The organism is Mycolicibacterium parafortuitum (assembly GCF_010725485.1).
In the GTDB taxonomy this organism is placed as follows: Bacteria; Actinomycetota; Actinomycetes; order Mycobacteriales; family Mycobacteriaceae; genus Mycobacterium.
Genome location: NZ_AP022598.1, coordinates 1 through 230,686 on the forward strand (window position 1 = coordinate 1; position 230,686 = coordinate 230,686).

Annotated in this window: 207 protein-coding genes, 4 pseudogenes and 1 riboswitch (1 of these 212 cut by a window edge); of the genes and pseudogenes, 86 read left to right on the forward strand and 125 right to left on the reverse strand. The window is 67.1% G+C overall.

Going from position 1 to position 230,686, the window contains the following annotated elements; genetic code table 11:
- Nucleotides 1-31 precede the first annotated feature (31 nt).
- Nucleotides 32-1,096 carry an AI-2E family transporter gene (locus tag NTM_RS00005; RefSeq protein WP_232079875.1) on the reverse strand — a complete coding sequence of 355 codons (1,065 nt, stop codon included), beginning with the start codon at nucleotides 1,094-1,096 and terminating at the stop codon, nucleotides 32-34.
- Nucleotides 1,097-1,227: 131 nt separating this feature from the next.
- Between NTM_RS00005 and NTM_RS00010 the strand changes: the two genes are divergently transcribed.
- Nucleotides 1,228-1,803, forward strand: a complete 576-nt coding sequence (locus NTM_RS00010; RefSeq protein WP_104863049.1) for a carboxymuconolactone decarboxylase family protein — start codon at nucleotides 1,228-1,230, stop codon at nucleotides 1,801-1,803.
- A gap of 81 nt (nucleotides 1,804-1,884) precedes the next feature.
- On the opposite strand, the gene NTM_RS00015 is transcribed toward NTM_RS00010, so the two are convergent.
- On the reverse strand, nucleotides 1,885-2,784 hold the full coding sequence (locus NTM_RS00015) for a sigma-70 family RNA polymerase sigma factor (RefSeq protein WP_163764969.1): 900 nt from the start codon (nucleotides 2,782-2,784) through the stop codon (nucleotides 1,885-1,887).
- A 54-nt stretch (nucleotides 2,785-2,838) separates the two neighbouring features.
- Here NTM_RS00015 and NTM_RS00020 point away from each other — a divergent pair, with 54 nt between their 5' ends.
- The 3 genes from NTM_RS00020 to NTM_RS00030 all read left to right on the forward strand — a co-directional run bounded on the left by NTM_RS00020 (nucleotide 2,839) and on the right by NTM_RS00030 (nucleotide 14,197).
- Entirely contained in the window at nucleotides 2,839-4,350 is a 1,512-nt protein-coding gene (locus NTM_RS00020; RefSeq protein WP_104863047.1) for an APC family permease, read from the forward strand.
- 15 nt (nucleotides 4,351-4,365) lie between these two features.
- Entirely contained in the window at nucleotides 4,366-5,226 is an 861-nt protein-coding gene (locus NTM_RS00025; protein ID WP_163764971.1) for a universal stress protein, read from the forward strand.
- Between the two features lie 448 nt (nucleotides 5,227-5,674).
- Nucleotides 5,675-14,197, forward strand: a complete 8,523-nt coding sequence (locus NTM_RS00030) for a cadherin-like domain-containing protein (protein WP_163764974.1) — start codon at nucleotides 5,675-5,677, stop codon at nucleotides 14,195-14,197.
- A gap of 114 nt (nucleotides 14,198-14,311) precedes the next feature.
- On the opposite strand, the gene NTM_RS00035 is transcribed toward NTM_RS00030, so the two are convergent.
- Nucleotides 14,312-15,787: a gamma-aminobutyraldehyde dehydrogenase gene (locus tag NTM_RS00035; protein ID WP_163764975.1), complete on the reverse strand. Its 1,476-nt coding sequence runs from the start codon at nucleotides 15,785-15,787 to the stop codon at nucleotides 14,312-14,314.
- A gap of 122 nt (nucleotides 15,788-15,909) precedes the next feature.
- On the opposite strand from NTM_RS00035, the gene NTM_RS00040 reads away from it, so the two are divergent.
- The 4 genes from NTM_RS00040 (at nucleotide 15,910) to NTM_RS00055 (ending at nucleotide 19,408) form a co-directional block, all read left to right on the forward strand.
- The gene (locus NTM_RS00040; protein WP_083145843.1) at nucleotides 15,910-16,431 is read left to right on the forward strand and encodes an Lrp/AsnC family transcriptional regulator; all 522 of its coding nucleotides are present in this window, start codon (nucleotides 15,910-15,912) and stop codon (nucleotides 16,429-16,431) included.
- Nucleotides 16,428-17,816 (forward strand): aspartate aminotransferase family protein, encoded by a 1,389-nt coding sequence (locus NTM_RS00045; RefSeq protein WP_163764977.1) that lies wholly within the window; start codon nucleotides 16,428-16,430, stop codon nucleotides 17,814-17,816. The genes NTM_RS00040 and NTM_RS00045 overlap by 4 nt, the downstream gene beginning before the upstream one ends.
- A gap of 96 nt (nucleotides 17,817-17,912) precedes the next feature.
- On the forward strand, nucleotides 17,913-18,920 hold the full coding sequence (locus NTM_RS00050; RefSeq protein ID WP_163764978.1) for an SMP-30/gluconolactonase/LRE family protein: 1,008 nt from the start codon (nucleotides 17,913-17,915) through the stop codon (nucleotides 18,918-18,920).
- 188 nt (nucleotides 18,921-19,108) lie between these two features.
- On the forward strand, nucleotides 19,109-19,408 hold the full coding sequence (locus NTM_RS00055) for a hypothetical protein (RefSeq protein ID WP_083145789.1): 300 nt from the start codon (nucleotides 19,109-19,111) through the stop codon (nucleotides 19,406-19,408).
- 151 nt (nucleotides 19,409-19,559) lie between these two features.
- On the opposite strand, the gene NTM_RS00060 is transcribed toward NTM_RS00055, so the two are convergent.
- Nucleotides 19,560-20,396: a LuxR C-terminal-related transcriptional regulator gene (locus NTM_RS00060; protein WP_163764981.1), complete on the reverse strand. Its 837-nt coding sequence runs from the start codon at nucleotides 20,394-20,396 to the stop codon at nucleotides 19,560-19,562.
- 60 nt (nucleotides 20,397-20,456) lie between these two features.
- Between NTM_RS00060 and NTM_RS00065 the strand changes: the two genes are divergently transcribed.
- Together NTM_RS00065 and NTM_RS00070 are read left to right on the forward strand one after the other, a co-directional pair.
- The gene (locus NTM_RS00065; protein WP_163764982.1) at nucleotides 20,457-22,151 is read left to right on the forward strand and encodes an AMP-binding protein; all 1,695 of its coding nucleotides are present in this window, start codon (nucleotides 20,457-20,459) and stop codon (nucleotides 22,149-22,151) included.
- 13 nt (nucleotides 22,152-22,164) lie between these two features.
- The gene (locus tag NTM_RS00070) at nucleotides 22,165-23,778 is read left to right on the forward strand and encodes an AMP-binding protein (RefSeq protein WP_163764984.1); all 1,614 of its coding nucleotides are present in this window, start codon (nucleotides 22,165-22,167) and stop codon (nucleotides 23,776-23,778) included.
- Between the two features lie 61 nt (nucleotides 23,779-23,839).
- On the opposite strand, the gene NTM_RS00075 is transcribed toward NTM_RS00070, so the two are convergent.
- Together NTM_RS00075 and NTM_RS00080 are read right to left on the reverse strand one after the other, a co-directional pair.
- Nucleotides 23,840-24,010: a hypothetical protein gene (locus NTM_RS00075; RefSeq protein ID WP_163764986.1), complete on the reverse strand. Its 171-nt coding sequence runs from the start codon at nucleotides 24,008-24,010 to the stop codon at nucleotides 23,840-23,842.
- Nucleotides 24,011-24,107: 97 nt separating this feature from the next.
- Entirely contained in the window at nucleotides 24,108-25,283 is a 1,176-nt protein-coding gene (locus NTM_RS00080; RefSeq protein WP_163764988.1) for a metallophosphoesterase, read from the reverse strand.
- A 126-nt stretch (nucleotides 25,284-25,409) separates the two neighbouring features.
- Here NTM_RS00080 and NTM_RS00085 point away from each other — a divergent pair, with 126 nt between their 5' ends.
- A complete protein-coding gene (locus NTM_RS00085) occupies nucleotides 25,410-26,627 on the forward strand; it encodes a D-alanyl-D-alanine carboxypeptidase family protein (RefSeq protein ID WP_163764991.1) in 1,218 nt (405 codons plus the stop codon).
- On the opposite strand, the gene yhjD is transcribed toward NTM_RS00085, so the two are convergent.
- Both yhjD and trpS read right to left on the reverse strand, forming a co-directional pair.
- On the reverse strand, nucleotides 26,624-27,679 hold the full coding sequence (gene yhjD / locus NTM_RS00090; protein WP_163764993.1) for an inner membrane protein YhjD: 1,056 nt from the start codon (nucleotides 27,677-27,679) through the stop codon (nucleotides 26,624-26,626). The genes NTM_RS00085 and yhjD overlap by 4 nt on opposite strands.
- Nucleotides 27,680-27,724: 45 nt before the next feature.
- On the reverse strand, nucleotides 27,725-28,738 hold the full coding sequence (gene trpS, locus NTM_RS00095; protein ID WP_163764995.1) for a tryptophan--tRNA ligase: 1,014 nt from the start codon (nucleotides 28,736-28,738) through the stop codon (nucleotides 27,725-27,727).
- Nucleotides 28,739-28,875: 137 nt separating this feature from the next.
- Here trpS and NTM_RS00100 point away from each other — a divergent pair, with 137 nt between their 5' ends.
- Nucleotides 28,876-29,874, forward strand: coding sequence for a lipase family alpha/beta hydrolase (locus tag NTM_RS00100; RefSeq protein WP_163769317.1), 999 nt, complete (start codon nucleotides 28,876-28,878; stop codon nucleotides 29,872-29,874).
- On the opposite strand, the gene NTM_RS00105 is transcribed toward NTM_RS00100, so the two are convergent.
- Nucleotides 29,871-30,695 carry an exodeoxyribonuclease III gene (locus NTM_RS00105; RefSeq protein ID WP_163764998.1) on the reverse strand — a complete coding sequence of 275 codons (825 nt, stop codon included), beginning with the start codon at nucleotides 30,693-30,695 and terminating at the stop codon, nucleotides 29,871-29,873. The genes NTM_RS00100 and NTM_RS00105 overlap by 4 nt on opposite strands.
- A 72-nt stretch (nucleotides 30,696-30,767) precedes the next feature.
- On the opposite strand from NTM_RS00105, the gene NTM_RS00110 reads away from it, so the two are divergent.
- The 4 genes from NTM_RS00110 to NTM_RS00125 all read left to right on the forward strand — a co-directional run bounded on the left by NTM_RS00110 (nucleotide 30,768) and on the right by NTM_RS00125 (nucleotide 35,002).
- Entirely contained in the window at nucleotides 30,768-31,607 is an 840-nt protein-coding gene (locus NTM_RS00110) for an epoxide hydrolase EphH (RefSeq protein ID WP_163765000.1), read from the forward strand.
- Nucleotides 31,608-31,622: 15 nt separating this feature from the next.
- Nucleotides 31,623-31,742: riboswitch (SAM riboswitch) on the forward strand.
- Nucleotides 31,743-31,782: 40 nt separating this feature from the next.
- Nucleotides 31,783-33,120, forward strand: a complete 1,338-nt coding sequence (locus NTM_RS00115; RefSeq protein ID WP_163765002.1) for a bifunctional o-acetylhomoserine/o-acetylserine sulfhydrylase — start codon at nucleotides 31,783-31,785, stop codon at nucleotides 33,118-33,120.
- 11 nt (nucleotides 33,121-33,131) lie between these two features.
- A complete protein-coding gene (gene metX, locus NTM_RS00120) occupies nucleotides 33,132-34,262 on the forward strand; it encodes a homoserine O-acetyltransferase MetX (protein WP_163765005.1) in 1,131 nt (376 codons plus the stop codon).
- 8 nt (nucleotides 34,263-34,270) lie between these two features.
- Complete coding sequence (locus NTM_RS00125; RefSeq protein ID WP_163765007.1) at nucleotides 34,271-35,002, forward strand: class I SAM-dependent methyltransferase; 732 nt, start codon at nucleotides 34,271-34,273, stop codon at nucleotides 35,000-35,002.
- 15 nt (nucleotides 35,003-35,017) lie between these two features.
- Here NTM_RS00125 and NTM_RS00130 read toward each other — a convergent pair whose 3' ends face one another.
- Both NTM_RS00130 and NTM_RS00135 read right to left on the reverse strand, forming a co-directional pair.
- Nucleotides 35,018-35,305, reverse strand: a complete 288-nt coding sequence (locus NTM_RS00130) for a DUF3017 domain-containing protein (RefSeq protein ID WP_083145800.1) — start codon at nucleotides 35,303-35,305, stop codon at nucleotides 35,018-35,020.
- On the reverse strand, nucleotides 35,302-36,153 hold the full coding sequence (locus NTM_RS00135) for a bifunctional methylenetetrahydrofolate dehydrogenase/methenyltetrahydrofolate cyclohydrolase (RefSeq protein ID WP_179963859.1): 852 nt from the start codon (nucleotides 36,151-36,153) through the stop codon (nucleotides 35,302-35,304). Before NTM_RS00135 ends, NTM_RS00130 begins: the two co-directional genes overlap by 4 nt.
- Nucleotides 36,154-36,192: 39 nt before the next feature.
- Here NTM_RS00135 and NTM_RS00140 point away from each other — a divergent pair, with 39 nt between their 5' ends.
- Nucleotides 36,193-37,398 (forward strand): NADH:flavin oxidoreductase, encoded by a 1,206-nt coding sequence (locus NTM_RS00140; RefSeq protein ID WP_163765009.1) that lies wholly within the window; start codon nucleotides 36,193-36,195, stop codon nucleotides 37,396-37,398.
- Here the strand turns inward: NTM_RS00140 and NTM_RS00145 are convergent.
- Nucleotides 37,382-37,945, reverse strand: coding sequence for a TetR/AcrR family transcriptional regulator (locus NTM_RS00145; RefSeq protein WP_163765011.1), 564 nt, complete (start codon nucleotides 37,943-37,945; stop codon nucleotides 37,382-37,384). The genes NTM_RS00140 and NTM_RS00145 overlap by 17 nt on opposite strands.
- Nucleotides 37,946-38,254: 309 nt before the next feature.
- Between NTM_RS00145 and NTM_RS00150 the strand changes: the two genes are divergently transcribed.
- Nucleotides 38,255-40,846 (forward strand): FHA domain-containing protein, encoded by a 2,592-nt coding sequence (locus tag NTM_RS00150; protein WP_163765013.1) that lies wholly within the window; start codon nucleotides 38,255-38,257, stop codon nucleotides 40,844-40,846.
- A 73-nt stretch (nucleotides 40,847-40,919) separates the two neighbouring features.
- On the forward strand, nucleotides 40,920-41,489 hold the full coding sequence (locus NTM_RS00155; protein ID WP_163765015.1) for a TetR-like C-terminal domain-containing protein: 570 nt from the start codon (nucleotides 40,920-40,922) through the stop codon (nucleotides 41,487-41,489).
- Between the two features lie 7 nt (nucleotides 41,490-41,496).
- Here NTM_RS00155 and NTM_RS00160 read toward each other — a convergent pair whose 3' ends face one another.
- The 6 genes from NTM_RS00160 to NTM_RS00185 form a co-directional block, all read right to left on the reverse strand.
- Nucleotides 41,497-42,726: a globin domain-containing protein gene (locus NTM_RS00160; protein ID WP_163765017.1), complete on the reverse strand. Its 1,230-nt coding sequence runs from the start codon at nucleotides 42,724-42,726 to the stop codon at nucleotides 41,497-41,499.
- Nucleotides 42,727-42,850: 124 nt separating this feature from the next.
- The gene (locus NTM_RS00165; protein WP_104863026.1) at nucleotides 42,851-43,411 is read right to left on the reverse strand and encodes a pentapeptide repeat-containing protein; all 561 of its coding nucleotides are present in this window, start codon (nucleotides 43,409-43,411) and stop codon (nucleotides 42,851-42,853) included.
- A 2-nt stretch (nucleotides 43,412-43,413) separates the two neighbouring features.
- On the reverse strand, nucleotides 43,414-43,986 hold the full coding sequence (locus tag NTM_RS00170) for a GTP-binding protein (RefSeq protein ID WP_163765019.1): 573 nt from the start codon (nucleotides 43,984-43,986) through the stop codon (nucleotides 43,414-43,416).
- Nucleotides 43,967-44,311, reverse strand: coding sequence for a DUF742 domain-containing protein (locus tag NTM_RS00175; protein ID WP_104863024.1), 345 nt, complete (start codon nucleotides 44,309-44,311; stop codon nucleotides 43,967-43,969). The genes NTM_RS00170 and NTM_RS00175 overlap by 20 nt, the downstream gene beginning before the upstream one ends.
- On the reverse strand, nucleotides 44,308-44,715 hold the full coding sequence (locus tag NTM_RS00180) for a roadblock/LC7 domain-containing protein (RefSeq protein ID WP_104863023.1): 408 nt from the start codon (nucleotides 44,713-44,715) through the stop codon (nucleotides 44,308-44,310). The genes NTM_RS00175 and NTM_RS00180 overlap by 4 nt, the downstream gene beginning before the upstream one ends.
- Nucleotides 44,712-47,087, reverse strand: coding sequence for a sensor histidine kinase (locus NTM_RS00185; protein ID WP_232079574.1), 2,376 nt, complete (start codon nucleotides 47,085-47,087; stop codon nucleotides 44,712-44,714). The genes NTM_RS00180 and NTM_RS00185 overlap by 4 nt, the downstream gene beginning before the upstream one ends.
- Before the next feature lie 227 nt (nucleotides 47,088-47,314).
- Between NTM_RS00185 and NTM_RS28485 the strand changes: the two genes are divergently transcribed.
- Both NTM_RS28485 and NTM_RS00190 read left to right on the forward strand, forming a co-directional pair.
- Entirely contained in the window at nucleotides 47,315-47,467 is a 153-nt protein-coding gene (locus NTM_RS28485; protein WP_170311961.1) for a hypothetical protein, read from the forward strand.
- Nucleotides 47,468-47,501: 34 nt separating this feature from the next.
- The gene (locus tag NTM_RS00190; protein ID WP_163765023.1) at nucleotides 47,502-47,966 is read left to right on the forward strand and encodes a tRNA (cytidine(34)-2'-O)-methyltransferase; all 465 of its coding nucleotides are present in this window, start codon (nucleotides 47,502-47,504) and stop codon (nucleotides 47,964-47,966) included.
- A 3-nt stretch (nucleotides 47,967-47,969) separates the two neighbouring features.
- Here NTM_RS00190 and NTM_RS00195 read toward each other — a convergent pair whose 3' ends face one another.
- From NTM_RS00195 to NTM_RS00225, 7 genes are all read right to left on the reverse strand, one after another.
- A complete protein-coding gene (locus NTM_RS00195) occupies nucleotides 47,970-48,611 on the reverse strand; it encodes a nitroreductase family protein (RefSeq protein WP_163765025.1) in 642 nt (213 codons plus the stop codon).
- Between the two features lie 14 nt (nucleotides 48,612-48,625).
- A complete protein-coding gene (locus NTM_RS00200) occupies nucleotides 48,626-51,919 on the reverse strand; it encodes an error-prone DNA polymerase (RefSeq protein WP_163765027.1) in 3,294 nt (1,097 codons plus the stop codon).
- A 31-nt stretch (nucleotides 51,920-51,950) separates the two neighbouring features.
- On the reverse strand, nucleotides 51,951-53,090 hold the full coding sequence (locus NTM_RS00205) for a GGDEF domain-containing protein (protein WP_163765029.1): 1,140 nt from the start codon (nucleotides 53,088-53,090) through the stop codon (nucleotides 51,951-51,953).
- 122 nt (nucleotides 53,091-53,212) lie between these two features.
- Nucleotides 53,213-54,079, reverse strand: coding sequence for a MaoC/PaaZ C-terminal domain-containing protein (locus tag NTM_RS00210; RefSeq protein ID WP_163765032.1), 867 nt, complete (start codon nucleotides 54,077-54,079; stop codon nucleotides 53,213-53,215).
- 742 nt (nucleotides 54,080-54,821) lie between these two features.
- The gene (locus NTM_RS00215; RefSeq protein ID WP_163765034.1) at nucleotides 54,822-55,763 is read right to left on the reverse strand and encodes a restriction endonuclease; all 942 of its coding nucleotides are present in this window, start codon (nucleotides 55,761-55,763) and stop codon (nucleotides 54,822-54,824) included.
- 425 nt (nucleotides 55,764-56,188) lie between these two features.
- A complete protein-coding gene (locus NTM_RS00220) occupies nucleotides 56,189-56,758 on the reverse strand; it encodes an ImmA/IrrE family metallo-endopeptidase (protein ID WP_163765036.1) in 570 nt (189 codons plus the stop codon).
- Between the two features lie 3 nt (nucleotides 56,759-56,761).
- The gene (locus NTM_RS00225; RefSeq protein WP_163765038.1) at nucleotides 56,762-57,133 is read right to left on the reverse strand and encodes a helix-turn-helix domain-containing protein; all 372 of its coding nucleotides are present in this window, start codon (nucleotides 57,131-57,133) and stop codon (nucleotides 56,762-56,764) included.
- A 482-nt stretch (nucleotides 57,134-57,615) separates the two neighbouring features.
- On the opposite strand from NTM_RS00225, the gene NTM_RS00230 reads away from it, so the two are divergent.
- The 4 genes from NTM_RS00230 to NTM_RS00245 all read left to right on the forward strand — a co-directional run bounded on the left by NTM_RS00230 (nucleotide 57,616) and on the right by NTM_RS00245 (nucleotide 60,969).
- Nucleotides 57,616-58,617 (forward strand): CBASS oligonucleotide cyclase, encoded by a 1,002-nt coding sequence (locus NTM_RS00230; protein WP_163765040.1) that lies wholly within the window; start codon nucleotides 57,616-57,618, stop codon nucleotides 58,615-58,617.
- A 1-nt stretch (nucleotide 58,618) separates the two neighbouring features.
- On the forward strand, nucleotides 58,619-59,122 hold the full coding sequence (locus NTM_RS00235; protein WP_163765042.1) for an HORMA-1 domain-containing protein: 504 nt from the start codon (nucleotides 58,619-58,621) through the stop codon (nucleotides 59,120-59,122).
- 64 nt (nucleotides 59,123-59,186) lie between these two features.
- Nucleotides 59,187-60,131, forward strand: coding sequence for an AAA family ATPase (locus tag NTM_RS00240; protein WP_163765044.1), 945 nt, complete (start codon nucleotides 59,187-59,189; stop codon nucleotides 60,129-60,131).
- Between the two features lie 46 nt (nucleotides 60,132-60,177).
- Complete coding sequence (locus tag NTM_RS00245; RefSeq protein WP_163765046.1) at nucleotides 60,178-60,969, forward strand: DUF6602 domain-containing protein; 792 nt, start codon at nucleotides 60,178-60,180, stop codon at nucleotides 60,967-60,969.
- A gap of 277 nt (nucleotides 60,970-61,246) precedes the next feature.
- On the opposite strand, the gene NTM_RS00250 is transcribed toward NTM_RS00245, so the two are convergent.
- Nucleotides 61,247-61,507, reverse strand: coding sequence for a hypothetical protein (locus NTM_RS00250; RefSeq protein ID WP_163765048.1), 261 nt, complete (start codon nucleotides 61,505-61,507; stop codon nucleotides 61,247-61,249).
- Nucleotides 61,508-61,794: 287 nt separating this feature from the next.
- Between NTM_RS00250 and NTM_RS00255 the strand changes: the two genes are divergently transcribed.
- Together NTM_RS00255 and istB are read left to right on the forward strand one after the other, a co-directional pair.
- The gene (locus tag NTM_RS00255) at nucleotides 61,795-63,156 is read left to right on the forward strand and encodes a Mu transposase domain-containing protein (protein WP_163765050.1); all 1,362 of its coding nucleotides are present in this window, start codon (nucleotides 61,795-61,797) and stop codon (nucleotides 63,154-63,156) included.
- A pseudogene (gene istB / locus NTM_RS00260) lies at nucleotides 63,153-64,009 on the forward strand (IS21-like element helper ATPase IstB). The gene NTM_RS00255 and the pseudogene istB overlap by 4 nt, the downstream one beginning before the upstream one ends.
- Before the next feature lie 113 nt (nucleotides 64,010-64,122).
- Here istB and NTM_RS00265 read toward each other — a convergent pair.
- Complete coding sequence (locus NTM_RS00265) at nucleotides 64,123-65,763, reverse strand: exonuclease domain-containing protein (RefSeq protein ID WP_163769318.1); 1,641 nt, start codon at nucleotides 65,761-65,763, stop codon at nucleotides 64,123-64,125.
- 236 nt (nucleotides 65,764-65,999) lie between these two features.
- On the opposite strand from NTM_RS00265, the gene NTM_RS00270 reads away from it, so the two are divergent.
- Nucleotides 66,000-66,323: a hypothetical protein gene (locus NTM_RS00270; RefSeq protein WP_163765051.1), complete on the forward strand. Its 324-nt coding sequence runs from the start codon at nucleotides 66,000-66,002 to the stop codon at nucleotides 66,321-66,323.
- 869 nt (nucleotides 66,324-67,192) lie between these two features.
- Here NTM_RS00270 and NTM_RS28690 read toward each other — a convergent pair.
- The gene (locus tag NTM_RS28690) at nucleotides 67,193-67,825 is read right to left on the reverse strand and encodes a hypothetical protein (protein WP_197746356.1); all 633 of its coding nucleotides are present in this window, start codon (nucleotides 67,823-67,825) and stop codon (nucleotides 67,193-67,195) included.
- Nucleotides 67,826-68,452: 627 nt separating this feature from the next.
- On the opposite strand from NTM_RS28690, the gene NTM_RS00280 reads away from it, so the two are divergent.
- Nucleotides 68,453-69,046, forward strand: a complete 594-nt coding sequence (locus NTM_RS00280; RefSeq protein WP_163765053.1) for a hypothetical protein — start codon at nucleotides 68,453-68,455, stop codon at nucleotides 69,044-69,046.
- Nucleotides 69,047-69,412: 366 nt separating this feature from the next.
- The gene (locus NTM_RS00285) at nucleotides 69,413-69,679 is read left to right on the forward strand and encodes a hypothetical protein (protein ID WP_163765056.1); all 267 of its coding nucleotides are present in this window, start codon (nucleotides 69,413-69,415) and stop codon (nucleotides 69,677-69,679) included.
- A 42-nt stretch (nucleotides 69,680-69,721) separates the two neighbouring features.
- On the opposite strand, the gene NTM_RS00290 is transcribed toward NTM_RS00285, so the two are convergent.
- The gene (locus NTM_RS00290; protein WP_163769320.1) at nucleotides 69,722-71,368 is read right to left on the reverse strand and encodes a TniQ family protein; all 1,647 of its coding nucleotides are present in this window, start codon (nucleotides 71,366-71,368) and stop codon (nucleotides 69,722-69,724) included.
- On the reverse strand, nucleotides 71,365-71,697 hold the full coding sequence (locus tag NTM_RS00295) for a hypothetical protein (RefSeq protein WP_163765058.1): 333 nt from the start codon (nucleotides 71,695-71,697) through the stop codon (nucleotides 71,365-71,367). The genes NTM_RS00290 and NTM_RS00295 overlap by 4 nt, the downstream gene beginning before the upstream one ends.
- Before the next feature lie 11 nt (nucleotides 71,698-71,708).
- Between NTM_RS00295 and NTM_RS00300 the strand changes: the two genes are divergently transcribed.
- On the forward strand, nucleotides 71,709-72,407 hold the full coding sequence (locus NTM_RS00300) for a tannase/feruloyl esterase family alpha/beta hydrolase (RefSeq protein ID WP_163765060.1): 699 nt from the start codon (nucleotides 71,709-71,711) through the stop codon (nucleotides 72,405-72,407).
- A gap of 77 nt (nucleotides 72,408-72,484) precedes the next feature.
- On the opposite strand, the gene NTM_RS00305 is transcribed toward NTM_RS00300, so the two are convergent.
- The 6 genes from NTM_RS00305 to NTM_RS00330 form a co-directional block, all read right to left on the reverse strand.
- On the reverse strand, nucleotides 72,485-73,453 hold the full coding sequence (locus NTM_RS00305; protein WP_163765062.1) for a sugar phosphate isomerase/epimerase family protein: 969 nt from the start codon (nucleotides 73,451-73,453) through the stop codon (nucleotides 72,485-72,487).
- Nucleotides 73,454-73,590: 137 nt separating this feature from the next.
- Entirely contained in the window at nucleotides 73,591-74,346 is a 756-nt protein-coding gene (locus NTM_RS00310; RefSeq protein ID WP_163765071.1) for a 3-hydroxyacyl-CoA dehydrogenase, read from the reverse strand.
- Nucleotides 74,347-74,695: 349 nt separating this feature from the next.
- The gene (locus NTM_RS00315) at nucleotides 74,696-75,067 is read right to left on the reverse strand and encodes a hypothetical protein (RefSeq protein ID WP_163765073.1); all 372 of its coding nucleotides are present in this window, start codon (nucleotides 75,065-75,067) and stop codon (nucleotides 74,696-74,698) included.
- Nucleotides 75,067-76,149, reverse strand: a complete 1,083-nt coding sequence (locus tag NTM_RS00320; protein ID WP_163765076.1) for an ABC transporter ATP-binding protein — start codon at nucleotides 76,147-76,149, stop codon at nucleotides 75,067-75,069. Before NTM_RS00320 ends, NTM_RS00315 begins: the two co-directional genes overlap by 1 nt.
- A gap of 193 nt (nucleotides 76,150-76,342) precedes the next feature.
- The gene (locus NTM_RS00325) at nucleotides 76,343-78,172 is read right to left on the reverse strand and encodes an AMP-dependent synthetase/ligase (protein WP_232079576.1); all 1,830 of its coding nucleotides are present in this window, start codon (nucleotides 78,170-78,172) and stop codon (nucleotides 76,343-76,345) included.
- A gap of 95 nt (nucleotides 78,173-78,267) precedes the next feature.
- Nucleotides 78,268-79,431: a CaiB/BaiF CoA transferase family protein gene (locus NTM_RS00330; RefSeq protein ID WP_435405115.1), complete on the reverse strand. Its 1,164-nt coding sequence runs from the start codon at nucleotides 79,429-79,431 to the stop codon at nucleotides 78,268-78,270.
- Between the two features lie 124 nt (nucleotides 79,432-79,555).
- Here NTM_RS00330 and NTM_RS00335 point away from each other — a divergent pair, with 124 nt between their 5' ends.
- A complete protein-coding gene (locus NTM_RS00335) occupies nucleotides 79,556-80,410 on the forward strand; it encodes an SDR family NAD(P)-dependent oxidoreductase (RefSeq protein ID WP_232079577.1) in 855 nt (284 codons plus the stop codon).
- A gap of 50 nt (nucleotides 80,411-80,460) precedes the next feature.
- Nucleotides 80,461-81,816: a hypothetical protein gene (locus NTM_RS00340; RefSeq protein WP_163765081.1), complete on the forward strand. Its 1,356-nt coding sequence runs from the start codon at nucleotides 80,461-80,463 to the stop codon at nucleotides 81,814-81,816.
- A 105-nt stretch (nucleotides 81,817-81,921) separates the two neighbouring features.
- Here NTM_RS00340 and NTM_RS00345 read toward each other — a convergent pair whose 3' ends face one another.
- The gene (locus NTM_RS00345) at nucleotides 81,922-82,149 is read right to left on the reverse strand and encodes a hypothetical protein (protein WP_163765082.1); all 228 of its coding nucleotides are present in this window, start codon (nucleotides 82,147-82,149) and stop codon (nucleotides 81,922-81,924) included.
- A gap of 294 nt (nucleotides 82,150-82,443) precedes the next feature.
- Nucleotides 82,444-83,763 carry an oxygenase MpaB family protein gene (locus NTM_RS00350; protein ID WP_232079578.1) on the reverse strand — a complete coding sequence of 440 codons (1,320 nt, stop codon included), beginning with the start codon at nucleotides 83,761-83,763 and terminating at the stop codon, nucleotides 82,444-82,446.
- A gap of 144 nt (nucleotides 83,764-83,907) precedes the next feature.
- On the opposite strand from NTM_RS00350, the gene NTM_RS00355 reads away from it, so the two are divergent.
- Genes NTM_RS00355 through NTM_RS00365 form a run of 3 tightly spaced genes read left to right on the forward strand, consistent with a single transcriptional unit; the run spans nucleotide 83,908 to nucleotide 85,929 of the window.
- Complete coding sequence (locus NTM_RS00355; RefSeq protein ID WP_272955220.1) at nucleotides 83,908-84,786, forward strand: SDR family oxidoreductase; 879 nt, start codon at nucleotides 83,908-83,910, stop codon at nucleotides 84,784-84,786.
- Between the two features lie 7 nt (nucleotides 84,787-84,793).
- Nucleotides 84,794-84,979 carry a ferredoxin gene (locus NTM_RS00360; RefSeq protein WP_163765086.1) on the forward strand — a complete coding sequence of 62 codons (186 nt, stop codon included), beginning with the start codon at nucleotides 84,794-84,796 and terminating at the stop codon, nucleotides 84,977-84,979.
- The gene (locus NTM_RS00365) at nucleotides 84,976-85,929 is read left to right on the forward strand and encodes an NADP-dependent oxidoreductase (protein ID WP_163765088.1); all 954 of its coding nucleotides are present in this window, start codon (nucleotides 84,976-84,978) and stop codon (nucleotides 85,927-85,929) included. The genes NTM_RS00360 and NTM_RS00365 overlap by 4 nt, the downstream gene beginning before the upstream one ends.
- A 29-nt stretch (nucleotides 85,930-85,958) precedes the next feature.
- On the opposite strand, the gene NTM_RS00370 is transcribed toward NTM_RS00365, so the two are convergent.
- From NTM_RS00370 to NTM_RS00460, 19 genes are all read right to left on the reverse strand, one after another.
- Nucleotides 85,959-86,369 carry a hypothetical protein gene (locus NTM_RS00370; protein WP_232079579.1) on the reverse strand — a complete coding sequence of 137 codons (411 nt, stop codon included), beginning with the start codon at nucleotides 86,367-86,369 and terminating at the stop codon, nucleotides 85,959-85,961.
- Between the two features lie 16 nt (nucleotides 86,370-86,385).
- A complete protein-coding gene (locus NTM_RS00375; RefSeq protein WP_232079580.1) occupies nucleotides 86,386-86,913 on the reverse strand; it encodes a spore germination YkwD domain-containing protein in 528 nt (175 codons plus the stop codon).
- Nucleotides 86,906-87,448 (reverse strand): hypothetical protein, encoded by a 543-nt coding sequence (locus NTM_RS00380; protein WP_232079876.1) that lies wholly within the window; start codon nucleotides 87,446-87,448, stop codon nucleotides 86,906-86,908. The genes NTM_RS00375 and NTM_RS00380 overlap by 8 nt, the downstream gene beginning before the upstream one ends.
- Before the next feature lie 56 nt (nucleotides 87,449-87,504).
- Complete coding sequence (locus tag NTM_RS00385; RefSeq protein WP_163765092.1) at nucleotides 87,505-88,143, reverse strand: hypothetical protein; 639 nt, start codon at nucleotides 88,141-88,143, stop codon at nucleotides 87,505-87,507.
- Nucleotides 88,144-88,161: 18 nt separating this feature from the next.
- Nucleotides 88,162-89,127, reverse strand: a complete 966-nt coding sequence (locus NTM_RS00390; protein ID WP_163765093.1) for an MlaD family protein — start codon at nucleotides 89,125-89,127, stop codon at nucleotides 88,162-88,164.
- Nucleotides 89,124-90,128: an MlaD family protein gene (locus NTM_RS00395; protein WP_179963860.1), complete on the reverse strand. Its 1,005-nt coding sequence runs from the start codon at nucleotides 90,126-90,128 to the stop codon at nucleotides 89,124-89,126. The genes NTM_RS00390 and NTM_RS00395 overlap by 4 nt, the downstream gene beginning before the upstream one ends.
- Entirely contained in the window at nucleotides 90,125-91,243 is a 1,119-nt protein-coding gene (locus NTM_RS00400) for an MlaD family protein (RefSeq protein ID WP_163765094.1), read from the reverse strand. The genes NTM_RS00395 and NTM_RS00400 overlap by 4 nt, the downstream gene beginning before the upstream one ends.
- The gene (locus NTM_RS00405) at nucleotides 91,243-92,217 is read right to left on the reverse strand and encodes an MlaD family protein (protein WP_163765095.1); all 975 of its coding nucleotides are present in this window, start codon (nucleotides 92,215-92,217) and stop codon (nucleotides 91,243-91,245) included. The genes NTM_RS00400 and NTM_RS00405 overlap by 1 nt, the downstream gene beginning before the upstream one ends.
- Entirely contained in the window at nucleotides 92,205-93,209 is a 1,005-nt protein-coding gene (locus tag NTM_RS00410; protein ID WP_163765096.1) for an MlaD family protein, read from the reverse strand. The genes NTM_RS00405 and NTM_RS00410 overlap by 13 nt, the downstream gene beginning before the upstream one ends.
- A complete protein-coding gene (locus NTM_RS00415; RefSeq protein WP_163769327.1) occupies nucleotides 93,206-94,285 on the reverse strand; it encodes an MlaD family protein in 1,080 nt (359 codons plus the stop codon). Before NTM_RS00415 ends, NTM_RS00410 begins: the two co-directional genes overlap by 4 nt.
- Before the next feature lie 21 nt (nucleotides 94,286-94,306).
- A complete protein-coding gene (locus tag NTM_RS00420) occupies nucleotides 94,307-95,125 on the reverse strand; it encodes an MlaE family ABC transporter permease (protein ID WP_232079878.1) in 819 nt (272 codons plus the stop codon).
- Nucleotides 95,126-95,175: 50 nt separating this feature from the next.
- Nucleotides 95,176-96,114: an MlaE family ABC transporter permease gene (locus tag NTM_RS00425; protein WP_435405019.1), complete on the reverse strand. Its 939-nt coding sequence runs from the start codon at nucleotides 96,112-96,114 to the stop codon at nucleotides 95,176-95,178.
- A gap of 172 nt (nucleotides 96,115-96,286) precedes the next feature.
- Complete coding sequence (locus NTM_RS00430; RefSeq protein WP_163769328.1) at nucleotides 96,287-96,823, reverse strand: hypothetical protein; 537 nt, start codon at nucleotides 96,821-96,823, stop codon at nucleotides 96,287-96,289.
- A 190-nt stretch (nucleotides 96,824-97,013) separates the two neighbouring features.
- Nucleotides 97,014-98,282 carry a TetR/AcrR family transcriptional regulator gene (locus NTM_RS00435; protein WP_232079582.1) on the reverse strand — a complete coding sequence of 423 codons (1,269 nt, stop codon included), beginning with the start codon at nucleotides 98,280-98,282 and terminating at the stop codon, nucleotides 97,014-97,016.
- Between the two features lie 174 nt (nucleotides 98,283-98,456).
- Nucleotides 98,457-100,415 carry a flavin-containing monooxygenase gene (locus tag NTM_RS00440; RefSeq protein WP_232079583.1) on the reverse strand — a complete coding sequence of 653 codons (1,959 nt, stop codon included), beginning with the start codon at nucleotides 100,413-100,415 and terminating at the stop codon, nucleotides 98,457-98,459.
- A 101-nt stretch (nucleotides 100,416-100,516) separates the two neighbouring features.
- Nucleotides 100,517-101,296 carry an alpha/beta fold hydrolase gene (locus NTM_RS00445; protein ID WP_232079584.1) on the reverse strand — a complete coding sequence of 260 codons (780 nt, stop codon included), beginning with the start codon at nucleotides 101,294-101,296 and terminating at the stop codon, nucleotides 100,517-100,519.
- Between the two features lie 14 nt (nucleotides 101,297-101,310).
- On the reverse strand, nucleotides 101,311-102,003 hold the full coding sequence (locus NTM_RS00450; RefSeq protein ID WP_163765101.1) for a nitroreductase: 693 nt from the start codon (nucleotides 102,001-102,003) through the stop codon (nucleotides 101,311-101,313).
- A 92-nt stretch (nucleotides 102,004-102,095) separates the two neighbouring features.
- Nucleotides 102,096-103,235, reverse strand: coding sequence for an acyl-CoA dehydrogenase family protein (locus NTM_RS00455; protein WP_163765102.1), 1,140 nt, complete (start codon nucleotides 103,233-103,235; stop codon nucleotides 102,096-102,098).
- 2 nt (nucleotides 103,236-103,237) lie between these two features.
- The gene (locus NTM_RS00460) at nucleotides 103,238-104,407 is read right to left on the reverse strand and encodes an acyl-CoA dehydrogenase family protein (protein ID WP_163765103.1); all 1,170 of its coding nucleotides are present in this window, start codon (nucleotides 104,405-104,407) and stop codon (nucleotides 103,238-103,240) included.
- Between the two features lie 203 nt (nucleotides 104,408-104,610).
- Here NTM_RS00460 and NTM_RS00465 point away from each other — a divergent pair, with 203 nt between their 5' ends.
- From NTM_RS00465 to NTM_RS00475, 3 genes are all read left to right on the forward strand, one after another.
- Complete coding sequence (locus tag NTM_RS00465; protein WP_163765104.1) at nucleotides 104,611-106,005, forward strand: aldehyde dehydrogenase family protein; 1,395 nt, start codon at nucleotides 104,611-104,613, stop codon at nucleotides 106,003-106,005.
- 121 nt (nucleotides 106,006-106,126) lie between these two features.
- A complete protein-coding gene (locus NTM_RS00470; RefSeq protein WP_163765105.1) occupies nucleotides 106,127-107,335 on the forward strand; it encodes an acetyl-CoA C-acetyltransferase in 1,209 nt (402 codons plus the stop codon).
- 15 nt (nucleotides 107,336-107,350) lie between these two features.
- Nucleotides 107,351-109,504, forward strand: a complete 2,154-nt coding sequence (locus tag NTM_RS00475; protein WP_163765106.1) for a 3-hydroxyacyl-CoA dehydrogenase NAD-binding domain-containing protein — start codon at nucleotides 107,351-107,353, stop codon at nucleotides 109,502-109,504.
- A 122-nt stretch (nucleotides 109,505-109,626) separates the two neighbouring features.
- On the opposite strand, the gene NTM_RS00480 is transcribed toward NTM_RS00475, so the two are convergent.
- Nucleotides 109,627-110,907 (reverse strand): TetR/AcrR family transcriptional regulator, encoded by a 1,281-nt coding sequence (locus NTM_RS00480; RefSeq protein ID WP_163765107.1) that lies wholly within the window; start codon nucleotides 110,905-110,907, stop codon nucleotides 109,627-109,629.
- A 257-nt stretch (nucleotides 110,908-111,164) separates the two neighbouring features.
- Here NTM_RS00480 and NTM_RS00485 point away from each other — a divergent pair, with 257 nt between their 5' ends.
- The 3 genes from NTM_RS00485 to NTM_RS00495 are packed head-to-tail and all read left to right on the forward strand — an operon-like array spanning nucleotide 111,165 to nucleotide 114,336.
- Nucleotides 111,165-112,184 (forward strand): NADP-dependent oxidoreductase, encoded by a 1,020-nt coding sequence (locus NTM_RS00485; RefSeq protein WP_163765108.1) that lies wholly within the window; start codon nucleotides 111,165-111,167, stop codon nucleotides 112,182-112,184.
- Complete coding sequence (locus NTM_RS00490) at nucleotides 112,181-113,227, forward strand: DUF7064 domain-containing protein (protein ID WP_163765109.1); 1,047 nt, start codon at nucleotides 112,181-112,183, stop codon at nucleotides 113,225-113,227. The genes NTM_RS00485 and NTM_RS00490 overlap by 4 nt, the downstream gene beginning before the upstream one ends.
- Nucleotides 113,228-113,235: 8 nt before the next feature.
- Nucleotides 113,236-114,336: a phosphotransferase family protein gene (locus tag NTM_RS00495; protein WP_163765110.1), complete on the forward strand. Its 1,101-nt coding sequence runs from the start codon at nucleotides 113,236-113,238 to the stop codon at nucleotides 114,334-114,336.
- Between the two features lie 208 nt (nucleotides 114,337-114,544).
- Here the strand turns inward: NTM_RS00495 and NTM_RS00500 are convergent, their stop codons facing one another.
- Together NTM_RS00500 and NTM_RS00505 are read right to left on the reverse strand one after the other, a co-directional pair.
- A complete protein-coding gene (locus NTM_RS00500) occupies nucleotides 114,545-115,612 on the reverse strand; it encodes a phosphotransferase (protein WP_163765111.1) in 1,068 nt (355 codons plus the stop codon).
- Nucleotides 115,613-115,665: 53 nt separating this feature from the next.
- The gene (locus tag NTM_RS00505) at nucleotides 115,666-116,151 is read right to left on the reverse strand and encodes a putative quinol monooxygenase (RefSeq protein ID WP_163765112.1); all 486 of its coding nucleotides are present in this window, start codon (nucleotides 116,149-116,151) and stop codon (nucleotides 115,666-115,668) included.
- 66 nt (nucleotides 116,152-116,217) lie between these two features.
- On the opposite strand from NTM_RS00505, the gene NTM_RS00510 reads away from it, so the two are divergent.
- On the forward strand, nucleotides 116,218-116,985 hold the full coding sequence (locus NTM_RS00510; RefSeq protein WP_163765113.1) for a tyrosine-protein phosphatase: 768 nt from the start codon (nucleotides 116,218-116,220) through the stop codon (nucleotides 116,983-116,985).
- 10 nt (nucleotides 116,986-116,995) lie between these two features.
- Here NTM_RS00510 and NTM_RS00515 read toward each other — a convergent pair.
- The 3 genes and pseudogenes from NTM_RS00515 to NTM_RS00525 all read right to left on the reverse strand — a co-directional run.
- A pseudogene (locus tag NTM_RS00515) lies at nucleotides 116,996-117,688 on the reverse strand (cytochrome P450); the annotation flags it as partial.
- 17 nt (nucleotides 117,689-117,705) lie between these two features.
- Entirely contained in the window at nucleotides 117,706-117,966 is a 261-nt protein-coding gene (locus NTM_RS00520) for a helix-turn-helix domain-containing protein (RefSeq protein ID WP_163765114.1), read from the reverse strand.
- A gap of 56 nt (nucleotides 117,967-118,022) precedes the next feature.
- The gene (locus NTM_RS00525; RefSeq protein ID WP_163765115.1) at nucleotides 118,023-118,298 is read right to left on the reverse strand and encodes a helix-turn-helix domain-containing protein; all 276 of its coding nucleotides are present in this window, start codon (nucleotides 118,296-118,298) and stop codon (nucleotides 118,023-118,025) included.
- Between the two features lie 192 nt (nucleotides 118,299-118,490).
- On the opposite strand from NTM_RS00525, the gene NTM_RS00530 reads away from it, so the two are divergent.
- Nucleotides 118,491-120,506 carry an SDR family oxidoreductase gene (locus tag NTM_RS00530; protein WP_163765116.1) on the forward strand — a complete coding sequence of 672 codons (2,016 nt, stop codon included), beginning with the start codon at nucleotides 118,491-118,493 and terminating at the stop codon, nucleotides 120,504-120,506.
- Nucleotides 120,503-121,543, forward strand: a complete 1,041-nt coding sequence (locus NTM_RS00535; RefSeq protein ID WP_163765117.1) for a nucleoside hydrolase — start codon at nucleotides 120,503-120,505, stop codon at nucleotides 121,541-121,543. The genes NTM_RS00530 and NTM_RS00535 overlap by 4 nt, the downstream gene beginning before the upstream one ends.
- Here the strand turns inward: NTM_RS00535 and NTM_RS00540 are convergent.
- Together NTM_RS00540 and imuA' are read right to left on the reverse strand one after the other, a co-directional pair.
- Entirely contained in the window at nucleotides 121,534-123,093 is a 1,560-nt protein-coding gene (locus tag NTM_RS00540) for a DNA polymerase Y family protein (RefSeq protein WP_163765118.1), read from the reverse strand. The two genes, NTM_RS00535 and NTM_RS00540, sit on opposite strands and share 10 nt — an antisense overlap.
- Nucleotide 123,094: 1 nt before the next feature.
- Complete coding sequence (gene imuA', locus NTM_RS00545; protein ID WP_163765119.1) at nucleotides 123,095-123,802, reverse strand: DnaE2-dependent mutagenesis accessory factor ImuA'; 708 nt, start codon at nucleotides 123,800-123,802, stop codon at nucleotides 123,095-123,097.
- Between the two features lie 168 nt (nucleotides 123,803-123,970).
- On the opposite strand from imuA', the gene NTM_RS00550 reads away from it, so the two are divergent.
- The 3 genes and pseudogenes from NTM_RS00550 (at nucleotide 123,971) to NTM_RS00560 (ending at nucleotide 126,291) form a co-directional block, all read left to right on the forward strand.
- Complete coding sequence (locus NTM_RS00550; RefSeq protein ID WP_163765120.1) at nucleotides 123,971-124,900, forward strand: ferritin-like domain-containing protein; 930 nt, start codon at nucleotides 123,971-123,973, stop codon at nucleotides 124,898-124,900.
- Nucleotides 124,899-125,387 (forward strand): annotated as a pseudogene (locus NTM_RS00555) (NAD(P)/FAD-dependent oxidoreductase); the annotation flags it as partial. The gene NTM_RS00550 and the pseudogene NTM_RS00555, both read left to right, overlap by 2 nt.
- Nucleotides 125,388-125,427: 40 nt before the next feature.
- Complete coding sequence (locus tag NTM_RS00560; protein ID WP_163765122.1) at nucleotides 125,428-126,291, forward strand: MerR family transcriptional regulator; 864 nt, start codon at nucleotides 125,428-125,430, stop codon at nucleotides 126,289-126,291.
- Here NTM_RS00560 and guaA read toward each other — a convergent pair whose 3' ends face one another.
- Both guaA and NTM_RS00570 read right to left on the reverse strand, forming a co-directional pair.
- Nucleotides 126,292-127,851 carry a glutamine-hydrolyzing GMP synthase gene (gene guaA / locus NTM_RS00565; RefSeq protein WP_163765123.1) on the reverse strand — a complete coding sequence of 520 codons (1,560 nt, stop codon included), beginning with the start codon at nucleotides 127,849-127,851 and terminating at the stop codon, nucleotides 126,292-126,294.
- Between the two features lie 196 nt (nucleotides 127,852-128,047).
- Nucleotides 128,048-128,728 (reverse strand): response regulator, encoded by a 681-nt coding sequence (locus NTM_RS00570; protein ID WP_163765124.1) that lies wholly within the window; start codon nucleotides 128,726-128,728, stop codon nucleotides 128,048-128,050.
- 235 nt (nucleotides 128,729-128,963) lie between these two features.
- Between NTM_RS00570 and NTM_RS00575 the strand changes: the two genes are divergently transcribed.
- Complete coding sequence (locus tag NTM_RS00575) at nucleotides 128,964-131,147, forward strand: sensor histidine kinase (RefSeq protein WP_163765125.1); 2,184 nt, start codon at nucleotides 128,964-128,966, stop codon at nucleotides 131,145-131,147.
- Here NTM_RS00575 and NTM_RS00580 read toward each other — a convergent pair.
- Complete coding sequence (locus tag NTM_RS00580) at nucleotides 131,131-131,814, reverse strand: hypothetical protein (protein WP_104862992.1); 684 nt, start codon at nucleotides 131,812-131,814, stop codon at nucleotides 131,131-131,133. The genes NTM_RS00575 and NTM_RS00580 overlap by 17 nt on opposite strands.
- 50 nt (nucleotides 131,815-131,864) lie before the next feature.
- Nucleotides 131,865-133,601, reverse strand: a complete 1,737-nt coding sequence (locus NTM_RS00585; RefSeq protein WP_163765126.1) for a GMC family oxidoreductase — start codon at nucleotides 133,599-133,601, stop codon at nucleotides 131,865-131,867.
- Nucleotides 133,602-133,686: 85 nt separating this feature from the next.
- Between NTM_RS00585 and NTM_RS00590 the strand changes: the two genes are divergently transcribed.
- A complete protein-coding gene (locus NTM_RS00590) occupies nucleotides 133,687-134,277 on the forward strand; it encodes a TetR family transcriptional regulator (RefSeq protein WP_163765127.1) in 591 nt (196 codons plus the stop codon).
- 3 nt (nucleotides 134,278-134,280) lie between these two features.
- On the opposite strand, the gene NTM_RS00595 is transcribed toward NTM_RS00590, so the two are convergent.
- Nucleotides 134,281-135,429, reverse strand: coding sequence for a GuaB3 family IMP dehydrogenase-related protein (locus NTM_RS00595; protein WP_104862989.1), 1,149 nt, complete (start codon nucleotides 135,427-135,429; stop codon nucleotides 134,281-134,283).
- Nucleotides 135,430-135,458: 29 nt separating this feature from the next.
- Nucleotides 135,459-137,012 (reverse strand): IMP dehydrogenase, encoded by a 1,554-nt coding sequence (guaB, locus tag NTM_RS00600; RefSeq protein ID WP_104862988.1) that lies wholly within the window; start codon nucleotides 137,010-137,012, stop codon nucleotides 135,459-135,461.
- A gap of 103 nt (nucleotides 137,013-137,115) precedes the next feature.
- On the opposite strand from guaB, the gene NTM_RS00605 reads away from it, so the two are divergent.
- Nucleotides 137,116-137,520, forward strand: a complete 405-nt coding sequence (locus NTM_RS00605; protein WP_083145830.1) for a DUF5319 domain-containing protein — start codon at nucleotides 137,116-137,118, stop codon at nucleotides 137,518-137,520.
- Nucleotides 137,521-137,539: 19 nt separating this feature from the next.
- On the opposite strand, the gene NTM_RS00610 is transcribed toward NTM_RS00605, so the two are convergent.
- The 3 genes from NTM_RS00610 to NTM_RS00620 all read right to left on the reverse strand — a co-directional run bounded on the left by NTM_RS00610 (nucleotide 137,540) and on the right by NTM_RS00620 (nucleotide 140,248).
- Nucleotides 137,540-138,748: an anti-sigma-D factor RsdA gene (locus tag NTM_RS00610; RefSeq protein WP_163765128.1), complete on the reverse strand. Its 1,209-nt coding sequence runs from the start codon at nucleotides 138,746-138,748 to the stop codon at nucleotides 137,540-137,542.
- Complete coding sequence (locus NTM_RS00615) at nucleotides 138,741-139,325, reverse strand: sigma-70 family RNA polymerase sigma factor (protein ID WP_163765129.1); 585 nt, start codon at nucleotides 139,323-139,325, stop codon at nucleotides 138,741-138,743. The genes NTM_RS00610 and NTM_RS00615 overlap by 8 nt, the downstream gene beginning before the upstream one ends.
- A gap of 122 nt (nucleotides 139,326-139,447) precedes the next feature.
- Nucleotides 139,448-140,248, reverse strand: coding sequence for a hypothetical protein (locus tag NTM_RS00620; protein ID WP_163765130.1), 801 nt, complete (start codon nucleotides 140,246-140,248; stop codon nucleotides 139,448-139,450).
- Nucleotides 140,249-140,640: 392 nt separating this feature from the next.
- Between NTM_RS00620 and NTM_RS00625 the strand changes: the two genes are divergently transcribed.
- The 4 genes from NTM_RS00625 (at nucleotide 140,641) to NTM_RS00640 (ending at nucleotide 143,272) form a co-directional block, all read left to right on the forward strand.
- A complete protein-coding gene (locus NTM_RS00625) occupies nucleotides 140,641-140,931 on the forward strand; it encodes a WhiB family transcriptional regulator (RefSeq protein ID WP_083145833.1) in 291 nt (96 codons plus the stop codon).
- A 388-nt stretch (nucleotides 140,932-141,319) separates the two neighbouring features.
- The gene (locus NTM_RS00630; RefSeq protein WP_104862985.1) at nucleotides 141,320-142,156 is read left to right on the forward strand and encodes an SH3-like domain-containing protein; all 837 of its coding nucleotides are present in this window, start codon (nucleotides 141,320-141,322) and stop codon (nucleotides 142,154-142,156) included.
- Between the two features lie 33 nt (nucleotides 142,157-142,189).
- Entirely contained in the window at nucleotides 142,190-142,891 is a 702-nt protein-coding gene (gene scnC / locus NTM_RS00635; protein WP_104862984.1) for a thiocyanate hydrolase subunit gamma, read from the forward strand.
- Nucleotides 142,892-142,900: 9 nt separating this feature from the next.
- A complete protein-coding gene (locus NTM_RS00640) occupies nucleotides 142,901-143,272 on the forward strand; it encodes a thiocyanate hydrolase (protein ID WP_163765131.1) in 372 nt (123 codons plus the stop codon).
- A 10-nt stretch (nucleotides 143,273-143,282) separates the two neighbouring features.
- Here NTM_RS00640 and NTM_RS00645 read toward each other — a convergent pair whose 3' ends face one another.
- From NTM_RS00645 to NTM_RS00660, 4 genes are all read right to left on the reverse strand, one after another.
- Complete coding sequence (locus NTM_RS00645) at nucleotides 143,283-144,362, reverse strand: 3-deoxy-7-phosphoheptulonate synthase (protein ID WP_163765132.1); 1,080 nt, start codon at nucleotides 144,360-144,362, stop codon at nucleotides 143,283-143,285.
- A gap of 245 nt (nucleotides 144,363-144,607) precedes the next feature.
- Entirely contained in the window at nucleotides 144,608-144,976 is a 369-nt protein-coding gene (locus tag NTM_RS00650) for an Rv1352/Rv1906c domain-containing protein (RefSeq protein WP_163765133.1), read from the reverse strand.
- A gap of 51 nt (nucleotides 144,977-145,027) precedes the next feature.
- Nucleotides 145,028-145,228, reverse strand: a complete 201-nt coding sequence (locus NTM_RS00655; protein ID WP_163765134.1) for a hypothetical protein — start codon at nucleotides 145,226-145,228, stop codon at nucleotides 145,028-145,030.
- Between the two features lie 424 nt (nucleotides 145,229-145,652).
- Nucleotides 145,653-148,391: a helix-turn-helix transcriptional regulator gene (locus NTM_RS00660; RefSeq protein WP_163765135.1), complete on the reverse strand. Its 2,739-nt coding sequence runs from the start codon at nucleotides 148,389-148,391 to the stop codon at nucleotides 145,653-145,655.
- Between the two features lie 173 nt (nucleotides 148,392-148,564).
- Between NTM_RS00660 and mdlC the strand changes: the two genes are divergently transcribed.
- The 3 genes from mdlC to NTM_RS00675 are packed head-to-tail and all read left to right on the forward strand — an operon-like array spanning nucleotide 148,565 to nucleotide 152,435.
- A complete protein-coding gene (gene mdlC / locus NTM_RS00665; protein WP_163765136.1) occupies nucleotides 148,565-150,181 on the forward strand; it encodes a benzoylformate decarboxylase in 1,617 nt (538 codons plus the stop codon).
- Between the two features lie 3 nt (nucleotides 150,182-150,184).
- A complete protein-coding gene (locus tag NTM_RS00670) occupies nucleotides 150,185-150,589 on the forward strand; it encodes a tautomerase family protein (RefSeq protein WP_163765137.1) in 405 nt (134 codons plus the stop codon).
- Complete coding sequence (locus tag NTM_RS00675; protein ID WP_163765138.1) at nucleotides 150,582-152,435, forward strand: FAD-linked oxidase C-terminal domain-containing protein; 1,854 nt, start codon at nucleotides 150,582-150,584, stop codon at nucleotides 152,433-152,435. The genes NTM_RS00670 and NTM_RS00675 overlap by 8 nt, the downstream gene beginning before the upstream one ends.
- A 118-nt stretch (nucleotides 152,436-152,553) precedes the next feature.
- On the opposite strand, the gene groL is transcribed toward NTM_RS00675, so the two are convergent.
- Both groL and groES read right to left on the reverse strand, forming a co-directional pair.
- Complete coding sequence (gene groL / locus NTM_RS00680) at nucleotides 152,554-154,179, reverse strand: chaperonin GroEL (RefSeq protein ID WP_163765139.1); 1,626 nt, start codon at nucleotides 154,177-154,179, stop codon at nucleotides 152,554-152,556.
- A gap of 94 nt (nucleotides 154,180-154,273) precedes the next feature.
- The gene (gene groES, locus NTM_RS00685; RefSeq protein ID WP_003929249.1) at nucleotides 154,274-154,576 is read right to left on the reverse strand and encodes a co-chaperone GroES; all 303 of its coding nucleotides are present in this window, start codon (nucleotides 154,574-154,576) and stop codon (nucleotides 154,274-154,276) included.
- A 357-nt stretch (nucleotides 154,577-154,933) separates the two neighbouring features.
- Here groES and NTM_RS00690 point away from each other — a divergent pair, with 357 nt between their 5' ends.
- The gene (locus NTM_RS00690; RefSeq protein WP_163765140.1) at nucleotides 154,934-156,712 is read left to right on the forward strand and encodes an HNH endonuclease signature motif containing protein; all 1,779 of its coding nucleotides are present in this window, start codon (nucleotides 154,934-154,936) and stop codon (nucleotides 156,710-156,712) included.
- 7 nt (nucleotides 156,713-156,719) lie between these two features.
- Here the strand turns inward: NTM_RS00690 and tsaD are convergent, their stop codons facing one another.
- The 8 genes from tsaD to NTM_RS00730 are packed head-to-tail and all read right to left on the reverse strand — an operon-like array spanning nucleotide 156,720 to nucleotide 164,356.
- Complete coding sequence (gene tsaD / locus NTM_RS00695) at nucleotides 156,720-157,742, reverse strand: tRNA (adenosine(37)-N6)-threonylcarbamoyltransferase complex transferase subunit TsaD (protein WP_104862979.1); 1,023 nt, start codon at nucleotides 157,740-157,742, stop codon at nucleotides 156,720-156,722.
- Nucleotides 157,739-158,191 (reverse strand): ribosomal protein S18-alanine N-acetyltransferase, encoded by a 453-nt coding sequence (gene rimI, locus NTM_RS00700; protein WP_104862978.1) that lies wholly within the window; start codon nucleotides 158,189-158,191, stop codon nucleotides 157,739-157,741. Before rimI ends, tsaD begins: the two co-directional genes overlap by 4 nt.
- Nucleotides 158,188-158,820: a tRNA (adenosine(37)-N6)-threonylcarbamoyltransferase complex dimerization subunit type 1 TsaB gene (tsaB, locus tag NTM_RS00705; protein ID WP_083146889.1), complete on the reverse strand. Its 633-nt coding sequence runs from the start codon at nucleotides 158,818-158,820 to the stop codon at nucleotides 158,188-158,190. The genes rimI and tsaB overlap by 4 nt, the downstream gene beginning before the upstream one ends.
- Complete coding sequence (gene tsaE, locus NTM_RS00710) at nucleotides 158,817-159,281, reverse strand: tRNA (adenosine(37)-N6)-threonylcarbamoyltransferase complex ATPase subunit type 1 TsaE (RefSeq protein WP_083146876.1); 465 nt, start codon at nucleotides 159,279-159,281, stop codon at nucleotides 158,817-158,819. Before tsaE ends, tsaB begins: the two co-directional genes overlap by 4 nt.
- Entirely contained in the window at nucleotides 159,274-160,362 is a 1,089-nt protein-coding gene (locus tag NTM_RS00715) for an alpha/beta fold hydrolase (protein ID WP_083146877.1), read from the reverse strand. Before NTM_RS00715 ends, tsaE begins: the two co-directional genes overlap by 8 nt.
- The gene (gene alr / locus NTM_RS00720) at nucleotides 160,359-161,489 is read right to left on the reverse strand and encodes an alanine racemase (protein WP_232079585.1); all 1,131 of its coding nucleotides are present in this window, start codon (nucleotides 161,487-161,489) and stop codon (nucleotides 160,359-160,361) included. The genes NTM_RS00715 and alr overlap by 4 nt, the downstream gene beginning before the upstream one ends.
- Nucleotides 161,490-161,539: 50 nt before the next feature.
- On the reverse strand, nucleotides 161,540-162,934 hold the full coding sequence (gene gad / locus NTM_RS00725) for a glutamate decarboxylase (protein ID WP_104862974.1): 1,395 nt from the start codon (nucleotides 162,932-162,934) through the stop codon (nucleotides 161,540-161,542).
- 9 nt (nucleotides 162,935-162,943) lie between these two features.
- Complete coding sequence (locus tag NTM_RS00730) at nucleotides 162,944-164,356, reverse strand: NAD(P)H-hydrate dehydratase (RefSeq protein WP_163765141.1); 1,413 nt, start codon at nucleotides 164,354-164,356, stop codon at nucleotides 162,944-162,946.
- Nucleotides 164,357-164,387: 31 nt separating this feature from the next.
- On the opposite strand from NTM_RS00730, the gene NTM_RS00735 reads away from it, so the two are divergent.
- Complete coding sequence (locus tag NTM_RS00735) at nucleotides 164,388-164,780, forward strand: nuclear transport factor 2 family protein (RefSeq protein ID WP_163765142.1); 393 nt, start codon at nucleotides 164,388-164,390, stop codon at nucleotides 164,778-164,780.
- Here the strand turns inward: NTM_RS00735 and NTM_RS00740 are convergent.
- Nucleotides 164,744-165,100, reverse strand: coding sequence for an STAS domain-containing protein (locus NTM_RS00740; RefSeq protein ID WP_435405020.1), 357 nt, complete (start codon nucleotides 165,098-165,100; stop codon nucleotides 164,744-164,746). The genes NTM_RS00735 and NTM_RS00740 overlap by 37 nt on opposite strands.
- Nucleotides 165,101-165,318: 218 nt before the next feature.
- Nucleotides 165,319-167,187 carry a glutamine--fructose-6-phosphate transaminase (isomerizing) gene (gene glmS, locus NTM_RS00745; protein ID WP_104862970.1) on the reverse strand — a complete coding sequence of 623 codons (1,869 nt, stop codon included), beginning with the start codon at nucleotides 167,185-167,187 and terminating at the stop codon, nucleotides 165,319-165,321.
- 56 nt (nucleotides 167,188-167,243) lie between these two features.
- On the opposite strand from glmS, the gene NTM_RS00750 reads away from it, so the two are divergent.
- The gene (locus NTM_RS00750) at nucleotides 167,244-168,089 is read left to right on the forward strand and encodes a dienelactone hydrolase family protein (protein WP_163765143.1); all 846 of its coding nucleotides are present in this window, start codon (nucleotides 167,244-167,246) and stop codon (nucleotides 168,087-168,089) included.
- 69 nt (nucleotides 168,090-168,158) lie between these two features.
- Nucleotides 168,159-169,196 carry an LLM class F420-dependent oxidoreductase gene (locus tag NTM_RS00755; RefSeq protein WP_163769330.1) on the forward strand — a complete coding sequence of 346 codons (1,038 nt, stop codon included), beginning with the start codon at nucleotides 168,159-168,161 and terminating at the stop codon, nucleotides 169,194-169,196.
- A gap of 6 nt (nucleotides 169,197-169,202) precedes the next feature.
- Here NTM_RS00755 and NTM_RS00760 read toward each other — a convergent pair whose 3' ends face one another.
- The gene (locus NTM_RS00760; RefSeq protein ID WP_163765144.1) at nucleotides 169,203-169,778 is read right to left on the reverse strand and encodes a TetR/AcrR family transcriptional regulator; all 576 of its coding nucleotides are present in this window, start codon (nucleotides 169,776-169,778) and stop codon (nucleotides 169,203-169,205) included.
- 43 nt (nucleotides 169,779-169,821) lie between these two features.
- Here NTM_RS00760 and NTM_RS00765 point away from each other — a divergent pair, with 43 nt between their 5' ends.
- Complete coding sequence (locus NTM_RS00765; protein ID WP_163765145.1) at nucleotides 169,822-170,964, forward strand: acyl-CoA dehydrogenase family protein; 1,143 nt, start codon at nucleotides 169,822-169,824, stop codon at nucleotides 170,962-170,964.
- Here NTM_RS00765 and NTM_RS00770 read toward each other — a convergent pair.
- The 15 genes from NTM_RS00770 to eccCa form a co-directional block, all read right to left on the reverse strand.
- Nucleotides 170,939-171,553, reverse strand: coding sequence for a diacylglycerol-binding protein (locus NTM_RS00770; protein WP_163765146.1), 615 nt, complete (start codon nucleotides 171,551-171,553; stop codon nucleotides 170,939-170,941). The two genes, NTM_RS00765 and NTM_RS00770, sit on opposite strands and share 26 nt — an antisense overlap.
- Before the next feature lie 11 nt (nucleotides 171,554-171,564).
- The gene (locus NTM_RS00775; RefSeq protein WP_163765147.1) at nucleotides 171,565-172,860 is read right to left on the reverse strand and encodes a hypothetical protein; all 1,296 of its coding nucleotides are present in this window, start codon (nucleotides 172,858-172,860) and stop codon (nucleotides 171,565-171,567) included.
- Between the two features lie 4 nt (nucleotides 172,861-172,864).
- Nucleotides 172,865-173,170: a type VII secretion target gene (locus NTM_RS00780; RefSeq protein ID WP_104862964.1), complete on the reverse strand. Its 306-nt coding sequence runs from the start codon at nucleotides 173,168-173,170 to the stop codon at nucleotides 172,865-172,867.
- Between the two features lie 36 nt (nucleotides 173,171-173,206).
- Nucleotides 173,207-174,544, reverse strand: coding sequence for a phosphoglucosamine mutase (glmM, locus tag NTM_RS00785; protein WP_163765148.1), 1,338 nt, complete (start codon nucleotides 174,542-174,544; stop codon nucleotides 173,207-173,209).
- A gap of 142 nt (nucleotides 174,545-174,686) precedes the next feature.
- Complete coding sequence (locus tag NTM_RS00790; protein ID WP_163765149.1) at nucleotides 174,687-175,112, reverse strand: hypothetical protein; 426 nt, start codon at nucleotides 175,110-175,112, stop codon at nucleotides 174,687-174,689.
- A gap of 302 nt (nucleotides 175,113-175,414) precedes the next feature.
- Entirely contained in the window at nucleotides 175,415-175,873 is a 459-nt protein-coding gene (rpsI, locus tag NTM_RS00795; RefSeq protein ID WP_104863222.1) for a 30S ribosomal protein S9, read from the reverse strand.
- A 47-nt stretch (nucleotides 175,874-175,920) separates the two neighbouring features.
- The gene (gene rplM, locus NTM_RS00800) at nucleotides 175,921-176,364 is read right to left on the reverse strand and encodes a 50S ribosomal protein L13 (RefSeq protein ID WP_104862962.1); all 444 of its coding nucleotides are present in this window, start codon (nucleotides 176,362-176,364) and stop codon (nucleotides 175,921-175,923) included.
- Nucleotides 176,365-176,552: 188 nt separating this feature from the next.
- Nucleotides 176,553-178,082 carry a PGRS repeat-containing protein gene (locus NTM_RS28965; RefSeq protein ID WP_163765150.1) on the reverse strand — a complete coding sequence of 510 codons (1,530 nt, stop codon included), beginning with the start codon at nucleotides 178,080-178,082 and terminating at the stop codon, nucleotides 176,553-176,555.
- Nucleotides 178,083-178,452: 370 nt separating this feature from the next.
- A complete protein-coding gene (gene adhP, locus NTM_RS00810) occupies nucleotides 178,453-179,481 on the reverse strand; it encodes an alcohol dehydrogenase AdhP (protein ID WP_179963862.1) in 1,029 nt (342 codons plus the stop codon).
- A gap of 4 nt (nucleotides 179,482-179,485) precedes the next feature.
- The gene (adh, locus tag NTM_RS00815) at nucleotides 179,486-181,009 is read right to left on the reverse strand and encodes an aldehyde dehydrogenase (RefSeq protein WP_104862961.1); all 1,524 of its coding nucleotides are present in this window, start codon (nucleotides 181,007-181,009) and stop codon (nucleotides 179,486-179,488) included.
- 127 nt (nucleotides 181,010-181,136) lie between these two features.
- Entirely contained in the window at nucleotides 181,137-182,444 is a 1,308-nt protein-coding gene (locus NTM_RS00820; protein ID WP_163765151.1) for a helix-turn-helix domain-containing protein, read from the reverse strand.
- A gap of 105 nt (nucleotides 182,445-182,549) precedes the next feature.
- Nucleotides 182,550-182,846 (reverse strand): WXG100 family type VII secretion target, encoded by a 297-nt coding sequence (locus NTM_RS00825; RefSeq protein ID WP_083144996.1) that lies wholly within the window; start codon nucleotides 182,844-182,846, stop codon nucleotides 182,550-182,552.
- A gap of 7 nt (nucleotides 182,847-182,853) precedes the next feature.
- Nucleotides 182,854-183,183: a WXG100 family type VII secretion target gene (locus NTM_RS00830; protein WP_163765152.1), complete on the reverse strand. Its 330-nt coding sequence runs from the start codon at nucleotides 183,181-183,183 to the stop codon at nucleotides 182,854-182,856.
- A 76-nt stretch (nucleotides 183,184-183,259) separates the two neighbouring features.
- Nucleotides 183,260-184,381, reverse strand: coding sequence for a type VII secretion-associated protein (locus tag NTM_RS00835; RefSeq protein WP_232079586.1), 1,122 nt, complete (start codon nucleotides 184,379-184,381; stop codon nucleotides 183,260-183,262).
- A complete protein-coding gene (gene eccCa, locus NTM_RS00840; protein WP_163765153.1) occupies nucleotides 184,378-187,851 on the reverse strand; it encodes a type VII secretion protein EccCa in 3,474 nt (1,157 codons plus the stop codon). The genes NTM_RS00835 and eccCa overlap by 4 nt, the downstream gene beginning before the upstream one ends.
- Nucleotides 187,852-187,953: 102 nt before the next feature.
- Here eccCa and eccD point away from each other — a divergent pair, with 102 nt between their 5' ends.
- A complete protein-coding gene (gene eccD, locus NTM_RS00845) occupies nucleotides 187,954-189,267 on the forward strand; it encodes a type VII secretion integral membrane protein EccD (protein ID WP_163765154.1) in 1,314 nt (437 codons plus the stop codon).
- Nucleotides 189,264-190,574 (forward strand): type VII secretion-associated serine protease mycosin, encoded by a 1,311-nt coding sequence (gene mycP, locus NTM_RS00850; RefSeq protein ID WP_163765155.1) that lies wholly within the window; start codon nucleotides 189,264-189,266, stop codon nucleotides 190,572-190,574. The genes eccD and mycP overlap by 4 nt, the downstream gene beginning before the upstream one ends.
- On the opposite strand, the gene eccB is transcribed toward mycP, so the two are convergent.
- Both eccB and NTM_RS00860 read right to left on the reverse strand, forming a co-directional pair.
- Nucleotides 190,516-191,856, reverse strand: a complete 1,341-nt coding sequence (gene eccB, locus NTM_RS00855) for a type VII secretion protein EccB (RefSeq protein WP_163765156.1) — start codon at nucleotides 191,854-191,856, stop codon at nucleotides 190,516-190,518. The two genes, mycP and eccB, sit on opposite strands and share 59 nt — an antisense overlap.
- 44 nt (nucleotides 191,857-191,900) lie before the next feature.
- Entirely contained in the window at nucleotides 191,901-192,452 is a 552-nt protein-coding gene (locus tag NTM_RS00860) for a CGNR zinc finger domain-containing protein (RefSeq protein ID WP_104862954.1), read from the reverse strand.
- An 87-nt stretch (nucleotides 192,453-192,539) separates the two neighbouring features.
- On the opposite strand from NTM_RS00860, the gene NTM_RS00865 reads away from it, so the two are divergent.
- The 4 genes from NTM_RS00865 (at nucleotide 192,540) to NTM_RS00880 (ending at nucleotide 195,619) form a co-directional block, all read left to right on the forward strand.
- A complete protein-coding gene (locus NTM_RS00865) occupies nucleotides 192,540-193,574 on the forward strand; it encodes an EamA family transporter (protein ID WP_163765157.1) in 1,035 nt (344 codons plus the stop codon).
- On the forward strand, nucleotides 193,558-194,235 hold the full coding sequence (locus NTM_RS00870; protein ID WP_163765158.1) for a cutinase family protein: 678 nt from the start codon (nucleotides 193,558-193,560) through the stop codon (nucleotides 194,233-194,235). Before NTM_RS00865 ends, NTM_RS00870 begins: the two co-directional genes overlap by 17 nt.
- Nucleotides 194,236-194,319: 84 nt before the next feature.
- Nucleotides 194,320-194,928, forward strand: a complete 609-nt coding sequence (locus NTM_RS00875; RefSeq protein WP_163769333.1) for a cutinase family protein — start codon at nucleotides 194,320-194,322, stop codon at nucleotides 194,926-194,928.
- 28 nt (nucleotides 194,929-194,956) lie between these two features.
- Complete coding sequence (locus NTM_RS00880) at nucleotides 194,957-195,619, forward strand: cutinase family protein (RefSeq protein ID WP_163765159.1); 663 nt, start codon at nucleotides 194,957-194,959, stop codon at nucleotides 195,617-195,619.
- Here NTM_RS00880 and truA read toward each other — a convergent pair.
- From truA to infA, 8 genes are all read right to left on the reverse strand, one after another.
- On the reverse strand, nucleotides 195,616-196,491 hold the full coding sequence (gene truA / locus NTM_RS00885; protein ID WP_163765160.1) for a tRNA pseudouridine(38-40) synthase TruA: 876 nt from the start codon (nucleotides 196,489-196,491) through the stop codon (nucleotides 195,616-195,618). The genes NTM_RS00880 and truA overlap by 4 nt on opposite strands.
- A gap of 7 nt (nucleotides 196,492-196,498) precedes the next feature.
- Entirely contained in the window at nucleotides 196,499-197,038 is a 540-nt protein-coding gene (gene rplQ, locus NTM_RS00890; RefSeq protein ID WP_163765161.1) for a 50S ribosomal protein L17, read from the reverse strand.
- A 59-nt stretch (nucleotides 197,039-197,097) separates the two neighbouring features.
- Complete coding sequence (locus NTM_RS00895; RefSeq protein ID WP_104862948.1) at nucleotides 197,098-198,150, reverse strand: DNA-directed RNA polymerase subunit alpha; 1,053 nt, start codon at nucleotides 198,148-198,150, stop codon at nucleotides 197,098-197,100.
- A gap of 83 nt (nucleotides 198,151-198,233) precedes the next feature.
- Entirely contained in the window at nucleotides 198,234-198,839 is a 606-nt protein-coding gene (gene rpsD, locus NTM_RS00900; RefSeq protein WP_083144984.1) for a 30S ribosomal protein S4, read from the reverse strand.
- A gap of 20 nt (nucleotides 198,840-198,859) precedes the next feature.
- Nucleotides 198,860-199,270, reverse strand: a complete 411-nt coding sequence (gene rpsK / locus NTM_RS00905) for a 30S ribosomal protein S11 (protein ID WP_083144983.1) — start codon at nucleotides 199,268-199,270, stop codon at nucleotides 198,860-198,862.
- Nucleotides 199,271-199,276: 6 nt separating this feature from the next.
- Nucleotides 199,277-199,651 carry a 30S ribosomal protein S13 gene (gene rpsM / locus NTM_RS00910; RefSeq protein ID WP_083144982.1) on the reverse strand — a complete coding sequence of 125 codons (375 nt, stop codon included), beginning with the start codon at nucleotides 199,649-199,651 and terminating at the stop codon, nucleotides 199,277-199,279.
- A 173-nt stretch (nucleotides 199,652-199,824) separates the two neighbouring features.
- Nucleotides 199,825-199,938 (reverse strand): 50S ribosomal protein L36, encoded by a 114-nt coding sequence (gene rpmJ, locus NTM_RS00915; protein WP_003879483.1) that lies wholly within the window; start codon nucleotides 199,936-199,938, stop codon nucleotides 199,825-199,827.
- Nucleotides 199,939-199,977: 39 nt separating this feature from the next.
- On the reverse strand, nucleotides 199,978-200,199 hold the full coding sequence (gene infA / locus NTM_RS00920; protein WP_003418601.1) for a translation initiation factor IF-1: 222 nt from the start codon (nucleotides 200,197-200,199) through the stop codon (nucleotides 199,978-199,980).
- Nucleotides 200,200-200,496: 297 nt separating this feature from the next.
- Between infA and NTM_RS00925 the strand changes: the two genes are divergently transcribed.
- Nucleotides 200,497-201,393: a universal stress protein gene (locus NTM_RS00925; RefSeq protein ID WP_163765162.1), complete on the forward strand. Its 897-nt coding sequence runs from the start codon at nucleotides 200,497-200,499 to the stop codon at nucleotides 201,391-201,393.
- Nucleotides 201,394-201,682: 289 nt separating this feature from the next.
- Here the strand turns inward: NTM_RS00925 and NTM_RS28725 are convergent.
- Nucleotides 201,683-201,876, reverse strand: a pseudogene (locus tag NTM_RS28725) (DUF1918 domain-containing protein); the annotation flags it as partial.
- A 79-nt stretch (nucleotides 201,877-201,955) separates the two neighbouring features.
- Here NTM_RS28725 and ppsA point away from each other — a divergent pair.
- From ppsA to NTM_RS00955, 5 genes are read left to right on the forward strand one after another with little or no spacing between them, the layout of a single operon-like run.
- Entirely contained in the window at nucleotides 201,956-204,235 is a 2,280-nt protein-coding gene (gene ppsA, locus NTM_RS00935; RefSeq protein ID WP_104862946.1) for a phosphoenolpyruvate synthase, read from the forward strand.
- Nucleotides 204,232-206,862, forward strand: a complete 2,631-nt coding sequence (mgtA, locus tag NTM_RS00940) for a magnesium-translocating P-type ATPase (protein ID WP_163765163.1) — start codon at nucleotides 204,232-204,234, stop codon at nucleotides 206,860-206,862. Before ppsA ends, mgtA begins: the two co-directional genes overlap by 4 nt.
- Nucleotides 206,863-206,919: 57 nt before the next feature.
- The gene (locus NTM_RS00945; protein ID WP_163765164.1) at nucleotides 206,920-207,711 is read left to right on the forward strand and encodes a universal stress protein; all 792 of its coding nucleotides are present in this window, start codon (nucleotides 206,920-206,922) and stop codon (nucleotides 207,709-207,711) included.
- Between the two features lie 27 nt (nucleotides 207,712-207,738).
- Nucleotides 207,739-208,635 (forward strand): universal stress protein, encoded by an 897-nt coding sequence (locus NTM_RS00950; RefSeq protein ID WP_163765165.1) that lies wholly within the window; start codon nucleotides 207,739-207,741, stop codon nucleotides 208,633-208,635.
- Entirely contained in the window at nucleotides 208,628-210,946 is a 2,319-nt protein-coding gene (locus NTM_RS00955) for a heavy metal translocating P-type ATPase (RefSeq protein ID WP_163765166.1), read from the forward strand. The genes NTM_RS00950 and NTM_RS00955 overlap by 8 nt, the downstream gene beginning before the upstream one ends.
- Before the next feature lie 5 nt (nucleotides 210,947-210,951).
- Here NTM_RS00955 and NTM_RS00960 read toward each other — a convergent pair whose 3' ends face one another.
- The 4 genes from NTM_RS00960 to NTM_RS00975 form a co-directional block, all read right to left on the reverse strand.
- Complete coding sequence (locus NTM_RS00960; RefSeq protein WP_163765167.1) at nucleotides 210,952-212,412, reverse strand: bifunctional aminoglycoside phosphotransferase/ATP-binding protein; 1,461 nt, start codon at nucleotides 212,410-212,412, stop codon at nucleotides 210,952-210,954.
- A complete protein-coding gene (locus NTM_RS00965; RefSeq protein WP_163765168.1) occupies nucleotides 212,409-213,467 on the reverse strand; it encodes an alcohol dehydrogenase catalytic domain-containing protein in 1,059 nt (352 codons plus the stop codon). The genes NTM_RS00960 and NTM_RS00965 overlap by 4 nt, the downstream gene beginning before the upstream one ends.
- A gap of 12 nt (nucleotides 213,468-213,479) precedes the next feature.
- Nucleotides 213,480-214,277 (reverse strand): ribosome hibernation promotion factor, encoded by a 798-nt coding sequence (locus tag NTM_RS00970; RefSeq protein ID WP_163765169.1) that lies wholly within the window; start codon nucleotides 214,275-214,277, stop codon nucleotides 213,480-213,482.
- Between the two features lie 63 nt (nucleotides 214,278-214,340).
- Nucleotides 214,341-215,192 carry a universal stress protein gene (locus NTM_RS00975; RefSeq protein ID WP_163765170.1) on the reverse strand — a complete coding sequence of 284 codons (852 nt, stop codon included), beginning with the start codon at nucleotides 215,190-215,192 and terminating at the stop codon, nucleotides 214,341-214,343.
- Nucleotides 215,193-215,337: 145 nt separating this feature from the next.
- Here NTM_RS00975 and NTM_RS00980 point away from each other — a divergent pair, with 145 nt between their 5' ends.
- Genes NTM_RS00980 through NTM_RS01000 form a run of 5 tightly spaced genes read left to right on the forward strand, consistent with a single transcriptional unit; the run spans nucleotide 215,338 to nucleotide 221,792 of the window.
- On the forward strand, nucleotides 215,338-217,002 hold the full coding sequence (locus tag NTM_RS00980) for an NAD(P)/FAD-dependent oxidoreductase (RefSeq protein WP_104862938.1): 1,665 nt from the start codon (nucleotides 215,338-215,340) through the stop codon (nucleotides 217,000-217,002).
- Nucleotides 217,003-217,008: 6 nt separating this feature from the next.
- Nucleotides 217,009-218,472 carry an ATP-binding protein gene (locus tag NTM_RS28970; protein ID WP_104862937.1) on the forward strand — a complete coding sequence of 488 codons (1,464 nt, stop codon included), beginning with the start codon at nucleotides 217,009-217,011 and terminating at the stop codon, nucleotides 218,470-218,472.
- A complete protein-coding gene (locus NTM_RS00990; protein WP_104862936.1) occupies nucleotides 218,465-219,925 on the forward strand; it encodes an ATP-binding protein in 1,461 nt (486 codons plus the stop codon). Before NTM_RS28970 ends, NTM_RS00990 begins: the two co-directional genes overlap by 8 nt.
- A complete protein-coding gene (locus tag NTM_RS00995) occupies nucleotides 219,918-220,892 on the forward strand; it encodes an LLM class F420-dependent oxidoreductase (RefSeq protein ID WP_197746357.1) in 975 nt (324 codons plus the stop codon). Before NTM_RS00990 ends, NTM_RS00995 begins: the two co-directional genes overlap by 8 nt.
- A 9-nt stretch (nucleotides 220,893-220,901) precedes the next feature.
- Nucleotides 220,902-221,792: an LLM class F420-dependent oxidoreductase gene (locus NTM_RS01000; RefSeq protein ID WP_163765171.1), complete on the forward strand. Its 891-nt coding sequence runs from the start codon at nucleotides 220,902-220,904 to the stop codon at nucleotides 221,790-221,792.
- Here the strand turns inward: NTM_RS01000 and NTM_RS01005 are convergent.
- Nucleotides 221,776-222,486, reverse strand: coding sequence for an LpqN/LpqT family lipoprotein (locus NTM_RS01005; protein WP_163765172.1), 711 nt, complete (start codon nucleotides 222,484-222,486; stop codon nucleotides 221,776-221,778). The genes NTM_RS01000 and NTM_RS01005 overlap by 17 nt on opposite strands.
- 87 nt (nucleotides 222,487-222,573) lie before the next feature.
- Here NTM_RS01005 and rfbB point away from each other — a divergent pair, with 87 nt between their 5' ends.
- The 4 genes from rfbB (at nucleotide 222,574) to mmsB (ending at nucleotide 227,247) form a co-directional block, all read left to right on the forward strand.
- Nucleotides 222,574-223,581 (forward strand): dTDP-glucose 4,6-dehydratase, encoded by a 1,008-nt coding sequence (gene rfbB / locus NTM_RS01010; protein ID WP_163765173.1) that lies wholly within the window; start codon nucleotides 222,574-222,576, stop codon nucleotides 223,579-223,581.
- A 79-nt stretch (nucleotides 223,582-223,660) separates the two neighbouring features.
- The gene (locus NTM_RS01015) at nucleotides 223,661-225,181 is read left to right on the forward strand and encodes a CoA-acylating methylmalonate-semialdehyde dehydrogenase (protein WP_163765174.1); all 1,521 of its coding nucleotides are present in this window, start codon (nucleotides 223,661-223,663) and stop codon (nucleotides 225,179-225,181) included.
- Between the two features lie 9 nt (nucleotides 225,182-225,190).
- A complete protein-coding gene (locus NTM_RS01020) occupies nucleotides 225,191-226,351 on the forward strand; it encodes an acyl-CoA dehydrogenase family protein (protein ID WP_163765175.1) in 1,161 nt (386 codons plus the stop codon).
- Nucleotides 226,352-226,365: 14 nt separating this feature from the next.
- Entirely contained in the window at nucleotides 226,366-227,247 is an 882-nt protein-coding gene (gene mmsB, locus NTM_RS01025) for a 3-hydroxyisobutyrate dehydrogenase (protein WP_163765176.1), read from the forward strand.
- 125 nt (nucleotides 227,248-227,372) lie between these two features.
- On the opposite strand, the gene NTM_RS01030 is transcribed toward mmsB, so the two are convergent.
- Nucleotides 227,373-228,155, reverse strand: a complete 783-nt coding sequence (locus NTM_RS01030) for an HAD family hydrolase (protein ID WP_163769335.1) — start codon at nucleotides 228,153-228,155, stop codon at nucleotides 227,373-227,375.
- Nucleotides 228,156-228,214: 59 nt separating this feature from the next.
- Here NTM_RS01030 and NTM_RS01035 point away from each other — a divergent pair, with 59 nt between their 5' ends.
- Both NTM_RS01035 and NTM_RS01040 read left to right on the forward strand, forming a co-directional pair.
- Nucleotides 228,215-228,844, forward strand: coding sequence for a response regulator (locus NTM_RS01035; protein ID WP_163765177.1), 630 nt, complete (start codon nucleotides 228,215-228,217; stop codon nucleotides 228,842-228,844).
- On the forward strand, nucleotides 228,841-230,070 hold the full coding sequence (locus NTM_RS01040) for a GAF domain-containing sensor histidine kinase (RefSeq protein ID WP_163765178.1): 1,230 nt from the start codon (nucleotides 228,841-228,843) through the stop codon (nucleotides 230,068-230,070). Before NTM_RS01035 ends, NTM_RS01040 begins: the two co-directional genes overlap by 4 nt.
- Here NTM_RS01040 and NTM_RS01045 read toward each other — a convergent pair.
- A complete protein-coding gene (locus tag NTM_RS01045; protein WP_104862925.1) occupies nucleotides 230,067-230,564 on the reverse strand; it encodes a MarR family transcriptional regulator in 498 nt (165 codons plus the stop codon). The two genes, NTM_RS01040 and NTM_RS01045, sit on opposite strands and share 4 nt — an antisense overlap.
- A 17-nt stretch (nucleotides 230,565-230,581) precedes the next feature.
- Nucleotides 230,582-230,686: the 3' end of an anti-sigma factor family protein gene (locus tag NTM_RS01050; protein ID WP_163765179.1), read on the reverse strand. Its footprint extends 606 nt past the window's final position; 105 of the gene's 711 nt are visible here — the last part of the coding sequence; its start codon lies off the right edge, out of view; its stop codon occupies nucleotides 230,582-230,584.

The following is a 230,686-nucleotide window of genomic DNA, read 5'->3' on the forward strand; positions in this document are numbered from 1 at the left end:
TTACCGGCGCAGTCGCGGCTGAGGCCCGGGGTCAGGGCGCGGCGGCGTTCTCCCCGGCCTGTTCGGCGACCTGCTCGCCGTAGTAGCGCAGCACCACCGCGACTGTCGCGGCGACCGGAACCGCCAGGAACGCGCCGATCACCCCGAACAACGACGCCCCCAGCATGACCGCCAGCAGCACGATCACCGCGTGCAGCTTCATCGACTTCGACTGCAGCCACGGCTGCAACACGTTGCCCTCGAGCTGCTGCACGGCGAGGATGATGGCCAGCACGATCAGCGCGTTGACCGGCCCGTTCGACACCAGGGCGATCAGCACGGCGAGACCGCCGGCGACGAACGCGCCGACGATCGGGATGAACCCGCCGATGAACGTGATGATGGCCAACGCGTACGCCAACGGCACTCCGAGGATCACCAGCCCGATGCCGATCAGCACCGCGTCGACCAGGCTGACCAGCGCCTGGGTCCGAATGAATCCGCCCAGCGTGGACCAGATCCGGCCGAGGACTGAGCTCAGGTGCGGACCCGAGGGCTCTCCGACGGTGCGCCGCAGCCACGGCAGGAACCCCGGGCCGTCCTTGAGGAAGAAGAAGACCACGACGATCGTCGTGAACAACGTGACCAGCGCCGACGTCGCGGCGCTCACACCGGTGAACACCCCGGCCGCGATCTGCGCGCTGCTGGAGCTGAGCCGGTCGTTGATCGCCGCGACCGCCGAATTGAGTTGTTCCTCACCGATGTTCAGCGGCGGCCCGCCGAGCCAGTCCCGCACCTGCACCACGCCGGCGGATGCCTGCTGGGCGAGTTCACCGGACTGCCCGATGATCGCGGGCGCGACAGCGGCGACCGCGCCGGCCACCACCCCGACGGCGACCAGCAGCACCAGCAGCGTCGCCGCGGCGGGCGGCACGCCTTTGTCGCGCAGCCAGCGCACCGGTGGCCACAGCACCGTACACACGACCAGACCGAGCACCAGCGGAAGAACGACCACCCACGTCTTGCCGACCACCCAGGCGAGGATCCACAGGGCCGCGGCTACCGCGACGAACTGCACCGCCACCACCGCAGACGAGCGCAGGTGGGCGGCGAAGATCGTTCCGCGGCGGGGTTTCGACTCGGGATTCGACTCGGGAGTTGACCTGGTCTGGGCGTCCACTCCCCCTTGATACCCGTCGCCGACGGATTCCACTGTCACGTTTCGTCGGCGCGTCTCGTCTTGATGACATGACGTCGACAACACGCATCGAGCCCGTATCCCCACAGCGCGCCTCATTGCTGACCCGGTTGATGTGGCGCTACGCCAAGCGCCGCTTCGGCGAGGTGCCCGAGCCGTTCGCGATCTACGCCCATCATCCGGGCGTGATGCTCGCCGGCGCGATGCACGAAAGTGTGCTGGAGAAGGCCTCCACCACGCTGCCGGCGAGCGTCCGCGAGCTCGCGGTGTACTGGACCGCCCGCCAGATCGGCTGCTCGTGGTGTGTCGACTTCGGCGCCATGCTGATGCGGCTGGAGGGTCTGGACATGGCACGGCTCAAGGACATTGACGACTACGCGTCATCGCCGAGGTTCTCCGGCGACGAGCGCGCCGCGATCGCCTACGCCGCGGCGATGACCACCGACCCGCACACCGTCACCGACGACCAGGTCGCCGATCTGCGCCGGCGCTTCGGCGACAAGGGTGTCATCGAGTTGACCTATCAGATCGGTGTGGAGAACATGCGGGCCCGCGTGAACGCCGCGCTGGGGATCACCGAGCAGGGGTTCAGCTCCGGCGACGCGTGCCGGGTGCCCTGGGCATGACTTTGACCGCGCGAGAGTGCGCAAAGTCCGGCGTCGGCGCGGCGTGTTGCCCGCCGACACGCACGCTCGCGGACAAGGGGGTCAAGGGGCCAGCGGCGACGCGGTGAACTTTTCCGGGTTGGCGATGTCGTAGATCGCGACCACCTTCCCGTCCCGCACGCTCAACGCCTGGATGCGGGGCATGATCGGGGGCTCGCCGTCGGTCGCCTCCGCACCCGGCGAGTACACCCCGAGTTCGCCGTTGACCAGACCGAGCGTGCCGCTGGCGAGCAGCCGTTGCGCGCCGTACTTGGCGGCGAGGCCGAGCAGGAAGCGCGCGACCTTGTCGGCGCCGTGGATGACCCGTGCCGCCGTCGGGGCCCGGCGATTCGAGTCGCCGGTGAAGGTGACCTCGGGGTGCAGCAGGGCCACCACCGCCGACAGGTCACCGGAAGCCATGGCGGCCAACAGCTTTCCGACGACCTCGGCGTGATCCTCGGCCGGTGGCGGCGCGTCCGACACCGCGCGGCGGGCCCGGGAGGCCAGTTGCCGCGCCGACTGCGACGTCGCCCCGAGGACGCCGGCGATCTCGGAGAACGGCACCCCGAAACCGTCGTGCAGTACGAACGCGACCCGCTGATCCGGCGTCAGGTTCTCCAGCACCACCATCGCGGCGAACCGGGCGTCCTCGTCGGCGACCAACGCTGCCAACGGGTCGGAGCCGTCGAGGCCGGTCACCACCGGTTCGGGCAGCCACTCCCCGACGTAGGTCTCGCGCCGATGCGCCGCCGACCGCAGCCTGTCCAGCGCCAGTCGGCTCACCACCGTCGTCAGCCATGCCTTGAGATCACGGACCCCGGTCGCGCGGTTGGTCTCCCACCGCAGCCACGCGTCCTGGACGATGTCCTCGGCGTCGGTGACGGTGCCGGTGAGACGGTAGGCAACCGACAGCAGATACGGACGCATCTGCTCGAACTCCTCGACACGCGTGCTCGCGGTCATGGGTCGAGTGTAGATTCCGCCGTGCCGCGCCGGACGGAACCGTATATTGCGCAGATGGCGATCGAGGAGGACCCACCGGCGCCCGCCGTTGGCGGAAAAGGCCTGCAGGCAGGCGCGCTGGGCCTGGTCGGCAACGTGGTCATCGGCCTCGGCGCGGTGGCGCCGGCGTACAGCCTGGCCGCAACCCTCGGCTACGTCGTCCTCGCCGTCGGGGAGAAGGCGCCGTCGATGTTCGTGCTGGCGTTCATCCCGATGCTGCTGGTGGCGTTCGCGTACAAGGAACTGTCGCAGGACACCCCCGACTGTGGCACCACCTTCACGTGGGGAACCAAGGCGTTCGGCCCGTGGATCGGCTGGATCGGCGGGTGGGGGCTGGCGGTGTCGGCGATCATCGTGCTGGCCAACGTCTCTGAGATCGCCGCGATCTATCTGTACAACTTTTTCGGGTTGCACGACCTCGCCGAGAGCGTGCCCGCCACGGTGGCGCTGGGATGCTTCTTCATCGTGGCGATGACGCTGGTGTCCGCGCGCGGGATCGTGGTCAGCGAGCGGGTGCAGAACGTGTTGATCGCCATCCAGTTCGGCGTGCTGATCACCGTCAGCGTGATCGCGCTGATCCGGGTGTTCACCGGCACCGCCGGCGCGCAGGCCGTCACCCCGCAGTGGTCGTGGCTGTGGCCCAGCGGGCTGGACGTGTCGTCGATCGCCGCGGCGGTGATCCTGTGCATCTTCATCTACTGGGGCTGGGACGCCTGCCTGGCGGTCGGTGAGGAGACCAAGGATCCGGGCAAGACGCCCGGTATCGCCGCGCTGGTCACCACCGTCATCCTGGTGTGCACGTATGTGCTGGTCGCCTACGCGTTGCAGTCCTTCGCGGGATTCGGTTACGTGGGGATCGGGTTGAACAACCCGAACAACACCGACGACGTCCTGACGGTGCTCGGAGAGCCGGTGGCCGGGGCGATCGCGGCGTCGGCGCTGCTGTTGACGGTGTCGGTGTCGGCGCTGTCGTCGACGCAGACCACGATCCTGCCGACCGCGCGCGGCACGCTGTCGATGGCGGTGTACGAGGCGATTCCGAAGCGGTTCGCCAGCGTGCATCCCCGGTACATGACGCCGGCGTTCGGCACGATCGTGATGGGGCTGTCGGCGCTGTTCTTCTATCTGGTGCTGAAGATGTTGTCGGAGAATGCGTTGCTCGACTCGGTGGCCTCGCTCGGGTTGGCGGTGGCGTTCTACTACGGCATCACCGCGTTCGCGTGTGTGTGGTACTTCCGCAGGACGCTGTTCAGCTCGGCGCGCAACCTGTTCTTCCGCGGGATCTTCCCGCTGCTGGGTGGCCTGTCCATGGTCGCCGCGTTCGGGATCAGCGCCAAGGACATGCTCCAGCCCGACTACGGGTACACCGCCTTCGGGCCGATCGGCGGAGTGTTCGTCCTCGGCGTGGGGATGCTGGTCCTGGGTATCCCGTTGATGCTGGCGTGCTTCGCGTTCGGCACCAAGCGGTTCTTCCGCGGTGAGACGTTGAACGCCGAAACCGAAGTCAAGGTGCCCGATACGTTCTAAAGGGAGAGTGCGGCAATGCATTTCACAGTCGGCTACCTCGCCACCCCGACCGGCGACGACGGGATCGCGCTGGCCAGCGCACTGGCGAAGACCTTCGGAGCCAGCGTGGACGTCGTGCTCGTCGTGCGGGAGGAGTTGCCCGACGGGCATCCCGGCCACTCGCAGTACCAGCAGATGCTGGTGCGCCGCGGCGAGGACTGGGTCGCCAAGGCGGTGGAGACGCTGGCTGTCGACGGGGTCAGCGCCGGGTCGGCGGTGATCGTCGGAGAATCGTTCGCGCAGACTCTGGTCGAGTTCGCCGAGGCCAAGTCGTCGGATCTGATCGTGGTCGGCGGTGCCCGCGACGGGTTCTTCGGCCGGCACACCATCGGACCGGTAACCGGTGCGCTGCTGCATATCTCGCCGATCCCGGTGGCGCTGGCGCCGCGCGGATACGCCGAGGATCCCGACGAGAAGATCGAGGCACTGACCGCGGCCATCCCGACGCGGCCCGGCGACGACAACCCGCTGCCGTTCACGATCCGATTGGCGGCGCTGGCGGCGCTGCGGGTGCGGATGCTGTCACTGGTGTCGGCGGAGAACCTGGCCGAGGCGAGCAGTGCGCGTGAAGTGCGGGCGCTGCAGCGTGCGGCCGCCGAGGAGAACCTGGCGGTGGCGGCGCGGGCGCTGCCGGACGCGCCCGAGATCGAGTCGTTGGTGGCCGACGGGATGACGCTGGAGTCGGCGTTGAAGAAGCTGAAGTGGGACGACGGGGACCTACTGGTGGTCGGTTCGTCGCGGTTCGCCGCGCCGAAGCGGATCTTCCTTGGATCGACCGCGTCACGGATCCTCGCGGGGGTCGATGTGCCGGTGATTGTGGTGCCGCGGGAGGCCTAGATAAATTTGCTACAGCAAGTAGATTTCTCCGCTCCGGCGTCATCCGTTCATACGAACTTCGTTCACTACTCCGTCAAATGCCCAGTTCGATGGGTCATTAGTATTTACGCACAGGTAACATACTGAGCGAATCGAGCCCCCGAATGCCGTTGCCAGATGTTACTGTCTGCGCTCAGTTGACCGAAGTGGGTCACTTCGCCGGGGGTGGGCAATGGGCTATTCAAAGTACATCGGTCGCGTCGGAGCACTGGCGCTCGCGCTGGGCATCGGGACGGCTGTAGCGACTCCATCCTGGGCAGAGTCGCCGGGTTCAGATGCCGAATCGGCGTCGGCAGATGGCACCTCCCCGGGGAAGCCCGCTAGGGCGTACCCCGGTCCCGCAAACACCACATCGTCATCCTCGGCGGCAGAAGCAGAGAATGCTACCGAGACCACCGACACGGAGGTGATGGAAGAGGACCCCGAAGTCAACGACGATTCCGCCGCGGCCGCTGAGGACGATGCTGAAGCAGCCGCCGAGGACGAGGGAGAAATTGTCGATGAGGTCGTCCTCGAGATCAACGACGAGCCGAACCAACTCCCAGCCGAGGAAGGCATCGATTCCCCTTCGGCACCAAACGAGGATGCTTACAGTCCCACTTTCGGGGACTCGACGCGCACAGTGGTGCGCCAGTCCCCCACGAAACCCTCCAAGCCGCAAATCGACCCTGAACTCGAGGCGCCCGCAGAGACCGGCGCTCCTGATCCCGAACCCACAACCGCACAGTCGGTTTCGCGGTCGGTAACATCCACCGCGCGGCACGCCACGTCCGCCACGCCGGCCGAAGCACCTTCAGGGACGCCCGCACCCGCACCACTGGTGCAGCAACCCCAGACACCGGTCGGCCTCATCCTCGGAGGCCCGGCGGCATTCCTGGATATTGCGGCAAAAGCACTGGACATGCTGTTCAATCCGTCTCCGTCGGTCCCGGGTGATCCGCCGCTGCTGCTGGGCGTGCTGGCGTTCGTTCGCCGCGAGATCCAGCGGACGTTCTTCAATACCTCGCCGGAGGCGATTGCCGATGTCGCGACGACATATGAAGGTGTGCCTGCCCGAATCACGGTGCTCGGCAACGACGTCGACCCCAATATCGGTGACGTCCTGACGATTACAGACTACACCCAGGCGGTGAATGGTGTCGTCTCCCTGAACGCCGACGGCAGCTTCGCTTACACCCCGAAGGCCGGGTTCAGCGGCACCGACATGTTCACCTACACCGTCTCCGATGAAGCCAGTGCGTGGCACAGCCATGGGTTGGTCAGCGCACTGCGCGGCCATACGTCGACAACCACCGTATCCGTGACGGTCGTGGCCGCGCCTGCTAACGAATCACCCTCAGCAACTGATGATTCCACGACTACGACCGAAGACACCTCAGTCGTGATCGACGTCAAAGCGAACGACACGGACCCCGACGAAGACACCCTCGTTCTCACGGCCACGACGGCACCGCAGCATGGCACCGTAGCCGTCCTCGACGGAAAGGTCACCTACACCCCGACGGCCAACTATCACGGCACTGACACGTTCACTTACACGGTGTCTGACGGCGAAGCCGCCGATACTGCGACGGTCACCGTAACCATTACGCCGGTCAACGATGCTCCAGTGGCGGTGAATGACTCCGTAATTGTGCCAGGGAACTCCGGCGCCACGGCGATCAACGTCTTAGGCAACGACACCGACGTCGACACCGCCGACTCGCTGACGGTCACGGTGCTGAGCATCCCCACCAAGGGTGGGACGGCCACTATCAACGCGGACAAGACAATCGCCTACACGCCTGCCACGGGGTTCTCGGGAACCGAAACATTCACGTACACCGTCTCGGACGGCACGGCGACCGCCGTGGGGACCGTCAGTGTGATCGTCACTCCGGTCATTCCGGTCAACATCCCACCGGTGGCGGTCAACGACAGCTACACCATGCCCACCGGCGCCACCTCCGCCACCGTCAACGTCGTATCCAACGACACCGACCCCGACGGCGACACCCTCACCGTCAGCGACGTCACCGGCGCCACCCACGGCACCACCACCTTCACCGGCGGAACCATCACCTACACCCCCACCCCCGGATACGCCGGCACCGAAACCCTGACCTACACCATCACCGACGGAAAAGCCACCGACACCGCCACACTGACCATCACGGTACCTGCGGTGTCGCCTGTGAACCAGGCACCTGTGGTCGGCCAGCCCGCCTACGAGTACACGACTCACGCCGGCAGCGGCATCATCTCAGGTACCGTCGACGTGACGGATGAGGATGGCGACCCGCTGGCTTACACCGTCTCCGGATTGCCTGATGCTGAAATCGGGGCGCTGGCAATTGATCCGGCCACCGGGGTCTGGCAGTTCAAGCCTACCAATCAGGCGCGCTTCGATGCCTGGCGCAACCCGGGTGAGGTTATCGCCTCGTTCTCACTTACGGTGTCGGATGGGCTGGCGAGCGTCACCGTCAACATCGAAGCCAGCATTGCTCCCGCATTCGATTTCGACTATGACCGGCCGGGCACCGATGTCGACGATGCGAAGTCTGTGGTCGTTCTCGGCTCAGACGGCAGCCTTTACCTGGATAATGCTGACGGCCTGACCGTGGTCAATCCTGACGGGTCCCCGGGCGCGTCGATCCTTTTGGGCTTCCGCCCCACCGACGCCGCCCTCGGAAAGGACGGGCGGCTCTATCTGACAGATCCGCTGACCGACTCGATTGCCGTCCTCAACCCGGAAACCGGCACGGTTTCACCATTTGCGTCCAGCCCGAGCGCGTCGGGTCTCGCCTTCGACAGTGATGGGCGACTCTTCGTCACCAGCCTCGAAGACCGCACCATCACCATCATCGACCTCGACGGCAGTGCCGCCGACGTCATCCAACTGGACGCCATCCCCACCGATGTGGCCGTCGGCGCCGACGGAACGATTTACGTGGCTGAGATCGCCGACGACCGCAACAGCGTGCGGCTGACGATCCGCAATGCGGACGGTTCGGTCGCCGCCGTCCTCTACGACGAGATCTCCGCTCCGCTCGGCAGTTACGCAGGCCGCCTTGGTCTGGCGATCGGGCCCAACGGAGGGATCTATCTCGCCGACAGCAACCAGGGCACACTCACCGCATTCACCCCTGATGGGCAGTGGGTCAGCGACGCGTGGAATGAGCACCTCACTCGCGCGTTCGCGGTACATCCGGACGGGCGGATCACCGTACTCAGCAGCACTCCGAGCACGCTGATCGTTTTGACGCCGTACGCGTCCCAGTTCGACTGGAATTACGACTACACCGTCGACCAAGAGACAGGGGCCGTCAGCGGCGAGGTCTACGTTCTGAATCCGGGCGGACACTTGACCTTCGAGTTGACCTCACCGCCATCGTCGGCGCTCGGCACGTTAACACTCGATCCGGCAACGGGATCGTGGGTGTTTGTCCCCACCGCTGAAGCCGTCGCCGCGGCGACCTACGGCACGTACGACCCATCCTTCGAATTCGAGAGCTTCGTCGACTTCGTCATCACCGCCTCTGACGGCACTCAGATCGAGGCCAGTGCACCGATCGTCGCGGCCGACGGCTACACCGTCGATGTCATCGAGGAAGTGGGCGGCGCGCCTACCGCCCTGGCAGTAGGGTCTGACGGGCGGATCTACGTGGTTAACCATGGCAGCAATTCGATCACCGTCGTCAGCGCCGGCGGACAGATAGTCGACTCAATCGAGCTTAATTTCAGGCCCGTCGGTATCGCGAGTTCACCCTTTGGGTTCCTCGTCGTGACCAACGGAGTCGACAACACGCTCACTTTGATCAACCATGCCTACGGCAATGCGATTTCCAGCCTTCCGTTGGCTGCCGTCACTGGCGGGTTGGGCGCTGTAGCGACTGGCTATGCGGGGATCGTCGTGGTCGCCAGCGAAGAGACGGATACCGTAGCGGTCCTAAGCTCATTCACCAACCCAGTGCTGAGTATTGACGTGCCGAACCCGACAGGTGTCGCTGTGGGTGCGGACGATGAAATTTACATCGTCGGAACTGACGACGAGGGCGCGGGATATCTCCGGGTGTACGACGTCGACGGTAACCTGGTGACTTTCACGCTGCTCGGCGGCGCTCCTTCTGGTATCGCGTTTGGTCCCAACGGCAAACTGTATGTCAGCGACCAAAGCGGCGTCCCCCGCGATGTGGCCATCGTGTTTCCCGACGGCTGGGTCGACCACACGCTCGAACTCGGTGTTCACGGCTCGGGCATTACCGTGGCCCCGGATGGACGGGTCTACATCGCCGACACCGAGACCGGTACCCTGACGGTGCTGACCCCACCTGACGCTCCTCCGGTGACGACGCCTGTGGGGGCCGTCTCTACGTTCGACGCCAAAGAGGTGACCAACCTTTACGGCATCGCTGTGACACCGGATGGGCGCATCATGGTCACAGGCTTCGACGCCGAGCTCAAGCCCATCCTGGGTGCACTTGAGGCCAATGGCACGGTCACGAAACTCTCTGACGTATCGGGTATGCCAGTCGGCATCGAGGTGGGTCCCGACGGTCGTATCCACGTCACCGACTTCCAGACGGGGACGGTGACGGCCTACGATCCGGCAGCCGGCTACGCGGCCGAAATTGTCGCCACGATTCCCGGCGCTACGGGGCTGGCGTTTGACGACGCCGGCAACCTGTACGTCACCGGTAACGACGTCACCACCAGCGGGACACCCTCTGCAGGCTTGCTACACATCATCAGCCCCGATGGAAGCACTGAAACCGTTGCGCTGCCCGGCTTATCGTACGACGTACAGGTAGCCCCAGACGGCCGCGTGTTCGTTACCTACCTCTTGCTGCCAACAGGTGCGACCGCCCAAGGGGGTGGTGGCGTCCTGGTTCTCAATTCCGACGGCACCATCACTGACCTCGAATTGCCGCCGGGCACCACCCCCGCCGGCGTCGCCATCGGTCCCGACGGCACGCTGTTCATCACCAGCCCGCCCCTGAGTCCCGGGTCCGGAGGAGGGACACTTGTCGTCCGCTACCCCAATGGGATCACGCGCGCAGTCGAATTGGGCCGCCAACCATTCGGGCTGGACTTCGACAACGAGGGCCGACTCCTCATCACCGATTTGCTGTCCCACACCATCACGGTGCTCAATCCCATCTACGACCCAGTCAACGAGCACGCACCCGCGGTGTCAGACGATCCCGACTCCCACTCCACCAGCAGCAGCGGAGTCGTCAGCGGTGCAGTGATCGGCGCAGACGCTGATGGCGACCTTCTCACCTATTCCGTGTTCTCGGATGCGGATCCGACCGTTGGTGCCGTTGTCGTAAATCCCCTCACTGGCGGATGGCAATTCACCCCCACGGCGCAGGCTCAGCTCGACGCATGGGAGATGCGAAACAACGACCCGAATGGCGATCAACTGTCAGTGACGTTCTCCATCGGAGTAACTGACGGTCAGTTGAGTGACGCCGTCGCCATCACTGTGAACATCCTTCCGGGAACGCAACCAGCGGCTCAAGATCCCGCGTTCACCATCATAGAAACCAATCCCCGCTCGGGATTCGTCACAGGGCGCATCAACGTCGTCGATGCGGATGGCGACATTCTCACCTATCAGTTGGAAAACGGCAGTGACAGTCTCTACGTCTACCTGCGGTATGACACAGGCGAATGGCAGTTCTGGCCCTCGGCGGAACTGCGCAACGCCGCGTCAGGCACCCCCGGAGACGACGAATACGCGTTTGTCGTCAATGTCACCGACGGCGCGACCACGGTACCCGTCACCGTCACGGTCCCGGTATTCGCGAATTCCGCGCCCATAGCTGCTGATCCCGCCTTCACAATCACGTCAACGACGGATTCGACGGGCCGTGTCGAGGGATTGCTGAATGTCACCGATGATGACGGTGATCCACTGACCTATTCAATCGGTTGGCTCGACAGCTCGATCGGCACCATCGAGGTCGACTACCACAGCGGCGCTTGGGTATTCACACCGACGGCGCAGGCACGCTACAACGCGTGGGCAGATGCTGCCGCCGCGACCGCCTCATTCAGCATTCGGGCGACTGACAGCTGGGCGAGTACCGACGTCACCGTCGTGGTCGACATCGTGCCCGGACTGGAACCGTCTGTGCTGCAACAACTCGCCGCCAACGGTGACGTGCTTGTCAGCGAAAACGAGGATGGAACTGTTCGAGCTATCCACGGCCCGTTCGTGCCGAAGACGGTTTCGAACGCTGCGGATGCAGCTGAGGTATTCAAATATGTCGCGACCCTCTTGGGGTCGTACGCTGACTTCGCGATTGCAGACGCCATTTCCACGCAACAGGTTATTGGCGCCGACGACCTGACGACGGAGCACTTCTATCGGCTTCGGCCGAAGGTCGACGGTATCACCGCTCTGAGTAGTTCGGTCACGCTCGTTGTCCGCGGAGACGGCATTGTCACCGGACTCTTCAGTAGTTATGCCGCGGGGCTCAACGACATTGATTCGACGCCTTCGGCCGATCTTGCCACCCCCGAATCTGCCGTCGCGGTGGCAAAAGAGCACCTTCGGAGCCAGATCTCGTCCTCTGCAGAAGAAGAGGTCATCGAGGCATTTCTCAACTCGGTGAGCTTCGAGGCGATACTCGCCGTCTACGACCTCGAACCCCAGTCTTCCCCTCGCCTGGTTTGGAAGGTGACCGCCACAAGCCAACTGACTGCCGTCGATGCAGACACCGAGTACATTCCGGCAGATGGCGAAGAGATAATTGTCATTCCCTCCGTCAACACGACCTATTTTGTCAATGCCAATGGCGCGGATGTGGGCGTAATTCTTGACGAATTCTCCTCTGTCGGAAGCGCGACTGTCACCACCGAGACCGCCAAAGATCTATTCGGCATAGTGCGAACATTCAATGCGAGCCAATCCGGATCAACGCTTTCGCTGGTTGACGCGTCAAAGAACCTGACGATCTATATACTCACCTATCGACAGGAGACCCTACCGGGTGGCGCGAAGGTGCTTTACCAATCATATAAGCTTGCATCGCGCGAGAATGGATCATGGAATCCGGAGGCCGTTTCCGCGCATTACAGTCTGACGCAGGTATACAACTTTTACCGCGATAAAGTCCAGCACAAGGGAATCGACGGCGCTGGCACTGTCGAGATCCCGGTATACGTCAATGGCAAGGACGACAGCAGCTACTGGAACGGCAGTTGGTTCGAATTTTCGGGAAAGATGCTCACAGCGCGTGCCGTTGATGTTGTCGCCCACGAATACACGCACGCGGTAATCCAATACATCATTCTTGATAAAGATTCGCAGGGCGTCGGGCTGGGCTACCAAGGCGAAAGTGGGGCGTTGAATGAAGCTTACAGCGATATTCTCGGTAGCTTGATCGAAGGAAAATCCAGGACAGACCCCGGTCGTTGGCTGATCAGGGAGGACTCGCGAAAGACAATTCGCGACTTGAGCGACCCGTCGAGACCTGAATACGCGGTTCCTGGTCTAGGAAATCCTCGTCACGATTACAGCGATCGTTATCTTCTCGGGCCGGGCGAAAAGTACTCAGAGGGAAATGACTGGGGCGGCGTCCACGTCAACAGCACAATCATGGGTCATGCCTTCTACCGGATGATCATGGATCCTTCGGAGGGCTCGTGGCGTGGTTCGGGCCGCACCACCAACGTCACAGACAAGGAGTGGGCGCAGGTCTTCTACAACTCTCTCTACCGGCTGCCGAGTTCGGCAACTTTCGTGGATGCGCGTTCCGCCATTATCAGTTCGGCCAAGGTGAAAGGCTTCACCGAACGAGAGATCCAAGCAATTCAAGATGCCTTCGACCACGTCGGTGTGTACGCCACAAGTTATAAGTACGGCTCCTACGAGTCGATCGACCTGGGGTCAGCTCCATACGATCTCGCATTCGGCGCCGAAAACGGCCGCGCATACGTGGCCATGGGAGACGGAACCCTGAAGATAGTGGATACGGCAGAGCTCAGCGCTTCCGGCCATGCTGGCTATACGCCAATCTCGATCAATCTCGGTGGCACGCCAGGTGGCATTGCAGTGGCTTCCGACGGCTGGCTCGCACTTGTGACGAATCCGTCGAAAAACGAAGTGGCGGTTGTCGACACCAAGGTAATCGAGACTATTCCAGTGGACAGTCCCGGGACGATCGCAGTCAGCAGCAACGGTTTGATCGCCTTCGTCACCAACACGCAACGCGATGTGATGACGGTTGTCGACCTAACGACGGGCATCAACCCAGCAACCGTCGAGATTCCGCTGTGCGCCGGATGCAATTACCAGGGCGATGTTGCGCTCAACGCTGACGGAACTCTCGGCTTCATTACTCACCCGAGCTCCAACACGGTGTCCGTCATCCGATACAACGGAATCAACCATCTCCCAGAAGTCAGGACTGTGGCGATCGCAAGCCCGTATTCCATTGCGTCTAGTGCCGACGGCTCTGTTGCCGTCGTGTACAGCTCTACAGGACGGGTTTCAGTGATCGACGCTTCTGGCCCCGAGCCGACGGTGACCGTGGTACCGGAATATTTCAGCTCCTACACCAGCACGGGGTTCATCGCTCTGAGCGCCGACGGCAAGCGGGCATTCGTCACCAATCACAGCGGGTCCAATTCGGTAGTCGCGATCGATACTTCAGATCCGGTGAACCCCCGGGTGCTCTGGCGAAACAGCCTGAACGACCTGCCGCATTCAGTTGCGACTACGTCCGCCGGCACCCGCGCATATGTGGTGGCGCACGATCATTTCTGGGTCCTCGATACCAGGTCCGGAAGAGTAAAAGCGATTGCGGCGAACATGCCGTCGGAAATCACTTACAACAGTGCGAGTGACTATCAGCAGGTGGCTGTAAGGGGCAACGGCAACGTGGTCATCGCGACCTCAGTCAACGGTGACTTCGTGGTATTGAACGGCTCCGCGTTCTGACCTACTACGCGAGAGTGCACTCACGGTAGCCGAAGCCGCTCAGCAGCTACCGGGAGTGCACTCTCGCGAGACCCCGACGTGTCGCTGTGCAAACACGCGCGCCCCCGACGCCCCCTAGCGCTTGGTGAAAATCGTCCTGTGCCAATCCTTGTCGACCACGCCGGTGATGTCGCTCATCACATGCTTGATCGACAGGTACTCCTCCAACGAGTACTGGCTCATGTCCTTGCCGAAGCCAGAGGCGCCGAAACCGCCGTGCGGCATCTCCGAGATGATCGGGATGTGGTCGTTGATCCACACACAGCCGGCGTGGATCTCGCGTGAAGCCCGTTGCGCGCGATACACATCCCGTGTCCACGCCGACGCCGCCAACCCATACGCCGTATCGTTCGCCTGCCGCAAAGCATCGTCGTCGTCGGTGAACGACCGCACCGTCAGTACCGGACCGAAGATCTCGTCGCGCCAAACCTCCGACGTCTCAGCCACATCCGCGATCAGCGTCGGCCGGTAGAACGACCCCGGCCCGTCCGGCGCAACACCGCCGGTCACCACACGCCCGCCCTCCCCCGGCGCGCGCTCCACCATCCCGGCCACCTTCGCCCGGTGCGCCTGCGAGATCAGCGGACCGAGATCGGTGTCCGGATCGGCAGGGTCGCCGATCACCACCTTTAACATCACCTCGGCCACCCCGGCCACGAAGTCGTCGTACAACGACTCCGCGACGATCGCACGGGTCGCCGCCGTGCAGTCCTGACCCGTGTTGATCAACGCCCCGGCCACCGCGCCCTGGATCGCCGCGTCCAGGTCCGCGTCGTCGAACACCACGAACGGCGCCTTACCACCGAGCTCCAACTGCGTGCGGTGCCCGTGCGCAGCCGCGGCCAGCATCACCCGCCGCCCCACCGGCGTCGACCCGGTGAACGTCACCATGTCGACGTCGGCATGCCCGGCCAGCGCGGCACCGACGTCGGCACCCGAGCCGGTCACCACGTTCAGCACCCCGTCGGGCAGACCGGCCTCCGACGCCAGCCGCGCCAGCGTCAACGTCGTCAGCGGCGTGATCTCGGCTGGCTTGATCACCACCGAACACCCCGCCGCCAACGCCGGGATCACCTTCCACACCGCCATCTGCAGCGGGTAGTTCCACGGCGTGATCGTCGCAACCACCCCAACGGCCTCGCGCCGGATCGACGACGTGTGATCGGCCGAGTACTCCGCGCTCGCCTTGCCCTCCAGGTGCCGGGCCGCGCCGGCGAAGAAGTCGATGTTGTCCACGCTGCCGGGTACGTCGAACTCGGTCGCCAGCCGCACCGGCTTGCCGGTCTGGCTGACCTCCTCGGCCACCAGCTCCGAGGTCGCGTCGTCGGCGAGTTTCGCCAGTTTGGCCAGCACCGCCGAGCGCTCCGCCGGGGTCGCCCGCTTCCACCCGGGCAGGGCCGCGCGCGCTGACGCGACGGCCCGGTCCACGTCACCCGGCTGTGCCAGCGCGAACTCGGCGACGGCTTCGCCGGTCGCGGGGTTGATCACGGTGTGCTGGGCGCCGCCGGTCTTCACCAGGGCGCCGTCGATCCAGCTGCTTGCGACAGTCATGCGCCAAACCTATCGCGCCTCGCCGCCGGAGGCTACGCATTACGTCAGCGTCAACCGCCTCGAACAAGTGATTTCGGCGTGATGGTTGCCTGCCACGACGGATTCCGTGCACAATCTCTGGCATGGCCAACCCCGGGTTACCGCATGCCGTCGGACCCGTCTCCTTCCGTGTCAACGAGTCCCGCCCGGGCGCCGCGTTCCAGCTCGACGAACTGTCGAAGGCGATCATCGAGAAGCTTCAGCAGGACGGTCGCCGCTCCTACGCCGGTATCGGCAAGGCCGTGGGGCTGTCAGAGGCCGCGGTGCGCCAACGCGTCCAGCGCATGGTCGACGCCGGGGTGATGCAGATCGTCGCCGTCACCGATCCGATGCAGCTCGGCTTCGCCCGCCAGGCGATGATCGGCATCAAATGCACCGGCGACACCACCAAGGTCGCGCAGAAGCTCGCCGAGCTGCCGTCGGTCGACTACGTCGTGCTGACCGCGGGCTCGTTCGACGCGATCATCGAGGTTGTCTGCGAGGACGACGACAGCCTGCTCGAACTTCTCAACACCCAGATCCGCGCGCTACCGGGAGTGATATCCACCGAAACCCTTGTCTATCTGAAACTTGTTAAGCAGCAATACAATTGGGGTACACGATGACCATCATTTCCGAAACCGATCAGACCACCGCGTCCGATCTCGGCGCCAAGGCCAACCGCCACCTGTGGGGCCACTTCGCCCGCCACGGCGCCGGCATCACTCCGCCGATCATCACCCGCGGCGAGGGCGTGCACATTTACGACGACAATGGCAAGCAGTACATCGACGGACTCTCCGGTCTGTTCGTCGTGCAGGTCGGCCACGGCCGTAAGGAGCTCGCCGAGGCCGCCGCCAAGCAGGCCGAGCAGCTGGCGTTCTTTCCGCTGTGGTCCTACGCCACCCCGACCGCGGTCGAGCTGGCCGAGCGCATCGCCGGCTACGCCCCCGGCGACCTGAACCGGGTGTTCTTCACCACCGGCGGCGGCGAGGCCGTCGAGAGTGCCTGGAAGCTGGCCAAGCAGTACTTCAAGCTGACCGGCAAGCCGGGTAAGCACAAGGTGGTGTCCCGCTCGATCGCCTACCACGGCACCCCGCAGGGCGCCCTGTCGATCACCGGCATCCCGGCGTTCAAGGCCCCGTTCGAGCCGCTGGTGCCGGGCGGCTTCCGCGCCCCGAACACCAACTTCTACCGGGCCCCCGCCGAATACGCCCACGACGAGAAGGTTTTCGGCCGCTACTGCGCCGACCGCATCGCCGAGGCCATCGAGTTCGAGGGTCCCGAGACGGTCGCCGCCGTCTTCCTGGAGCCGGTGCAGAACGCCGGCGGCTGCTTCCCGCCGCCGCCCGGATACTTCGAGCGGGTCCGCGAGATCTGCGACGAGTACGACGTGCTGCTGGTCTCCGACGAGGTGATCTGCGCCTACGGCCGTATCGGATCGATGTTCGCGTGCAACGACTTCAACTACGTGCCCGACATCATCACCTGCGCCAAGGGCCTGACCTCGGGCTACTCCCCGATCGGCGCGATGGTCGCCAGTGACCGGCTCTTCGAACCGTTCAACGACGGCTCCACGGTGTTCGGTCACGGCTACACCTTCGGCGGGCACCCGGTGTCCTCCGCGGTCGCGCTGGCCAACCTCGACATCTTCGAGCGCGAGGGCCTCAACGACCGGGTCAAGCAGAACGCCCCGGCGTTCCGCGCGACGCTGGAGCAGCTGCTGGACCTGCCGATCGTCGGCGACGTCCGCGGTGAGGGCTACTTCTACGGCATCGAGCTGGTCAAGGACAAGACCACCAAGGAGACGTTCAACGACGAGGAGTCCGAGCGGTTGCTGCGCGGGTTCCTGACCCCTGCGCTGTGGGACGCCGGCCTGTACTGCCGCGCCGACGACCGTGGCGACCCAGTCGTGCAGCTGGCCCCGCCGCTGATCAGCGGGCAGGCCGAGTTCGACGCGATCTACGACATCCTGCGCAACGTGCTCACCGAGGCCAGCGCACGGATGTAGCGCCTTTCCGCCGAAATTGCGTTCCAGCAGCGGAAGTTCGAGAACGAACCTGCCGGAATGCAATTTCGGCGGGGCGACGGGATTATCGTTGGCACCATGCTCAGGTCGAAACGACCCGTCGACCCGGTGCGGTGGCACGCACCGCCCGTCGACCCGCTCCCCGAATTCGGTGCAGCTGCACTGACATTGGTGCCGATACCGGGCGGTGAACCCGAGGACGTCGTCGTCGACTCCGACGGCCACCTGTGGGTCGGGGCGCTCGACGGGTCGATCGTGCGGTTGCGTCCCGACGGCACCGCACCCGAGATCGTCGCCAACACCGGCGGCCGGCCGCTGGGCCTGGGCTTCACCCGGGACGGCCGACTGCTGGTGTGCGACAGCCCGCGCGGACTGCTCGCACTGGACACCGCCACCGGCAGGTTCGAGACGCTGGTGTCGTCGATCGACGGGCGGCCGCTGCTGTTCTGCTCGAACGTGACCGAAACCGCTGACGGCACGGTGTATTTCACCGAGTCGACGAGCGCGTTCACCATCGACCAGTACCTCGGCGCGATCCTGGAGGCCCGCGGCCGCGGCGCGCTGCACCGGCTCGACACCGACGGCCGGGTCACCACGGTGCTCGACGGGCTGTACTTCGCCAACGGGGTCACACCGACCGCGGACGGTTCGGCGCTGGTGTTCGCCGAGACGCAGGGCCGCCGACTGTCGAAGTACTGGCTGACCGGCCCTCATGCCGGCACGGTCACGCCGCTGGCGGTGAACCTTCCCGCGATGCCCGACAACCTGTCCACCGGCGCGGACGGCCGGATCTGGTGCGCGATGGTGACCCCGGCCAACCCGCTCGCCGACCGACTGGCGGCCGGACCGCCGGTGCTGCGCAAGGTGATCTGGCGGCTGCCCGCGCGGCTGCAGCCCAAACCCGAGGCTGTCGTCTGGGCGGTCGCCTTCGATCCCGACAGCGGCGCGCCCGTCGCCGGCGTGCGGATGACGCACCCGGAGTTCAGCATGGCGACCGGTCTCGTCGAGGCCGGCGGCCGGCTCTGGCTCGGCAGCATCGGAGCCCCGCACCTCGGGTCGGTCGATCTGGCGTCGACCGCGCTCTGACTTCGCCGAGACTGCGTCCGCGCAGCGGAATGTCGAGAAAAGTCCTGCTGGAATGCAGTTTCGGCGAGTGGCCGGGGGTTAACCCCCGGAGCGATTCCTGCCAACCGGCGATCAATTTCTGCCACGCGAAATGTAACCACCGTGTGAAGGGTTAAACCCAGCAGGATCGCAACAGGGAAGAGCCGAAAATGAAGAACATCACCATCGCCACCACCGCCGCCGCGGCGTTCGCCGCCGGACTGTTCGGACTCGCCGCACCCGCCGCCGCAGCCCCGACCGGCGGAGACGCCCAGGACACCATCGCCGCGCTGGAAGCCGAGGGCCACCGGGTCATCGTGCACCGGCTGTCGGACACACCGCTGTCCCAGGCGACGGTCGTGGGCGTGAACCCCGGCGCCGACATCCGCTCGACGGTGCAGGACTACGCCAACAACCGCACGTACCAGAACACGGTCACCGGCAAGATCTACTACGTCAACGTCCGCTGAGCGGACAATTCGATCAACGTCCGCTGAGCGGACAATTCGATCAACGTCCGCTGACCGGTAACCCCCCAAGACGTCCGCTCCCCCCCGGCGGACCTGTGGAACCCGAAGGGGCACCTCCTATCCCCCCGCTGGAGGTGCCCCTTCGCCATGTTCAGGGGATCAGACGCAGCCGACGCGCCTTCGACACCGACTCGTAGCGGGTGTGAGTGCCCAGTTTCATTGCCGCACTGCGCAGGTAGCTCTTGACGGTCTCGGGCTTGAGCGAAAGGCGCTGCGCGGCCTCGGTGTTGGTGCAACCGAGCGCGACCTGGCCCAGCACGTCGACTTCCCGCGGGGTCAGCACGGGCGTCTCCGCGTCGTCGCCGCCGCCGATCAGGGTGTCGGCCAGTGCCCGCAGCCGGTCCTGCAGCTCCGGCGGGGCCGTGACCGCGAGCGACCTCAGCTCCGCGTGCACCTCCCGGATCTGCTCTGCGCCGACCTGCCCCGTGTTGACCTGATGGGCGTCGCGCAGCCGCAGCCGACGGTCCACCTCGTCGCGGATGCGGAACTCCTCACTGAGCCGCCGCGCCGACTCGACCACCAGATCGGCGGCGCGTCCGCCGAACGGCGCCCCGGTGCGGTAGGCGCCGTAGAGCATCGCCCGGGCCCGGCCGTCGACGAGCACCGGCACCGCCAGCACCGACTGGATGCCCTCCGAGAGCACCGGGCCGTCGTAGTCGTGGGTGATCGATGCGGCGTTGCGGTAGTCGGCGACCGCGAGCGGCCGGCCCGCGACCATGCTGGCGCCGCCGAGACCGGAGTTCGACCGCACCGCCAGCCCGCGCAGTCCGCCGGTCCTGAGCCCGTAGTACTCGCTGATCAGCAGCGTGTCCTCGTGCACCTCGCCGCCGAACAGCACCGGAACGCCGCCGAGGGCCGCCACCCGCCGCAGTTCCGCGCGCAACGCATCCCCGTCGCGGGGTCGCAGCAGCGGCGATACGGCGGACATCGGGTGGCACCCTCTTTCGGGGGTAGTGGATGGACGACTGTGACCTAGATCCTATTAGGCATGGCGAGCAACCCCCATCTCCTCGACAGCCTCCGTAGCGCCCGCGACCACCTGGTCACCGTCATGGCCGACTACGACAAGGCCGTGGAGACCTTCGAGTGGCCGCGGATCACCGGTCCGTTCAACTGGGCCACCGACTGGTTCGACGCGATCGCCCGCGGCAACGACCACGTAGCGCTGTGGATCGTCGAAGAGGACGGCCGCGAACGCAAGGTCACCTTCGACGAGATGGCCCGCCGCTCCGACCAGGTCGCGACCTGGCTGGGCGGTCTCGGCGTCGGCAAGGGCGACCGGGTCATCCTGATGCTCGGCAACCAGGTCGAACTGTGGGAGTCGATGCTCGCGGTCGCCAAGCTCGGCGCGGTCATCATGCCGACGACCGGCGCGCTGGGCCCGGCAGATCTGGCCGACCGGATCCGCCGCGGCGGGGCCGGCTTCGTGATCGCCAACGCCACCGACGCATCGAAGTTCGCCGAGGTGGACGGGGACTACGTCCGCATCGCCGTCGGCGCCCCGGTCGACGGCTGGCGTTCCTACGGCGACGCCGACGCCGCCGAAGCCCACCCGCACGATCCGCAGACCACCACCGACGACCCGCTGCTCGTGTACTTCACCTCCGGCACCACCAGCAAGCCCAAGCTCGTCGAGCACTCCCAGATCAGTTATCCCGTCGGCCATCTGACGACGATGGCGTGGCTCGGCGTGCGCCCCGGCGACGTGCATCTGGCGATCAGCGCTCCAGGATGGGCCAAGCACGCCTGGAGCTGCTTTTTCACACCGTGGATCGCCGAGGCGACGATCTTCGTCTACAACTATGCGCGCTTCGACGCGGCCGCGCTGCTCGGGCAGCTACGCCGGGCCGGGGTCAACACGTTCTGCGCGCCACCGACGGTGTGGCGCATGCTGATCCAAGCCGACCTCGGCGAGCGGCCCGCCGGGCTGCGTGAGGTGCTCGGCGCCGGCGAACCGCTCAACCCCGAGGTGATCAGCGCGGTGGAACGCGCGTGGGGGCTGACCATCCGCGACGGATTCGGACAGACCGAGACCACGCTGCAGATCGGCAACACCCCGGGCCAGCCGGTCAAGGCCGGCTCGATGGGCCGCCCGATGCCCGGGGTGCCGGTGGTGCTGGTGGACCCGCTGACCGGTGAGCTCGCCGACGAGGGCGAGATCTGCCTCGATCTCAGCCGCAGACCGCTGAACCTGATGACCGGTTACCTCGGCGACGACGAACGCAACGCCCAGGTGATGCGCGGCGGCTATTACCACACCGGCGACGTCGCGAGCCGTGACGCCGCCGGCTACATCACCTACATCGGCCGCACCGACGACGTGTTCAAGTCCTCGGACTACAAGGTGTCGCCGTTTGAGCTGGAAAGCGTGCTGATCGAGCACCCCGCGGTGGTCGAGGCCGCGGTGGTCCCCCAGCCCGACGACACCCGGCTGGCGATTCCGAAGGCGTACGTCGCGCTGGCCGACGGCTGGTCCGCCGACCGGGACACCGCGAAGGCGATCCTGGAGTACGCCCGCGACCACCTCGCCCCGTATCTGAAGGTGCGCCGTGTCGAATTCTTCGACTTGCCCAAGACCATTTCGGGCAAGATCCGTCGTGTCGAGCTCCGTCAGCGCGAGGAAGCCGCGCACCGGACCGGCCAGGGCATCGACACCGAATACCGCTACGAGGACCTGGTCTGAGTAAGGAGGCACCGTGACCGAGTCCTACGACGCAGGCCCGACCGACATCCCGATCCTCGAGGAGACCATCGGGGCGAACTTCGCGCGCATCGCGCGCACCCACCCCGATCTCGACGCGCTCGTCGACGTCCCCACCGGCAGACGCTGGACCTACGCCGAGCTGGACGCCGAGATCGACGCGGTGGCCAAGGGTTTGATCGCGCTCGGGGTCAACCGAGGCGACCGGGTGGGTATCTGGTCGCCGAACTGCCCCGAATGGGTGCTGGCGCAGTACGCGACGGCGAAGCTCGGCGCGATCCTGGTCAACATCAACCCGGCCTACCGCACCCACGAACTGCGCTACGTGCTGGAGCAGTCGGGCGTCGCGACACTGATCTCGGCGGCGCGGTTCAAGACCTCCGACTACGTCGCGATGGTCGACGAGGTCCGCCCTCAGGTGGACACCCTGGCGACGGTGTTGTTCATCGGCACCGAGGACTGGGACACGTTACGCGCAAAGGGATCCGACGTCGACGACACCGAATTGCGGCGCCGCGGCGCCGCGCTGTCCAACGACGACCCGATCAACATCCAGTACACCTCCGGCACAACGGGATTCCCGAAGGGTGCGACGTTGTCGCACCGCAACATCCTCAACAACGGGTTCTTCGTCACCGAGCAGATCAACCTCCGGGCCGGGGACAAGCTGTGCATCCCGGTGCCGTTCTACCACTGCTTCGGCATGGTGATGGGCAACCTCGGGTGCACGACGCACGGCGCGACGATCGTGATCCCGGCGCCTGCGTTCGACCCCGGTCTGACCCTGGACGCGATCGAGAAGGAAAGGTGCGCAGGAGTTTACGGCGTGCCCACGATGTTCATCGCGATGCAGAACCATCCCGATTTCGCCGAGCGGGATCTGACGTCGCTGCGCACCGGCATCATGGCCGGCGCGGTGTGCCCGGTCGAGGTGATGAAGCGCTGCGTCGAGGACATGAACATGGCAGAGGTGTCGATCGCCTACGGGATGACCGAGACATCCCCGGTGTCATGCCAGACGCTGCTCGACGACGACCTCGAGCGCCGCACCTCCTCGATCGGGCGGGTGCATCCGCACGTCGAGATCAAAATCGTCGACCCGGAGACCGGGCAGGTCGTCGAGCGCGGCACCCCCGGGGAGTTCTGCACCCGGGGCTATTCGGTGATGCTCGGCTATTGGCGCGACGAGGAGAAGACCGCCGAGGCCGTCGACGCGGACGGATGGATGCACACCGGCGATCTGGCGGTGATGCGCTCGGACGGTTACTGCAACATCGTCGGCCGGATCAAGGATCTGGTGATCCGCGGCGGCGAGAACATCTACCCCCGCGAGATCGAGGAATTCCTGTACACCCATCCCGACATCGAGGATGCCCAGGTCGTCGGTGTGCCCGATGAGAAGTACGGCGAAGAACTCTGCGCGTGGCTGCGGATGCGCCCGGATCGCCCGCCGCTGGATGCGGCCGCGGTCCGCGAGTTCGCGACCGGCAAGCTCGCGCACTACAAGATCCCGCGCTATGTACACATCGTCGACGAGTTCCCGATGACGGTGACCGGCAAGATCCGCAAGGTAGAGATGCGCGAGGAGAGCGCCCGGCTGTTCGGGTGAAGACATCCGGACACACAAGAGGGGCGCCCCCACCACCAGGAGCGCCCCCCGTGCCGCGCGGCTACACCACCTGGAGGGGCGGCGTCATCACGCGGGATTGGTAGGACGGGTGCCTGCGCATGGCTTCTTCGAAGTCGCGCGAACGGCGGTCCGGCGCCTGGAAGGCCGGATGGGTGTCGAGTCGAATAACAACGGCGCCTGTATTCGTCGTCATCATCAACGCCCCTCTCATGAACCGAATGTGTTCCTCAAGAGTGCTGGCCGCGCCTGAGCGTGGTGCTCAGTGCAATCCGTGAACTTGCTGAGAAAGTGCCCGCCCCGGAGCGCGGCTAAACGTCGATCGCCGGTTTCAGCGACACCACGCTGATATCGGGGGGCGCACCGATCCGCAGCGGCGGCCCCCAGAATCCCGCGCCGCGCGAGACGTACAGCTGCGTGTCCTTGACCTGCGACAGTCCTGCCAGCGACGGTTGCGCGAGCTCCACGAGGTAGTGGAACGGCCACATCTGGCCGCCGTGGGTGTGCCCGGACAACTGCAGATCCACCCCACGATCGGCGGCATCGGCGACCTGGATCGGCTGGTGCGCGAGCAGGACGGTCGGGCCGGCCGGGTCCACCCCGGCGAGCGCGGCGTCGAAATCGGGCGGATCGGAGCGGGACGCGCCCGCGACGTCGTTGACGCCGGCCAGATCGAACGCGGCGCCGCCGCGGGTGATCCGGGTGTTCTCGTTGCGCAGCACGTTCAGCCCGAAACGGTCCAGTTCACGCAGCCACGCCGCGGTGTCGCCGACGAAGTACTCGTGGTTGCCGGTGACGAAGAAGCTGCCCTCACGCGACACCAGGTCCTGCAGCGGTTCGGCGGCCGAGCCGAGCTCCTCGACGGTGCCGTCGACCAGATCCCCGACCACGGCGACGAGGTCGGGCTCGGTTTCATTGATCATCCGCACGATCCGCTCGGTGTGCGCGCGCCCCAGCAGCGGGCCGAGGTGGATGTCGGAGACCACCGCGATGCGGAACCCGTCGAACGCCGGGTGAAGCCGCGGCATCCGCACCGGGACCCGCAGCACATCCGGTGCGCCCAGGGCCCGCGCGGCGCCGAACCCGGTCAATCCGACCGCGGCCGCGCCTGCCGTCACCGCCGCGGTGCGCGCCAAGAACAACCGGCGGTCCGGCGCGGGTGGGGCGACAGGCGACTCGTCGGCCCTCGGCTCGTCTTTGCCTACCCGCCTGCGCACTATCAGTCGCACCGGCTCGAGCACGAGCAGCGCCAGCACCAGGTAGAACAGCAGCCCGAACCACAGGTAGCCGGGCCAGGCCACCCAGCGCGACGCGGTGACGCCGGCGACGCGCGGCACCACCAGTGCCGCGATCAGCAGCAGCAACAACGCGACGAGCAGACCCGATGCCAGCAGGCGGGCTCGGCCCCGGGTGGTGTCCTTGACGGTCCGCTTCCAGACGTACAGGTGCATCAGCGCGAGGATCGAACCGAGAACAAGGAGGAACATGGAGTCCTAAAGCCGGGATGGACCCAGCCTAGCCAGTCCCGCCGAGTCACAGCTGAAACTCTGACCTCAGCTGTCACCGCGTGGCTCCCCGCCCCGACCCGTCCGATCGCTTAATCTGCGCAGACCATGGCGACCATACGCACAGCCCTCCTGCGCGCATCTGCGCTGGTCACAGCGTCGATGCTGGCTATGGCACCGGTCGCGGCCGCCCAACCCGACCCTGCCGTGGACCCGTGCCCGTACCGCGTGACGACGCCACCCGCGGTCGACGCGTCAGAGGTGCCCAAGCCGGGTGACCCGACGCCCGGACCGCTGCCCGTGCCCGCCAAGCCGATGGGCGGCGACGCGTTGTCCGGCTGTGGTGTCATCACCGCCCCCGGCGCACCGCCGGTCCCCGGCGACGTCTCGGCAGAGGCCTGGCTGGTCGCCGACCTCGACACCGGCGACGTGATCGCCGCCCGCGATCCGCACGGCAGGCACCGGCCCGCGAGCATCATCAAGGTCCTGACCGCGATGCAGGCGATCCGCGACCTGCCGCTGATGAAGACCGTGCCCGGCACCGCCGACGATGCGGCACAGGAGGGCACCAAGGTCGGCGTCGGCGAAGGCGGCGTCTACACCGTCAACGACCTGCTGCACGGCCTGATGATGTACTCGGGCAACGACGCCGCCCACGCGCTGGCGATGCAGATGGGCGGTATGGACACCGCGCTGAACAAGATCAACTCTCTGGCCGGCAAGCTCGGCGCACGCGACACCCGCGTCGCCACCCCGTCGGGTCTGGACGGCCCCGGTATGAGCACCTCCGCCTACGACATCGGGCTGTTCTACCGCTACGCGTGGCAGAACCCGGTGTTCGCCGACATCGTCGCGACCCGGTCGACGCAGTTCCCCGGTCGCGACGGCGCCGGATACCCGATCGAGAACGACAACAAGCTGCTGGCCAACTATCCGGGTGCGCTCGGCGGCAAGACCGGCTTCACCGACGACGCCGGGCAGACCTTCGTCGGTGCGGCCGAGCGCGACGGCCGGCGTCTGGTCGCGGTGCTGCTGCGCGGTACGCGGCAGCCGATCGCGCCGTGGGAGCAGGCCGCGCGACTGCTGGACTACGGGTTCGCCACCGCGCCGGGCACCAAGGTGGGCTCTCTGGTGGAACCGGACCCGTCGCTCGGGGTCACCGCCGAGGACCCCGCGGCCGCGACCCTGACGAAGAACAACGCGAGCGCGGTGCTGCCCGACGTCGACGCGATGCCGGTGCGGGTCGGGGTCGGGGTGATCGGCGCGGTCATCGTGTTCAGTCTGATCATGGGCGCCCGGGCGCTCAACCGCAGGCCGGCGCGTTAGCGGCCTCGTCGCGAGGAACCACGTCGCGAGAGACTCAGGGCGCCAAGCGCTCCCGCCGTCGCCGCCGCGGCCACCTGCCAGATCTGCAGTCCCGGACGGGCGATCACGCGGTTGTTGATCACCGCCGGTGGCGGAGCGGGGATCTCCTCTTCGCGCATGTTCTCCGGAACCGTCGCCGCCCAGCATGTCGAGAACAGGATGAGCCGAGACGTGATGTACGCGAACACCATCAGGCCGAGCACCGGGCCGAACGTGGCTCCCGCCGGCCCGGTCAGCACCGAACGCAGGTAGATCGAACCGACCAGCTTGAACACCTCGAACGCGACCGCCGCGATCAGCCCCGCGCGCACACTGCTGCGGAAGCTGATCGACTCGCGCGGAAGCCGGGCGATGATCCAGGTGAACAGCAGCCACGACACCAGCACCGACACCGTGATCGACGACAGCCGCAGCACCACCGTCAGCACCGGCGAGTCGGGAAAACCCATCCAGTTCAACACGTTCTCCAGCACCGAGGAGTTCCCCAGCGCCGACAACGCGAGCGTGACGACGATCGCGGCGAACGTCGTCACCAAGGCCACCAGATCCGACAGCTTGGTCTTGACGAAGCCGTCGGCCTCCTCGCGGAACAACCCCCACATCTGACTCAGCGCCTCACGCAGATTCGCCATCCAGCCCAGCCCGGCCCACGCCGCAGTCGCGAGCCCGATGATGCCGACGGTGCCGCGCGACTCGATCGCCGAATCCATCAGGGTGACGAGCTGCTGACCCAGGTCACCGCTGAACGTCGACCTGATCCGGTCCTCCACCTGCTGCAGCAACTCGGGTTCGTTGGCCAGCACGAAACCGCCCACCGAGAATCCGAGCATCAACAGCGGGAACAGCGCGAAGATCGTGAAGTACGTGATGCCCGCAGCGTAGAAGTCGCCCTTGGCGTCGTTGTAGCGCTCCTGGGCGCGCATGACGTGATCGAACCACGGCATCCGGGCCCGCAACCGGTCCACGAAGCCCGGTTTCTCCTCGGGGTCGGCGGTGGCGGGCTGCGCTGTCATCCGACCCCCTTATGTGGCTGTTGCTATGGAGCTATCGAGACGCAGCTATCGAGACGCTAGGAACCCTAACCGGTCGTATACCCGACGCAACGTTTTCCCAGACACCTCGCGGGCACGTTCGGCGCCGCGGGCCAGCACCCGCTCCAGTTCCGCCGGATCGGCGAGCAACTCGTCGACCCGGGTCTTGATCGGCGTGACGAACTCGACCACCGCCTCGGCGGTCTCCTTCTTCAGGTCCCCGTAACCGCGCCCGGCGTACCCGTCGACGAGGGTGTCGATGCCGGTGCCCGTCACCGCCGACTGAATGGTCAGCAGGTTCGACACCCCGGGCTTGGCCTCCCGGTCGAAGCGGATCTCGCGCTCGCTGTCGGTGACCGCCGAGCGAATCTTCTTGGCCGTCTTCGCCGGTTCGTCGAGCAGGCTGATCAGCCCGGCGTCGGATTCGGCGGACTTGCTCATCTTCGCGGTCGGGTCCTGCAGGTCGAAGATCTTCGCGGTGGCCTTCGGGATCATCGCCTCCGGGATCACGAAGGTGTCCGGGAACCGGGCGTTGATGCGCTGCGCGACGTCGCGCGCGAGCTCAAGGTGCTGCCGCTGGTCCTCCCCGACCGGCACCAGTTCGGTGTCGTAGAGCAAGACGTCGGCGGCCATCAGCACCGGGTAGGTGAACAACCCGACCGTCGTCGAGTCCGCACCATGCTTCTGCGATTTGTCCTTGAACTGCGTCATCCGCGACGCCTGCCCGAATCCGGTGAAACACCCCAGCACCCAAGCCAACTCGGAGTGGCTCGGCACGTGGCTCTGCACGAACACCGTCGCCCGGTCCGGGTCGATCCCCAGCGCCAGGTACTGCGCGGCGGTGACGAGCGTGCGCTTGCGCAATGTGGCGGGATCCTGCGGGACCGTGATCGCGTGCAGATCGACGACGCAGAAGTACGCGTCGTAACCGTCCTGCAGGCTCACCCACTGGCTGACCGCTCCCAGGGCGTTGCCCAGGTGCAGGGAGTCGGAGGTGGGTTGCGCGCCCGAGAAGACGACGGGCCTGGCTGAATTGCTCATGGTGACACCCATCTTCTCAAAGCCTCAATCCCGGGCGGACGCGTGCCGCCCGGCTACCATTCCGGCGAAATCATTGATCTTGATCAGGGGGTCCCGTGCGCTACTCACCCGTCGGTGCCATCGCCCTCGCCGGCGCGATGCTGGCGTCCATCGTCGGCGCCGGAACCGCCCACAGCGCACCGCAACCCGCGGGCCGCGCGGTGGTCATCGTGTCCGGGGGCAACGCGACCAGCCCGTTCACCACCCCGGATCAGGCGTGCGGGTCGGGGCTGGCCGCCGGTAACACCGACACCGCGCTGCGCCAGGATCTGCTCGAGCACGGCTACCGGGTCTTCACCTCCCCGGCGATGGCCGGCCGCGGCCCCGTGGTGGACCAGGACGGCTTCGGCGCGTTCGGCGACTGCCCGGTCACCCTGCCGGAGAACATGACCGTGAACTCGACCGGCAGCATCGACACCGCCGGTGAGCACCTCGCCCGGTTCCTCACCTATCTGCGCGACACCCATGGCGTCACCGACATCGACGTGGTCGGCCACTCGATGGGCGGGCTCTACTCCCGGGCGGCGTTCCGCGTGCTGCAGAGCCTGGGCTCGCCGCTGCGGATCCGGTCGCTGACGACGATCGGCACCCCCTGGCAGGGCTCCTACCTGTCCGATTACGCCAACGGCATCACCCCGAAGTCGGACTGCCTCGGCGACCGGTTCTGCGAGGTCGCGATGGACGGGATGAAGGCGGAGGTGACCCGGTTGATGTCCGGCTCGGGGCGCGAGGTCAACCAGGCCTACCTGATGGGACCCGACGGCTGGAACGAATACCAGGCCGGCGTGCTCGACGGGATCCCGGTGACCCTGATCGCCGGTGACCGGTTCACCGCACCCGCGGCCGGGGCGAACCCGACGGTGTGGCCCAACGACGGTCTGGTCGCCGCGACCAGCGCGCTGGCGGTCGACGTCAGCGACCGGGTGCTGCCGCACCGGCAGTGCTTCACGTTCGACGACACCCACAGCATCTACGTCTCCAACGAGGCCGGACTGCCCTGGGAGACCGGCCTGACCTGGGATCGGCGCGTGCACGACGTGGTCCGCGGCGCGATCGAGGGCGCCGACGCGGGCGCCCCGAACCGGCAGGGCTGCTAGCCGTAGCTGACGGTGACCGGGCAGTGGTCCGACCAGCGCAGCGCGTAGGCGGCGGGCCGCTCGGTCAGTACCGACGAGGCGCGGGCGGCCAGGCCGGGCGTGGCCAGGTGGTAGTCGATGCGCCAGCCGGCGTCGTTGTCGAACGCCTTGCCGCGCCAGGACCACCACGCGTACGGACCCGCCTGGTCGGGATGGGCGCGGCGCACCACGTCCACCCACCCGGTGCCCAGCAACTCGGTCAGCCACTGCCGTTCCTGCGGCAGGAAACCGGCCTTCTTGACGTTGCCCTTCCAGTTCTTGATGTCGTTCTCGGTGTGGGCGATGTTCCAGTCGCCGCACAACACCGCCTCGACACCGTCGGTGGACGCGCGGCCCAGCAGCGTCGCCATCCGGTTCGAGACCGCGACCATGAACCGTTCCTTCTCCAGCTGGCGGTCGGTCTCGGCCTCACCGGTCGGGAAGTAGACACTAGCCACCGTGATCCCGGCGGTGTCGACCTCGACGTAACGCCCGTGGGTGGCGAACTCGTCTGCCCCACAACCGATCCGGACATCGTCGAGCGGGAATCGGGACAGCACCGCGACCCCGTTGCGGCCCTTCATCGACGGCTCGGCCGACGCCAGCTGCCAGCCGTCGGCGAGCACGGGCGCCAGCGCGTCACGCAGCTGCTCGTCGTCGGCGCGGGTCTCCTGCAGGCACACCACATCCGCGGTGGTCTCCTTGAACCACGGCAGCATCCCGAGGTTCTCCGGGGAGCGCTGCTTGACCGCGGCGCGGATGCCGTTGACGTTGATGGTGCTAACCGTTACGGGACGCGTCACGTCCGCAGACCCTAACGGAGCCGGGTGACTCGTTCCTTGCGGTACCGGCGGTATCGCCTTATCGTCGGCGGGATGGCACCACGAGAGCCGATCCACGCCGGTTCCGGCGAACCCGTCCTTTTGCTGCACCCGTTCCTGTGCTCACAGAACGTGTGGCGTTCGGTGGCCGCCCAGCTGGCCGGCACCGGCCGCTTCGAGGTGTACGCGCCGACGATGCTCGGCCACCACGGCGGACCCAAGTCCCCGACCTGGATGCTGCACACCCAGATGCTCGTCGACGACATCGAGCAGCGCATGAACCAGCTGGGATGGGAGACCGCGCACATCGTCGGCAACTCGCTCGGCGGGTGGGTCGCCTTCGAGCTGGAACGCCGCGGACGGGCCCGCACCCTGACCGCGATCGCGCCGGCCGGAGGGTGGGGCTATCACTCGGTGTCGAAGTACGAGACCGTGCTGAAGTTCGTGATGGGCGGTCCCGCGCTGATCGCCGCACGGTTGCTGGGACCGCGTATCCTGCGTCTGCCCGGCGCCCGGCGGCTGGCCACCCTGCCGGTCAGCGGACCGGCCGACGGGCCGACCGACGCCGACCTGGAGCTCCTCGTCGAAGACGCCACCCACTGCAGCGCCTACGTGCAGCTGCTGGTCAAGACCCTGCGGCTGCCCGGACTGCTGGAGCTGGCCCGCCTCGGCACCCCGACCCAGCTCGTGCTCTGCGAGAAGGACCGGGTGTTCCCGACCCCGCGCGGCAACCGCTACTTCCTGACCCACCTGCCGAAAGACACCCGGGTGGTGCGGCTCGACGGGGTCGGCCACATCCCGATGCTGGAGACCCCGGACACCATCAGCGAGTTGATCGCCGGGTTCGTCGACCAGCACGCCTCGAAGCCTGGTGGCAGCGTCGGCGCTGGGTGAGATACAGTTCGTGGCGGTCATGAGTGCCAGCGACAAGCCCCGGCTAGCTGGCCGGCAACCCTCCAACCGCGGTGGGGTGCCCCGGGAGACGACCAGGTTGAGTAGCCGACGACGGCTATAAGGCAAGCGCGGGTCCGCCGTGAAACGGGCCCCTGTTTCATGGAGGAGCACGTCGATGACCGAACCCGACCGCAGTGCCGCATGGGCTTTCGAGACCAAACAGGTGCACGCCGGGCAGACCCCTGACATCGCGACCAACGCTCGGGCCCTGCCCATCTACCAGACCACGAGCTACACGTTCAACAGCACCGACCATGCCGCGGCGCTGTTCGGGCTGGCCGAACCCGGCAACATCTACACCCGGATCATGAACCCGACGACCGACGTCGTCGAGCAGCGCATCGCTGCGCTCGAAGGCGGTGTGGCAGCGCTGTTCCTGGCTTCCGGGCAGGCCGCCGAGACGTTCGCGATCCTCAACATCGCCAACAACGGCGATCACATCGTGTCCTCCCCTCGGCTCTACGGCGGCACCTACAACCTGTTCCACTACACGCTGCCCAAGCTGGGCATCGAGGTCTCGTTCGTCGAGAACCCCGACGACCTGGACTCGTGGCGCACCGCGGCCCGGCCGAACACCAAGGCGTTCTTCGGCGAGACGATCTCGAATCCCCAAATCGACATCCTCGACATCCCCGGTGTCGCAGGCGTCGCGCACGAGGTCGGCGTCCCCCTGATCGTCGACAACACCATCGCCACGCCGTATCTGATCCAGCCGCTGAGCCACGGCGCCGACATCGTCGTGCACTCGGCCACCAAGTATCTGGGTGGACACGGGTCCGCGATCGCCGGCGTGATCGTCGACGGCGGCACCTTCGACTGGACCAACGGCCGCTTCCCGGGCTTCACCGAGCCGGATCCGAGTTACCACGGCGTGGTGTTCGCCGAGTTGGGCCCGCCGGCGTACGCACTCAAGGCTCGCGTGCAGCTGCTGCGCGACCTCGGTTCGTCCGCAGCACCTTTCAACGCGTTCCTGATCGCCCAGGGCCTGGAGACGCTGAGCCTGCGCATCGAACGCCACGTGCAGAACGCCCAGCGGGTCGCCGAGTTCCTGGAGGCCCATCCCGACGTGGTGTCGGTGAACTACGCAGGCCTGCCGTCGTCTCCGTGGTATGAGCTCGGAAAGAAGCTGGCCCCCAAGGGAACCGGTGCGGTGCTGGCGTTCGAGCTGAGCGGTGGCATCGAAGCGGGCAAGGCGTTCGTCGACGCCCTGAGTCTGCACAGCCACGTCGCCAACATCGGCGACGTGCGCTCGCTGGTGATCCATCCGGCGTCGACGACCCATCAGCAGCTCTCCCCGGACGAGCAGCTCGCCACCGGCGTCACCCCGGGCCTGATCCGCCTGGCGGTCGGCATCGAAGGCATCGACGACATCCTCGCCGACCTTGAGCAGGGCTTCGCCGCAGCGAAACCCTTTGCCGCCAAAGCGGACCCGAGCGCCGTTGCGTCGTTCTAGGGATTGCGTTCGTGACCATTGTGGATCTGATTCATAGCGACCGTGTGGCGCTGCCGCCCGAAGGGCAGATCGGCATCGTCGAGATCGGTCGGTTGACCCTCGAAAACGGAGAGGTCATCGAGGACGCGTTCATCGCGGTGCAGCGCTGGGGCGAACTGTCGCCCGAGCGCGACAACGTCGTCGTCGTGCTGCACGCCCTCACCGGCGACTCGCACATCACCGGACCGGCCGGACCGGATCACCCAACCCCCGGTTGGTGGGATGGCGTCGCAGGCCCGGGGGCGCCGATCGACACCGACAAGTGGTGCGCGATCTCGACCAACGTGCTCGGCGGCTGCCGCGGATCGATCGGCCCCAGCTCCATCGCGCCGGACGGGAAGCCTTGGGGCTCACGCTTTCCCGCCATCTCGGTGCGCGACCAGGTGGCCGCCGACGTCGCCGCGCTGGAACGCCTCGGCATCACCGAGGTGGCCGCGGTGATCGGCGGATCGATGGGCGGTGCACGGGCACTGGAGTGGGCGGTGACCTACCCGGACAAGGTGCGCGCGGCGCTGGTGCTCGCGGTCGGGGCCCGCGCGACCGCCGACCAGATCGGCACGCAGAGCACCCAGGTGGCCGCGATCAAGGCCGACCCGAACTGGTGCGGCGGCGACTACCACGGCACCGGACGCTCCCCCGGCACCGGACTCGAGATCGCCAGGCGCTTCGCGCATCTGACCTACCGCGGCGAGACCGAACTCGACGAGCGGTTCAGCAACGATGCCCAACCCGGCGAGGACCCGGTCACCGGCGGGCGCTACGCGGTGCAGAGCTATCTGGAATACCAGGGCCGAAAACTGTTGGCGCGCTTCGACGCGGGCACCTACGTCGTGCTCACCGACGCACTGTCGCGCCACGACGTCGGCCGCGGACGGGGCGGTGTCGCGGCCGCGTTACAGAACTGCCCGGTGCCGACGGTGGTCGGCGGGATCACCTCCGACCGGTTGTACCCGCTGCGCCTGCAGGCCGAATTGGCCGAGTTGTTGCCCGGCTGCGCCGGCCTGGACGTGGTGGATTCGGAGTTCGGCCACGACGGCTTCCTGGTCGAGACCGACGCCGTCGGCAAGCTGATCCGCCGCACGCTGGAGCTGGCGGACAGGTGAGCGGTGCGGTGAACGACCAGCCTGACCGGCGCTCACTGTCCTTCGGCGCGGAGGCGGCGGCCTATGAGCGGGGGCGGCCGTCGTACCCGCCGGAGGCGATCAACTGGCTGCTGCCCGACGGCGCCCACGATGTGCTCGATCTCGGGGCGGGCACCGGCAAGCTGACCACTCGGCTCGTCGAGCGCGGACTCGACGTCGTCGCCGTCGACCCGATTCCGGAGATGCTGGAGCTCCTCAGCTCATCGCTGCCCGACACCCCGGCGCTGCTGGGTACCGCCGAGGACATCCCGCTGCCCGACAACAGCGTGGACACGGTGCTGGTGGCCCAGGCCTGGCACTGGTTCGACGAGTCCCGCGCGGTCAAGGAGATCGCCCGGGTGCTGCGGCCCGGCGGCCGGCTCGGCCTGGTGTGGAACAACCGCGACGAAAGATCGGGCTGGGTCAAGGATCTCGGCAACATCATCGGCCACGAGGTGGACCCGTGGAGCCAGTCGGTGCAGCTGCCCGCCCCGTTCGCCGACGTCGAACGCCACCAGGTGGAGTGGACGAGCTATCTGACCCCGCAGGCGCTGATCGACCTGGTCGCGTCGCGCTCCTACTGCATCACCTCGCCGGAGCGGGTGCGCACCCGGACGCTGGATCGGGTGCGCGAACTGTTGGCCACCCACCCGGCGCTGGCCAACAGCAGCGGGCTGGCGCTGCCGTATGTCACGGTGTGCGTGCGGGCCACGCTGGCCTGACAGCGGCAGCGCCGCTCAGCTGGTGCCGAGCGGGTCGATCGTCCACGCGATGTAGAGCATCGCCGCGCTGACCGACGCGGTGGTGACGACGTCGACGGTGCGGGTGCGCACCGCGAGCAGCCCGACCCGGTCGTCGGGCAGGGACAGCCGCAGACCCGCCGCGACGGCCACCCCGATCGCCATGACCAGCGCCCCGCGCCGCCAGTACCCCGCGGCGACCAGTGCGAACGCCGCGAGCAGGAACAGCCCGACCACCAGGATCGGCCACTGCGCGCTGAGCAGCCTGCGCGCGAACGCGCTCATCGGCTCGCTTCGGCCCGCTCGACGACGTTGGTCAGCAGGAACGCCCGGGTCAGCGGCCCGACCCCGCCGGGGTTCGGCGACACATGCCCGGCCACCTCCCACACGCCGGGGTGCACGTCGCCGACGAGCTTGCCCGCCTCGTCACGGCTCACGCCGACGTCGACCACGGCCGCACCGGGTCGCACCATGTCGGCGGTGACCATGTGCGGCACCCCCGCCGCGGCGATGATGATGTCGGCTTCGCGGGTGATCTCCGGCAGATGCCGCGTCGCGGTGTGGCACAGCGTCACCGTCGCGTTCTCGGAGCGGCGGGTCAGCAGCAGCCCCAGCGGACGCCCGACGGTGACACCGCGGCCGATCACGGCGACGTGCGCGCCGGCGATCTCGACCTCGTAGCGGCGCAGCAGGTGCACGATGCCGCGCGGGGTGCACGGCAGCGGCGCGGGCTCGTTGAGCACCAAGCGGCCCAGGTTGGTCGGGTGCAGTCCGTCGGCGTCCTTGCCCGGGTCGATGCGCTCGAGCGCGGCGTTCTCGTTCAGGTGCTTGGGCAGCGGCAGCTGCACGATGTAGCCGGTGCAGTCGGGGTTCGCGTTGAGCTCGTCGATGGTGTCCTCGAGCTGGGCCTGGGTGATGTCGGCGGGCAGGTCACGCCGGATCGAGTTGATGCCGACCTTCGCGCAGTCGGCGTGCTTGCCACGGACGTAGGCCTGCGACCCCGGATCGTCGCCGACCAGCACCGTTCCGAGCCCGGGCGTGCGGCCCGCGTCGGTCAGACGCGCGACACGCTCTTTGAGGTCGACGAAGATCTCGTCGCGCGTGGCCTTGCCGTCCAAAGTAATCGCACCCACGCGCATCATTCTGTCAGCAACCGTGGCAAGCTCTGCGACATGACAGTCCCGCATGATGTGTTCAGTCCGGCCAAGCTGGGTCCGCTGACGCTGCGCAACCGCATCATCAAGGCCGCCACGTTCGAAGCCTCGACCCCCAACGCGCTGGTCACCGAGGATCTGATCACCTATCACCGACTGCCCGCCGCGGGCGGAGTGGGCATGACGACGGTCGCCTACTGTGCGGTGGCGCCGGGTGGCCGCACCGACGGCTGGCAGCTGTGGATGCGCCCGGAAGCCGTGCCGGGACTGCGCCGGCTCACCGACGCCGTGCACGCCGAAGGCGCAGCGATCAGCGCGCAGATCGGCCACGCGGGCCCGGTCGCCAACGCCAGGACCAACAAGGCCACGGCGCTGGCGCCGGTGCGGTTCTTCAACCCGCTGTCGATGCGGTTCGCGAAGAAGGCGACCGCCGACGACATCCGCGAGGTGACCGAGGCCCACGCGAACGCGGCGCGGCTGGCCATCGACTCCGGCTTCGATGCGGTCGAGATCCATCTCGGCCACAACTACCTCGCTAGTTCGTTCCTGTCCCCGCTGATCAACCGGCGCACCGACGAGTTCGGCGGGTCGCTGTACAACCGTGCCAAGGTGGCCCGCGGGGCGGTGCTGGCGGTCAAGGAGGCGGTCGGCGACCAGATCGCGGTCACCGCGAAGCTGAACATGTCCGATGGCGTGCGCGGCGGCATCCCGATCGAGGAGTCGCTGCAGACCGCGAAGTGGCTGGAGGAGGACGGCGCCCTCGATGCGATCGAGTTGACGGCAGGCAGCTCACTGCTCAACCCGATGTTCCTGTTCCGCGGCGGCGCGCCGATCAAGGAGTTCGCCCGCAACTTCAAGCCCCCGCTGTCGTGGGGCATGCGGATGACCGGCAAGAAGTTCATGCGGGAGTACCCGTACGAAGAGGCCTACCTGATGCGCGACGCGAAGAAGTTCCGCGAGGAGCTGACGCTGCCGATCATCCTGCTCGGCGGTATCACCAACCGCGAGACCATGGACCGCGCGATGGCCGAGGGCTTCGACTTCGTCGCGATGGGACGCGCACTGCTCGCCGAACCCGACCTGCTGAACCGGATCAAGGCCGACAGCAGCGTGAAGTCGATCTGCGACCACTGCAACCTGTGCATGCCGACGATCTACAGCCACACCTACTGTGTGCGCACCGGGATGCCGGGAACCCAGAAGCCGGTCAGTTCGGGCTTATGAGTGCCCTGGCGCAGTCGACGACGATGTCGTCGGCGCCGGCCGGGATGGCCTGACGCGCCCGGAAGTGGCGCCGCGCGATCGCCGTGGGCACATCCATGATCGCGGCGGTGACCCGGCCGTTGTCGTCGGACAGGTCGGAGAGCACCTTGCGCAACTTGCGCTGCAAGCGTTTCCGGCGTGCGGCGATGGTGTCGGGCCACTCCCCCATCCCGAGTTCGTGCGGGCCTGCGAGTAGCACGTGCGCCTCGACCGGGTTCTCGCGGCACCACTGCAGGATCCGTAACGCCCCGTCGACACAACGTTGCTGCGGGTCGCCGTCGCCGGACAGCGCGTCGAGCACCTTCTCCTGGAACCGTTCCTCGGTGCGCACCCACAGCTCACCGCACAGCGCCGCCCGCGTCGGGAACCGGTGATAGACCGAGCCGCTGGGCGCACCGGTGTTGCGCGCCACCGCCGACATCGTCACGGCCGCAGGCCCTTCGGCGGCGAGCAGTTCCGCGGCGGCATCAAGCAGGACATCGACGGTGTATCGGGCAGGCCGCGGCATGTCTCCACCATAAAATAGAGAGATTCGTCTAAAATACGGCGGCCCCGCCCGCAGGCCGCCGAGCACCGCGCCCGCGGGTGCACACCGGCGCCTGGTATCCGGTGCTCTCGCAGCTATTTTCGACGTCGCCACAGGGACACGCGCAGCACTGTCACTCGCACCGGTACAGCATGGGCGTGTCGCGCGGTGAAGCACGGCCAGATAACGGCGGCGCAACAGATCGCCTACACCATCAGGCGGCGACGTCACGGAAACCCGGCTACCGTTAGAGTTGGGCGCGATGTTTAATGTCGCCGCCGGAGCGGCTCAGTGACCCGCCCAGGATCTCCTGCCCTGACCGTTCGCTACGACGGATCCACCCACACGTTCGCGGCAGGCAACGACGTCGTCGTCGGCCGGGACCTGCGGGCCGACGTCCGGATCGCCCACCCGTTGATCTCGCGCGCGCACCTCGTGCTGCGCTTCGATCAGGGCCGGTGGATCGCGATCGACAACGGCAGCCTCAACGGCATGTACGTCAACGGCAGGCGGGTGCCTGCCGTCGACATCAACGACGGCGGGCAACTGCACATCGGTAACCCCGACGGCCCGCTGCTGACCTTCGAGGTGGGCCGCCACCAGGGAACGGCGGGCACCCCGCCGACGACCGCGATGCCCGCGGCCCCTCGCCCGACCGGGCGCCCCCCGGTGCAGCGTCCGCAGACCGGACCGTCCAGCGGCCCGTACCAGCGGCCGCACACGTCGGCGACGCACCCGGCACCCCCGGTGCCCCCGCCGCCGGCCGCGCCGCCGCACACCGCCCCGTCGCGGCCCGCCCCGGCCCCGCCGTCGATCTCATCGCCGGCGATGGATCCGGTCACCGTGATGGGGCCCGCGGCCGCGCCCCGCTCCGGCGGCGGCGACAACATCGCGACGAGCATGTTGCGCATCCTGCGGCCCGGCAAGCCCGCCGACGCGCCCGCCGGATCCATCAAGATCGGTCGCTCCAGCGACAACGACATCGTCATCCCCGACGTGCTGGCCTCACGCCACCACGCGACGCTGGTCCCGACACCGTCGGGTACCGAGATCCGCGACAACCGCAGCATCAACGGCACCTTCGTCAACGGGTCGCGGGTCGAAACCGCGGTCCTCACCGACGGTGACACGGTCACGATCGGCAACGTCGACCTGCTGTTCCGCGACGGAACGCTGGTGCGCCGCACCGAGACCGCGGCGGCGACCGCCACCGGCGGCCTCGACGTGCACGGCGTCACCTGGACGATCGAGAACAACAAGACGCTGCTCGACAACATCTCGATGTCGGCCCGGCCCGGCACGCTGACCGCGGTGATCGGCCCGTCGGGCGCGGGCAAGTCGACGTTCGCCCGGCTGGTCGCCGGCTACACCCACCCCACCACCGGTCAGGTGTCTTTCGAGGGCCACGACGTGCACGCCGAGTACGCGTCGCTGCGCTCCCGGATCGGGATGGTGCCGCAGGACGACGTGGTGCACGGCCAGCTGACAGTGCGCCAGGCGCTGATGTACGCCGCCGAGCTGCGGCTGCCGCCGGACACCACCAAGGCCGACCGCGAGAAGGTCGTCCACGAGGTGCTCGAAGAGCTCGAGATGACCAAGCACCTCGACACCCGCGTCGACAAGCTCTCCGGCGGTCAGCGCAAACGCGCCTCGGTCGCCCTCGAGCTTCTGACCGGCCCGTCGCTGCTGATCCTCGACGAGCCCACCTCGGGTCTGGACCCGGCGCTGGACCGGCAGGTCATGACGATGCTGCGCCAGCTCGCCGACGCGGGCCGCGTCGTGCTGGTGGTGACCCACTCACTGACCTACCTCGACGTCTGCGACCAGGTGCTGCTGCTGGCCCCCGGCGGCAAGACCGCGTTCTACGGCCCGCCCAGCCAGATCGGGCCCGCGATGGGCACCACGAACTGGGCCGACATCTTCAGCTCCGTCGCCGGCGACCCCGAGGCAGCGGCTGCGCGGTACCTGGCCCAGCACGGGCCGCCGCCACCGCAGCCCGCGGCACTGACCCCGTCCGAGCTCGGCAACCCGACCCGCACCAGCCTGCGCCGCCAGTTGTCGACGATCGCGCGCCGCCAGATCCGGTTGGTCGTCTCCGACCGCGGCTACTTCGCGTTCCTGATGCTGCTGCCGTTCATCATGGGCGTGCTGTCGCTGTCGGTGCCCGGCGACGTCGGATTCGGCGTGCCGAAAACCGCGATGGAAGGCGGCGCGGCACCGAACGAACCGGGCCAGATCCTTGTCATGCTGAACGTCGGCGCCATCTTCATGGGCACCGCGCTGACCATCCGCGCCCTGATCGGCGAACGCGCGATCTTCCGCCGGGAACAGGCCGTCGGGCTGTCGACGTCGGCCTACCTGCTGGCCAAGGTGGTGGTCTTCACCGCGTTCGCGATCGTGCAGTCCGCGATCGTCACGACGATCGCGATCATCGGCAAGGGCTGGGGGCCGGGCGCGGTCGACAGCGGCGCGGTACTCGGTAACCGCAGCCTCGAGTTGTTCGTCGACATCGCGGTGACATGTGTGGCCGCAGCGATGGTCGGGTTGGCGCTGTCCGCGCTGGCCAAGTCCGCCGAGCAGATCATGCCGCTGCTCGTGGTCGCGATCATGAGCCAGCTGGTGTTCTCCGGCGGCATGATTCCGGTGACCGACCGCATTGTGCTGGACCAGATGTCATGGTTCACGCCGGCCCGCTGGGGCTTCGCCGCGTCGGCGTCGACCGTCGACCTGATCCGGCTGGTGCCCGGACCGCTGACCCCGCAGGACCGCCACTGGGAGCACACCTCCGGGGCGTGGCTGTTCGACATGGGGATGCTGGCGTTGATCAGCGTCGGCTACCTCGGCTTCGTGCGCTGGCGGATCCGGCTTAAATCAGCTGGCTGAAATAGCTGATTTCGTCGGCAAATTCCGCCGACTTCCGTACGCTCGGCCCTCGGGGATGTAGGGGGAGATCGAGTTGTCGGACACCGACGGGTCGCAGCGCGCAGCCGCCATCGAAGCGGCGCTGGAGGAAGTGCAGCACTGGGGCGTGGACCGCTTCCGCCTCGAAGGGGTGGCGCTACGCGCCAAGCTCAGTCCCGACTACCTCCGTCAGACATGGGGCAACGAAGAGGAACTGATCGCCGAAGCGCTGATGAGCTACAGCCGCACGATGATCGAATTGCCCGACACCGGTTCCCTGCACGGGGACCTGACCGCTCTGGCGCTGGCGCTGGCCGACTACCTGAACGAGCCGATGGGGCGGCGCATCTCGCGCATGCTGGTGATCGACAGCAGGTCCCAGGCCGTCGATCCGAGCACCCGGAGCCGGTTCTGGTCGGTGCGGCGGGAGATGGTCGAAACCATCTTCCGCCGCGCCGCCGAACGGGGTGAGCTGCGCGACGATGTGAAACCCGTCTTCGCGCTGCAACTGCTCACCTCCCCGCTGCACACCTACGCGCTGTACTCCAACGACACGATCGGTCCCGACTACTGCCGCATCATCGCGAATCTGGTGACGCGGGCGGTCGGTACGGGCGTGCCCTGACCGCCGGTCAGCCCAGCAGCCAGTCGTTGGGCGAGAACAGCTCGCAATGCACCCGCTCGGCGGGCACGCCCCGCTCGGTCAGCTGAGCCCGCACCGCCTGCGCGAAACCATTGCCGCCGCACAGGTACACGTGCGCGTCGGCGGGCAGCGTGATGCCTGCGAGGTTCATCAGGCCTGGGTGCGCACCGGACTGCCCGGCGGTCACCCCGTCCTCGTACCAGACGTCCAGACGCGCGTTGGGCAGCGCCTCGGTCAGCTCGACCTGACGCTCCCGCAGCGGATGCGCCTGATCACTGCGGTCGGCGTGCAGCACCTGCACCGTGGTCTCGGGCGCCGTCGCGGCCAGGTGCTCCAGGATGCCGATCATCGGGGTCACCCCGATGCCCGCCGAGATCAGCACCACCGGGGCGCTGCCGTCGGGAGCGGGCAGATCACCGAACGGCACCGTGACGTCGAGAATGTCGCCGACGCACAGGTTGGCCGCGATCCACGACGACACCTCACCGGCGGGTTGCCCGGCGTCCGCGGGGACGGGCTTGACCGCGAACGTGAGTTCATCGGCGCCGGGAACATTGACGAGGCTGTACTGGCGAAGCTGACGGGCGCCGTCGGGCAGCGTCACGCCCACCGAGACGTACTGGGCGGGAAGCACGTTGACGAACGGCTTGCCGTCGGGACGCACGGTGATCAACACCGCGCCGGACGGGTCGTCGACCCGGGACACCACGGTGGCCCGGCGGAACACGTCGCCGTCGGCGACGCCTGCCGCGCGGTACAGGTCGCGCTCCAGCGCGATCAATGTATCGGCCATGATCCAGAACACCCGGTCCCACGCGGCCGCCACGTCGGCGGTGACGGTGTCGGCACCGAGCACCTCCACGATCGCGGCGAACAGATGCTCGTGCACGATCGGGTACTGGTCGGCGGTGACACCGAGCGACGCGTGCTTGTGCCCGATGCGCGACAGCAGTTCGGCCGGGTGCGGCAACTGCGGGTCGACGAGATGGGTGGCGAACGTCGCGATCGACGCCGCGAGCGCGCGCTGCTGAGCACCCTGGGCCTGGTTGCCGCGGTTGAACAGGTTGCGCAGCAGTTCGGGGTGCGCGCCGAACATGCGGCGGTAGAACTCGGTGGTGATCTCGTCGATGTGGGCGCCGACCAACGGCAGTGTCGCGGAGATCGTCTGCGCGTGGGCCGGTTCCAGTTCGGCGGGGGCTGCGGCGACGGTGGCGGTCATCGAGGGTCCTTTCACTTGACGGCTGCCACCGACGCTAGTTTTTTCCGCATTCGGGAAGCGACTTTTCCGGCTATGGGGTCAAACACCCTTCCACGTGCGGTTTTTTGACCAGCGCCGATGGGCTTCAGCCGCCGATATCGAGGCCGTGGGCGGCGGCGAACCTGATGGCCTGCTCGATGTCGACCTTGGCTCCGCGCAGCTTCGCGGTCGTCCAGAACGTCGGGTCGACACGGGCGCCGCGCAGGTCGGCGCCGTCGAACCGGGCGTTCTGCACCCGGGCACCGGACAGGTCGGCCCGCGCCAGCACCGCCTCGCGCAGATCCGCCCCAACCAGGCTGGTCTCCCGCAACCGGCAGTCCGACAGGTCGGTCTTACGCAGGTCCATACCGCCGAGCACCGCGAGGGTGAAGTCCACCTCGACCAGCGTCAGAGGCCTCATCCGGCACTCGACGAACGTCGAGCCGAGAAAACTGCAGTGACGGAACGTGCTGTGCCACAACGATGTCCGCCGGAACGTACAGTTACGGAATGCCGAGCCGGTGTGCTCGGAGTCGGACAGGTCGGCACCGGTGAAATCGCACTCGGTGTAGACCACCCGCTCGGTGCGCAGCCCGCTCAGATCCTCGTCGCGGAAATCGTGACCGTGGAACTCCCGGTCGGCCTGATGGGCGGGTTCGTCGGCCACCGCTATCCCGTCGGCGCCAGGCGGCTCAGCGCGTATTCGGTCACGGCGATCAGCGCCGTTTTCGCCGACTCGCGGTCGCGGGCGTCGACGGCGATCAGCGGGACGTGCTGCGGCAATGCCAGCGCGCTGCGCACCGAATCCAGCGGATACCGTGGCGCACCGTCGAACTCGTTGACCGCGACCACGAACGGCAGCCCGCGCGCCTCGAAGAAGTCGACGGTGGCGAAGCTGTCCTCCAGCCGGCGCACGTCGACCAGGATGACCGCGCCGATCGCGCCGCGGATCAGGTCGTCCCACATGAACCAGAACCGGCGCTGCCCGGGTGTGCCGAACAGGTACAGCACCAGATCGTCGGCCAGGCTGATACGCCCGAAGTCCATTGCGACGGTCGTGGTCGTCTTGTCCGGCGTCGCGTCGAGGCCGTCGACCCAGGCCGAGGCCCCGGTGACCAACGCCTCGGTGCGCAGCGGAACGATCTCCGACACCGCCCCGACGAAGGTCGTCTTGCCGGCGCCGAACCCGCCGGAGATCACGATCTTCGTCGACGCCCGCCCGTCAGAGTGCCCTGAGGCCACGCAGTGTCCTTCCGATCAGGTCTCGTCGTTCGTCGGCCGTCGCGGCCTCGCCCAAGGTGGCGTGCACCCGCAGGTAACCCTGCACCACCAGGTCCCCGACGAGTACCCGCGCCACGCCGAGCGGAACGGAGAGATGGGCGGCAATCTCGGCAACCGAGGGGCGCCGGTCACACAGCGCCACGATCCGGGCGCGCAGGTCGTGGCCCGGCCAGTTCGCCGCGGGCGCGGTCGCCGCGACGCCGACGGGCGCCTCCCACGGCAGCACCACCTGGGTGTCGGTGCGCCCGGCGGTCAGCGTGTACGGGCGTACCAGTGGCGGTGTCACGGCTGCCCGGCGGTGCGCCGCGGCGACTGCACGACCGCGCCGACGCGTTCCACCAGGACGGCCATCTCGTAACCGATCTGCCCGATGTCGCAGTTGCGGGCCGCCAGGGTCGCGAGGTTGGACCCGTCGCCGACGCGCATCAGCAGCAGATAGCCGCCCTCCATCTCCACCACACACTGCAGCACGTGGCCGCCGTCGAGCAGTTGCGCGGCCCCGATCGACAGGCTCGCCAGGCCCGAGGCGACCGCGGCGAGCTGGTCGGCCCGCTCTCCCGGGAGGTGCTCGCTGGCGGCCATCAGCAGCCCGTCGGCCGACACCAGGATTGCGTGCGACACCCCTGGGACCTCCCGGGCGAACTTCGCGACCAGCCAGTCCAGCGACGATCGCGGATTCGGTGCCGTCATGGCGCGTCCGGGGCCGCGTCCTGGGCCCGGCGTCGGCCGGCGTACACACCGCCGAAGTGTCCGCCGAGGCTGGCGCGGACGGCGTCTGGGTCACGCGCCGGGAGCGGGTGGCCGTCGGACGGCTCCACCGTCCGGTCGGCGTGGCCGGGAATCAGGCGCGCCCCGGGCTGGCGGACCGGCAGACCTTCGCTGGTGTGTGTGCGCACCGGGGCCGACTGCGCGGCCTCGGCCGCCGACCAGCCGTGGTCCCATACCGATTTCCAGTTCAGGTCGGTGCTGTGCGCGATCTCGTGCGGATCGACCAGCCACTCGGAGAGCATCTTCTGGTAGATCGCATCGTCGTCGTGGTCGACGGTGGCGCGCCCGTGTCGAACCGGGGGTGGTTCCGGTTCCGGCGCGGGCCGGGGTTCCGGAATCGGCGCGGTCCGGGGTTCCGGAATCGGCGCGGGCCGGGGTTCCGGAGCCGTTCGGGGTGTCGGAATCGGCGCCGGCGCGGGAACCGGTGCCGGCGGCACCGGCTCGGGCCGGCGGTGACGCAGCAGCCGCGCCGGGATGTACACCCCGGCGGTGGTGCCGGAGTCGGGCGTGCCGGCCACCGTGCTGCGCAACCGCACCACCAGGCCGTGCTGAGCGGCCAGCCGGCTCACCACGAACAGGCCCATGTGGCGCGCGGTGTACGGGGTGACCTCACCGCCGGATTCCATCCGGGTGTTGGCGACCCGCAGATCCGATTCGGTCATGCCCAGGCCGGTGTCGGCGACTTCGACGACGAGCCCGTGGTTGCCGGTGGGCACCGCGGACACCCGGACCTCGGTGCTCGGCGGCGAATACCGCAACGCGTTGTCGAGCAGTTCAGCCAGCAGGTGCACCAGGTCGGCGGCCACACCGCCGGCGACCTCGGTGTCGGGCATGTCGCCGGCGGCGACGCGGGCGTAGTCCTCGACCTCGGACGCGGCGGCCTTGACGATGTCGGCGATGGTCATCGGTTCGGCGCGATCCCGCGACGTCCGCGCTCCCGCCAGCACCATCAGATTGGCGCCATTGCGGCGCATCCGGGCCGCGAGATGGTCGAGGTGGAACAAGCTCTCCAGCCGCTCGGGGTCCTCCTCGTCGCGCTCCAGCCCGTCGATGAGGGCGAGCTGCTGGTCGACCAGTGACCGGTTGCGCCGCGACAGCGTCTCGAACATATCGCTGACCTGCAGCTGCAGCCGAGCCTGCGCACCGGCCAGCACGAGGGCCTGCTGGTGCAGTTCGTCGACGGCGTGAGCGACCTGGCCGACCTCCTCGGTGGTCTGCACCGGCACCGGGGCCACCGCGAACTCCTTGCCGTCGGCGCGCACCTGCTCGACCTCCTGGGCGAGGTCCTCGTGGGCGACCTTGAGTGCGGTGTCGCGCAGGGTGCGCAGCGGCCGCACCAGCGACCGGGCCACCCAGAAGGCGAGCAGACCGGCCAGCAGGATCGCCGCGGCGACGAGCGCGGAATCGCGGATCGCCGCGGTGCGGGCCTGTGCGGCATGCTCGGCCACCGTGGCCGGCACGGCCTTGGCGATCCGGGTGCTCACCGCCAGCGCGATGTCGGCGGTGACCTGTTGGGAGGCAAGCAGTTCGGGGTTGCCGACCAGCGGGGTCGACGGTTCGCTCAGCAGCGACATGCGCCGCACCATGTGGGAGCGCAGCGCCGAGGCCTGGTCGCTCATACCGCCGAGGAAGGTGCCGAGCGCGGTGACGGTGGCGGGTTCGGTGCCTGCCAGCGTGACCATCGCCGAGCGCAGCAACGGTTCCGGGAGGTCGGCTCCGCGGTTGACCAGGATCCGCTGCATCGCCATCTGGCCGCAGGCGCCGACGGCCCGGGCCAGCACGTCGGCCTCCTCGCGCACCTGGGCGTCGTCGGGGCCGACCAGACCGGTGATGGCAGTCTGCGCGGTGATCAACAGCGGCCCGAACGTCATCACACGGGTGCGCAGATCCATCGCACCCGCGTCGATCTTGTCGAGCAGGTCCTGCCCGTAGTCGAGGAGGGTGTTGGTCGCCAACCGGACGTTGTCGTCGACCTCGGTGGTGTTCAGCAGCCGGGTCAACTCGCTCTTGCGCGAATCGAATTCGGTCATCACGTACCCGGTGTCACCACCCTCGGTCGTGACGACGAGCGCCTCCTGCAGTGCGGTCATGTAGTCGACCACCGCGGGCACCAGCGTCGCGCGGTCGGCGGCGCGGTCGAGTTCGCGGGCGTCGCCGACGGCCGAAGACACCCGCAGGCCACCGAACACACACGCCAGCACCAGCGGGACCACGGCGATGGCCAGCACCTTGACCCGGACCGGCCAGTTGGCGGGCGCCCATCGGGACGGCCGAGCGGTCGGACGCGCGCGCATCACTGATCGAGGATCGTTCATAGGGCTTCCTGCGGAAGGGCAGCGACCCGACGAGTATGCCAGCCGCCGTGCACCGTTTCCACCGCTTCGTAACGTGGATCGATCGTTATCCCATCGACGCGTTCGCGTGCCTGGATCGTCGAACTCCTAAGGAACAATTAAGACCAGACGCCCGCGATTTCGCGGCGTCTCGATGGGTAACCAGCCCGCACAACGGAGGTGCGAAGATGGTTCGAAACGGTGTGGAGGTGGGCCTGCTGGCCGATGCCTCCGAGATCGGCGACTCCCCCTTGATGAGGGCCATGAGCGGCGAGATCGTGGATCTCGACACGCTCGACGGCCTGATCTCCATCGCCGCGTACGAAACCTGCCTGGACTGACGCTGCCTGCGCGCACGCCGATAAGGTGACGTGCGTGTTCAGGGTGCTGTTCTATTCGCCTCGAATCGCACCCAACACGGGCAACGCGATCCGCATGGTGGCCGGTTCGGGGTGCGAGTTGCATCTGGTCGAACCGCTCGGATTCGACCTGTCCGAACCCAAGCTGCGCCGCGCCGGGCTCGACTACCACGATCTCGCGTCGGTCACAGTCCACGCCGACCTCGACGCGGCGTGGACGACGGTGATGCCGGCCCGGGTGTTCGCCTTCACCGCGCACGCGCGCACGTCGTTCGCCGAGATCGCCTATCAGCCCGGCGACGTGCTGATGTTCGGTCCCGAACCGACCGGCTTGGACCAAGACACCCTGGCCGATCCACACATCACCGACCAGGTGCGCATCCCGATGCTGGCCGGGCGGCGCTCGCTGAACCTGTCGAACGCCGCGGCCGTCGCCGTGTACGAGGCGTGGCGCCAGCACGGCTTCGCCGGCGCCGTCTGACTCCTACCAGGTGTCCCAGTGGGTGAGCTGCTCGGCGGGCAGCCGCCGCGCCTTCTTGAAATCGGTGCCCTTGGTGTAGGCGATCGGGAACAGCCCGGCCTGGCTGTAGTCGTCGAACGGGATACCGAGAAGTTCGGCGGCTTGGCGTTCACCGTCGCCGAGCAGATGCAGCGTCGTCCACGCCGAACCGAGGCCGCGGTTGCGCAGCGCGAGCATGAAGCTCCACACCGCGGGCAGCAGGGAACCCCAGTAGCCGGCGCTGGCGCCCGACACGGTGTCCTGCGGCTTGCCCTGCAGGCACGGGATCAGCATGACCGGCACCTTGTCGAGGTGGTCGTTGAGGTAGCGCGCGGAGTCCTCGACCCGGGGCCGTTGCTCGTCGCGCAGGTCGCCCAGGCTCGGCTTGGGCTGGTTCAGGTACGGCGTCGCGTTGGTCCGGTAGATCTCGGCGAGCGCCTTCTTCTTCTCCGGGTCGCTGACGAAAACCCACTGCCAGCCCTGGTTGTTCGATCCGGTGGGCGCCTGCAGGGCGATGTCGAGGCATTCCATCAGGACCTCGCGCGGCACGGGCCGGTCGAAATCCAGCCGCTTGCGCACCGAGCGGGTGGTGGTGAGGACTTCGTCGGCGGTGAGGTTGAGCGTCATCTTCCCGAGAGTACTCAGCGGAAGTCGCGGGACTTCGACCCGATCTTCATGTTGATCGGACCCATCCGGTCGGCCACCACGGTGACGGCCCCGGTGGCGTTCTGCACGATGCCGCGGACCACCAGTGCCGACGCGGTCTGGGCGAGCTTCCGGTGTCGCGCCCAGATCCCTTGGGAGCAAAGCACATTGACCATCCCGGTCTCGTCCTCAAGGTTGAGGAACGTCACCCCCTGCGCGGTGGCGGGCCGCTGTCGGTGCGTCACCGCTCCGGCCACCAGCACCCGGGTACCGTCGCGCACCGACAGCAGCCGGTCGGCGGGCACCACGCCGATCGCGTCGAGGTCCTCGCGCAGGAACTCCGTCGGATAGCGATCCGGTGACACCCCGGTCGCCCACACGTCGGCCGCGGTCAGCTCCAACTCGGTCATGCCCGGCAGCGCCGGCACATGTGACGCCGAACCCACCCCCGGCAGCCGGTCGGGACGTTCGGCGGCGGCCGCCCCGGCCGCCCACAGCCCTTCCCGGCGGGTGATCCCGAAACATCCCAGCGCGCCCGCGGTGGCCAGCGCCTCGGTCTGCGGCACCGACAGCTGCACCCGCCGGGTCAAATCGGTCAGGGACACGAACGGCCCGTGGGCTTTTCGTTCGGCGACCAGCTTCTCAGCCAGTTCGTCGCCGATGTGCCGCACACTGCCGAGCCCGAGCCGCACCTCCAGGCCACGGTTCTCCAGCGTGGCGTGGGCCAGGGCAGCGTTCACATCGGGTCCGTGCACGGTGACGCCGTGCCTGCGCGCGTCGGCGACCAGTGTCTGCGGGGAGTAGAAGCCCATCGGCTGGGCCCGCAGCAGCGCCGCGCAGAACGCGGCGGGATGGTGCAGCTTGAACCAGGACGAGTAGAACACCAGCGACGCGAAGCTCAGGGAATGGCTCTCCGGGAAACCGAAGTTGGCGAACGCCTCCAGCTTCTCGTAGATCCTCCTCGCCACCTCCCCGGTGATGCCGTGCAGTTCGGCCATGCCGTCGAAGAACCGTCCGCGCAGCCGGCGCATCTTCTCCGTCGAGCGCTTCGACCCCATCGCCCGGCGCAGCTGGTCGGCCTCGGCGGGCGAGAACCCGGCGCAGTCGACCGCCAACTGCATCAGTTGTTCCTGGAACAGCGGCACCCCCAGGGTTTTTCGCAGTGCCCGCTCCATCGACGGGTGGTCGTAGGTAACCGGCTCCTGGCCGTTGCGCCGCTTGATGTACGGGTGCACCGAGCCGCCCTGGATCGGGCCGGGGCGGATCAGTGCGACCTCGACCACCAGGTCGTAGAACATCCGCGGCTTGAGCCGGGGCAGGGTGGCCATCTGCGCGCGGGACTCCACCTGGAACACCCCGACCGAGTCGGCGCGCTGCAGCATCTCGTAGACGGCCGGCTCGGACAGGTCGAGCTTGGCCAGATCCACCTCGATGCCCTTGTGCTCGGCCACCAGGTCGATCGCGTAGTGCAGCGCCGAGAGCATACCGAGGCCCAGCAGGTCGAATTTCACCAAACCGATTGCCGCGCAGTCGTCTTTGTCCCACTGCAGCACGCTGCGGTTCTCCATTCGCGCCCACTCGACCGGGCACACGTCGGCGATCGGCCGGTCGCAGATCACCATGCCGCCGGAGTGGATGCCCATGTGCCGGGGCAGGTTGGAGATCTGTTTGGCCAGCTCGATGACCGGCTCGGGGATGTCCTCGACATGGGTGGCGTCGGCAAGATTGCCCCACTGGCTGATCTGCTTGCTCCACGCGTCCTGCTGGCCCTGCGAGAACCCCAGCGCCCGGGCCATATCGCGCACCGCGCTGCGACCCCGGTAGGTGATCACATTGGCCACCTGCGCGGCGTACTCCCGGCCGTAGCGTTCGTAGACGTACTGGATCGCCTTCTCCCGCAGGTCGGATTCGATGTCGATGTCGATGTCGGGCGGCCCGTCGCGGGCCGGGGACAGGAAACGTTCGAACAACAGCTCGTTGGCGATCGGGTCGACGTTGGTGACCTTCAGCGCGTAGCAGACCGCCGAGTTGGCCGCCGAGCCCCGGCCCTGCGACAGGATGCCGCTCTCCCGGCAGAACCGGGTGATGTCGTGCACCACCAGGAAGTAGCCGGGGAAGTTCAGCTCCTCGATGATGCGCAGCTCGCGCTCGATCTGGTCGTAGGCGCGGGGTGCGTGCTCGGGTGGGCCGTAGCGTTCCCGGGCGCCGAGCATCACCAGATACCGCAGCCAGCTGTCCTCGGTGTGACCGGCGGGCACCTCGAACGGCGGCAGTTGCGGGGCGATCAACGCCAGCCCGAACGCGCACTGCTCCCCCAACTCGGCTGCGGCCGTCACCACCTCCGGGCAGTGCGCGAACACCCGCGCCATCTCCTCCCCCGAGCGCAGGTGCGAACCACCCAGCGGCGCAAGATAACCTGCCGCCTCGTCGATGGAGTGCCGGGCCCGAATCGCGCCCATCGCCATCGCCAGCCTGCCCCGCGACGGTTCGGCGAAATGCGCCGCGGTGGTGGCGATGACACCGAGCCCGAAGCGGGGCGCCAGCGCGGCCAGCGCCGCGTTGCGTTCGTCGTCGAGCGGATGGCCGTGGTGGGTGAGCTCGACGGTGACCCGGTCGCGGCCGAACCGGTCCACCAGATCCGCCAGCGCCGCCTCGGCGGCCTCGGGACCACCCGTCGACAGCGCCCGCCGGACGTGGCCTTTGCGGCACCCGGTCAGGATCTGCCAGTGCCCGTCGGCGGCCTCGGTCAGCGCGTCGTAGTCGTAGCGCAGCACCCCCTTCTCGCCGCCGGCCAGATGCGCCGCCGCCAGCTGCCGGGACAACCGGCGGTAGCCCTCCGGCCCGCGCGCGAGCACCAGCAGGTGCGGGCCGGGCGGGTCGGCGACGTCGGTGCGACTGCCCCCACCCAAGGACAACTCGGCGCCGAACACCGTGGCCATGTCGAGTTCCCTGGCCGCCTCGGCGAACCGCACCACACCGTAGAGGCCGTCGTGGTCGGTCAGCGCGATGGCGCGCAGATCCAGCCGGGCCGCCTCCTCCACGAGTTCCTCCGGTGTGCTGGCGCCGTCGAGGAAGCTGTAGGCCGAATGGGCGTGCAGTTCGGCATACGGCACCGCGGCCCCCGGCCGGGTCAGCTCGGGAGCGCGGTACTGTCCCCGCTTGCTCGACCAGGCCGGACTGTCCCCGCCGTCACCGATCTGCGCGTCGATCGGCCAGCCCGCACGGCGTGGCTTTCCCTCCAGGACGCGCCGCATCTCGCCCCAACTCGGCGGACCGGTGTGCCAACCCATTCCGGCAGCCTATCGAACATCTGTTCGACTGTCAGGCGGTCCTGCCGTCGTCCTCGCCGTCTTCCAGTGTCGGGCGTACGACGTAGCGGACCTGGTTTCCGCCGGCCATCCGGGCCTGCTCGATGGCCTGCTGGGCGATCCCGATCAACTTGTCGAGCACCTCGTCGGGCGGCTGGGCGGCCAGCGGCGGCAGCGGCGTGACCACGACCCCGATGCTCGCCGTCAACCGCTGCGGGGTCGCGGCGATCGAACCGCGGACCCGTTCCACCAGCGGCGACGCGTCCGCGGTGGTGAACGTGTCCGCGATGACGAAGTCGTCGTCCGAGACGTGCGCGACGATCGCGTTGTGCCGCACCGTCTCCCGCAGGGCCTGGCCGACCGTGACCCGCGCGCGGTTTCCGCCGCCGGAACCGGACAGGCCGAGCAGCAGGGAGAAACTGTCGATGTTCACCGCGACGACGACCAGGAACTTGTCGTCGCTGCGGCTGCGCGAGGCCAGCAGCGTGGCCACCGAGCTGTAGAACGCATCGCGGTGCAGCAGGCCGGTCAGCTGTTCGATGTCCCCGTGATGGGCCTGCGGCTGCAGCAGCTTGATCAACCCCCGGCACGAACTCGCGACGAACACATTGAGCAGCACCGCGATCAGCAGGCAGGTGATCGCGACGGCCAGGCCAGACGAGGCCATCTCGACCGCCAGCACCACCATTACCGCCGCACCGACCGACCAGGTCAGCGCCAGCAGCCGCGCCGCGTGGAAGCAGACGACGTACACGGTGAGCACCACGTACGTCGCCGTGCCGAGAAAGCCGATCAGCGGATTCGCGACGAGCAGCGAGGCTGCCCCGACCCCGATCGATCCGACCAGCGCACAGACCAGAGACTGGGCGCGGCTGGGCCAGTGGTCGCGCAGCCACAGGGCCGCCATGGCCAGCGAAGCGACGACGATCACCGCCGCGGCGACGCGGGCACCGACCGACTGCGGGCCGAACACGCCGGCGACGAGCCCGACCGGCAACAACGCGAACGCGGCAATACATGTGGCAACCAGGCGACATGCGGCGGTCTGTAAGCCGCGCGACGCGAGCAGCGCAGTGAACCAGTAGTACTGATCGACCCGCCACAGCCCAGGAGCGACGGCACCGACGGACAGGGACCGCAAACCTCTGAACAACTATCCACCCCCGTCCCACGAACCAAGGTCCAGATCAATAGCCCCGCGCATCGCGAAGGCTACCAGCCCAGCAAACAATTGCCCAGCGCCTGCGCCAGCCGGCGATCGATCCCGGCACCCCGTCATCCGCCAAACTCCACATCGCCGTCCTCAAGCACCAGCCGTGACTCCGACCCGTCCGGGTTCGCTGCCTCGGTGCGAAACACCGCCCGGCCGGATCCCAGCCGCCAGATGGAGGTCGTCAGCGTGTCGCCGGGCAGCACCGGCGATGTGAAGCGCGCGGAGATCGCGGTGATCTTGGTGGCGTCACCGCCGGCGAGTTCGGCGATCAACGCCCGCCCGGCCACCCCGTAGGTACACAGCCCGTGCAGGATCGGCCGCGGGAAACCGGCGAGTTGAGCAAACCACGGGTCGCTGTGCAGAGGGTTGCGGTCGCCGGACAGCCGGTAGATCAACGCCTGGTCCTCGCGGGTCGACAACGTGGCCCGCGCGTCGGGGTCGCGGTCCGGGATCGCCGGGGCCTGCGGGCGTCGGCCGGGCTGCCCGCCGAATCCACCCTCGCCGCGCAGCACCAGGGTGGTGAGCGTCTCGGCGACCACCTGCCCCGTGTCGGGGTCGGCACCCGTCCCCTTCAGCATCACCACGGCGTTCTTGCCTTCGCCCTTGTCCTGCAGGTCGGCCACCTCGGACGTGACCCGCAGCGCGCCGGCAGGCGGTAGCGGCGAGAACAGCCGGATGCTCTGCGACCCGTGCAGCAGCCTGCTGAAATCGAACGAACCGATCTGGGTGATCGCGCCGAACGGCGAGCAGGCGATGACGGCGTACGTCGGCAGTACCTGTTGGGTGACGTCGTGACTGTTCTCGGTGGTGAACGCCAGGTCGGCGGTGCCCGCACCGACGCCGAGCGCGTAGAGCAACGTCTCGCGGTCGGTCCAGGTGAACAGCTCCGGCGAGGTGGTCGCGCCGATGGCGCCGGGATCGAGCGGCATGAGCGTGAGGGTAGCCGTATTGATGTAGATTCTCAGATCCACTGTCATATGCCCGAGCGGGCAACCTGCGGCGACTTGTATTTGTCTCACGTGATGTCACAAGATTCTGTCTCAGAGTCGTGTCATATTTCCGAACGCATCTCCGGTAGCCGATGCCCCACAGCTTCACAGCTGTACCGTGGCCACACGGACCGCTGGTTGTTTCGTCACGTGATGCAGTGTCGCTCGAACCATGGCGTGTCCAATACGGACACACCCATGTCCGATGCGCTGCTCAAAGTGCCAGCCGCCCCGGACCGCGATTTATGGGCATTGCTCTGCCTTGGCCTCGGAATGACTGCCAGCCGTGTTATCCCAAACCGTCTTCATCGCGCTGTCATAACTATTCGTCACTATCCATGAGAAGGGATATCCAGCAGTTTCGGGACGAGCCGTGCGGACCCATCGCCATCGTGCCGCGAAACCCTAGGTTCCCATGCGCGCCGGCGCGCACGGGCAAATCACCCCCATTTTCTTCAGACGCGCGCTCGAGACTGATGGGCGACGAGCCGTCGCACTGGCTCGTCGGGTCCTTTTGAACGCACGCTCACGAAGGATCGGGAGCCCGAGACTAACCCATCAGCTCGGACATCTAAGTAGAGCAACCAAACTGATAGTGGCTGTCAGGTACGATTGAGATCCTTTGTCTACCAATAGAAATGCTCTTTGTTGTCACCTTCATTGGAAGTTGGCTGCGATGCCTTCACGTGTCGATTGTGTCGGCCAGCAGGAGTTCGGCAAGGCCCTGATCCTCGGGTAACCATAATTGGGCGCCAACTCTTGCAAATGACCGGCACAGATTCACCACCTTTGTCTTGCCGCCAAACCGAACTGTGGTCTTCTCGATTTCTGTGAGTGACTCGAACGCTTTCTCGGCGAAACCATGAGTAGAGAGAAACAGGCCTCCATCGCGATGCTCGCGCCCTACGACGTTGACGAAGTCCCGAACGCTGTTCTCGCCGACCCGCTTTCCCGAGCGCCAGTGCTTAAGTTCGACGATGTAGGTCTCGATGCCTGATTCGGTACGCAGCGAGACAATGATGTCTTTTCCGCCGTCCTTGGACGCTGGCGTAAGTTCTGCTTCGAAGCCGAGACCGTTTAGGACTACGGTCAACATCCGTTCAAGATCACGCCATTCCAAGTCGTTGAGAGCGTCGGGATCGCGGGCTACGATCTTGGCCATTTCTTCACTGACGCCGCGGATCAAGGCCGCAATCCGAGGTTCTGGTTCCCCGCCAGCCGAGGCAACCGAACGCGCCAGGGCGAGTAGGTCATCGGGCGTCAGAAGTTCGACAGCGACGGGATTCTGCAGAGCCCGCTCTCGCGCCGAGGCGGTGAAGCCTGACCGGCTAACGAAAACGAGTCGGCCGACGGCAGTTCGCCCCGCGAGCCCAATGATGCGGTCAATCTCCGAGATGCCCACCGGTCGGCGTTGGTGCTTGTAGTCAACGCCGAGCAGTCCTTGTTGCCCGCTGTCGGGAGCGGCGGTCCCTACGTAGTCGAAACCTGAATCGGGTTCAAGTTGCTGGACGACCTCGAAGCCTTGAGCCGCCATTATAGGAGTTAACAGCGGAAGGAGCCGGTGTTCGGCATCGAAAGCCGTCATTGACGGCAGTTCCTCGACGAACTGCTCGAGCTGCCTCACGAGACCCCGGGGACCTGTCATAGGTACATTGTGTTCAGGCCCGATCTTCGTGCCTCTACCGGGCAAGTTCCCCCCGATGCGTTGACGACTTTGCGACCGTCGACGTCCACGACGGAGAAGCTCGGGCCACGGTCTGGCGAATGGATGGCCCCGGCGTGGCGAGAGAGACGTCAGCATCCGCGGCTACATCGTCAGTTCGGAGGCGACCCTGACCACCATCGGCGGGGCGTCGCGTCAGATTTTGCTCGATCCCAGGCGGCACCTTAGCGGCTCGCGAGCGGGTGTTTGGGCTGCGCATCCGTCAATGCGGAACAGCGAGTGGCCCCCCTGCCTGCGGCGGAGGCCGGCGCACGGCGTGGTCAAAAAACTGGAAACCAGTGTCAACAGGAACGTCTTAACACAGTCGCGCCGAGCACCCTCCACAGTTAGGACGTGCGCCAGCTGGCCCACTTGCTTCGGGTCCGCTCGACGACCTTTCGCGCGCCACTGTGATTCATACGCCAACGTGCGACTGCGAGGCTTACGTCGAATAGTTCAGCTGCCTGCTGGTCGGTCACGTTCGCGCGGGCGAGGCGGAAGGCGCCCTCGTAGGGAATGAGCATCTCGCCGGAGAGCCAGTCGGCTTCATCTTCCTGGTCACCGCCCAGGCCGCATTTGCGTTCATCTGCAGACAGGGAGACGCCAAACTCGTGTTCGAGCACGACGTGGGCAAGTTCATGGCACATGGTGGTGCGCCTGCGAGCGGGCGGTTGGGCATCATTTTCCAGGATGGCGACACCGGTTCCAATGGGGACCAGTGCGCCCGACAGGGCGCTGCCCTCTGCCTGGAGAAAATGATCGCGCGCCGGACCGCCGAGGTTGCTCATCTGGATCACGGGGATCCCATACTCATCGGCGAACGCGTACGGGTTAAAGGGCGAATGGGCATCGAGACCGATCTCCGCCCGTAATTCCAGCGCAAGGCGCTTTGCCTCAGTTTTGAATCCCCGTCGCACAGCTCACCCTTGGGCCCGCGCGCGTTCGACAGTCGCACCGATGATCTGCTGAAGGTACTTAACGTCGGTCTCGCTCAGATCTTTCCGGGCTCGCAATAGGGGCGCGAGCTGCGCCATCAAGTCAGGTTGGCGGGACACATCACCGTCGCTGTCCGCCCCATCGCGTTCGAAGAATTGCTCAGCGGGCAGTCGGAGCCACTCGACGATGGTCGCGAATCCATCGGTATCTGGCTTCAATCCATTGCCGAGTCTGGACAGCAGAGATGGGCTGACGCCAATCTCTGCGGCCAACGCGCGCCACGATAGCTGGCGTTGCTGGCGAGCAGCGTCGAGAGCTGAGTACAGCGAGGCCGTATTGATCGTGGTTTTGGCCATGGCCCAGTGTCTCACATATGCAACGGCGCATCGCTGATGGCACACTGTGTTACAATTGAAACAGTAGATCGGATCTGGAACGGAGATGGGAGGCGGGCATGCCCGGCAAAAGAGGACGTAGCGCAATCACCGGCCGGTTCGTGAGCCAGTCCACGGTGAAGAAGAACCCGAAGACGACGACAAACGAGAGCACCGGCCAGGGTCGCAAGAAGAAGTAACTCTGCATGTGGGCCATGGCCCGCCCGACCCTGCTTGTCGGTGGTGCGGGCCAAACTTAGTCACCACGCACCGCGTACAACACGATCGGAGGGGCCCATGGCTCACTTCAAACGACAGTTCAGGGATGCGCTAAGCGCCAATGGGCTTGGCGAAGTCACCATCGACGGGCTCGAGGCCGACCCGTTCGTCCGCGGCACTTCTCCGGACCCAGCTAAGTCACGGTCGCCATTTCGCCGACCCCGTTGAGCAGCGAGGATCTCCCCATGCATAACCACGTCAACCACAGTGACCTGTCGACGTTCGCGGTAAACAAGGTCAACGTGCCCGCTGAGACGGCGAAGTCGCGGCGTTCTCAGGTCGCACACCTGCGGACCCGTCTGGAGTCTTATATCGCTGACCACCCCAATTACGACCTCGTGAAGATGCGCGGCTCGGGCAGCGTCGCCAAGCACACCGCCATCAAAGCGAGCTCCGACACCGACATCGCCGCGTACGTCCGCGCCAGCGCCGTCGGCGGTTTGGACGTCGACGAGGCACAACTTCTCCAGTGGCTCCGCGACCGCTGCGTGGAAGTGTATGGCGCGACCAAGGACGCCAGCGACTTCGAAATCTCGCACCACGCGGTCGGCATCACGATGCACGGCAGCGGCCTCAAAATCGACGTAGCCCCGGTGCTCTACGAGGGTGAGCCGGACGACCGAGGATACCTCGTCACCCAGACCGGCGACCGGGTGCTGACGTCGGTGACCCTGCACAAGGAGTTCCTCAATAAGCGGCGCGCACAGGGCGGCCCCAACTACAAAGAACTCATCCGCCTGGTCAAGGCATTCGTGCACCGCGCCAAGACCGAGGCGGCCGCCTCCGGACCGGAGCTTCGGTTCAAGTCCTTTATCGTCGAGCTCATCGTTGCTCACCTTTGGGACAACGGCTGGCTGAACAAGCCGTTCGCAATTGACGACTATCCACGCGCTTTCGAGCAGTTCCTCGCCTATATCGCCATGACCGAACTCAAAGAGCCGATTCTCTTCACGGACTACTACCAGGCCAACGACGTCGATACCTGCACCGACCCCGTGCAGGTCTGGGACCCGGTCAACCCGTCCAACAACGTGACACGCGGATACTCCGATTACGACCGCCAACGCCTCGTCACACGGTGCTCCGAAGCGCTCGACAAGGTCAACACCGCCTCAGCGGCCACAAACAAAACATCAGCCGTGGCCGCGTGGAAAACCCTCTTCGGCCCAACTTTCCCGGGGGCGTGACATGACTACCTCATCTACGCGCTCGTCCACCTTCACCATCACGAACGCCCGCGAGATTGCGGCCAGTGTTGGCGCCGATCTACGCAACCTGTATTCGAAGTACGGCGACCCGCAACCGAGCCTCATCGAGGTGTTCACCGAGGAACTCGCCCTGTACCTCAAGGCTGGGTACCTCGAGTTTGTGCAGTTCGGATTCCGCGACGGAGACCGATGGGTGCTCAAGCTCCAATACACTGCCGTCAGCGGCGGATACCTTCGCAACGACACTCCCGGGAACCTGCCCAGCGCGATGGCGGTCATCGGTCACGACTTTCACAGTTACCTCGAGCAGAATTCCGAGTTCTTTGCGCTCTCTCCCGAGGGCCGGGCTGCGTTCAAGGCGACCCTTCCCACGAACCGGACGCCGGGTACGGCGCCGACCGCCAACCGCGCGATATCGACCGCTGGCACCCAGTTTTCCAATAACGGCCGCGGCGTCGACCGCACCGTCTACCTCGACATCTGATCTACCACCCGCCGTCTGCGGTTTTGCCACCTCCAACACCAGGCCTCTGCTAGGAGCGAACTCAGTGCCGGATTCGACCAGCCTCTTCCACCCGGTCATTACCCTCCCTGACGACGTTCGTGCCGAGCGCTACGCACGGTTGGTGGGCCTCGACGCGATCAAGACCAGGCTGCGCAAAGAGGCTGCCGTTCTGGCCGACCCGTCGACGCTGACTACCTGGGCGGCAAAGAACCACCCAAAGGTAAAGCTCGATGACCACTCGATCACTCTGCTGAGTGATCGTGCCCCTCTACTGCTGTTCGCCGGCGATGTCGGCTCCGGCAAGTCCGCGTTGGCGGAGAGCTTTGGATGTGATCTCGCCGTCCGCATGGGCCTTGAGGTCGAACTGTGGCGACTCAAGCTCTCGACTCGCGGATCGGGACACGTAGGCGAAATGACCAGCCTGATCAGCTCGGCGTTTGAGGAGGTCAGATCCGAGGCCAAGCTCGGCCGCAACTACAGCACCGGCAAAGTCACGAAGATCACGATTATGGTCGTCGACGAAGCCGACGCACTCGCCCAATCCCGTGAATCCACGCAAATGCACCATGAGGACCGTGCAGGTGTAGACGCGTTCCTCGCCGAGATCGACAGTCTCGCCGGCTCCGGCACTCCCCTGCTTGTGGTGATGTGCACAAACCGGCTCGCGGCCCTCGACCCCGCCGTCAAGCGCCGCGCGGCAGCAATATTCGAGTTCGGTAGGCCCAACGACGAACAGCGCCGCCAGGTCATCACGACAGCGTTCAAGAACTACGATCTCCCCGCCGACACCATCGACAAGCTGGTCATCGCGACCGGAGCCCAGGGTCCCCACTGCTATGGATTCACCTACTCCGACCTCACGCAGCGCCTTGTACCCAGCGCCATCTTGGCCGCCTACCCGGACGGCGCGATCACGGCAGACCTGTTGTTGACAGTGGCTGCTGAACTGGGTCCCACCACTGCCTTCGACGACCAAGCCTCGGAATAACCCCGTCGCAGCCTTCCCGAACCTCCGCACTCACTAAGGAGTTGCCATGACTCGTACTTTCGATGTCGCAGCAGCGTTTCGTCGTAAGCAATCAACACTTCTCGACTCCCACGCCTCCATTCGTAATGTAAGCAGTCATCCCACGACTCTCGGAAACCACTCTGAGGCTGATTGGTCGGGTGTATTGAGGGGCTTTCTGCCCGAGCGCTACGTCGTCGGGCCAATCTTTGCAGTTGATGCTGACGGCGCCACGAGCGAACAGATCGACGTAGCGGTCTACGACCGCCAGTACTCGCCTCTCTGGTTCGGGTCGCAAGGCGGGGCCGACTTCGTGCCCGTGGAAGCCGTCTACGCGGTCTTCGAGGTCAAGCCCATCGTCAATACGACGTACATCACCGCCGCACGCCAAAAGATCGCATCGGTCCGCCGGCTGCGCCGGACGTCGGCGCCAATAAAACACGCCGGCGGGACCTACGGCGCTGTTGACCCATCGGCCAAACACGTCATCGGCGGTCTTCTGGCAGCAGAGGCGTCCTGGTCGGATCGCGAAGCGACCGTTGCGAAGCTTCGGGAACACCTTCCGTCAGTAGGCCAAGACGACTCGCTCGACATCGGCATCGCGGTCGACACGGTCGCGTTCGACTACACGCCGGTGCCGGTCGAACTAGGGAGCCGCGAGGACACGATTCCGCTTGAATTCAGCGCTGAATCCGACCAGCTGATTCACTTCGGAATCCGGCTTTTTCGCCAACTACAGCAACTCGGGACTGTGCTTGCCATTGATATGAGTGCTTACGAGACAGCACTTGGCTCGCCCATAAAACGCGCGGCTAACTAGGCCGAGCACAGATCGTCGGCGACGGTGAGCACCCTCTCGTCGTACACCCCTGCGCTCTCGGTGTGCCACGATGGAGATGACTGTGCCGCAAGGCGTTGTCGGCCACAAACGGGTGGCTGACTGCGGAACCGCTGACTGTATCGAGATGGTTCTGCCGGCAGCCGTCTCAAACAAAGTGACGGTCACCAGCAACGAGCCGCCAAGCACATTGAGACCGGACAACAGAACAGACGGGCATTCGCCAGACGAACCTGCGCCTGTTTGTCGGACGGCGGGCTCAACTGTTGTCGTCGAGCGGCGCGGTCGGCGCCGGGGGCGCATGCACCCAGACCAACGGATAACGCCCGTCTCGGTCACGCAAGGGCGCCACGCCGACGGCGAAGCCTGACGTCGGGCCGAACACAGGATCATCGACCAGCACGACATTCCAAATCTCGGCCTGACGTTCGGAACTGGCCCGTTTGACGAAGGACCACTCGCCCCGTTCCGTGATCGGGTCGCCGAGGCGCGGGACTTGCAAGGGCGGCGCTGCGGGCATTGGAACTCCCAGATGGTGTGCTGTAGTCAGTGTCCTCCCCATCAGGCCAGAGCGCAGCGTTTTCAGACAACTACGCACCGATAGAACCCACCTCTCATTGGCGCGTGATCGCTCGACCGTCCGTAAATCCACTTCCACAGTTTTCGATGTTGACCGCGCTCACTGAATTTCCCCACTTACGCTCATCGAAATTCCCCACCCGTGTGGCTCCGCCGAGAAGGGCGGGCCTCCCTCGAAGCTGCTGGTGTCTGACGCCAGTTGCTCCATCGAAGGAGGCCCGCTTTCTCATGCTCACATGGGAGGACGACTTGGAAGTACATGCCCTACGCAAACGTGGTTGGTCGATCTCGGCGATCGCCCGCCACACCGGCTTCGATCGCAAAACGGTCCGCAAGTACCTCGACGGTGACGGGGAGCCCGGGGTCCGGGCTCGCCGCGGCCCGGACCCGTTCGAGCCGTTCGTCGACTACGTCACCGCCCGCCTGGTCGAGGACCCGCATCTATGGGCCCGCACCCTCTACGACGAGCTCGAGGATCTCGGGTTCGCGCTGTCGTATCAAAGCCTGACCCGCAACATCCGAGCCCGCAATCTGCGCCCGGTGTGTGAGGCGTGCCGCTCGGTCACCCAGCGTCCGAACGCGGTGATCCCGCACGAGCCCGGTGATGAAACCCAATGGGATTGGCTGGATTTGCCCGATCCGCCCGAGTTCTGGGGGTGGGGCAAGACCGCGCACCTGCTGGTGGGCTCGCTGGCTCATTCGGCCAAATGGCGAGGGTCGTTGTCGCCCTCGCAGGACCAACCGCATCTGGTCTCCGGCCTTGACCGCGTGACCCGCGGCTTGGGTGGGTGCACACGGGTGTGGCGGTTTGACCGGATGGCCACAGTCTGCGACCCCGGCAGCGGCCGGGTGACCGCCTCGTTCGCCGGGGTGGCCAAGCACTACGGGGTTTCGGTGGCGATCTGCCCGCCGCGGCGCGGCAACCGCAAAGGTGTGGTGGAAAAGGCCAACCACACTGCCGCGCAACGCTGGTGGCGCACTCTGGCCGACGACATGACCGTCGAGGCGGCCCAAGCCAGCCTGGACCGCTTCGCCCAAGTGCGTGGCGATACCCGGCTACGGGCCACCGCCGACGGCCGGTCCTCGGTCGCCGCGGTGGCCAAGACCGAACCGCTGGCTCCGGTGCCGGCGGTGCCGTATCCGATGATCGTTTCCGAGACCCGCACCGCGTCGCGCCAAGCGTTGGTGTCCTACCGCGGCAACCGCTACTCGGTGCCCCCGGAACTGGCCGCCGCCCAGGTGGTGGTGTCACATCCAGTCGGCGGCGAGTTCTGCGATATCGCCACCGCCAGCGGGATCGTGATCGCCCGGCATCGGATGGCCGCTGACGGGCTCGGAGTGATGGTGCGTGACAGCGGCCATGTCATCGCGTTGGACAGCGCCGCGATGGCCACCTCCATGACCGGGCGCCCGCACCGCCGCAAGGAACGCATCCCACCCGGGCCGGCAGCTAAAGCCGCTGCCGCGCAACTGCTTCAGCAGCACGACACCGCTAAAGGTATTGACCAATCCCGCACTCCGTCCACCGATTCCACCGTGATCGATCTGTCCGCCTACGAGCGGGCCGCCCAGAAAAGGACCATTCAGTGACCCCTACCGGCCGCACCCCGAAGACCACCACCACGACCATCGCCGAGGAATCGCCCTCAGCAGCGGCGAGCCGCTACCAGCAGCTGCGCTCGCACCTGGCCGAACTCAAACTGGCTGCCGCCGCCGAAGCCCTCCCCGCGGTCTTGGACCAGGCCAGCGCCGAAGGGCTCTCGCTCACCGCCGCCCTGGAAGGCTGCTGGCCGTCGAAGTGGAAGCCTCCACCGCCCGCCGGCTCGCCGGGAGACTGCGGTTCGCCTGCCTGCCCACCCCGGCCACCCTCGACGACTTCAACGTCGATGCCGCCGCCGGGATCGACCGCAACCTCATCGACGAGCTGGGCACCTGCCGCTACCTCGAATCGGCGACCAACATCCTGCTCATCGGCCCACCAGGCACCGGCAAAACCCACTTATCCGTGGGATTGGCCAGGGCCGCCGCCTATGCCGGCTACCGCACCTACTTCACCACCGCCGCGGATCTCGCGGCCCGCTGCCATCGCGCCGCGATCGAAGGCCGCTGGGCTACCACTATGCGTTTCTACGCCGGGCCGACGCTGCTCGTAATCGACGAACTCGGCTATCTACCATTACCGGCAGAGGCGGCCTCGGCACTGTTTCAGGTTGTCTCCCAACGCTATCTGAAAACCAGCATCGTCATCACCACCAACCGTGGAGTGGGCGCCTGGGGCGAAATCCTCGGAGACACCACCGTCGCAGCCGCCATGCTCGACCGCTTACTGCACCGCTCGATAGTCATCAACCTCGACGGCGAGTCCTACCGCCTGCGTGACCACCAAGCCGCCGCCGAAACCCTGCGCCGAACCACCACCGGCAACCGCCAACAACTACACTGATCGCTGCTCACAGGTGAGGAATTTCGGCGAGCACACCTGAGGACTTCCGATGAGCGCGATCAATGTACCTGCCCGAGCGTTGGTCGTCTGTGCGCAAGCCGTACTCGATCGCGTCAGGCATTCACCCCTGCGCGGCTTGGCGCGCAGTCCGGGCAGCGGGTTGGGCGCCGTCCCCGGGTACGGGGCCGTTCCCAACTACCCATGCATTCGGTGCAGACCAGGGTTTCGATCGCGGGTGGCGCCGGCAATTTCGGCGGCCGGGTGACAAGCGATTGCGCCTTGCTCGTCGGTCGGTTGCTTCGGCATGGTGAACACAGGGGTGTGCTGGATCGGCGCGCTGCCATCCAGGAGTCTCCGCATGTGCCACATACTTGCGCGATGCCGGGATTGTCAATGTTGGTTACCCGCAGCGGGTTTCCGGTGGCGAGGGCGTGCCGGTAGTCCGCGAACGATGCCACTGGTACGCCGAAGCGACGGGCGGTATCCACTTTGGTGGACTCGGACGCGGTGTCGGCGGCGATGAGCAAGCCACACGACTTGGTAAGTGAGTCGTGCGTTTGGAGTCCGTGCGCGCGGGCCTCGGGATGAATGATGGCGTCACGGTCGATCGGGCTGCCGAGTTCGTCGAGCGCTGCGCCGGTGAAGCACACCTTCAATCCGGCTTCCAGCGTGAGGGTGGATTCGGCGATTCGGTACGGGTTCGTACGTCGGGTGACGAGCTTGGCGTCGAGTTCGAGAAGCGCTGCCACGCGGCACAATTGGTCGAGCTCGGTGTCAGTTATTACCGAGTCTTCCAGTGCAGCGTCGATGAGGCCGTTGAGGAATTCTCGGTGTGCACGTTCCCGCTGCCGGTCATCGAGGCCGAGTTCGTGGGCCAGTTCAGTGAGCTCGACTCTCTCTTCGCTCGTCAGTTGCAGATCGCTCACGGCACGGTCGAGCAGGGTCACGTACGGCGCGACGTCGGCGTCTGCGTGTACTCCGCGGGCGAGTTCGGCGAGGTAGGGAACGTCGAGAGTGACGGCGGTAAATCCGTCGCGGGTGAGGACGCGCCGCGGTTGGGTTCGGTGCAGCGGGGTCGCTGAGACCGGCGAGCAGGGTGTGCTGAACGCTTCCGCGACGGCGAACAGGAGTTGGCCGGTGGCGCGGGCGTCGACTAGGGCTCGATGCGCATTGTTGATCGGGATGTCGTATTCGGCGCAGGCGACGGCGAGTTTGCAGCCGGTGGCGTGCAGGGTGTCGAGGCCGTATCCCCAGTCAATGTCGATGCCGGCCCGGGAGAGTTCGTGGCCGATCATGCGGGTATCGAATCGTAGGTTGTGGGCGACGACGACAGCGCCGTGCAGTCGGACCGCGAGGTGATGGGCGACGTCGTCGAAGCTCGGCGCTTCGGTGAGCATCGAGGCGGTGACGCCGTGGATCCATGTCGGCCCCGGATCTCGGCCCGGGTTGATCAGGGTGTCGAACTCGTCGATCACCGATCCGGTTGCGTCCATGGTCACGATGGCGATCTCGACAACGCGATCGACGCGATACAGACCGGTGGTTTCGACGTCGATAACGGCGATGCGGTCAGCCCCCGCGAGGACCCCGGAGATTCCTCGCTCGACCTGTGGAGCAGTGGCTCTCGGGGCGGCGAGACCCGCAGCGACCTGCGCCGGTGGGTGTGTCCAACCGGTCCATTCGCTGCCGGTCCACCAGCGCAGCTCAGCCTGGCCCCACGGGTCTTGATGCCACCCCGGTGTTGCATTACCCACTGCAGATCCTCCCCCGTTGCCTGCACACCGCAGCGTAGTGAGGTACGGGCACGCTTATGGTCATTTTGGTGTGGCGATCGTCGGCGGCGGTGGGGAGGATCCAACTAGTGATGCGGATTGCAGCACTCGTTCTCACGGCCGGAGTCACCGTCTCGTGCTCCACGTCGCCACACGAGCCGACTTCGTCCCTCGGGCCGGCGTCGCCATCCGGTGCCACGACCATCCCCGGAGGACCGATGGAAGCCACACCCACCGTGGCGAACCCTAAGATTCCCACCAGTCAGCAGGAAGCCCAGGACACCGTGCTGCGGTTGCTGCAGGACACCGTCAACATCTTGCCTGCGGGCACCACACTGGACGGTTCGCAGTACCGCATCGGACGGATCGACAAGTACTGCGAAGACGAACCCGCGGGACCGGATTCCCCGGTGCACGTGGAGGACTGGCGAGACCTCAAACTGCCACCCGGAACAGATTTCAACGAGATCATCGCTCAGACCGGAGACACCTGGACGCAATGGGGCTGGCAGGGTCGCGTCGACCGCCGCCACCCGGATTGATCAGCTGGCTTACATTCAACCCTCCGGTTCTGTGCTGTAACGAACCAAGCTGACCACGCCCTGCCGCGTCTCGTCTCTCGAAGACACCATTCGATTGCCTCCCATTCGATCGGTCTCTAGCTGCTGACACCGGCACATCCAGCATCGCGCCGGGAAAGCCCTGCTAGTCAGACCTGAGCTTTGCTCGCTTCGCGTACAGCAACCGAATTCCTTGAGCCCTACTAGCAGGATGCTCTGGCCGACGGCCCGTTGCCTACGCCTCCTCGAATTAGCCGTAAACACAGCGTTGGCGCGGCGGCGTTCTGAAGCAGTACCGCATTCACCAGACGCGCTCGTTCAGACCGTTCGTCGCGTGTCGCCAACGCTGCGACGCCATCCGGGCTATCGTGTACACCGTCCTCCAAGACAACCTTTCTGGGGATAGGAAAAGGGTTCGCCAAGACCCGTTTCGATTCAAGTGCCAGCTTGGTCGGAGAAAGCCTCCGCGGTCCGCGATCGCGGAGGCATTTCCATGTATGGTCCCCGACCGATTCTCGACGACGGGTGTCACCTTCGCCGAGCTCATTCATGGACGTTCATCTGGGTAGCCGTATCGTCGCGCCAACGCCATGAGTGTGCCCTGCTAGCAGGGCTAGACGGTCAGCAATCGGATAGTTCATACCGCACTCCCCGTCGCTGGTGCTTGCACCAATTCTCGTGCAAGCGAGTACGGGCTGGGTGAACTCAACCCCCACCAGACGGAGACCGAGGTTCCGCATGGTGGCGCGCACGTCGGCAGATTGATCCCGTAGCCGCCACAGAAAGAATGCCTGTTCCGGTGCTGTGGAAGTTCAGCTGCCCGACGGCTTCGTCTCATGGGCTAGCCCCGTTCACGAGAGTCCGCCACCATCGCCGTCGGGTTTATCAGCCGTAATCTGCTGAACGAGTTCGACGATACCGCGCAGCGCCTCACCCTCCGTGGGTGCCAACCAGGACAGGGACGGATACTCGGCACCGAGTCCGACGAACTCGTGGTCTTCCGGTGACCACTCAACTCTGTAGGCGAGTTCGCCTGCACCCGTGTCGCACTGTAGGTGGTCCCTGATGGTGGCGGCGATGAACATTGCCCGCTGCCGTGGGCTTTGGCCATACTGTTCGTCTGCGATCGTGCCCGCGGTGATGAGCCTTCCCCTGACAGAGCCATCTGGCTGTTTCTGGAGGTCCAGTTCGATGGCCCATTCTCCGCCCCGCTCTCGAAAGTGAAAGCTGCGTCCGTCGACTTGGCCCTGCCACTGTTCGGGCACGCGCTCGCCGTGACGCTGCATGGCGATGCCAGGCTGATCAGCCAGCCAGGCCTGGAGGTCAGCGTCGGCGGCCTGCTCGGCGGCTTCAAACTGTTGACCCTCTGGCGTCCGCCGAAACTCTTCCATGTGTCCGAGAAACTGTTGGAAGGTTTCTGCCGATCGCCACCGACTGGGCGGCGATGATGCCGCGCCCCTCACCGTCTTGTCGTCGTCGGGCATCGTGATCACCTCGATGGTTGGTCCGCAGAATTGCGCTGGCTCCAGTCTGCGCTGACCCAAATCTGACCGCAATAATTTCGAAGTTTCAGGGCGGTAGGGCGTTCCCAAATATGGGAAAGTTACCAACCTCGGTAAACTGAAACAATTTGGAGCACCAAAGCTTTGAGTTCGATATGCTGGATCGACCTTAGCTTGCCGACGACGATGCGTCCGTGGGTCTGTCGTTCGCCAAGACATCGTTGCACCGTCCACCGCGTTGGAGGTGAGTTGTGGTCAAGAACCGACGAGCGAAACACGCTGTCCGCAGATACAAAGCGGCGCATCCAGGGATGTCTTATACACAGGCACAGCGTGAGTTGCGCGAGCAACGCGAAAAGCGAGAGCAGGCTAGGACGTCCCTAGCTGGTCCTCAAACCGACGAGATTCCTCACGAGACCGAACAGAGTGTGTCGTCGCACCACGAGCACAGGCGAGTCGACTCGGGTGAACCAGTTTCTCCTCAGAGCGATGACGTCCTCTCTTCCAATAAACAGGTCTCACGCGCTCATTATCTGACAGACCCGTTTGGCCTGAAATCCGATACTGCTGTGGAACAGTCGCATCGGTCGCGACCCGGGGAAGGCTCTGATGCCGTCAGTCGGTGACCTTCCAAAACCCACCGATGCCGAGATAATCCGTTGGCGCGCTCTGGAATCGGATGTGGCGGCGATGGGTGAAGGGTTGCGCAATGGCTCCGCGACTCCCGACGATGTGGACGGCGCCTTTGCACGCCTGATGTCGTCGGATATCGACTGGAAAACCTACCGCAACGCACTTCATATCCCGGCTGACGCCGGCGAGCATGCCGGGGCGATCGAGGTGATCCTGCGGCGTATATCTGATGGGTGGGGTCGCTGGCTCAGCGTCGATGCGGGCTGGTACCCATTGATTATCGCCACAGATGCCCTACTAGCGGCACTCGACACCGATTATGCTGTGCATCAGGTCAAAGAGAAATTCGGCACGCTGCGCTACTACTACCGGCCCAGCAGCGAGGACGTCGGTCACGAAACCCTGGACGCGATGGATGCGATCACGGACGGTGCCGAGCGTGCGTCAGCTGTCACGTGTGAACGGTGCGGCACGACGGGTTTTCTACAGCACAGCCCACGCCGCTGGATGAAAACCTTGTGCGCTTCGTGCGCGGACGCCCTCGGATACGTCCCTACCCAGCCAAACTAACGCCGCAGTCCAGAAACCAATGGCACCGACAGCGCGCTACCGTCGACCCACGTCGCGACATTGTGGAGGCACACTATGACACCCAACACCCCGAAGAAAGTGGTGGTGTCGAAGGCCGCGTTGAAGACGGCCGGCGCGCGATCCACAAAAGCATCAGCGGCACTGGCGGGACGAGTCGTCCCGGACAATCATCGACGCTCCGCTGCGGTGCAGGCGTATCTCGCGGCGCAACGCCAGCCTGTCCAGCGAGGATGATTGCCGATGAATACGTCCCCGGATCCGCCGAACAACAACCACACAGCCCCCTCCAATCCGGCTATACGAGAAGTGGAAGCGCTGACACCTGACTCGGCAGGGTGCTGGTTGGTGACGACGCAAGAGAGCACGCATGTGTGGGACCTGGACGCGCTGACCTACACCCGCAGGCCTGGGCCAACGACCCTCTCCGGAGGATTCGCCCACGACGACTGTGCGATGCCGATCAGCAGGATTGAGCGCTGGCCCCGGGTGGGTGACACGTCGTTGGTGTGGTTCGACGATCCGGAGGCTCCGGCCGAGCGGGAGTTGTGGCGACAGTCCTCGACCATCGTGTCCATCACCGCGCTGCCGGACGCGTCGCCAGGACGGCGCTGAAGGCCGCGGCCGCCTATTTCAACGACGCTGCCATCTATAGCGTCACAACAGCGTGACGTGAAGCGCGGGCACGGCCACGGGTGGCTCGGCGATCCCCTGCCGCTGTAGGAATTCTTCCATCGACGTAAGCACACCCGGCTCCTCCAAAGCACCTGCCGCAGCGGCTGCGTGGCACCGCCGCGCGAAAGCAGCCGTCTCGCGATACCAAGGCGCACCGGCCCGCGGAAGACCACTGAGATGTTCGAATGCCAAGCAGCGCAGAGCATCAAAGGCAACGGGTGTTCCGGACCGTCGGTCGGCGAGCAGATCGGTGTAGTCGAGTCGCCGGCGGCGGTGGTAGTCGATGCGGGCGGGCGTCGCAGCGAGGTGATCGGCCAGTTCGATGATGCGGCCGGCGACTGCAGATCGACTGGGGCACTCCGCCAAAGACCGTAGTGCGGCGTACACGACCGCGGCGTCACGCGCGGTGTTGCCGAGCATGGTGGCGATGGCGGCGGTGGGTGCGGTGGTGCCAACATGTGCGACGGCGCAGGCCAGCATCCGCCGAATGACCGGAGAGTCGTCATCGTTGCCGAGAATGTAGGTGACCCACGGCGCCCACAGCAGGGTCGGCAGCCGCCGCGCCAGCGACGTGAGCGTGGCTTCGGGACGCCGCGGTATCGCCGGACGGGGCGTGCAGGTGCGGAAGCGCAGCACGTCGGCGATGGGAAGGTCCGGGTCAAGTGCGGCCAGTTCGGCCGCCGCGACCCGCGGATGCGAGGAGGCGGTGACGACGGCTCGCTGAAGCCTGGCCGACACTGACGTCGGCGCGTCAGCCGAAAAGGTGCGAATGACCATGGCCGCGCGGGTGATGTCGGGGGCGGTGAGCGACCGTGTGGCGATAGTGAACGCGTCGGCTACCCGATCGATGCAGGTATCGATGTTGGGTTGCCCTGGTCGGTGCTTCGGTGCTGCATAGCTGGTGGCCATGTCGCGAGCGAGTGCACGCAGATCGGCGAGCGCCCTGGCAGGGGTGGCGGTATGCGGGGCGTAGAGGGGGAACGTGGTGGTGTCGCCGGCGGACAGCGTATTGATGGTGTGTTGGGCGGCGAGCATGGCCGACGACGCCGCAAGGCGGCGCTTGTGGCCGCGCAGGTCCGCACCGCAGACGGTGTGACCGTGCCCTCCGCCGGACTGGGTGCAGAAACGTAGATCGGGAACGACGTCGGTCAGCGGGGCGGCGCGCATCGGCGGTCGTCCGCATCGGGGGCAGGTGTCGGCGAGTAGGCGCCTGTGCCGGGTGCAGGCGAAGGTCCAGCCCAGCAGCCATGTCAGTTGCCATCGACCGCCGTTCTCGGACAGGCATTGTGGGCAGTATCGCGTCGGACGTGCAGTGGCGGTCAGCGTGCCGTAGTCGATATGGGTGGGGCGGCGGGCCGCCGTGATGCCGAGCGGTTGGAAGCGGTGCAGCGTCATCGAGCGGAGTTGGTCGGTATCGACCGCGGTGGCGGCAGCGAGTGTGTTGATCTCGTGGGTGTGCAGGTAGCCGGCCCAGCCGATGTTTTTCATGTCGCCGCGGCGGCGGTGCAAGCCGACGGCGGTGAGTATTTGGCGCCAGGTGACGTTATTGGTGCGCGCGTACGCGCACAACCACGAGGTGAGACTTTCGCCGGCCTGTGGTTGTGCGCGCAGCGGCAGTGTTCGAATCAGCGCGTCCTCGCCTTCTTTTGGCCACTGCGGATGGCGGCGGCATTACCGAGGCGGGTCTCCTCGGCGGCGACGTCGACCGGGATGGAGTCGAGCAATTCCTGCGTCAGTACTTCGTCACCGTTGCGGATCGCCAGCGAGCAGCCGCGGTTGATCAAGGTCATCAACGACCCGATGCGCCCGTCGGACCGCGCCCAGAGATAGTCGTTCAGGACGTCGGCGAGCATGCCCTGGCCACCGTCGGTCAGCACGATCTTCGATTCGATGGTCTTGAGCAGGGCTCGCCAGACATCACGGCCCTTCTGCTCGTCGACGTCGAAGGAGCATGACACCGGACGGCAGCGTGCCGTCGCCTGCGGACTCGATCGGATACGGCCCCTACCCGCAGGAGGGGCAGCTGTGGTTCGGCTTCCCCCGTGGCACCGACGTCAGTGCCACCGCCGGACCGGAGCCGTTCTCGATCGCCGCCGACTTCGTGGCGATGGCGCTCGGTGATCTGAGCATCGGCTCGCCGACCCTGGTGAACGCCTCCGGTGGGGGCACCGACGGGTGGCGCAATCTCACCTACCAGCAGATGACTCAGGCGTTGGAGAACGGCGAAGCCATGCAGGAACAGTTGGCGCACATCAACACCGACAATCCGGATCTCTCGGCGTTCCGCAATCGCGGCGGCAAGATGCTGATGTACCACGGCCTGGCCGATCAGGCCATCGTGCCGGGCGGATCGATCATCTACTACCAGCGGGTGCTCGACACCATGGGCGGCCCGGCTGCGGTGCAGGAGTTCTTCCGCTTCTATCTGGTGCCGGGTATGGGCCACGCCTTCGCCAACGGCACCGCCAACCCGGATGCGCAACCGCCCATCCCCGATCACGCCCGCCTCTACCAGAGCCTGACCGACTGGGTTGAAAATGGGGTGGCACCGGGACATTACGAGGCACCGAGCCCTGACTCGGCGCTCCCCGAGGTGCCGCTGTGCCTGTATCCCGCACGCTATACGACGACCGGATCGGGGACGGGCATCGACATCGGCTGCGCGTAGGTGTGTGCCGCGGTCCGGCCGGGTCAGGGTGACCTCAAGTGCGTCAGATGGGGCCCTGGCGAACCGCCGGATACCCCTTATACGTTGGCGGGCACCCAGTCCGGCTTCTCGGCAAGAATCACCGCGCGCAGTAACGCCGCGGAACGTTCGACGCCCTCGACGGAGTTGACCAGTGAATCCTCGTGCTCGATGTTGAGGGTGCCGTCATATCCCACCGATCGCAGGTTGTAGACGAAATCTGCCCAGAACGCCTGCCCCGCAGGTTGCCCCAGACCGAGAGTGACATAGTTCCAGGCCCGATTGGCGGTGTCGGCATGCGCGGTGGTGTCCAATAACCCGTCCCGGTCCGCGATCCAGCGGTTCACCCTCACATCCTTGGCGTGCACATGGAAGATGGATCCCGCCAGCGCACGGATGACCGAGGGGATGTCGGCTCCCATCCACATCAGGTGGGATGGATCGAGGTTCGCGCCGACCACATCCGACCCAACCGCGTCGATCAGCCGGGTCAGCGTCCCGACACTGTGCACCAGCTGACCACCACAGGCCTCTACGGCCAACCGCACGCCGGCGGCACGTGCCACATCGGCCAGGTCCCGCCAGTATGGAACTGCGACCTGCGACCACTGGTAGTCCAGCACGGCCAGGTTCTCCGGCGGCCAGGCAGTGGTCACCCAGTTCGGAACCTTGTCGTCGGGGCCGCCACCCGGTAGGCCGGACATCAGCACCACAGTCGGCACACCCATGCGTCCGGCGACCTCGATGGTGTCGCGGACCACCTTGTCCTGCTGCTGCCCGGAAACCGGATGCAACTGATTTCCGTTGGCGCACAGCGCACTCAACCGTAGACCGTAGTCAGCGACGGTCTTGAGCAGGTCATCACGTGCCTGCGATGAGCCCACCAGAGCCTGGAGATCACAATGCGGACCCTCCGACCAGTTGCCGGTGGCGATCTCGACCGATGCCAGCCCGGCTCGTTGAGCCACACCGAGTGCTTCTTCGAGGGACAAGCCGCCGAGCGAGTCCGTGATCAGGCCGATTTCCACAAGTCCTCCAATGCTTGGCCGTCCACTGCGACAACCTGCGCGTCAGTACAGAACGACGCGCACGGGGGACCGTCAAGGATTTGTCCTGACATTCGGACTTTTACCCGTCCAAGGGCCACTCACCAGTAAGGTCAGTGTCAGCGCGGGGCCATGCGGATCGCGCCATCCAGCCGGATGACCTCACCGTTGAGCATCGGGTTTTCCACGATGTGCACGGCGAGTGCGCCGTACTCGTCCGGGTCGCCCAGTCGCGCCGGGTGCGGCACCTGCTGACCGAGCGAGCGCTGCGCCTCCTCGGGCAGCGAACCGAGCAGCGGGGTCTTGAACAGGCCCGGTGCGATGGTGCAGACGCGGATCAGGCTGCGCGACAGATCCCGTGCGATCGGGATCGTCATACCGACCACGCCACCCTTGGACGCCGAGTAGGCGGCCTGACCGACCTGGCCCTCGAACGCGGCGACCGAGGCGGTGTTGATGATGACGCCGCGCTCCTCGTTCTTCAGAGGTTCGGTCTTGGCGATCCGCTCGGCAGCCAGCCGGATGACATTGAAGGTACCGATCAGGTTGACCTCAACGACCTTACGGAAATCATCCAGCGGGAACGGGCCTTCCTTACCGAGGGTCTTGATGGCGTTACCGATGCCGGCGCAGTTGACGTTGATCCGCACCGGGCCGAGCGACTCGGCGACATCGAGAGCCTTGCTCACGGCCTCCTCGTCGGTGACGTTGGCGGCGACGAACTTGGCGCGCTCACCCAGTTCGGCGACGGCCTCTTCACCCTTGAGGTCGATGACGACGACGGAGGCTCCCGCGTCGAGCAGTCGCTTGGTGGTGGCCAGGCCCAGGCCCGAGGCCCCACCGGTGACAACCGCTACCGAATCCTTGATCTCCATTGGTATTACGTCCTTTCTCATTGCAAGTAGGGTCGGTGAGTTGTGAAGCGGCTGTGTTCAGCATGCCGGTCGAAGACCCTTGGCGAGTGGGAGAACGCCGAGAGGTCGTGGCGCCTCCGAGCCCAAGAAACTCCACGCTAGGATTCGCCTCTGTCCACACGAGGCGAGCAAGCGGCCGTATTTTGCTTGTTAAAAACAATCGGGGTCAGCGAATCGCTCTCAACCCGTATGACTACGAGTTATGCGTGAGCTTCCTCATCAGAGGGCTCAACGAACTCTGGCTGTATCAGCTGTGAGTGTTCGCTGTCGCCGTATAGCCCGCGGAACGGGTCGGTAAAGTACACCAGCGTCACTTTGCGGTCACCAACCGCCAGGCGCCGTTTTCACGCCTTCCAACCCCAAGTGGCGGTACTTGGCCCTGCTCGTCAGCTGGCTGCGAGTACGAACCGGCCGATATCCGTACCTTACTCGCCAGGTCCCGCAGGGACGTTTCGAAATCGCTTCCCACAAAACCGTTCACCCAAGCCCACAAGGACGCCGACAGCGCCGGCGGCACCGACATGGCGCTACGCGCAAAGCACTCCAGCAGTGCGGTAATAGTGTCGCGGTACTCCCCCGCACCAAGCCGAACACAGATCTGGTTCTTTGTGCTTTCGTCCACGAAGGCGGTGGCGAGATCGGCCAGCGCCCATGCGAACGCGCACTCCTCGGCCCTGTTCATCAGGAACCTGTTCCGGTCGGCGTCACGGGGATCGACTGGGTGGGTGCGTCGTCCTCGTGGTGTGCGCGGGCGACGTGGCCCGGTTCGTGCGAGGCGTACTTGTGGGTGCCTTCCAGATCGTCGCGGATGGCTTCCTGCGCGGCCGGGGGCAGGGTGTGCAGGATCTCACGCACCCGGGCCTGCCGACGGGCCACACCCTTACGCTCGGGCATACCCGGGGTGGCCGACAGCTGCGGGGGCACGCCCTCGATCTCCTCGACACCACCGTCGTGCTGACCCTGCTCCAGCATCGCCGCCTCGGCGGCCGCGGTCGCCTCGTCCTTCTCCTCCGACATACCGATCGGCCCGATCCGGCGACCATTGAGGAACTGCTTGACCACCGGCTCCTCCGAGGTCAGCAGCACCTCACGCGGACCGAACATGACCAGCTTCTTGCGGAACAGCATGCCGATGTTGTCCGGCACGGTCCGGGCGATGTTGATGTTGTGCGTCACGATCAGCACCGTCGCGTCGATCTGGGCGTTGATGTCGATCAGCAGCTGGGACAGATAGGCGGTACGGACCGGGTCCAGACCGGAGTCCGGCTCGTCGCAGAGGATGATCTGTGGGTCCAACACCAGCGCGCGGGCCAGACCGGCGCGCTTGCGCATACCGCCGGAGATCTCACCGGGGAACTTGTGCCCGTCGTTGGGCATACCGACCAGCTCGAGCTTCTCCATCACGATGTTGCGGATCTCGGACTCGCTCTTCTTGGTGTGCTCACGCAACGGGAAGGCGGTGTTGTCATAGATGTTCATCGAGCCGAACAGCGCGCCGTCCTGGAACAGCACACCGAACAGGGTGCGGATCTCATACAGTTCCTTGGCCGAGCACTCCAGAATGTTGGTGCCATCGATCACGATCGAACCGCGCTCCGGGCGCAACAGACCGATCAGCGACTTCAGGAACACCGACTTACCGGTACCGGAGGGGCCCAGCAGAACGCTGACCTCACCGGCGGGAATCGACATCGTGACGTCTTCCCAGATCTTCGACGATCCGAACGATTTACTCAGCCCAGTCACATCGATTTGGACACCCATACGTGAAACTCCCTATGAAATCGGTTGTTTGGTTTGCGTGCCCAGTCAGCAATATGTGGCCGCACGCTGGTGGACTCTTCTTTCACGATGCCGCGCGTCAAGAGTGGCTTGTTCGATCTTCTGGTCGAAGTCGTCTGACATTTACAGGGATCCGGTGTTGCGCGGGTGCAGCCTCCACCCATTGTGGGACGTCTCAGCGACTCAGTGCACCCGGCCGCGAGTACAGCTCCTCTATGACACCGGCGTACTTGTCAGCAATGACGCGGCGTTTGAGCTTTGAGGTCGGCGTGAGTTCGTCGCCGTCGGGCAGCCATTCACGATCGAGCAGCGAGTAATGCTTGATCTGCTCGACTCGAGACAGTTGCTTGTTGGCGAGCTTGACCGCGTCCTCGACGGCAGCGTGCACCTTGGGATGCAGGCTCAGCGCCTCCAGACCCAGCTGTGCCAACCCGTGTTGACGGGCGAACACCCCGGCCCCGTCCGGATCGAGCACGATCAGTGCGACGTTGTAGGGACGCGCATCGCCGATGCAACACACTTGACCGATCAGAGGTGACGCGCCCTTGAGCGTGCTCTCGATGTTCACCGGCGACATGTTCTTGCCTGCCGCGTTGATGATGAGTTCCTTCTTGCGGTCGACGATGCGGACAAAGCCTTCCGCATCGATCGACGCGATGTCGCCGGTATGTAGCCAACCATCGGAATCGATTGCTTCGGCGGTCTTTTCCGGGTCCTTCCGGTAGCCGCGCATCACATGCCGACCCTTCATCAGGAGCTCGCCATCCTCGGCTATGCGCGCCTCGGTGTCCGGCATGGGTTGACCGACGGTGCCCATTCTGATGTCGCCGGGGAGGTTGGTCATGCCCAGCGCGCCCGTCTCGGACATGCCGTAGCCCTCGGCGAGTGGCACGCCCAGCGAGAGGAAGAATTCGTGCACGATCGGCGCAATCGGCGCGGCGCCGGTCATGAGGAGTTCGACACGATCCAAGCCGAGTTCGCGGCGGAGCGGGGCGAAGATCTCATCGTCGGCGCGCTGCCATCCTGACTCCATTTCGGGATCGAGGCGATCGCCCTGATCGCCGACCCGCAGGCGGACTGTGGCGATGTCGATCGCCGCGTCGATGGCCACCTGACGCTCGGGCGTCTCCGCTTTGAATCGCGCCAGGAGTGCCGCGCGTAGCTTCTCCCAGATTCGGGGAACCCCCATGAACCAGGTTGGGCGCGTCTCGGCGACTGCTTGGAAGATCTGTCGGGCATCTCGGACCGTGGTGATGGTCCACCCGGTGGCCATCTGCAGGTAATGAGAGAAGATGCGGTCGGCCATGTGTGCAGACGGTAGATAGGAGATACACCGTCCTTCGGCAACGAACGGGAAACGCACGTTGCATGTCTGCAGGACGAACAACACGTTGGCGTGCGTCAATTCGACGCCTTTGGGTGGGCCGGTGGTGCCCGACGTGTAGATCAAGGTGGCAACATCGTCCGGACGGACTGCGCGCCAACATGACTCGAAGTCGAAGTCTTCCGGAATCGCGAGGGAGGCGAGACTCGACGTCCCCGTGGGCGCCGCATCGTCTTCGTCGATGACGACGATGTGTTCGAGGTGTTGCAGGTCCGCAGCCTCGCGGATGCGTCCGACGTACTGACTCTCACACAGCATGACGGTGTTCTCGGCGTGATTCAGGAGATACGAGATCTGTTGAGGTGCAGATGTGTTGTAGATCGAAAACGGTGTTGCGCCGAGATGCAGGACCGCAGTGTCGATCAGGTGGAACTCCGGCCGGTTCGACATCATGAGGCCGACGGTGTCGCCGTGCCGCACACCCAGCCCGGCCAGTTTTCCCGCAATCTCCTCGACTGCGCGGGCATACTCGCCCCGGGTGATGCCAACGGTGTCGCCGTGCGCCCGGATGGCGATGTCGTCTGGATTTGCTGCGACCGTTCTCTGAAACAGTCCGCACAGTGTTACTTCTTGTTCGAGTGCGGCCGTCAGCTTGGCTGATTCCAGGGGCGAGATACTCACGGGGCTAACCATACATCGCGTATGGACAAAATGAATAGAGTTAATGTTTGTTGGTTTCGATGCGCCGCTCGTCAGCCGTCGATCTACGACGTGGCCTAGGTTTGGACCACCGTTCCAGCGTCGATCAGGGAGTCGATCGCAGCTGCGTCAAACCCGGCGCCCGCCAGAATCGCCCGCGTGTCGGCGCCGGGCGAACGCTGCGGGCGGGGCGCCGTGGGCGGTTTGCCCTCGAACCGAGGCGCCGGCGCGGCCTGCACGACGCCGTCCACTTCGATCAGGGTGCCACGGGCCACATTGTGCGGGTGTTCGGCAGCCTCGCGCATCGTCAGCACCGGGGCGTAACACGTGTTGCGCCCCAGCAGCAGTGCGTCGAGTTCGGCACGCGTCCGAGCCGACACGCGGTCGGCCAGCACCGTCCGGAATTCGTCCCACCGACTACTGTCGAGTTGGTTCTGCCGCACGTCGTCCGGTAGCTGCAACACATCGCAGAGCTCCGTCCAGAACTGCCCCTCGATAGCGCCGATGCTGACCCATTGGCCATCGCTGGTCTGATAGACGTCATAGAAGAACGCCCCGGTGTCCAACATGTGCGTTCCGCGGTCCTCGCTGAAGTCCCCCGAACCGCGCAGTGCATGGAACATCGCCATGAGCGCAGACGCGCCGTCGATCATCGCGGCGTCGATGACACGCCCGACGCCGGTTGTGCGCGCGGAGAGAATCCCGGCAAGCATGCCGACCGCCAGAAGCATCCCGCCACCGCCGAAGTCGCCGATCAGATTCAGCGGCGGCGTCGGCGGACCGCCCTTGCGGCCGATCGCGTGCAACGCCCCGGTCAACGCGATGTAGTTGATATCGTGACCGGGCATCTGGGCCAACGGTCCATCCTGACCCCATCCCGTCATGCGCCCGTACACCAAGGCCGGATTCACTTCCCGGCATTCGTCGGGCCCGATACCCAGCCGCTCAGCGACGCCGGGCCGGTAGGTATCGATCAGGCCGTCGGCGTTTCGGCACAACTCCCTGACGACGGACGCGCCGCCTGGCGCCTTCAAATCCACCGCGATCGATTGCCGGCTGCGGAACATCACGTCGTGGCCACCCTCGGCCCATGGGTTGCCCCCGGGACGGTCGACGGTCACGACATCCGCGCCGAGATCGGCCAGCATCATCCCCGCAAAAGGCCCGGGCCCGATACCCGCCATTTCGATGATCCGAACTCCCGCGAGCGGTGCCGCAACATCCATCAAGGTTCTCTCCATATCCCGTGATTCCGGCCAAATCGCCTCAGATACAACCGATCCAACTAGCGCAAAGCGGTAGCCAGAGGCGCTTTCGCGAAGGTAGACCTTTGTTGACACCATGTCCATACGATGTGTATCTTCGGTGGCGTTCGTCACACTGGCCACGGTATGGCGGATAGGCCACGCGGAGACGACGGTTTGTCCGCTAGCCCCCAGGGCCGCCTTGAGAAAGAGAGCGCACATGCCACAGCACGAAGGCCAGACGGTTGTTGTCACCGGCGGGGCCAGCGGTATCGGCCGGGAGATCGCACGACGTTTCGGCGCCGCAGGCGCAAACGTGGTGGTGGCCGATATCGACGAGATCGGCGCCAAGACGGTCGTCGGCGAACTGAGCACGCCCGGACGCGCGGTGCACTGCGATGTGAGCGACCCGGAGTCTGTGCAGAGCGCGATCAAATTGGCTGTCAACGAGTTCGGTCGCTTGGACGTCATGGTCAACAATGCCGGCGTCTGCGCTCTGGGCCCGCTACACCTGCTCGGCGACGCCGACTTCGACCGCATGATCGCGGTGAACCTGAAAGGTACGTTTCACGGCATCAGAGCTGCTGCCGGACATATGCCCGACGGCGGGGCGATCGTGAACATCGCCTCGACGGCGGGGCTCAATGGCGCACCATTGCTGGGCGGATACGGCGCCACCAAAGCCGGCATCGTCAACATGACGAAGACCGCCGCCGCCGAACTGCGCCCGCTGGGTATTCGGGTCAACGCCGTGTGCCCGGCCCTTGTCGAGACACCATTCTCGGATGCCTTGATAACGGGCTTCGAGGCCGCGACCGGAGCCTCCGCGGAAACATACTTCTCCGAGAAGCAGGGCAGGATCGGGCGCCCCGAGGACATCGCCGGCGTGGTACTGCATCTGGCTTCCGGCGACGCCGACTGGGTGACCGGAATTGCCTACGCCGTCGACGGCGGCCTGTTGGCCGCCTCGATCTGAACTTCGGCCGACGCGGTCGATGAAACTGCCCAACCCCTAGGAGATGACGAGTGACCGATCTTGTGTTCACCCCCGATGAACTGAAGGAGCTGGCAACAGCGCCGGGCGATCGCGCCGTTGCCGCGCTCGATCGTGGTGACTTGGAGGCAGCGCGCGCGATCGCGGCCGAATCGGTTGACGCGCATTTCTCGACCCGAGACATCTACACCGCGTGGAACTCGCTGACCGTGAGCTATATCGTCCGTGAGTTTGGCGAGCAGGCCCTCATCGAATCGGTTCCCGCCGCGGTACGCACCATCTCACGCCCGTGGGCCGAGTGGTTTCGCAATGGGGTCTCCCGCGAGGCCATTGCGTCGATGGCGACCATCTTCCGGATGGACGGCGCCCAACTCGACGCCATCGAAGAGAACGAGTCCACCATCGTGTTCGTCTCCTCGGGGTGGGCCGGCAATCGATCGGATCAGATTCCCGGCGGCGGCGATCTGCGTCTGTTCAGCCAGGCCATCGAGCGCTGGTGTTGTGACTGGTTGGGCTACCCACCATTCGTCTTCCACGACGGGAAAAGCGGTGCGCCGCTTCGTTTGACGTTCTACAAGAATCCACTCGACGTGCCCCAAGACGTGTTCGACCGACTGGGCGCAGAACGCGACGTAGCGCGTATCGGCGCGGCGTTCGATGTGTCCGGTGCTCTGCTCTTCGACGCCGACGAACTCGAGGACATGCGGTTCCAGGCGTATGCACTGGCCGTCAAGGCGATCGACGCAGGCAACCTGTCGTTGGCCCGGCGCCACCTCATCCTCTCCAAGACGGAGTGGTACCTCGGCCACCACTTCGGACGCGATTTGATCACGGCGCAGACCGGCTGGATCCTGCAGACCCACGGTGTCCAGCACTGCTGGGAGGCGGTGGATCAGTGCTACAACCTGCCCACCATGGGTCCTGTTCTCGGTCAGGTCGATGCGATGTCCTACCGTGACCAAGTGCAATGGCTGTCCACCTTGTTCCATCAGCACGGGATGAAATACACCTGGTTCGAGGACGAGGGACGCCTTGCGCTCGACGCTGCGCCCTGCGGTAGCGGCGGCCGTCTCATCGACGAGGGTGCCTATGACGGGCCCAAGCACCTTCCGCTGGTGAAAGGACCGTCCGTGGAAAGCTTTGGACTTGACGAGATGCCGGTGTATTGCATGCACTGCCCCGGCACCAATAAGTATGTGCTGGAGCATGGCTCGCCCCATTTCCTGCTTGTCGAACCTGGCATCAAGGACGGCAAGATCACCGGGCACTGCCGATTCAACATCTTCAAGAACGAAGAGTCCATCCCGCAGGAGGTCTACGACCGAGTCCAGGTTCAACGGCCCGAATCTGCCGCCGATGCAGTTCAACTGGTGTCGGCGCAGGGGTGAGCGTCACTACTCGGTGACCGTGCTGTAGCTCACCGGACAGAATGCTCGGCTGGACCATCCAGCCGAGCATTCTGCTGTCTGCACGTATAGCTCAATAGCACTGTCTCAGCGTGCCCGGAGGCAGTCGAGGTCGGCCGGCACGCCACGTGAGTCATTCTCCAGTCGACGCAACGACCGCGCCGTCTCCCGCAGTATGTCGGCGACACTCACACAGCCGGCAAGTAACGCCGCGACAAAGGCGATCAGCTCGGCTTCAGAACTGAGACCGATCGCAGGTGCACCGAAATAAATCGCCGCAACACCGATGAACATCGGCGCCAGTACGTATTTCACGGACCGACCTCCCGATGAGGTCCGGCCTCATGCCTGCCGAACGCATCGGCCGACGTCGCCAAAACATCCGAGCGCATCTCTCTACCGACCCCTTCGATCCGCATCCGCAAGCTGCATACATACTGACCATATATTACGTATGGTCAGTATGTATGTCTTTCGCGGCGTACGCGACGGGCCGTGACGACGTCCACGACAAAGGCCGCACCGGCGCCTGAAGGTTGAATCGCGACGCTGCGATTCACCCTCAGACGCCGGCGCGGCCCCGAAACGTGAAGCTGCCGGAACGGAATGTCAGACCGCGGCAGGCGCCTTGCTGCGACGCGGGACCTTGCCCTTGTTGGCGGCGATGTCGGCGGTCAGAGTCTCCGGATTGGCGACTTCCTGCTCGCGCTGATCGTCGGGCAACTCGATGGCGCCACCGAGCAGCTTGATCGTCTTCATCGCCTTGGCCTCGTCGTCGTGCGGCAAGAGGCGCGACACGCGGTCGACCGCCGAGATGAACGGCTTGGCCACCGGCATGGCGAAACGCCATGCGGTCTTCTCCACTCCCAGCATCTCGTTGACGTACTTCGGTTGCCAGTTCTGGATGAGACCCCACGCCAGATGGGTGCGACGTTCGGTGGTCATGAACTTGGCAACCGCGGCGGGCAGGATCTCCGCGTCGCCCGGGGGCTTCTCCGAGGCGTACTCGATGATCGTCTTGACCACCTCGCGGCACAGATCGTCGGCGGGCAGTTCGACCAGCTTGTGAAACTTGACCTTCATCCGAGCGTCATCGACATTGGTGTGCAGGACCGATTCCGGGATACCGATGACCCAACCCACGTAGCGGCTCAGGGCGAAGATGTCTTCTTCCTCTTGATCGCTGAGCCGGATACCGGCGGCGCGGATGCCATCGACCAGCGTGACGCCGAACTGGCCGGCCTGGGTGTTCATCGAGTCCAGGTTGCTGATCGGCATACCCCAGGCTTCCCAGTCCCAGTGCGGCGAATGGCTCAGCGTATTGCGTACTGCGGCGTGGATCATCCGCACCTTCGCGGTGAGACGGAATCCGTCGCCCTTGCGGGTCATCTGGCCCGGACCGTATGCCGAGACAACGTAACGGAAGCTCTCGGTGAGCCGCCCGCCGACCTCCTGTTGATCCTTGAGCCGACCACTGAACAGAACCGGCCGCGTCGAGCTGTACATCGAGAAGCCTGCACCGATCGAGCAATAGGTGAGCACCATCGGGGCCGCAGGCCCGACCCGCCACACTGCGATCGCCCCTCGGTACAGCTGATCCCAGTCGACCCAGTCCGGTACGTGGTCCAGCTGCTCGAAGAGCCCGATCAGGCCGTCGGAGGGGTCGTCGAGAGAATCGATGCCATGGTCGAGCGCCTGCTCGAACATCCGCCAGTTCGCGTTCTTCGACTTGTCCTTGAAGTCCAGGAAGGCCCGGTAGGCATGGTCGTCACCCAGTAGCGCGTGATCAGTCAGCCGCTCGGTGTACTCGCGCCCGTAGCGGGTGAGCGCCAATTCCCGGTTGTTGATTCGCCCCAGGTCAATACCCCTGGGAAGACCCTCAGGCACGTCGAGTGAGCCCTCGCGGTACACGGTCTGGTCGATTGTCACGACATTCCTCCTCATCGATTTACGCGGCCACCCGGGCGGCACATCGCCTCGCCGCACGCGTGTAGATCTCCTGCGCTGTGACCGACGCTACTGTGGCCTGGGCCATAAGTCAACGTGTCTGTTGTATCTGTATGAACACTATGTATGCTCGATCGAATCCGACTGAAAGGCAGCTTTATGACGCCCCCAGATTCCGCCCCTTCACTCTTCGACGTCACCGGATCTCACGTCGTTATCACCGGTGGCACGCGCGGGATCGGCCGGATGATCGCTTCCGGTTACGCCGCTGCCGGCGCCAAGGTGGTCATCTCGTCGCGCAGCCTTGAGGCAGCGGAAACGGCTCAGCGCGAGCTGACCGATGTCGGCGACATCACCGCCGTCGTCGGAGACGTCTCCTCGCCCGCAGCCGCCCGTGAGCTCGCCGCAGCTGCTACCGGACTGCTCGGCCACGTGGACGTGGTGGTCAACAACGCCGGTGTCACCTGGGGGGCTCCCCTGGAACAGTTTCCAGAGTCCGGCTGGGACAAAGTCATTCACACCAACGTCGAGGGGCTGTTCCATTTCACCGTGGCCACACTGCCCGCGCTGCGCGAAGCAGCAGAACAGCGAGGCGGTGCGAGCGTGATCAACATCGGTTCCGCCGACGGAATCAACGTGCCGTCGATGGAGAGTTACAGCTACGGGGCCTCCAAGGCTGCCGTGCACCATCTCACTCGACATCTGGCCAAACGCCTCGCTCCGGAAGGAATCCGGGTGAACGCCATCGCCCCGGGCCTCTTCGAGAGCAAGATGACCAAGTTCGTCGTCCAGGACCCGGCCGCCAAGACCGCGATGGATTCCAGCATCCCCCTCGGCCGTTTCGGCGCCCCCGACGAGATCGCAGGCATGGCAATCCTGCTCGGCTCGCGGGCTGGACGGTACATCACCGGCGCTGTCATTCCGGTCGACGGTGGATTGGTCGGCTGCGGCCCGACCGCAGGACTTTCGGTGCCGGAGAACGATCTGGCCAAGTCTGCGCGGTGAGGCGAGCATGCATGTAACGGTCGACCGGCTGCGATGCACCGCCATCGGACTGTGCGAATCCCACGCTCCTGACATCTTCTCGTTGAACGAAGGTGACGAGCTCGACATCGCCGATGACATACCCGGATTCCAAGAAGAGGACGTCAGGCGCGCTGTCGCCGACTGCCCCATGAAAGCGCTGAGGTTCACATGACTGAGACCCAAGCTGTGCTGATACCTGAATTCGGCCCCGCCGACGTATTGACCGTCGGCAACGTCGACGTCCGTCCGGCACGAGCCGGTGAGGTCCGTATCGCGGTGGCTGCAGCCGCGGTCAACCCCACCGACATCGCCACTCGCAGCGGTCTGGTGGCCGCCGCTTACGCCGATTTCTCACCGCCCTATATCGCCGGCATGGATGCGGCCGGGCACATCGAGTCCGTCGGGGACGGGGTGACAAGGTTCGCCCCTGGCGATCCCGTGATGGCCATCGTCATGCCCCGCCGCCCGGAAGGCGGAGCACATGCTGCGCTCATCGTGGTACCTGAAGCGGCCGTCGTGCCCATTCCGGCCGGACTTCCGGTGGAGCAGGCCGCAATGCTGCCGATGAACGGCCTGACCGCGTTGGAGGCGCTGGCCTGCCTTGACCTGGCCCCCGGTGACACGCTGGGCATCACCGGCGGCGCAGGCTATCTGGCCGCGTTTGTCACGGTATTGGCCAGCCGCGCAGGTGTCACAGTCATCGCCGACGGTCGCGTCGACGAACATCCGACACTGCAACGCCGTGGCGCTCACCTCACGGTTGACCGTGGGCCAGGCGTTGCGCAGCGTTTCATCGAGGCGGCCGGCGGTGGTCTGACGGCCGTGCTCGACACCGCGCTGATCGGGACCTCGGTGTTCGAGGCCATCCGTGACGGTGGACGACTCGGCACCGTGCGCACCTTCGACGAGGCCGCCCCCCGGGGCATCAGCGTGCGGCCGATCTGGGTCCGTGAACGCCTGCTGGACACGGCCGGCCTGACTCAGCTGGGTGCGCTCGCCGCGGACGGGGCGTTCGAGTTCCTTGATGTGACGGGCCGATTCCGTCCAGACCAGGCCGCCGAGGCGCACCGCGCTGTGGAGGCCGGCGGCCTGCGCGGGCGACCCCTGATCATCTTCGACTGACAATGCGGGCGAAGCACCCGGCGAGTCACTTACGTGATACGCCGGGTGCTTCCGTAACAGGCGGCGTTGCCGATGTCGAGTGTGTTCTGACAGATCAGTTCGTCGCCCACATAGACTCGGACAGACACCCACCGCGCCGGTCCGCGGCTGGAACGCCAGTCAGCGCGCACCTGGCTGCCGTTCGGAGGCGGGCCCAACGCGTCGTCGACGGGCACGGTGTAACGCCACGGCAGGGCCACGTTGGGGACGAAGATGCGCCCCGTATCCGTGACGTACTCGATGTTCGCTGCGCGTACTACCGGTGAGACCACTTCGTAGGTCACGATGTCCGTGCGCGCGGGGGCGTCGACGACGTCTTCGTCGGCAGCGGCCGTCGGCGCGCAAAGAAGCGGTAGCATGGCGCATATCGCCACGGCTGCAGCATATTTGAGACTGTGCATTGAGTCCTTCTTCCGGTCACGGGCCGGCGAGCACGGCGACAACCATGCTGTAGCCGGTGGACTCCGAATAGATGGTGCTGGTGCCGAAGTCGGTGTAGGAACAGTCGGGAATAGTTGCGTAGCCCTGCACGATGGCGCCTTTGATGTCCATCCCTGGAGTCGCGGACGCACCTTGCAATAGGGTTGCGCGCCCGGCCGGACTGCCGAGATCTTTCAGGATCGGGAGGGGCTGAGGCGCAGTGTCTGCCGGAATGACAGCTGAAGTCATGTCGAAATAGGACTCCGTGGAGCTGTTCACGATGCCCGCAGCGCGCTCCAACGTCGGGTCATACCGCAACGGGTCGCAACTCGACGCACTGCGGGCCGCGGTGACCGCGGCGGTAAAGGCGTCGTCCGGCTGGGCAGCCGCCGGTACCGCCACCGAGACCGTGGTGACCAATGATGCCAAGCCGATCATGGCTGTCGAGACGGAAGTTCTGCTGCGTGCAGTACGTCGTGACACGTCGTGAAATCCTTCGTCGAGTGGTACCTGTTGCTCAGCCACAGACGTGGGAGCGTTCGATCTTGCTACCGAAGCGCTGGGCATGCTGGAACGAAGGTCCGACGAACCAGGTCGGTTGGCGTGCCCTGATCCCGTTGCTCACATTGGAAAGCTGTTCCCAGAGTCGAAAGAAGCTCTCCCCCTGGTACAGCGGGAAGAAGATGTCGCCGGCATGGTTCTGATCCCGGGTCAGCGCCTGTACCCGCGGGGTCAGAAAGGCCACTGACTTGTCGATGTTGGCGGTGACAGCGTTCGCGAACTCGGGTACGCCGGGAGCATCGAATCGACCGTTGTTCCGGATCACCAGATTGTTCAAATTCTCGATCTGGATCTTGAGTTGGCGGTACTGAGGAAACCACTGACACATCTCGCGCTGCGCGGTGACATCCGCGTCGGTGATGTGATTGCGCAACTTGTCGAACGGGAAGGGAAACTGCGGTTGCCAGTCGCTGGCGACCGGTATGACATCGGGCAGCAGCGGCGGCGGCGCATCGTTATAACGGGGCGGGTCGGCCGCAGCTGCGGGAGCCCAGAGCACTGCCAACGCGACAAGTGTTGCCGCACAGCCAGGTAGGCGCATGATGGCTTCCGTCGTCAGTTCTGGCCGAGCACGGCGTCGATACCGCCGACATCGCTGATCTGCCATCCGTTGTTGCTGTCGATCGTGATCCCGTAGGTGGCGGTGGACTGCATGCCTTCGGGACCCTGGGCGGTCTTGGTCAGAACGCTGACGAAGGTATCGACGACATAGATGCCGGCAGCGTCGGACCGGACGGCGGCGGCCAGCGGCCGAGCTGACGAGTCCCACTGCAGTGGTGCGAGCACCTGCTCCATGTCGGTCGCGGCCCGGCCCAGCTTCTCCTTGAGCTCCGGCGTGGTGTTCTCGACCAGTTTGACCTTCCATGCTCCGAAATCACGGAAGTTCATCTGCGCAGCGTTCACCGCGTAGTTCAGCGCCACCTCTTTGGCGCGCTGTTCGTTGGCCGCTGCCGTCTCCTGGGCGCTGAGTTGACTGGTGGCACCGATGTACAACCATGTCAGCACCCCGACCGCGGCTGCCAGAATCGCGACCACCGCTGAGAAAGCAAGGCCACGAACCGAAATCGACAGCTGCCGTCTGTCAGCGGACTCTGCGAGCGTGGCACTTTCGCCGGCCGAGGCTTCGGCTTGCTCGTCGAGAAAGTCCTCGTCGCGACGGTCTGCGGCTTTGGCCTCCAGGACTGATTTGCTCATACTCCTGACCTTCCTAATCTAGGGCTTGGGGGCTTCGGGGATGGTGACGTGAAGTTCGATCGCGCCGTCTGCGGGGATGTTCTTCAGCATGTTGTCCAGGATGCGGCCGGAATCGAAGTTCATCAGCGATCCGCCGATGCCCGTGAAATGCGGCAACAGTGCCTCCGTCAGCACTTTGACATCGGGTGCGCGATCATCGAGGAACTTCTGGATCCGGGCCAGGAAGTTGCCGAACTCCTCCATATTGCTCGGGTTGTTCCAGGCGACCGTCGTGGTGAACGACAGGAAGATGTTGCCGGCCTTGAGTCCAGTCTGACCGACCATCGGCCCGAGGTCCGCCAACACCGGACCGACCCAGTCGGCGTTTTGCAGCAAGGTTTGAAAGCTGGCCAGGGTCTGCCGACCTTGGCCCTGCATGCCTTCGACGGTGGTGCGCAGCAGTTCGCTGGTCCTGGCCAGATTCGGCAGCACCTGTTGCGGGTCGGGCAAGCCGGCGTCGGCCTCAGCCAGAATCCGCTTCAGCTGCTCTGGATCGGATTGATTCAGGACGCGAACCACGCTGGTGGCCAACTCGGATATCGAGGGCGGTACCGTGACCGCGTCCGCGACAATATGTTGTCCGTCCTGCAGGACTGGACCGTCAGTGGTGCGTGGCGCAAGGCCGACGAAGGCCTCCCCCAGTGCCGACAGATTTTCCAACCGAACATCGGTGTCCACCGGAATTTGATGGTCGCCGTTGACGTAGAAGTCGATGGTGGCGTCGTCGAGCCGTGACTGGATGCCGGTTACCTCGCCGACCCGCACACCGCGCAGCAGCACGCTGGATCCGACGACCAAACCCTTGATGTCGGGTACGTCCATCGAGTACGAGGCGCGGTTGTCCGGCGGCTGGGCCTGCAGGCCAAAGGAGCTGATGTAGACCAGCGACAGCACGATGATCAGCCCGAATGCGCCGAAGGAGAAAAGATTTTTCACGGCCCTCATGGCATCGCCCCCAGAATTCGGAGCACGTCCTGCACGTTGGGCAGCAGTTCCCTGCCGTCCGGCGCGGTGATGGACGTGATGTTGATCGCGGGGTACTTGTCCGCAGGCATGAAGTATTCGGTCATCAGGGTCTGCCACTTCGGATACTCGTCTTCGATGGCCCACTTGCTCTGCTGTACTGCACCCATCGCATCGGCCAACGAGGTCAGCATGGGCGTCAGCCAATACCCACCGCTGTAGATACTTCCGATAGAGGGCACCAGTGTGCCGATATAGCTGGAAGTTTCGGTGGCGCGGTCGAACCCGAGCATGCCGGTGTCGGAGAACCAGAACCGGTAGTTGGGTCGGTTGGCGGACAGGACCGCACCCGTCTGGGATGCCCCGTTGAGCAGTTGGTCGACGGTGTCGATGTTGTCACCCAAATCAGCGAGATCTTCGGCAACCCGCGACACCATGGCGCGCAGCTCTTCCGAGCGTTCCGGGGTGACCCGATTCAGTCCCATGATGCTGGTCTGGATCCGTTGGATCGAACCACTGCCGACGAAGTTCGCGAGATTGGCCAAAGTGTCTTCCAGCTGAGGAGGAGACACGGTCTGGTTCAGAGGGATTCGACCATCAGGTGGTACCGGCTCTCCCAACGCGACGTCGGCGGGTGGCCGTTCCAAAGCAAGATAGGTGTCGCCGAGCACGGTCGCCTGCTGGAGCGTTGCCCGGGCGTTGGTGGGTACCGCCACCACCGTATCGATCCGGGCAGTTACGTCGACCCGATCCTGCTCGACGTTGACGGCCGTCACCACGCCGACCGGCGTGCCGTCGAGGACGACCTTGGCGCGGTCAGGCAGGTTCAGGACGTTGGAGAACTCCAGGGTCAAGTCGTAACCGTCGCGGTATTGATTGCCCGGTTGTGGAAGGGAATTCACCGACAGAGAAGTGCACGCGGAGAGGAGTAGCGCTGCGGAGCTCAGCGCTACCGCGACCGCGGTGCGGCTACGCGCCGTCATTTGCGGGCCGCCTCAGTCAGTGCGTACTGCAGCAGCGCGACATCGACGGCGTAGGGCACCCCGTTGATATCGGCGCAGCTGCCCGGTGTCGAAGCATTCATCATTCCGCACAGAGCCAATCCGTTGTGTGTCGGCACCCGGAACATCGGTGGCCGGTAGGCGATGTTGAAGGTGTGGAACTGCCGGTTGTTGAAGTGGTTGGCGAAGGTGTTGATCCACCACGGGACCGGCGTGAACAGATCGGAGATGGCGTTGGCATGCGGGGTTGTCTTCCTGATGAGAGCGCTCAAGGTGTCCAGCGTGATCTGGGTTTCGTCACCCATTCGGGTCTCCAGGACCGCAACAACCTCGCCCAGTGGCCCGAAGTTGCTCATTTCGTGATAGCCACCCATGCGCGCCCCGCCGTCAAGTGCGGTGATCAGGTCGGGTGTGGTTTGTTGCGCGTCGAGCAGGATCTGTTTGACGGGGTCCCGCAGTTCGGTCAACGTAGTCGTGAGTTGGGCGAGATTGCGGGTGATCGACCCCAGATCTCCGATGGCCTGGTCCGGGCTGTCCAGCAGAGCTGAAGACGACCGTAGCAATTGCGCGGCGCCGGCACCGTTGTTCTGGGCCAGTCGGTCGATACCGCTGATGGTGTCCGCGATGTTGGTCGACCCATCGGCTGAGATCGCGTCGAGGAACTCATCGGCGGACCCGATCACCTGCGAGATTGTCTTGGGCGAGAACGACCGGTCCAACGGGACGCAGGCATCGGAGGTCAATTCGGGTCCACCGGTGTAGTTTCCGACCATCTCCAAGGCCCGGTCGGCAACGATGGATGGAGACCGGATCACAGCCCGGACATCCTCAGGTAGTTGACGGTTCACGGTGAGTGCGAAATCCACCCGGACCGCGGTGCCCTGCGGAACGATCGCCGTGACCTCGCCGATCTCATATCCCATCTGCGTCACCGGGTTGCCCACGTACAAGCCGATGGCGTCGGGCATCAGCGCGCACCGACTCGGTGCTGACGCGGTTGCCTGAGCGCCGCAGGACGACACCGCCGCAGCGACCACACCGACGGCCAGCGTTGTGGCCAGTGCTTTCACCGGGCTCTTTCGGATTGCGACGGTCATCAGCACGGACTTCCAGGCATCGGGATGCAAAAATTGGTCGCGAGCAATTCGGGCGCGGCATTCTGCGCGTCGAGCATCCGGTTGATCTTGTCGCGCACTCGGCGGAGCCGGGGAATGATCCGGCTGTTGTTGTCGGCCCAGCGCCGCACCCGGTCCTGCGCGTCGCGTACTTCTTGCAGGAAGGCGTCACGGTTGTTCACCCAGAACTCGCCGAACGGTTTGAGGAATCGGTCACCGATGTCGCCCATACCGCTCAACGCGGCTGCAAATCCCTTGCTGTACACCGTCAACGTCTGTTCCAGAATGGCGATCTTCGACACCATCTGACGAAACTGCTCGGTGTAGCCGTTCATCGACTCCAGGTACTCGTCCGTGACGTTGAGGATGTTGGTGATCTGCCCGCGCTGCCGTTCCATCGTTGCGGTCAGAGCGTTGCCGGCCTCGATGATCGCCGAGATAGTGCTGACGTTGCCGTCGTTGATACCGGCTTGGATCCGGTCCAGGGACTCTCGGATCGGCCGCGGATCGACGTCGTCGGTGATCTTGGTGGCATCTGCCAGGGCGCTCATCAAGTTGTAGGGCATCTTGACCCGTTCCACGGGAATGGTTGAGGACCCCAGAGGTTTGTCGCCGAGCGAGACCAGGTTGACGTAATAGCCACCCACCACGGTCAACATCCTGACCTGGATCTGCGACTGGTCGCCGACAAAAGCCTCGTTGTCCACCAAAGCGGTCACCTTGATCTGCTCGGGCTCCATCACCAGTTCCTTGACCTTGCCCACGGTGATGCCGGCGATCCGGACGTCCTCGCCGGAGCGCAACGAAGCCGCGTCATCGGTATAGAAGATGACGGCGCGCTGCCCGGGCGGGCTGATGTAGAGCAGACCGGCCACCACGGCGAGAATCGCCAGGATCGCCAACGCTGTGGTCCCCCAGAAGGTTGGGTTGGACCGCAATTTCCTCACTGATTGCACAGGATCACCCTTTGTCCGTTCAGCAGCACGTCCATCGACTCCGGCAGTTGAGCCTGCCCTTTGGAGCAGGGCACGGGCTCGCCTGGCGCAGTGGGCGGGCCGATGTCATCCCAGATGACCGGGATCTTCTTGACCGACTCGGTGAAATCGTCGAGCACGGTGAACGCACGATCGAGACCCAGGTCGATATCTGCGGTCTCACCGTCGAATCCCATGTTCAGAAGCAGGCGGGCAGCCGCAGACGTGAAGCCCGGACCATAGAGTTCGGATTTGCGAAACTCGTCCAGCACCGTCAGCGTGGCATCGAGGGGGCGGTTGACCCAGTCGATGATCTGGATCAGATCCTTTGACTGGCCGCCGATTTCATCAGAGACTGCGTTGAGATTCGCCATCAGGATCGAGATCACCTGCTGGCGGTCGCGGCTGAACTCGGTCAACTTACGAATGCTGTCCAGCATCGGAGCGAGTCCACCCCCGTCACCTGTCAACAGGTTCGCAGCGTTCTCGGTGAACTGGTCGATCTCCTCGGGGCTGAGCGTGGCCAGCACTGGCTGCAACCCGTTGAATAACGTGGTGATGTCGAAGGATGGTTGTGTCATGTTCACCGGAATCCGGTCCATCGTCTCCGGCGGTGCGTCGGATTCGGCAGGATCGGTGATATCGAGGTAGCGCAATCCCGTAAGGGCTTGGTACTTGATCGAAAGTCGGCTCGTCGGAACAACACCGTAGCGATCGGCCAAGCTGAAGCGGACAGCCGCCACGCTTTGGCCCGATCGGCGTTCCAGTTCGATGTCCTGCACCTTGCCCACCCGCACACCGCGCACACGGACGTCGGCGTCCATGCGCAATCCGGAGGCATCGGTGAATTCAGCTGTGAAGAACCGGGTTTCACCCTCCACCGGTTGCCGCAACACATTCATGATCACAATGAAGATCACGAACACAATTGCTGCGCTGAGGACGAATCGCCAAAGGGCAGATCGAGCTGTCATGAGACACCACCCATCGCGTTGATCGGCGCTGCGACACCCGGAAGATTGTCGAGCACGATATGGACCTGCAGGGCCCGTTGTTCGGGGGAACCGGCGTACATTTTCTCGAATCGGCTGCGTAACTCGGTGAGGCTGGCGCCGATATCCTCGGGTGCCAGCAACCCGGGGACGGTATCGGTCAACGTTTTCACGATGTTGACCGCTGGCTCCAGATCGGTGGAGTGCGAGGAGACGAGATTGCCTACGGCGCCGAAGAATTCTCCGGCGAGCACCTCGAAGGTGGGACGGGCCCGAGTCTCCCAGTACTCGGCCGATAGTGGTTCGCCGAGTACTGGAATCTGGTCGTGGCCGAGCAGCGACTCGCGCGCCGTTACGTGGGCGATCGCGAATCCCGGACGCTCATTGACCGCCCACCCGGCGTCCGATATTCCCTTGACCAGTCCGGGCACCGCCACGCTCACTCCAGCCGCGTGACGCAGGAGCTGTTCGGTGGACACGGTCTGCACGTCGGTGAACGCCTCGGCGACCACGACCATCGTTTCGACCAGCGGCGTGAGTCCATCGGTATAACGCGTCGCCCGGTCGATGACCTGGATCAGCTGCGGGGTGACAACTCCGCCGGTGATTTCGCCGAGACGGTAAAGCAGCGTCTGCAGGGTGTAGTTGCCGGTCGGTGTGGTGGTGATGTTGGCGCCGTCGCGCAGAGCGTTGCCACCGCCGACAGGTGTGATGTTGATACCGGTCACCCCAAAGTAGTTAGCGGTGCGGAAGTCGATTTCGAACGCATCGGTCAGACCCTGCGTGGGCTGGGCCTGCAGATCAGCGTTGATTCGGACTTGGCCGCCGGCCAAACTGGTGACCGAGGTGATGGTGCCGACCTCGACACCGTGCAGCATCATCGGGGTGCCGTCGCTCACGCCCTGCCCCAGGTAGGGCACGGTCAGAGCAACCGACATTAGATCGGCAGGTCGACCTCGGAATGGGTTGACGATGAAAAACGCGACCACCAGCGCACAAGAGGTCAGCAGGACCGCGCCGATCAACCGGAGCCTCCGGGCCTCGGCCTCGGCCGTCATTCTCAGCAACACGACGGTCCCCTATCCCTTGAACACGAAGTTGGGTTGGATCCCGAACAGCAGGATGGTCATCGCCAGGTCCAGGACCATGATGGTCACCAGGCTTGCTCGGATGGCGCGCCCGGAGGCCTGTCCCACCCCCACCGGCCCACCGGAAGCGAAATAGCCGTAGTAGCAGTGGATGATGGTGACCGCCGTGCAGAAGACCGCCGCCTTGAGCAGTGACAGCCCGATGTCCTCAGGCGTGAGGAACTGCACGAAGTAGTGGTCGTAGGTGCCCTCGGGCTGGTTGTAGGCGCCGCCGATGATGAGCTTGGAGATGTAGAAACTGATCACCAGGGTCAGCAGGAATCCCGGTAGGACACAGAGCAACCCGCCGATGACCCGGGTACCTACGACGAACGGGATGGAACGCAGGCCCATGGCCTCGGTGGCGTCGATCTCATCGGCGATGCGCATCGACCCGATCTCGGCGGTCATCCGGCAACCGGCCTGCGACGCGTAGGCGACACCGGCCACCAGGGGTGCCATCTCACGCACATTGCCCCAGCCACCGATGATCCCGGACAGTGAACCCAGCCCGATCAGGTTGAGGGTGGCGAAGGCCTCGATCGCGACAATCGCGCCGACGGTGATACCGAGGATGGCGAGCACACTGATGACGCCACCGTCGACGATCAGCGAACCCTTGCCCCAGGCAAGGTTGTTCATCACCTGCAGCGTCTCGCGACGGTAGCGACGGACGGTCGTGGGCAGCAGTATGAACGTCTGGCTGACAAAGACCGCCCACTGACCGGCTCCCTGCAGCATCTTCTGCGGCCCGGCAAGAAGTTTGGGCATCCGCCGGAACTTGGCGGGGACGCTGCGGCGCCCGATCGAGGCACCGGCCATCATGCCACCGCCATCGGGAAGAACATCGACTGAAACTGTGTCACAGCGAGATTGACGAAGACGATCGCGATCACGTTGATCACCACGGACGCATTCACCGCATCTGCAACACCCCGCGGTCCACCCTTGGCTTCGATGCCGCGCTGGGCCGACACGACGGCAACAATCGCACCGAAAATCATCGCCTTTGCGATGGTGAACCACACGTCGATGGGTTTGGCGAAGGCTCCGAACGACAACCAGAAACTGCCCGGTGTCACATCGTTGATCGTCACCGCAATCACGAATGCGGCGCCGACGCCCATCGCGATGATGATGGTGCAGAGCAGGGGTGCAATGGCGATGAGCGCCAGGAAACGGGGAACAACCAGTCGCCGGACAGGATCCAAGCCCAGGACCCGCATCGCGTCCAGTTCCTCGCGAATGGCGCGAGCGCCGAAGTCGGATGCGATCGCAGCTGCGGCGGCCCCACCCATCAGCAAGCCGGCGGTCACCGGCGCACCCTGTCGGAGCACCGCGACACCGGTCGCCGACCCGACCAACGAGTTCGCTCCGACCTCGTTGACCAGTCCCGACAACTGCACCGCGATCATCGCGCCAAACGGGATCGCCATCAGCATCGCCGGCAGTGCGGTCACCTTGAGCAGTTGCCAAGCCTGAATGATGAACTCCCCGAAAGGCAGCCGCAGGGTGATCGTGTCGACAACGGCGTAGCGCACCACCGAAGCGGCCAGCAGCACCGCCCGACCCATGGTTGCAGCACTATTCACCGGAATCGCCGCGAATCGAGCGACACCCTTACCGAGAACGGAGCGCGCTGACGGTCCGCCGACCCCACCCTGGCCGGTCGACGAGTGGCCGACCTGCGAGGACGCGGCGGCAGCGGGGTCGGTCTGCGCCCCCTCGATGAGGTCGTCACCCCTGGTCTGTACTGACATCTAGCGCTCTTCCCTCCGCATGTCGGTAGCGCTCGGTATGGTCCTGTGCCTCACAGCGCGTGCCTGAGTGTGTTCCGCAACACGTTGTCCTCGGCACACAGTACACCACGTATATACATTGCGTATGGTCATTTAGTTCGTCTCGGCACATTCTTTGCTGAGCCAGAGAAGTTCAGCTGTAGCAGGGTGCGCCAGGCGTGTCAGGAGGACTGCATGACGCCGGGCCCAACGTGACCCAGCTCAGGTCGATCCACGGAGCGGAGAGCCAGGTCTCGTCTGCTCCGATCAGAAAGCGCATCGGCCCCCGCTCGCAGTAAGTTCCGCCTGCCGGCGTGACGGCGCAGGTGGTCCCCTCATGGGTGATGACGCTGAACGGCCGCAGCGGTAACTGCGCCTGCGAGTTGGGGAATCGCACAGCGACTGTCCAGTCGTAGTGGACGGCGCGGTCGCCGTCGATCCAGCCGATATGCCTGGTACCCTGCGGTGCACCGGGAATTTCACCGGTACACCCAAAGCTGCCGCGTCGCCAGATGCCGCAATTCTGGCCATTCGGGGTCAGGAACCACACCCCACCGGGGACGGCGAACGGCAGTGCGTCGACACGATCGTAGTACTTGATATCCGGCCACGGACTGGGCGCAGCCGACGCGCCAGGTTCCGCGGGTTCGGCCAGCGCCGCAGGCACACCGGGGGACAACGTCACCAGAATCAACACGGCCACGAAGAGGCTGAGCAACCCAACAGCTCTCTGCAGCAGTGCATTTGGGTGATCAGCGGTCGAGGCCGAAGATTGCATGCCCAGAACATACATGATGTACAGACAGCATGGACAGAAATGGTGCTAAGTTATTTGCCGCTCTGACGGAATCGTCAATTTGCGGCGTGGCAGCGCACCATTCTCAACGCCCGTAAACCGTCGCATTCAGTAGGCTGGCCAGAAATACAGCCAGGTCGTCGGCGTCGTCGAGGTGGGCTTCTCCTGCCATCGCTCCGGCGAAGCTGCGCTCGAAGGTCCACATCAGCACCGCTGCCAATTGCGCTGCCGGCGGGCCTTCGATGGCGATTCCGATCTCTCGGTCGGCTTCGATGACGGCTTCGAGAGCATCGGTCATCCGGGTAATCGTGGCGAGATACAGTTCGCGCAACTCCGGCCGCCTGGACCATTCGTGAATCGCGTTGCGTGCCACTGCGAGTGTTTCAGTGTCGTAACTGAGCCATTCAGTGATCACCTTTTCCACCACCGCCGGATCTGACCGATCCGCCTCGGCAAGCGCTTCGAAACCGGCGGCAATGACTTCAGAGGCATTGCGGAACAACGCGACGAAGGCATCGTCTTTGCTGCTGAAGTAGAAATAAAACGATGCCCGCGAGGCGTTCGCTGCCGTCAGTACGTCCGCCACGCTCAACTCGTCCAGCGACCGTTCGGCAAGGACGGAGGTCATCGCACTGAGTATTCCGACCGCCATGTCCGGCTCAACCGAAGCATCTGCGTTATCGAGTTGCGGCTCTGCGTGATTCAGCTCGACTCGCGCCGACGACACCTTTGGTTTTGGTTTGACCCGCCGCCGCAGTCGCGATGCCGGCCGCTTCGCGCCGTAGGTGGCGGCGAAGACCAACTCGACGATCGACTCGACGGCCGATTCGGCGTCCGGAATTCTCGGGTCCAACCCCAGCGTTCCGACGTAGAAGGAGCGCTCCAGCCCGCATACCAGCACCCTGGCGATCAGGTCGGGCGCCACATCGTCCACAGGCGCTTTGCCATGCTCGCGTTCGTAGGTGATCTGTTCGGCTATGGCCGTGACGAAACGTTCGAGCATCTGATTCCACGCCTGCGCCAGGGCTGGATTGCCGTGCATGTGTTCGACCGCTGCGCAGACCACCGCGCCGTGTTCAGTCCACATCTCTATCGTGCGACGCAGAGATGTGTCCATGGCCCGCTCGCGCGACTTGCCCTCGCCGAACTCCCAGGGGCCGTGCGAATAGGCCTCGTCGAGCAGGCGCGCCACCATCGCCACCAACACGTCGTACTTGGACGCGAAGTAGTGGTAGAAGTTCGCGCGCGATAGCTTGGCACGTTTGATGATCTGCGCAACGGTGACGTCCTGGAAGGACGTCTCGGCGAGCAACTCCTCGAGTGCGGCGAAGATGGCGCGTTCAGCGTTACCCACACCGCTATGGGAACGGGGGCGTTGCCGAACGGGAAGCGAGGGATTCACAGCTTCAGAATATCAGTGTATGGATACTCTGACTGGTCATCCCGTACAGACAAGCGCCACTTCACGGTGTGTCCTTTGACACGGTAACTAATGCCCAGCACGCCTGCGTCCGATTCGGCGTCGACGTCATGCCTGCGGCTGTAATCCCGCCGCCGAGCGCGCGACGGTGAAGTCCTCCATGTTGGGTTGATGGGTGCGTCGCCAGTAGTCGATGTATTTCCACGGGCTATTGGTCACCACCCGCCCCTTGGAGTTCCGGTAGTAAGTGCTCATCCCCGGATGCGTCCAGATCGAGTTCGCGAGCACCTGGCCGAGTTCGTCGTCATACGAGTCGAAAACGTCCTGACGCACCTCGACGCTGGCCACATCCTCGTCGATCATCTGCGCGATCAAATTCGTGACGTACTGCACCTGCATTTCGCTTCCTGCAATGACCGTGCCGCCGTGACCGGTGTTGGTATTCGGTCCGTACAGACAGAAGAAGTTGGGGAATCCGGGCACCGTGATGCCCAGGTAGGCTCGTCCGTCGTCGCTTCCCCACTGCGCATGCAGCGAACGTCCGCCTCGGCCGAACACATCAATCGAGCCAAGAACGTTGACTGCATCGAACCCGGTGGCGAAGGCGATAACGTCGAAGTCATGCTCGGTACCATCGGCCATCCGTATGCCGGCGGGGGTGATCTGGTCGATCGGATCCGTCACAAGCGCGACGTTGTCCCGACGGATCGCGGTGTACCACCCGTGATCGATGAGGAGTCGTTTCCCGTAGACCGGGTAGCTCGGTACGCTTTTCTCGATCAGATCCGGACGCCCGTCGAGCTGAGCATGGATGTACCCAGTCAACATCTTGCGCAAGGCGTCGTTGCCTTTATTGATGGCTCGGTCTGGGTGCTCGTAGTCGTTGTCCACTTGTAGCAAGCTGTGCAAACGGTCCCCCATCCGCCAGAACACCCGCAGCCGGTACCAGCCCAGGTAGTGCGGTATGTGCCGGTGCAAGGCACGGACCGCTTCGGAGACCTCGCGAGATTGATTGGGATGCGGCATGGCCCACTGCGGCGAGCGTTGGAACACCGTCACCGAGCCGGCGATCTCGGCTGCCGCCGGAACGAATTGCATGGCACTGGCACCGGTACCGATCACAGCGACACGTTGACCGGTCAGATCGATTGACCGATCCCAACGGGCGGTGTGCAGGGACGGGCCCTCGAAATCTTCCAAGCCGGCAATACGCGGCATCGCCGGCTGATTCAGCAGACCGACGGCACTGACGACGGCGTTGGCCTCGACCACATCCACGGACCCCTCGCGCCCGGTGACACGCACCTCCCAGCGCGCGGTCTCCTCGTTGAACCGCGCCGACTCGACGGTAGTGCCGAAACGGATGCGCGGACGGACGCCCCATCGGTCCGCCAGGGCGCGCCAGTAGGCCGCCAGCTCATCCCGGTGCACGAAGTAGCGCGTCCAGTCCGGGTTCTGATCGAAGGAATAGCAGTACAAATGACTCGGTGTGTCGACACCGCAGCCAGGGTAGAGGTTCTCTTCCCACGAACCGCCGACATCGTCGTTCTTTTCAAAGACGGTGTAGCCGATGCCGGCTTGCTCCAGGCGGATCGCCAGACACAATCCGGAAAGGCCTGCCCCGATGATCGCTACGTGGAATGCCCCGCGTACCTCCGCCGGCGCCTCGGGCACGCCACTGCGAGGATAGATCCCCAGCTCCTCGCCGAGTAGTTGGCCGTAGTCGGCGGGCAGCGGTTCACCCACTGAGACCGACAGGATCTGCACCAGCCGCTCCGGCGAAGGTGTAGCAGCCACAGTCCGCTCCCCATCGCGCAGTTCGCGAAGCACAGTGAAGGCGTTCTCGCGAATTTCTTGCACGAGATCGGCGCTCAGGCCACCGTCGTCGTGATCGTCGATATCTCGCCGTGGAGTCGGCGTGTAGGGCGCCTGAATCCACCGATCCTCGCCCGTCAGGTGCGCCATTGCCGCCAACAAGGTCGGGATGTTGGCCGACTGGAGCAGCTCTGTCAGCTCGGCATCGGACAGCAGCGAAAGCCGAGAGGACGATCCGGTACCACTTTGCATGCACCGACCATACATAGCGTTCATACGTTGTGTCAATAGAGGTCGGAGTGCCGTCAATGAGCTCAAACAAGCAGGCAGAGAGTGGCTTTGATGTCGTCGTGTCAAAGCAGCGACAGCAGCGCCTCATCGAAGTCATCGGCGCACTCCAGCATCGGGTAGTGTCCGCAATCGAGCTCGATCAGCTTGCCGTCGACCTGCTGTTGCACCCACTGCGCGCCCTCGACGGACAGACCGGGATCATGAGCGCCGACGATCTGGCAGAACGGCATCGCGATCGCCTCCAGCAGACCGGTCTGCTCAGTCCGGAACAGTGTCGACAGACATGCGTCGGCAACCCAACCCGGAGTCCGCAGCGACATGTTGTGCAACCAGTCCAACACGTGGGCCGCTGGCACATCCTTGAACAGATCCCCAATAGCTTTGCGGCGGAACCTGATCCTGTCGGCGAACTCGAAGCTCCGCAACGCAGACTCCGCCATGTCGCCGGCCGGCGGGCCGTAGGGATACGCCTCATGCCGAACGTGCGCGGCGCCCACCGAGGCGACCGTGACGATCTTTGCGACGAGTTCTGGATAAGCATGCGCCATTCGCAGCGCAGTCAGACCTCCCAAGGACCAACCGACGACGGTGGCGGGTTCGGCCGTCACAGCCCGCAGTACCGCAGCGGCATCAGCGGCCAGCTGTTCCACATGGTACCCGCTCAGCGGGGCGTCGGAGTCTCCGTGCCCGCGCAGATCAATGGCAATGGCCCGGTGACCGGCGGCCGCGAGCACTCGCATCGGCCGGTCCCACACCTCGTGTGCCAGGGTCCAGCCGTGGATCAGTAGGACCGGTGCGCCTTCGCCGAGCACCCGTATCCGCAGCCGGACGCCGTCGCTCACCTCAACGAATGAGTTCACGCCTCGGCCCAGGTAACGACGTCCTCGACGGAGGCGCGTGGAGTCCGGTACGAGTTGGCCGGGTGATCGGGGTCCGGGTAACCAAACGAGATGCCCAACAGCACTCGGCGTTCATCCGACAGGGCGAAGTGTCCACGGATGAAGTGCGAATGGCTTGCCAAAGCGGCTTGGGGCACTGCAGCCACACCGTAACTCTGCGCAGCCAGAAGGAAGCTCTGCACGAACAGGCCGCAGTCCACTGCTCCGTATACGCCGAGTGACTCCGGCGCTGTGACGATGGCGACGTGTGGCGCGCCGAAAAGCTCGAAGTTGCGCAACATTTCGCGCGCGGATGCCACGCGGTCGCCCTTTTCGACGCCGAGTGCTTCGTAGAGCTGCCAGCCGCTGGCGCGCCTGCGGTCCAGGTACTCGCCCACGTAGTCGGTCGGAAACTGGAAGTCGGTGTGCAACTGAGGGTCGCCGGCCCAGCTTTCGACCAGACCCGCACGGAAAGTATCTGTTGCCGGTCCGGACGTGATGTGCACGTGCCACGGCTGGGTGTTGCACCAAGAGGGCGTGCGGCGGGCGATATCGATGATCTTTTCGATCACCTCCCGGGGGACGGCCTCGGGCAGGAACCCCCTGCAGCTCCACCGTTTGTACATGAGGTCCGCGAGGGCACTCGCTTGTGATGTCGATTGCAGTGTCATGAAACCAATTCCCCGATCTGAATGTTGCGTCTGCGTGAGAGCTTCGGAACCGTACGCGTTGTATGGACTGAGAGGGAGGTGTCTGCTGTGCTCTACAGACCGAGTGAGCGGCCGACGATCTCCCGCATGATCTCGTTGGTACCGCCGTAAATGCGTTGCACACGGCAGTCCCGCCAGCGTCGTGCAACCTCATACTCTTCGATGTATCCGTACCCGCCGTGCAATTGCAGGCAGATATCCAACGCCTCGAATTCCAGCTCGGTGGTCCAGAATTTCGCGCCGGCAGCGTCGGCGGCCGACAGTTCACCGGCGCAATGCGACTGGATGCATCGGTCGATGTAGATCCGGGCGATCTGTACTTTGGTCGCAAGCTCCGCCAGCGTGAAGCGGTTGGCCTGGAAACTACCGATCGGTTGTCCGAAAGCTTTGCGTTCCTTGGCGTAATCCAGCGCAATGGCCAGTGCGTGCTCGGCACTGGCCACCGCGGTCACCGCCATCGACAGCCGCTCTTGGGAGAGGTTGGCCATCATGTAGCGCAGCCCCTTGCCCGGCTCTCCCAAGACGTTGGCGGACCTCACTCGGACGTCGTGGAAGAACAGTTCAGCGGTGTCTTGAGCGCGGCGCCCGATCTTCTCCAGCTTGCGCCCACGTTCGAAACCGTCCTGACCAGCCTCAACGACGAACAGACCGAATCCGCCACCGTCGGGCTCGGGGATCCGTGCGCACACGATCACCAGATCAGCTTGCAGGCCGTTGGTGATGAACGTCTTGGCGCCGGTGACCAGCCAATCGTCGCCGTCCCGACGCGCGGTGGTGGTCATCGCCCGCAGATCCGAACCGGTGCCAGGCTCACTCATGGCAATGGCGATCACCTTCGACCCGTCGACGATACCGGGCACCCACCGGTCGGCCTGCTCTGCGGTGGTGAGCTCCAGAAAGTACGGCAGCACGATGTCGTTGGTCAGCGAGAACCCGTCTCCGACCGTGCCGGTGCGCACCACCTCTTCATCGATGACGACGTTGAAGCGGAAGTCGGCCTGCCCTGCGCCGCCGTGCGCTTCGGAGGCAGCAAAGCCGACGAGCCCCTGGGCTGCAGCGGTTCGCCAGAACTCGCGATCCACCAAGCCTGCGGACTCCCAGGCATCCGAGTGCGGCACTGCCTCTTTGATCAGGAAGGCCCGCACCATATCTCGGAAGTGCTCGTGCTCGTCGTCGAAAAGGTCGCGGCGCACAGTCACAACCCCATCGACTTGCTGATGATCTGCCGCATGATCTCGCTGGTTCCGCCATAGATACGGCCGATGCGAGCATCGACGTAGGCACGCGCGATCGGGTATTCGGTCATGTACCCGTACCCACCGAACAACTGCAGGCACCGGTCGACCGCGCTACCCTGTAACTCGCTGGCAGCCAGCTTCGCCATCGCCGCTCGGTCCGCGGTGAGTGTGCCCTCGACGAGTTCGCGCACGCAGTCATCGACGAAGGACTGAACCACCTCAGTCTCAGTCTTGACACTTGCCAGCACGAACTTGGTGTTCTGGAAATCGGCGATGTGCCGGCCGAAGGCACTACGTTGTTGCACGTATTCAACGGCCCAGTCCAGCGCCTGTTTGGCCGATGCGATCCCGGCGATGGCGATGGTCATCCGCTCCTGTGCCAAATTGGTCTTGAGCGCCTTGAGTCCGCTCCCAGGCGCGCCGAGCAGATTGGCTGCCGGCACCCGCGCGTCGTGGAAGAACAACTCGGCGGTGTCCTGGGCATGCATGCCGATCTTTTCCAGGTTGCGCCCGCGCTCGAAGCCGGGGGTGTCCCGCTCGACGATCAGCAATGACAGACCGGGAGGTCCCTCGGGTGCGTCGTCGACCACCGCCGCGACGATGATCAGATCGGCATTGAGACCGTTGGAAATGAAGGTCTTACTGCCGTTGAGAATGTAGTCATCGCCGTTACGGGTGGCCGTCGTCTTGATGCCCGCCAGGTCCGAACCGGTGCCCGGCTCGGTCATCGCGACCGCCGCGATCAGCTCGCCGGAGGCGAGTCCGGGCAGCCAGCGGCGCTGCTGCTCCTCGTTGGTGTACTCCAGGAAGTACGGCAGGCACACGTCGTTGTGCAGGTTGATCCCGAAGGACACGGTGCCGGTCTTCGCGATCTCTTCGGCGATGACGGTATTGAACCTGAAGTCCGGTACGCCACCGCCGCCGAGTTCCGCGGGAATCGCCATACCCAAGAAGCCCGACTTGCCTGCGGAGGCGAAGACTTCGCGCGGCACGATGCCGTCACGCTCCCACTGGTCGTAATGCGGAACCACCTCGGTATCGAGAAAGCGGCGGAAGCTCTCCCGGAACAGTTCGTGGTCTTCGTCGAACAGATTGCGGCGGGCACTCTTGCTGGCAGTCGTGGACATGGGCCGTAGCATACATAGAATCCATACGCCATGTATACGTCCGGCTTCGACTCGGTTGGCCGATCCGGCAGACACTTTCACGCCCGCCCGCAGAATCGTACGGAATGGCTAGACATTTTGTATGTACACGGCGTAGCTTGCAGACATCGGAGTGCTATCGAGCGCTACGACCTTGGGCATTCGGCAACTACGACGGAGCATCGATGGCAACCACTTTGGCCCCCCACGAACTCGATACCGATCAGGCTCTTGCCCTGGTGGATCAGCTGGGCGCGGTGTTCGCGACCGGTCGCACCAAGAGCCTGGACTGGCGCCGCGCGCAATTGAACGGACTGATCCGCCTGTTGCAGGATCACGAGCAGGAACTCGCGGCGGCGCTGTCGACCGATCTGGGCAAGCCGGCGATGAACTGCTTTCTCGGCGAGATCTCGCCCCCGCTGGCCGAGGCCCGGCACGCGCTGAAGAACCTGACCGCCTGGACCAAGAAGTCCGCAGCCGCGGTACCGATGTCCTTCGCACCGGCCAAGGCCTGGACCCAGCCCGAACCCAAGGGTGTCGTGCTGGTCGTCGCGCCGTGGAACTTCCCTGTGCTGCTGTGCCTTGCACCGTTGGCCAACGCCCTGGCAGCCGGCAATGCCGTGGTGATCAAGCCGTCCGAGATGGCACCGGCAGTGTCGGCCACGCTCGCAAGACTGCTACCCCGGTATGTCGACCCCGAGGCCGTCGCGATCGTCGAGGGTGGCGTCGCCACGACCACGGCCCTACTGGAGGCCCGCTTCGACCACATCCTCTACACCGGCAGCGGCCGAATCGGACGGATTGTGCTCGCGGCAGCCGCCAAGCACCTCACCCCGGTGACTCTGGAACTCGGCGGCAAGAGCCCGGCCATCGTCACCGCCGAGGCCGATGTGAAGGTCGCCGCACGCCGGCTCGCGTGGGCCAAGGTCACCGCGGCCGGGCAAGCGTGCGTCGCACCGGATTACGTACTCGTCGAATCATCGGTGCGCGCTGCCTTCATCGAGGCCCTGGTCAACGAAACCAGTGCGGCGGATCGGTTCGGCGAGACCACCCGAATCATCGACCAACGCAACACCGCACGTCTGACCGGCCTGCTCGACGGCCACGGTGGTATCGAGGCTGTCTCGGGCGGTCCACGCGACAACGGCACCTTCGCCCCAGTCGTGATCGTCGACCCGGACCCTTCGTCGAAGGTCATGCAGGAGGAGATCTTCGGACCCATCCTGCCGGTGGTGGAGGTGGAGAGCTTGCACGCCGCCATCGACTTCATCAATCGCCGGGAGAAGCCGCTGGCGCTGTACCTCTTCTCATCTTCGGCGGCTGAAGAACAGACTGTGCTGGAACAGACCTCATCTGGTTCGGTCGGCCTCAACCACATCTACTACCAGACCATGTTGCCCGAACTGCCATTCGGCGGTATCGGCGAATCCGGCATGGGCGCATATCACGGGAAGGTCGGCTTCGAGACCTTCAGTCACCGAAAGGCTGTGTTGCGCAAGCCGGCATCCTTCGACCCCTCCTTCGCCTATCCCCCGTTCAGCAGCGTGATGCAACGAATGATGCGATGGATGGCGCGCTGACGCCACAAACGCTCCCCTCCGCCCACGGGCGAAGCAGACAGTATCTCGTTACCGGGCCGGGCTTTTCGCTGCCCTGTTCGGTTCGAAGATTCAACCGGTAATCCACCTGGAAGGCTCCACATTGACCAACGAAGCATTCATATACGAGGCACTGCGCACCCCGCGAGGCAAGGGAAAGAACGGCAGTCTGCACGGCGTCAAGGCCGTCGATCTGGTGGTCGGCCTGATTCGCGAACTCCGACTGCGCCATCCCGGCCTTGATCCGGCCACCATCGACGACATCGTGCTCGGTGTGGTGGCCCCGGTCGGCGACCAGGGCGCGGTCATCTCCCGGACCGCCGCGATCGCGTCCGGTCTGCCCGACACCGTGGCCGGCGTACAGATCAGCCGATACTGCGCATCGGGGCTGGAGGCAACCAATCTCGCCGCGCAGAAGGTCCGATCAGGATTCGAGAGCATGGTGATCGCCGGCGGCGTCGAGTCGATGTCGCGGGTTCCGATGGGCTCCGACGGTGGCGCACTGTTCAATGATCCCGCGATCGGCTACGACAACTACATCGTGCCGCAGGGTGTCGGTGCCGACCTGATCGCGACGATCGAGGGTTTCACCCGCGAGGATGTCGACGCCTACGCGGTGCGGTCCCAGGAGCGGGCCGAGGCTGCGTGGTCGGGCGGTTACTTCACCAAATCGGTGGTTCCGGTCCGGGACATCAACGGCGTGACCATCCTCGACCACGACGAACATCGCCGACCGGGAACCACCGTCGAGAGCCTGGCCAAGCTGAAGCCGTCGTTCGCCGGTGTCGGCGCGCTCGGTTTCGACGCCGTCGCCCAGCAGAAGTACACATCGGTGGAGGTCATCGACCATGTGCACCACGGCGGTAACTCATCCGGGATCGTCGACGGTGCGGCGGTGGTGCTCATCGGTAACGAGAAGGCCGGCGCACAGGCCGGTCTCGCCCCACGAGCCCGCGTAGTGGCCACCGCGGTCACCGGCTCGGATCCCACCATCATGCTGACCGCCCCCACCCCGGCTGCACTCAAGGCGCTGGATGTCGCGGGCCTGACGGTCTCCGACATCGATCTGTTCGAACTGAACGAAGCCTTCGCCTCGGTGGTGCTCAAGTTCCAGAAGGACCTGTCCATCCCCGACGACATCCTCAACGTCAACGGCGGTGCCATTGCCATGGGACACCCGCTCGGCGCCACCGGCGCCATGCTGGTCAGCACTGTCATCGACGAGCTCGAGCGACGGGACCAGCGACGGGCACTGATCAACCTGTGTGTCGGCGGCGGCATGGGTATTGCCACCATCATCGAGCGCGTGTAAGGGAAGACGGAAGACATGAGCGAATTCGAAACCATCCGTTGGGATCAGGACGCCGACGGCGTCGTTGTATTGACTCTCGACGACCCCCAGCAGTCCGCCAACACGATGAATACCCGCTATGTCGATTCGATGGGCGCGGCGGTGCAGCGCCTGGAGGACGAGCGGGACTCCATCACCGGTGTCGTCATCGCCTCGGCCAAGAAGACCTTCTTCGCCGGGGGCGACCTGAATGAACTACTCGCGGCGAAACCCGAAGATGCCGAGGAGATGACCGCCCATACCAATCGGGTCAAGAGCCAGCTACGCAGGCTGGAGACCCTGGGTAAGCCGGTGGTCGCAGCGATCAATGGTGCCGCGCTCGGTGGCGGACTCGAGATTGCGCTGGCGACCCATCACCGGATTGCGGTGGACGCTCGTGGTGTCATCGTCGGTCTTCCCGAGGTGGGCCTCGGCCTGCTGCCCGGCGGTGGTGGCATCGTCCGTTCGGTGCGGATGCTCGGCATCGAAAGTGCACTCAACGACGTACTTTTGCAGGGTCCGCGGCTCGGTGTCGCCAAGGCGGCCAAGCTCGGCCTGATCGACCAGACCGTGGACTCGGTGCAGGACCTACTGCCGGCCGCCAAGGCGTGGATCGCGGCCAACCCGACCGCCGGACAACCCTGGGACCGCCCCGGTTATGCCATCCCAGGCGGCATCCCGGCGACCGTCTCGGTGCTGTCGGCCGCGCTGCGTAAGCAGCTCAAGGGTGCACCGTTGGAAGCGCCGCGGGCCATCATGGCCGCCGCGGTCGAGGGCGCGCAGGTCGACTTCGACACGGCCGCACTGATCGAGACCCGCTATTTCGTGCAACTGGCCACCGGCCAGGTCGCCAAGAACATGATCAAGGCGTACTTCTTCGATCTGCAGGCCATCAACGCCGGCAAGAGCCGCCCCGAAGGGTACGAGACGTTCCGTGCCACCAAGGTCGGCATCCTGGGCGCCGGCATGATGGGCGCCGGCATCGCGTACGTGTCCGCCCTGGCCGGCATTGAGGTGGTACTCAAAGACGTCGACATCGAGGGTGCGCGTCGCGGTAAGCAATACGCCGAGAAACTGGAGGCCAAAGCAGTCTCGCGCGGCACCAAGACAGCCGAGCAGTCCCAGGCGGTGCTGGACCTGATCACTGCGACCGACGATCCGAAGGACTTCGCCGGCGTCGACTTCGTCATCGAAGCGGTCTTCGAGAGCGTAGAGCTCAAACAGCGTGTCTTCCAGGAGATTCAGGACATCGTCAAACCCGACGCCGTGCTGGGATCCAACACCTCGACTCTGCCGATCACCACCCTGGCCGAAGGCGTGCAGCGGCAGGCGGACTTCATCGGGATCCATTTCTTCTCTCCTGTGGACAAGATGCCGCTTGTCGAGATCATCACCGGCAAGAACACTTCGGACGCGACCCTGGCCAAGGTGTTCGATTACACGCTGCAGATCCGTAAGACGCCGATCGTCGTCAACGACAGCCGTGGTTTCTTCACCAGCCGGGTGATCGGCCGATTCATCGAAGAGGCCATGGCCGCGGTCGGCGAGGGTGTCGATCCCAGTGTCATCGAACAGGCCGGCCTGCAGGCCGGTTACCCGGCCCCACCGCTGCAGTTGCTCGACGAGCTGACGCTGACGCTGCCGCGAAAGATCCGGCAGGAGAACCGCGCTGCACTGGAGGCCGCTGGGGGTACCTGGGTCGAGCATGGCTGCGCCGTGGTCTTCGACCGGATGATCGACGAGTTCGACCGCAAGGGCCGATCCACCGGAGGTGCGTTCTACGAATATGACGAGAACGGCCGCCGTACCCGGCTGTGGCCCGGGATCCGTGAGCACTTCACCACCGAGGCCGGCGCCGACATCCCGTTCGAGGATCTCAAGGAACGGTTCCTGTTCTCCGAGGCGATCGACACGGTGCGGTGCTTCGATGAGGGGGTGCTGAACTCGGTGGCGGATGCCAACATCGGGTCCTTGTTCGGGATCGGTTTCCCGTCGTGGACCGGTGGCGTGGTGCAGTACATCAACGGATATCCCGGCGGTCTGCAAGGTTTCGTCGACCGTGCCCGTCAGTTGGCCGAACGCTACGGCGACCACTTCCAGCCGCCGGAGTCCTTGGTGACACGTGCTGCCGCCGGCGAAACGCTGAGCTGATCCATGAAGGACCACGGGCCGGACGCGTTTGCGTCCGGCCCGTAGTTCTTTACAGACCGGCGCTCTCCGGGAGAGTCGCGCCGCGGCGCTGCAATGACCACCACCCACCCGTTCGGCGCGGATCAAGACCGGCCGTAGACCACCGCTGCAAAGAGCTCGACCAGGCAGGAGACGACAGTCTCCAGGTCCGTCATGTCGGGTTGTGCGGCCAGCGCGCCGGCAACCGCCCTTTCCATCGTCCACAGCAGCACTGCAGCCAGCTCGCCGGCCGGCGGGCCGGCGGGTGCCAACCCTGCAGCTCGGTCCTTGACTATCAGCGCTTCCAGGGATGCCACTTGGGCGGCCATTCCGGTTTGATAGATGAGTCGCAGTTCGGGTGCGCGTGGCCACTCATGCAGGACGCTTCGCATGACGGCCATTGAGTGTTCGTCGATGCGCAGCCATCGTACGAGCGCATCTGCAAGCTGCGTTGCGTCCGATCGATCGATGGCATGCAGCCGATGCAAGGCCATTGCGGCAGTGTCTGCGACGTCCCGATAGAGGGCGACGAATGCTGCTTCCTTGCTCTCGAAATAGAAATAGAATGTCGACCGCGACACCTTCGCGTGCCGAGTGATTCGCGCGACGCTCAGCTTATCCACCGAGCAATCGAGCAACAAGATCCGCATGGCTTCCAGGATGGCGGTAGCCGACGTCGCTGTGACGAAAGAACTGTTCTGGGTTTCTATTTCGAAACTGTCAGCAGAATCGTTGGACACTGAAGCGGTCCAGCGCGAAGCCTGCAGCGGCGTCGTGCGACCTAGCAGCGCGGACATCAGCCAATCCAATGCCTCAGCGGTGGCTCGAACATCAGGAAACCGCGGCTCGACACCACGACTGCTGACGTAGAGTATCCGCTCGATACCGCACACCACGATCGCAGCAATGGTTTCGGCGGATGCCGACTTAACTTCATCTGCCGCACAACGTGATCGGACCTGAACGGCGACCGTTGCGACAACCTTCCCCACTGCCTTCTGCCATAGCGCCGCAATGGCCGGCGATCTGTGCACCTCTTCGATGACGGCACCGAGGATGGCGTCATGGCGCGACCAGAGCGCAAAGACCTCGCTCCAACTTTCAGAACGGGTGCCCATGTCGTCGGCACACAATCGGAGGGCCCATTCGCCCGGATCGCGGCGCATGCCCGCCAACACAGACGCCGCCAGCGAAACCAGCACGTCGTCCTTGCTGTCGAAGTAGTGGTAGAAGCTCGACCGGGCGTACGGCGTGCACGAAATGATCTCCGCGACCGTGATGTCGCGAAAAGATCTCGCTACCAGTAGCTCCCGGGTTGCCGAACAGAATGCCGCCAACGTGCCATCTGAGCGTCGGCCATAGAGATGATGCGAATGCGCGACCATGGGCCTCCTCCAGAATCAGCTCGACCCGCCCAACCATACAGTGTGTCCACACACCTCGATCGGACACGTTGACTGTGTCCTGAGCCACAGCTACGGTGACTGTGTACGCCACCCTGCCATGCCAGTGGGTCGAGTGCGGAACCCGAAGGAGTTCACCCCATGCCTGCCTGTCCCGTGTCTCAGAGATTCTCGACGCACCGACACATCGACCATCGAGTCGACACAATGCGCACTTCGCATCGCGCGGATGAATCACGATGAGCGCGGCCACGAGCAGGACCGCCGACGCACCGGCAGCGGGCACCGCGCCAGCCCCGATGAGGGCGGTGATCGCGCGGCCCAACACCGCGCTCACCGCGTTGGAAGTCCATGCCGTACCACGGCCAACGGTGATTCCCGGCGAGGTGCTCATCCGAGTTTCTGCCGCAGGGGTCAACCCCGTGGACGTCAAGTCCAGGATCGGTCGCGGGGCAGCGACGTTTCTGACGCCCCATCCGCAGCTAGACCCGAACTCATGGATACCCGGATGGGATGTCGCCGGCGACGTCATTGAAATCGGGCGCGGAGTAGCGAAATTCAAGCCAGGCGACCGCGTCTTCGGCATGGTCAACTTTCCGCGATCAGCGGGCGCGTACGCCGAATATGTCTGCGCGCCCGTGGCACACATCTGCCACACTCCTAGCCGACTCAGTGATGTCGAAGCAGCCGGCCTACCGATGGCGGCAATGACGGCCTGGCAAGCACTCATTCACGCGGGTCGCCTCACGTCGGGCCAGAGAGTGCTCGTGACCGCCGCGTCCGGCGGGGTCGGCCACCTCGCAGTGCAGATTGCGCGCGACCGAGGCGCACAGGTCGTGGCGTTGACGTCGACGGAGAACGTCGACTTCGTCCGATCGCTTGGCGCAGAGTCTGTCGACCGTTCACAGGCACACTGGCAGAACAGCATTCATCCGGTTGATCTGGTGCTGGACATGTTCGGTGGGGACCATCTCGACTCCCTCTACACGGTCATTCGTCCTGGCGGTGCGTTGATTACGGTCTCCTCCGCGTCGTTGTCAGGTGCACCGCCTGACATTCGCACGCAGATGGTCGTCGTCTCGACAGACGGACAGTGCCTCCATGACGTGGCCGACGCAGTGCATCGAGGAGCAGTGACACCGCACGTTTCCCGCGTGTTCACCCTTGAGGATGCTGGTCGAGCTCATGAAGCGATCAGCCATGGACGGACCCGGGGGAAGCTCGTCATCGATACCAGCGGTCGCTCCCTGACCGGGTGATCGCGGACAGCGCTCAGCCACAACATATTTCACGAACGATCACCGAAAGGCATCCGATGACTTACGACGAATCCTGGGATCGACCCCACGAGGTCGGGCCCGAAGACGGCTGGCAGGAAAGCGATTGCTACTGGTTCTACGATGCGGCAGCCGGCATCGGCGGCTACCACCGCATCGGCATGCGCCCCAACCAGGGCACTGCTCAGGTGATGCTGATGGTCTTCGAACTCGGCGGTGAACGATTCACCCTCAACGACTCGTTCATCAACGACCGACACATCACCGCGACGAACCGCACCGATGCCGGCCAGCATGTCGACGGGCACAGCGCCCTCAGCCTCGGGGACAAGCGCATGCGCTACCAGTGGGACGAGGGCGACACCGCGGCCGAACTGGAGTTTTACAAGAGCTTCTACGAGCCCCGCGGCTGGCCCGGCCATTCATCAGAAGTGATGAAGAATGTGAACGCGGGTGGCCACCTGGAGTGCTCCGGCCGCATCCGCGGTCAGATTCGTATCGGCACCCGCTCATACACCATCGACGGACTCGCCCATCGAGATCGCTCCTGGGGGTTCCGTGACCATTCGATGATCGAGTTCCACCGGTACCGCCTGTCCAGCGGCACCATCGGACCGGAGTTCAGCTTCGCCTCGCACGCCATCACCCTGCGCGGCAGGGGCTCTGCGGTCGGTGGCTTCATCGCGCGCAACGGCCATACCGAGGATGTCGTCGATGTGCGCGTGCTGACCACCCTGGATGCAGACGGTTTCACCAGCATGGGCTCGCAGACCATTCTCACGCTTGCGAGCGGGGAGAAGATCCAGGTCCCCGCATCCGTCGTGCAGGGCTTTGTCAATCCCCTTGGCGAGGGAACCTTCGCCACCTGCTCCATCGCCGAAATCAGCTGGGGCGGATCGCCGGGATTCCAGAATCTGGAAGTCTCCCCCAATCCTGGCCGCGGTACCTACATCCCCACCGCCGAAGACGGCAGCCTGCACGCCACCGAATCAGGTTTGTCCCAAACAGCCGATCACCGCCTCTGAGGAATGCAATGACCACCGAAATGACACAAGCCAGCACCAAGCAACGTAACCGCACCGCATTCGACAACCAGGCTGCGGCGGCAAAAGCCACGAGTGTGGAGTTCGACCCCGCAACCATTGAAAGATTCCTGCTGGCGCAGAAGGACATCAATGGAGTCAACGGGATTCGCGATCTCGCAAAACCGAGCGGTGCCGGCGCGAGCAACGGAATTCTGTTCTTCACCGCCGATCTCGACAACGGGTCCCAAACCACCACATCTGAACTGGTACTGCGCTACGAAACCGATACTCCGTTGATCAAGCAGAAGCGATTCGACGACGAATTCCAAACCATCATCGCAGTGAACAACGCAGGATTGCCGGCGCCTGTAGCACGATGGCATGACTTCACAGGAGACTTTTTCGGCCGGCCCAGCTACATCACCAACCGGGTGCACGGGCAATGCCCGCCGTCAAGCATCTATGCCGAGGGAATTCTGCAAGACGCCGATCCCGCCACACGTAAATCAATGATGCTGGCGGTCGCCGACTATCACGGAAGGCTCCACGCAGCGAACATCGGTCCGGACCAGGTCCCGCATCTGACGAGACGAGGAACCGGCCCCACCGCCATCGAGCGGGAACTGTCGTGGTGGTTCAAGGAGGCGTCGTTGGCCTCTCCCACCCCAGACAAGATGGAGTTCCTGCGTCGGGCACACGATCGTCTGATCGCGGTCCAACCCGACCCGTACACCGCGCGCCTCGTGCACGGTGATGCCCAGTTCGCCAACTGCATGTTCGATGGGCCGCAAGTGTCGGCGGTACTGGACTGGGAGTTGAGCTTTCTGGGCCATAACGAATCCGACCTGGCGTTGCTCGTCCTATTCGCCGACGCCCTGAACCCTGTCGATGAGCCCGTCGACGGTGTGCCGTCAGAACAGGAATTCATCGCCGCATACGAGGCCTGCGCAGGTCGGCCGATCGCCGCCTGGGAGTTCTTCCAAGCCTTCAATCTGGTGAAGGTGACAACCGCAATGGTCTTCGGCGCCGCCACGATGCCGGGGGCCGACGAACTATTCACCCACTATGGCGCGCTGCTCACCGACGCGATCGATCGCATTCCGAGGTAAGACCCCGAGCGAAGATCGGCGGGGCCTTCAATACGAAGGCCCCGCCGACATCGCGCACGACGCACAGTTTCTGCCGACCGCGGATGCTGATTTCGCAGACTCTACCGAAACGGTTGTGGCAGAACGCCGAAGGGCACTGCACGGGCGCGACATGACCCGCGGTGCCTCGACGCCACGCAGCGTATTTCCTGCTGCGTAACCGCGTTGATCAGTGACTCATACCCAGGAGCTCAAAGGGGTCGAGATCCTCGATCTGCGCCGCATACCTGCGGGTCATCGCAGTGACGACCTCCGATGGCTGCATAACCGTGGGTACGCACATCCAGAAGAAACCGTGCAGACTATGCCGACGGTACTCTTCCCACAGCTCGTCTTCGGTCAGGGTCGGTCCACCGGCCGCGGCAAGCGTATCGCGATAGTGCGCCAACAGACTTCGCTCTTGTGCGCGTCGCTCTTCCGGTTCGAGAGCTGATCCCAGGAAGTATGCGACGTCGTGTGCCCAAGGTGCCAGACATGCGGTTTGCCAGTCCAGGTAGGCCGTTCGGCCGCCGGGGATTCGGTACAACTGGCCGGTATGAGCATCACCGTGATTGATGGTATGTGTCGACGCGTCGTCGTATTTCCACAGGGCCGCGAAGGCTGCGCGTACGTAGTCGCCGTCCTGCATGTGAGCCGGCAGCTCCGGCACCTCATCGCGGGACACCAGAGGCCCGAACATCTCAGGGCTCAGCATCACCTGGAATGCCTGCCGCGCCGCCTCGACACCCACCGGCATCCACTCGAACCGGCCCGGCTTCGTACCCCACGTCTCGGCATGCAGGTTTGCGAGCAACTCCAGCGTCTGAGCTGCAGCATCGACACCCCACACGGTCACCGCGTCGCAAAACTCGGCGCCGCGAACAGTGAGATCCTCCATGATGACAATGCCCTGGTCCGATTCGCTTGCGGCGTAGAACCCTTTGGGATGTTCAACGGTGAGCACCGGGGACAGATCCCTAAAGAAGGCGCCCTCAAGTTCGTAGGCGGAGCCCAAACCGAACGCACGGCTGCGCTCATCGAATCCACCCTTGATGCACACACGCTCGGGAAGGCCCTGCGAGTCACCAACATAGGTCAACCGAGCGAACACCTTGGTCGCCGAGCCCCAGATGATCCGATCCACTTCCAGCGAGGACACCGTTAAGCCCGGACGTTCGGCGGACAGCGCTTCCGTCGCCCATTCAGCGGTCAGATCAGAGACATCGCGGACCAGAGCAGAGGCAGACATCGACTTCATGGCCGTGACCATATACGGCGTCTATACGTGATGTCAATCACTCACAACCGGTGTTAAGCGCTTTCGCCGGCCGCGCTGTGCGCGAAGACGAAAGATGAGGGCGCGCCGTCGAGCAAGCCTGCAAGGACCGGGCCGTACTCGGCGAGCGCTTCCGACCTCAGATGCACCTCGCGCGCAGCCTCATCCGCATACGATTCGACAATCGCGTACACATCCTGGTCTACGACTGGCCCCCAAGTGACGCCAACACAGCCCGGCTCGCTCTTGACGCGTTCTAAGAGCTCGGCAAGGTTTTTTTCGAACTCGGCGACGTCGTCGCGCTTTGGTTTCATGGTCACAACAACAGTCAACATTGTTGAACGATAACCTGTTTCAACACGATGGCTAAACCGGTCCCGGATGTGCTGCACCCCATCCTGCGACGCGGTCGCCTTGGAACGTGGGACGGCCCGTCCGCTTCGAATGCGTCCTGAGGGTGAACAGTTCGACGACATACAACGGTACATCTCAGGTTCCTTGGTGATGTGCAGGATCGACATGTCCTTCCATCAAGCTGATTCGGTCTCTGGTCGTGCACAGCCGAAAAGCATCGTTACGATCCAGGCATGGAAGATGCGCTTCAGCGTTACGACGATCGCGAGACCGCAGAGATCCAACGCCCCGGACCGCAGAACATTCGCGAGGTTCATGGCTACGCGGGTTCGGAAAGGATTCGCTCCGGCATCTTGTGGCGAAGCGATGCCCCGGCAGAGGGGGATTCACAGTGCACGGCAGATCACTGGCCACCCGCCACCGTCATCGACCTTCGATCGCCGACTGAATACGCGACCTCGCACCCATTGGAAGACTTCGGCGTCCGTGTCCATCGGATTCCGCTCTCGAGTCGGTTGAACCTCACAAGTTTCGATGCAACTCATGTGCCGGCCGTCGGCGGGATCGGATCGCTTTACATCGCCATCTTGGATGGTGCACGTGATGCGATTGTCGAGGCTCTTGAGGTACTCGCTGGGTCAAAGTCACCCATTCTCGTCCACTGCGCCGCCGGCAAAGATCGCACTGGCATTCTGATCGCTACGGTCCTAGCCGCACTCGGCGTAGAGCGACGATGGATTGTGGCCGATTATATCGAGACCGAATCGAATATGACTGCTGTCATGTCGCGCATCGAGCAACTTGAGCCCGATACTGCGGCGAAGCTGCGCGCGCTTTTGCTGACCATTCCAGAGGCACTCAGTGCGCCCGCAGAAGCCATCGAGACGGTGCTTGACATGTACGAGGAGCGCGGAGGGGCTGCGAGTTGGCTGCTGGCCTCCGGTTTGCGTCCGGAGACGCTGGCGATCCTTCGAGACCGGATTCTCGAACCCTGCGGGTGATAAGAGCGCGCTAGAAGTTACAGGGTAGCGCGCGGACCGCGTGCACGAAAGTCGTCTGCCAAATAGGACGGTTCGCCGACCTCGATATCCGGGATCTGGCGCAACAACTCCCCGAAGATGGCTCGCAGCTGCGCTCGGGCGACGTGCGCGCCGAGGCAGAAATGTCGTCCGCCCCGCCGAATCCGACGTGCGGATGGGGGTGCCGACCCAGATCGAGGCGGTGCGGGTCGGTGAACACCGCGCTGTCCCAGTTGGCCGACGAGTAGAACATCACCACCTTCTCCCCCGCACTGATCTGTGCGCCGCCGAGTTCGCAATCGGTGGCCGCGGTACGCCGGAAGGTCATCACCGGGGTGGCCCAGCGGATGAACTCGTCGACGGCGGTGCCGATGCGCTCGTCGAATCCGGCCAGCAGCCAGGCGCGTTGGTCCGGGTTGTCGGTCAACGCCTTCATAAGATCGGTCAGCCGGGCACCCTCGATCTCGGCATGCACCAACGCACTGAACAGATCGTCGCCCGGGTTTTGGCGTCGTTCGGCGGCCAGCGCGAGCGCCACCTGATGTAGGTACATCTGATTGGTAACCAATACCTCCAACGGGTTCCGGCCGTCCAGATAGATCGGGTCGCCCCAGGAGACCAGGGCGTCGGCGGCCGCGGCCGCCTGACGACGCTCGGACTCGGCGATACCGACCGTATCCGACAGTCGAAATGCAAACTGCGCTACTTGATGCCCTCGAGCAAGTCGGAAGCCGTCACGCCTAACGCCTTCGCCAAGTCACCAAGTCGTTCGTAAAGAAGCCCTCGTCTACCAAACTCGACATCGATGATGATGTTCCGGGAGACCCCGGACTTGAACGAGAGTTCCTCCTGCGTCAGGCCACGTTCGATGCGTAGTTCAACGATGCGCGCACCCACTGCACGACGCCGCCTCTCCCAAACTTTCACGCGTTTGGGATCGTCCTGGCTGGGGCGGGTCGGCACGTCTTTAAGTTATCAGGCACGCACAACTTGACGGCAACGTCCGCTAGCCCGGACCGCTACTCCATACCGTCGACAAGTTCGGAAGCAGTCACACCGAGCTCGTTGGCAATATCGATCAAGCATTCAAAGGCGACTCCGCGCCTACCACTTTCGACAGCTTTCATGACGCCGGCCAAGAGTCCGACCCGGCGCGCCAGTTCCTCCAGACTGAGTCCACAATCTTCCCGCAGGTGGGTGATCCGCGATCCGACGTAACGACGCCGGCGCTCCGAAACTCCCGCACGACCGGCTCCTGTAGAAAGTTCAGCTCCGCCCTCGTTGACCTCGTCCACTCGCCAATCTTAGCCCTACTAGTAGGGCATTTGATCTGACCGGCCAATCCATTTCACGCCAGGCGCCCATCGGGAAGTTGTCTCAGATTCATGTCATATATGAAATCGACATGACAGCCATCGTGAGAATATGACACCGGTTTTGAGAATCTACAATTGACGGACAACCCGGGGCGAGGCGAGCATGTCCGCATGCGCTATGTCGTTACCGGCGGTACCGGGTTTATCGGCAGCCGGTTGGTCACCCGATTGCTGGCCCGCCCGGACACCGCCGCGGTGCACGTGCTGGTGCGCCGCGACTCCGTCGGCCGGTTCGAACGCCTCGCGCAGCACTGGGACGAGCGCGTGCAACCGCTCGTCGGTGACCTCACCCTTCCCGACCTCGGGCTGACCGACACCACCGTCGCCGAGCTCGGACACATCGACCATGTGGTGCACTGCGCCGCGGTCTACGACCTCACCGCCCCCGAGAACCGGCAGCGCGCCGCCAACGTCGACGGCACCCGCGGGGTGATCGCGGTGACCCGCCGCCTCGGCGCGACGCTGCACCACATCTCGTCGATCGCGGTGGCCGGGGACTTCGGCGGTGTGTACACCGAGGACGACTTCGACGTCGGCCAGAACCTGCCGACGCCGTATCACCGCACCAAGTTCGAGGCGGAAGCCCTGGTGCGCGCGGCCGACGGGCTGCCGTTGCGCATCTACCGTCCCGCCGTGGTGGTCGGCGACTCCCGCACCGGTGAGATCGACAAGGTCGACGGGCCGTACTACTTCTTCCCGGTGCTGGCGGCGCTGGCGGCCCTGCCCCGGTTCACGCCGATGATGCTGCCCGACGTCGGGCGCACCAACATCGTGCCGGTGGATTTCGTCGTCGACGCGGTCGCCGCCCTCATCCACCTCCCAGGCCGGGACGGCCAGACGTTCCACCTGACCGCGCCGAAATCGGTCGGCCTGCACGGCATCTACCGCGCCGTGGCGTCTGTGGCGGGCCTGCCGCCCCTGATCGGGTCGCTGCCCCGCGCGACCGCCGCGCCGCTGCTGCAGGTGCGCGGCAGCGCGCGGGTGATCCGCAACATGGCCGCCACCCAATTGGGCATCCCCGGCGAGATCCTCGACATCGTCGACCGCGCACCCACGTTCACCTCCGAACACACCGACGCCGCACTGCACGGGCTCGGGATTCAGGTTCCGGACTTCGCGGCCTACGCGCCGCGGCTGTGGCGCTACTGGGCCGAGCACCTCGACCCGAACCGGGCCCGCCGCGACGACCCGGCGGGACCGCTGGTCGGCAAGCACGTCGTCATCACCGGAGCGTCCAGCGGGATCGGCCGGGCCTCGGCGATCGCGGTCGCCGGCCGAGGCGCGACGGTGTTCGCGCTCGCGCGCAACGCCGAGGCGCTCGACGACCTGATCGCCGAGATCCGCGCGGCCGGCGGGGACGCGCACGCGTTCACCTGTGACGTCACCGATTCGTCGGCGGTCGAGCACACCGTCAAGGACATCCTCGGCCGGTTCGGCCACGTCGACTATCTGGTCAACAACGCCGGCCGCTCGATCCGGCGTTCCGTGGTGGCCTCCACCGACCGGCTGCACGACTACGAACGGGTGATGGCGGTCAACTACTTCGGCGCGGTGCGGATGGTGCTGGCGCTGCTGCCGCACTGGCGGGAGCGCCGGTTCGGGCACGTCGTCAACGTCTCCAGCGCCGGCGTGCAGGCCAACAACCCGCGCTACAGCGCCTACATCCCGTCGAAGGCGGCCCTGGATGCGTTCGCCGACGTCGTCGGCACCGAGACGCTTTCGGACCACATCACGTTCACCAACATCCATATGCCGCTGGTGAAGACACCGATGATCGCGCCGTCGGGCCGGCTCAATCCGGCCCCGGCGATCTCGGCCGAGCACGCCGCGGCGATGGTGGTCCGCGGGTTGGTCGACAAACCCGCCCGCATCGACACCCCGATCGGCACCTTCGCCGACTTCGGGATGTATCTCACGCCGAAGCTCGCCCGCCGGTTCCTGCACCAGCTGTATCTGGGCTACCCCGATTCGGCTGCGGCGCGCGGGATCACCGAGGATGACACGGTGCAGTCCCCCCGGCAGTCCCGAACCACACAGTCCCGAATCACACAGTCCCCCGTACCGTCCGTGCGCATCCCCGGTCCGGTCAAGCGCGCCGTGCGGCTGTTCCCCGGCGTGCACTGGTGAGCGGCGCGCGTCACCCCGTCTTCGTCGACGTCGACACCGGCGTGGACGACGCGATGGCCCTGGTATACCTGTTCGCCAGCCCCGAGGCCGAGCTGGTCGGTATCGCGTCGACGGCGGGAAACGTTGGTGTGCACGACGTGTGCCGCAACAACCTGGCCCTGCTGGAGTTGTGCGGAATCACCGGGGTCCCGGTGTCGCAGGGTTCGCAGACCCCACTCGTCGCGCCGCTGCGCACCGCCGAGGACACCCACGGTCCCGAAGGTATGGGCTACGCAAAGCTGCAGTCGCCGCGCACCGAGCTCACCGACCATGACGCCGCGCAGGCCTGGGTGCGGGCGGCGCATGACCATCCCGGTGAGCTGATCGGGATCGCGACGGGACCGCTGACCAACCTGGCGCTGGCGCTGCGGGCCGAACCCGCGCTGCCCCGCCTGTTGAAGCGCCTGGTGATCATGGGCGGCGCGTTCGACTACCGCGGCAACACCACACCGGTGGCCGAGTGGAACACCCACGTCGACCCGGAGTCGGCCGCCGAGGTGTTCGCGGCATGGACCTCGTCCGGCGCCGAGCATCTGCCGATCGTGTTGGGGCTCAACCTGACCGAGCACGCGGTGATGACCCCGGAGCTGCTGGGCCGGCTCGCCGAGGCCGCCGGGTCCTCCTCGACCCCGATGTCGGCGCTCGATCCACGCGGCACCGCGTCGACGGCGTCTCACCCGCTGATCCGGGTGCTCGAGGACGCGATGCGGTTCTACTTCGAGTTCCATCACGACCAGGGCGAGGGATACCTGGCTCATCTGCACGATCCACTGGCCGCCGCGGTCGCGCTCGACACCACCCTGGTGCGGTACCGGCCCGCCCCGGTCGACGTGGAGTTGACCGGCACGCTGACCCGCGGCATGACGATCGCGGACTGGAGCGGGCACTGGGGCAGGCAGCCCAATGCGCTCATCGGCACCGAAGTCGATCCCGCCGCCTTCTTCGACCGGTTCATCGCGCGGGTGGGCAGATTCGCCCGGCAGCTGGATCATTCGTAGACCCCTTCCAGATACCACCTCCTCTGCCGGTAGCACAGCAACAGCGCCTTCTGCGAATCCAGCAGCACCTGCGCTCTGGCCGTCCTGCCGCTCTTCGACGACGGATCCCACCACCGTTCGTCGACCGGCCACGGACCTGCCCACCACGACAACTGTCCCGACCGCCCGGGTGCCTGCAGCCGGAACGGCACGGCGCTGAACAGTCCGCGACCGGTGACCCGCACCGGGGCACCGTCGGCGTCGAACAGTTCGACCGGGTCGTCGAGCAGTACGGCCGGCGACGGCTCGGGCAGCCGTCCCGGCCACGGCTGCTCCGGATTCGCCTGGGGCACAAGCTCGTCCCCGAACGGCGTGAAGGTGATGCGTTCGGCGGGACCGCGGCCACCGCTGAGCACCGGAACCTTGACGGCGTCCGGACCCAGCAGACCCTGCACGCGCACCAGCGCCCGCCGCGCCCGCAGCCTGTCCTCCTCCCCGATGCCACCCCACAGTGGCAACTGCATGGCCTCAGCCGAGACCACCTCCACCGGGCGCAGGCGCAGCACGGTGATCGGGGCGGACGGCCGGTCTCCCGGGTTGCGCCGGTTCAGCCAGCCGTCCAACTGCCAGCGCACTCGGTCTGCTGTGGCGTCCTCGGTCAGCGGTTCAGCGCACCGCCAGACCCGTTCCAGCTCTTGACCGTTGGCCGTCACCGCATGGATCGCCAACCGGGTGCAACCCACCCCGGCCGCCTCCAGGCTGCGGTGCAGCACGCCGGCCAGCGAGCGTCCCGCGAAGGCCGCCGCATCCACCCGTTCGATGGGCGGATCGCAGTTCATCACCGCGTCGAGCTCTTCTTCCGGCTCCCGCCCGGACGGCCCGCGCGCGGGCTCCCCGCGCGCGATGCGGTGCGCGGCGACCGCGTCGGCGCCGAACCGGGACGCGACGTCGCTGCGGGACAACTCGGCGAACTGGCCGATCGTGCGGATTCCCATGCGCCACAGCAGATCCACCAGCTCTTCGCGCGTGACGCCGGCCAGACTGGGTTCGGACGCCAACTGCCGGATCGACAGCGTCGACAGGAACGGCGCGTCCCGGCCGGGGTCGATGATCCTGCCCGCCCGGGCCGCGAAGACCGCCGTGGGCAGTTGGTCGGCGATACCGACCTGACATTCGGCGCCCGCGGCGGCCACCGCGTCGACCAGTCGTTCCGCAGCGGTCTGCTCGGAGCCGAAGTACCTGGCTGCTCCGCGGATCGACAGTGCCAGCAGGCCGGGGCGCAGCACCTCCGCGCGTGGCACCAGATCGTCCACGGCGAGCGTGACGTTCTCGAAATGCCGGGCGTCGCGTGCCGGATCGGCGGCCGCGACGTGCAACTCCGGGCACCGGGCCTGCGACTCCCGCCGCCGCAGCCCCCGCCGCACCCCCGCGGCCCGCGCCGCCGCCGAGCACGCGATGACCCGGTTGGCCAGCGTGACCGCGACCGGCACCGTCGGTGGCAGACCGACCGAGGCCGCGGCGGCGACGGCGGGCCAGTCCATACACCAGAGGGCGAGCACCCTGCCTGCCATCTCATCCGCCCACGGCGCGTGCGGGATGCCCGACCGAGCGACCCCTGGCCCGCATGGCCAACCGCACCCTGCTGATCCGGCCGCATCCCGGGGTGGGTTTCCCGTCCCGGCCGCCGGCGATCTCGTAGCCGCTGACGCGGGCGTCCAACCGCGCGGAGGCTCCCTGCCAGTCGCCATCGGTGACCAGCAGCGTGCAGCCGCGCTGCCGAGCCCTGGCCACCACCGCCCTGGCCCTTCCCACAGGCACCGTCCGACCTCCGAGGCCCAGGACCACCAGGTCCATCCCATCCATCAGTACCGCGGCCACCTCCACCGGATCGGCCCCCGGTTCCGGGATCACCGCGATCCGGCTCAGGTCGGCGCCCATCTCCGCCGCGGCCAACAGACCGACATCGGGCTGACCGATGATCGCGACGTGACCCCCGGCCGCTGTCACGGCCGCCACCATGCTCAGCTGTAGCGAACGCGCCCCAGATGCCACCGCCACGGTTCCGCGCGGCAACGAATCCGGAAGCACCTCAGCCAGCGAATCGGGCATCGGCAGCAAACTATCCGGAGGCGCAGATGGCGACGTCGGCGCTGCCGCGGGCGTCGCTCCCCGACGGTTCGCGCCCACCCTGCCGGAGATCGACGCGATCTGTTTGCGAAGCTGTTCTACCTGTTCAGCGCGCGTAGCGGGACACCGGTTCACGCTCTGCGGTGTCGTCACAGCTGCACCTTTCACCCCATCCGACTCATATATTCTTCGAAACTTTGTTCGATGCCGCCAGTAAACACCTCCCCACCGACAAGCGTCAACAAGAGCGGCCCGCCTCCGACCATGCCACTGCGAAATAGCGACATTGACAAATGCCACCATTGGGAGTTGCATCCGAAGATGGCGATCGACATGGACGCGATGCTGGCCAAGATCAAGGACCGGCAGTGGGCACTGGCCGACATCGACTGGAATGCTCCCGGCGCGGAGATGATCACCGAGGAGCAGCGTCCGAAGCTCAAGGCCTTCATGGCCGACCTGTGCTGGATCGAGAACATCGGCGCGCGCGGTTTCGCCGCACTCGCCAAGAAGGCGCCCACCCCGACGATCGCCGAGATCTACCGCTACTTCCACGCCGAGGAGCAACGCCACGCCAACGCCGAACTGGCACTGATGAAACGGTGGGGCATGCTCGACGACGGGTTGGATCCCGAACCCCCGGAACCCAACGTGAACATCCGGTTGGCGATGGACTGGCTGGACAGCTACGCCGACGACATGTCGTTGTCGGTGCTCGGCACCGTCATCCCGATGCTTGAGGTCGCCCTCGACGGGGCACTGCTGAAGTTCCTCCTGGAGGAGGTCGACGACCCGGTCTGCCATCAGGTGTTCGAGAAGATCAACAACGACGAATCCCGGCACATCGCCGTCGATTTCGAGGTGCTGAACATGGTCGGGCACGCCGACCTGCGCCGGCTGGCGATCGAGTTCGTCGCAACCGTCGCCAGCCCCGGACTGATCATCGGGGCGATCATGTACATCCCGCTGCTCAACCGGATCCGCAACGAGATCGTCGGCATGGGCCTGGAACCCGAACGCCTCTACAACGCGGTGAAGCGCTTCCAAACCCTGGGTGAGCGAGGCGAATTCACTCACCGGGTGCCCACCTACCAGGTACTCAAGCGGCACGCCGCCGCCGTGGTGAACCCGGGCCATCCCTACCATCTGCTCGCCAATTCCCTGGTCTGGGTCTCCGAGCGCTATCCCAGGAAACTGCTCAGGCCGATCCCGAGCTGGTTCAACGAACTCACCCACGAACCGGCAGCCTGACATGACCGCGTCGGACCTGCGCGGCGTCGACACCTACCGGGGCGACCGGATCCGCGTCGAATCCTGGCACCAGGGTTACGATTTCGCCGGCAAGCGGGTCGCGGTCGTCGGTACCGACTCGCACACCGTGCGGATCGTCCCCGAACTGACAGGCATCGCCGCATTCGTCAAGGTCTTCCAGTGCGCGCCACGCTGGATCTTGCCCTATCCGGTCCCCGCGGAGTTCACCAAAGCGCCGGTGCTGCAGTGGGGTATCGCCCGCCTGGCCCAGGCACATCTACGCACCCAGGTGGCAGATCCGTGGCTTCGCCGCCAGCTGACCCCGGACCATCCGCTCGAGGCGGCCGAGATGCTGGTGTCCAGCGATTACTACCCTGCCTTACAACAAGCCGACTGCAAGCTGATCGACTGGCCGATCGCCACGTTCAGCCCGGTCGGTGTCCGCACCAGCGACGGCGTGGAGCACCATGTGGACACCATCGTCTTCGGCGATGCCCGCGGCCGCGATGCGCGATATCTTCGCTGATATGTCCGGCCCGATCCAGACCATCTTGCGCCGGCTGCGCCGCGGCTCCCGCGATGTGGTCGAGAGCGCGGTGTCGCAGTTGTTCGACGCCGCGGTCAAGCCGCACGGCGGCGCCGAATCCGGTGAGTACCGGATCGAGGAGCTTGCGCGGCTGGCGGGCACAACGACCCGCAACATCCGGGTGTACCGGGACCGCGGGCTGCTGCATCCGCCACTGCGGGTGGGGCGCATCGCGTTGTTCAACGACACGCATGTGACCCGGCTGCGGCTCATCACGTCGATGCTCGACCGCGGCTACAACATCGCCCACGTCAAAGAGATGCTGACGGCGTGGGAGCAGGGCAAGGATCTGGGTGACATGCTCGGCCTGGAGTCCGCGATCGCGGGAAGCTGGGCCACCGAGAAACCGCAGCGGATGCTGATCTCCCAGGCGCGCAGGCTGATCGACGACCAGGCCGGCTTCGACCGGCTGGTCGGTCTCGGGATCATCCGGCTCGACCACGACCACGCCACCATCGTGCGGCCCACCCTGGTGGAGGCGTTCATCGAGATCCGGCAGTACGGCATGGCCCTCGACAAGGTGATCGACGTCCACGAGCAGGTGAGCCCGCTGCTGGATCAGATCAGTGCGATCCTGGTGCAGGCAGGCCTCGACGAAGTGGTGGACAAGATCAACCCGGGTGCGGCGATGCCCGATGACGTCGAAGTCGCCGAGCTGATAACGACGTTGGTGCGCTTCCGCACCCAGGCGGTCTCCGCCGTCGGTGCCACGCTGGCGTTTTCGATCGAGTCGGCAGTCGAATCGGTCGTCGCCCGACTCCTGGGTGACCTGATCACCCGCGATGCCGAAGCCGCGGGCGAGTAGTCACTCCCACTCGATGGTGCCCGGCGGCTTGCTCGTGATGTCGAGCACGACCCGATTCACCTCGGGCACCTCGTTGGTGATCCGGGTCGAAATCCGTTCCAGCACTTCATAGGGCACCCGGGTCCAATCCGCGGTCATGGCGTCCTCGCTGGACACCGGCCGCAGCACGATGGGGTGTCCATAGGTGCGTCCGTCACCCTGCACACCCACCGACCTGACGTCGGCGAGCAGGACCACCGGGCACTGCCAGATCTGGTGATCCAGACCCGCCGAGGTGAGCTCCTCGCGGGCGATCGCGTCGGCGCGGCGCAGGGTGTCGAGCCGATCGGCGGTCACCTCCCCGATGATCCGGATACCGAGGCCCGGCCCCGGGAAGGGTTGCCGCGCAACGATTTCCTCCGGAAGTCCGAGTTCCCGGCCGACAGCGCGGACCTCGTCCTTGAACAGCAGCCGCAGCGGTTCGACGAGGGAGAACTTCAGGTCGTCGGGCAGTCCGCCGACGTTGTGATGGCTCTTGATGTTCGCCGTGCCGCTTCCCCCGCCGGACTCCACCACATCCGGGTACAGAGTGCCCTGTACGAGGAACTCGACCTCACCGTCAGCCGCGCCCAGGGTGTCGCGCACCGCGCCCTCGAAGGCACGGATGAACTCCCGGCCGATGATCTTGCGCTTGCCTTCGGGGTTGGTCACCCCTGACAGGGCTTCCAGGAACCGGTCGGCGACGTCGACGGTCACCAGGTTGGCACCGGTGGCGGCGACGAAATCGCGCTGCACCTGTGCCCGCTCACCGGCACGCAGCAGCCCGTGATCGACGAACACGCAGGTGAGCCTGTCGCCGATGGCGCGCTGTACCAGCGCTGCGGCCACCGCGGAATCGACACCCCCGGACAACCCGCAGATCGCGCGCCCGTCGCCGATCTGGGTGCGCACCTGCTCGATGAGGGCGTCGGCGATGTTGGCCGGAGTCCACGTCGCGTCGATGCCGGCGAAGTCGTGCAGAAAGCGGCTCAGCACCTGCTGTCCGTGCGGGCTGTGCAGAACCTCCGGGTGGTACTGCACACCGGCCAGCCGCCGGGCGCGGTTCTCGAAGGCGGCGACCGGGGCGCCGCTGCTGGTGGCCACCACGTCGAAACCCTCGGGCGCCGCGGTGACCGCGTCGCCGTGGCTCATCCAGACCGGTTGGACCGCGGGCAGGTCGGCATGCAGTTCTCCGCCGGCGACGTTCAGCTCGGTGCGGCCGTACTCGCTGGTCCCGGTACGTGCCACCGTGCCGCCGAGCGCCTGCGCCATCGCCTGAAACCCGTAGCAGATACCGAACACCGGGATGTCGAGGTCGAACAGCGCCGGGTCGAGTTGCGGCGCCCCGTCGGCGTACACGCTGGACGGACCGCCGGACAGCACGATGGCCCGCGGGTTGCGCGCCTTGATCTCGTCGACTCCGGCGGTGTGCGGGACGACCTCGGAGAAGACTCTCGCCTCGCGGACGCGTCGCGCGATGAGCTGCGCGTACTGCGCGCCGAAGTCGACGATCAACACAGGGCGGGGAGCTGCAGAATCCACCGGGACAGTCTAGTGAGGTGTGGGCCTCGGTGACGTCGGTGGGCGATGTGGCCACCGGAGCGCCCGGCGGTTCGGCGCACCCCCCTTGTCCGCCGAACCACCGGACCGCATCCGGCGACCACATCGGCTCCCCCGAGCACAGCAGATGTTATGGGCCGCGCCGCGCCGGCGTCTGTCGGCCGAACGGACGATTTCGCTAGTAGAGATCCTTCAAGCTCAGGATCCCGTCTTCGATGGCGCGCGCGAGCAGCGCGGACTTGGTCGACGCCGGCCGCCCGGCTGCGGCGTACTTGGCCCTGGCCCGTTGCAGGTGGGTGCGCACGGTCGTCGGTGCGATGTACAACCGCTCGGCGACGAGGTCCTTGCTCTCGGTCTGGAACCACGCCACCAGCACCTGTTTCTCGCGCTCGGTCAGCTTGATCCGACCGACGGTGTCGTCGTTCAGCATCGCCTTGCCCATCCGCGGGCCGACGTAGGGCGTGGCGGAGTGTGCCGAGTGGATCGCGTCGATGAGGTGGCGTTTTCCCTCGGACTTCACCAGATAGGTCACCGCGCCGAGTTCCAGACAGGTCAGGATGACCTCGTCGGTCGTGATGTGCGAGTACACGATCACGCGCCGACCCGCTGCGGTGAGTTCGGCCAGCGCGTCGAAGTCCGGCCGGTTGCCCTCGATCTGCAGATCCAGCAGCACCACGTCGATGTCGTCGGCCTCGCCGGAATAGGTGATGAAGAACTCCGCAGGCCGCATGAAGCTCTCCACGAGCTCGATCGGCGGGTCCGCCTCCGCACACCACGCCTGGATCCCGGCGTGCACCACGTCGTGGTCGTCGATGGTCACGATTCGGACCGACTTCTGCGCTGCGCCCTCGCGGGACATCCCCCGATGCCTCCCCCGTCAGATCTCTTCGGCAGATACCTGCCCCCCGCCCGGTATTTAAACTCAGCCCGGAACATGGCGCGACAGAAAGTCCGCGCATCGTTGCTGAATATGTCAATTTGTGATCAGCGGCCGCCGGCGGCCGAGAATTCATACGTTCGACCGACGTCACCGCGCCTCGTGCCGACACCTGTCCCGACTAGGTTGACACTCACGAGGTTCGCTGGGGAGGGCCGTGGCGACAAACGGGGGCGGCCGGGAACCGACGGCGCGGCATCAGCTGACGACCCGGGCCGCCGACATCGGCCTGTTGATGCGCAACACCGTCAACCTCGGCGTGTCGCTGGTCGCGCTCGCCGATCCGCTCTCCGTCGTGCTGCCGGCGGGCAGGTACCTGTTGGCCGTGCTTGCGGTGTGGTCGCTGTACCGCCTCGTGACCCGCTCGCAGTCCACCGCGCTGTTGGCCGCCGACTTCGGGGCGGTGCTGGCGGTCTGCCTGGCCATCCCGGTGCTGACGCCCACCGCGGACTTCTACACGTTCAACACCGCACCGCAGGCCATCGCGGGAACGGCCGTGGTGAGCCTGTCGGTGTCGGTGTCGGTGGTCGCCAGCATCCCGATGACGCTGGCGATCGCGGCAGCCTACGCGGCCGGCGCCGCCCAGGTCACGGGCTGGGAGGAGGTTTCGTCGATCGATGCGCTGTACTACTTCGCCGTCCAGTGCGCCACCGCCTCGATCATCCGGTTCATGCTGTTGCACGTCGCAGGAGCTGTGGACCGAGCCCGCGACGACCGCGCGGAAGCCGAAGTCGCCGAACGGGTCACGCATGCGGTCCGCGATTACGAACGCGAACAACTCGCCCTGCTCCACGACACCGCCGCCTCGACCCTGCTGATGGTCGGCCAGGGCACCTCGCTACCCCCCGAGCGACTTGCCGCCCAGGCGAGTCGAGATCTGCACCTGCTCAACGAGAACCACTGGGAGGCGCCGCCGCCACGGATGGACATCGTTGCGGCCCTGCACGAGTGTGCCGGGCATCTGTCGACAGCGGTGGCCTTCGACGGAGTGGACCGGTTGTGGTTACCGGGTGCGACCGCGTATCCGGTGATCTCCGCGGCACGGGAGGCCATGACCAACGTCGACCGGCACGCCGGCGCCACCATGCTGCACATCACCGTGTCCGGCAACGCGATCCGGCTGACCGATGACGGTGTCGGATTCGACCCCGATGCGCCCCGCCGCGGCCACGGCGTCGACGAGTCGATCGTCGGGCGGATGACCCGCGCCGGCGGCCGGGCCCGCATCACGTCGGCACCCGGCGCGGGCACCGTCGTCGAGCTGACATGGACACCGACGCCCCCGCCGAACGTTCCCGACGCCGCCGACCCTGACCGGCTCATCGACCGAACCCGGACCCGGTTCGGTCTGGCCCTCACCGTCTACGCGGTGGTGAACCTCGCCATCACCGTGCCGCAGGCAGACGCCGCCCTCGGATTTTTCGCCGCGTTCGGCGCACTCGCCGCCATCCCCGGAATCCTCTGGCGGCGTTGGGGTCTCGCATGGCCCGCCGCCGCAGCGGTGTTGGCTGTCGCCATCGCCCAACCCGCGCTGCTGCCCGCCGACCAGGTCGTCGGCTACGCACACTGGGCACAGGGCGCGATCGGATGGTGCGTCGTCCCGCTGCTGCTCGCACTGCCCACCCGTACGGGCGCGGCTGTCGTCACCGGATACTGGCTCGTCAACAGCGCGGTGCTCGTCTTCCGCGACCCGTCTGCCGAGACGTTCGTCAACATCGGCCTCGGAACCGCAAGCATCCTCGCCGTTCAGGTGTTCGCGCTGGTGTTCAACGGACTGATGCGCGAGGCCGCCACCGTCGTCGCGGTCGAGAATCAGACCCGGCAGCGGCTTGTGACCCGGGAACGCGTCTCACAGGCGCTGCGCGCCGAATATCAACGCCGGTATGCCGATATCGTCGCCAACGTCGTCCCACTGCTGGAGGAGCTGACCCGCGGCGAACCGGTGGATACGGACATGCAGTTGCGCGCCCGCGCCGAATGCCGGCGGCTGCGCACGTTGTTCGATCAGGCCGGCACTTTCGACCATCCGTTGATGCAGCAGATCCGGCCGCTGATCGACGCCGCCGAGGACCGCCGCATCGATGTCGTCATCGACGTCTGCGGCACGCTCCCGGACCTCACGCAGGAGCAGATCGCGACGCTCACCACGCCGTTGCGCGACGTGTTGCGCCGCGCATCGAATTCGGCGCGCATCGTGGTCACCGCGACGGGCGGCGAGGTCGAGGTCAGCGCGGTGGTCGACACCGCGGACGACGGCGCCGAGCCGGCCGGGCTGGACGGTGCCGAGGTGATCGTTCTCGGACGTGAACTCTGGTGCCTGATCGTCAGCGGGGCGCGGTGACGACGAGCTCGTGATCCCCGGTGGCCCAGGCCGTCGTGAAGGTGTCGATGCTGACCTGCTCGCCGCGGGTGTCATCGGCTCCGCTGTCACCGAGGTAGACGATGTCGTTGTCGAAGTCGATGGCCGCCACCGTGACCATGTGGTCACACTCGGTGCGGTCGTCGTCGGTGTCCCAGATGGTCGCGGCGTTCACGCACACCAGCGCTTGCCGCCCAGCACCCAGATAGCCCGCCAGCGCGTCGATTCCGGTGGCCTGTCCCCCGCTGCTCGCTTCGTCGTCGTTGGTGTAGTCGGCATTGATCCCGTAGTGCCTGAGCAACAGGACGAGATCGTCGGTGCAGGTACCGTGGCCGGTTCCACCGTCGGACGGGTCGATACTCTCGTCGTAGACCGGCTGTCCCGGGGTGCATTCGCTCGGTGTGCTGGCGGCGAGGTCGATGATCTCGCGTTCGGTCGGCGGCGCTCCGGTGAGTTCACCGATCACCGTCCGGGCGGCCAACAGACCGCAGTCGCTTTCGGTCTGGGGTTCCCAATAGCGGGTCGCCGCTTCCGGATCTCCGTACAGGCCGTCGGTCACCGGCGCGGCGGAACTCGGTGCCGCACCGAGAACCGACGCCGCGGCGACCACGACCGCACCGAACGACGCTGCTACCACGCGGCTGTTCACAGCGCGAAGCTAGCAGGCTCCCAGCGACCTGGGAGCCTGTTCGCGGCAATCTATCCGGTGGAGCTGACCGGTTCGATCGGGATCCTGCGCAGCGCCGCGGGCGCGTCGGCCGGAACCACCGGGTGCTTCGGTGCGACCGGCTCCAGCCGCCGGTACGGCTGTCCTTGCGCAGGCCGCAGGTCGTCTTCCCCCTTGTTCGGCCACAGCGCCGCCGCCCGCTCGGCCTGCGCGGTGATCGAAAGTGACGGATTCACACCGAGGTTCGCCGAGATCGCGGCACCGTCCATCACCGAGAGCGTCGGATAGTTCCACACCCGCTGGTACGGATCGATGACGCCACGCTCGGGCGAGCCCGCGATCGCGGCACCGCCGAGGAAGTGTGCGGTGAGCGGAATGTTGAACAGCTCGCCCCATGTGCCGCCCGCGACGCCGTCGATCTTCTTCGCGATGCGCCGGGTGACCTCGTTGCCGGCCGGGATCCAGCTCGGGTTGGGTTCGCCGTGGCCCTGCTTGCTGTCGAGCATCCGGAAGCCGAACTTGGTCTTGCGGGTGTAGGTCGTGATCGAGTTGTCCAGGTGCTGCATCACCAGCGCGATCATGGTGCGTTCGCTCCACCGGCGCGGGTTGAGCAGCCGCAGTGTGCCCTTCGGGTCCTCGCGCGCGGTCTCGACGAGCTGACGCCACCGCGGGGTGTCGGTGCCACCGGGCCCGGTGCCGTCGGTCATCAGGGTCTGCAGCAGACCCATCGCATTCGAACCCTTGCCGTAGCGCACCGGCTCGACGTGGGTGTCCTCGGTCGGGTGGATCGACGAGGTGATCGCGACGCCGTGGGTCAGGTTCAGGTCGTCGCCGACCTTCAAACGTCCTGCGCCGACGATGGATTCGGAGTTGGTGCGGGTCAGCACACCGAGCCGGTCGGAGAGCTTCGGAAGTTTGCCGCGGTCGCGCATCTTGAACAGCAGCTTCTGGGTGCCGTAGGTGCCGGCGGCCAGGATCAGATGTTCGGCCGTGAAGGTCTTGCGACGGCGCCGCAGCTTGCCGCCGGTGCGCACGGTGTGCACTTCCCACAGGCCGTCGGGGCGCTGCTCGAATCCGGTCACCATCGTCAGCGAATGCACCTGGGCGCCGGCCCGTTCGGCGAGGCCGAGATAGTTCTTCAGCAGCGTGTTCTTGGCGCCGTACCGGCATCCGGTCATACAGGATCCGCATTCGATGCAGCCGGTGCGATCGGGGCCTGCGCCGCCGAAGTACGGGTCCGCGACGGTCTTGCCCGGCGTCTTCTCGCCGTCCGGGCCGAAGAACACGCCGACGGGGGTGGGGACGAACGTGTCGCCGACGCCCATGTCCTCGGCGACCTCCTTCATGATGCGGTCGGCGTCGGTGAACGTCGGATTGGTCACCACGCCGAGCATCCGCTGCGCCTGGTCGTAGTGCGACATCAACTCGGCGCGCCAGTCGGTGATGTCGCGCCACTGCGCGTCGTTGAAGAACGGCTCCGGCGGCACGTACAGGGTGTTCGCGTAGTTCAGCGACCCGCCCCCGACACCCGCGCCGGCGAGGATCATCACGTTGCGCAGCAGGTGGATGCGCTGGATGCCGTACATGCCGAACTGCGGCGCCCAAAGAAACTTGCGCAGGTTCCACGACGTCTTGGCGAACTCGTCGTCGGCGTAGCGGCGGCCCGCCTCCAGCACACCGACGCGGTAGCCCTTCTCGGTCAGCCGCAGCGCGCTCACGCTGCCGCCGAACCCCGAGCCGATGATCAGCACGTCATAGTCAGGCGTCATAGGACAAGTATGAACTTACCGGTCGGTAACTTGCTAGGGAGGCGACCCTAACGTGAGATTTTCGTCCTCGTCTACTGTCGTCGGAGTGGCGGACGGGATCACGGCTCGCGAGGCGAAGCGGCTGCAGACCAGGGAACGGCTGTTGGGGGCGGCCATCGCCGAGTTCAAACGGTCGGGCATGGCCGACGCCGACGTCGCCGCGATCGTCGCCGCCGCGGGCGTTGCTCACGGCACGTTCTTCTTCCACTTTCCGACCAAGGAACACGTGCTTCTTGAGCTCGAGCGCCGCGAGGAGGACCGCATCGCCAAGCGGTTCGCGACGTTCGCCAAGACCCACGACGATCTGGCGTCCACGCTGCGCGAGGCGGCCGATCTGGTGATGGGGCTGGAACGCCGGCTCGGGGCGGTGCTGTTCAAGGACTTCCTGGCACTGCACTTCTCCCCGACGCGCCCGCCGGCCGAGCACGGCGGCGATCATCCGGTGATCGTGCTGGTCGCGGCCCAGATCGAGAACGCCCGGCAGCGCGGGGAGATCGCCGAGGACGTACAGCCGATGAACAGCGCGATCTACTTCCTACTCGGCCTGTACGCGCTGTTGATCACCACCGACAAGTCCACCGGCAGGTCGGAGCTCGTGGACGACTACCTGACCCGGACGCTGCGCAGCCTGCGGTGACCGTCAGCGTCCGACGGTCAGCCCGACCTTCTGGAATTCCTTGAGGTCGCAGTAGCCGGCCTTGGCCATCGAGCGGGCCAGCCCGCCGACCAGGTTCAGCGATCCGAACGGGTCGTCGGAAGGCCCGTTGAGCACCTGCGCCAGCGACGGCCGGTCCTCGTCGACCACCTGCAGCAGCGAACCGCGCGGTAGCGACGGGTGCGCGGCGGCGGCCGGCCAGAACCAGCCTCCGCCGAGCGCCTCGGCCGAGATGGCCAGCGGGGTGCCGAGCACGACGGCGTCGGCACCGCACGCGATTGCCTTGGCGAGGTCGCCGGAGGTGTGGATGTCGCCGTCGGCAAGGACGTGGACGTACCGCCCGCCGGTCTCGTCGAGGTACTCCCGGCGAGCCGCGGCGGCGTCGGCGATCGCGGTGGCCATCGGCACGCTGATCCCGAGCACCTCGTCGGAGGTGGTGACGCCTTCGGTCGATCCGTAGCCGACGATCACGCCAGCCGCCCCGGTGCGCATCAGGTGCAACGCGGTGCGGTGGTCGAGCACGCCGCCGGCGACCACCGGCACGTCGAGCTCGGAGATGAACGTCTTCAGGTTCAGCGGCTCGCCCGCGCCGTCGTGGTCCTTGGCGACCCGCTCGGCGGAGATGATGGTGCCCTGGATGACCAGCAGGTCGATGCCGGCCTGGACCAGTGTCGGCGTCAGCGCCTGCGCGTTCTGCGGGCTGACGCGCACCGCGGTGGTGACGCCGGCCTCACGGATCCGCGCGACCGCGGCACCGAGCAGTTCCGGGTCCAGCGGTGCGGAGTGCAGCCGCTGCAGCAGACGGGTGGCCGCGGCGGGATCGGGATCCTTCTCGGCGACCTCGAGGACCTGCGCGATCTTGTCCTCGACGTCGGCGTGCCTGCCGATCAGGCCCTCGCCGTTGAGCACGCCGAGCCCGCCGAGCCGGCCGAGCTCGATCGCGAACTCGACCGACACCAGCGCGTCGGTCGGATGCGATACGACCGGGATCTCGAACCGGTACGCGTCGAGCTGCCAGGCGGTCGACACGTCCTTCGAGGAACGCGTGCGCCGCGACGGCACGATGTTGATGTCGCTGAGCTCGTAGGTGCGACGGGCGGTCCGGCCCATGCCGATTTCCACCATGTCTCGCATGTTGACTCCCCTGTTTGGCCCCGTAGACCCTAGCGGGTGGTGTAGTTCGGCGCCTCGACGGTCATCGTGATGTCGTGGGGATGGCTCTCCTTGAGCCCGGCCGCGGTGATCTGGACGAACTGGGCCTGCTGCAGCGCTTCGATGGTAGCGGAGCCGGTGTAGCCCATCGCGGCGCGCAGACCGCCGACCAGCTGGTGGATCACGGTGGACAGCGGGCCGCGGAACGGCACCCGCCCCTCGATACCCTCGGGCACCAGTTTGTCCTCGGACAGCACATCGTCCTGGAAGTAGCGGTCCTTCGAGTAGCTGCCCCGCAGGTTCCCGGTGGCGCCGCGCCCCTGCATCGCGCCCAGCGACCCCATGCCGCGGTAACTCTTGAACTGCTTGCCGTTGACGAAGATCAGGTCACCGGGCGACTCCGCGGTGCCCGCCAGCAGCGACCCCAGCATCGCGGTCGACGCGCCGGCGGCCAGCGCCTTGGCGATGTCACCGGAGTACTGAAGCCCGCCGTCGGCGATCACCGGCACGCCGTGCGGCGCACACGCGGCGACCGCCTCCAGGATCGCGGTGATCTGCGGGGCGCCGACACCGGCGACCACGCGGGTGGTGCAGATCGAGCCGGGGCCGACGCCGACCTTGACCGCGTCCGCGCCGGCCTCCACGAGCGCGGCGGCCGCGGCGCGGGTCGCGACATTGCCGCCGACCACCTCGACGCGGTCCCCGACGGCACGCTTGAGCCGCGCCACCATGTCGAGTACGCCGCGGTTGTGCGCGTGCGCGGTGTCGACGATGAGCACGTCGGCACCCGCGTCGGCGAGCGTCATCGCCCGCGTCCACGCGTCCTCGCCGACGCCGACGGCCGCGCCGACGAGCAGCCGGCCGTCACTGTCCTTGGTGGAGAGCGGGAACTGCTCGGTCTTGACGAAGTCCTTGACCGTGATCAGGCCGGTCAGCTTGCCGTTCCCGTCGACGATCGGGAGCTTCTCGATCTTGTTGCGGCGCAACAGTCCCAGCGCGGCTTCCGCGGACACCCCCTCCTGGGCGGTGATCAGCGGGGCCTTGGTCATCACCTCGGAGACCGGCTTGGACTGGTCGACCTCGAAGCGCATGTCCCGGTTGGTGATGATTCCCACCAGCGAGCCCGAGTTGTCCACCACCGGCAGCCCGGAGATCCGGAACCTCGCGCACATCGCGTCGACCTCGGCGAGGCTGTTGTCCGGGGAGCAGGTGACCGGGTCGGTGACCATGCCGGCCTCCGAGCGCTTCACGGTCTCGACCTGGGCGGCCTGTTCGGCGACGGGAAGGTTGCGGTGCAGCACACCCATGCCGCCGGCGCGGGCCATCGCGATCGCCATGCGCGATTCGGTGACGGTGTCCATCGCCGAGCTGACCAACGGCACCTTCAGACGGATCCGGCGGGTCAGCTGACTGGAGGTATCGGCTGTTGCCGGAATCACATCCGACGCGGCGGGCAGCAGCAGGACGTCGTCGAAGGTGAGCCCGAGCATCGCGATCTTGGTGGGGTCATCGCCGCCCGTGGGCACCGGCACCGCGATGGGGATGCTGCTTTCGGCGATCGACATGTAATGAGCCTTCCGTAACACCTGGAAAATTCCATCTTATCGGCACGGCGACCTGCCCGATGAGCGCTGGCGCGATACCTGGGGGGCTGCGTAGTCTGGGGACGTGCGAGACCACCTGCCCCCAGGACTGCCGCCTGACCCGTTCGCCGACGATCCGAGCGATCCGTCGGCGGCGCTCGACGCCCTGGAACCGGGGCAGCCGCTGGATCCCCAGGAACGCATCGCCGTCGAGGCCGACCTGGCCGACCTCGCGGTCTACGAGGCCCTGTTGGCGCACAAGGGAATTCGCGGGCTCGTCGTCTGCTGTGACGAATGCCAGCAGGATCACTACCACGACTGGGACATGCTGCGCGCCAACCTGCTGCAGCTGCTGGTCGACGGCACCGTCCGTCCGCATGAGCCCGCCTACGACCCCGAGCCCGACTCCTACGTCACGTGGGACTACTGCCGGGGTTATGCCGATGCGTCGCTCAACGAAGCCGCGTCGGAATCCGACGGCTATCGCTGACAGCCGAATTCGACTTCTCCTACTCACCCACTCCCGGGAGCAACACCGGCGTCGTCGTCGTCGGAACCACCGCCGTCGGTACCGCAGTCGTCGGTGACGGTGCGGGCTCCTCGGCCGCGGCCGGTGCGCTGGTCTGCGCGGGCGCGACCGCGGCAGACGTCGTCGCAACCGTCGTGCTCGGTGACGGCGCCTGTGACGGCGTGCTCGGTGACGACACGGTCGTCGACTGACGCACCACCGTGGTCGACGTCGGTGGCGCGGTCGTCGGTGGCACGGTCGTGGAGGAGGGCGGGACAGCTGTCGAGGACGGTGGCACGGTCGTCGACGACCGGGTCGCACCCACCGACGAGGACGGTGTGGCCGTCGTAGGCGCGGTCGTCACCGACGAGGGTGCGGTCGTCACCGACGAGGGTGCGGTCGTCCCCGACGAGGGTGCCGTGGTTGCGGAAGAAGGCGCGGTCGTCTCCGACGAGGGTGCCGTCGTCTCCGAAGAAGGCGCCGTCGTCTCCGACGAGGGTGCAGTGGTCTCCGACGAGGTCGTGCCGGGTTCGAGCAACACCGCCGGCAACTCGGGGAACGTGGGCAACGGGGCGCCGGGCGGCACCGTCGCGACCGGGTCCTGGGCCTCGACCTTGACCGTCAGCTCCTGCCACTGAGCGATCAGCTCTTCCTTCTGGTCGACGTCACCGACGGTCGCGACCGTCGTGGTGACCGCCTCCAGCTTGGCCTGCGCGCCCTGCCAGTCGCCCTGCTCGATGAGCTGCTGGACCTGCTGCATCTCGGTCTGGGCGGCCAGTATCACCGCGTCGTCACGGGTCTGGGTCTGCTCACCGAACAGCATCGTGCGCATCCCGTACAGCGCGTCGCCAGGGCCGGACCCCGCGACCACCGCACCGAACCCGCCGATGGCCAGCACCGCTGCCGCGGCCGAGCCGACGAGGGCGAGGGAGAACCGGCGACCGGGACCGGACGGCTTCGCGGTCGGCGTGCGGTACAGCGCCGCCTCGGCCTGCTGCGGGGTCGCGACGTGCCCCATCGGGGTCTCGCGCACGTCGTCGCGCCAGCCGGCCAGCAGTTGGGCCAGCTCGGCCTCGGCGTGGTCGGTGACGTACGGCTGCTGCTGGGCGCCCAGGGCGTCGAGCATCTGGTCGATGCGGTTGATCTCGTGCAGCGACGGATCGCCGCCGCTGTTCCCGCGTCCGAAGTCAGGTCGTCCGAAGTCAGGCATAGTCACGCCCCTGCCCCGTCGCCGTGATCTCCGCCTTCAACCGGGTCAGCGCGCGGTGCTGCGCGACGCGGACCGCGCCGGCGGTACTACCCACCGCCACAGCCGTCTCCTCCGCGCTCATGCCGACGACGACACGCAGGATCAGGATCTCGCGCTGTTTCTCGGGGAGCACCTGAAGCAGCTCGGCCATCCGCGCCGAGGACTCGGAGTCGATGGCCATCTGCTCGGGCCCGGCTTCACCGGAATATCGCTCCGGGACCGCATCCATCGGATCGGCCCGGTTGCGACCAGCTGCCCGGTGCGCGTCAGCAACCTTGTGCGCTGCGATCCCGTACACGAAGGCCAGAAACGGTCGTCCCTGATCCTTGTAACGCGGCAGCGCCGTAATGGCGGCCAAGCACACCTCCTGAGCTACGTCATCAGCTGAGAGACCGCTTCGTTCCGCGGTTCCCACCCGTGCCCGGCAGTACCGGACAACGAGGGGGCGGATGGTCTCCAGCACCTCCCGGAGTGCATCCCGATCGCCGGCCACTGCTGCAGCAACGACATCATCGAGACGTTCTCCCGAAATTGTCATCGTGAGCAGGCTCTCCAGCGTTACGTCGGGGACACACACCCGGAGGGGAGGTGGCCTTATCTGCCGATACCAGTCGGTGCCGGCTCAGCTAAACAATAACGACAGTCATGGGCACAATCCGGTTAGCGCGGGCGCCACACGCCGCCCCATCTCACGACGGTCTCCGCACAGCCGTCCCGAACAGCCCGGATTTCGGTCTCCGGGCGGGTCTCGGACCCGATGTCGGCGAGCATCGACGCGATCGCCCACTGCAGCGGCACGAGACCGTGCCGCTGCGTCTCGGCCAAGGCCGCGTCGCCCTCCCGTCGCGCCGCGGCCAGGTCGCCGCTGCTGCACAGCGCGGCGGCCAGCACGATCTGAGACTTCACCCGGTGTCGCACCGACACCACTTCTGCGGCCAACTGCACCGCCCGCTCGGCATGACCGACCGCGGTGGCTCCGTCCCCGCGGAACATCGCGAGCTCGGCCGACACCCAGGCCAGCCTGACCGCCGGCCGGGGTGAGCCGGCCGCTCCGACCGGCTCCGCGGCACGGTCGAGCGCGCGCGCCGATGCGTCGAACCGGCCGACGCCCAGCGCGTCGGCGGCCAGCCCGACGAAAGCGTCGGCCGCCGCCTCGGCGGTGTCAGCCGCCGCAGCCGCACGCCCGTCCCACGACCGGGCAAGGTCGTGCCAGCCGAGCTGCCGCAGAAACGACGCGCGGGTGCTGAGCATCAGCGACGAGATAGCTGCCAGACGGGGGGTGCGGGCCAGCCGGTCGAGGTCGGCGAGGGCACAGGCATAGCGGCCTTGGCCGCCGGCGGCGACCGCACGCAGCCAGAGCGCCTCGGCGCCGGTGGCCGCCGGGAGCGGCCACCGGCCGGGGTCGGAGCCGAATGCCGCATCGGCGAGTTCGTTTGCGGAAATCGCAGCAGTGGTGTCCATCGGGGGGCGACGGTATCAATTCCGGCCTGGTTTTAACATTGCGTCAGTTAACAGTTCGTGCACCCCGTGTTACCGCCATGTCAACGACGGGGCGGACAAAGGTGCACCGTTGTCAGTGTTTACTGAGAATTCGGCGCTGAAATGCCGGGTCATCGACCGTGACGCCACGGCGCGTTATCACCAGTTCCGTTGGGCAAAAGTCACTTTGATGAACGTGATGTAAATTCTCGGCCCGCAGGTATGCACTTGCGCACAGCACGGGGCTATTGACGGAAATTCTCAAGCCCTTCTACGTTGTGTGCACGAGTGGTCATCGGCGACTGTGCTCGGATTGGTTCCACGACTCACGCATCCGACGCGACGCGTACCGAGTCCGAGGGAAAGGTTCTCCATTGCCGCAGCCGCAACAACTTCCGGGTCCTAATGCTGACATCTGGGATTGGCAGATGCAGGGGGTTTGCCGGGGCGTCGACTCCGCGATGTTCTTCCATCCCGACGGGGAGCGTGGCCGCGCTCGCGCACAACGTGAGATGCGCGCCAAGGAGATGTGCCGGCGGTGCCCCGTGATCGCACAGTGCCGCTCGCACGCACTGGCCGTCGGTGAGCCCTACGGCATCTGGGGTGGATTGAGCGAGTCCGAACGCGAACTCCTGCTCAAGCGCGGGATCCGCCGCAGCGCCTGATCGCAGCCAGGCCGGATCCACCGGCCACCAGGCCGTGATCTTGATCGTCGGCCGCTCACCCGTATCCCCTTGGCCCGCCTTGGGTTTGCAACGGCAGCGCCGCGGCGCGCCGGCTGGCCGCCGGACCCGCGGCGGCTATTGCCGCCGTCTGATTCGCGGTGCTAGCCTCGAAATGTTCGGCGCCTCGATCTCGACGAGCGAACTGCAGTGCTGTGCAGCGTGGGGGGCTTCGTTCGCAGAACGAAAAGTGCTGCTGCACTCGGTTTTCGCGGCAGCGTGAGTGGGCGGCCGGCAGCGGTCCGGTTGCCGTCGACGCTTGAGAGCCGCGCATCCACCAGCAGTACCGGAAAGGCCTTCCAATGGCCGGTAGCGCACGACATCTTCGATCATGAGCACGTCATCCGAGCGTGCCGAACAGTTGCACCTGGTATCCCGTCTGCGATCGGCGTTCCCCGAACTGCCCGACGCCCCGACGGCGGACATGCTCGACCACCCGCGCATCAAGGCCTACCTCAAACCAGTCCACGACGTCGTCGGCGAACCGGACGCCCCGCTCAAGTACGAGAACAAGCAGTACGAGCAGTGGGAAGAACTGACGTACATCATGTGCGAGGTTCTGGGGGCGCGCGGCATCTGGATGTCCGAGGAACGCCGCCGGATCGGCAACGTCGACGTCGGACGTGCCCAGTATCTGGGGTTGCCGTACTACGCGCGGTGGCTGATCGCGGTGGCGCGGGTGCTGGTGGAAAAGCACCTCGTCACCTTGGGCGAAGTCAGCGAGCGGATGGCCGAGGTGCAGGCGCGCTACGCCGGCGGCCTGGACGGCAAGAAGCTCGAGGCGCAACCGAAATCGGTGGGAGACGGGTCGGGGGTTGCCCGCAATTCGCATCACACGCGGGCCCAGGGCATCGGCGATCCGCAGATCTATGCAGGTAAAGCCGGCGAGCCGGCCTTCGCCGTGGGCGACAGCGTCGTGGTCCGCGACATCCCGGTCATCTTCTACACGCGCACGCCGGAGTACGTCCGCGGCGCGACCGGACGCATCGCCACGGTGGCCTATGAAAGCCCTGCCGCCGAGGACGAGACGTGGGGCCTCACCGATGCCCCGGCGGAATGGTTCTACATCGTCGAGTTCGATATGCCGACGCTCTGGTACGGCTACACGGGAGCCCCCGAAGACAAGCTCCGGACCGAGATCCCGCAGCGCTGGCTCGCCCCCGCCTGACTGAAACTTCCTGCTGCAGAAAGGGGTTCGACGATGAGCCACCACGATCATGACCATGACCATGACCGCACGGTGAAACCGATGGTCGACGAGATCACCGACTTCGAAGTTCTGGAGATCGCGCTGCGCGAACTGTGCATCGAGAAGGGCCTCTTCACCGCAGAGGACCACCGCCATTTCACGGAGTTCTCCGAACAGATCGGCCCCACACCGGCGGCGCGTCTGGTTGCGAGGTCCTGGCTGGACCCCGATTTCAAGCAGTTGGCCCTGACCGACGCGCTGGCCGCCAGCAAGGAGGTCGGTGTGGACTGGCTGGAGCCCACGGGTTTCGGCACACCGAGCGACTTCACGGCCTTCACGGTTCTCGAGGACACCCCGACGCTGCACAACGTCATCGTCTGCGGGCTGTGTTCGTGCTACCCGCGCCCCATCCTGGGCAACTCACCGGAGTGGTACCGCACGCCCAATTATCGGCGGCGCCTCCCCCGGTGGCCGCGCGAGGTGCTCGCCGAGTTCGGCCTCTACCTACCCGCCGAAGTCGCTGTGCGGGTGGAGGATTCGAATCAGAAGCACCGGTTCATGGTGATGCCCATGCGACCGGAGGGTACCGACGGGTGGAGCGAGGACCAGCTCACCGAGATCCTCACCCGGGACTGCCTGATCGGCGTGGCGCTGCCGAAACCCGGCGTGACCTCCAACGTCATCACCGACACTCGCCCGGCCGTCCATCCGTAGGGAAACGCCATGACCACCAGAGACCAATCGCCGTCGGTCGAGTCGGTCGAAAGCCCGACGCTGAACGCGATCGTCGAACGCAACCACGTCTGGCCCGTGATGGCGGCGAAGTACGGCGTCGAGAACCCGGTTCCGCCTTGGAAGACCAGCCTGGACGGGCTCTGCGACGCACTGGACCGCGCCACTTGCGAGGCCGATGTGCCCGACTTCAAGCGGCGCCGGGACGAAGAGGACCTACTGTCGGCGACACGCTATGCCGACCTCCCCTACCCGGAGAACCAACTGGTCGCGCTCGCGCACTCCCTGCTGGCGCGCGGAGTGATCAGCGAGGACGACCTGCGCCGCCGGATGGCCGGCATCCGCACCCGCCTGGAGGCGTGAACCCCGTCGCTCAGCCGCGCGTACCCGTGGTGCGGTCCCCGGCCGCGGCCGCGAGTTCCCGCAGCACCCGGTCCGTGGCGTCCCAGTCCATGCACTTGTCGGTGACCGACTGGCCGTAGGTGAGCGGACGGGCCTCAGGGGCCTGTGCGCCACCGACGAGGAAGCTCTCCAGCATCACACCGCTGACCGGCAGCCCGTCACGCACCAGCTGGGCGACCTCGGCGCCGACCTGGGCTTGGCGCAGGTGGTCCTTGCCGGAGTTGGCGTGGCTGCAGTCGATGACGACCCGTCCCGGCAGGCCCGCCTTGACGAGCTTGTCGGCGGTGCCGGCGACGGAGTCCGCGTCGCAGTTGGGTCCGTCGGTGCCACCGCGCAGGATCACGTGGCAGTCCTCGTTGCCGAGGGTGCTGACGAGGGCCCCGCGGCCGAGGTCGTTCATCCCGAAGAAGACGTGTGGCGCGGCCGCGGCCTTCACGCCGTCGACCGCCACCTGGATGTTGCCGTCGGTGCCGTTCTTGAAGCCGACGGGCATCGACAAGCCGGACGCGAGCTGGCGGTGCACCTGCGATTCCGTGGTGCGGGCACCGATGGCACCCCACGCGACGGCGTCGGCGATGTACTGCGGGCTGGTGGGCTCGAGGAACTCGCACCCGACCGGCAGGCCGATGTCGATGATGTCGAGCAGCAGTTGACGCGCGAGCCGCAGACCGCGGGCCACGTCGAACGTGCCGTCCATCCCGGGATCGTTGATCAGGCCTTTCCAGCCGATCGTGGTGCGCGGCTTCTCGAAGTACACCCGCATCACGATCTTGAGGCGGTCGCTGAGCTGATCGGCCACCTTGACGAGCCTGCTGGCGTAGTCGAGCGCGGCGGCCGGATCGTGCACGGAGCACGGGCCCACCACGACCAGCAGCCGGTCGTCGCGTCCGGCGAGGATGTCGGCGATCTCGTCGCGGTCGCGGGCCACCCGGTCGGCCCGGCGGGCGCCCAGCGGGAACTCGCTGAGCACGTCGTGCGGGCTGGGGATGTCGCTGAAGCGTAGGACGCGCCGGTCAGAGGTGTTCTGAGAGGCGATCTGCTCCATGTTCACGGTGGTGCCTTTCCTGGTATGGGCACCTGGGTGATGGTCCGGCGCCCTTTAATGACGAAAGGCAGCGACCTGATGGTCACTGCCTGGGCTCCGGGAGGATGCGTGCTTAACGCTGCGCTTTATCGGCTCCGCCCGGAGCCTCGATAAAGCGCCAGTAGTCGGCACGCTGGATGTTCACGTCGACGAGGGTATACCGGCTCCGTCGTGCGGGCAAACCGCTCGCTGCCGGGGGCCGGCAAACCGGGCTAAGGAACGCGCACCCAGGGTGCGCAATTCCGCGATTCGAAGGCCTTCACCGTCGAGTTGATGTTCGCGTACATCGGACCCATCGAGATGTTCGTCGAGACGACGTTGTCCTTGTTGGTGTCCGGGGTGCTGTAGGTGAACCACAGGCACATCGAATCCTGGGTCGGCACGTCGTTGATCCAGACACCGAAGACCGATGCCGTCCCGTCCGTCCGGTAGAGCCCGGGGCTGATGTCCGGACCCACGAGGAAGAACCCGTTACCCGGAATCGGATCGATCGGGGCGGCGCCGGCCTGCGGCACGGGTGCACCCACAACCGCGACGGCGCACAGAGAAACAATTGCGTGACAGCGTCGCGATCCGGTCATGCCTGCTCACCTGCCTGTGCGATCTCACACGCAGGTTAGGCGTTTCGGCGGCTAGATACAGACGAATCCGCTGACCAGACCACTGGGATCGGTCGCGGTGACGCATGCATCGACGCTGCGGTTGAAGTCGGCTCCCGCCCACTTGCCGACGGGTCCGTGCCCGGGGCCGCGTCCCCAGTGTTTCCAATCGTCGTGATGAGGCTTGTCGGTGCTGATGTCGACACCCGGAGTAATGGGCGCCGCGTTCGCCACAGCCGCTCCTACCCCGCTCCCCAGCCCGAGCCCGATTGCCAGTACCGCACCAGCAAAAAGCCGACCCCGATTCGTGATCCTCTTTTCTCCCATAACGTTTCAGCCTACTGCTTAAGCAAGTTAATTTCATCGACCGCTAATTGACGTGCGCGGCAATGAAATTGGAGCTCTCTAAGGTCTGTTCTCAATCATGTTGTAGCGCAATCGCTTCGACGTCCGGCGGCTTATCCGGTCGGCGAGGTCCGGTGCCCGATCTTGTCCGGCGTCTCCAGCGGCACCCTGGTGCGACGTTCAGGAACAGGCTGAACCATCCGATGGTGACGATGTACTTACGGGTGAGCGTGGGCCCGAATCGGACCAGCAGAGCCTGCAGCGTGTCGTCGATCAGGGTCGCGCGTGATGGCCATGGCCGTCATCCTCGGGTTCATCCCCTTGGATGCCGCCTCAGCTCGCGCCGAGAGGACACTCCGAGTTTGGCGAAGATCTTGCTCAGGTGCCATTCCACTGTCCGGGGACTGATGAACAGGTGGCTGGCGATCTCGGAGTTGCTATAGCCGTCTCCCGCCAGTCTCGCGATGTAGCTTTCCTGCGTCGTCAGGGTCACCGTCGACGTGCTGCCACGCTCGTCCTGCATGGGCTCGCCTGCTGCCGCGAGTTCGCGGCGCGTCCGCTCGGCGAAGCCGTCGGCCCCCATATCGGTGAAAATCTCGTGAGCGATGCGCAACTGCCGGCGGGCGTCGGTTCGCCGGTTCTGACGTCGCAGCCACTCGCCGTAGACGAGGTGCGTGCGGGCGCAATACACGACGACGGGGCTACGCCGCAGGTTCGCTACTGCTACTTCGTACTCGGCTCCGGCGTTCTGACCATCATCGATGAGTGCCCTGCAACGGGCCGCGAGACCCAATGCGCTGTCCGAGCCACTGGCCTCCGCCCGCTCCGCGAGTTCGTCGAGCGCCGCTTCGGCCGCACCACGCTGGCCGCATCTGATCGCCGCCTCGACCATCTCGACCAGGATGTAGCCGCGCAGCGCGATATCGTCGTACTCCAACGCCGAGCTACATGCGGCGAATGCCTTGTCGTACTGGCGAAGTCCGGTGTGAAGGATCGCCGATGCGAAGTGTGCCTGGGCAATTGCACTGCCCTCGCCGCGTTCGGTCGCCTCCTTGACCGTCGCCTGCACGATCTCCCCGCACAGCCGCTCCTGTCCGCGGTATGCGGCGAGATACGCCTCGACCGAGCGGTGGGGTGGCGTGCCCGTCGCTTCGGCTATGGACCTGGACTGCTCGACCAGCGCAGCGGCCTGCTCGAAGTCGCCAGTGTTGACACATGCGCCCGCGTTGGTGGTCAGAACGTTGGGAAGGGCCGTCAATTCACCTGCCGCGGTCAGCAATTCAAGCTGACGGCGGCTCAAGGCGTTATAGGTGGCCTCTTCGAATCGTTCCAGCAGGACACGCAGTGCGATCAGATGCCATCGCGGATCGGCAGTGCCCGCCTTGTCGTCGTCCAGGTACGCGGTGATGGCACGCTTCAGCATCGGAGCCGCGGCGACATATCCTTCGGTGAGTCTGACCACCGTCCCGTCCAGCAACAGGTCGACCGCTCTGGGCGGTCCTGACAACCTGGGGGCGTTGCGCGCTGCCTCCGCAACGGCTACCGCTGTGGAGAACCGGCCGACGATCGCCGCCGCCATCAGGGCTTCGAGATAGGTCTCCCGCGCGAGCGCGGGATCGAGGTCGCGAAGTCGTTCAGCAGCCGCCAGCAGTAACGGGGGCGCGTCGCTGCCACGGTTGGTGGCGAAGGCGATCTTGGCGCGCACCAGATCCGCTCGCACACCGAGTAGTTCGTCATCAGCGCCGGTTACCGCCTCCAGTAGTCGGGCTGCGGCCTCTGGGTCACCCGCCTCCAGCTTGGACAGGGCCGCCGCCAGTGCCCGCTCGGCACGACGGACAGGGTCCGGTGTGAGTTCGACGGCATATGCCAAGAACGCTGCCGCCGCGGCACTTCCACCCCGGCGCCGCGCCCGCTCCGCTGATTGCACCAGCTCCACGGCCACACCTTCGCTGGGTGCCTCTGTGGCATGGGCGTGGTGCCAGGCGCGATGCTCATCCGCAAGCCGGCCCGAGATCACGTCGGCCAGTGCCGCGTGCGCCTGCCGCCGCTGCGATGGGACGGCGTCGCGATATATCGCCGAACGCACGAGCGGATGGCGAAATCGGAGTCTGGTGTCTACGCTCACCAGGCCGCTCCGCTCCGCCGGGACACCGGCGTCCGCTCCGATTCCGAGCCGCGCGGCGGCGGCCCACAACCATGATGGTTCCCCGGTGGGCTCGGCGGCTGCCAGGAGCAGAAGCATCCGCGTCTGCGACGGCAGTTCGCGCAGCCGCTGACCGTAGGTCTGCTCGATCCGCGCCGCCAGGGGCTTGGCCGCCGTGAGTCCGTACCCGCCCGCCAACTGTGCCCGCGGCAGCGCACGGTTCAATTCGAGCAGCGCCAGCGGATTGCCGTCCGCTTCGGACAATATGTTGTCGCGAACGATGTCGTCGAGGCGGGCGGGCATCATCGAGGAGAGCAGTACCCGGGCATCGGCATCGGTGAGGCCGCCGAGATGCATTTGGGGCAGCGCGGCCAGCTCCTGCTCGGCCTGCAGGTCACGCGCGGCGAAGATCATCGCAACGGGGTCGGCGGAGAGTCGGCGTCCGGCGAACGCGAGCGCCTGGAGCGAGGCGCGATCAACCCACTGCGCGTCGTCGATAAGGCAGATCGTGGGCCGCTGCGCCCCCGCGTCTGCGAGCAGCGATAACACCGCCAGACTCACCATGAGACGATCCGGTGCCGCGCCGTCACGAAGACCGAATGCCACCTGAAGCGCGTTCTTCTGTGGGCCGGGTAACCGGTCGAGAGAACCCAGCAGTGGGGCACACAGTTGCTGAACCCCGGCGTAGGCGAGTTCCATCTCTGATTCGGCACCGCTGAGCGTGATGACGCGCAGGTCTGCGGCTCGATCGCGGACGTCCCGCAGCAACGCGGTCTTGCCGATACCGGCTGCACCCCGAAGGACCAGAACCGCGCTTCCGCCGCCGCGGACGCGGTCGATCAATGCGGCGAGCTGCTGCTGCTCGGCGCGCCGACCCACCAGTGTGTCGCGTCCGGCGTCGCCGACCATGCGGTGATCTTGACATGGCGACTCGACCACGGCAGCCGAAGTGCCCTGCGGCTTTGCACCGACCCCGTGCTCCCGGGTGTTCACCGACCCGTGGTTTGTACGGGGTGAGCATCGCCGGCCGTGGGATGGGATGTGGGCAGAAGTCCGCAGCGATATTCCGAAGGGTTGTGAAGATGGCCGATAACAAGTCCGTCCATGAGGTGACGTATGACTTGCTCCGCTCACTGGGGTTGACCACGGTGTTCGGCAATCCCGGGTCGACCGAGCAGACCTTCCTGCAGAACTTCCCCGACGACTTCACCTACGTTCTGGGATTGCAGGAAGCCTCGGTGCTGGCGATGGCCGACGGCTTCGCCCAGTCCACCGGCAAGCCGGCACTGGTGAATCTGCACACCGCCGCAGGCACAGGCAACGCCATGGGCAGCCTGGTAGCGGCCTACCGGGCCAACACTCCGCTGATCGTCACCGCAGGTCAGCAGACCCGCGAGATGTCGATCGTCGACCCCTACCTGAACAACCCGGATGCGACGGTGCTGCCTCAGCCGTGGGTGAAGTGGGCTTATGAGCCGTCCCGCGCCGAGGATGTCCCCGCGGCATTCATGCGGGCCTACGCGGTGGCGATGCAACCGCCGACCGGTCCGGTGTTTCTGTCCATCCCGCTGGACGACTGGAACAAGCCGGCGCTCGGACCGGCCGTGGTCCGGTCGGTGAGCCACCGCGTGCAGCCGGATGCCGAGCGGTTGCGCGAGTTCGCCGCGCGGATCAGTCGGGCGCAGCGACCCATGTTGGTCCTCGGTCCCGAGGTTGATCGCGCCGGCGCCTGGGATGCCGGTGTCGCTTTCGCCGAGAAGCTGCGCGCACCGGTGCGCGGCGGCCCGTTGGCGCCACGGTGCTCGTTTCCGGAGGATCACCCCCTCTACGCCGGCCCACTGCCCCTGACGATCGCCGGTGTCAGCCAGGCCGTGGAGGGCTTCGATCTCGTCATCGTCATTGGCGCGCAGGTCTTCAGTTACTACCCGTACGTCGCGGGCGATTATCTGCCGGCGGGAACCGACCTTTTGCAGATCACCGTCGATCCGCACCTCGCCGCGGTCGCGCCGGTAGGCGACAGCCTGGTCGGCGACATGAAGACCGTCCTGGAGCAACTCCTCGACCTCGTTGAGGTGCCGGCCGACCGGCACGCCCCACAGGGACTGAGTCGAGATTTCAGCGCCGAGCTGCCCGTGGCGTCCGCTCCGCTGCTGCCCAACGACGTCTACGCGGTACTGAGCTCGGTCAAACCGGATGACGCGGCGGTCGTCATGGAGTCCACCTCCACCTTGGCGGACCTCATCCAGTGGTGGCCCACCCGGCGCACGGGCAGCTTCTTCGCCACCGGAAGCGGAGGTATCGGCTGGGGTGTCCCCGCAGCAGTCGGTATCGCCCTCGGCGACCGGGCTCGCGGCATGCAGCGACCCATCGTCGCCTCGATAGGCGACGGTTCGTTCCAGTACTCCATTCAGGCGATCTGGACTGCTGCACAGCACAAACTTCCGATCGTTTTCGTGGTCCAGCGCAACGGCGAGTACTGCGTGTTGAAGTCCTTCGCCCTTCTCGAGGAGACGCCCAATGTCCCCGGTCTCGACCTGCCGGATCTCGACATAGCAGCGCTGACAAAGGGTTTCGGGTGCCGGACGGCCACGGTAAGCAGCACAGGAGAGCTCGCCCAGGAGTTCAAGGCCGCCCTGGAAGCCGACGGGCCCACGGTCCTCGTCGTGCCGACACAGCCACACCTGCCGGTTCTGGGCTGAGCGATGCCGGTCTACACGTGCACCACCGTGCAGTCGGCACTGAGCGCCGACACCAAGGCTGATCTGGCCGCAGAGGTGACCCGAATCCACTCGATGATCAACCACGTTCCCGGCACGTATGTGAACGTCGTCTTCCATGAATTGCCGTTGGACGACGTCTACACCGACGGGCAGCCTGCACAACCGCTGTTGATCAACGGTTGGGTGCGCACCGGACATCCGGAAGCCCAAAGTAGCCAACTGGTCGCCGAAGTCGCCGCGGCGGCGTCACGGATAACCGGCATCCCTGCCAAGCGGGTCCTCGTCGTCATTCAGAACAGCCCCGCTCATCTGGCCATCGAAGGCGGCCGGGTGCTGCCGGCCCCCGGGGAAGAAGAAGCATGGTTACGAGAGCACAACGATGACTGAGATATCTACGCGCACTGGGCAAGTCGAGGATTTCGCCGCAGCGGTCGCCGCGCATGGCGACATCACCACCGACGAGGGCGTCCTCACCGAACGCGGCCGCGACTACTGGGGCGACGGAGGAATGGCGAGCCTGCTGGTGCGTCCCCACGGCCGCGACGACGTTGCCGCGATCATGCGCCTGGCCTCCGAGCACGGCGTCGCGGTTGTGCCACGCGGCGGCGCGTCGAACTGCTCTGGCGGAATGATGCCTGCCGCAGGCAGGGTACTGCTGGATCTCACCGGCCTGAATCAGATCCTCGACATCGACGCCGAGAATCGCCGCGCCCGGGTCGAAACCGGTGTTGTCAATTCCGATCTGCAAACGGCCTTGGCTCCGCACGGGTTGTGTTTCTCACCCGATCCGGTCTCGGCGCACCTGGCGACCATCGGCGGGAACATCATCGAAAACGCCGGTGGCCCCCACGCGCTGAAGTACGGCGTCACGTATAACCATGTCCTGAGCGTCAACGTGGTCCTGCCCGACGGATCGACGGTCACCTTCAGCGCCGACGACGAAGGCCCAGACCTCCTCGGTGTCCTGATCGGATCAGAAGGGACGCTTGGAATCATCACCGAGGCAACCGTCGCCCTGCGCCCGATCGCCGACGTCACGCACAGCCTGATGGGTGCGTTCGCCTCCGCGCGGGAGGCCGCCGACACCATCGCTGCAGTGATCGCCACCGGCGTGGTGCCGGCAGCCGTCGAGTGGTTGGACCGCGCAGGTATCGCAGGGCTGCAGCAGTTCTATGACACCGGCTATCCGCTGGACGCCGATTCAATAGTGCTCATCGACGTGGACGGAACAGCAGCGGAGGTGGAGCGAGATCAGGCCATCGTGGAACGGGTGTTAGGCGAGCGGGCGACCGAGGTCCGAGTCGCCGAGGACGACAAAGACCGCGCCGCATTGTGGTACGGCCGCCTCAACGCCCCCAACTCAGTGGTGCAGAGCGGCAAGGGCTTCTTCATCGGGGATGTCACCGTGCCCCGCGACCGGATACCCGAGATGCAAGAAGCCATTCAGTCCATCGCCGCACGCCATTCCGACGGCCTCCTGTTCATTGCGGTATGCGGCCACGCGGGCGACGGCGACCTGCACCCCACGACGTTTTACGACAAGGAGAATCCACTGGCGGCATCCGCTCTGGAAGCGGCGAACAACGAGATCATCGACGCCGCACTCGATCTGGGCGGCACCATCACCGGTGAGCACGGCGTCGGCACCGAAAAGATCCCGTTCATGACAAAACGCTTCACCTCAGTGGAGATTGCCGCACAACGGTCGATCAAGAAGGCGTTCGATCCTGCCGGACTGCTCAACCCCGGCATCATGCTGCCCGACGTATCCGACGAAGAGCCCGATACCGCCATCTTCGGCGCCGCCGTGCGCGACGCCCTGACGCGAAGCATCACTTTCGATCCGAACGCCGCGCTCACCGTCGGTGACAACACCGACGTCACCATCAACCTCGGCAACCTGAGTCTTGTCGTCGGCGCAGACACCACCATTGAGGCACTCAACCGCCACCTGGACGAGCATGGGGTGACGTGCCCTGCCGTGCCGACCGCCGGCCCGGAACGGACCATCGGAGAACTCGTCGCGACCGCGACCGGGACCGAACGAGAGGGCATCAGGCACGCCCTACTCGGCGCCGACGTGACCATCATCGACGGACAAACTCGCGCGCGCGTCGGCGCCGAAACCATGAAAGATGTTGCCGGATACGACACCAAACGGCTTTACATCAGCGCCCGCGGCGCCTTCGGCGCACTCGAAACCCTCATATTCAAGATCTCGGTAAAAGCGTGATCCGAAACGCCAAGGACGCTGCCGCGTTTCGTCCCGACAACCGTGGCGAGGCGCCGCCGCCCTAGCACGGAATCACCCCCGGTGAAGTTCTCACCGGGGGTGTTCCATTCAGCACTTCCTAGTGGTGGTGATGACCGTGGCCGTGGCCGTGGCCGTCATCCTCCGGCTCCGCCGGCTTGTCGACGACCGCGGTCTCGGTGGTCAGGATCATCCGCGCCACCGACGCCGCGTTGACGACCGCCGACCGGGTGACCTTCACCGGGTCGATGACGCCGTCGGCGATCAGATCGCCGTACTCCAGGGTCGCGGCGTTGAAGCCCTGCCCCGCCGGCAGCTCGGAGACCTTGTTCACCACAACCGAGCCGTCCAGGCCGGCGTTGGTGGCGATCCAGTACAGCGGCGACGACAGCGCGGAGGCGAACACCTCGACGCCGAGCAGCTCGTCACCCTTGAGCTCCGAACGCAGCTTGTCCAGTGCGGTACGGGCCTGCACCAGAGCCGCGCCGCCGCCGACGACGATGCCCTCCTCGACCGCTGCCTTGGCGGCGGCCACGGCGTCCTCGACGGCTTCCTTGCGCTTCTTCAGGTCCGTCTCGGTCGCAGCGCCGACCTTGATCACGGCGACGCCACCGGCCAGCTTGGCCAGGCGCTCTTCGAGCTTCTCGCGATCCCAGTCGGAGTCGGAGACCTCGATCTCGGCACGCAGCTGGGCCTTGCGGGCCTCGATGGCGTCCCGGGTTCCGCCGCCGTCGACGATCACGGTGCTGTCCTTGTCGACGACGACGCGACGCGCCGTGCCGAGGACATCCAGACCTGACTCACGCAGCAGCAGGCCCACGTCGGGGTTGACGACCTGGCCGCCGGTGACGATCGCGAGGTCGTCCAGGAACGCCTTGCGGCGGTCGCCGAAGAACGGCGCCTTGACCGCGACGGCCTTGAGCGTCTTACGGATGGCGTTGACGACCAGCGTCGAAAGCGCCTCACCCTCAACGTCTTCGGCCACGATCAGCAGCGGCTTGCCGGCCTCGGCGACCTTCTCCAGCAGCGGGAGCAGGTCAGGCAGCGAGCTGATCTTCTCGCGGTGCAGCAGCACCAGCGCGTCTTCGAGGACCGCTTCCTGCGAATCGAAGTCGGTGACGAAGTAGGCCGACAGGTAGCCCTTGTCGAAGCCGACGCCCTCGGTGACCTCCAGATAGGTCTCCAGCGTCGACGATTCCTCGACGGTCACGACACCGTCGTTGCCGACCTTGGTCATCGCCTCGCCGACGAGCTCGCCGACCAGCTCGTCACGCGACGAGACGGTGGCGACCTGGCCGATCGCGTTCGCGTCCTTGACCGGGGTGGCCGAGGCCAGCAGGGCCTCCGACACGGCGTCGGCGGCCTTGGAGATGCCCGCGCCCAGCGCGATCGGGTTCGCCCCGGCGGCGACGTTGCGCAGGCCGGCCTTGACGAGCGCCTGGGCCAGCACGGTTGCGGTGGTGGTGCCGTCGCCGGCGACGTCGTTGGTCTTGGTCGCGACGGACTTGACCAGCTGTGCGCCGAGGTTCTCGAAAGGATCCTCGAGGTCGATGTCACGCGCGATGGTCACGCCGTCGTTGGTGACGGTCGGCCCGCCCCAGGACTTGGCGAGAACCACATGGCGGCCACGGGGACCCAGCGTCACCTTGACCGCGTCGGCGAGCTTGTCGACACCGACCTCCATGGCGCGACGCGCGGTTTCGTTGAATTCGATCTGCTTACTCATGAATGTCTTTCCCTAGGGACGGGTGGGTGGAACGCGCACCGCCCCGGACATCACCCGTATGTACGGGAACGTCCGGGGCGGAACACGATTCGCTCTACTTGGAGACGACAGCCAGCACGTCGCGGGCCGACAGGATCAGGTACTCCTCGCCGTTGTACTTGATCTCGGTGCCGCCGTACTTGCTGTAGATGACCACGTCGCCCTCCGACACGTCCAGAGGAATCCGCTTCTCGCCATCCTCATCCCAGCGGCCGGGGCCAACTGCGACGACGGTGCCTTCCTGCGGCTTCTCCTTGGCGGTGTCGGGGATGACCAGACCGGAAGCGGTCGTGGTCTCGGCCTCGTTGGCCTGAACGAGGATCTTGTCCTCGAGTGGCTTGATGTTCACGCTCGCCACGATGGAGCCCCTTCACTCGATTTAGGTGTGTGTACTCGGTGGCCGACTCTTCCCTCGCGCCGTCGTCGCGGGTGCCGACACGGGGGTGGACCGACCTGCCGCCTAGCACTCTATACAGGAGAGTGCTAGCACTCAAGGCTGGGGTGGCACACTTCTTCCGTCAGCGAACATTCCCGCTGGCTATCCGCGCAGCGAATATCAGTCTCGCGCCGCGTGCCGATCCCCAGTGTGCGGTGTCGGATGCGGTCGACGCCAGGGAATCGGCGGCTTCGGGTCGGTTATCCACACATCCGAATCGATCCCCCACCGGGGTTTTCGGGTCCGGAGATGTCACCCCGCCCCGGTAATATCGCACACATGTTCGAAGTGTCGGTGGCCGAGCCCGAGAGTCTTGCCGGGCTCTCCGATGCCGACCTGATCGACGCGGCGCGGGCAGCGGGCCGGGCCGAGAATGCGGTGTGCGCACGCAAGCTGGCGGTGATGGCCGAACTGTTCGGCCGCCGGGTCGACCTCGCCCCGGAGGAGCGGCTGTACTGGTGGATCGATCCGCAGGCCGCGGTCACCGCCGAGATCGCCGCGGCGTATCGGATCACCCAAAGCTTGGCGCTGCACCAGACCTACCGCGCCGTCGTCCTCCGGGACCGGCTGCCGCGGGTGGGGGCGCTGTTTCTGGCCGGGACGATCGGCGAGATGCTGGTGCGCGCGATCATCACCCGCACCGACCTGATCACCGACCCGGCCCTGATCGCCGCCGTCGATGCCGAACTCGCCGAGGCGGTCACCGGGTGGGGGCCGTTGTCGGTGAAAGCCACCCAAGCCCACATCGACGAGATCGTCGAACGCCACGACCCGGACGCGGTACGCAAATCCCGCGACGCCGAGATCGGACCAGCCCTGGAATTCGGTGCCCCCACCGACGCGCCCGGGTTCACCACCATCTGGTCGCGGGTCTTCGACGGCGACGCCGCCGCCGGCTGGCGCACCCTGACCGCAATGGCCTACAGCGTCTGCGACGCCGACCCCCGCACCCTCGACCAGCGCCGCAAGGACGCCTGGGCCGCGCTGCTGCACGGCATCACCAGCCTGGCCTGTCGCTGCGGCAACACCGACTGTGAAGCCGCCATCAACCCCCGGCCCGTCCCCGAAGTCATCGTCTACGCCCTCACCGACCACACCACCACAAACACCGAACCCGCGGCGCGTGCCGAACTGCGCGACGATCCGCCCGCCGACACCGAGGGTGACGAGCCGCAGCCCGAGGAAGCCGTTCGGGCCGAAGTGCCACGGGAAGGCGATGACGCCGACGCCGATGAGCGGCCGGAGCCCGACCAGCCCGCAGCACTGGACCGTCCCGCCCCGCCCGCCGACGAGCCGAGCGTCGAGGAAACCACCCCGTCCAAGGAGTCGAGGGAAGGCGCAGACACCGACAGCGGCGCCGCGGCCGACGAGCAGCCCGCCCCGCCCGCTCAGCCCTCCCCGCCCGCGCCCGCGCCGCGGCGCAGCGCCCCGGTCCTGCTGCCCGGCCGGTCGGGCTATGTCTTCGGGTCCGGGTTCCTACCCGCCCCGTTCTTCGACACCATGCTCAACAGCGCCAAGATCCGCGAAATCATCCACCCCGGCCACACCGCACCAGAGCCGCGCTACACCCCCTCAGCCGCCCTCGCCGAGTTCGTCCGCTGCCGCGACCTGACCTGTCGCTTCCCCGGCTGCGACAAACCCGCCACCACCGCCGACATCGACCACACCGTCCCCCACCCGGTCGGGCCCACCCACGCCTCAAACCTGAAGACACTGTGCCGTTTCCACCATTTGCTGAAGACTTTCTGGGCCGGGCCCGGCGGTTGGAAAGACCGCCAACACCCCGACGGCACCATCGTGTGGACCTCACCAACCGGACACACCTACACCACCCACCCCGGCAGCCGACTCCTGTTCCCGGCACTGTGCAAACCCACCGGCACCCTCTGGACCGGCGACCCACCCCACGTGCCACACAGCGACAACCGCGCAGCGATGATGCCGCGCCGCACCCGCACACGCGCACAAAGCCGCACCGCCTACATCACCCGCGAACGCCAACACAACGCCGACCAACGCGGTGACACACCCCGCGGCAACGACCCACCACCCTTCTGACGGGCGGTCAGGCGACCTGGCCCTGCACCACCGGAAGACCGGGATCACTTGCCGCGTCCAACGGAGACGGTGCGGCGCCTGCCGCGATCAGATGCGCGGCGAACGAGGCGATCATCGCGCCGTTGTCGGTACACAGCCGGGGCCGCGGAATCCGTAACGTCATCCCGGCCTCCTGGCACCGCTGCTCCGCCAGTTCGCGCAGCCGCGAATTCGCCGCCACACCACCGGCGATCAACAGCGTCGACACGCCCAGATCCTTCGCCGCCCGAACGGCCTTCGCCGTCAGCACATCGGCCACCGCCTCCTGGAAACCCGCCGCGACATCAGCCTGCGACGCCTCCGGATGGCTCTCCACATACCGCGCCACCGCCGTCTTCAGCCCCGAGAAACTGAACGCATACGGATCGTCTCGCGGACCTGTCATCCCGCGCGGGAACACGATCGCCTTCGGATCCCCTTCGCGCGCAAGCTCGTCCAGCACCCGGCCGCCCGGATACCCGAGCCCCAGCAGCCGCGCGATCTTGTCGTACGCCTCACCGGCCGCATCATCGACCGTCGACCCCAACTCCACGATCGGCTCCCCCAGCGACCGGACATGCAGCAGGTTCGTGTGCCCGCCCGAGACAAGCAAGCCGATACTCTCCGGCAGCGGACCATGGTCGTACACGTCTGCCGCCAGATGCCCGCCCAGATGGTTCACCGCATAGAACGGCACCTGCCACGCGGCCGAATAGGCCTTCGCCGCAGCCACTCCCACCAACAGCGCCCCGGCCAGACCTGGCCCGATCGTCGCCGCGACCACGTCCGGCCTCTCGATTCCGGCCGTGTCCAGCGCGCGTCGCATCGTCGGCCCCAGCGCCTCCAGATGCGCCCTCGACGCGATCTCCGGAACCACCCCGCCGAAGCGCGCGTGTTCGTCCACACTCGAGGCGACCTCATCGGCCAGCAACCTCACCGAACCGTCGTCGCCCAACTCGGCGATACCGACTCCCGTTTCGTCACAGGAACTCTCGATGGCAAGGATGATCATCGCCGCTCCCGCTTCATCGTGTACGCATCCGCGCCGCTGACTCGGTAGTACCGCTTGCGAACGCCCATCTTCTCGAAACCTTCACTCTCGTACAGCGCGATCGCCGCCGCGTTGTCGGTCCGCACCTCAAGGAAGATCGCGCCGTGGTCGGCGTAATCGAAAAGTCGGTGCAGCAGCTGCCTGCCGATCCCGTGCCCCTGATACGCCGGATCGACACCGATCGTGTGGACCTCGTACTCGTACGGCTTGAATCGCCCCAACCGCGCGATCCCCGCGTACCCCACCAGCTTGTCGTCAACCCGAGCGCCGACATAGTGGTTGTGTTTCGCCGCGAGTTCCGCCAGGAATGCCCGCTCCGGCCATGGATCGTCCCCATCGAACAGCTGGGATTCCAGTTCCGCGCATCGTGCCGCATCGGCCGGCCTCAGCGGTCCGTACTCAACATTCACCGCTTCACCGCCTGCGACGGCTTCGCATCGGGACGGCGTAGATACAGCGGTACGAGCGGCTCCGGCTCGGCGGACCAATCCGCCACGGCGGCAACCAGTCCCGCGGTGGTCGGGTAGACCGGTGCCAGCCTCGGCAGGTCGAACAGCGCAGCGTGGTCGATCGATCCCGCGACCGCTTCCGCCCCGGCGGGCACATCGCCCGGCGCGTTGACCGCGGGCCCGTCGAATCGGCGCCCGTCCCGATACCGCGCCCAGTACACCTCGCGACGACGGGCATCGGTCACCACCAGCACGTCACCGGTGGTCCCCACAGCGATGGCGTCCAGGCTGCACACACCGTGCACCGGAAGGCCCAGCGCGTGTCCGAACGCCGCCGCCGTCGCCATCCCGACCCGCAACCCGGTGAACGGGCCCGGCCCGCACCCGACCACCACCGCGTCGAGCTGCTCTACCCCGACACCCGCCTCACCCAGCGCCCCGACGATGTTCGGGGTCAGCTGTTCGGCGTGGGCGCGCGCGTCCACCGTGACGTGCTCGGCAAGCACCGCGAGTGCATCGTCGTCGACGCGGACCACGCCTGCCGTCACCGCCGGCGTCGCGGTGTCCAGCGCCAGCACCAGCCGCGTCACGGCCGGCTCCACTGCCAGATCGCGGTGCGCGCGTCCGTGTCGGCGCAGCGCTCCAGCCGGATGTCGAGATGGTTGTCCGACAGCCGCTCGGCCACACCCTCACCCCATTCGACGACCACGACCGCGTCGTCCAGATCGGTATCCAGATCAAGTGAGTCCAGTTCGGCCAGCAGGTCCACCGAGGACTCGTCGAGCAGCCGGTACAGGTCGACGTGCACCATCGCCGGTGCCCCCTCCCGTCGGGCGCGATGCACCCGCGCCAGCACGAACGTCGGCGAGACCACCGGGCCCTCGACGTCGAGCGCCTGAGCGATCCCCTTGGCCAGCACAGTTTTCCCCGCGCCCAGCGGGCCTGAGAGCACGACGACGTCCCCGGCGCGCAGCTCCCGGCCCAACGAGTCGCCGAGCGCGATCGTGTCCTCGGGGGTGAGCAGTTCGGCGGTGCCGCTGCGATCAGCCATTCGACCGCACCCGCTCTTTGACCCGGCGGGTCAGCGCGACCAGTTTCGACGGCGTCGCCCGCTCCACCAACCGCACCAGCGCGTCGTCGATCAGGTCGGGGTGCTCCAGTTGGACGAGATGTCCTGCGCCGCCGACGATCACGAGTTCACACTTGTCCAACGCATCGGCCATCTCCTGTGAGTATTCCATCGGTGTCAGCAGGTCGCGGTCGCCGCACGCCACCATGGTCGGAATCTTGTTCAACGTCTCCAGCCCGGCGGTCTCGTCGTGCACCTCGAGGGCGTGGAGGAACTCGACGAGCGTGGTGATCGGAGTGTCGTGCATCATCCGTTCGGAGAACGCGACCACACTCGGGCTGATCTTCTCGTCCCCGTAGGACGCCGCGCGCAGGATCGGCCCGATGACGGAGCGGGCCGCGCCACGCCCCCGGTGCATCATCCTCGGCGCGTATCGGGCTCCGAACCGCACCGCCTCCAGCGCGGGGTTCTTCAGGATCTCGCCCAGCGGGGAGCGCGAAACACCTTCGGCCGCCGAGGAGATGAGTGCGGCGCCGACGATACGGGTCGGGTAGCGCTTCGGGTACTGCCGCGCATGCGAGAGCACGGTCATTCCGCCCATCGAGTGGCCGACCAGCACCACCGGACCCTTCGGCGCCATCACCGCGAGCACGCTCTCCAGGTCCTGGCCGAGTTGTTCGACCGTGTAGGTCTCCGGTGGCGCCTCACCCGACTGACCGTGCCCGCGCTGGTCGTAGAACACCATGCGGACCTGATCGCCCCACTGCTCGGTGAGGCGGGCGCGCTGGAAATGGAACGACCCCATCCGAAGACAGAACCCGTGCGCGAAGACCACGGTCAGCGGCGCCTCCTGCGGCCCCACCTCGCGCACCGCCAGCGGCACCCCGTCGGGTGTGGTCACCACGCAGCTGCGGTCGGCGTCGAGCAGCTCGAAATCCTCGTCCCGGTAGGGGTCGTCCTCGGTGAGCCTGCGCCGCAACGACCGCGCCGCCGTCACCCCGGCAGCTGAGCCGACCGCTACCACACCCGCCGCCCCGGCCAGCCATCCCGCGCCGCGGCTCACGGCTGCCCACCTCCGACGTACCGGCGCACGATCCGTCCGCGCGGGCTCGTCACCACCTCATAGTTGATGGTGCCCAACACATCCGCCCAATCCTGCGCGGTCGGCTCACCGTCGGCACCGGGCCCGAACAGGATCGCGTCGTCGCCCTCGGAGACGTCCGTCGCGCCAGGTCCGAGGTCCACGACGAACTGGTCCATGCACACCCGCCCGACGTTCGGGTAACGCCTGCCGTTGATCGCCACCTCGAACCGGTTGCTCAACAGCCGGAACACCCCGTCGGCGTAGCCCGCGGGGATCACCGCCAAGGTGGTGTCACGGTCGGCGATCCAGGTGTGCCCGTACGAGACCCCGTCTCCGGCATGCACCGAACGGACCTTCGCGACAGGGCATTTCAGCGTCATCGCCGGCCGCAGACCCATGTCGCCGCGCTCCGGGATCGGCGTCTGCCCGTACACCGCGATACCGGGGCGCACCATGTCGAACGCCAGATCCGGCCTGGTCAACGCCGCCGGCGAATTGCACAGGTGCACAACGTCGTACGCGATACCCGCACCCCGGGCCGTGGCGGCCATCTCGGTCAAGCGACGGGCCTGCTCGTCGTTGAACGGATGATCCGGCACGTCGCCGTGCGCGAGGTGCGACATCAGGCCGCGCACCGTCACCGCACCGTCGCGCAGGGCGCGCGCCAACGCGGCCAGGACGTCCGGGTATTCGTCCGGGCTGACGCCGTTGCGACTCAGACCGGTGTCTGCTTTGACGGTCACCACCGCGGTGCGGCCGGTGCGTGCCGCGGCATCGAGCAGGTCGTGCACCTGCCGCAGGGACGACACCGCGACCTCGATGTCGGCCTGCAACGCGGGCGCGAAGTCGGTGCCGGGCGGATGCAGCCAGCACAGGATCGGCGCGGTGATCCCGTCCCGGCGCAGTGCGAGCGCCTCGTCGACCGTGACGACCCCGAGAGCGGCGGCTCCCGCGGCCAGCGCGGCCCGGGCCACCGGGGCGGCGCCGTGGCCGTAACCGTCGGCCTTGACCACGGCCATCACCGCGGCCGAACCCACGCTGTCGCGCACCACACCCACGTTGTGGGCGATGGCGTCGAGGTCGATCACCGCGCTGGGTGTGTTCATGAGCCTGTTCTCGGTAGTGGTCACCGCCCCCGATTGTCCCAGGCGCACGTTCAGTGGGCGAAATGCTCCTCGTCGGCGAACCCGCCGATGCCCACCTTCTCGAGTTTGCCCAGCACCTCCACCAGATCGTCGCGCAGCGCACGGGCCAGGTTGGCCGAGAAACCCTCACGCACGACAATGCGCAGTACAGAGACGTCGGTGGCGTCGTCGGGCATCGTGTAGGCGGGCACCTGCCAGCCGTAGCTGCGCAACAGCGACGAGATGTCGAACACGGTGAACTTCGCGCCGTCGACCAGCTTGAACGCGACCACCGGGATGGCCGATCCGTCGGTGATCACCTCGAACAGCGGCTTGCGGTCGGGTCCCGTGATCCCCTCCAACTCGTGCGACAGCCATTGCGCGGTCTCGGACAGCGTGCGCATGACCTGGGTGTACCCGTCCCGCCCGAGGCGCAGGAAGTTGTAGTACTGCCCCACCACCTGATTGCCGGGCCGGGAGAAGTTCAGCGTGAACGTCGGCATGTCACCACCGAGGTAGTTGACCCGGAACACCAGTTCCTCGGGCAGGTGCTCGGCGTTGCGCCACACCACGAACCCGATGCCCGGGTAGGTCAGCCCGTACTTGTGCCCGCTGACGTTGATGGACACCACCCGGGGCAGTCGGAAGTCCCACACCACGTCGGGGTGCAGGAACGGCACCACGAACCCGCCGCTGGCCGCGTCAACGTGCACCGGCACGTCGTGACCGCCGGTGGCGGCCAGCTTGTCGAGCGCCGCGCAGATCTCGCCGACGGGCTCCAGCTCGCCGGTGTACGTCGTCCCCAGGATCGCGACCACACCGATGGTGTCCTCGTCGACGGCGTCGACCACCTGTTCGGGGGTGATGACGTAGCGGCCGTTCTCCATCGGCAGGTAGCGCGGCTCGACGTCGAAGTAGCGGCAGAACTTCTCCCACACCACCTGCACGTTCGACCCCATCACCAGATTCGGGGTCCTGGTCTTCCAGTCCTTGCCGACCTTCGCCCGCCAGCGCCACTTCATCGCCAGGCCGGCCAGCATCACGGCCTCGCTGGAGCCCACGGTGGAGACCCCGATCGCGGTGGACGGGTCGTCGTCGCGCAGGTTCTCGGCGTGGAACAGGTCAGCCACCATGCACACGCAGCGCTGCTCGATGGCCGCGGTGACCGGGTACTCGTCCTTGTCGATCATGTTCTTGTCGAACGTCTCCGACATCAGCTGGCCCGCTTCGGGATCCATCCACGTCGTGACGAACGTCGCGAGATTCAGCCGCGAGCTGCCGTCGAGCATCAGCTCGTCGTGGATGTAGCGGTAGGTCAGCTCCGATTCCATCGACTCGTCGGGCAGGCGCAGCGCCGGGATCGGAGAGGAGGACAGCCGGCCGGTGTAAGCGGGGGTCAGCGACGAATGACGCGAAACGTTGGGCATGTGTCCTTTCTAGAGGATCGAGGCCAGCGCGGGTCGCAGATGGGTCAGGATGCGCGACGCCGATGTCGGGGCGGCGGCCGGACCGGGGTCGCGCGCGGACAGATCCGCGGCGCGCGCGTGCACGAACGCCGCCGCGGCCGCGGCCTCCCCCGGCGCGGCCCCGGCTGCCAGAAGCGCGCCGATCACACCGGACAGCACGTCGCCGGAACCGGCGGTGGCCGCCCACGCGTTGCCCGCCACATTGAGGCGCACGGGGCCGTCGGGTTCGGCGACGACGGTGACGTTGCCTTTGAGAAGCACGGTGACGCCGAGGCGGTCGGCGAGCCGGCGGGTGTCGGCGATGCGGTCGTCGCCCGGCGGCGCACCGGCCAGCCGCGCGAACTCGCCGGCGTGCGGCGTCAGCACCGTGGGGGCACGGCGGCCCTGGACGATCTCGGGGTGGGCGGACAGGATGGTCAGCCCGTCGGCGTCGACGATCACCGGCAGGTCGGTTTCCAGCGCGAACACCAGTGCGGCGGCCGAGGTCTCGTCGGTGCCGAAGCCGGGACCGACGACCCACGCCTGCACGCGTCCGGCGCTCGCGTGACTCGAGGTGGCGATCACCTCGGGCCAGTGCGAAACCACCTCCGCGGCAGCGGTTCCCGCGTAGCGGACCATGCCGGACGTGGCGGCCACGGCCGCACCGGTACACAGGATGGCCGCACCGGGATAGGTGGCCGAACCGGCCATGACGCCGGTGACGCCCTGGGTGTACTTGTCGTCCTTCGGCCCCGGCACCGGCCACAGCGCGGCGACGTCTTCGGCCTCGAGGGCGCCGACGTCGCTGGGCGCGAGGTCCAGGCCGATGTCGACGAGTTCGACCCGGCCGCAGCGACCGAGGGCGTGGACCGGTTTGAGCCCGCCGAACGTGACGGTCAGGGCGGGTTCCACATGGGGACCGTCGGCGGTTCCGGTGGCGACGTCGACACCGCTGGGCAAGTCCACGGCGACGACCGGGATACCGGCGGCCGACACCGCGTCGAAAACGGCGGCGGCGTCGGGCCGCAGCGGACCCGAGCCGGAGATGCCGACCACCCCGTCGATCACCAGATCTGTTGCCGCAGGCACTGTTTCGACGATGCGGCCACCGGCGCGCCGGAAAGCGGCCAACGCCTTCGGATGCGCCCGTTCGGGGTTGAGCAGCACCGCGGACGCGCCCGCCCCGCGGCGACGCAGGAACGTGGCCGCCCACAGCGCGTCGCCGCCGTTGTCCCCGGAGCCGACGACCGCGCACACGGTCTTGCCCGAGACGGTGCCCAGGTCCTCGGCGATGGCGGTGGCGAGCCCGAACGCGGCCCGGCGCATCAGTACGCCGTCGGGCAGCGAGGCCAGCAGGGGCGCTTCGGCGTCGCGGATCGCCTCGGCGCTGTAGAAGTACCGCATTCGCATAACGGTACGTGGGTACTCGGTGCCCATGGCTCTGCACGACGAACTCCTCGAACTCGAACACGCCGGCTGGAAGTCGCTGTGCGACGGCACCGGCGACACGTTCTACGGTGGCCTGATGACCGACGACGCGGTCATGGTGCTCGCCAACGGCATGGTGATGGACCGCGACGCCGTCGTGTCCGCCCTCGGCCAGTCACCGCCGTGGGCGCGCTACGAGATCAGCGACGTCCGGGTGGTCCCGATCGACGACGACACCGCGGCCCTGGTGTACACCGGCACGGGCTGGCGCGACGGCGCGGACGACCCCTCTGAGAAACCCTTCGTCGGCGCGATGTCGTCGGTGTATCACCGCACCGCGCAGGGTTGGGCCCTGGCGCTGTATCAGCAGTCGCCGGTCGCCTCCGCCAACGACGGATAGAGGTCGATCACCTCGTCGATGCGCATCATCCGCAGCGGCCGACTGGTCGCGGGTCCGTCGGCGACCACGCGCAGGGAGATTCCGCCGCGCTCGGTCAGCCGGTGCGTCTCGACCAGCAGCCCGATGCCCGCCGACGACAGGAACGTCACGTCGGTGATGTCGACGATCACCACCGCGGGTGCGGAGGCGAGGCCGATGTCGAGGTAGGTGCTCAGTGTGGGCGCGGTCAGCACGTCCAGATCGCCGCGCGCGTGCAGAACCAGGATCTCCCCGTCCCTGCGCGGCGTCACGGTGAACCTGCCGCTACGCGTCTGTTCCATTGCGTTCATTGCCGTCCCCCGGCCTGTTTCTGCAGCAAGACGCATGTGTACGTGTTCGCGAGTCCGCTCGGTGATCGGCGACGTGATGACGTCGCACGGCGGCGCCGGCCATTGCTGCACAGCGGTTAATTACCCGGTATATCGGGCAATCCACCTCGAGTGTTTCACCGATCGCCGGAATTCTTTGCTAGGTGGGCTAAAAGTCAGCCACCCTAGCATTATTCGACGGTGACCGACTTCGCCAGATTGCGTGGCTTGTCCACGTCGTAGCCGCGCGCCTGCGCCACGCCCGCCGAGAACAGCTGCATCGGGATGGTCGACAGCAGCGGCTGGAAAAGCGTTGACACGGCTGGGATCTCGATCAGGTGATCGGCGTAGGGCCGCACCGTGTCGTCGCCTTCCTCGGCGATGACGATCGTGATCGCGCCGCGCGCCTGGATCTCGCGGATGTTCGACAGCAGCTTGGAGTGCAGCGTCGCGGAGTTCTTCGGCGACGGCATCACCACGATGACCGGCAGATCGTCCTCGATCAGCGCGATCGGGCCGTGCTTGAGCTCACCGGCGGCGAAGCCCTCGGCGTGCATGTACGCCAGCTCCTTGAGCTTGAGCGCGCCCTCCAGCGCCACCGGATACCCGACGTGGCGGCCCAGGAACAGCACCGTCTGCGACGACGCGAACTGCTTGGCCAGTTGCACCACCGGCTCCGACGACGCCAGCACCCGGGCGATCATCTCGGGCATGGCTTCCAGATCGTGGTACTCGCGGGCCACCTCGTCGGGGTACTTGGTACCGCGAGCCTGCGCAAGCGCAAGCCCGACAAGGTAATTCGCGGCCACCTGGGCCAGGAACGTCTTGGTCGACGCGACGCCGATCTCCGGCCCGGCGCGGGTGTAGAGCACCGCGTCGCATTCGCGCGGGATCTGGCTGCCGTTGGTGTTGCAGATGGCCAGCACCTTGGCCTTCTGCTCCTTGGCGTGCCGGACCGCCTCCAGCGTGTCCGCGGTCTCGCCGGACTGCGAGATCGCGACGACGAGGGTGTGGCTGTCCAGCACCGGGTCGCGGTAGCGGAACTCGCTGGCCAGCTCGACCTCGACGGGCAGGCGGGTCCAGTGCTCGATCGCGTACTTGGCCAGCAGCCCGGAGTGGTACGCGGTGCCGCATGCGACCACGAAGACCTTGTCGATGTCGCGCAGTTCCTGATCGGACAGGCGCTGCTCGTCGAGCACGATCCGGTTGTTGACGAAGTGCCCCAGCAGGGTGTCGGACACCGCGGAGGGCTGCTCGGCGATCTCCTTGAGCATGAAGTACTCGTAGCCGCCCTTCTCGGCGGCCGACAGATCCCAGTCGATGTGGAACGGGCGAGCGCTGGCGGAGTCGTCGTTGCCGTAGAAGTCCGTGACACGGTAGCCGTCCGCGGTGACGACGACGGCCTGATCCTGGCCTAACTCGACGGCGTCGCGGGTGTGCTCGATGAACGCCGCGACGTCCGAGCCGACGAACATCTCGCCGTCACCGACACCGAGCACCAGCGGCGTCGAGCGGCGGGCCGCCACGATCGTGCCGGGATCGTCGGCGTTGGCGAACACCAGCGTGAAGTGCCCCTCCAGCCGGGGCAGCACCGCGAAGACCGACTCGGCGAAGTTCCCCGCGGTCCTGCCGTGCAGGTACTCGCGAGCGACCAAGTGCACCGCGGCCTCGGTGTCGGTGTCGCTGGCGAACTCGACGCCGTCGGCCTCCAGTTCGGCGCGCAGCGCCGCGAAGTTCTCGATGATGCCGTTGTGGACCACGGCGATCTTGCCGGACGCATCGCAGTGCGGGTGCGCGTTGCGGTCGGTGGGCCTGCCGTGGGTCGCCCACCGGGTGTGCCCCAGCCCTGTCGCACCGGCAGGGCTCTCCGCCCCGCTCTCGGCCAGGGCCGCCTCCAGATTGGCCAGTCGCCCCGCCTTGCGGCGGACCGTGAGGCCGCCGTGTCCGTCGAGTAGCGCCACACCGGACGAGTCGTACCCCCGGTATTCCATCCGGCGAAGCGCGTCGACGACGATGTCGCAGGCAGGGCGCTGCCCGACGTAGCCGACGATTCCACACATAGGCATCCAGGGTACGGCAGCGGACGCCCTGAACCCGGTTGGGCTACGGTCATCAGGTGGCCAGCACGAAGAAGCTCTTTGCCGCGTTGACCCGTCGCGGACCGCACCGCGTTCTCCGCGGTGACCTGGCCTTTGCCGGCCAGCCGGGCGTCGTCTACACGCCCGCGGAAGGCAAGAATCTGCCCGGTGTCGCGTTCGCTCACGATTGGATCACATCGGCCGGGCGCTACCACGGGACGCTGGAACACCTGGCGTCGTGGGGCATCGTCGCCGCGGCGCCCAACACCGAGACGGGCCTGGCCCCGTCGGTGCTGAATCTGGCGTTCGACCTGGGCACGACGCTCGACATCATCACCGGCGTGCGGTTGGGCGAAGGTGCCATCAGCGTGCATCCGGGCAAGCTGGGACTGGCCGGACACGGTTTCGGCGCATCGGCGGTGGTGTTCGCGGCAGCGGGCCTGCCGGTCAAGCCGAAGGCCGTGGTCGCCGCCTATCCGACCGTCTCCAGCCCTGCGGCCGAGGATCCGGCGGCCGGGCTGACCGTGCCGGGGCTGATCCTGACCGATCCCGGCGACCCGATGTCGCTGCGGTCGAACGCCGTCGAGTTGGCGCGGGCGTGGAAGACCGCGACCCTGCGCGCGACCTCGAAGACCAAGTCCGGCGGCCTGGTCGAGGGGCGCGGGCTGGCCAAGGTCGTCGGCCTGCCCGGCGCGGACCGCGGCACCCAGAAGATCGTGCGTGCGCTGATGACCGGATACCTGCTGCATCTGCTCACCGGCGACAAGACCTACCGCGACTTCGCCGACGCCGAGACCGAACTGCCCAAGGCGCCGGTGATGGACCCGTTCGCCGGCGATCCGGTGGACCTGGAGAACAAGGTCATTGCTCTTTTGAAACCCTGAGCTCCACTGAAGCCCCAGGACTTTCCCAACCAACCGGTTGGCTGCTATACCTGTGCTGTGACGACTTCGATGCGGACCGGGATGTTCCTCAGCTACGCCGGCGGTTTTCTGGAAGCGGTCGACGAGGTCGTCGAGTGCGAGAAGCTCGGCGTCGACATCGCGCTGGTCGCCGAGGCGTACTCCTACGACGCGATCAGCCAGCTCGGCTTCCTGGCGGCCAGGACGTCGCGGATCGAGCTCGGCACCGGCGTCGTCCCGATCTACACCCGCACCCCCGCGCTGATGGCGATGACGGCGGCCGGGGTCGACTACGTCTCCGACGGCCGGTTCCGGCTCGGACTGGGCACGTCGGGACCGCAGGTGATCGAGGGCTTCCACGGCCTTCCGTTCGACGCGCCGCTGGGCCGCACCCGCGAGGTTGTCGAGATCTGCCGGCAGGTCTGGCGCCGCGAGCGGCTCAGCTACGAGGGCAAGTACTACCAGCTGCCGCTGCCGGCCGAGCGCGGCACCGGGCTCGGCAAGCCGCTGAAGCTGATCAACCATCCTGTGCGCGAACGCATCCCGATCACCATCGCCGCGCTGGGTCCGAAGAACGTCGAGCTCACCGCCGAGATCGCCGAGGGCTGGCAGCCGGTGTTCTTCTACCCCGAGAAGGCCGACGACGTCTGGGGTGACGCGTTGCGCGCCGGTGCGTCACGGCGTGACCCGGAACTTGGCCCGCTGGACGTGATGGTCAGCGCGACGCTGGCGATCGGTGACGACGTCGAAGACCGATTGGCTTGGGCCAAACCGCAATTGGCGCTCTACATCGGCGGCATGGGTGCGCGGGGCAAGAACTTCTACCACAACCTGGCCACCCGGTACGGCTTCGGCGAGGTCGCCGACCACATCCAGGACCTCTACCTGGCCGGCAAGAAGGCCGAGGCGATCGACGCGGTCCCCGACGATCTGGTCCGCAAGGTGTCGCTGGTCGGGCCGAAGGGCTATGTCAAAGAACGGCTCGCGGCATTCGCCGAGGCCGGTGTCACCACGATGCTGCTGCACCCGATGGGCGTCGACGCCGCCGAGCGGATCAAGTTCGTCGAAGAGTTGCAGGCGCTCGTCTGACCCCGGTCAGGCCTGGATGCCGCCGGTGAGGATCGCGGCGAGCTCACGGTAGGCATCGGCGTCGTCGAGTCCGGTGTTGGCGCGCACCGTGCGCTGCTGGATCCGCACCATCACCGCCGCCACCAGGTCGGCGGCGAATGCGGCGTGCACATCCCGGAAGTCGCCGGCGGCAACGCCTTCGGCGATCAGCGCCTGCACCCTGCGTGCCGCGATCCGGGTGTTCCTCTCGTAGACGGCCCGGGCCGGTGCGAACGCATCGAGATCGGCCATGAACTGGTCGGAGGCCGGGTCCAGCGCGGCGCCGACGGCGGCGAGGTAGGCCGCGATCCGGTCCCGGGCCCCCGACACCGCGTTCACCCGCGATTCGACCGCGTCGGTCGCGGTGCGGAAGAAGTGCACCGTCGCGGCCTGCACGAGTTGCTCCTTGCTGGGGGCCAGCGCGTACAACGTGGACTTCGAGCACCGCAGCCGCGCGGCGATCTCGTCGAGCGTCAGGTGCGCGAAGCCGTCCGCCAGAAACAGCGCCACCAACGCGTCGAAGAGTTCGGTCTGCCGTGTGGTCGCGAAGGCGGGCCTGGTCATGAGCCGATAGTACTGAAAAGAGTCCTGTAGTACTGTGCGGCGTATGGCTGTGGACCGTCTTCTCCCGTCCGACGACGCACGCGACTTGGTCGATCTGGCCCGCCAGATCGCCGACAAGGTGCTCGACCCGATCGTCGACCAGCATGAGAAGGACGAGACGTATCCCGACGGGGTCTTCGCGACGCTCGGTGAGGCTGGGCTTCTGAGCCTGCCGTACCCCGAGGAGTGGGGTGGCGGCGGTCAGTCCTATGAGGTGTACCTGCAGGTGCTCGAAGAACTCGCCGCGCGGTGGGCGGCCGTCGCGGTGGCCGTCAGCGTGCACAGCCTGTCGTGTCATCCGCTGATGGCGTTCGGCACCGACGAGCAGAAACAGCGCTGGCTGCCCGAGATGCTGGGTGGGTCGACGATCGGCGCCTACAGCCTGTCCGAACCGCAGGCCGGTTCCGATGCGGCGGCGCTGTCGTGCAAGGCGACCCCGGTCGACGGCGGCTACCGCATCACCGGATCCAAGGCGTGGATCACCCACGGCGGCATCGCCGACTTCTACAACCTGTTCGCCCGCACCGGCGAGGGCTCACAAGGCATTTCCTGCTTCCTGGTCCCCAAGGACACCGACGGCCTGACGTTCGGCAAGCCCGAGGAGAAGATGGGGCTGCACGCGGTGCCGACCACCGCCGCGCATTACGACGATGCGTTCCTCGACGCGGACCGGCGCATCGGCGCCGAAGGTCAGGGGCTGCAGATCGCGTTCAGCGCACTGGATTCCGGCCGGCTCGGGATCGCGGCCGTCGCCGTCGGGCTCGCTCAGGCCGCGCTCGACGCGGCTGTCGCCTACAGCCAGGAGCGAACGACGTTCGGCCGCAAGATCATCGACCACCAGGGGTTGGCATTCCTGCTGGCCGATATGGCCGCCGCGGTGGATTCCGCGCGCGCGACCTACCTCGACGCGGCGCGGCGCCGCGACGCGGGTCTGCCGTACTCCCGCAACGCGTCGGTGGCCAAACTGGTCGCCACCGACGCCGCGATGAAGGTGACCACCGATGCCGTGCAGGTGTTGGGCGGCGCCGGATACACCCGCGACTACCGGGTGGAGCGGTACATGCGCGAAGCCAAGATCACCCAGATCTTCGAGGGCACCAACCAGATTCAACGACTGGTGATCAGTCGGCACCTGGCCCGCGGTTGAGCGTGTCGCACACCGGGTCGGCGTTGCGCGGCCTGCGAGCGACGGTGAGCTCCCCGATCAGCGCAGCGACGACGCCGAACGCGAAGTACAGCGGCACCAGGAACGGTGCGACGCCGAACAGTTGATCCGCATCGGGGCTGTAGGCGAACACGTCGAGCTGCACCAGGGCGATCTCGACCGCGGGGCCGATCATCGCGATCACCGCGCCACATGCCACCGCCGGACCGTCACCGAGCGCGCACCACACGATGACGGCCCCGGCCGCGATCAGCGCGGTGACGGGGACGACCGGCCCGGTGTGCGTCAGAGCCGTCGTCACGTACAGACCCACGACGGCGGCGACACCGGCCAGCGCCTGCCTGGCGGTGACACCGTCGCGCAGCCCGGGAAAGTGCAGCCGTAGTTCGGCGAGGATCACCGTCGCGCCGCCGACGAGCACGGGGAACCAGAGCGGGCTGCTCCAGAGGAACGGCACGGCGTCGGTGTAGTAGACGGTGGTGCCGGTCGCGACATGGCTGTGGTCACCGATCAGCGCCGCGACCGCTCCGAGCAGGAACAGCGCCAAGGCTTCTGGGATACGCAGCTTCACATCGCGTGACGCTACCCGTCGGCCTCGCCGACCTGCGGCACCTCCCCGGCGGCGATCTCACACGGCGTCTGCGGTTCGGCGACGGGCTCGGCGGGTGGCGGCGGTGGTGGCGGTGGCGGGGGTTCCGGTGCGGCGGGCGGGAGGTCCTCGGGCTGGGGCCCGGGCCCGGGCTCAGGCTCGGGCTCGGGCTCGGGTTCGGGTTCCTCGTCCGGTTCTTCCGGTTCTTCCTCGTCGTCGGGTTCTTCCGGTTCTTCCTCCTCGACGGGTTCTTCGTCGGGCTCTTCGTCAAGGTCCTCGATGTCCGGTGGGTCAGGGATCTCGGCGCCGACGCTGCCCCCGAGCAGCCCGCTCAGCGCGTCGGCGAACTGCTGACCGAGGCCCGACAGGCCTGCCCCGATATCGGGCAGCCCCGAACCCATCGATCCGAACGGCGGCGGCGGCGGTGGCTGCGGCGGTGCGACGGGCGCTGCGGGTGGAGCGGGTGCGGCGTCCAGCACCGGCGCGGGCGCAGGGGCCGGGGGCGGCGCGCTCCATGCCGCCGGGGCTGTCCACGCGGCCGGGGCCGCCGGCGCGACCGGGGCCGGGGACGCGCCCGGGCCGAGACCGCCGACCGGGCCCAGATCACCGGGGACGTCGAACACCGGCGGGGGCCCCGCATCGAGGGTGGCGATCGCACGCTGGTAGGCCTGGTTCACCGCACCCACCGCGTCGCGCATCGCGGCCAGCCAGTCGTCGCGAACAGCGCTGTCCACGAACGGCTTCACCGCCTGGTCGACGAGTTCACTGGCCGTCGCGACATCACCGGCCCCGGTCGTGACCGTCGTCGCCGCGGCCGACCAATCGGCCCTGGAACCGGCCGCGCGTCCGTCGACCTCGATGACGGCGTCGACCTTTCTGTCCACCGCGACCCACAGCTCGTCGCGCAGCGCGGCGACCGCGTCGGCGGCGGCATGGATCGCCGCGGCCACGGTGGCCGCGGAATCGCCGTGCCGCCGAAGGAAATCCCGCACGGCAGCGGCACCGGACCCCTGCCATGCCGCGGCGATCTCGGCGCGCTGACGGTCCTCGACATCCAACGCGTCGCGCACCGACCGGCCCGCACCCTCCAGCGCCGCACCACACCGCTGCAGCGCACCGAGATCCATCCCGTCCTCGGTGCCGTACCAGTCGGCCAACTGGCCCGGATGCATTGTGAGGTCGGCGTGCTCGTAGCCGAGTTGCTTGCACGCCCACACGTAGCGGGCGATGGTGTCGACGGCGGACCGTCCCTGCGCCAACTGTGCTGCCACATCGGACCTCTCGGCCATCCCGCTACCCCACCAGCCCGGCCGCGCGTGCGTCGGCGTCCTCGTAGCGATCGGCGGCGGCACGCAGGGCCACCGAGATCTCGGTCGCCGCGCGGGACCATTGCCGCAGCGAAACCGCCAGGCCGGCAAGGGCTTCCCGGACCGCATCGCCGTGAGCGGCGTAGGCGCGCCCGGCCGAGGACGCGCCGAACTCGACCTCGCCGAGATGACGGTGCACCACCTCATCGACGATCGCGGCGACCGTGTCGTATTCCCGCGCGATCGCGCGGACCGCAGCCGTGTCGACGCGTGCCGCGCTCACCGTTCCCATACCAGGTAGGACGCAGCGGCGCGCCGTCCGGTTCCGTCAGCTTTCGGCGGTGACCGAATCCGCGACGCGGACCGCCATCTGGCGAGCGGTGTCCTCGTCGGCGGCCTCCACCATCACCCGGACCACCTGTTCGGTACCCGAGGGACGCAACAGGATTCGTCCGGAGTCCCCCAGTTCGGCCTCGACCTGCGCGACAGCGTCACGCACGGACGGGGCGTCGGCAACCGTGGTCTTGTCGTTGACCTCGACGTTGATCAGGACCTGCGGCAGGGTCTGCATCGGTTCGGCCAACTGAGCGAGGCTGCGCCCCGTCTGCGCCATCCGGGCCATCAGCCGCAGCCCGGTGACGATTCCGTCGCCGGTGGTGCCGAACGACGGCAGCACGATGTGCCCGGACTGCTCTCCACCGAGGGCGAACCCTCCGGACCGCAGCTCCTCGAGCACGTACCGGTCCCCGACGCCGGTGGTGCGCACCTCGATGCCGGCCGCGCGCATCGCCAGGTGCAGGCCCATGTTGCTCATCACGGTCGCGACCAGGGTGTTGTCCGCCAGCTCTCCGGCGTCCTGCATCGCCAATGCGAGCACGACCATGATGGCGTCACCGTCGATGACGCGCCCGTGGGCGTCCACCGCCAGGCACCGGTCGGCGTCGCCGTCGTGCGCCAGCCCCAGATCCGCGCCGTAGGACACCACCGCGGACCGCAGCGAGTCCATGTGCGTCGAACCGCAGCCGTCGTTGATGTTCAGACCGTCGGGGGCGGCGTGGATCGGGATGACGTTCGCTCCGGCGGCCCGGTAGGCCCGGGGTGCGGCCAGCGACGCGGCGCCGTGCGCGCAGTCGACGACCACCGTCAACGCGTCCAGCCGGGTGGTGGCCGCTTTACCGACGTGGCGCAGATAGCGTTCCAGCGCATCCTCGGCGTCGACGACCCGGCCGATGCCGGCGCCGATCGGGCGTGCGCCGGGCCCCTGCTGGACCAGTTCCTCGATGCGGTCCTCGGTGGCGTCGTCGAGCTTGTGGCCACCGGGACCGAAGATCTTGATCCCGTTGTCGGGCATCGGATTGTGCGACGCCGAGATCATCACCCCGAAGTCGGCGTCGTAGGCACTGGTCAGGTACGCGACCGCGGGGGTCGGCAGGATGCCGACGCGCAGCGTGTCGACGCCCTCGCTGGCGATACCGGCGATCACGGCGGCTTCGAGCATCTCGCCGCTGGCGCGGGGGTCGCGGCCGACGACGGCGATCCGCCGCCCGGTGCCCGTGGTTCGCGTCAGCCGGCGCGCCGCGGCCGACCCCAGCGCTGTCGCCAGTTCGGGAGAGAGTTCCTGATTGGCGACACCGCGCACTCCGTCGGTGCCGAACAGTCGAGCCATCGTGACAACCTCTCACACCCGGGGCCCACGAGCCAATTTGCGCACCCGCGCCGATTATGGCCCTTACGGGCCGTAAAACGGCTCACCGCCCGCACCCCGGCGTGGGGTACGGGCGGTGAGTTCCAGCTGAGTCAGGGCTCAATTACCCTTCGCTGTTGGACTCCTCTTCGGAGCCGGCCGGGCTCTGGGTGGCGGTTGTGCTCTCACTGCTTCCGCTCTCGCTGTCGTCAGCGGTGCCCTCTTCCGCCGACGCCGCCGACGAGGTGTTCTGGGCGACCACCAGGTCGCCGCCGGGCAGGCCCGAGCACACGGTCTGCGCGTTGCCCTCGTCGTCGACCTGGCTGGCCAGCGCGCTGACATCGGTGGGCTCGACGCCGCACAGGGCGCTGGCCGCGGTCGCGGCGGTGTCAGCGGTGACGCCCTGCAGCAGGGTCACGTCGCCGACCGAAAGATTCACCAGACCATCCGGAGCGTCCACAGGCTGCGCCTGCGCCATTCCGAGTCCGGCGGTGAAAAGCAGGGATCCACCGAGGACAGCACCCGCTGCGGCGTTCTTGACGAAGCTCATCAATCACTCCTTTGCAGTTCATGAAGCCATGAGGCAGGAACGGCCTGCCGACGCTGAAACACGCGTCCTGGCTTCGAATTCGAGGGTTGCCCAGTTCGGTGAGCGAATACAACCCCGAACCCCCGAGAAGGCCGGTACAGCGAATTCACCTAATTAACTATCGACGCCTTTCCCCTGTGCACAGCGCCGAACGAATTCCCTGAATTCGCGCTGTGTCACGGGCCACATTCGTCGATTCGACCCGAGAACGCCGAACGCCCGGCGGCTCGCGAGGAGCCACCGGGCGTCGGGAGGTGAAGCGATCAGCGCTTGCTGTACTGAGGCGCCTTGCGGGCCTTCTTGAGTCCGTACTTCTTGCGCTCGATGGCTCGCGGGTCGCGGGTCAGGAAGCCGGCCTTCTTCAGTGCGGGCCGGTCTTCCGGCTGCACCAGGATCAGGGCGCGGGCGATGGCCAGACGCAGGGCGCCGGCCTGGCCCGACGGGCCGCCACCATCGAGATGGGCGAAGATGTCGAACTGCTCGAGGCGGTCGACGGTGACCAGCGGGGCCTTGATGAGCTGCTGGTGCACCTTGTTCGGGAAGTAGTTCTCCAGCGTGCGGCCGTCCAGGTTGAACTGGCCGGTGCCGGGAACCAGGCGCACCCGGACGACGGCTTCCTTGCGGCGGCCGACGGTCTGGATGGGACGGTCGATCAGGACCGGCTCGCGCGGGGCCTCGTACTCGGCGTCGCTGTAGGCCTCGGTCTCGGTCTCGGCACCGATGGCCTCGGCCACCTCGGTGCCCTCGACGTCGGTGTATTCAGCTTCGGTCACTGGGCCACCTGCTTGATCTCGAACGGAATCGGCTGCTGCGCGGCGTGCGGATGCTCCGGACCCGCGTAGACCTTCAGCTTCTTCTGGACCTGACGGCTCAGCTTGGTGTGCGGAAGCATGCCGATGATCGCGTTCTCAACGACGCGGGTCGGGTGCTTGGCCAGCAGATCGCCGATCGTGCGCTTGCGCAGACCGCCGGGGTAACCCGAGTGGCTGTAGGCGAACTTCTTGGTGAGCTTGTCGCCGCTGAGGGCGATCTTCTCGGCGTTGATGATGACGACGAAATCGCCGCTGTCGACATTGGGCGTGAACGTCGGCTTGTGCTTGCCGCGCAGCAGCTTGGCTGCTTCCGCGGCGAGCCGGCCGAGCACCACGTCCGTGGCGTCGATGACGTACCACGAACGCGTGGTGTCACCCGCCTTCGGCGTGTACGTAGACACAGCGCTACCTCTATCTCTGTTCGAGCATCTGCTCGGGTGTGTGATCCCGGTGGCCCGGGTGCCGGTCAAGCGTGTGCTGCAAGAATGCCTCGGCGACCGGCGGGGACCCGAGGCGACCGAAGGCCCGAAGGCCGGCGCACGCCAACGACGCAGCTTACCTACTGATATCCGCGCAGGTCAAAACGCGCTCAGGCGCCGTTGCCGGACGTCCCGTCGTTGCCTCGGGCGCCGTCCGCACCGCGGTCGGCGGTAGCCCCCGACACACCGTCGGCGCCACGGGTTCCCGACGCACCGTCGGATCCGCGTTGCCCGTCCTGCCCGTCGACTCCACGCACACCCGGTTGGCCGCTGCCCCCGGATACCCCGTCGGAGCCGCTGTCCCCGCGCGATCCGAACAGCCCACTTGATCCGGCACGGCCTGCCTGCCCACCCTGACCGCCCGCACCGCCGGTACCGCCGTCACCGCCGCGGCCCCCGGCACCGGCGTCGCCACCGTAACCGCCCTTACCCGCGTCGCCTCCGAGCCCGCCCGCCCCGGGTGCACCTGCGTCACCACCCGTACCGCCGGCACCGCCGAGGCCTCCGGCACCGCCGAGGCCGGGCTGGTCCAGGACACTGTTGTTCAGGCCGTCGGTGTTGCCGCCGTTTCCACCATTGCCACCATTCCCGCCGGCTGCGCCGTCGCCGCCTCGACCTGCGTCTCCGCCGTGTCCTCCGTTGCCTCCGTTGCCCCCGGCACCCCCATCGCCGCCATTGCCGCCGCCGCCTCCGGCGCCGCCTGCTCCCCCGGTTCCTCCGGTTCCGCCCGCACCGCCGTCGCCCGCCTTGCCGCCCCGTCCGAACAGTCCACCGGCGCCGCCGTTGCCGCCGTTGCCGCCCGCGACTCCGGTGCCACCGGTCGCGCCGGCGCCACCGTCACCGCCTCTGCCGCCCACCTGCCCGTTCCCACCGTCGGCGCCCGCCTCGCCGTTCCCGCCGTCACCACCGTCACCGCCGGTCGCGCCGGGCGCTCCGGCAGCGCCGTTGCCGCCGTCACCCCCACGGCCGCCGGTCCCGCCGAGAAGGCTTATCAAGGTGTCTCCGCCGTTGCCTCCGTTGCCACCGGACGCGCCGTACCCCGCACCGTCGCCGCCGCGGCCGCCGTCGCCGGGGTCGATGAGCGGAAGACCCAGGATCGAGTGGCCTCCGGCCCCGCCATCGCCGCCGTTGCCACCGGGGTTGCCCGCACCGCCGGGCAGTCCCGGCGCACCGAGGGCGCCGGACTGCCCGTCGGAGCCCGGGGCTCCGGTGTCGTTGACTCCGGCCGCCCCGTCGGAACCGGCCGCTCCGTCGACCCCGTTCGCACCGTCATGTCCCCGCGCGCCGCCGGCCCCCGTCTCGCCCTGAGTGCCGGCGACTCCGGTCGCACCCGTGGCTCCGGCGTACCCGGCGCCACCGTCACCGCCGTTGCCGCCTTGCCCGAACAACGCCAAAAGCCCTGCGTCACCGCCATTTCCGCCGCGCGCGCCGAGGCCGCCGTGACCCCCGTCGCCGCCGTTGCCGCCGAAGAGTCCGCCGCGCCCGCCGTTTCCGCCGGCCACGCCGACCCCGATCCCGTCTGCGCCGCGCCCGCCGTTGCCGAACAGGAGTCCGCCGTTGCCGCCGTGACACGCCGCACCCACACATCCGGCGACGGCGTCCAGACCGTCGCCGATCAGCCAGCCGCCGGGTCCGAACATCGGCCGGAGACTCACCGCCGACGGGGTACCGGCCTGGCTCGATGTTTTCGGGTTGTCCGGTCGGGCGTTTTCCAGCCACCACCACGGCTCGCCCGCCACTGGGGCTGTTGGTGCATCAACCGAGACCAGCGCTACTTCCAGCAAACTCTCTGACGACTCCGTGGACGTCGCCAGAACGAGCGCTGCGCTGACCATTGCCGCTCCGCCAACCCCTGCCACCAAGGCTGTTCGAATCGATGCGACTCGCGGATTCGACTGGGCAGCAGGGAAATTGCGGGACTTGGACACTGAGCGGCACCCTTCGACGGAATTATTTGCGTTTGCAACAATTCCGCACTATCGCAGATGCACGGGCGGCGCGTACTGCAACTCAGCGAAAGTCGATGACGACCCGTCCGTCGATCTGACCGCGTTCCATCCTGTCGAAGACGTCGTTGATGTCGTCCAGGCGCGTCGTCTGCACGGTCGGGTGCACGAGCCCGCGGGCGAAGAAGTCGATCGCCTCCACCATGTCCTGGCGGGTACCGACGATCGAACCGCGGATCGTCAGCCCCTTGAGCACGATGTCGAAGATCGGGGCCGGGAAATCGCCGGGCGGAAGGCCGACGAAGACGATGGTGCCGCCGCGCCGCGCCAGCCCGATCGCCTGACCGAAGGCCTCCCGGTGCACGGCCGTCACGAGCACACCGTGCGTCCCGCCGGTGGCCTGCTGCACCTCGGCGACCACATCCGCGGTGCGCGCGTTGACCACCACCTCCGCACCCAACCTCGTCGCGAGGTCGAGTTTGGAATCGTCGACGTCGATCGCCACCACCCGCAGACCCATCGCCCTGGCGTATTGCACCGCGACGTGGCCGAGGCCGCCGATCCCCGAGATCGCCACCCATTGACCGGGCCGCGTACCGGTGACCTTCAGCCCCTTGTACACGGTGACACCCGCGCACAGGATCGGGGCGACCTCGACCGGATCGACGCCGTCGGGGATCCGCGCGGCGAACGCCGCGTCGACGAGCATGTAGGTGCCGAAACTCCCGTCGACGCTGTAACCGCCGTTGCGCTGGCTCTCGCACAGCGTCTCCCACCCGGTGCGGCAGTACTCGCACACCCCGCAGGCCGACCACAGCCAGGCGTTGCCGACCATGTCTCCCGGGGCCAGGTCCTCGACCCCGTCGCCGACAGCGACGACGGTGCCGAAGCCCTCGTGCCCGGGGATGAACGGCGGCGCCGGTTTGACGGGCCAATCACCGTGTGCTGCATGCAGATCGGTGTGACACACCCCGGAGGTCACGAGCTTCACCAGTGCCTCGCCCGGCCCTGGCGTGGGCAGAGCGCGGTCCTCGACCACCAGCGGTTCACCGAACGCCGTGACGACCGCGGCGCGCATCGTGTTGTCGGTCATCGGATCAGAAGAATCCGAGAGCTTGGTCGCTGTAGCTCACCAGCAGATTCTTGGTCTGCTGGTAGTGGTCGAGCATCATCTTGTGGTTCTCGCGGCCGATGCCGGACTGCTTGTATCCGCCGAACGCCGCGTGCGCGGGGTACTGGTGATAGCAGTTCGTCCACACCCGGCCGGCCTTGATGTCACGCCCGGCGCGGTAGGCGGTGTTGCCGTTGCGGCTCCACACCCCGGCGCCGAGACCGTAGAGGGTGTCGTTGGCGATGCGGATCGCGTCGTCGTAGTCGGTGAACGAGGTGACGGCCACGACCGGTCCGAAGATCTCCTCCTGGAAGACCCGCATCGAGTTGTTGCCGGTGAAGATCGTCGGGGCGACGTAGTAACCGCCGTTCAGATCGCCGCCGAGCTGCGCCCGCTCGCCACCGGTGAGGACCTGGGCGCCCTCGCTCTTGCCGATCTCGATGTAGGACAGGATCTTTTCCAGCTGGTCGTTGGAGGCCTGCGCGCCGATCATCGTCTCGGTGTCCAGCGGATCGCCCTGGCGGACCGCCTTGGTGCGGATCGCGGCCAGCGCGAGGAAATCGTCGTAGATGTCGGCCTGGATCAGCGACCGCGACGGGCACGTGCACACCTCACCCTGGTTGAGGGCGAACATCGTGAAGCCCTCCAGCGCCTTGTCCTGGTAGCTGTCGTCGGCGGCGAGCACGTCGTTGAAGAAGATGTTCGGGCTCTTGCCGCCGAGCTCCAAGGTGACCGGGATCAGGTTCTGCGATGCGTACTGCATGATCAGCCGGCCGGTGGTGGTCTCGCCGGTGAACGCGATCTTGGCGATCCGGTTGCTGGAGGCGAGCGGCTTGCCCGCCTCGACACCGAACCCGTTCACCACGTTGACGACGCCGCCGGGCAGCAGGTCGCCGATGATCTCCATCAGGTACAGGATCGACGCCGGGGTCTGTTCGGCGGGCTTGAGCACCACCGCGTTACCCGCGGCCAGCGCCGGGGCGAGCTTCCAGACCGCCATCAGGATCGGGAAGTTCCACGGGATGATCTGGCCGACCACCCCCAGCGGCTCGTGGAAGTGATAGGCCACGGTGTCGTCGTCGATCTCGCTCAGCGACCCCTCCTGCGCACGGATCGCACCGGCGAAGTAGCGGAAATGGTCCACCGCCAACGGGATATCGGCGTTGAGCGTCTCGCGGATCGGCTTGCCGTTGTCCCAGGACTCGGCCAGCGCGATGGATTCGAGGTTCTCCTCGATGCGGTCGGCGATCTTGTTCAGGATCACGGCGCGCTCGGCGGCCGAGGTCTTGCCCCAGGCCGGCGCCGCGGCGTGGGCGGCGTCGAGGGCCTTCTCGATGTCGCTGTCGTCGGAACGCGCGACCTCGGTGAACGGCTGGCCGGTGACGGGCGTCGGGTTCTCGAAGTAGCGGCCGGCGTTGGGCGCGACCCACTGGCCGCCGATGTAGTTGTCGTAGCGGGGCTTGAACGACATCAGGGAGCCGTCGGCGCCGGGACGGGCGTAGACAGTCATGGGTCCTCCTGCGTGGTGTGGTCTGCGTCACCCAACGTACGCGCGTCACCGTTGCAGCACGGTTGCATCGTCGGCGAGAATCTCCGGCATCGCCGAACCACGCCGCAGACCCGCGGTGCTCAGGTTTTCAGCCGAGTTCGTGGTCGAGGCCCGCGAGGTGGCCGCGGGCCTGCGCGCGCGCCAGCGCGGTGACACCGGCACTGTCGCGCAGCGCCTGCCAGCCGTCACGGTCGTCGCGCCCCTCGGGGAGCTCGAGCCAGCGGCGCAACAGGTCGGCCCGCCCCTGTGCGCTCTCGGCCAGCACCGCGGCGCGCAGCGTGACCGACAGCTGGGTGCGCAGTCGCGCGATCGCCGGGGACACCGACTGGGTCAGCAGCGGACCGGGATAGCGATTCAGCGCGGTGTCGACGTCGGCGGCGTCCAGCGCGGCGAACACCTCGCCGAGGTCGCTGGTGATCGGTGTCCGCAGCCGGTACGGCCGCGACCCGAGATGGTCGGCACCGATCACCTTGCGCAGCCGCGACATCTCGGCGCGCACGGTGACGACGTCGAGGTCCTTCTCGTCGAGCAGTACGGCGAGGTGGTCGGCGGACAGCCCCTCGGGATGGCGGCTCAGCAGCACCAGGATGTCGGCGTGCCTGCCGGTCAGGTGGGTGGTCTGCAGATGGCCGTTGCCGTCGGTGGTGACCCAGCGGGGCCGGTCACCGCCCAGTACCACCAGGTGGGGTTTCCGGGTGGCCGGCTCGGCCCCGATCCCGGTGAGCCGCAGCAGTGCGAGGTGGTTCTCCACGGCCATGGCGGTGGCGCGGACCAGCGCGAGGGTCTGCCCGGTCGCGACGTCACTTCCGCCGGTCAGGTCGATGGCGCCCAACAGCGCACCGGTGGTCGGGTCGTGCACCGGGGCGGCGGTGCAACTCCACGGCTGGACGATGCGGGAGAAGTGTTCTGATCCGTGGATCTGCAACTCCCGGTCCACCGCCAGTGCGGTTCCCGGGGCGTTGGTGCCCGCGCCGCGTTCGCTCCAGTCGGCGCCGGGCACGAAGTTCATCGCCTCGGCCCGCCGGCATGCGGCGGGGTCTCCTTCGACCCAGAGCAGGGTGCCGTCGGCGGCGCTGACCGCGACGACGATGCCGGAGTCGACTGCGTCGTCGACGAGGAGCCTGCGGATGACCGGCAGCGCGGGGGCCAGCGGATGGGTCTGCCGCAGCCTGTCGACGGCGGCCGCGGCTCCGGCGGCGCGGGCACCGTCCAGATCGGGATCGACGCCGCCGGCCAGGCTGCGCTGCCAACTCTGTGCGACGACGGGACGAACGGCGACGGAGTCCAGATAGCCGGTGTCGACCTCGCCTGCGACGAACAACTCGTGCAGCGCGCGCAGCCGGGATGGCGACGGCGCGCCGGGCGACCGTCCCGTCGAGCTTGTCGAAGTTGCCACTGACGTTCCCTCTGTGTCCCGCACCACCCTAGCGCGTCGCGACCACTGTGCGGCCCCCGTTCGGCTCCCCTCCTCCCGGGGGCCGCACAGTGTCGGGGTGGGGCGTCAGGCGCCCCAGGCGTTGGCGGCTCTGCGGTCGGTCGCCGCGACATCGTCGGAACCCTCGCGCACCGCGTTGCCGAGGTTGATCAGGATGTCGTTCAACGCGGTGGCGGACTGTTCCCAGCGGGTCTGCTCGATCCGGTATGCCTCGGCGGCATCTGCCGTCCAGGTGGCCTGCAGCGGGGCGATCTGCGCGCGCAGATCCTCCAGCGCGGCGTTGAATCGTGAAGCGGTGGAATGGATCTCCTGGCGGACCGCGTACTCGATCTCGCCGAAATCATAGGACAGGGTGTCGGTCATCGCCGGCTCACAGACTCTGCGCGACCGCAGCGATGCGCTGCGAGTGGCTGTCGGTGGCCTCGCGCAGGACCCGTTCGTTGTCACGGATGGTCTGGGCGATGCGCTGCAGAGCGGAATGGAGTTTCGCCGACTCCGCGTTCCACCGCTCCATCACCTCCCGGAAGCGCACCGCCGCGACCCCGCCCCACACCGACGGCGGCACACTGCTCATCGCGCCGATGAACTGCGCAAGCATCGCGCGGATCTCGTCGTTGCGGAGGTCGGTCTTATCGGCCACCGACACCATGAGCTCGAAATCGGTGGCCAGTGCGGGCCCGTGCGGACCTGACGGTGTCATGGGTATCCTCTCGTCGTTTCCTGCATCTATAGAGTTGGACGCATCGCAGGCCAATACGGTTCCGTACGAGCTGAATTCAGTTCACGGCATGCGCCGAGCGCACCGCGTCGACGCACTCCTGGGCGAATTGCTCACGGGCGGGTTCGTCCTGGCATCCGATCGCGATGCGTACCTCGCCGTCGGTCAGCACCGCCCAGCGTGTCACGGTGTCCGAACGTCGCTCGACGTACGTCACCGCCGATCGTCCTGCGCGTTCGCCCGCCGGGTCGAAGTCGGCGAACACGCCGTCGGGTTCGCGTTCGAGAGCCCGCCGCAGAGATGCGGCGACCTCCGGCAGTTCCACCGCGCCACCGACGGATTGCGTGATGTGCAGTGCCGGAAGCCCGTTCGGCGCGGCGACGCGCACCCGCGCCGACCCGGGACCGGTCGTCACGCGGTCGGCCGGCCAGCGGGCGGGTACACGAACGGCGACCCGCCCCTCCACGAGCAGCCGGGTGGCCTCCGACGGGGACGTGGTGTGCATCTCGGCGGCCCATCCACCGGCCACGGCCGCGGTCGTCACCGCGGCGCCGGTCAGCACCGCGGCCACCCGGGGCGATACGCGTAAACGCACCCGTGCGACGGGAACCGGTGACCGTCGGGTCAGCATCGCCACGGCGGCCGCCTCGACGAGTCGGGGGTTGCTGCGGCGCAGGACGATACCGCGGTGGCGTAGTTGCGCGACGAGGTCGGGGGACGGTTCCGCGACACCGGCGGGGATGTCGACGAGCACACAGCCCGCCGCAGGCAGGTGCTGAGCCAGATCCGGCGCGTCACGCGCCACCACGGCGGGATCGCAGGCCGGTGCCGTGATCACGGCATGGTCGGGCGCGAACTCCAGCACGGTGACGTCGTCGTCCTCGAGCAGCGACGCGCGCCGCACCACGACGGGGTCTGCGAAGACATCGCCGGCGGCGGTGGCGACGACGTCGACACGGCCGGCCGGCCACCAGGTCGGGACGACCACGACGACCGCCGATGCGGTGCCCCCGCACGCGGTCCGCAGCACGTCACCCCACAGTTCGCGCACCGGCACGGCCTCGTCGCCGACCAGTGCGACGGGATCGTCGCCTCCGTCCAGCGCTGCGGCGACGAGCGATTCCGGGACGGGGTCCGGCCCGCGCAGGGTGTGCGGGCCGACCTCGACGATTGCTGTCACGGCGGATCCACCCACCCGACCTGGATCAACTCGTCCGGCCGGCCCCGCACCACGAGCGTGCCGCGTCCGGCGGGCAGCCGGACAGGCCGGACGCCGCCCAGCAGCACACCGTCCTCGGCTGTGGCGCTCATCATCAACCCCGCGCACCCCATGTCGCGCATCCGGGCCAGCACCGGGTCGAACATCGCCCGCGCCGCTCCGCCGGATCGGCGCGCGACGATGAGGTGCAGTCCGATGTCCTTGGCGTGCGGCAGGAACTCGGCGAGTGGGTTGAGCGGGTTCCCGGTCGCGCCCGCCACCATGTCGTAGTCGTCGACCAGCACGTACAGCTCGGGGCCCGACCACCAGGACCGGTCCCGCAGCTGCCGTTGCGTCACGCGTTCGTCGGGCATTCGCGCGGCCAGGGTTTCGGTCAGCGCGGCCAGCCGCGATGTCACCGCGGCGCCCGTCACGGCGTAGCCGGTCAGGCGCGCGGATTCGACGACGCCGAGCAGGGTGCGCCGGACATCGACGATCTCCAGCCGTAGATCGTGTTGGGCGGCTTCGAGTTCGGTGCACAACAGCCGCAGCGCCGCGGTCTTGCCGCACTCGTTCTCCCCGAGGATCAGCAGATGCGGGTGCTCGTCGAGATCGAGGGTCACCGGCGCCAGGTCGCGCTCCCCCAGGCCCAGCAGCACCTCGCGGGCGCGCGCGACGGCGGCGATGGACCGCCGGTCGATATGGGTGGGCAGCAGTTGCACCGGTGGGGCGGTGTGCTCGCTGGTGCGTACGGTGCGCAGGTCGGGTACCGCGATCGCCATCTCGCTGCCGCCTCGGGTGAGGCCGCGGCCCGCGGGCCGGTCGGCGATCTCCCGGGCGCGCCGGCGATCCATCTCGGATTCGGACGGATCCCCGAGCCGCAGTTCGATACGTGTGCCGATCTGGTCTTTCAGCGCCGGGCGCAGGTCGGCCCACCGCGAGGCCGCGAGCACCACGTGCACGCCGTACGCCAGTCCCTGCACGGCAAGGGCGGTGATCGCCGGTTCCAGCCCGTCGAAGTCCTGCCGTACGGTCGCCCACCCGTCGACCACCAGGAAGACCTGCGTGTCCCGAACCGCGGCTTCCGACTCTCGTTGGCGCAGCACCGCTTCGACGTGAGCGACGGTACGCCGGGCGAGGTCCGCATCACGCCGTCCCGCCACCGCGCCGACATGCGGCAGGCCTTTCAGCCGGGCCAGCTCCCCACCGCCGAAGTCCAGACAGTAGAAATGCACCGCGCCGGCGTCGTGCGTGGCCGCCAGCGCGGTGATCATCGTCAGCAGGGTCGTCGACTTGCCCGTCCGCGGTGCTCCGACGACGGCGACATTGCCCGCCGCCGCGGACAGGTCGACGAGATGCGGTGTCTGGCGCTGCTCGAACGGGCGGTCCACGACACCGATCGGCACGGTCAGCAGCCGGGCGGGTGCGGCGGCCAGCAGCTCGGCCAGGCTGGGCGCGCGGCGCAGCGGCGGCAGCCACACCCGGTGAGCCTCCATGCCGCAGCCGGCCACCTGCGCGAGCACGGTGTCGATCAGCGACGCCGTCGCCTGCGGTTGCGGTGTGGGGTCACCGCCGGTGTCGAAGCGGGTGAAGCGTCGCACCTCGACCGCGGGCTGCTGCGCCGGGGCCGTCGGGGTGTAGCCGCCGGAGACGAACGCGGTCTGGAAGCGGGTCAGCGCACCGGATGCGGTCTTCAGGTAGCCCGCGCCCGGCTCGGACGGCAACGCGTATGCATCCGGCACCCCGAGCACCGCCCGGGATTCGGCGGCCGAGAACGTCTTGAGGCAGATGCGGTAGGACAGGTGCGTCTCCAGGCCGCGCAGCCTGCCTTCGTCGAGGCGCTGACTGGCCAGGAGCAGGTGGATGCCCAGCGACCGGCCCAGGCGGCCGATCGCGACGAACAGGTCGGCGAAATCGGGATGGCGGCTCAGCAATTCGGAGAACTCGTCGACGATGACGAACAGCGCGGGCAGCGGCGGCAGGCCGTCGCCGCGGGTCCGGGCCCGGGCGTACTCGCCGATGTTGGCCAGATTTCCCGCCGACCGCAGGGTCTCCTGCCTGCGGTTGATCTCCCCCGACAGCGCGTCCCGCATCCTCGACACCAGTGGCGCCTCGTCGGCGAGGTTGGTGATCACCGCCGCGACGTGCCGGGCCTTCTCCAGACCGAGAAAGGTCGCACCCCCTTTGAAGTCGACCAGCACCAGGTTGAGAAGCTCCGGCGGATGGTCGGTGATCATCCCCAGCACGAGGGTGCGCAGGAACTCCGATTTCCCCGAACCTGTTGCACCGACACATAATCCATGGGGACCCAGGCCGCCGGCTGCGGACTCCTTGATGTCCAGCACGACGACCGAACCGTCTTCGGCCACCCCGATGGGCGCCCGTAGCCGGTCGGATTCCGGACGTGGCGCCCAACGTCTGCGCACATCGATCGAGGTGGGGTCGTCGATGCCGGTCAGCGCACACCAGTCCCGCCGACCGCGGGGCCGCGAGGTACCGTCGCGTCGCCGGCCGGCGATCCGGCGCGCGAAGGCCAGCGCATCGGCAGGTGACATCACGTCGTAGCCAGCCGCCACCGGATTGCCGTCGAGGCTGACCCGGACCTCACCGGTGCCGCCGGCGACGGTGATCAACGCGCCGGGACCCGGTGGCGCGGTCGCGCCGTCGGCGACCACGACGCGAAGCCGGCAGGATCCCGAATCCCGCTGATGCGGCAGCCATTTCACCCAGTCCCAGTCCCGCCCCGGCGGCGCCGACACGCACACCAGATCGGGGTGGTGCCACGCGCTGACCTGACACACCATCGCCGAAACCACCGACCTCGCCGTGACCGGGTCGCCGGTGACGATGACCCGGGTACCCGCGCGCAACGGGATCGTCACCGGCACGTCGAGCACGACAGACCGATTGCCGATCATCCGGCGCACGGCGTCGGCGCTGACCGGGTCGGCGTGATCCCCGGAGCCGAGATCCGGTGCCACCGCGGTGATCGCACACGGTTGCGCACCGATTCCGATGCGGATCACGCCGAAGGCGCCGTCGTCCTCGGCGCGTTCCCACATCCGCGCCGAACCCGCCAGCGTCCACAGCGACGCGGGGTCGGGATGGGTGCAGTGCAGACGGCGGTGTTGTTCCTCGGCGCCGCGGGCGAGCAGATCGTCGATGGTGTCCAGATACCGCAGATACTCGGCGCGTTGCGCGGTCAGTTCGCCGGCGCGGCCCGCGCCCCGACCGCCGTAGGCGAGGGTGCCGATCAGCGAAACCACCATCATCACCGGGAAGAACAGGAACATCGGATTGCGCGTCGCGGTGTCGGTCGAGGTCATGTACAGCACGGTCATCCCGGCCATCGCGGCGATCATCGCCACGGGCATCAGCCGGGCCAGCGGGTTCGTCCGGTTCGGCTCCGGCGGGTCCGGGGGTGCGTCGATGACCAACCGGCCGGTGTCCATACAGGAGTAGACGCACCACGTCCGCGCGGCGTTCCATGAAAAAGCGGCGTTCCATGAAAAGTGGTGCACAGCGCCGGCACCGACCCGAGTTACGTTGATCCGGTGCCGGATACGCTGCGCAGGATCGTCGTCGAAGTCGCCGCGGAGGGCGAGGCGCGCAGCGTGGATCTGCTGCTGCCCGCGCAGCGTCCGGTCGGCGAGCTGGTCCCGTCGATCGTCGACGCGGTGTTCGGTGACGCGGGAGAGCACCGGCGCTGGCAGCTGAGCCGGCTGGCCGGAGCGCCGCTGGATGCACCGTTGTCCCTGCGCGACAACGGTGTCCGAGACGGTGACGTGCTGACGATGACCTCGGTGCGGATCAGGCCCCCGCGCCTGCTGCCCACCGAACCATGCGCCGTGGTCGCGACGGTCTGTGACACCACCACGCCGGCGGCCCGTGCGGCTGCGGTCACGGCCCTCGGAATGCTCGGCGTTCTGGTGGGCGCGGTCGCACTCGTCGGGTCGGGTCTGACGACCGGGCACGGGTGGCATCTCTGGTCGGCGGGGGCACTGTCGGCCGTCGCCGCCACCACGTCGGTGGCCGTCGGACGCGGCGACCCCGCCCTCGCCGCGGTGCTCAACACGGCGGCGGTCGTGTTCGCCGTCGCGACAGGGGTTCTCGCGGTGGCGGGAGCATCTCCGGCGGCGCTGCTGCTGTTGTGCGCGACCTCGGCGCTGGCGATGGCGGCGGTGCTGCTGTGGGCCGCGCGCGGCGGTGGCGAGCTGATCGGCTTCGCCGCGGTCGCCGCCGCACTGACGCTTGCCGTGTCGGCCGGGTCCGCCGTCGGCCCGCGCCCGCAGGCGGCCGGCGCCACGCTGCTCGTCGTGTCCTTCGTCGCCGTCGCGGCCGCGCCCAGGATCACGATCCTGGCGGCCCGGCTGGGTCCGCCGAGGGAGGTCGTCGACGAAGTGCGGGCCACCGGCGCGCACCGGGTGCTGACCGCCCTGATCGCGGGCTGGTCGCTGTCGGCCGCACTCGGGTCCGCCGCCATCGGCGCGGCAGCGTGGCGGGCAGATGCGCCGGGGCCGGTCGCCGCGGCGCTGTGCGCGGCCGCCGGGATCGCGTTGATGCTGCGCGCGCGCTCACACGCCGACCCGGTACGCCGAATATGGCTGATCGCTGGTGGATTCGTGTCCGTGGCGGTCGGTGTGCTGGTGGTTTCGCGGTGGGCGCCGGCGCAGGGCTGGTGGATCGGTGCCGCGGCGGTGCTGGTGTGCGCCGCGGGTGTCCGGTGGGCGGGCCGGCCTGCGGCGCTGACGCCGACGGTGCGCCACGCGGTGCAGGTGTGCGAATACATCGCCCTTGCGGCGGTGGTGCCGTTGGCGTGCTGGGTGTCCGGCGTCTACGGGATGGTCCGGGACGCAAGCATGTCATGACCGTGCGCGCATACCGGGTGCTGGCGGTCACCATGATCGCGCTCGCCCACAGCACACCCGTGGCGGCCGCGGTGAACCCGCCCCCGGTCGACGATCTGCGCCTGCCTGCTGCCGGACCGGTCGCACCGGCACATCCCACCGCCCAGTTCGACGCCTGCATCGCCACCCCGCCGGCCGCGACCGCCGCCCCGGGCCAACTCACCGGTATCGACCTGCCCAGCGTGTGGGCGCTGACCCGGGGCGCCGGCCAGACCATCGCGGTGATCGATACCGGGGTGGCCCGCCACCGCAGGCTGCCCCATCTGGTGGCCGGGGGCGATTTCGTGTCCCAGCACGACGGAACCCACGATTGCGACGGACACGGCACGATCGTCGCCGGGATCATCGGGGCCACCCCGGACGCGGCCGATCCCGGCGGGTTCACCGGTATCGCACCGGATGTGTCGCTGCTGTCGATCCGCCAGTCCAGCACGAAGTTTCACGCGATCGACGATCCGGGCGGTGGCGGTGTCGGGGATGTCGAGACGCTGGCCGCGGCCGTGCGCACCGCGGCCGACCTCGGGGCCACCGTCATCAACATCTCGACGGTGGCCTGCCTTCCGGTCGGCTCCGACCTCGACGACCGCGCGCTGGGCGCCGCGCTGTCCTACGCCGTCGAGGTCCGCAACGCCGTCGTGGTGACGGCGGCGGGCAATGTCGGCGGGCCGGGTCAGTGTCCGCAGCACAATCCCCGCGAGGCAGCCGACGCCGGCGACGTGAGCGTGGTGGCCAGCCCCGCCTGGTACGACGAGTACGTGCTCACCGTCGGATCGGTCGGCCCCGACGGGACGCCGTCCGCGTTCAGCCTGGCCGGTCCGTGGGTCGACGTCGCCGCGGTCGGTGAGGGCGTGGTGTCTCTGGCCGCGGCCGCCGACGGGCTGGCGGACGTGACACCGTCCGGCACCCCGATATCCGGCACCAGCTACGCGGTGCCGGTGGTCGCCGCCGTCGCGGCACTGGTGCGCGCCCGCTTCCCGGAACTGCCCGCACGCCAGGTGATGCGGCGCATCGAGGACACCGCGCGGCGCCCCGCGGCCGGATGGGATCCGGTGGTCGGCCACGGGATCGTCGATGCGCTCGCCGCGATCAGTGGACCCGGTGCGCTGCCGTCGCCACCGCGCAGCGTCGTGCCGGTCGATCCCGCCGAATCCGGCGTCGTGCCGCTGCAGAGCGCCACCGCGGTACGCGGAGCGGTGATCTGCCTGACCCTCACCGCGACGGTGGCGGTGGGGGCGGCGTTGTTGTCCCGAGCGCGGCGCCGCGGCTGAGTTCGGGGCCGGCGGGCAGGACTGCGAGCACCGGCCATGGCGCGGGCACCGGGTCATCGGACAGGCCCAGGGCGGTCGCGGTGTCGCCGTCTCGGATCCCGTAGCGCGTCCCGGTGTCGGTGACCAGGAACAGTGACCCGCTGCTGTACCCGCCACCGGTCAACCCGACCGACCGGACGTACAGACTGCGGCCTGGTGGGACGGTCGGCGCCGCCGGCGCGTGCGCGCCCACCCGGATCCTGATGTGCGATCCGTCCCGGTCCCGTTCGGGGCTCCACATCGCACAGACGACGGGTTCCGTTTCCACCCCGCCATGTTCGGGATACGTCTGGACCGGAAGGGTCGTCTCCACCGGCACCGCACCGATGACATCGGGCGCGACGGCCGAGACACCGGCGCCCGCCTGCGGACCGGTGAAGCGGATCAGGTCCGCGGCGACCTCGCCGATGCGCTGCACCCCGCCGGCAAGGACGACGTAGAAGTCGCCCGCACCGCCGTCGGCGCGCGCGACCGTGACGACCGCCCCGACGAGGTGGTCGCGCAGAACGCCCGGTCCCGCGGCGCCGCGACCCGGGATGTGCGGTGCGGCGATGGCAGGTGCTTCGGGCACGGCGGCCAGCAACTCCGGCGACACCGGCTGTGGCACAACACCGTCGAGTTTCAGGGCCCGCACGACGGCGCTGTGGCGCAGGTCGACGCGGGACCTCCTGCCGTCGTGCATCAGGTAGGTCAGCGCCGCGCTCTGTCCGCGCGGGGTGACCAGCACGTTGCCGGGCACCATCGCGGCGTCGGCGACCGGTCCGGCGGCGACCGTGGCACGCTCCCTCCCGTCGCACACCGTCCACTGCGCCTGGTCGGCGGCCAGCGGCGGGGAGATCTGTTCGGGCGCATCGGGGATGCCGAGCTGAGGCCCGGTCGCCGTGCGTTCGATCGCGCGCTGGGAGACCACCCGGGGCGCTGCCGCGTCACCGAGGACCAGCCGCGCCGACGCCAGGTTGAAGGCCGGGTGCATCACGTCGTCGACCCGGACGTACACCGCGCCGGACTCCCGGACCACCACGATCCGTGCGTCGCCGAGGCTGCCGCCGGGCCGCAGCACAGCGAGCACCGCGCAGACCGCGACGGCGATCACCGCAGCCACTGCTCCCGCGGTCAGCGAGATCGATTGGGCGCGAAGCGGATCGTCGATCATCCTGGTATCGCCGCGGACGAGCGCATGCGCCATCCGGTGTGCCAGGAATCGGTGTCCGCTGAGCTGAAGCCGTTCGCTCGGATGCCCCATCACCACCCCTGCGCCAGCGTATCGGCCGGCGCCGGGGGGTCAGATCACTTGTTGGAGCGGCGTTCCCGGTAGGCCGCGACGTGCTGGCGGTTTCCGCAGTTGCCGGTGTCGCAGAACTTGCCGGACCGGTTGCGGGACAGGTCGACCAGCGATGCCTCGCAATCCGGGGCGGCGCAGATCTTCAGGCGGCGCAGTTCGCCGGCGCGGATCAGGTCGGCCAGGGCCATCGCCATCTCCGCCCCCATCCGTTGCCACAGCGGGTCGTGGATGGACGCCAGGTGCAGATGCCACTCCGGCATCTCCGGGTGCCGGGTCAGCCACGGCGACGCCCGTGTATCGGACAGCAGCGCATTGACCTGCCCGACCGCGCGTTCCTCGTCGTCGGCGGCCGCCCAGATGCGGCCCAGCCGGTCGCGCAGCGTGTGCACCGACGCCAACTCCGCCTCGTCGTGGTCGCGGCGGCCGGTCCAGCCGAAGTGGTCGAGGTACGCGTCGAGCGCGGCGAGATCCGCCAGCTGATCGCCGTCGACACGGTTGCTGTTGATCAGCACACTCGCCGCGCGCAGCGTGAGCTCGGTGTCATAGGTGAAAAGCATTTGACTCCTGACTCGGCTCGGCGGTAGCGTCATGACCAAAGTCGATTTTACTCATGTCACCCCTGTCGGACCTGGAGGTACTCAGTCATGGCTGCGTTGGATGCTGCGCCGGCCCGCGCACGCGCAGACCGCTTCCGCTCAGGTCTACTCTTCGCGATCGGCTCCGCGTTCGCGTTCGGCTGCTCCGGCCCGTTCGCGAAGTCCCTGATGGAGGCGGGCTGGACCCCGACCGCGGCGGTCACCGCCCGGCTGGCCGGCGGCGCGCTCGCGATGGCCCTGTTCGCGTCGATCGTGCGACCCGGATGGCTTCGCGAGGCACGCCACCACGCGAAAACGGTGGTGCTCTACGGTCTGGTGCCGATCGCGGGTGCCCAGTTCTTCTACTTCAACGCCGTCTCTCACCTGTCCGTCGGGGTTGCGCTGCTGCTCGAGTACACCGCCCCGGTGCTGGTGGTCGGCTGGCTGTGGGCGACCACCCGCAGGCGCCCGACCACTCTGACGCTGACCGGCGTGGCGCTGGCGATCGCCGGGATCACGTTGGTGCTCGGGATCTTCGGGCCCGGCGGGGTGGCCGCCGCGCAGGTGAACCTGATCGGTGTCGGCTGGGGTGCCGCCGCCGCGGTGTGCGCGGCCTGCTATTTCCTGATGTCGGACAAGGTCGGCGGCGCCGAGGGGCCCGAAGGCCAACCGTCGTTGCACCCGATCACGCTGGCCGCCGCCGGACTCATCGTCGGTGCCGTCGCGGTGGCCGCGATCGGGGTGTCCGGTCTGATGCCGCTGCGGTTCACCGCCGACGACGCCGTCGTCGCCGGGTGGACGACGCCGTGGTTCGTCCCTGTCGTCGCGCTCGCGCTGATCCCGACCGCGATCGCGTACACGCTCGGCATCGTCGGGATCGCCCGGCTGCGCCCGAGGTTCGCATCGCTGGTCGGTTTGTCCGAGGTGATGTTCGCGGTGCTGGCCGCCTGGGTGCTGCTCGGTGAGTCCATCTCCGCGATGCAGGCCGCCGGCGGCGCAGTCGTGCTGCTGGGTCTGGCGCTGGCGCGCCAGGGCGACCGGGGTGAACTACCCGATCCGGACGCCCTGACACCGCTAGCATCGACACGTGCAGATCGATCTTGAATCGCTGACCAGCAGGATTTCCACGCTCGCCGCAGCCATCGTGACGGCTTTCGTCATGGCCGGAGCCCTGCTCGTCGCACCGACGGCCCCCGCGCCGACCGCCGAGGCCCAGGGCTGCACCGACATCCAGGTCGTCTTCGCCCGCGGCACCGACGAACCCCCGGGCCTCGGCCGTGTCGGCGCGGCGTTCGTGGACTCGCTCAGCCGACGGGTCGGCGGCCGCTCCGTCGGCTCCTACGCGGTCGTCTACCCGGCGACCTTCGACTTTCTCGCCGCCGCGGGCGGCGCCAACGACGCCAGCAACCACATCCAGTGGATGATGGCCAACTGCCCGCGAACCCGACTGGTTCTCGGCGGCTACTCGCAGGGCGCCGCGGTCATCGACGTGATCGCCGCGGTCCCGTTCCCGGCCGTCGGTTTCGACCGCCCGCTGCCCCCGAACACCCCCGATTTCGTGGCCGCGATCGCGCTGTTCGGCAACCCGACCGCAAAGGTCGGACTGCCGATCACGACCAGCCCCGTCTGGGGGTCCCGCTCGATCGACCTCTGCACCCTCGGCGACCCGGTGTGTTCGGCCGGCGACGACATCGCCGCGCACAGCAACTACGGCCCCGCGGGTCTCACGGACCAGGCGGCGGCGTTCGTCGCGGGTCTCGTGTAGCTCAGCTATGCGATACCGTGTCTTGTGCTTTTTCGCCGTTTGAGCCGCCGCGCGCTGGTGGCCGCAGTCGCCGCGACGGTGCCGATGGCCACGGCCGCGGTCCTGCCCGCAGCCATCGCCTCCGCCCAGCCCTGCCCTGACGTCGAGGTCGTCTTCGCACGCGGCACCAGCGAGCCGCCCGGCATCGGACGTGTCGGGCAGGCCCTGGCCGACACGCTGCGCAACCAACTCGGCGGCCGCACGGTGGGCACCTACGGCGTGGCCTACCCCGCCACCTACGACTTCTTCGGATCCGGGGACGGCGCGATCGACGCCACCAACCGCATCTCGGCGATGGCGGCGCAGTGCCCGAACACCCGCATCGTGCTGGGCGGCTACTCGCAGGGCGCGGCCGTGGTCGACATGCTGGCCGGGGTGCCGCCGCTGGGTGACCGCATCGGCGACGTCGGGCTGGCCCCACCGCTGCCGGGTGCACTGCACGGCAATGTCGCCGCGGTCGCGGTGTTCGGCAACCCCTCGGCCAAGTTCGGCAGCCCGGTCTCCTCGCGCGGCTCGTTCGCGGGTAAGGCGCTCGACCTGTGCGCCGACGGCGATCCGATCTGCTCGGGCGGTCGCAACCCGTTCGCGCACACGAGCTACGAACGCTCCCCGCTGATCGTCCAAGCCGCGAGCTTCGCCGCAGGCCGCATCTGAGTCCGCCCGGCCGGTTAAGATCGGCGAAGTGATTCGTCAGCTGCGAAAATCCCGCGTCCTTCCGCTGGTGGCTGCACTCCTGATGGGTGCAGCCTCCTTGGTTCTGCCGCCGGCCGCCTCCGCGCAGGCCTGCCCCGACGCCGAGCTGATATTCGCTCGCGGCCGCATCGAATCCCCTGGTCCAGGGCAGATCGGCAACGCGCTGATCAGCGCCCTGCGGAACCGGACGAACAAGGACATCGACCTCTACGCCGTGAAGTACCCGGCCGACACCGAGGTCGACATCGGCGCCAACGACATGAGTCAGCGCATCCAGTACATGGCGGCGAACTGCCCCGATACCCGGCTGGTGCTGGGCGGCTACTCGCTCGGCGCGGCCGTGACCGACGTCGTCATCGCGGTGCCGATCGCCGCGTTCGGATTCAAGAATCCGCTACCCGACGGCGTCGACCGGCAGATCGCCGCCGTCGCGCTGTTCGGCAACGGCAGTCAGTGGGTCGGTCCTATCGCCAACTTCACCAACCCGGCGTTGCGTGACCGGATCGTCGAGTTGTGCCACGGCGACGACCCGATCTGCAACCCGACCGCTCCGGAGAACTGGCAGGACTACTGGCCCGCCCACCTCGCTCCGGCCTACATCGGCGCGGGCATGGTCAACCAGGCCGCCGATTTCATCGTCGGCCGGCTCTAAAGCTCGTCGGGGGTGCGCAGGTCGCGGGTGATCAGGTTCCGCGCGGCCAGCTCCTCGTCGGCGGGATAGTCCACGCCCACCAGCGTCAGCCCGCGCGCAGGCGCGGCGGCGAAGTCACTGGACCGGCGTGGGCAGCCCAGCAGGGCTGACATCCACGGCGCATCGCGGCGCCCCTCTCCGACGGCCAGCAGCGCACCCACCAGCGAGCGCACCATGTTCCAGCAGAATGCGTCGGCGCTGACGTGCACCGAGATCCGGTCGCCGTCGCGCACACAGTCCAGCCGCTGCAGTTCCCGGATCGTGGTCGCGCCGGCGCGGTGCCTGCAGAACGCGGCGAAATCGTGCAGCCCCAGCAGGTTGTGCGCGGCAGCGGCCATCGCGTCCACGTCGAGCGGGCGCGGCCACGCGGTGACGAACCGGGCCTCCGCCGGTTCGGCCCCGTACGGTGCCGTGCACAACCGGTAGACGTAGTGGCGGCGCAGTGCCGAGAACCGGGCGTCGAAACCCGGTGCGGCGCGCACGATCCCGCGCACCCGGACGTCCTCGGTGAGCATCCGGCCCAGCCGCCGCACCAGGGGGCCGAACTCCGCCTCCCCGGGCCGCACCGTGCGCGGATAGGCGTGGCTCAGCGCGTCGGCGGGCACGTCGACGTGCGCCACCTGACCGGTGGCGTGCACCCCGGAATCCGTGCGTCCCGCGGCGCGGGTCACCACCGGGGTGCGGAAGACCGTGGACAGCGCCTCGTCGATGACCCCGGCCACCGTGCGCTGGCCGGCCTGGGTCGCCCAGCCCGCGAAATCGGTGCCGTCGTAGGCGACGTCGAGCCGTAGACGAACAAGCCCGCCACCGGTGTCGGTGGCGGGCTCGTTCATCGGATGACTACTTGGCGTCGTCGGCCTTGTCCTCAGCCTCGGTGGCCTCAGCTTCAGGAGCCTCTGCCTCGGGAGCCTCGGCGGTCTCTTCAGCAGCCGGGGTCTCTTCGGCAGCCGGGGCCTCTTCGGTCTTGGCCGCCTTCTGCGCCGCATCGACACGACGGGCACGGTTGGCCTCCGACGTCACGGTCTTCTCCCGCACCAGCTCGATGACCGCCATCGGGGCGTTGTCGCCCTTGCGGTTCTCGACCTTGATGATGCGGGTGTAGCCGCCGTCGCGGTCGGCGAAGAACGGCCCGATCTCGGCGAACAGGACATGGACGATGTCCTTGTCACGGATCTTCTTCATCACCTCACGCCGGTTGTGCAGCGTGCCCTTCTTGGCATGGGTGATGAGCTTCTCCGCGTACGGACGCAGCGCCCGTGCCTTCGGCTCGGTCGTCTTGATCCGGCCGTGCTCGAACAGCGACGTGGCCAGGTTGGCCAGCAGCGCCTTCTGGTGCGAGGACGACCCGCCGAGGCGAGGACCCTTGGTGGGCTTGGGCATTGCGACTTCTCCTAAATGGGGCCGGCCCCCGTATCAGGTAGGACCGGGACTGAAATGAGTTAGAGCTGTTCGGTTTCTGCGTAGTCCTGGTTGTCGTCCAGGTCGTAGCCGGCATCGCTGTTCCAGGTGCCAGTGGCCACGTCGTAGCCGGCCACCTCGGACGGATCGAAGCTGGCGGGGCTGTCCTTGAGCGACAGACCCAGCTGGTGCAGCTTGATCTTCACCTCGTCGATGGACTTCTGGCCGAAGTTGCGGATGTCCAGCAGATCGGACTCCGTGCGGGCGACCAGTTCGCCCACGGTGTGCACGCCCTCGCGCTTGAGGCAGTTGTACGACCGCACCGTCAGGTCCAGATCGTCGATCGGCAGCGCGAAGTGCGCAGCCTGATCGGCTTCGGCCGGCGACGGGCCGATCTCGATGCCCTCGGCCTCGACGTTGAGTTCCCGTGCCAGACCGAACAGTTCGACCAGGGTCTTACCCGCCGACGCCAGCGCGTCACGCGGGCTGATCGAGTTCTTGGTCTCGACGTCGAGGATCAGCTTGTCGAAGTCGGTGCGCTGCTCGACACGCGTGGCCTCCACCTTGTAGGTGACCTTGAGGACCGGCGAGTAGATCGAGTCGACCGGGATCCGGCCGATCTCGGCGCCGGAGGCCTTGTTCTGCACCGCGGGCACGTAGCCGCGGCCCCGCTCGACGACGAGCTCGACTTCGAGCTTGCCCTTGTCGTTCAGGGTGGCGATGTGCATGTCGGGGTTGTGCACCGTGACACCGGCCGGCGGCACGATGTCCCCCGCGGTGACCTCACCCGGGCCCTGCTTGCGCAGGTACATCGTGACGGGCTCGTCCTCCTCGGACGACACGACCAGGCCCTTGAGGTTCAGGATGATGTCGGTGACGTCTTCCTTGACCCCGGGGACGGTGGTGAACTCGTGCAGCACACCGTCGATGCGGATGCTGGTCACGGCCGCGCCCGGGATGGACGACAGCAGCGTGCGGCGCAGCGAGTTTCCGAGGGTGTAGCCGAATCCGGGCTCCAGCGGTTCGATGACGAACTGGGAGCGGTTCTCGGCGATGACCTCTTCGCTCAGGGTGGGGCGCTGAGAAATCAGCATGGTGTTTCTGTTCTCCTTCTCGGCAACCGCTATTTGATGCCGTTAGGTGGCCTGAGCCCCGGTGGATTCCGGGGTCAGGGTGACTACTTCGAGTAGAGCTCGACGATGAGCTGCTCGGTGAGCGGCACGTCGATCTGCGCGCGCTCGGGCAGCTGGTGCACGAGGATGCGCTGACGCTCGCCGACGACCTGCAGCCAACCCGGGATCGGGCGCTCGCCGGCGGTCTGCCGGGCCACCTCGAACGGGAGGGTGTTGATCGACTTGTCCCGGATGTCGATGATGTCGTACTGCGACACCCGGTAGCTGGGCACGTCGACCTTCACGCCGTTGACGGTGAAGTGACCGTGGCTGACCAGCTGACGCGCCATGCGGCGGGTCCGGGCCAGGCCTGCGCGGTACACGACGTTGTCCAGCCGGCTTTCCAGGATGCGCAGCAGGTTGTCACCGGTCTTGCCGGGGAGGCGGTTGGCCTCCTCGTAGTAGCGGCGGAACTGCTTCTCCATCACGCCGTAGGTGAAGCGGGCCTTCTGCTTCTCCTGCAGCTGGGTGCGGTATTCGCTCTCCTTGATCCGCGCGCGGCCGTGCTGGCCGGGCGGGTAGGGGCGCCTCTCGAAGGACTGATCTCCACCGACGAGGTCGACGCCGAGACGGCGCGACTTGCGGGTGACGGGTCCGGTATAACGAGCCATGACTCTCTAACTCCTTTTTCCTAGACCCGGCGCCGCTTGGGCGGACGGCAACCGTTGTGCGGCTGGGGGGTGACGTCGGCGATCGCGCCCACCTCGAGGCCGGCGGCCTGCAGCGAGCGGATGGCGGTCTCACGACCCGAGCCCGGGCCCTTCACGAAGACGTCGACCTTCTTGACGCCATGCTCCTGCGCCTTGCGGGCCGCGTTTTCGGCGGCCAGCTGCGCGGCGAACGGGGTGGACTTACGCGACCCCTTGAAGCCGACGTGTCCCGACGACGCCCAGGCGATGACGTTGCCCTGGGGATCGGTGATGGACACGATCGTGTTGTTGAACGTGCTCTTGATGTGGGCGGCGCCGTGCGGGACGTTCTTCTTTTCCCTGCGACGGGTCTTCTGACCCTTCTTCGCGGTGCCCTTCTTTGCCTGTGCCATCCGGGGTTACCTGGCCTTCTTCTTGCCGGCGATGGTGCGCTTGGGGCCCTTGCGGGTACGCGCATTGGTCTTGGTCCGCTGGCCACGCACCGGAAGACCGCGACGGTGCCGCAGACCCTGGTAGCAGCCGATCTCGATCTTGCGGCGGATGTCGGCCTGCACCTCGCGGCGCAGGTCACCCTCCACCTTGAGGTTGGCTTCGATGTAGTCACGCAGCTGGGTGACCTGGTCGTCGGTCAGATCCTTGGTGCGCTGATCCCGGCTGATGCCGGTGGCTTCCAGGATCTCCTGGGAGCGGGTACGGCCGATGCCGTAGATGTAGGTCAGCGCGATCTCCATGCGCTTGTCGCGCGGGAGATCAACGCCCATGAGACGTGCCATCAGGCAGTGTTCCTTTTCTCTGCGGAGGTCTGATCCCAGTCCGTTCCCGGAACTCTTGCCGGGGCCCGGCCTCCGTGCCGGACGTGTTCGAGGGGCTCTTCTTCTACAAGAACCAGCCGCTCAGTGGTACTGGGAGGTCATCATTCAGTTGTGGGTACCGCGTAGCTGACTGATCAGCCTTGCCGCTGCTTGTGGCGCGGATCGGAGCAGATCACCATGACCCGCCCGTGCCGGCGGATCACCCTGCACTTGTCGCAGATGGGCTTGACGCTCGGGTTCACCTTCACGGCTTGTTCGATCCTTCTTCTCAAGTACTGGTTCTGGGATTACTTGTAGCGGTACACGATGCGACCCCGGGACAGGTCGTAGGGCGAGAGCTCCACCACGACACGGTCCTCGGGAAGGATGCGGATGTAGTGCTGCCGCATCTTGCCGCTGATGTGGGCGAGGACCTTGTGTCCGTTCTCCAGCTCAATGCGGAACATCGCATTGGGCAGGGGCTCGACGACACGACCCTCAACCTCTATGGCACCGTCTTTTTTGGCCATACTCTGTAACGATCCTTGCTTTCGTTTCGTACCAACTGCGCTGGCCTGCTCGGCACAGCCATCCATCCGACTTGAAAACGTGGGCCGGATCCGGGGCATTCCCCGCCGCCAGGCGGGTCCTCCCGATGGGGCACGCAAAAAGTCGGCGCGGAAGCCGCACCGTTGATCCATGGTACGCGCACACGGCTCTACCCCAAAATCCGCGCCGCAGGGCCCTGCGACACGCACCTCACCCGCCCATGATCGGTGGCAGAGCGCGGACTGCGTTCCGTCACGCGCACGAGAACAGGAGTGACGATGGCCGGTAGCGAGAACACCGAGGACACCGATCTGGAGAGCTCGAAGGTGGTCGTCGGCGTCGACGATTCGCCGGCGTCCCAACCGGCCCTGGAGTGGGCCGCCGCGGAGGCGGCGCTGCGCGAGGTTCCGCTGGTCATCCTCTACGCGACCACCCTGCCGGTGGGGGCCTGGCCGGCGGTTCCGGTGCCGACCGGCTTCCTGGACTGGCAGCGTGAGATCGGCCGGGACATCCTGACCGACGCGCGCCGGATCGCCGAGCAGCGCACCGGCGGCGCCGTGCCGGTGCGCATGGAGTTCGCCGTCGCGACCCCGACGGCGGCGTTGGTGGAGCAATCCCGGACCGCGCAGATGGTGGTCGTCGGCTCCCGCGGACGTGGTGGACTCGCCCGCAGGATGCTCGGCAGCACCAGCATGGGGCTGGTGCACCGGGCGCACGGCCCGGTCGTGGTGGTGCACGACGAGGACCCCGCGCCCGACGCCGGCGCACCGGTGCTGCTCGGGTTCGACGGCTCGACGGCGGCCGAGGCCGCCGTCGAGGTCGCCTTCGAGGAGGCATCGCTGCGGCGGGTGGGCCTGGTCGTGCTGCACGCGTGGTGGTCGCCGGGCGCATTCGAGATGCCGGGCTTCGAGTGGGACGAAACCCGCCCCGAGGTCGAGCGCGAGGCCGCCCGCCAGCTCGCCGGCTGGCGGCAGCGCTATCCCGGCGTCGGGGTCGAGCTCGTGGTGGTACCCGACGAGCCGGCCCGCCGGCTCGTGGAGCGCGCCGAGACCTCACAGCTGGTGGTGGTGGGCAGTCACGGATACGGCGCGGTCGCCGGCACGCTGCTCGGCTCGGTCAGCGGGGCGGTGGTGCAGGCGGCGAAGGTTCCGGTGATGGTGGTCCGCCCGCGCTGACGCCGTCGGTCACCGCCGTTGCCGCAGTCGCACCTCGGTGATGGCGTGCCGTCCCACCGCCAGCACGTTGAAGCGGTAACCGCCCGAGGTCGCTCAGGATCAGCCCGGCCAGGAGGCGACCGAATCCGAAACCGCTGCGCCGCAGCCCGATATGCCCGCGATCTCTTCCACACCACAGACGAGACCGTTGGGGTGGCGCGGCTTTCGCCACATCAGTCATTGAATCATTTGTGCCACAGAACTTCTCAGAACTCGTGGTACCGCCGGCGGCAGTCCGCCGGACGAGGATCACCGGGCCTCTGGTGTCCCCGGGCCGGCGCGGGGCGGCACGCTGCTGTTCCGCTGTCACAATGAGGCCGACCTGCCCCGGGACACCAGCGCCTCGTGCTCGGAATCCAACCACCGCACCATGTACGGCGGTGAGCCGTCCTCCGAGCGCACGTCGGTGATCAGACCCCGGTGTTCGGCCCGGTCGATCGCCAAAGCGACCGGGCGCTGCCGAAAAGGAGCTCAGGACCTGTGACCCTAGGCAGACTCCGGACAACAGCGCAGGATTGCACTCATGGCCGACATCGCAACCCGTCGCAGCACCATCCTGGACATCAACGCGCTGACGATCGAGGACGCCGAGGAGGCCGGCGGCAAGGGCGCCAACATGGGCGAGCTCGTCGCCGCCGGCCTACCGGTGCCTGCGGGCTTCGTATTGCTGCGCGACTGCTACCTGGACTCGATGCGCGCCGGCGGGGTGGACGCCGAATTGGCGGCACTGCACCGGGAGGCGCTCTCCCAGGTCGCCGACACCGCCCGGCTCGGCGAGCTGTGCGAACGCATGCAGGCCCTGGTGCGTACCGCCGGTGTCGATGAAGCCACCAGGTCGCTGACACTGGACGCCTACCACGCGCTGGGCACCGGCGCCGTGGTCGCGGTGCGGTCCTCGGCCACCGGAGAGGACGGCGCCGACGCGTCGTTCGCCGGAATGAACGCCACCCTGACCAACGTCACCGGCGACGACGGGTTGCTCTCCGCGGTGACGCGGTGCTGGATGTCGCTGTTCAGCCCCCGGGTGATCACCTACCGAGCCAGCCGCGGGTTCCTCGACGCGCCCGCGATGGCCGTGGTGGTGCAGCAGATGATCGAGTCGGACAAGTCCGGTGTCGCGTTCACCGCGGACCCGAGCACCGGGGCCCGGGACCGCGTCGTGATCGAGGCGGCGTTCGGTCTGGGCGAGGTTGTGGTCTCCGGGTCGGTGGAACCCGACACCTATGTGGTGTCCAAGGAAACCCTGCAGCCGATCGACGTCCGCGTGGGCCACCAGGATTTCAAGATCGTACGGGGTCCGGACGGCCACGACACCACGGTGCAGCTCGACGAGGAGCAGGCCGCCGCGCGGGTGCTCGCCGACGACGAACTGCGCGCGATCGCCGAGCTCGCCGTCGCCACCGAACGGCACAACGGGTGCCCGCAGGACACCGAGTGGGCGATCGCCGACGGAGCCACCTATCTGGTGCAGGCCCGGCCGATCACCACCCTCGGGCACACCACACCGCCGGCCGCGGCCGAACACGTCATGTTGGCGCGCGGGCTCGCCGCAGCGCCGGGCATCGCGTCCGGGAAAGTGCGGGTGTTGCAGACGCCGGACGAGGGGCAGCGTCTCCGGGAGGGCGAGATCCTGGTCGCCCAGATGACGAACCCGGACTGGCTGCCGACGATCCGGCGGGCCGCCGCGCTGGTCACCGATACCGGTGGCATGACGTGCCATGCCGCGATCGTGGCGCGCGAACTCGGGGTCCCGTGCATCGTCGGCACCCGCACCGGAACCCGGGATCTGCACGACGGCACCAGCGTCACCGTCGACGGCGCCCGGGGCGAGGTGGTGTCGGGATGTGTCGAACCCGCACGCACGGTCAAGGTCGCCGAACGCGCCGCGCCTGTCGCGACCGCAGAGGTCACCGGGACCAGGGTCTACGTCAACCTCGCGATGCCCGAGAGTGCGGAAACCGTTGCCGCCCAACCTGTCGACGGGGTCGGCCTGCTCCGCGCGGAGTTCATGCTGACCGAGGCGCTCGGCGGCCGCCACCCCCGTGACCTGATCGCGCGGGGCGAACAGCAGACGCTCGTCGAGAAGATGGTGGCCTCGGTGGGCACAATCGCCGCGGCGTTCGCTCCCCGGCCGGTGGTGTACCGGGCCACCGACTTCCGTAGCAACGAGTTCCGCGGCCTGACCGGCGGCGCGGAATACGAACCGGTGGAACATAATCCGATGATCGGTTTCCGCGGGTGCTACCGCTACATCAGGCAACCCGAGTTGTTCGCGCTCGAGCTGGAGGCACTGTCCCGGGTGCGTGAGCGCTATCCCGCGGTCGCGCTGATGATCCCCTTCGTGCGTACCCGGTGGGAACTCGAGGAGTGCCTGGCGCTCGTCGACGCCAGCCCGCTGGGCCGACAGCGAGGCCTGCACCGCTGGGTGATGGCCGAGGTGCCGTCGGTGACGTACTGGCTGCCCGAGTACATCGGTATGGGCATCGACGGGGTGTCCATCGGCAGCAACGACCTGACCCAGTTGGTGCTGGGCGTCGACCGCGACTCCGACGTGTGCGCCGAGCTGTTCGACGAATCGGATCCGGCCGTGCTGCACGCCATCGGCCGGATCGTCGACACCGCCAACCAGCACGGGATCACCTCCTCGCTGTGCGGCCAGGCACCGTCGACCAATCCCGCCTTCGCCGAACACCTGGTGCGGCTGGGGATCACGTCGGTGTCGGTCAACCCGGACGCCGTCGAGGCCACCCGGCGGGTGGTCGCGGCCGCCGAACGCCGGATCCTGCTCGCCGCCGCGCGATGACCGCGCCGCCGGCAGCTTTGACGCCCAGCCGGGATCGCATCGCCTCTTGCCCGGCCGGGGACGTGCTCGCGCTGCTCGGCACCTCGATCGACGGGCTGTCGAGCGCCGAGGCCCAGGCGCGGCTGCGCGGCATGGGGGCCAACGTGGTGCGCACCCATACCGTCAGCGCGCTTGCCGTGCTGCGCCGTCAGCTCGCCAACGCCCTGCTCGGCCTGCTCGCGGTGACCGCTGCACTGTCCTATTTCCTCGGCGACTCCACCCAGGCGGTCATCATCGGGGTCATCCTGATGATCAGCGTCGGACTCGGGTTCTTCAACGAGTACCGCGCCGAGAGAGCCTCTGCGGCAATGCATTCAGCGATACGGCACACTGCGGTGGCGCGGCGGGACGGGACGTTTCGCCGCATCGACGTCAGCGAGCTGGTGCCCGGCGACGTGATCCGGCTGACCATCGGCGAGCTGGTGCCCGCCGACGTCCGCCTCATCGACGTCACCGGGTTGGAGTGCAACGAGGGCATCCTCACCGGGGAATCGGCGGTGGTCGAGAAGGTCACCGCCCCGGTTCCCGCGGGATCGGCGCCCGCGGACTGCGTCGACCTGGCCTACATGGGCACGGTGGTCACCGCCGGTGAAGCGATAGCGGTGGTGTTCGCCACCGGCCCCAAAGCCGAATTCGGGCGTATCGCCGTGGGATTGGCCCAGAGTGCGCCCGAAACCGCGTTCCAGGCCGGACTGCGGCGGTTCTCCTATCTGCTGTTGCGGGTGGCGCTCACGCTCACCGTGGTGATCTTCGTGACCAACATGCTGCTCGGCCGTTCACTGATCGATTCGGCGTTGTTCGGGTTGGCCATCGCCGTCGGCATCACCCCGCAGCTGCTGCCCGCCATCGTCAGCACCAGCCTGGCGACCGGGTCGCGCCGGCTTGCCAAGGACAAGGTTCTGGTCAAACGACTGGTGTGCATCGAGGACCTCGGCGACATCGACGTCCTGATCACCGACAAGACCGGGACGCTGACCGACGGGCAGGTGACGTTCGTCGACGCCGTCACCCCGGCCGGTCAGCACTCGGACCCGTTGGTGCGCAGAGGAATTCTGGCCACCGATGTCGATCCGGCAGCAGGGGGCGCGAGCGCCAACGATCTCGACGCGGCGCTGTGGGCGGGCCGGCGCCCGCTGCCCGATGTCACCCGGGTGGCCTTCCTGCCGTTCGACCACGACCGGCGCGCCAGCTCCGCGCTCGTCGACGACGGCCCCACCCGGATCCTGGTCGTCAAGGGCGCCCCCGAGCAGGTGATGGCGCGCTGCGCCGAAGTCCACCCGCAGGCCCAGCAGACCCTGGCGGAGCTGTTCGCCGACGGCCGCCGGGTGGTCGCGGTGGCCTCCCGCTCCGCGGCCACACTGACGGAACTGAGCGCCGACGACGAGACGGGGCTGACCCTCGACGGGTTCCTCGTCTTCGCCGACAACCCCAAACCCGCGGCGCGGGAATCACTGGCCCGGCTCGCGGCGCTGGGCATCGAGGTCAAAATCGCCACCGGGGACAATCCGCGGGTCGCCGAGAAGGTCTGTGCAGAACTGGGTTTGGCCTCGCGGGGCACCCTGACCGGAACCGAGCTCGAGCAACTCGACGACAGCGAGATCGACGCCGCGGCCCGCGACCACACCATCTTCGCCCGCATCTCGCCCACCCAGAAGGCCCGGATCGTGTCGTCGCTGCGGCGCACCGGCCGCTCGATCGGGTTCCTCGGTGACGGCGTCAACGACGCGCTGGCCCTGCACGCCGCCGACGTCGGTATCTCGGTGGACACCGCGACCGATATCGCCAAGGACGCCGCCGACGTGGTGCTGCTGGAGAAGGACCTCGGTGTGCTGGCCACCGGCGTCGCCGAGGGCAGGCGGATCTTCGCGAACACCGTCAAGTACGTGCTGATGGGAACATCGAGCAACTTCGGCAACATGTTCAGCGCCGCGGCGGCCTCGGCGGTGCTGCCGTTCCTGCCGATGCTGCCGGGCCAGATCCTGCTCAACAACCTGCTCTACGACACCTCGCAGCTCGCGATCCCGGCCGACCGGGTCGACGAGGAGCAGCTGCACGCGCCCGCGCACTGGGACATCGGGTTCATCCGCCGGTTCATGCTGACGTTCGGCCCGGTCAGCTCGCTGTTCGACTTCCTGACGTTCGGGTTGATGCTCGGAGTTCTGCACGCCGGTCCGGCGGAGTTCCGCACCGGCTGGTTCGTCGAGTCGCTGGCCACCCAGACGCTGATCATCTTCGCCATCCGCACCAGGAAGGTGCCGTTCCTGCGCAGCAGGCCCGCCGGCGCGCTGGTGCTGTCGACCGGGCTGGTGATCGCCGTCGGCATCGCGGTGACCGTCTCCCCCGTCGCCGCGAACCTGGGTTTCACACCGCTGCCCTGGCAGTTCTTCGCCGCGCTGGTGGCGCTGACGGTCGCCTACCTGGTCCTCGTCGACATCACCAAGACGATGTTCTACGCCGAACCGATGCGTGCCGCCGGTCCACCCGGCCGCACCCGCGGCCACACCCATCGGGTGCACCGGCGGGCGGCTCGGTTCAACGCGAAGCGGGCGGGGCAGCCCAGCACCAAGGCCGATGACCAAGGACCCTAGACGGGCGCGCGGTGTAGCGCATAGCGTCGGAAGGCGCACCCTCGATCGGAGCCCGCGATGACAGCCGCGAACACCTCTGGACCCGTGGTCGCCGGCATCGACGGTTCGCCGGCGGCACTGCACGCGGCGCTGTGGGCGGTCACCGAAGCCACCGCCCGCGCAACCACACTGCGGTTGGTCTACGTGCTCACCCCGGCCGACCGCACCGCCCCCGAATACGCCGAGGACGTCGCGCGCGCCCACGCCGCCCTGGACACCGCGCGCACCACGGTCGAGGTCGTCGACGCCCCGGTGACGGTCGAGACCGCGATCCTGGACGGCCCGGCCTCGGAAGCGCTGATCACCGAATCGTCCGGGGCACAGCTCATTTGTGTCGGCACGGTCGGTATCGGCCGGTACGCCCGATCCGTCGTCGGCTCCACTGCGGCCGACCTCGCCGAGAAGGCGCACTGCCCGGTCGCGGTGATCCGCACCGACCTGCACCCGCAGGCGCCGGTGCACTGGATCATCGTCGGGATCGACCGGCCCGGCGACGACGCGGTCGCGGAGTACGCGCTGCGCGAGGCGGCGCTGCGCCATGCCCCGGTGTTGGCCCTCGGCGGCGGGGCGACCGCCTCCGCGGAAACACTGGAGGACCGGATCCGGCCCTGGCGCACACGCCATCCCGACGTCCACATCTATCCGATCGCCGGGGCGGGAGACGCCGCGCAGTTCCTCAACAGGAATGACGAACCCGTCGTGCTGGCGGTGATCGGCCCCGACGAAACCGGCGACCTCGCGCAGATCGTGGGGCACGGCCATTCCCTGTTCCGGCACGGCGCCGCCTCGGTGCTCGTGGTCCGACCCTGATCCACCGGCAACCCCAGGAGGCAGAACGTGTCCGAAACAGCAACAGACATCGGGATTCTCGTCGCCGTCGACGGCTCACCGGAGTCCGACGCCGCGGTGCGGTGGGCAGCACGAGAAGCCGTGCTGCGCAACCGGCCGGTGACCCTGATCCACGTCGTGGCGCCCATCGTGGTCACCTGGCCGATCGACGGCGTGATGACGAGCTACTACGAGTGGCAGGAAGAAAACGCCCGCACCGTGGTCACCGCGGCGGAGAAGGCGCTAACCGCCGCCGCGGGCGACCACACGCTGGCCGCGGTCAACATCGAGATCCGCCACGACGCCATCGTCCCGGAGCTCACCGCCGCGTCCGAGCACGCCGATCTGCTGGTGATCGGCAGCCGCGGGCTCGGTCGCGTCGGCGGGGCGCTGCTCGGCTCGATCAGCCGTACCCTGCTCCACCATGCGCGCTGCCCCGTCGTCGTCACCAAGGAAGCCGTCACCAAGGAAGCCGGGGCCGGGACGCCACGCGACACGTTGCCGGTACTGCTCGGCATCGACGGCTCCCCGGCGTCGGAGAACGCGACGGCGTTCGCCTTCTCCGAGGCGTCGTTCCGTGGCGTCGACCTGATCGCACTGCACGCGTGGAGCGATGTCGCGGTCTTCCCGGCACTCGGGATGGACTGGCACACCTACGAACAACAGGGCCACGAGATTCTCGCCGAGCGCCTCGCCGGCTGGCAGGAGCGCTACCCCGACGTCCACGTGCAGCGCCGCCTGGTCAGCGACAAACCGGCGCACTGGCTTATCGAGGAATCCGAGAACGTCCAACTCGTGGTCGTCGGCAGCCGCGGCCGCGGCGGTCTCGCCGGCATGCTGCTCGGCTCGGTCAGCACCGCTGTCGCCGAATCGGCACTCGCGCCGGTCGCGGTCCTTCGTGGCTGATGCCACCGGCCGGTTGCGGGCCCTGCTGGAGCCCGCGCTGGTAGTCCTCACCGTCGGGGCGCTGGCCGCCGGCGGTGTCGCCTGGCTGGTGAGCGCCCGCACGGTCGCCGACATCTGCTGGGCCGTAGGCACTCTGATCGCCGTCGTCCCCGCGGTGGCGTGGGTGCTCGGCGCGCTGCGGCAGGGCCGGCTCGGCGTCGACCTGATCGCGGTGCTGTCTCTGGTCGGCACACTGTGGGTCGGCGAGTATCTCGCGGGCTCGCTCATCGCGGTGATGCTGGCGGGTGGCCGGGCCCTCGAGTCCGCCGCGTCCAGACGCGCCTCGCGCGACCTCAAGGCGCTGCTCGAACGGGCGCCGCGGTTCGCGCGCCGCCGGGTCGGCGACCAGGTCACCACGGTTGCCCTCGACGAGGTGGCCGCAGGCGATCTGCTCGTCATCGCACCCGGGGACGTGGTGCCGGTCGACGGCCGGGTCGCCGACGTGGCGGCGGTGCTCGACGAGTCGGCGCTGACCGGCGAACCCCTGCACGTGGAACGGCCCGTCGGGGACGCGGTCCGCAGCGGGGTGGTCAACGCCGGCGGCGCGTTCGAGCTCAGGGCCACCGCCACCGCCGACGACAGCACCTACGCCGGCATCGTCCGGTTGGCTCAGCAGGCCGGCGCCGAGAGTGCACCGGTGGTGCGTCTGGCCGACCGCTACGCGGCCTTCTTCCTGCCGCTGGCCCTTCTGATGGCCGGCGCGGCGTGGCTGGCCAGCGGCTCGGCGGTGCGTGCGGTGGCCGTGCTGGTGGTGGCCACCCCGTGCCCGCTGCTGCTGGCGGCGCCGGTGGCCATCGTGTCCGGGCTGTCGCGGGCGTCCCGGGTCGGGGTGGTGATCCGCAGCGGCGGCGCGCTGGAGAACCTGGGCCACGCCTCGACGTTGGTGATGGACAAGACCGGCACGCTGACGATGGGTCGCCCGCAGGTCGTCGACGTCGTCGCGGCGCCGGGCACCGACGCCGGCGAGATCCTGCGGCTGGCCGCCTCGGTGGACCAGCTGTCCCAGCATGTGCTCGCCGAAGCCATCGTCACCGAGGCGACGGCCCGCGGACTGCAGCTGTCGCTGCCCACCGACTCCGCCGAGGAGGCGGGCCGCGGGGTGAGCGCCACCTTGGACGGCGTCCGCGTCACCGTCGGGAAGCTGAGTGACACCGCCACCGCCACCGCCGAGTGGATGCAGACCGCGCTCAGCCGCGCCCGGCTCGACAATGCGGCGATGGTCTGGGTCGCCGTCGACGTCGCACCGCGCGGTGCCGTGCTGCTGCGGGATCCGTTACGCCGGCAGGCCCCCCGGACGATGCGCAGACTGCGCGGCGCCGGGATCGACCGGCTGGTGATGCTCACCGGCGACCGGGCCGAGCCCGCGCGTGAAGTCGCCACCGTGCTCGGCCTCGACGAGGTCTACGCCCAGCAGACCCCCGCCGACAAGGTCGCCGCGGTGCGCGCCGAACGCGAACGTGCGGTGACGGTGATGGTCGGTGACGGCATCAACGACGCGCCCGCGCTGGCCGCCGCCACCGTGGGGGTGGCGATGGGTGCGCGCGGCGCCACCGCGTCGTCGGAGGCCGCCGACGTGGTGCTGACCACCGACCGGCTCGACCGCCTCGCCGACGCGATGGACATCGCGCGGTGGTCGCGGCGCATCGCCGTGCAGTCCGCCGTGGTCGGCATGACGTTGTCGGTCGCGGCGATGGCGGCGGCCGCGTTCGGCCTGCTTCCCCCGGCGGCCGGCGCGTTGCTGCAGGAGGCCATCGACGTGTCGGTGATCCTCAACGCGCTGCGCGCACTGCGCCCCAATCCGCGCACCACGGTGCCGCTGCCGGCGGACACCGAGGCGATGCTGCGCGGGTTCGCCGCCGAGCACGACGAACTGCGCGAGGCCCTCGCCCAGATCCGGGACAGCGCAGACCGACTGGCACAGAGCCCCGATGAGGCCGCGCTGGACTCGGTGCGCCGCACCAACCGGCTGCTGGTCGAACGGATACTGCCGCACGAACGCGCCGAGGAGACCGCGCTGTACCCGGCGCTGGCCTCACCGCTGCGCAGCGGTGAGGCGACCGCCACCATGAGCCGCACCCACGCCGAGATCCAGCGGCTCGCCGACCGCATCGGCACGCACGTGCAACTGGCCGAGCAGGCCGGCGGGATCCAGCCCGAACAGGTCGAGGATCTGCTGGCATGCCTCTACGGCCTCTACGCCGTGCTACGCCTGCATTTCACCCAGGAAGAGGAGAACTACTTCGCGCTGGCCGACGACGACCCCGAGGGCTGACCGGATCAGCGCGCGTCGAGGCACACCCGGTGGGCCGCGGCGACCGTGTCGGGCAGCGGCGCCCCGGTGTCGAGCGGATACGCACCCGGCCAGTCCGTCTCCCACCGCGACAGCTCGGCCGCCAGTTCCGGGGTGGCGTCCGAGGTCGTCGGCCCCCGGTGCGCGATCCGCCGCTGGGCCTCGGGAACCGGTACGGTGCACCGCAGTTCGACGAGCGCGGAGTGTGTTTCCGCCGCGACGGCGTGTGCGCGGTCGCGGTGCCCGGCGTCGCGCCAGGTGCCGTCCAGCACCACCGAATGCCCGGCCCCGAGCCAGCCGCGCGCCCGGTCCAGCACCTCGTCGTAGACCGCCGACACGTTCTCCTCGGAGTAGAGACCGGCGCCGAGGTCCCCGGCCCGGCCGTGCACCGCGCCGGCGCGGATCAGCTCGCGCCGCACGTCGTCGGTCGAGATCACCTGTGCGTCAAGCGCTTCGGCCAGCCCGCGGGCCACGGTGGTCTTTCCCGTGCCGGGGCCGCCGCCGACCATCACCAGCCGCACCGCACCCGACCTCAGATGCGACCGCGCCATCGAGAGGTGGTGTCGCGCCTCGGGGACCGAGTCGTCGCGGCCCTGGCCGGCGCGCACACAGTCGGTCTTGGCGCGCACGGTCGCGCGGTAGGCGATGCAGAAGTGCCGCAGGGAGGCCGGGGCGGCGTCGCCGGCGCGGCGGCAGTACTCGTCGAGGAACAGCGCACCGAGGTCGGGACGGCCGAGGAATTCCAGATCCATCGCCAGGAATGCCGCGTCGTCGACCCCGTCGACGTAGCGGAGTTGGTCGTCGAACTCCAGGCAGTCCAGCATCACCGGCCCGTCCGCGGTGCAGAAGATGTCCTGGGCCAACAGATCTCCGTGCCCGTCGACGACCCGGCCGTCCGTGATCCGGCCCGCGTAGAGAGCCCCACGGCCGGCCAGATACCGCTCGGCGCGGCACGCGATCTCGGCCAGGGACGCCTCGTCGAGCAGCGTCCCCGCGTGCCGCCGCAGCTCGGTCACATTGTGCCGCCACCGCCGTGTCAGCGCCTCGACGGTGGCCTCGTGGTCGATCTGCGGTCCGCGGTCGGCGCCGCGATGGAACCCGGCCAGGATCCCGGCGATCGTCACCAGCCATCCCCGGACGTCGTCGCCGGCGCGCACCAGCGCGGCCAGCCGCTCGCTGTCGGGATACCTGCGCATCACGATCACCGGCTCCGGCTCACCGGCCGGCGACCGGTAGGACCCCAGACCGAGATACGCCTCGGGGGCCAGCCGCCGGTTCAGCTCCAGCTCCCGGCGGCACGCGGCCTCTCGCTTGTCGCTGGTGCCGAAGTCGAGGAAGTCGGTGCACACCGGTTTCTTCACCTTGTACGCACGGTCGCCCACCAGCACGACCAGCCCGGTGTGTGTCTCGTGGAGTTCGGCGCCGAGATCGCCGCGGTCCGGGCTCACCCGGACGCCGACTGGGTCGCCGTCACCAGCACCTTCAACGCCCCGGAGTTCGCGGCGTCACTGAAAACCTCATAGGCCGTGTCGAATTCGTCCATGGTGAAACGGTGGGTGACCATCGGCGAGGTGTCGAGCCTGCCGGAGGCGACCAGCCCGATCAAGGTGGGCGTGGAGAACGTGTCCACCAGCCCGGTCGTGATGGTCAGGTTCTTACTCCAGATCTGCTCCAGATGCAGGGTGGCCGGGGCGCCGTGCACCCCGATGTTGGCGACGTGCCCGCCCGGACGCACCAGGCGCACCGACTCCTCGAAGGTCTCGGGCACACCGACGGCCTCCATCACCACGTCGGCTCCGAGCCCCGCGGTCAGTTCGTCGATGACGTCACGGGCCGACTGCGTTCCGGAGTTCACGGTGAGGTCGGCGCCCAGCGCGCGCGCAGCGTCCAACCGGGCGTCGGCGAGATCGATCGCCACGATGTGGCTGGGGCTGTACAGCTTCGCGGTGAGGATCGCGGCCAGGCCGATCGGCCCGGCGCCGACGATCGCGACCACGTCGCCCGGGGCGACGGTGCCGGCGAGCACACCGACTTCGTAGGAGGTGGGCAGGATGTCGGCCAGCACGATCATCTGCTCATCGCTGACCCCGGGCGGCACCCGGTGGGTCGAGTTGTCGGCGAACGGCACCCGGACGTACTCGGCCTGGGTGCCGTCGATGTAGCGGCCAAGGATCCACCCGCCACCTCCCAGGCACTGGCCGTAGTGGCCCTGCCTGCAGTACCGGCACGCCCCGCACGAGCTGACACAGGAGACCAGCACCCGGTCCCCGACCGACAGCGTCTGCACGGCGGCGCCGGTCGCGGTGACGGTGCCGACCGCCTCGTGGCCGAGGATCCGTCCCGACTCCACCTCCGGCACATCCCCTTTGAGGATGTGCAGATCGGTGCCACAGATCGTCACCGCGTCGACGCGGACGATCGCATCACCGGCGTGCAAGATCTGCGGGTCGGGAACCTCCTGCCAGAAGCGGCGTCCGGGTCCGTCGTACACCATCGCGAACATGTCGCACCCCTTTCAGGACGGTCCGGCCGGGGTGATCAGCCCGTAGTCGCCGTCGTAGCGTCGGTAGAGGACGCCGGCGCGGCCCTGCGCCGCGTCGACGTAGAACAGGAACGGACGGTCGAGCAGTGCGAGCCGCTGCACCGCGTCCTGCTCGCGAAGGCAGGGCAGCGGTTGGGTGCTGATCGTCACCCTGCCCTGGTGCGGCGCCAGCGTGTCGGCGACCGACGGCGCCACCAGCGCCGCCCGGTAGCCCGCGGATCCGTCCCGGTACACGACCACCGCTGTGCCCGAACCACTTTCGGTGAACAGGTGAAAGTCGTAGTCGAGCAGCTCCATCTCGGTCACGGCGTCGTCGAGCGTGCAGGGCGCCATCGCGTAGGACTTGCGGCGCACGATCCGGGGAGCCGCACCCTGGCCCGTGGTGCGCTGCGGACCGCGCCCGGGCTTCTCGTCGTGGCGCCACGGGGGTGCCGCGTCAGGACCCTTGCGGGCCTCCCACCGCTCGGCGAGGTGCTCCAGCCGACGGCGCAGCCGCGACTCCAGCGCGTCGACCGCCTCGCGTGCGGAGTCCGCCGTCACCTGGGCGCGCACCGGGCGGCCGCCCACCTCGAGGTTGGCCTGGCCGACCACCGGCTGTGTCACGGCCGGATCGCCGTGCCGGGTCAACCGGACCCGCGCCCTGGTCACCGGGCGCTTGGCCAGCCGGGCCAGGCCGCCGATCTTGGCCTGCGCGTACTCGTCGGCCCCCGGGAACTCACCGTGGGTGGTGACCTCGACGTCGACGACGGGCGGTCCAGCGGCATTGCTCACACCTCAGTCGTACGCCGATTCGACCGACGATGTAAGGGGCTAAGGTCCTCCGGCCCCGGCCGGTCAGCTGTGGGTCACCAGCACCGGGCGTTGCGACCGGTGCACGGCGGCGACGGCCACGCTGCCCAGCAGCACCTCACGCGGTAGGGACCGGCCGCGAGATCCCACGGCCAGCACGGCGGCGCCGCGGGAGCCGGCGTAGTCGATCAGCGCGTCGGCGACCGCGCGCTCGCGCCACCTGCCGAGGCCGGCCGGTTCGTCGAGGCGGACCAGTTCCAGGTCTGTCGCCGCAGGGCTCACCGGGATGTCGGCGCCCTCGTCGCGGACCGCCACCAGGATCACCTCGCGGCTCGGGAACAGCCGGCGCACACGGTCGACGGCGGCGTCGGCGCCGGGCGAGCCGTCGTGGCCCACCACGACCGGCCCGGCCGCCAGCGCGGCGGCCTCGTCGGCCAGCAGCGGGTTCGGCACCACCAGCACCGGGACGGTCGCGTAGTGCACGACCATGTCGCTGACCGAACCGAGAAGCGCCTCGGCGCCACCCAGCCCGCGGTCACCGACCACGATGACGTCGGTGTCCAGTTTCTCGGCCAGCTGGGCCAGCCGCAGCCCTTCGGACCCGATCGTGCGCTTGACCATCGGCTCGGCGTCCCATTCGGCGGCCTTAGCCAGCGCGACGCCGGTCGCGGCGATGGCGTCGGCTTCGCGGGCGCCCTCCCGTTCGATGAGCTCCACCAATTCGTCGGCGCTGGCAGCGGCGGTGCGCAGCCTGCGCCGGAGTTTGGTGCTGGCGAACGGCGGCGTCCAGATGTGCGTGATCCAGGCATGGGCGTCCGGGAACAGCACGGCCGCCGCGTTGAGGGCCGCGCAGGCCGCCGGCGACCCGTCGTAGCCGACCATCACATTCGCCGGCATCCGCATTCCCCTTCACCGTCGGACCGCACCGCCGTCACCACTGACGACGGTAGGTTCAGCCCGGATACCCGGATAGGGTCCGAATACCCTTGCCGGTCCGTCCGGGCCGGGCAATTCCCTGGACACGGGGCGCATACTTATTGCGATGACTGGACCTGAGCACCAGCCCCGAAAACCCGTGATCCTGACCGTCGACGACGACCCCGCGGTCTCGCGCGCGGTGGCCCGCGACCTGCGCAGGCATTACGGCGAGAAGCACCGCATCGTGCGCGCCGAATCCGGCCCCGACGCGCTGGAGACCCTCAACGAACTCAAGCTGCGCGGCGAGACCGTCGCGGTGTTCGTCGCCGACTACCGGATGCCGCAGATGAGCGGCATCGAGTTCCTCGAAGCCGCGATGGACATCTTCCCGATGGCCCGCCGCGTGCTGCTCACCGCGTACGCCGACACGCACGCCGCGATCGACGCGATCAACGTGGTGGATCTGGACCACTACCTGCTCAAGCCGTGGGACCCGCCGGAGGAGAAGCTCTACCCGGTGATCGACGCGCTGCTGGAGGCGTGGCGGGCCACCGGTGACCGCGCGATCCCGCACACCAAGATCATCGGCCATCCGTGGAACGCGCGGTCGTCGGAGGTGCGCGAGTTCCTGGCCCGAAACCGCCTGTACTACACGTGGTTCCGCTCCGACGAACCCCGCGGAGCGCAGCTGCTGGAAGCCGCCGGGCTGGACGGGCTGACCCTGCCGGTGATCATCACCGAACAGGGTCAGACGCTGGTCGACCCGACCGACGCCGAACTCGGCGCGACGCTGGGCCTGACCACCACCCCGGCCGAGGATTTCTACGACCTGGTCGTGATCGGCGGTGGCCCGGCGGGGCTGGCCGCCGCGGTGTACGGCGCGTCCGAGGGCCTCAACACCGTGCTGATCGAACGCACCGCGACCGGCGGGCAGGCCGGCCAGAGTTCGCGCATCGAGAACTACCTCGGCTTCCCCGACGGTTTGTCCGGTGCGCAGCTCGCCGAGCGGGCCCGCAGGCAGGCCGAGAAGTTCTCCGCCGAGCTGATCACCGCCGCCGAGGTCACCAAACTGGAGGTCGACGGCGTCGCCCGGACCGTACACCTGTCCGACGGACGCACCATCGGCACCCGCGCGGTGATCCTCGCGATGGGTGTCGAGTACCGCCAGCTGCCCGCGGAGGGCTGCGCGGACCTGACCGGGGCCGGGGTGTATTACGGCGCCACCGCGTCGGTGGCGGCCGACTGCGAGAACGACGAGGTCTATGTCGTCGGTGGCGCGAACTCCGCGGGCCAGGCCGCGATGTTCCTGTCCCGCACCGCCAAATCGGTCACCATCGTCAGCAGGCGCACCCTTGAGGAGTCGATGTCGCACTACCTGATCCAGCAGATCAGGGCGACCGAGAACATCAAGGAACTGCCCAACACCGTGGTGCACGCGGTCAAGGGCGATGGGCACCTCGAGGGCATCTGCCTGGAGAACACGAACACCGGTGAGCGCGAGGAGTTCCGGTGCGGGCGGATGTTCATCTTCATCGGCGCCGAGCCGCGCACCGACTGGCTCGACGGCGTGGTGGTGCGCGACGACCACGGGTTCATCCTGGCCGGGCCGGATCTGCGCGACGTCAGCGGCTGGACGCTGGACCGCCCACCACACCATCTGGAAACCAGCGTCCCCGGCGTGTTCGTGGCCGGCGACGTACGCGCCGAATCGGCCAAGCGGGTCGCCGCCGCCGTCGGCGAGGGATCCATGGCCGTGATGCTCGTCCACCGGTACCTGGCCGAGACGTAGCCGCCCGTGTCGACGTGTGATCTGGCAGAGCTGCGCGGACTGTTCCTGTTCGAGGGACTCACCGACGCCCAGCTGGCCAGGTTGTGCGCCGACGCCCGGATCGAGACGTTCCCGGCCGGCCGGCTGTGCCGCGAAGGCGACCCCGCGGAGCACTTCTACGTGCTGCTCGACGGCGAGATCGCGCTGTCGAAACGCTCCGGCGACCGCGATATCGACATCTGGCGCGCGTCCGACCCGGGGGTCTACTGCGGGGCGTGGTCAGCGTTCCTGCGCGACCCGGACGTGCGATACGAGAACAGCGCGAGCCTGACCCGGCCGTCGCGGCTGCTCGTGCTCGACGCCAAGATCCTCGGCGATTTTTTGGCCGCCGAGTTCCCGATGGCCACCCACCTGCTGGTAGGGCACTCGCACGGCCGCTTCCACGCGCACCAGATCCTGGGCCCGCACGACCGGCTGGTGCAGCTCGGCAAACTGACCGCCGGCCTGACCCACGAACTGAACAATCCGGCGGCCGCCGCGGTGCGGGCCGCGAACGCGCTGCGGACCCAGATCGCCGGCATGCGGCACCGGCGCGCGGAACTGCCCGCGCACGAGCTCTCGCCGGCGGCGATGGCCTCGCTGGTGGAACTGCAGGACCGGATCGCCGAGATCGCGGGCAAACAGAAGGCGCTGACACCGGTCGAGAAGTCCGACCTCGAAGAGGCGCTGGGCCTGTGGCTGGACAGCCGCGGGGTCACCGATGCGTGGGAGCATGCCGCGACGTTCGCCGAAGCGGGCCTTGACGTGGATTGGATGGAACGCATCTCGGCCTCGCGGTGCTGCGAATCCGCCGCCGGCCTCGACCCGGTGATCCGCTGGCTGGCCACCACCGCCGAAACCGAGCTGCTGCTGACCGAGCTCACCGATTCGACGACGCGCATCTCCACGCTGATCGAACAGACCAAGCAGTACTCGCAGCTCGACCGGGCCGCGTTCGACGTCGCCGACGTCCACGACCTGCTCGACTCGACGCTGACGATGTTCGCCCACCGCCTCGACGGGGTCGCGGTGGTCCGGGACTTCGACCGCGGCCTGCCCGCCCTGCCGTGCTATCCGGCCGAGCTCAACCAGGTGTGGACGAACCTGATCGAGAACGCGCTCGACGCGCTGACCGGGCACCCCGGACATCGGAGTCCGGTGCTGACCTTGCACACCCGACGGGAGCTGGACATGGTCCGCGTCGAGGTGCGCGACAACGGCGGCGGTATCCCCGGCGACCTGATGGAGCGGGTGTTCGATCCGTTCTTCACCACCAAACCGTTCGGCAACGGCGCCGGACTGGGCCTCGACATCGCCGCCCGCATCGTCGACCGGCACGGGGGAAGCCTGTGGGCGGAATCAAATCGCGGCGATACGCGTTTCATTACGTCGCTCCCTCTGGCCACATCCGGCTCGGTCGCAGCGTCACAGGAAGGACCCTCCGATGGGTGATAAGTGTGTGCCCGAGGAACTGCGCACCCTGTTCCTGTTCGAAAGCCTGACCGACGAGCAGCTGGACACGCTGTGCGCCAACGGGCACATCGCGACGTTCGAGCCGGGGCCCATCTGTACCGAAGGGGACCCGGCCACCTGCTTCTATGTGATGCTCGACGGCGAGTTGGTGATGTCGAAACGCTCCGGCGGCGTCGACCTGGAAACCAACCGGACGTCGCAGCGCGGCGTGTACTGCGGGGCCTGGTCGGCGTATGTGCCCGGTGAGGACAAGACCTACCAGGCGTCGGTGCGGGTGACCCGGCCGTCCCGGTTCTTCGTGCTGGACGCCGCGGCGTTCGCGCAGTTCATGCAGACCGAGTTCCCGATGGCGGTGCACCTGCTGGAGGGCCACATGGTCGGCGGTATGCGGCAGCGCCAGATCATCGACACCCGGGAGAAGCTGCTCGCCCTCGGCCAACTGTCGGCGGGGCTGACCCACCAGCTCAACAACCCCGCCGGGGCGACCGCCCGCGCTGTCGCCGACCTGCGCGAGGGTGTCGGCAAGATGCGGCACAAACTGGCGATGCTCGCCGACGGGAAGTTCACCCCGGAGGCGTTGCGGGTGCTGGTGAGCATCCAGGACGAGGTCGCCGAGCAGGTGGCCAAATCGAAGACCCAGGACCTGACCGCGCTGGAGACCGCCGACCGGGAGGACCAGATCGGCGACTGGCTGGAATCGCACGGGATCTCGGCGGCGTGGGACTACGCGCCGTCGTTCGTGGAGGCCGGTCTCGACGTGGACTGGCTCGAACGTGTCGAGGCGTCCATCGACGACGTGGACTGCTCGGCGACGCTGCCCGGCGCGATCGGCTGGCTGAAGTACACCATCGACAACGAGTTGCTGATGAACCAGATCGCCGAGGCCAGCAAGCGCATCTCGGCGCTGCTGGCCGGCGCCAAGCAGTACTCGCAGATGGACCGCGCCGAATACCAGAAGGTCAACGTCCACGAGTTGTTGTTCAGCACCGTCAAGACGATCTTCGGCGACAAACTCGGCAGGGACAAGGTCGACCTGGTCTGGGACAAGGACAAGACTCTGCCCGAATTGCTCTGTTACCCAGGCGATCTCAACCAGGTATGGACCAACCTCATCGACAACGCGATCCAGGCGATGAACGGTGTGGGCACGTTGACCATCCGCACCATGAGGGAGAACGAGGACATGATCCGGGTGGAGATCTGCGACGACGGGCCCGGCATCCCCGAGGACATCCAGGACCGCATCTTCACGCCGTTCTTCACCACCAAGCCCGTCGGCGAGGGCACCGGGCTGGGACTGGACCTCGCCTGGCGCATCGTCGTCGAGAAGCACAAGGGCAACCTGACGGTGCAGTCCCGGCCCGGCGACACGCGCTTCGTGGTGTGCCTGCCGCTGGCCGCGCCGGCGCCGGAAGTCGCCACCAATGACTGACACACCACTGACCGACACGAAGCCCGACCTGGGGGCCTTCGGATCCTTCGGCCGCGGGGTCACCCCCGAACAGGCCACGCAGATCGAGGCGCTGGGGTACGGCGCCGTCTGGGTCGGCGGATCCCCGCCCGCCGAACTCGACTGGGTCGAGCCCCTCCTGGCGGCCACCACCACCCTGAAGGTCGCCACCGGCATCGTGAACATCTGGACCGCCGCAGCCGGTCCGGTCGCCGAATCGTTTCACCGCATAGAGGCCGCCCACCCGGGCCGCTTCCTGCTCGGTATCGGCGTCGGCCATCCCGAGGCCCACCAGCAGTACCGCAAGCCGATCGATGCGCTCACCGAGTACCTCGACAAGCTCGACGAGTACGGCGTCCCCCGCGCACGCCGCGTCGTCGCCGCGCTCGGGCCCAAGGTGCTGCGGCTCTCGGCGTCGCGTGCGGCCGGCGCGCATCCGTACCTGACCACACCGGAGCACACCGCGCGGGCGCGCGACCTGATCGGACCCGAAGCGTTCCTGGCCCCGGAACACAAAGTGGTGCTGACTTCCGACGAGCGCTCGCGCGAGGAGCATGTCACCGACGAGCGCTCGCGCGAGGAGCATGTCACCGACGAGCGCTCGCGCGAGGAGCATGTCACCGACGAGCGCTCGCGCGAGGAGCATGTCACCAATGCCGACGAAGCCCGCGAGGTCGGCCGCAAAGCGCTCGACATCTATCTGAACCTGGCCAACTACCTGAACAACTGGAAACGCCTCGGCTTCAGTGATCAAGACGTCGCCAAACCGGGTAGTGACCGACTGGTGGACGCCGTGGTCGCCTACGGCACCACCGACCAGATCGCCGCGCGGCTACGAGAACATCTCGACGCCGGCGCCGACCATGTGCCCGTACAGGTGCTGACCGGACCCGACAAGCTGGTGCCTGCGCTGGCCGAACTCGCCGGACCGCTGGGACTGAACGGATAAGGAGACACGATGTCCGACACCGCAACGACCGACCCCGCACCCGATACCGGCGGCCCGTCGCTGAAGCCCGCGCTCGGCCGGTTCGGGGTGTGGACCGGGCAGCCGGTGACGCCCGAACAGGCCGTCGAGATCGAGAAGCTCGGATACGGGACGGTCTGGGTCGGAGCGTCCCCGGCCGCTGAGCTGGACTTCGTCGAACCGATCCTGGAGAAGACCGACACGCTGCAGGTCGCGACCGGCATCGTGAACATCTGGACGGCCGACGCGGGCGAGGTGGCCAAGTCCTACCACCGCATCGAGAAGGCCTTCCCCGGCCGGTTCCTGCTCGGCGTCGGGGTGGGCCACCCCGAGCACACCCAGGAGTACACCAAGCCCTACCAGGCGCTCGTCGACTACCTGGACGCGCTGGACGCCGCGAAGGTGCCGACCAGCCGGATGGTGGTGGCCGCGCTCGGGCCCAAGGTGCTCAAGCTCGCCGCGCAGCGCAGCGCCGGCGCGCATCCGTACCTGACCACGCCGGTGCACACCGGCCAGGCCCGCGAGCTCCTCGGCCCCACCGTGCTGATCGCACCCGAGCACAAGGTGGTGCTGACCAACGACGCCGACAGGGCGCGCGAGATCGGCCGTCAGACGGTCGACTTCTACCTCGGGCTGTCGAACTACGTGAACAACTGGAAGCGGCTCGGTTTCACCGACGAGGATCTGACCCCGCCCGGCAGCGACCGGTTCATCGACGCGGTCGTCGCGTACGGCACGCCCGACGAGATCGCCGAGCGACTGTCCGAACACCTGGCGGCAGGTGCCGACCATGTCGCGATCCAGGTGCTCGGCGGCAGCGACGAACTGTTGTCGACGCTGGAGGAACTCGCCGGACCGCTGGGGCTCACGGCGCGGGATTGATTGTCGTCCCGTCGTCGATCACGCCCATCGCCTCGAGCATCACGGGTGCCTGATCGGCCGGGCCCTGCGCGTCGAGCGCGAGGATGTAGGTGTTCTGCGGCCCTTCGATCACCACCGACTTGCGGGCGACGAAACCGGGCGCATCGTCGATGGTCGCGTTGCCCGCGATGTCGACCGCCGCGCTTCCGTCGAGATCGCTCGGGGTCCCTGTTGTCGGGCCGTCCCACCCCTGCAGCCGTGTCACCGCGTTCGGTGACAGCTCGAGGATCTTGGCGACCTCGAAGGTGCCACCCTCCAGTCGCGCCATCCTGGCGATGATCACCGGCGGGTTCGGGGAGTCCTTCACCGCCGACAACACGATCGCCCCGTAGGCGTCCTGCGGCAGGTCGTTCTCGGGGATCGACTCCCAGCCGTCGGGCATCGGAAGGTCCACCATCGGCACACCGGGCTCGTTGGCCTTGACGATGGTCTGCGAGACGCCGTTGGCGGTGAGGTACTCCCCGACCGTCTGGTCGTCCATCGCGGCCGTTTCGGGGGTCGCGGTGGTTTCGGGGGTTCCAGTCGTTTCAGTGGTTTCAGTGGCCGCGCTCGTGGTCTCGGCAGCCTTCTCTCCGCTGGAACCGCAGCCGGCCACGGTCAGCGCGACGGCCAGTGCGGCCGCCGCAAGAACGCTGAGTGTCGTCGATGAGCGCATGGCGATGCCTCTCTATTACCGGGTAGTGGTAGCAGACCACAGGGCGCCGGATTCCAGAGCGGAATGATCTGGATAGGGTCACTGTCCATGCGGTTGCTGGTCACCGGGGGAGCCGGGTTCATCGGCGCCAACTTCGTCCGCACGACGGTGCGCGAACGTCCCGACGTGCGGGTGACGGTGCTGGACTCGCTGACCTACGCCGGAAGCCGGGAGTCACTCGCCGAGGTGGACGCCGACATCCGGTTGGTTCAGGGGGACATCACCGATGCCGGCCTGGTCGGCGCGCTCGTCACCGAATCCGACGCCGTCGTGAACTTCGCCGCCGAGACGCACGTCGACAACGCCCTCGCCGACCCCGAACCGTTCGTGCGCTCCAACGTGGTCGGGACGTTCACCATCCTGGAGGCCGTCCGCCACGCGTCGGCGGCGGAACCGGTTCGCCTGCATCATGTCTCGACCGACGAGGTGTACGGCGACCTCGCCCTCGACCAGCCGGCACGGTTCACCGAGACGACTCCCTACGACCCGTCGAGCCCGTACTCGGCGACGAAGGCCGCCTCAGACATGCTGGTGCGCGCATGGGTGCGTTCCTACGGTGTCGCGGCGACGCTGTCGAACTGCTCGAACAACTACGGGCCGTTCCAGCATGTGGAGAAGTTCATCCCGCGCCAGATCACCAACATCCTCACCGGGCGGCGCCCGAAGCTCTACGGCACCGGTGCCAACGTGCGCGACTGGATCCACGTCGACGACCACAACAGCGCGGTGTGGCGGGTGCTCTCCGACGGCGCGGTCGGGCGCACCTATCTGATCGGAGCCGACGGCGAGCGCGACAACCTGTCGGTGCTGCGGATGATCCTGCGGCTGATGGGCCGCTCCCCCGACGACTTCGACCACGTCACCGACCGCGCCGGACACGATCTGCGGTACGCGATCGACGCCACCCCGCTGCGCGACGAGCTCGGGTGGCGGCCGGCCCACGCCGACTTCGAGGCCGGCCTGCGCGACACCATCGAGTGGTACCGCGACAACGAATCATGGTGGGCCCCAATCAAAGACGCCGTCGAGACGGCGTACGAGGCGCGTCGGCAGTAAGCCCGATCACAGCACCCCTTGCGGAGGGGCGTACGTCATTACTAGGATATCCAAGTATCTACGCTCGGAAGGCTTTGTCATGACCACACGGATCCCCCATTTCATCGACGGAAAGCGCAGCGAGCTTTCGTCGACCCGCACCGCCGGCGTCTTGAACCCGAGCACCGGCGAGGTTGCGGCCGAGGTCCTGCTCGCCAGCGCCGCTGACGTCGACACCGCGGTCGCCTCCGCCGTCGAGGCCCAGAAGGAATGGGCCGCCTGGAACCCGCAGCGCCGCGCGCGCGTGATGATGAAGTTCATCGAACTGGTCAACGCCAACGTCGACGAGTTGGCAGAACTCCTGTCCATCGAACACGGCAAGACCGTCGCCGACTCCAAGGGCGACATCCAGCGCGGCATCGAGGTCATCGAGTTCGCGATCGGCATCCCGCACCTGCTCAAGGGTGAGTTCACCGAGAACGCGGGCACCGGCATCGACGTCTACTCGATCCGGCAGCCGCTCGGCGTCGTCGCGGGTATCACGCCGTTCAACTTCCCCGCGATGATTCCGCTGTGGAAAGCCGGCCCGGCGCTGGCCTGCGGTAACGCGTTCATCCTCAAGCCGTCCGAGCGCGACCCGTCGGTGCCGGTGCGGCTGGCCGAGTTGTTCCTCGAAGCCGGACTGCCCGCCGGGGTGTTCCAGGTCGTCCAGGGTGACAAGGAAGCCGTCGACGCGATCCTGACCCACCCGGACATCCAGGCCGTCGGCTTCGTCGGCAGCTCCGACATCGCGCAGTACATCTACTCGACCGCCGCTGCCCACGGCAAGCGTTCGCAGTGCTTCGGCGGCGCGAAGAACCACATGATCATCATGCCCGACGCCGACCTGGACCAGGCCGTCGACGCACTCATCGGCGCCGGCTACGGCAGCGCCGGCGAGCGCTGCATGGCGATCAGCGTCGCGGTGCCGGTCGGCGAGGAGACCGCGAACCGCCTGCGCGCCCGCCTGGTCGAGCGGGTCAATCAGCTCCGCGTCGGCCACAGCCTGGACCCGAAGGCCGATTACGGCCCGCTGGTCACCGAGGCCGCGCTGAACCGGGTCCGCGACTACATCGCCCAGGGTGTCGAGGCCGGCGCCGAACTGGTCGTGGACGGGCGCGAGCGCACCACCGACGAGCTCACCTTTGACGATCAGGATCTGTCGAAGGGGTTCTTCATCGGACCCACCCTGTTCGACCACGTCACCACCGACATGTCGATCTACACCGACGAGATCTTCGGCCCGGTGCTGTGCATCGTCAGGGCGAAGGACTACGACGAGGCCTTGAGCCTGCCGACCAAGCACGAGTACGGCAACGGCGTCGCGATCTTCACCCGCGACGGCGACGCCGCCCGCGACTTCGTGTCCAAGGTCCAGGTCGGCATGGTCGGCGTGAACGTGCCGATCCCGGTTCCGGTGGCCTACCACACCTTCGGTGGCTGGAAGCGGTCCGGATTCGGCGACCTCAACCAGCACGGCCCGGCATCGATCCAGTTCTACACCAAGGTCAAGACCGTCACCGAGCGGTGGCCGTCGGGAATCAAGGATGGCGCCGAGTTCGTCATCCCGACCATGAAGTAGGGCGTCGCAGTGTTCGAACTGGATGACGACGAACGCGTCATCACCGAGACGGCTGCCGCGTTCGCCACCAAACGCCTTGCCCCGCATGCCCTGGACTGGGATGCCGACAAGCACTTCCCCGTCGAGGCGCTGCGGGAGGCCGCCGAACTCGGCATGGGCGCGATCTACTGTTCCGAAGAGGTCGGCGGCAGCGGCCTGCGCCGCCTCGACGCGGTCCGCATCTTCGAGGAGCTGGCCGCCGCCGATCCCGCGATCGCGTCGTTCATCTCGATCCACAACATGTGCGCGTGGATGATCGACACCTACGGCACGCCCGAACAGCGCAAGACGTGGGTGCCGCGGCTGGCGTCGATGGACAGCATCGCCAGCTACTGCCTGACCGAACCGGGTGCCGGCTCCGACGCGTCGGCGCTGCGCACCCGGGCGGTCCGCGACGGTGACTGCTACGTGCTCGACGGCGTCAAACAGTTCATCTCCGGTGCCGGAACCTCCGACGTCTACGTGGTGATGGCGCGCACCGGAGTCGACGGCCCGCGCGGGATCTCCACGTTCGTCGTCGAAAAGGACACGCCGGGGCTGAGTTTCGGCCCCAACGAGGCGAAGATGGGCTGGAACGCCCAGCCGACCGCCCAGGTGATCTTCGAGAAGGTCCGCGTGCCCGCCGACGCGATGCTCGGCGGCGCCGACGGGGAGGGCACCGGGTTCGGCATCGCGATGAACGGCCTCAACGGCGGGCGGATCAACATCGCGGCCTGCTCGCTGGGCGGTGCGCGCTCGGCCCACGAGAAGGCCGCCGGCTATGTGCGGGACCGGGAGGCGTTCGGCGGGTCGCTGCTCGACGAGCCGACCATCCGCTTCACACTGGCCGATATGGCCACCTCGCTGCAGACCTCCCGGATGATGTTGTGGCGGGCGGCATCCGCACTCGACGCCGGCGACCCCGACAAGGTCGAGCTGTGCGCGATGGCCAAGCTGTACGTGACCGACGCCTGTTACGACGTGGCCGATTCCGCGCTGCAGCTGCACGGCGGCTACGGGTATCTCAAGGAGTACGGGCTGGAGAAGATCCTGCGCGATCTTCGCGTTCACCGGATCCTCGAAGGCACCAATGAAATCATGCGCGTGGTGATCGGCCGGGCCGAAGCGGCCCGGGCCCGAGCCGCCGTCTAAGAAAGGTTGTGTCGATGACGACGATCGCGTTCCTGGGCCTGGGCAACATGGGCGGCCCGATGGCGGCGAACCTGGTGGCGGCCGGACACCCCGTGCACGCCTTCGACCTGGTGCCCGAGCTGAGGGAAGCGGCAAAAGCCAAGGGTGCGAACGTCTTCGACACGGGAGCTGCCGCGGTTGTGGATGCCGACGTGGTGATCACGTCGCTGCCGAACGGCTCCATCGTCAAGGCCGTCTACGACGAGGTGGTGCCCGCCGCCAAGGCAGGCGCGCTGCTGATCGACACGTCGACGATCTCCGTCGACGATGCCCGCGCCATCCACAGCCAGGCGGTCGAGAAGGGTCTCGCGCAGATCGACGCGCCGGTCTCCGGCGGCATCAAGGGCGCGACGGCGGGCACACTGGCGTTCATGGTCGGCGGCGAGGACGATGCCTTCGAGCGGGCCAAGCCGGTGCTGGAACCGATGGCGGGCAAGATCATCCACTGCGGCGCCTCCGGTGCGGGGCAGGCGGCCAAACTGTGCAACAACATGGTTTTGGCCGTGCAGCAGATCGCGATCGGTGAGGCGTTCGTGCTCGCCGAGAAGCTGGGTCTGCCCGCGCAGTCGCTGTTCGACGTGATCACCGGTGCGACCGGCAACTGCTGGTCGGTGCACACCAACTGCCCTGTGCCCGGCCCGGTTCCGACCTCGCCGGCCAACAACGACTTCAAGCCGGGCTTCGCGACGGCGCTGATGAACAAGGACCTCGGGCTGGCGATGGCCGCGGTCGAGTCAGCCGGATCCAAGGCTCCGCTGGGCAGCCACGCCGCCGAGATCTATGCGGAATTCGCCCAGTCCGATCCGACCCACGCCGCACTGGACTTCAGCGCGATCATCGAGGCGCTGCGCGGGTAAGCGCACACTGGCCCAGTTGCGCCGAATCTGAACTTGTGGGCCAAGATTCGGCCCGACTTCGAGCACAAGTTCAGATTCGGCGAGGTCGAGGCGCTGCGGGGTAGGCCTGGTGACAGCCCGCCCAGCTAGGCCGCGCTCGGCCTGCGGTGGCTGTCGAGCCACGCGTCGTGCAGGCGCTGACAGTCGGCGATGGTGCGCGGCTGCGCCGCGGACTCGTCGTCGAGCAGCACCGTCGGCGCACCGCACGTCTCCGCCGCCCGACGGCTCACCTGCGACCCCGCGAACGCAAGAGAGTTGTGCGCCGGCGCCCCGAGTTCGGCCAGCGCCGTGCGGAACAGTTCGCAGCGCGGGGCGTCGTCGACGGTGACGATCGTGTCGACCATTCCTTCCCCGACCAGCTGCCTCACCAGGGGTTCGACCCAGGTGTGGCGCCCGGTGCTGACCACGCCGACCGCGATACCCGCACCGAACGCCTCGGCGATCAGCTCCGCCATCCCGGGACGGGCGGTGATGTCGGCGTCGAGGATCGTCTCGGCCAGGATCATCTCCTTGGTCGCGCAGATCTCGTCGACGAGCAACTCGGCCAGCACATCGCATTCGCTGCTGACCCCGCGCTTGCGCAGTTCGGCGGCGACCCGGCGGCGCTCGTCGGGGAGCTCCTGCAGTTGCCGGTAACGCGCCGGGGACCACGCGATGTCCAGTTCCAGCTCCGCGAACGCCGCGTTGAAAGCGAGCCGGTGACCGGTGTTCTCGACATCGGCGATCGCGTCGAGGTCGAGGATCACCGCGCTCAGGGTGGCCAGGGGGCGTACCGCGGTGTCACCAGGGGTGTCCCCGGGTCCGGACCAGTCCCACCAGAACCGGCCGGCGCGCCATGCTTTCTGCTGTGAGGGCTGCACGCATTTCATAGTGGCCCACATCACACCATCGCACCTCCCCCGTGAGGGGGAATCTCTAAGGTGGGGCCATGACCCCCGATCCGGTGCGAATCGTGCTGGTCGACGACCACGAGATGGTCATCGAGGGCTTGAAGGCGATGCTGGCCGCGTTCGGTGACCGGGTCACCGTCGTCGGCCAGGCGGTCGGCGCCGAGCGGGTGATGGGCGTGGTCGCCGACCTCGATCCGGACATCGTGCTCTGCGATGTGCGCATGCAGGGATCCAGCGGGCTGGACGTGTGCCGGCAGCTGCGCGCCTGGGACCCGGACCGCAAAGTGGTGATGCTGTCGGTCTACGACGACGAGCAGTACCTGTTCCAGGCGCTGAAGGTCGGCGCGTCCGGCTACCTGCTCAAGAGCATCAGCAGCGAAGACCTGGTCAGACAGCTCGAGTCGGTGCACACCGGCCAGACGGCGATCGACCCGTCGATGGCGGCCCGGGTGGTGGAGTGGCCCGGTGCCCGCCAAGGCCTGACCCAGCGGGAGAGCGAGATCCTCGAGCTGGTGGTCAACGGGCTGTCCAACCGCGCCATCGCCGCGAAACTCGTCATCGGCGACGAGACGGTCAAGACCCATCTGAGTTCGATCTACCGCAAGCTCGGCGTCAGTGACCGCACCGCGGCCGTCGCGACCGCGCTGCGCGAAGGCATCTTCCAATGACGCGGCCCGTGCTGACCGCCGACCGTGAGCTGACGCTGCTGCGCGAACTGATCCAGGCCGCCTCGCGCGGGCCCGGGGTGGAACCGCTGGCCGCGGCGGCCGCTCGGATGATCACCGCCGCCACCGACAGCGACGTGTGCTTCGTGCACGTGCTCGACGACACCGAGCGGTCACTGACTTTGGCCGGTGCGACGCCGCCGTTCGACGCCGAGGTCGGCAAGATCAGATTGCCGCTCGGACAGGGCATCTCGGGTTGGGTCGCGAGCCATCAACAACCGGTGGTGATCCGCAAGGACAAGGAGTCCGATCCTCGCTACCTGCCGTTCCGGTCGCTGCGCGGCCGCGACTTCACCTCGATGGTGTCGGTGCCGATGCAGACCGAACCCGGCGGGCTGGTCGGTGTGCTCAACGTGCACACCGTCGCCGAACGCGACTTCGCCGACGCCGACGTCGAGCTGCTTCTGGTGATCGGCAGGCTGATCGCGGGGGCGATGCACCAGGCCCGTTTGCACCGCCAACTGGTGGCGCGCGAACGCGCCCACGAGAACTTCGTCGAGCAGGTCATCGAGGCCCAGGAGCTGGAGCGGCGGCGGCTGGCCGGCGACATCCACGACGGCATCTCCCAGCGGCTCGTCACGCTGTCCTACCGGCTCGACGCCGCCGCGCAGGCCGCGAAGTCGCCGGCCGATCACGCCGCACTGACCGAACAGCTGGACCGGGCCCGGGAACTCGCCGAGCTCACCCTGCAGGAGGCCCGAGCCGCGATCAGCGGGCTGCGACCTCCGGTGCTCGACGACCTCGGGCTCTCCGGCGGGCTGGCCAGCCTGGCCCGGTCCATCCCGCAGATCGACATCGACCTCGACATCGGAGGGGAGCTGGCCGACAATCGGCTCCCCGACCACATCGAGCTGGCGCTGTACCGCATCGCGCAGGAGTGCCTGCAGAACGTCGTCAAACACGCCCGCGCCGACCACGCCCGGCTGACGTTCGCCGTGGACCGAACCGACAACGGCGAGGTCGCGCGGCTGGAGATCGTCGACGACGGCATCGGTTTCGACACGCTGGAGAATCCGCTCGGCGGCGACGAGATGGGCGGCTACGGGCTGCTGTCGATGGCAGAGCGCGCCGAAATCGTCGGGGGCAGACTCAACATCCGCTCCCGGCCCGGTAACGGCACCGCGGTCACCGCGACGATCCCGCTGCCCGCGAACCGGGAACCCGCCTAGAAATCGCCCGCGCTGTGCCGCAGCGTCTCGATCGCGTCGGACAGCGCGCGGGACTGGTCCTCGGAGATCCCGATGTCGCCGAACACTTCCTTGTTCAGCGTCTCGGTGGCGTCCTCGACCGTCGAGCGGCCGAGGTCGGTGATGCGCACCAGCGTGGTGCGGCCGTCGGTGGGGTGCGGCAGCCGCTCGACGAGCCCGTCGGCCTCCAGCCGCCGGATCGCGTGCGTGACGCTGGTGACGTGTACCTGCAGCCGGTCCGAGGCCTTGGTGATCGGGAGCGCGCCGGTGCGGCTGAACGCCAGCAGCCGCAGCAGTTCGAACCGGGAGAAGCTCAGATCGTAAGGGCGCAGCGCGTTCTCGACCCGGGCCAGCAGGATCTGGTGGGCCCGCATCACCGAGGTCACCGCGACCATCCCGTCGGCGACATCACCCCAGCCCGCGCGCTCCCAGTTGGCGCGTGCGGTGGCGATAGGGTCGCGCCGGTCCGGTCCCACGCACCTTTCTTACCTCATCACAGCTGTTTCTCCAGCAGCACCCTGCCGTCGTGCGTTGACACCAGCTGCACGGCCTTGATGTCGTCGGCCGCCATCGGCGTCGTCCCGCTCGGCAGCGCCGT

Excerpts from the sequence above, each read along its gene's own strand:
- NTM_RS00010 (WP_104863049.1), top strand. The coding sequence starts at position 1,228 with ATGACGTCGACAACACGCATCGAGCCCGTATCCCCACAGCGCGCCTCA.
- NTM_RS00015 (WP_163764969.1), bottom strand. The coding sequence starts at position 2,784 with ATGACCGCGAGCACGCGTGTCGAGGAGTTCGAGCAGATGCGTCCGTAT.
- NTM_RS00020 (WP_104863047.1), top strand. The coding sequence starts at position 2,839 with ATGGCGATCGAGGAGGACCCACCGGCGCCCGCCGTTGGCGGAAAAGGC.
- NTM_RS00025 (WP_163764971.1), top strand. The coding sequence starts at position 4,366 with ATGCATTTCACAGTCGGCTACCTCGCCACCCCGACCGGCGACGACGGG.
- NTM_RS00030 (WP_163764974.1), top strand. The coding sequence starts at position 5,675 with ATGGAAGAGGACCCCGAAGTCAACGACGATTCCGCCGCGGCCGCTGAG.
- NTM_RS00035 (WP_163764975.1), bottom strand. The coding sequence starts at position 15,787 with ATGACTGTCGCAAGCAGCTGGATCGACGGCGCCCTGGTGAAGACCGGC.
- NTM_RS00040 (WP_083145843.1), top strand. The coding sequence starts at position 15,910 with ATGGCCAACCCCGGGTTACCGCATGCCGTCGGACCCGTCTCCTTCCGT.
- NTM_RS00045 (WP_163764977.1), top strand. The coding sequence starts at position 16,428 with ATGACCATCATTTCCGAAACCGATCAGACCACCGCGTCCGATCTCGGC.
- NTM_RS00050 (WP_163764978.1), top strand. The coding sequence starts at position 17,913 with ATGCTCAGGTCGAAACGACCCGTCGACCCGGTGCGGTGGCACGCACCG.
- NTM_RS00055 (WP_083145789.1), top strand. The coding sequence starts at position 19,109 with ATGAAGAACATCACCATCGCCACCACCGCCGCCGCGGCGTTCGCCGCC.
- NTM_RS00060 (WP_163764981.1), bottom strand. The coding sequence starts at position 20,396 with ATGTCCGCCGTATCGCCGCTGCTGCGACCCCGCGACGGGGATGCGTTG.
- NTM_RS00065 (WP_163764982.1), top strand. The coding sequence starts at position 20,457 with ATGGCGAGCAACCCCCATCTCCTCGACAGCCTCCGTAGCGCCCGCGAC.
- NTM_RS00075 (WP_163764986.1), bottom strand. The coding sequence starts at position 24,010 with ATGAGAGGGGCGTTGATGATGACGACGAATACAGGCGCCGTTGTTATT.
- NTM_RS00080 (WP_163764988.1), bottom strand. The coding sequence starts at position 25,283 with ATGTTCCTCCTTGTTCTCGGTTCGATCCTCGCGCTGATGCACCTGTAC.
- NTM_RS00085 (WP_163764991.1), top strand. The coding sequence starts at position 25,410 with ATGGCGACCATACGCACAGCCCTCCTGCGCGCATCTGCGCTGGTCACA.
- yhjD (WP_163764993.1), bottom strand. The coding sequence starts at position 27,679 with ATGACAGCGCAGCCCGCCACCGCCGACCCCGAGGAGAAACCGGGCTTC.
- trpS (WP_163764995.1), bottom strand. The coding sequence starts at position 28,738 with ATGAGCAATTCAGCCAGGCCCGTCGTCTTCTCGGGCGCGCAACCCACC.
- NTM_RS00100 (WP_163769317.1), top strand. The coding sequence starts at position 28,876 with ATGCTGGCGTCCATCGTCGGCGCCGGAACCGCCCACAGCGCACCGCAA.
- NTM_RS00110 (WP_163765000.1), top strand. The coding sequence starts at position 30,768 with ATGGCACCACGAGAGCCGATCCACGCCGGTTCCGGCGAACCCGTCCTT.
- NTM_RS00115 (WP_163765002.1), top strand. The coding sequence starts at position 31,783 with ATGACCGAACCCGACCGCAGTGCCGCATGGGCTTTCGAGACCAAACAG.
- NTM_RS00130 (WP_083145800.1), bottom strand. The coding sequence starts at position 35,305 with ATGAGCGCGTTCGCGCGCAGGCTGCTCAGCGCGCAGTGGCCGATCCTG.
- NTM_RS00140 (WP_163765009.1), top strand. The coding sequence starts at position 36,193 with ATGACAGTCCCGCATGATGTGTTCAGTCCGGCCAAGCTGGGTCCGCTG.
- NTM_RS00145 (WP_163765011.1), bottom strand. The coding sequence starts at position 37,945 with ATGCCGCGGCCTGCCCGATACACCGTCGATGTCCTGCTTGATGCCGCC.
- NTM_RS00160 (WP_163765017.1), bottom strand. The coding sequence starts at position 42,726 with ATGACCGCCACCGTCGCCGCAGCCCCCGCCGAACTGGAACCGGCCCAC.
- NTM_RS00180 (WP_104863023.1), bottom strand. The coding sequence starts at position 44,715 with ATGACGGCACCGAATCCGCGATCGTCGCTGGACTGGCTGGTCGCGAAG.
- NTM_RS00185 (WP_232079574.1), bottom strand. The coding sequence starts at position 47,087 with ATGCGCGCGCGTCCGACCGCTCGGCCGTCCCGATGGGCGCCCGCCAAC.
- NTM_RS28485 (WP_170311961.1), top strand. The coding sequence starts at position 47,315 with ATGGTTCGAAACGGTGTGGAGGTGGGCCTGCTGGCCGATGCCTCCGAG.
- NTM_RS00195 (WP_163765025.1), bottom strand. The coding sequence starts at position 48,611 with ATGACGCTCAACCTCACCGCCGACGAAGTCCTCACCACCACCCGCTCG.
- NTM_RS00200 (WP_163765027.1), bottom strand. The coding sequence starts at position 51,919 with ATGGGTTGGCACACCGGTCCGCCGAGTTGGGGCGAGATGCGGCGCGTC.
- NTM_RS00210 (WP_163765032.1), bottom strand. The coding sequence starts at position 54,079 with ATGCCGCTCGATCCCGGCGCCATCGGCGCGACCACCTCGCCGGAGCTG.
- NTM_RS00225 (WP_163765038.1), bottom strand. The coding sequence starts at position 57,133 with ATGGCCAAAACCACGATCAATACGGCCTCGCTGTACTCAGCTCTCGAC.
- NTM_RS00230 (WP_163765040.1), top strand. The coding sequence starts at position 57,616 with ATGCATAACCACGTCAACCACAGTGACCTGTCGACGTTCGCGGTAAAC.
- NTM_RS00235 (WP_163765042.1), top strand. The coding sequence starts at position 58,619 with ATGACTACCTCATCTACGCGCTCGTCCACCTTCACCATCACGAACGCC.
- NTM_RS00245 (WP_163765046.1), top strand. The coding sequence starts at position 60,178 with ATGACTCGTACTTTCGATGTCGCAGCAGCGTTTCGTCGTAAGCAATCA.
- NTM_RS00250 (WP_163765048.1), bottom strand. The coding sequence starts at position 61,507 with ATGCCCGCAGCGCCGCCCTTGCAAGTCCCGCGCCTCGGCGACCCGATC.
- NTM_RS00255 (WP_163765050.1), top strand. The coding sequence starts at position 61,795 with ATGCTCACATGGGAGGACGACTTGGAAGTACATGCCCTACGCAAACGT.
- NTM_RS00270 (WP_163765051.1), top strand. The coding sequence starts at position 66,000 with ATGGAAGCCACACCCACCGTGGCGAACCCTAAGATTCCCACCAGTCAG.
- NTM_RS28690 (WP_197746356.1), bottom strand. The coding sequence starts at position 67,825 with ATGCCCGACGACGACAAGACGGTGAGGGGCGCGGCATCATCGCCGCCC.
- NTM_RS00280 (WP_163765053.1), top strand. The coding sequence starts at position 68,453 with ATGCCGTCAGTCGGTGACCTTCCAAAACCCACCGATGCCGAGATAATC.
- NTM_RS00310 (WP_163765071.1), bottom strand. The coding sequence starts at position 74,346 with ATGGAGATCAAGGATTCGGTAGCGGTTGTCACCGGTGGGGCCTCGGGC.
- NTM_RS00315 (WP_163765073.1), bottom strand. The coding sequence starts at position 75,067 with ATGAACAGGGCCGAGGAGTGCGCGTTCGCATGGGCGCTGGCCGATCTC.
- NTM_RS00320 (WP_163765076.1), bottom strand. The coding sequence starts at position 76,149 with ATGGGTGTCCAAATCGATGTGACTGGGCTGAGTAAATCGTTCGGATCG.
- NTM_RS00330 (WP_435405115.1), bottom strand. The coding sequence starts at position 79,431 with ATGGAGAGAACCTTGATGGATGTTGCGGCACCGCTCGCGGGAGTTCGG.
- NTM_RS00355 (WP_272955220.1), top strand. The coding sequence starts at position 83,908 with ATGCTCGATCGAATCCGACTGAAAGGCAGCTTTATGACGCCCCCAGAT.
- NTM_RS00360 (WP_163765086.1), top strand. The coding sequence starts at position 84,794 with ATGCATGTAACGGTCGACCGGCTGCGATGCACCGCCATCGGACTGTGC.
- NTM_RS00365 (WP_163765088.1), top strand. The coding sequence starts at position 84,976 with ATGACTGAGACCCAAGCTGTGCTGATACCTGAATTCGGCCCCGCCGAC.
- NTM_RS00370 (WP_232079579.1), bottom strand. The coding sequence starts at position 86,369 with ATGCACAGTCTCAAATATGCTGCAGCCGTGGCGATATGCGCCATGCTA.
- NTM_RS00385 (WP_163765092.1), bottom strand. The coding sequence starts at position 88,143 with ATGAGCAAATCAGTCCTGGAGGCCAAAGCCGCAGACCGTCGCGACGAG.
- NTM_RS00390 (WP_163765093.1), bottom strand. The coding sequence starts at position 89,127 with ATGAGGGCCGTGAAAAATCTTTTCTCCTTCGGCGCATTCGGGCTGATC.
- NTM_RS00395 (WP_179963860.1), bottom strand. The coding sequence starts at position 90,128 with ATGACGGCGCGTAGCCGCACCGCGGTCGCGGTAGCGCTGAGCTCCGCA.
- NTM_RS00400 (WP_163765094.1), bottom strand. The coding sequence starts at position 91,243 with ATGACCGTCGCAATCCGAAAGAGCCCGGTGAAAGCACTGGCCACAACG.
- NTM_RS00410 (WP_163765096.1), bottom strand. The coding sequence starts at position 93,209 with ATGACAGCTCGATCTGCCCTTTGGCGATTCGTCCTCAGCGCAGCAATT.
- NTM_RS00415 (WP_163769327.1), bottom strand. The coding sequence starts at position 94,285 with ATGACGGCCGAGGCCGAGGCCCGGAGGCTCCGGTTGATCGGCGCGGTC.
- NTM_RS00420 (WP_232079878.1), bottom strand. The coding sequence starts at position 95,125 with ATGCCCAAACTTCTTGCCGGGCCGCAGAAGATGCTGCAGGGAGCCGGT.
- NTM_RS00425 (WP_435405019.1), bottom strand. The coding sequence starts at position 96,114 with ATGTCAGTACAGACCAGGGGTGACGACCTCATCGAGGGGGCGCAGACC.
- NTM_RS00440 (WP_232079583.1), bottom strand. The coding sequence starts at position 100,415 with ATGCAAAGTGGTACCGGATCGTCCTCTCGGCTTTCGCTGCTGTCCGAT.
- NTM_RS00450 (WP_163765101.1), bottom strand. The coding sequence starts at position 102,003 with ATGACACTGCAATCGACATCACAAGCGAGTGCCCTCGCGGACCTCATG.
- NTM_RS00460 (WP_163765103.1), bottom strand. The coding sequence starts at position 104,407 with ATGTCCACGACTGCCAGCAAGAGTGCCCGCCGCAATCTGTTCGACGAA.
- NTM_RS00465 (WP_163765104.1), top strand. The coding sequence starts at position 104,611 with ATGGCAACCACTTTGGCCCCCCACGAACTCGATACCGATCAGGCTCTT.
- NTM_RS00475 (WP_163765106.1), top strand. The coding sequence starts at position 107,351 with ATGAGCGAATTCGAAACCATCCGTTGGGATCAGGACGCCGACGGCGTC.
- NTM_RS00480 (WP_163765107.1), bottom strand. The coding sequence starts at position 110,907 with ATGGTCGCGCATTCGCATCATCTCTATGGCCGACGCTCAGATGGCACG.
- NTM_RS00485 (WP_163765108.1), top strand. The coding sequence starts at position 111,165 with ATGAGCGCGGCCACGAGCAGGACCGCCGACGCACCGGCAGCGGGCACC.
- NTM_RS00495 (WP_163765110.1), top strand. The coding sequence starts at position 113,236 with ATGACCACCGAAATGACACAAGCCAGCACCAAGCAACGTAACCGCACC.
- NTM_RS00500 (WP_163765111.1), bottom strand. The coding sequence starts at position 115,612 with ATGAAGTCGATGTCTGCCTCTGCTCTGGTCCGCGATGTCTCTGATCTG.
- NTM_RS00505 (WP_163765112.1), bottom strand. The coding sequence starts at position 116,151 with ATGTCGATCCTGCACATCACCAAGGAACCTGAGATGTACCGTTGTATG.
- NTM_RS00510 (WP_163765113.1), top strand. The coding sequence starts at position 116,218 with ATGGAAGATGCGCTTCAGCGTTACGACGATCGCGAGACCGCAGAGATC.
- NTM_RS00530 (WP_163765116.1), top strand. The coding sequence starts at position 118,491 with ATGCGCTATGTCGTTACCGGCGGTACCGGGTTTATCGGCAGCCGGTTG.
- NTM_RS00540 (WP_163765118.1), bottom strand. The coding sequence starts at position 123,093 with ATGGCAGGCAGGGTGCTCGCCCTCTGGTGTATGGACTGGCCCGCCGTC.
- NTM_RS00550 (WP_163765120.1), top strand. The coding sequence starts at position 123,971 with ATGGCGATCGACATGGACGCGATGCTGGCCAAGATCAAGGACCGGCAG.
- NTM_RS00560 (WP_163765122.1), top strand. The coding sequence starts at position 125,428 with ATGTCCGGCCCGATCCAGACCATCTTGCGCCGGCTGCGCCGCGGCTCC.
- NTM_RS00570 (WP_163765124.1), bottom strand. The coding sequence starts at position 128,728 with ATGTCCCGCGAGGGCGCAGCGCAGAAGTCGGTCCGAATCGTGACCATC.
- NTM_RS00585 (WP_163765126.1), bottom strand. The coding sequence starts at position 133,601 with ATGACGCCTGACTATGACGTGCTGATCATCGGCTCGGGGTTCGGCGGC.
- NTM_RS00595 (WP_104862989.1), bottom strand. The coding sequence starts at position 135,429 with ATGCGAGACATGGTGGAAATCGGCATGGGCCGGACCGCCCGTCGCACC.
- guaB (WP_104862988.1), bottom strand. The coding sequence starts at position 137,012 with ATGTCGATCGCCGAAAGCAGCATCCCCATCGCGGTGCCGGTGCCCACG.
- NTM_RS00610 (WP_163765128.1), bottom strand. The coding sequence starts at position 138,748 with ATGCCTGACTTCGGACGACCTGACTTCGGACGCGGGAACAGCGGCGGC.
- NTM_RS00615 (WP_163765129.1), bottom strand. The coding sequence starts at position 139,325 with ATGACAATTTCGGGAGAACGTCTCGATGATGTCGTTGCTGCAGCAGTG.
- NTM_RS00620 (WP_163765130.1), bottom strand. The coding sequence starts at position 140,248 with ATGGACACCACTGCTGCGATTTCCGCAAACGAACTCGCCGATGCGGCA.
- NTM_RS00630 (WP_104862985.1), top strand. The coding sequence starts at position 141,320 with ATGAGCACGTCATCCGAGCGTGCCGAACAGTTGCACCTGGTATCCCGT.
- scnC (WP_104862984.1), top strand. The coding sequence starts at position 142,190 with ATGAGCCACCACGATCATGACCATGACCATGACCGCACGGTGAAACCG.
- NTM_RS00640 (WP_163765131.1), top strand. The coding sequence starts at position 142,901 with ATGACCACCAGAGACCAATCGCCGTCGGTCGAGTCGGTCGAAAGCCCG.
- NTM_RS00650 (WP_163765133.1), bottom strand. The coding sequence starts at position 144,976 with ATGACCGGATCGCGACGCTGTCACGCAATTGTTTCTCTGTGCGCCGTC.
- NTM_RS00660 (WP_163765135.1), bottom strand. The coding sequence starts at position 148,391 with ATGGTCGGCGACGCCGGACGCGACACACTGGTGGGTCGGCGCGCCGAG.
- mdlC (WP_163765136.1), top strand. The coding sequence starts at position 148,565 with ATGGCCGATAACAAGTCCGTCCATGAGGTGACGTATGACTTGCTCCGC.
- NTM_RS00670 (WP_163765137.1), top strand. The coding sequence starts at position 150,185 with ATGCCGGTCTACACGTGCACCACCGTGCAGTCGGCACTGAGCGCCGAC.
- NTM_RS00675 (WP_163765138.1), top strand. The coding sequence starts at position 150,582 with ATGACTGAGATATCTACGCGCACTGGGCAAGTCGAGGATTTCGCCGCA.
- groL (WP_163765139.1), bottom strand. The coding sequence starts at position 154,179 with ATGAGTAAGCAGATCGAATTCAACGAAACCGCGCGTCGCGCCATGGAG.
- NTM_RS00690 (WP_163765140.1), top strand. The coding sequence starts at position 154,934 with ATGTTCGAAGTGTCGGTGGCCGAGCCCGAGAGTCTTGCCGGGCTCTCC.
- tsaD (WP_104862979.1), bottom strand. The coding sequence starts at position 157,742 with ATGATCATCCTTGCCATCGAGAGTTCCTGTGACGAAACGGGAGTCGGT.
- tsaE (WP_083146876.1), bottom strand. The coding sequence starts at position 159,281 with ATGGCTGATCGCAGCGGCACCGCCGAACTGCTCACCCCCGAGGACACG.
- alr (WP_232079585.1), bottom strand. The coding sequence starts at position 161,489 with ATGAACACACCCAGCGCGGTGATCGACCTCGACGCCATCGCCCACAAC.
- gad (WP_104862974.1), bottom strand. The coding sequence starts at position 162,934 with ATGCCCAACGTTTCGCGTCATTCGTCGCTGACCCCCGCTTACACCGGC.
- NTM_RS00730 (WP_163765141.1), bottom strand. The coding sequence starts at position 164,356 with ATGCGGTACTTCTACAGCGCCGAGGCGATCCGCGACGCCGAAGCGCCC.
- NTM_RS00735 (WP_163765142.1), top strand. The coding sequence starts at position 164,388 with ATGGCTCTGCACGACGAACTCCTCGAACTCGAACACGCCGGCTGGAAG.
- NTM_RS00740 (WP_435405020.1), bottom strand. The coding sequence starts at position 165,100 with ATGGAACAGACGCGTAGCGGCAGGTTCACCGTGACGCCGCGCAGGGAC.
- glmS (WP_104862970.1), bottom strand. The coding sequence starts at position 167,187 with ATGTGTGGAATCGTCGGCTACGTCGGGCAGCGCCCTGCCTGCGACATC.
- NTM_RS00755 (WP_163769330.1), top strand. The coding sequence starts at position 168,159 with ATGCGGACCGGGATGTTCCTCAGCTACGCCGGCGGTTTTCTGGAAGCG.
- NTM_RS00760 (WP_163765144.1), bottom strand. The coding sequence starts at position 169,778 with ATGACCAGGCCCGCCTTCGCGACCACACGGCAGACCGAACTCTTCGAC.
- NTM_RS00765 (WP_163765145.1), top strand. The coding sequence starts at position 169,822 with ATGGCTGTGGACCGTCTTCTCCCGTCCGACGACGCACGCGACTTGGTC.
- NTM_RS00775 (WP_163765147.1), bottom strand. The coding sequence starts at position 172,860 with ATGGCCGAGAGGTCCGATGTGGCAGCACAGTTGGCGCAGGGACGGTCC.
- NTM_RS00780 (WP_104862964.1), bottom strand. The coding sequence starts at position 173,170 with ATGGGAACGGTGAGCGCGGCACGCGTCGACACGGCTGCGGTCCGCGCG.
- glmM (WP_163765148.1), bottom strand. The coding sequence starts at position 174,544 with ATGGCTCGACTGTTCGGCACCGACGGAGTGCGCGGTGTCGCCAATCAG.
- NTM_RS00790 (WP_163765149.1), bottom strand. The coding sequence starts at position 175,112 with ATGAGCTTCGTCAAGAACGCCGCAGCGGGTGCTGTCCTCGGTGGATCC.
- NTM_RS28965 (WP_163765150.1), bottom strand. The coding sequence starts at position 178,082 with ATGTTCGGACCCGGCGGCTGGCTGATCGGCGACGGTCTGGACGCCGTC.
- adhP (WP_179963862.1), bottom strand. The coding sequence starts at position 179,481 with ATGACCGACAACACGATGCGCGCCGCGGTCGTCACGGCGTTCGGTGAA.
- adh (WP_104862961.1), bottom strand. The coding sequence starts at position 181,009 with ATGACTGTCTACGCCCGTCCCGGCGCCGACGGCTCCCTGATGTCGTTC.
- NTM_RS00825 (WP_083144996.1), bottom strand. The coding sequence starts at position 182,846 with ATGACCGACACCCTGTCCTATGATTTCGGCGAGATCGAGTACGCGGTC.
- NTM_RS00830 (WP_163765152.1), bottom strand. The coding sequence starts at position 183,183 with ATGACACCGTCAGGTCCGCACGGGCCCGCACTGGCCACCGATTTCGAG.
- eccCa (WP_163765153.1), bottom strand. The coding sequence starts at position 187,851 with ATGGACACCGGCCGGTTGGTCATCGACGCACCCCCGGACCCGCCGGAG.
- mycP (WP_163765155.1), top strand. The coding sequence starts at position 189,264 with ATGACCGTGCGCGCATACCGGGTGCTGGCGGTCACCATGATCGCGCTC.
- eccB (WP_163765156.1), bottom strand. The coding sequence starts at position 191,856 with ATGGGGCATCCGAGCGAACGGCTTCAGCTCAGCGGACACCGATTCCTG.
- NTM_RS00860 (WP_104862954.1), bottom strand. The coding sequence starts at position 192,452 with ATGCTTTTCACCTATGACACCGAGCTCACGCTGCGCGCGGCGAGTGTG.
- NTM_RS00865 (WP_163765157.1), top strand. The coding sequence starts at position 192,540 with ATGGCTGCGTTGGATGCTGCGCCGGCCCGCGCACGCGCAGACCGCTTC.
- NTM_RS00875 (WP_163769333.1), top strand. The coding sequence starts at position 194,320 with ATGGCCACGGCCGCGGTCCTGCCCGCAGCCATCGCCTCCGCCCAGCCC.
- truA (WP_163765160.1), bottom strand. The coding sequence starts at position 196,491 with ATGAACGAGCCCGCCACCGACACCGGTGGCGGGCTTGTTCGTCTACGG.
- rplQ (WP_163765161.1), bottom strand. The coding sequence starts at position 197,038 with ATGCCCAAGCCCACCAAGGGTCCTCGCCTCGGCGGGTCGTCCTCGCAC.
- NTM_RS00895 (WP_104862948.1), bottom strand. The coding sequence starts at position 198,150 with ATGCTGATTTCTCAGCGCCCCACCCTGAGCGAAGAGGTCATCGCCGAG.
- rpsD (WP_083144984.1), bottom strand. The coding sequence starts at position 198,839 with ATGGCTCGTTATACCGGACCCGTCACCCGCAAGTCGCGCCGTCTCGGC.
- rpsK (WP_083144983.1), bottom strand. The coding sequence starts at position 199,270 with ATGGCACAGGCAAAGAAGGGCACCGCGAAGAAGGGTCAGAAGACCCGT.
- rpsM (WP_083144982.1), bottom strand. The coding sequence starts at position 199,651 with ATGGCACGTCTCATGGGCGTTGATCTCCCGCGCGACAAGCGCATGGAG.
- infA (WP_003418601.1), bottom strand. The coding sequence starts at position 200,199 with ATGGCCAAAAAAGACGGTGCCATAGAGGTTGAGGGTCGTGTCGTCGAG.
- NTM_RS00925 (WP_163765162.1), top strand. The coding sequence starts at position 200,497 with ATGGCCGGTAGCGAGAACACCGAGGACACCGATCTGGAGAGCTCGAAG.
- ppsA (WP_104862946.1), top strand. The coding sequence starts at position 201,956 with ATGGCCGACATCGCAACCCGTCGCAGCACCATCCTGGACATCAACGCG.
- mgtA (WP_163765163.1), top strand. The coding sequence starts at position 204,232 with ATGACCGCGCCGCCGGCAGCTTTGACGCCCAGCCGGGATCGCATCGCC.
- NTM_RS00945 (WP_163765164.1), top strand. The coding sequence starts at position 206,920 with ATGACAGCCGCGAACACCTCTGGACCCGTGGTCGCCGGCATCGACGGT.
- NTM_RS00965 (WP_163765168.1), bottom strand. The coding sequence starts at position 213,467 with ATGTTCGCGATGGTGTACGACGGACCCGGACGCCGCTTCTGGCAGGAG.
- NTM_RS00975 (WP_163765170.1), bottom strand. The coding sequence starts at position 215,192 with ATGCCGGCGAATGTGATGGTCGGCTACGACGGGTCGCCGGCGGCCTGC.
- NTM_RS00980 (WP_104862938.1), top strand. The coding sequence starts at position 215,338 with ATGACTGGACCTGAGCACCAGCCCCGAAAACCCGTGATCCTGACCGTC.
- NTM_RS00990 (WP_104862936.1), top strand. The coding sequence starts at position 218,465 with ATGGGTGATAAGTGTGTGCCCGAGGAACTGCGCACCCTGTTCCTGTTC.
- NTM_RS00995 (WP_197746357.1), top strand. The coding sequence starts at position 219,918 with ATGACTGACACACCACTGACCGACACGAAGCCCGACCTGGGGGCCTTC.
- NTM_RS01000 (WP_163765171.1), top strand. The coding sequence starts at position 220,902 with ATGTCCGACACCGCAACGACCGACCCCGCACCCGATACCGGCGGCCCG.
- NTM_RS01005 (WP_163765172.1), bottom strand. The coding sequence starts at position 222,486 with ATGCGCTCATCGACGACACTCAGCGTTCTTGCGGCGGCCGCACTGGCC.
- rfbB (WP_163765173.1), top strand. The coding sequence starts at position 222,574 with ATGCGGTTGCTGGTCACCGGGGGAGCCGGGTTCATCGGCGCCAACTTC.
- NTM_RS01015 (WP_163765174.1), top strand. The coding sequence starts at position 223,661 with ATGACCACACGGATCCCCCATTTCATCGACGGAAAGCGCAGCGAGCTT.
- mmsB (WP_163765176.1), top strand. The coding sequence starts at position 226,366 with ATGACGACGATCGCGTTCCTGGGCCTGGGCAACATGGGCGGCCCGATG.
- NTM_RS01030 (WP_163769335.1), bottom strand. The coding sequence starts at position 228,155 with ATGAAATGCGTGCAGCCCTCACAGCAGAAAGCATGGCGCGCCGGCCGG.
- NTM_RS01035 (WP_163765177.1), top strand. The coding sequence starts at position 228,215 with ATGACCCCCGATCCGGTGCGAATCGTGCTGGTCGACGACCACGAGATG.
- NTM_RS01040 (WP_163765178.1), top strand. The coding sequence starts at position 228,841 with ATGACGCGGCCCGTGCTGACCGCCGACCGTGAGCTGACGCTGCTGCGC.